A 230,686-nucleotide genomic window follows, 5' to 3' on the forward strand; every position below is an offset into this window, starting at 1 on the left:
CATACAACCTAACACCACACAGCGTCAAATCGCACCAAGCTCATGCACCACCACGACCAACCCTGGCCGCAACGACCCACATAAAACTACACACCCCACACCAAACACACAAATCCCCAGCACACAACGGGTAAATGCTAGTCACCTACGCGTTGTATTTCAGCTCCCAGCCTTTGGAGGTTCTCTACAAACTGAGGGTAACCACGATCAATATGGTGCACGTCGCGAACCTCCGTCGTTCCCTCGGCACACAACGCAGCTAGGACAAGGCCAGCGCCAGCACGGATATCCGAAGACCACACAGTCGTTGAACTTAGTTGCTTTACTCCGCGCAGAACCACATGGTGGCCATCTACTGTGGCATCTGCACCCAGGCGCAGTAATTCGTCGACAAAACGGAAACGCGATTCGAAGATATTCTCGGTAATGACGCTCGTTCCATCAGCGACGGTAGATAAACCAATTGCCATGGGCTGAAGGTCGGTGGGGAACCCAGGAAAAGGGAGAGTCTGATAATCAACTGCGCTGGGTCGGCGGTTCATGGTCACTCTAAAGCCGTGTTCATAGGATTCGACCACAGCTCCCGCACCTTTCAACTTTTCCAAGGCAAGGTGAAGATTTTTGGGATCAATGCCTTCTACAGTGATATCGCCTTGAGTCATGGCTGCTGCGTACGCCCAGGTTCCTGCCACTATGCGGTCGCCAATAACGATATGGTCAGCAGGCTGCAGCCGCTCGACCCCAGTAATGGTGATGGTTGAGGTACCTTCTCCGGTAATATCCGCACCCATTTCACTTAACATGCGGCATAAGTCGACAATTTCGGGCTCGCGGGCAGCGTTATGCAATATCGTCGTGCCTTTGGCTAAGACGGCCGCAGTCAGGATATTTTCAGTCGCACCCACGGAGGGGAAATCCAGGCGGATATCAGCTCCGTGCAGACCACCAGCTTCGGCGACTACAGCACCGTGTTTGATAAAGGTTCGTGCGCCCATCTTTTCCAGCCCAGACTGATGCATATCCAGAGGTCGCGATCCAATGGCATCCCCTCCAGGTAGTGCCACTACGGCGCGACCACACCTGGCGGTGAGAGGACCCAGGACGCATACTGACGCGCGAAAATGTCGCACCGCGTCGAAGTCGGCCTCGGACGACAGTGTAGCGGGAGTAGTGATACTCACCGTGGAGCCGTCAATACTGAGGGTGCAGCCCAGCCCCTCGAGAACCTCGCCCATGAGGGGAACATCGAGGATTTCAGGGCAATTTCTAAGCACGGTGGTCCCCTCAGCGAGCAATGCTGCCGCCATAAGTTTGAGTACGCTGTTCTTCGCACCGCTGACGCTCACTGATCCACGGAGAGTTGCGCCACCTTTTACCAAAAATCGATCGCTCACAAGGCCTAAGCATACTTAATTTGCGGGTACTGTGGAGATATGGCTGTTCACTTGACAAAAATATATACCCGCACCGGCGATGACGGTACGACTGGTCTGTCAGACTTCTCGCGGGTACCAAAAAATGATCCGCGATTGGTGGCCTATGCCGAGTGCGACGAACTCAACGCACACCTAGGTCATGTGGTGGCGCTCGCCTCCCTCGACGAGAAGATTCTGGACATAGTCAGACGTATTCAGAATGAGCTTTTCGACGCTGGCGCTGATCTGGCTACACCTATAAAGGAGGATTTAGGCTACGAGCCTTTGCGAATAACGCCCGACTATATCAGCCGTTTAGAGGCTGATTGCGATCACTTCAACGAATTGCTTGCACCCTTAGATTCTTTTATTCTGCCGGGAGGAACTCAGCAGGCAGCACTTATGCATATCGCACGAACTGTATGCCGACGAGCTGAGCGCTCTGCATGGGAGGCGGTGGAGGCCTATCCTGACACCACATCCGTCATGCCCGCGAAATACCTCAATAGGCTCTCAGATTTGCTGTTCATCTTGTGCCGATTGGCCAATCCCGACGGCGACGTGAAGTGGGTCCCTGGCGGCAAGCGCGAGGGCGCATAACAAAAAATGCCACCCCAAATCCTTTTCGGGGTGGCTTCATTGTGTCTTGCTTTAAGGTAGAGCACCGATGCGCCGAGCCGCGTTGACGGCCTCATAGCGGGTGTGTGCACCGAGTTTGCGCATAACAGAACGCAGATAGCTCTTGACCGTTTCGGCACCAATACCCATTTCCTCAGCGGCCTCAACATTTGTATGCCCTAAGGCCACGCACGAGAGTACGTCTATTTCACGCGCAGACAGTTTCGTCGTTTGCTTCACTCGCACGGGAGCAACCATTTGATCGCATAATTCCTCTAATTCGGCCCGTAGAGTCTCATCGTCTAGACGGTTAGCGAGCATTCGTAATTTCGAATGGGTCGCACGGATTTGCTCCCACTCCGCACCATTCATCATGCGTCCCTTGGTAGCGCCTCCACGCAATCCCTCAGCGCGCCTTGAGGATGTATTAATAGCAAATTCTTGCTCGAGGCAGCGAGCTGTCATTGTCACCTCTTCGATGACCTTATCGCCCAGTCGCACCGGTGAATGCACACCGACATAGAGCACGCCGCGTACCTCACGGTTAACAATGACTGGTACTGCCACCACAGAATGCAGGCCTTCGTCGTAGATAAGGGCATCAAGCTCGTGGGAAATGACCGTCGCACGCGTGTAGTCCGAAACTCCAACCGGACGCTTTGTGGTCAAGACCCGACCGCCCACTCCAACACCAGGCTCAATGACGAGATTCTGAAGCGCAGGCGTTCGCAGACCAACCCACTGAGTGATTTGAAGTCGATTGTCCGGCGTAAGCGCCGCAAACATTGTAACGGGAATGCCAGTTGCAGTCTTCAGCGAGGCAAGTGCCGAACGAACGGCATCTTCATCGTCTTTCAGTCGCTGGGTATCCACTGCTAACCTCCGGTCTTTCTTGAGAGATAAGGAATTTTTCCTTAGCTGATCTATTAACCGTTCTCGAACGCCCAAGCGGTCGGGGGTAAAAACGAACCGCTCACTGTACCGCCGGGATCGGCCATAGATATGGACATCCAACCACCCCCGCAGCGCGCGGGTTAGAGCCGCTTTTCTTCGAAGACTGGAAAGAAGTCCAGCGAAATTATACCAATGTGGTGGGGGTGAGGTAAAGGCACCCGCATGTCCGAAATTTTCCGATGCGCGGAGAAAATTCACAAAATGGGGGTAGAGATTGCCGCCTAACTGTGTCCATTCGCCCCTTAATGGGTGCCTTTTTCTAAGTTTTCTTTAAGCCTAAATATCATTAGTTTTTGTCATATATTCGGCTGTATTACTTGACACTCACGAGCAAAATGGCTGAGAACTGAGAATTTAATCCAGATTTACCCACCCCCGCCCAGAACTCACTATGCCCTCTTTGCCGCGTCAATTCCCTTGATAACAGTCGGAAGGGAACGGGGGTAGATTTTGTTTAAGTTTCTCCTAAAAAACGGACATTTTTACTTTTATTTAACGATAGCAGTTCTGATTATTGAGATAATTTGCACATTCTCCCAATGAAAATAAATGCCTTAGCAGATTTCATAACTGTCTAAACTAAGCGTATTTATCGAATGCAATAACTACCGCCACAACCTTCTCCTGGCATGAATCAGCAATATCAGCGTTGACAATCGCGTTCAATGAATTAATCTCTACACTGGTAGCTGTCTAATTTACTAGATGATCGAAAGTATACGGTAGACACAGCGGTCTATTGATTTGCTATAGTGGAGCCCTATGAAGACGTCGTTCTTTTAAAAATTTAGATAACAGTACAACCGAAATTTAAGGACTAGCACGCAATGGCTAAAATTCTGAACTCAATTCTCGACACCATCGGTGACACACCACTTGTACGACTAAACCGATTGGATAAAGATCTGCCAGGTAACGTCCTCGTCAAGCTCGAATTTTTCGGGCCTGCACATTCTGTTAAGGATCGAATCGGCAAGGCTATTATCGACGCTGCGGAAAAAGACGGTGCCCTGAAGCCAGGGGGCACAATCGTTGAGGCAACGTCGGGTAATACTGGTATAGCACTCGCCATGGTTGGCGCGGCTCGCGGCTATAATGTCGTGCTCACAATGCCAGAAACAATGTCTAACGAACGCCGCGTTCTCCTTCGCGCCTACGGCGCCGAGATCATCCTCACTCCTGGTGCTGCTGGCATGCAAGGGGCGGTAGATAAGGCCAACGAAATCGTTAAGGAACGTGAGGGGACGATACTAGCCCGCCAGTTCGCCAACGCCGCCAACCCTGAGGTTCACCGCCGCACTACTGGCGAGGAGATTTGGCGCGACACCGATGGCAACGTCGATATTTTTGTGGCCGGCGTCGGTACTGGCGGTACCGTTACAGGCGCGGGCGAAACTCTGCGCAAGCATAAGCCGGACATTCAAATATACGCGGTCGAACCTGCTGCTTCGCCCCTGCTGTCTACTGGTAAAGCCGGCCCCCACAAAATTCAGGGATTGGGCGCCAACTTCATCCCGGAGATTCTCAATCAGAAAATCTACGATGACGTCCTAACAGTCAGCAATGAAGACGCTATCGCCGCCTCCCGCGAGCTCAGTGCTAAGGAAGGAATACTCGGCGGAATCTCCGCAGGCGCAAACGTGAAAGCCGCCCTCGAACTAGCCGCGCGCGAGGAAAATCGCGACAAGACCATTGTGACTATTATATGCGACTTCGGTGAGCGTTATGTCTCCACCGTCCTCTACGACGATATCCGCGACTAATAACGATCCGTCGCCCCCGCCCCACGGTCTACACGTGGGGCTTTTTATATCATCTTATCGCGGGCACTGCTAGGCTCTTATTTACTATGCTAATTACGCTCATATCCCGGGTTCGAGAGGATCTTCGCAATGCGCGCGAACATGATCCTGCAACCCGAGGCGATATCGAAAACGCCCTAGTTTATTCGGGACTCCACGCCATCTGGTCGCATCGGATTGCGCACTGGCTGTGGGTGCGAGACATCAAGGGTCCTGCTCGCGTCTTGGCGCAGCTAACCCGGTTCGCAACCGGGGTCGAGATTCATCCAGGAGCGACTATCGGCCGTCGATTTTTCATCGATCACGGCATGGGTGTCGTAATCGGTGAAACCACAGAAATCGGAGAGGGCGTCATGCTCTATCACGGCGTAACTCTCGGAGGGCAGGTACTCACTCAGACCAAACGCCATCCCACAATCGAAGATAATGTCACGATCGGCGCTGGGGCGAAGGTTCTCGGACCTATCACGATCGGAGAAGGTTCGGCGATTGGCGCCAACGCGGTGGTAACTAAGGACGTGCCAGCTAAGCATATTGCCGTGGGAATCCCAGCGGTAGCACGGGCTCGTCGCGATGAGGAGTGCATAAAACTCGTCGACCCAGACACTTATGTTAAAGGCGGCAATTTTGTGATTTAAAGGTGGTCGTTCAGCTCGTAGCCGAACGACCATTGTCACTAATTCACGTGATCAGCGTAGGTTTCCCGATTCTTGGAAACAAAATGGGCAACCGCAGAGCAGCTCGGCCTAACGGTGAAACCTTGGGCGATCGAATCATCCAGTGCACCCTTGATCAGCACCTGAGACAGACCGCGCCCTTGGAAGTCAGGGAAAATCTCCGTATGGTGGAAATTTCTCCGCTCGGCGATCTGCCGGTAATCAGCCAGACCGATGAGCGTCGTGCCCTCCATGAGGTGATACGAAGAATTCTGAGAGTCGTGAACAACGGTGAGGTTTGTATTATTAGCCATACGCCTATACTAACCAAAATGATCCCCGAGCGCTTTTGCACTCGGGGATCTCATGGTGGCACGGACCAGGATCGAACTGGTGACCTTCCACTTTTCAGGCGGACGCTCTACCGACTGAGCTACCGCGCCACTCCTCATATTTCTATGAGAGCGACCCTGACGGGACTCGAACCCGCGACCTCCGCCGTGACAGGGCGGCGCGCTAACCAACTGCGCCACAGGGCCAAATATATGACGTTGCCCAAACAGCGTGGAGACTGTCTGTGCAACGACTAAGTACTTTACAGGGGTCTTTGATAAGCAACAAATCAGCACTACACAACCCTTTTTCAGCAGTATAGTCTTAATCATCCTGCGATACCTAGACTTGCGTAACTGCTACACCATGGTTTCGGAATTCCAGTGCTCCAGCTAATAAGGTTCTACGTTCCTTAATGCCAATAGCGGCTCGTCCATCGCTGGCATTGAACTTCAAGGGCTTATGAGACCTTCAATCTGAGGGCAACCGAGCACAAAAAAGAGAACACTCAATGAGTGTTCTCTTTTTTGTGCTGCGACCCTGACGGGACTCGAACCCGCGACCTCCGCCGTGACAGGGCGGCGCGCTAACCAACTGCGCCACAGGGCCGTAGAGCAATCCTAGGTTGATAAAATATGCTCTGGTACTCCCAACGGGATTCGAACCCGTGTCGCCGCCGTGAAAGGGCGGTGTCCTAGGCCCCTAGACGATGGGAGCATAGCTAGAAACTGATTCGACATAAAGCCGATTCGCTGTTGCCAGCTCCAACAGCTTAAACGATATTGTTACGGCAGTGCAAACTCGCACGCCAAATAGCGTTTTATCGCGTTGCTTGCCTGGCGTTGATCTCACTCAAACTACCCCTGCCGACAAGAGCAACACAATGATCGCAGCCCAAACTGGGAAGCCCTACTACCACTCACCCACCTCTTCTCATAGCACTTAAATCGGAAGACTACGATTTTCACGCGCCACAAACCCTTCCTCTACAACCTGGATTGCTCCCTCCACATCGGCGGGTTCGGATAGCTCGTCGAGATACTTGTCTTGAGGTCTTGGATTCCATATCGTTACGTATGCGGCCACACGTGGATCTCGTTGGATCTCAGAGTAGCCCTTACAACTCCACATTAGTCGTGTCATACAATTCCCCCAGGATATAGGCGGAACCGCCCGATCCCCATCTCTCACTAGCGCAACTTTCCGTCACCATCCCGATTCCGCGTTGCGCGCAGTCAAACTTTTACCCCCCAAAATGCCTAATTAAGGCGACAAAGATTCTTCAAACTCTGCGCATCGACCTCTTAACGGTTAAGGTAACTGTCATGAGTAAACGAACTAAACTAGTGTCGCTGCTGGTCGGCACTAGCCTCGTGATGGCGAACATTCCTGTAGCCGCAGCTACGGGCCAAACATTTGAGGTAACCGCCCAAAGCACGGTAGCTGACATACAAGCCGCTATTGGCAACCCCGATTACGATCTTGTTAAGTTCGTTGAGGATGCCAACTTCACCCAGGGCATCGTAATTAACCGCGCGGTCGATCTTGAGGTCGAGGATGGAGTCACTCTGAACTTCAATCTCGCATCGGGTACAGGACTCACCTTCCAAAAAAGCTCTACTTTCACCAACAACGGCGTGGTCAACTTATCTTCAGGATCCGGCTACGGAATTCAAATCAAAAACTCGCCAGGAGACATCGTCACGTTTGTCGGGGACGGCAGGGACGACTCCAGTATTAATATCGGCCCTACATCCGGATATGGAGTCGATGGGCAATTTATGCAAGGCAGCCTGGTCATGCAAGGAACCACGTTAGACATTGCTCCAGGTTCCGCTGCAAGAGAGGGCGCCATGATATTCACCTCATTCAGCGGAAATTCTGTTCACTTCGAAGATTCCAATGTCACGCTGGCCCACACCAACCCAGATTCCGCTGAGCGAGCAGCCCTTCAGAGCACAGTTCCTGTCACTTTCAGGGATTCTGTGCTCGTTTCTGACACAGCGAAAGACTACAACCTTTCGGTGTATAATGGGTGCAGTTCGCCGACCGACTGCAACGTATCCCTAAATTTCGAGCGGTCCGATGTGGAGCTAACCACCCTTGAGAATGCTAAGTCCGCAGGATTTTGGATATTTTCGAAACCTTTCGTATCTATAAACACAGCTAATAGTACTGTCAACATCACAGATAGCTCAGTGAAGAGCACTTTGCTACCTAAGGGCAGACTCAAGCGCTCTTATCAAGACTTCCAATTTCAAGATGCACTCTATAACATCTCGAACAGCACTGTTATTGGTGGCTCTTTCGGCGAGGATGATAAAAAGTCAGGTAACTCATCCCTCAACATTTCAGGTGACTCATTGGTGAGTGTTCCAGGATTTTCCAGTGATGCTTCTGACAACGCCGGCAACATCAACAACGCTATAGACACCATCATCGACGGTGGAAATAATCGTTTACCTGCAGGCCTGAGAGCTAGAAATTCTAAAGGCCAGGAGCTCACAGAGTTCGTCTCAACAGGAAGCACGACCGACGGTTTAGGCATGAACTGCTCGGCTGACTCCTACTGGTATGAGGTCAGTACCGAGAATACTGATGGCAAGAAGCACGTCTGGGCCCCCAAAGTGACTGTAGAGTACTACGAGTCTGAAACGAGCCCCACCGTCCTAGCAACGAAAAATATGATTGCAGGGTCCATCGTTGAAGAAACTCTCAATTCTTCCGAAACTGACGAAAAAGCCGATGGCACACCGGTTCCCATCCCTGACACTGCTCCTACGGGCTTCGAGAACGAGTTCTACATCTTCGATCCGGTGACTCCAGAGCCAAGTACCTTCATCCAATCAGGCGACGATGCCACCGCAGTGTGCCAAAATACAAAAGTTGCTTTGCGAGTCAAGGCCCTCGACATCATACCTATCATGGATGTTGACACCGAAGACTTAACTGTAAATGTCGGCCACGTATTCGATCCAGCTGAGGGCCTCCTAAACGTCCCCGATGGAGCGACTGTCGAAGTTATCAGCGAAGCTGATACCAGCAAGCCCGACCAGGTAACCCGCACTGTAAAGGTGACGTTCAAAGACGGATCCTCCGTAGTGAAAGTAATCAACGTCACCGTCATTGGCGACGACCCAGTAGATCCTCCCACGGATCCGACCGGAAGCTCAACCGGAGAAATCGTGGGCCTCGTGATCGGAATTATCAGTGCGATCATTCTGCTTATCAATATTCCAGCGATCATCAATTTCTTCCAAAGTCTCTTCCAGGTGCCAGAACCCGCCCCGGCTCCTGAAAAGCCCATGAAGCCTGGTACGCCCAAGGGTAAAGGCATCCTAAAACCTGGTCTCGCAAAGTAGACACTATCCACTACTGAGTTCCTGGCTCGAACGAAACATAACTAAGTGCTCCTCTCCTTCTACGGAGTGGAGCACTTAGTTTTAGTTTTGATCTAGTGTTATTGGCGATCATGGATACCGTGACGCACCACTCGGGCTCCGCATATACTGCTGATCTATGGCCCGTCGAAGGGATTCGCGCAACGTAACTGGAACTGTCCAAAAAATGCCGCAAGCGTGAAAATAAAATATCCAGCTACCATATGGTAGCTGGATATTTTGTGGGCCCTCCGGGGCTCGAACCCGGGACCTGCGGATTAAAAGTCCGTAGCTCTACCAGCTGAGCTAAAGGCCCAAAGCACTAGGCAACCCTAGCGACTCGAATATTATAACGCATCACTTCAATTAAAAGAAACCGCTGCTTAAGCTATAAGAAAGCCCCTTCCCCACGCAATTGGGAAGGGGCGTTTTTATAGGAATTATTTGCGCATAGTGCCGGTTTCAATGAAACGCTCGTGGAAGGATAGAGCAGTCTTGAGATCATGCGGGGTTTGCATGGTCTTGCGCTCCTTAGCCACGCGTAGAGCACGCTCGTAGTATTCCTCGAGCAGCGGACGATAATCCGGGTGCGCAATGGCAATAACCTTGCGCGCCCGCTCGGTTGGGGCTAGACCTCTCAGATCAGCGTAGCCATATTCGGTGATGAGAACCTTCACATCTTGCTCGGTGTGGTCCACGTGCGAAACAAATGGCACGATTGCCGAAATAGCCCCACCCTTGGCATCCGATGGGGTGATAAAGGAGGAAATAAAGGCATTGCGGGTGAAGTCTGCGGATCCGCCAACACCGTTCATGATGCGAGATCCGGCCACGTTGGTGGAGTTAACATTGCCGTAGATATCGGCTTCGATTAAACCATTGGTGGCGATGAGGCCAAGACGGCGCACAACTTCAGGGTGGTTGGAAATCTGCTGCGGGCGCAGGATGAGGTTCTTCGCGTAGTTCGACGCTTGCTCATTCATCTTGTGCGCATATTCTGGCGACAGCGAGAAGGAAGTAGCGGAGGCGATCGTCATCTTGCCGGCGTCGATAAGATCGACCATGCCGTCCTGGATCACCTCGGTGTAGGCCTGAATATTTTCAAACTTGGAATCGAGCAGGCCTGCCATCACGGCATTCGGCACATTACCCACACCCGACTGCATGATATAGCCGTCATAGCTGAGTCGACCAGCCGCTACCTCGCCCTCGAGGAAGTCCAAAAAGTGGCCGGCAATCTGACGCGATTGATCATCGATGGGCTTGAACGGAGCATTGCGATCTGCGTGGTTAGTCTCTACAACCGCGACCACCTTATCGAGGTCGATATCGATATAGGTGGTACCAACGCGCTGACCAGCCTCGGTAATAGGGATAGGCTGGCGGTTCGGCAATTTGTTGATGCGGTAGATATCGGCCATACCCTCGAGTTCGAGGGACTGCCAGGAGTTCACCTCAATGATAATGCGGGCAGCATTATCGAGGTATTCAACATTATTACCCACCGACGAGGATGGGACGATATGTCCTTCCTCGGTGATGCGTACGGCTTCGACGATGGCCACATCCATGGGCCCAAAGAAGCCCTGCTCAACATACATTCCAGACTCGGAGAGATGATAGTCTGCATAAAGGGTGGTGCCGTCGTTAATCTTGCTGCGCAAGATGGGATCGGATTGGTAAGGGGTGCGGAATCGCAGGGCATTGGCCTCGGCCAGAACACCGTCGCAATCGTCGGCGGTGGATGCGCCTGTGAAGAGATCAATCATGAATTCATCGCCGCGCTCGTGGGCTTCTTTCGCGCGACGGGCAATGGCACCAGGGAGAGCCTTAGGGTAGCCGGCACCAGTGAATCCGGAGATGCCCACGTGGTCGCCGTGGTTCACGAATTGTGCAGCCTCATCAGCTGTCATGACCTTGCTAGCCAACTTGGCATTAGCAATACGTTCGTTCATTACAATCCTCCTGTGTACCCCCATACCCATCATGAGCACGGGGGATAAAATAGGTGGCACCCCTTCACGCTAAATGCAACATTTTTCAATAAAGGTGACGCCAGTTACCCGTCCTACTTTACCCCTAAATGGAGAGCAATTCGCGAAACCCGCCCCCCAACCCCCAACGGTGGTTAAGCCTGAAGCGTTTATGACAAGATAGCTGCTGTGACTCTCTCAATCGGATCCATTACGCTCAATTCTCCCGTTATCCTCGCACCCATGGCGGGGGTAACCAATATAGCCTTTCGCACCCTGTGCCGCGAACAGGAGCTAGCTCGCACTGGAACCGTAGCTGGGCTGTATATATGCGAGATGATCACCGCACGCGCACTCGTTGAGCGTAACGAAAAAACGCTCCATATGACCACCTTCGGACCCGATGAGAGCCCCCGCTCCATGCAGCTGTACACCACCGATCCACACGACACCTACCGTGCGGCACGAATGATCGCCGATGAAAACCTCGCCGACCATATTGATATGAATTTCGGCTGTCCGGTCCCCAAAGTGACCAGGCGCGGTGGTGGATCTGCCCTCCCCTATAAGCGGCGACTCTTTGGTAATATCGTCGCGGCTGCGGTTAAAGGAGTCGAAGGAACCGATATTCCCGTGACGGTGAAATTCCGGATCGGCATCGATGATGAGCACCACACCCATATCGACGCAGGACGCATTGCCTACTCTGAGGGCGCTCAAGCCGTGGCTTTACATGCCCGCACAGCAGCGGAACGCTATTCGGGCCATGCTCACTGGGATGAGATCGCCAGACTAAAAGAATCGCTTCCCGAAATTCCTGTCTTAGGTAACGGTGATATCTTTAAGGCTCATGACGCGCAGGCCATGATGGAGCAAACGGGCTGTGACGGCGTGGTGGTGGGCCGTGGCTGCCTCGGACGCCCCTGGCTCTTCGCCGAATTATCGGCCGCTTTAAATAATAAGCCCATCCCACTCAGCCCTACTCTCGGCGAGGTAACCGAGATCATTACCCGCCATGCAGAATTACTCATAGCCCACGACGGAGAAACAAAGGGGTGCCGTGACCTGCGCAAACATATGGGCTGGTATTTCCGAGGCTTTCCGGTGGGCGGCGAGGCTCGCGCAGAACTGTCGCGCATTAGTACGCTGGCGGAGTTGCATAGCGCTCTCAAACCCTTCGCGGATTCTCCTGCACGAGCCCTCGACTCGGAGGGGCCACGGGGGCGCCAGGGATCACCGGCGAAGGTGGTGCTCCCTGAAGGCTGGCTCGATGATCCCGAGGACGAATCAGTACCCGAGGGCGCAGATATTATGCACTCTGGCGGTTAAGTTAAGGCTTTAGTCCTCCCCTCGGTCTGGCGATAGACTACGTGACGTTCGATAATCTCAAAGCCCATTTCCCGGTAGCGCCGGACCGCGGGCTCATTATCACTTTCAACATAAAGGATCACTCGTTGGGCTCCCTGGGACACGAGGTGCTGCAGACCCGCTGCGACTAGTGGCCCACCGAGGCCACGCCCGCGCCCAGCGGTGGCGAGGCCTACCACATAAATTTCTCCCGGAGCACCCTCATCGAGGTTGCCGTGGCGCTTGAGCCAGTGGAAGCCGATGAGCTCGCTCCCCTTTTTGAGCAGCAATACGTCTTCGTACCGAAACCACGCCGCCGATCGCGCGGAATCGAGGCGGGTCTGATCCCATCCACCCTGTTCGGGGTGCCAGTCAAAGGCCTCATTATTAACGCGTAGGAATTCTAAGTCACCGTGGGGATCATTGGGCTGCATATGCTCAAAGCGAAGTCCGTGCTCAAGCTTAAAGGAAACCGCGCCAGCCAAATTTTCGCCATCGATTTCCATCACCAGCAGCTCTCTGGTTTTGTTCAAATTAAGTCGCGCTGCGATCTTCTGGGCGGGGGCTAGATCTCCATGAGCCCACATTTCGTGTATATCTCTAGCGATCTGTTGCCCCACACCTCGGTTGCGAAAGACAGGTGCGACGAAAAACTCGGCGACCCCCTCCTCATCGGTGATCACTAGCCCGGCGCGCTGATCGTCCACCCGAATTTCTTCCAAGTCACCGGGCGCTTTACCCTCAAGAATGCGCATATACCCCTCCGAGATGGGGGCAATATGATCGTGGGCATAGACTTCTTCAATGAGGTCTTTCAGCGCCGAGTGATCGGCTTCTGTATGGACACGGTGTACGAGGTTTTCGTTGTGGGTCATAGACCCTACCTTAATTGGTGTGGCGCGCTCTGTGTCATTCTGTCATGATGATGAGGTGCGTGCTCGTTATCTTTTCCTCATCAGCGTGGTAGCAGCTGTGCTTTTAGCATGGGCCGGTGACACAGCGTTGGCGGCACGGACTGAGCGGCGGCTAGCGGAACACCTTCCCGCCGGCACGGAGGTTTATGTTGGCGGCTTTCCCTTCGTGGGCAACTATGTCAGGGAAGATATCCCCGATATGTATATCGCTTTTAATGATATTAATTATCCGCCGTGGGGGTTGCTGCGCATTAGTCAGAATTTTCTTGGGGTTAACACCACCGTTGAGCGCCTAAATCAGGGTGAGCTTGCGGGAAGTATGGCCAAGCAAGTGCGTACTCGGATCAACGTGGATGCGGTGAGTATTGGAGCTGCGCTGGGTATTCCCGATGTGGAGCTCATGCATCCTTACGATATTTCGCCGAGAGGCGGAGACAGTGCCGAAGTGGTGTTACGTGGCACGCCTGAGCAGATCGGCCAGCGCTACGCGGTGCTGGCGCACATTCGTTTGGATAATGGAGTTTTTCAACTGATTCCGCATCACCTTATCGACGCCCCTCCTGGGGTGGATACGGAGCTTCTCGCACCCTTTAGATGGTCTTTTGATACCCGGGAGTTACCTTTACCGCAGCAAGCGGATGCTGTCGCCTACTCTGGGGGCTCCCTCGTTTTTGAATGCACACAGCGAAGTGTACCCGTTGAGGTTGGGCCTTTATACCCGAATATCGAAAAAGCGCAGTACTAACCGCACCGCCGACTCGGGGCTAGCGGGAATTTTCTTCGGTGGAGAGTAGATATCGAGGGCGCTGGGGACGACGCCGAGGTGTACGTGATCGTATTCGCCCGCAAATTCGCCATCAACTTGAAAACTTTGCGGGGCATCGCAGTGAATATCTACGGAATCAACGTTGTCAGTGACAAAAATACGGCTGTTAATCCAGCGCTTTATTGCCCCTGGGAGCGCGATCCCGAGCATCCTCATCACAGCAAAGACACCGACTACTCCATCGAGGCTACGAGCTCCGAAAAGACCAATTCCTAGCGCGAAAGAGGTACGCGGATTGGTTACCACGGGGAGGGGGCCTAGATAAGTCCATGGGTGTGTATTGGACGCCATCACAAAGGGCAACCGTTCACTGTATATAGCCCCGTCCAAGGTGCTGGCTTTTAGTTTGATACTCGGAGGATAGCGGCGAGTGGTATTCCACACGTGGAAGGCGGCGCGTAGATAGCGCAGCGGGGTGGCGGCGAATCCGCTCCTGCGCACTCGCTCCATTTTCTCGATCACATCAGCGTCTAATCCGAAACCAGCGTTGACTACAAACCATTGATCGTTCCAGGTCCCTAGATTGAGTTTTTCACAGGCTACCGCGCGATCATGGGCGAGTAATTCGGCTAAGACCTCAGCAGCCTGGATCGATTCTGGTGGGAATCCCAGGGCGCGGACGAAGACGTTGGCAGAACCAGTGGGGATCATTGCGACAGCTGGTAGCTGCTCTGGAGGGCGTTGACTACCAACTGGGCCTAAGAGGCCGTTGACTAATTCGTTGACAGTCCCGTCGCCGCCGACGCCAATGACGACGTCGGCATCCTCCCGCGTGAGGCCGGAGCAAATATCTCGGGCATGTCCTGGGTGGTGAGTGAAACGCGCCTTAAGCTGGAGTCCTGGAACCGCGAGTAACTTAGGAATAATATGGCGAAATATTTCCGAGTTTTGAGTCGTGGAATTAGGGTTGACAATGATCAGCGCCTTCATGACCACCACAATAGTCTTCAGCACCCGATTTGGTAGGCTAATGCCTTATGAATAACCCAGATCAATCTGCATCTATGTCTCTGTCTGGATCCGAGGCGGTCGATCGCGCCGCCGAGCAGTGGAAAGATTGCGCCCACCGCAATATTCCAGGACTTGGGGATCTTCCTATCCCAGACGATACCGCCAACCTCCGCGAAGGCCCCAGCCTTAACGATGGATTGCTCGCACTGCTGCCACTGGTCGGGGTATGGCGTGGCACTGGGAAGGGCATCGACGAGACTGGAACTCATTTTGAATTCGGCCAGCAGCTCGTCTTCTCCCATGATGGCGAGAATTATCTCGGGGTTGAATCTAAGATGTGGAAAACCGATGACATGGGCGAATCTTTGGGGATTTTCGCTCGTGAATCTGGATTTTGGCGCATTAATCTTCAAGACGAAATTGAAGTAATTCTCACTCATAGTCTCGGCGCCGTGGAGATATTCTATGGTGAGCCCCTCAATGAGCGAGCCTGGCAGATCGAATCCGCTTCCACGATGGTAACCGCCACGGGGCCGGGAAAAATGGGGCCTGGAAAACGCCTCTATGGACTTATGCCCAATAACAATCTGGGTTGGGTAGATGAGCGCCATGTCAATGGTGAGCTCACCCCTCGTATGTCCGCGGAACTAGCCCGCGTCATCGGCTAACGCCGCGTGGCTTTCTCGATGAGTTTGCGCACCTCGGCCTCGTTGTCGGGGGCTGCAAGCTCATCACCGTTGAGCGAGCGAATGCGCGCTCCGCGGCGGACTGAACTGATGAGCCACACGCTATCAGCCTTATAGAGATCGTCGAGGGTGATCTCGCGCTCCCCGCAGCGCCACCCTTTTTCTGTCGCGTATTCAAAAAGCGCCTGTTGGGTAGTGCCAGGCAGAACATTGGGGTTAGAGCTTGGGGTGCGAATCTTATTTCCGCGCACTGTTATTAGATTGCTCGTGGCACCCTCCAGCACGATATCCCCATCTGTATACAGCACATCGTCGTAGCCATAAGCCCTAGCCCACCGTAGCGCCGCCATAGTTGCGGCATAACTGAGTGTTTTTGCTCCACCGGCTAGCCACGGGGCATTCTCAGGATTGGTGATCACAAAACCTCGCGGAGTGGTCAGCACTGCCACACCCTGCTCGCGCTGCATAATGACCTGCTCAGAAACTGGGTTGACGGTCAGCCATGCACTCGGGATCCCCGTGCTCGCGCGCCCCCGGCTGAGGGTCCAAGTAATAGTGCCTTCGACCTCCGTGCCCCATAATTCGGCGGCCTCTTCGGTTGCTCGACGCCAATCTTTTTCAATCGGATGGGGCAAGTCAAGGAGTTCTGCCGAGCGGGTGAAGCGACTAAAATGCCGATCGAAATTGCGCGGTTTTCCTTTACGCAGCAGCACTGTTTCAAAGATGCCATCGCCGCGGGTGACGGCGGCATCATCGGCGTAAATAAAGGGGAGATTGATATTATGGTTGCGGATCGAACCTCCGAAGGGTTCGATCGCGAGCATCAATGGAGCGGGAATTGTTGCCATGAATGTCACTTTAATCGCTACCATGGGTTTATATGAGTCTTTCTTCCCCTCTACTTTCCCTCCCTGGCGCCCAAGAGTTGCCCGATGCCCATCCAAGCTGGGCGCACGTTGCCTGGCATTACGGAGATCCGCTGTCTGAGCAGCGCTATTTGGAATCTCAAGCCTTCGTCGATCGCTGGCAGCGCGGGGTCGTAGAAGTTGCGGGGCCTGATGCGAATGAATTTCTCAATAATTTATTATCCCAAGAATTTCTCAACCCCACCCCCGATACCTACCTTAGTGCGCTCGATCTTTCCGCCCAGGGCCGCATTATCAACCAGATGGATGTGCTCTATCACGGGGGTGTTTTCTACCTCGATTCCGCGCTCGCCGAACAGCTCTACGACTATTTACACTCCATGATCTTTTGGTCTCAGGTAGAGGTCACCATGAGTGACAAGAAAGTACTTTCCGTCTTCGGCGGTTATGCTGGCGCGCATCCGCACCGCCAAGGACCATTCGGGCGCACCGATGTGCTTATCGACTCCGCCCTTTACCGCGACGTGGTCGACGAGGAGCTGCGTGGCCGGGGCTACCAGCCTGTTGGACTCATGGCCTATGAGGCGTGGCGGGTGCGCCACGTCATGCCCGACGTCGCCCAGGACCTCGATGCAACATCCATTCCCCATGAGTCTCCTCACCTCATTGAATATGCCGTTCACCTCAACAAAGGCTGCTATCGAGGGCAGGAAACTGTCGCTCGGGTGGAGAATCTAGGCCGAAGCCCTCGAGTCATTGTCATGGTTCACCTCGATGGTTCGGCACCCGAGCTACCCGCCCCAGGTATGGATATTGCAGGCAGCAGGCGCACGGTGGGCCGAATCGGTACTGTTGTGCACGATTGCGACTATGGTCCCATTGCTTTAGCTGCGATCAAGCGTTCGGCTTTAGATGGTCCCCTCAGGGCTGGCGAGTGCGCATTGTCAGTTGATCCAGATAGCATTCCGCCAGAAAATAACGACCAGGCGGGCAGGCGCGCAATCGAGCGCTTACGCAACCCTTTTTAAGCAGGTCGGGGGCTTAGCGGGACAAAGCGCGATAAAAAGGCTATTCTATGTGAATAGGACACACGTTTTTTTAAAGCCAATGGAGCTCTCCCCACCCCGGGGATTCTTGCTCCGCTTATACCAAGGGGGTCATGCCATGGGTCGCGGTCGCGCGAAGGCAAAGCAGACCAAGGTTGCACGTCAGTTAAAATACAGCACTCCAGAAATGGATCTGGATTCTCTCCAGCGGGAGCTGGCGCGAAAGCGGGAAGAGCGCAGAAATAACGGGGACTACTCCGATTATCCTGATGATCCCGAGTGGACCGAGAGATAGACTAAAAAACCCTCAGCGCTCCCTTTCTAGCATAAAGGGAGCGCTGAGGGTTTTTTAGCGCTCGCCACTTAAGATAACGTGGCGATCATCATCGGCAGGGCGGATCTGTCCGAGCACCCATGCATCAATGTGACGGGCTGCGAGAATTGCGAGAGCGCGGTCAAGATCTTCTGGCGCCACCACGGCCACCATTCCTACGCCCATATTGAAGGTTTTCTCCATCTCAGCGACCGACACCTTACCCACTCGTTGGATGAGGCGGAAGATGGGGCCAGGAGTCCAGGTGGCGCGACTTAATTCAGCGACGAGGCCGTGCGGGATGACCCTCTCGAGGTTAGCTGCTAGGCCCCCTCCAGTGACATGGCAGAAGGTGCGGATCTCACATTCGTCAATAAGCGCGAGGCAGTCTTTGGCATAAATACGGGTGGGCTCTAATAGCTCCTCGCCTAAGGTGCGATCGAGTTCCTCAACGAAACCGTCAAGCGGTAGCCCGGCTTTATCGAGCAAGACGTGACGCGCGAGCGAGTAGCCATTGGAATGCAGCCCCGAGGCTGCCATTGCTATCACCTGATCGCCGGCGCGCACGCGATCTGGCCCCAACAGATCGCGGGCTTCAACGACCCCAACTGCGGTCGCCGAGACATCATATTCCCCAGGTTCCATCAACCCGGGATGCTCGGCGGTTTCACCACCTAGAAGAGCACAACCAGCCTGCACGCAGCCCTCCGCGATCCCCTCAACAATTTGGGCCACATGCTCCGGCACTACTTGGCCAACGGCAATATAGTCTTGTAAAAAGAGCGGCTCTGCTCCACAGACGACGAGGTCATCGACGCACATAGCCACAAGATCAATACCGATCGTATTGTGGATATCGAGAGCTTGAGCAATAGCTACCTTGGTTCCTACTCCATCTGAGCCGGCCGCTAAGATAGGCTCCTCATATTTTCCTAAAGCAAAAAGCCCCGCAAAACCGCCAAGGCCGCCGCGCACTTCGGGGCGCGTGGCCCGCTTGGCCAGCGGGGCGAAAAGCTCAACGGCTTGATCTCCTGCCTCGATGCTGACTCCCGCTGCTGCGTAGGACATATTATCGTCGCTCATTATTCTCCTCTATCTTCGGTGCCACCACACGAACCCCGTTTAATGGCAGATACTAATTCAGCATTAATATTTCCCTTGGGCAAACCCAAAGAATAGTTCCCATCGAAGCAGGCTATACATAGATCCTGCGACGGCTGATGCGTCGCCGCCACCATCCCCTCCTGGGAAACAAAACCCAGAGAATCTGCCCCTATAGCCTGACAGACGCTAGTGACCATTTCGTCAACACCGGATACCACATTGGCGATTAATTCCCCGGGGCTCGCGAAGTCAATGCCATAGAAACAGGGCCATTTCACCGGCGGTGACGCGATACGCACATGCACCTCGCTCGCGCCTGCCTCGCGGAGCATGCGAATGAGGGCACGCTGGGTATTCCCGCGCACGATTGAATCATCCACCACGATTAGTCGCTTGCCTTCGAGAACCTCACGGAGAGGGTTCAATTTGAGTCGAATTCCTAGCTGGCGCAGAGTTTGGGAGGGCTGAATGAACGTTCGGCCCACATAGGCGTTTTTAACGAGGCCCTGACCAAAGGGGATGCCAGAGGCTTGGGCATAACCCACGGCAGCTGGTACCCCCGATTCTGGAACAGGAATCACTAGATCCCCATCAGCGGGCCATTCTTTAGCCAGTCTTCGCCCGATCTCAAGGCGTGCGGCATTCACGGAGCGGCCATTGATCACTGAGTCAGGGCGAGCTAGGTACACGTACTCAAAGACACAGGACTTTCTCTCCCCCTGGGCAAAGCGCTCGGAGTGAATTCCACTGGCGTCAATGGCTAGCAGTTCTCCGGGCTCGATATCGCGAACAAACGACGCACCCACGATATCGAGCGCACACGTTTCAGAGGCCACGACCCAACCGGCATCCAACCGCCCTAAACACAGCGGCCTAACCCCCTGCGGATCGCGGGCGGCATAGAGCGTTGTGCCATCGGTGAAGGTTAAACAAAAAGCACCCTTGAGCCTAGGCAAAAGGGTGCGTGCAGATTCCAGAAGGCTGGTGCGCTGGGAAATACTATGCGCTAATAAACCCGTGATGACATCGGAGTCGGAGGGTTGCGTCGCCTTATCAACCAACCTCATCGCGTGGGCTTGATCGAGCAGGTCTAGGTAGTTGACGATATTGCCGTTGTGCGCCAGTGCGATATCGGTGCCATCGGGGGCAACCCGAAACATGGGCTGAGAATTTGCCCACGTCACCCCGCCTGCGGTGGAATAACGGGTATGCCCGATGGCCACATCACCGTGGAGGGACTCTAAGGTTTGTTCATCGAAAATCTGCGAGACGAGTCCGAGATCTTTGAATACTACTACTTGTTGGCCATCGCCGACCGCAATGCCCGCGGCTTCTTGGCCGCGATGTTGTAGGGCAAAAAGCCCGAAATACGTGAGTTTTGATACTTCTTCGCCTGGGGCCCAGACTCCGAATACCCCACACTCTTCGCGAGGTGCGGATTCTGATAAATCATCATAAGCGCTCATAGGCGTCTTTTTATCTGCCACTTAGACAATGGTAGCCGATGCAGACGCCTTGCACGGTCACCTAGCAGAAACTTTCACAATGGGTAGGTACCCACTGATTTCTTGTGCCCGTGTGCCTGAGGCGGAAATCCTCGGATTATCTGCGAATTCTTCTAAACCGCACGCCAATCTTAACCACGTCTTGGGGTCCATTTCTACAATATTTGGTGGTGTGCCACGGGTATGGGCAGGGCCTGGGATGCACTGGATAGCAGCAAAGGGCGGCACCCTCACTTCCACCGATGCCCCGGGGGCGATGGTCTCAAGCGTATACAGTGTGGCACGGCAGGCTGCTGCTAGCGCGGCTCGTGGCGGCTGTTGGTCAGTGGCTTCGATAATCCACGAGTAAATAGCCATGACGGCCTCACGAGGAGGTGGGAGTTTTCTTGCCATCTCTAGGCCACCAAGATCCACACGGCAATCAGGTGCAAGGTAGCGGCGATTACGGTTGCAAGATGAAAATGCTCGTGATAGCCGAAAAGTTTTGCCTTCCTACCGGGCCACTTAAGCGCATAGAAGAGCGCACCTAAGGTATATACCACTCCCCCTGCGGCGAGGAGCCATATGACCGTGGGGCCGGCAAAATCTAAAATCGCCGGAATGATTGGGACAGCCGCCCAGCCTAGTCCGAGATACACTACCACGTCGAATACCTTGTAGTGCGGAATAAAAGTCAGCAGCACACTGATGAGCGCCGCTGCCCAAATTCCATAAAGCATCCAGTGCCCGGGCAGCGTAATGACGACAACGGGGGTATAGGTCGCGGCGATAAATAAGGCGATCGTTGCATGATCGGCGGTCTGCCAGTAACTCACCGCCCGAGCGCTGCGCCACGGACCTCGATGGTATGCGGCCGAAATTCCGAATAAAGCGACGACCCCAACCGAATAAATTGTGACGGCTAGGCCAATCGGCCATGGGTGGTTGATCCATGTATAAGTGGTGAGAACGGTAACAGCAATACTGAAGGCATACGCGGCATAAAAATGATAGAGGCCACGCGCGGCGGGACGATCCCCGCGGTCTAATCGCCATGTAGTGATGGGCACCAGATTATCGGCCGACATGAGTCCTGCTTTCTTCTTTTAAACTACCTCCTTCGATTAAAGCCGCCACCACGGCATAAAAACAAGGCACCGGCAGAAAAAACCGGTGCCTTATCTTTAATTAGGCTACAACCGAGTTAGCCCCAACTGCGTGGCCGAAAAGCCGTGGCAGTGTGTCAGACCACGCCTCTTTAAGCTCAGCAACAGGGATGGAGAATTCCACATCATGCTGGCGAATATTAAGAGAACCGCACCCGCAAGTATGACCAATCTTCACGCAAGGAATGCCTAATTCACTCGCCCGCTGTTCCACGTCCTCACCCCGCGAGGTAGCGACCACTACGCGCGACGCCGATTCCGAGAATAGCGCCGTGAATAGATCCAACTCCACAGCACTTAAATCAATATTAAGACACTTTGGGGAGTGAATGGCTAGTTCGGCGAGGCTGGTGCCCAATCCGCCTTCCGAAAGATCATGCGCGGCAGTAACAAGGGAAGTATCGGCGAAGAACTCTACCAATTTTTCCTCATTTCGCAGATCAATATGAGGGGGAAGTCCATTAAGGCCCGCACCTGAAAGCTGCTGCCATATCGAGCCACCGAATTCATCGAAAGTTTCCCCCAACAGATAGATCTCTTCCACCTGATCAGTAGGGCCTAAACGGTTGGGGATAGAGTGCTCGACATTGTCAATCACTCCTAAAACACCCACGACGGGGGTAGGCAGGATGGCTTCCGAGCCGGTTTGGTTATAGAAGGAGACGTTGCCGCCGGAAACGGGAACTCCCAGCTCCTGAGCACCATCGGCTAGGCCATGCACTGCCTCTCGGAATTGCCACATAACTTCGGGATCCTCGGGCGAACCGAAATTTAGGCAGTTTGTGACTGCTACCGGTCGAGCACCAGTAACTGCGACGTTGCGATACGCTTCAGCGAGAGCAAGGCGAGCACCTGTATTCGGGTCAAGCTTGGTATAACGCCCAGAGGCGTCAGTAGAGATAGCCACACCGCGCTTTGTTGCTTCGTCAATGCGCAGCACTCCAGCATTGGAGTGCTGGGCCTGCACGGTATTGCCGCGCACATAGCGATCATACTGTTCAGTGATAAAAGCTCTCGAACACAAAGCCGGCGAGGCGATCATATCCAGCAAAACCTGGCGAATCTCGGCAGCCTCGCTCGGCTTTTTCACCCCGGTGAAGCGCTGGATATCGTCCTGGTCGGCGGGGCGGGAGAAGGGCCGCTCATAGACCGGGCCTTCGTGGGCGATCGTATGAGCTGGTGCGTCCACCACCACCTCGCCGCGATGACGGATGATGAGGTGTTCGCCATCTGTCACCTCACCGATCTCGGCACAGGTGACATCCCAGTGAGCACAGATCTCGCGGAAGCGCTCCACATCCTCGGGACGCACCACGGCACACATACGCTCCTGAGACTCCGAGCACAGAATCTCGGCGGCAAGCATATTGGCCGCCCGTAGCGGCACTGCATCGAGGTTGATCTCCATTCCACCATCTCCGGCGGCCGCTAGCTCTGAGGTCGCGCAGGACAACCCCGCACCGCCAAGATCCTGGATGCCCACAACCACACCTGCCCGGTATAGGTCGAGGCAGCATTCGATCAGCACCTTCTCTGCGAAGGGGTCCCCCACCTGAACGGCCGGCAATTTCCGCTCAGCCCCCTCCTCAAAGGTATCGGAGGCTAAAACTGAGACACCTCCAATGCCGTCGAGCCCGGTGCGCGAGCCAAAGAGCATCACTTTATTGCCTAAGCCCGAGGCGAAGGCAAGTTTTAATTCATCTACCTTGAGAGTACCCACGCACAGGGCATTGACTAAAGGATTGCCAGCATAGGATTCATCGAAGACGGTTTCTCCACCAATATTGGGTAAACCCAAACAGTTGCCATAATGGGAAATACCGTCCACTACACCTGGTAGCACCCGCGAGGTATCAGGGGCATCGGCGGGGCCGAAGCGAAGCTGATCCATCACTGCAATGGGGCGCGCTCCCATGGCCATAATATCGCGGACGATACCTCCAACCCCCGTCGCTGCACCCTGATGCGGCTCCACATAGGAGGGGTGATTATGAGATTCGACGCGGAAAGTCACGGCGTTACCATCACCGATATCAACCACACCGGCGTTCTCCCCGATGCCGGCGAGAATCTTCTCGCTCATTTGTTTCGTGGTGGTTTCCCCGAAGTAGCGCAGGTGCACCTTTGATGATTTATACGAGCAGTGCTCCGACCACATCACCGAATACATTGCTAATTCGGCATCGGTGGGGCGCCGCCCCAGAATCTCTTTGATTCGGGCGTACTCATCATCTTTGAGACCCAGCGAGGCGTAGGGCTGCTCGAGATCTGGGGTGGAAAGGGCATGGTCCACGGTGTCATTAAAAGTAGTCATGAAATTCTCCTCAATATTCTTAAGCACCAATGGATCCAACAGCGGAGAGGAATAATTCCAATCCGTCGACCGAGGGGCCTGTTAACGTTTCGATGGCGTGCTCTGGGTGAGGCATCAACCCCACCACGCGCCCATTGGCACTCGTGATACCGGCAATGGCATTGATGGAGCCGTTGAAGTTATCGGTATAGCGGAAGACAACTCGGCCCTCTCCTTCGAGCATGTCTACGGTGTCCTGTGACGCTTGGAAGCGACCTTCGCCGTGCTTAGCAGGGACGAGGATGCGGGAGCCTTCGGAGAGTGTATTCGTCCACGCAGTATCTGCACGCACGACCTCGAGGTAGGTATCAACGCAATGGAAATGCAATCCTTGGTTTCTCGTCAGTGCGCCAGGGAGGAGGTGAGCCTCGGTGAGGATTTGGAATCCATTGCAAATTCCCAGCACAGGCATGCCCTTAGCAGCCTGTTCGATGACTGATTGCATCACAGGCGCCAATGCCGAGATCGCTCCACTACGCAGGTAGTCTCCATAAGAAAAGCCTCCAGGCACAACCACCGCATCGACTCCCTTGAGATCGTGGTCTGCGTGCCAGAGGCTTATGGCTTCTGCGCCGGCATATCTCACCGCGCGTGCTGCATCGACATCGTCGAGTGTGCCAGGAAAAGTAATAACTCCGATCTTCGCGCTCATTACTGGGCTGCTCCCGTGGCTGCTTCGAAAACGATATCGAATTCTTCGATCACAGTATTGGCCAGCAAGGTTTCGGCCATATGCTCAAGCTCTTCAGTACTAATATTCTCGTCTACCTCAATTTCGAAGCGCTTGCCTTGTCGCACATCTGTGATTCCCTTTATGTTCAGGCGTCCTAGCGCTCGAACAACGGCTTGGCCCTGGGGATCGAGAATCTCCGCTTTGGGCATAACATTTACTACTACACGGGCCACCTTGCACGCTCCTTGGCTATCGGCGTTCAGTACTATTTTCCAAGGTGTGCCAGAGCGCACACCACGGGTGAAACTTTACCCTGTGCGCTGGAAGTATGAGCCATTTTTTCCCAAAGATCCTCACGCCCCCTATTCACCATGTCACAAGCGAACGAAGAAAACTCTTCCAGTGGCGATCTTGGGAGATGAGTTGGCTACCGCAGCGAGGGTAAAACGGATACCTGTTCACCCCACCGCGAATGAGCTATTAACAAACTTTTAGCCAACCACAACCCAACCACAATCAAACCCAGTTTCTGTCATTTTTATGACCAGCTTGAAAAATATGCGGATTCTGGAAGATCTGGGCATTATAGGCAGCGTGGGATAACGCACTTTCTATATCCAGATAAGACCTACAAACTGGGCCTCTACCCACAATTACGCTCACCTCGTGGTGGGCCACCTCGTTGCCAGCATCAGTATGGAGAATATCAGCCTCGTCATTAACTCCCCATATGGTGCCAAAGCCCTTTTTCGCGCCCTTGATCAGAACCTTCTGAAGGAACGGTCAGTACCGACGATTGAGCAAAAAAGTACCCGCACTCTTAATGAGTACGGGTACGTTCAACTATTTTTCGAGGCCGGTGGCCTGATTAATAAGCCAAGCGTATTCGAAGGCGGATTGCCGCCATGATTCATAGCGGCCGGAGACGCCTCCGTGGCCGGCCACCATCTCAGTTTTCAACAAGAAGGTGCCACCGGTCGCGGTCTCGCGCAGCCGGGCGATCCATTTCGCAGGCTCCACGTAAAACACTCGGGTGTCGTTAAGTGAGGTGGTAGCTAGAATATTGGGGTATTTTTGGGGCGCGATATTCTCATATGGCGCATAGGAAGCCATATATTCATAGACTTCTTGGCTCTCCAAGGGATTACCCCACTCTTCCCACTCTCCCACCGTTAAAGGTAGCTCCGGCTTCAACATGGAGGTCAGGGGATCAACAAATGGCACATCGGCCTCTATGGCGCAAAAGCGATCGGGAGCCATATTTGCCACAGCGCCCATGAGAAGGCCGCCAGCGGAACCACCATTAGCTACCAGCATCTCTGGCTGAGTAATACCCTGTTCAATGAGGGCATCGGCTACCGCAATGAAGTCCGTAAAAGTATTCATCTTGTGCAGGATTTTGCCGGTGTTATACCACTCGCGACCCATTTCACCACCGCCACGGATATGGGCGACCGCGAAAATCATGCCTCGATCGAGCAGTGATAGGCGGAGCACGCTAAAGCCGGGCTCCATGCTCGCCTCATACGAGCCGTATCCGTAAAGCAAGGTGGGGTTTGGGCGGCTGATATCCATATCGGCACGGTGGACAATGGAAACGGGAATGGCAACTCCATCTGCAGCTTCGACCCACATCCGCTTGGAAATATAGTTGCTGCGATCATAGCCGCCCTCGATCTCCTGTTCTTTCAAGAGAGTGAAGTTTCTACTTGCTACGTGGTAGTCGAAAAGCCTAGAAGGGGTGGTAAAGGAGGTATAGCTCACCCGCACGACGGGAGCCTCCCATTGAGGATTACCTCCGATGCCGACGGAGTAGAGTTCTTCATCAAAGGTGAGCTCTCGAAGTTCACCAAAACTAGTGTCACTGATCTCCATAACCCCGGCGCGTCCTATACCACCTGAGCGGTAGCCCACAAAGAGGAAATCGCGGTAGCAATCCACCCCATCGATGCGAGCGCTATCATTATGAGCGATCAATTCCCTGGCTGTGCCGAAGTCTAGGGGTTGGCCGACTGGACTATACGCTAGGGAGAAATTGGGGCCGAAAGCATTGTGCGTGACCACCCACATATCGTCACCAGCTACGACGGCGTGGTCAACTTCGTATTCGATATCGGCTTCGCGGGGTCGAATGCATACAAATCCCCCCTCGGGTTCGTGGGTATCGAGGTACCAGGTCTCAGAGCTAGTACGCGAGCTCACTCCGATAATGAGATATTTTTCGCTGCGCACTGAGCCAATACCGACACTAAAACGTTCGTCATCCTCGTAAAATACGCGAACGTCTTCGTCTACAGGGCTTCCGATCTTGTGGCGCCAGATGGAATCTGCACGCCACGCCTCATCCACGCGGGTATAGAAGATATACTCCTCGCCAATCCAGGTAGCGCCATAGTGAATGTCACTCAGAGTATCCTCGAGCAGCGTCCCAGTTTTTAAATCTTTAATGCGCAGCGTAAAGCGCTCGTCTCCCTGGGTGTCGGTGGAGTATGCAAGGTAGCGGCCACTCTTGGTGATGCTGGTGGCACCGAGAGCAAAAAACTCCTGTCCGTCTGCGAGCTCATTCAGGTCCAGCAAGACTTCCTCGCCTGGCACCTCTCCGGTATCTGGAATCACGGGTGGCGTCCAGGTGTCGGCACCGGGGGTTACGCGGACTCGGCAGGAAATGCCGTAACTTTTTCCTTCTTCGGTGCGCGAATAATACCAATGTTCACCCATGCGCTGGGGCACCGACATATCGGTTTCTTTCACTCGCGCCTTGAGCTCGGAAAAGATAGCTTCGCTCAAGGGAGTCAGATGCTCGGTGTGCTGTGCAGTATAAGCGTTTTCAGCCTCGAGATAGCTAATGGTCTCAGGATCTTCTTTTGCCCGCAGCCATTCATAGTTATCAACAAAATCGATTCCATGAACAGTGCGGACTATGGGTTTTTTCTTAGCAACAGGGGCATTCATAGCCCACATAGTACTGCCCTGAGAGCTGGAGATGAATTTATCAGGCGCTCTCGCCCAACCACTCGCTAAACTTCCGGCCCGTAATCCGCTCAAAGGCCTCGACGTAGCGTTCCCGCGTTGCCTCTATAACCGAGCCGGGCAAGGATGGCGGAGCCTGGTTGGAGTCGGTGGACCACCCCGATTTAGGCCCGGTGAGCCAATTGCGCACAAATTGCTTATCAAAACTAGGCTGCGCTTGACCCTCTTGGTAGGTGCTGGCTGGCCAATAGCGAGAAGAATCAGGGGTGAGTACTTCGTCGGCCAGCACTACGTTGCCATCGGCATCGAGACCGAATTCAAATTTAGTATCGGCGAGAATAAGTCCCTTTTCCAAGGCTAATTCCGCGGCACGTTGATAGATCGATATTGAGGCGTCGCGCAGTTCTGTGGCGCGCTCAATGCCCAAACGAGCTACCACGCGATCGAAGGACACATTTTCGTCGTGGTCGCCCTTTTCCGCCTTCGTCGCTGGGGTGAAGATGGGTTCCGGCAGGTGGGAGGCCTCGACAAGCCCTGCAGGCAATTCAACGTCACATATTGAACCGGCATTCTTATATTCGCTTAAGCCCGAGCCGGTGAGATACCCGCGCACAATACATTCAAAGGGAAGCATCTCAAGTTTGCGACATATCATAGCCCGACCCAGAACATCTTCAGGGATTCTCTCATCATCGATAGCTCCCACCACGTGATTGGGGAAGTCAATATTGTCGAAGAAGTACATGCTCATCGCTGTGAGCACCCGGCCCTTATCAGGGATCTCCGAGTCCAAGACGTGGTCATAAGCGGAGATACGATCAGAGGCGACAAGCAATAAGGTCGCCTCATCGATCTCGTAGATTTCACGTACTTTACCTGCGGAAAGGTGCTTATACTGAGAAAGTTCAGGGCGCATGTAGATTGAGTTTAGACCCTTTCGAGCGCCGCTGCTAGTTAACCTGGAAAGATTCAGATTATCTTATACTCAAGCTATCCCTTGGTATCCTAAGCGATCCCGCCAATGGCCTCGTATCCATTAAAACCGGGGATGTGTCATTCTTAAAATCTCACCATAGGCCTAGTGCAACACCGCAATAGTAGCGCGAGGCCTGGCATCGTAAAGATCCCAAATGCTTGATTCAGCCAGCTACATAATTCTGTAACCGCACCGGTGAAACTAGATGGTCAATAGATATAAAAAGCATAGGAGGTACACCCTATTTTATTTCTAGGGGCACCTCCCTGCAGCTAGTGTGCGGCCTATAGGATTTCTGCTGGTTGGTATTGCCGCGAATCCGGGTATCGCGCAACGAGCTCATTCACCCGCGCTATCACCCGAGCTGTTTGCGATTGCGACGCTCCTATGAAGGCATGACGGTCAGCTAGAGCCTCCTCTAAGGCTTTGACATCGAGAGGGAAACGCGGATCCTTCGCTAAGCGTTGCACGAGGTCCTGTTCGCCTCCGTGTTCTCTCATATTGAGAGCTACAGCCACGGCGTGCTCCTTGATGAGCTCGTGTGCTTCCTCTCTACCAAAGCCAGTTTTCACCGCTGCCATGAGGATCCGAGTGGTGGCTAGGAAAGGAAGGTAGCGTTCAAGTTCTCGATCGAGCATCGCTGGAAAGGCTCCGAACTCTTCGAGGATTGTTAAGAAGGTTTCGAACATCCCGTCGAGAGCGAAGAATGCGTCAGGGAGTGCAACCCTTCGCACTACAGAGCAGAACACATCTCCCTCGTTCCACTGCTGGCCCGATAAGTCCGCGACCATGGTGAGATATCCGCGAAGGATCACCTGAAGTCCGCATACTCTCTCACATGAGCGGGCGTTCATCTTGTGGGGCATCGCAGAGGAGCCTACTTGTCCCTCCTTGAAACCCTCGGTTACGGTCTCGTTGCCAGCCATTAACCTAATGGTATGGGCAAAGGACGAAGGTCCAGCCCCTAGATGCACCAGCGTAGAGACGGCGTCGAAGTCGAGGGAGCGAGGGTAGACCTGACCGACCGAGTCGCACGTGCGCGAGAAGCCCAAATAATCGGCGATGGTGATCTCAAGAGAGGTAAGTTTGGCCTCGTCGCCTCCCACCAGGTCGAGCATATCTTGCGCCGTTCCCATGGGGCCTTTTATGCCCCGTAAAGGATAGGTATCTAGGAAATTCTCGGCTCGCTCAATGGCAATCAGCATTTCCTCCGCTGCGGTTGCAAACCGTTTTCCGAGAGTGGTGGCTTGAGCAGCGACGTTGTGGGAGCGTCCAGCCATAACAAGACCAGCATATTGTTCTGCCCGCTGGGCCAAACGGTGGGCAACAGCCACCGCCTTAGACAGCACAATTTCGAAGGAGCGATAGACCTGTAGCTGTTCGACATTCTCGGTGAGATCTCGGGAAGTCATCCCTTTATGAATATGCTCATATCCCGCTAGAGCATTAAATTCCTCGATCCGCGCTTTGACATCATGGCGTGTTTTCCGCTCACGGGCTGCGATCGACTCAAGATCAACGTTGTCAAGGACACCCTCGTAGGCGGCAATTGCCACTGCTGGGATATCTACGCCCAGGTCGCGTTGGGCTTGCATCACGGTGATCCACAGCTGTCGCTCCATGATGATTTTTGCCTCAGGGCTCCACAGATCAACCAGCTCTGCGGAAGCATATCGGTTGGATAGGACGTTTACAATATTTGTTTTTTCAGCCACCCCATCATGATATTAGATCGTCGATAGGGATGTACGACGAAACCTAAAAGTCACCAAATAAGCACAATTAGTATGTGGTAATGGCACAATACAGAAACCCAGAAGGCCTCCGCTTAATGAAGCGGAGGCCTTCTATCTATCGGAACAGGAGAACAAAATTTTAGCTACTGATTCTCTCCTAGTTTCGACGACGGCGTGCTACCAGTAGGGCACTTGCCCCTAAGAGAAGGAGCACGAGTGCAATACCGAGGAGCCAGAACACAGAGGCGCCAGTCTGAGCCAAGGCGGACATCCCTCCCTTGCTTTCACCATTTTTATCACCTGGGTGGGTTTTCTCAATGCCCTTCTTAGTATCCTTGTCGATACCCTTACCTGGCGTTCCCGGCTCCGCTGGGGGATTGGGTTTGCCAGGTATCCCTGGAATAAACGGCAAGAACGGAATCAGCGGTGTTGTTCCCGGCTCGCTTGGCACTCTGTCATTGGCGATATCGCCGAGATCAACATTCTTAGCTTCAGTGCCGATCGTTATCGGAACGGAATTGTTTGCTAGGACGAAGCCACTCGGCGCCTTTACCTCAACGAGCTCGTAGTCACCTGGCTTGACGGCGGTAAACGAAATCAACCCTTGTGAATCGGAGGTCGCTTCAGCGATCACCGAGGCCCCTTGGCGTAATTCGAATTCCGCCCCCTCAAGTGGCTTCTTGGTATCAGCGGCGATCTTCCTCGCTGTCACCATTGTTGGATCGTTCTGTACCGGATCTAGCTCGATAGGGTCACCCTTTTCAGAAATCGTCACCGTGATGGCCTCTGCAGATGCGCGCCATCCAGCAGGTGGGGCGATTTCCTTGATCGTGTACTCACCGTATGGAATGGCCTCGAAGATTACTTCTCCAGCGTCATTGGAGACGGCGGTTCGGATGAGCTCGCCCTTTGCATCATGGATTCCGAATTCGGCACCAGCTAGTGGTGCGCCATTCGTCGAGTCAACCTTCATGAACTTAATTGACCGAGTGATTTGTTCGTTCGCAATATTGCCCAGATCCACAACCTGGCCATGCTCAACTATAGAGAAGGTGTACTTCTCTTGAGACGTTAACCAGCCTTCAGGGGCCTTGGTCTCACGCAACTCATAGTCACCATAAGGAAGCTCAGCGAATTCGATATTGCCATCGTTATCACTTGTGGACTTATCGATAACATCATCGATAACCACACCATCCTCGATCTTGCGTAGCTCGAACTCAGCTCCGCTCAAAACGCGGTTCTGATCAACTGCATCGACCTTTTTGGCTCTGAAGCCTCCGCGAATGAGGTCATTGACAATTTTCCCGTTGACGCCCAGTTTCACTATTTCGCCCTGTTCGGTGATGCTCACTGGCCAAGCATTCCTTTCCTCTTCTGGAAGAAGGTAGCCAATGGCGGGTGTGATTTCCTTGACTAGGTAGTCACCGTAGAGCAAATTATTGAAGGAAACTTCACCTCGTTCGTTGCTCCGTTGAGTATCCACAGGTTGATCTTCGCGAATACCGTCTTGGTCCTTCTTGTAAATACCGAAGGTCGCACCAGAAATTACCTTCTCAGTTTCGGCCTCTACCTTGGTGAAGGAAGCAGATCCGCGAATCTGGTTGTTGGTGAGTTCGCCGTAATCTATTGGATCTCCAACCTCAGTCACATTGACCACCAACGGTTCTTTCAGAGGTTCGTACCCTTCCAATGGCTCCTTTTCAACCAGAAGGTAAGTTCCGAATAGTACGTCCGGGAAGGTAATTTTTCCGTCAGCTTGCGAGGTGGCGGTATAGGACGGTTGCTTTTCATAATTCTCACGCGATGTGTTGCTTTCAGCGCCGTCCAGATTTTTGTACAGTTCGAAGACGACTCCCTCTAGCGGTACCCCTGAATCAGACACCTTAGTGGCGGTGATAGTACGGGTGATTGGGTTGTTTACAATATCGCCGACTTCGTATTCGAGTCTTTCCGAGTTGATTTCTACTGCCTCGTGAACAATATTCGGATCTGGAATCCTGTAGCCAAGAGGAGCGCGAGTTTCGAGGAGCTGATATTCTCCCCACTCCACGTTGTCGAATGTGGCGACTCCCTCGGCATTGGTCACCGCAGTCTGTGCGGGGTCAGCATAGGATCCATCCTCAAGCTTCTTGGCGAGCTTAAATACAGCTCCCTTCAGCGGATTCGCAGGCGATGCGTTGTCGACCTTGCGCACGGTCACGGTACCAGGAAGCCGGTCATTGCTGACCTCTTTAATGATCGGATCAATCGTATTATCGAGTCCAACGATCACTTCAGTATTGTCGAGTTTCTTATATCCACGTGGAGCTTCAACTTCTTCCAACGCGTAGGTGCCAACGAGGACATCCTTGAAGATGAGCTTACCATTAGCGTCGGTGCGGCCATTCACTTGAGGGTAGCTCTTGTGAACTAGATTAAACTCCACGCCTTCAAGTAGAGCTCTTGAGGTCGCGTCAGTTTTGATTATCTTCACGTCACGTCTCGCGGCCAAACCAGCATTGCGAACCGCCGTACGTGATTGAGGATTCAGACTAAATTCTGCCGTCGCTCCCTCGAGATTGACGTCACTGCAGGTCTTTTCTTTTGCAGTAAGGCAAACATCTTGAGCATCTTGAGTCCAATACTGTGCAGGGTCGCCCTTCTCGAAGACGATATACCGACCGTCACCTCGGTTAAAGATGTCGTGCGAGTACTCACCCTGTTCGTTCGTCGAGCCCTCGATGCGCTGACCGTTAGGATCAAGTGCGTCTTCTCCGTTCGCTTCTTTCAAAACCCAACGAAGGTTGGCAACGCCCGGTTCGCCGTCATCTTGGACTCCGTTAGCGTTCACATCGTTGAATACCTTGCCGGACACTATATATTTCAGTGCTTCCACATAGACTTGGTTTGCTTCAACATAGTTATTCCCAGCGCCCGAGAGTGCCACCGACATGACAGCGCGATCGCCGTAGTTGAGAGCCTTAGTTGCTTCACTGAAGGGGATCGTCACTGGAAGGTTGAAGTACACCCTCTCGTTACTCGCGATCACTTGGCCAGCCTTCAGGACGGCCTTGACGGCGGTAACCTTTGCCCATTCATCGGGTCCAATATCTTCGGCCATCTTCCAGACAGCAACGTCCTGGCCACCTGGATACCCACCGATGGGCTGCCGTGGGTTTTGAGGCTGTTCTGTCATTGTGTAGTAGATATCGAACATATCGATGGCTGGATTCTTAGTACCGTCGGGGGCGATCTTCTCTACCGTGGTTACAGGCCCAGTTAGAGGAGTACGGAAAGCGGAGTGATCTCCGGTAGTTTTGTTGCCGTTCTCATCCCTAGACTCCCAGGTCCGGTCGAGGTACTCCCCCTTTTCGTTAGCAACAATCGTGTAGTCTTCTTCACCGGGCAGAAGCGCCAGGATGGACACCGTTTGGGCAGGGATTAGGGTGTTATTAGTCAGACTCATCTGGTAGGTAAATGTACTGCCGATTTCGTGAGCAGTTTCTAACACCAAATTCTCTGAAGGACTAGCGACTTCAACTTTACTACTAATCTCCAGAGGTGCAGCGAGAGCGATAACACGTTGTGCTGTAGCAAAGCTTTCATCCGTATTGCCGTCCTTGTCGAGATCGAGGGTATCGACGTAGGGCGTTCCTCCGTCCCTAGGGGTTGCGGCTTTAATTTCATCGGCATTGTCCCATACAGAATAAGTCTGTACCGTGTTGGGTCCAAAATTGGCATTTTTGGTCGTATCCACCGTGAGATAGATATCGATATTAGCGTTCGAGCTTCCTAGTGCGGGCGCTTCGTAATCGATGTCACCGAATGCGTAGACCAGAGCCGTTAAGCCTGTATTCTTGTAATTGGGGATAACCTGTGGTTCTGCAGGAGATTTATCTACCTTGCCCGATCCCGCAGCGTGGATTCCTAGGGTATTCACGTAATCCACCCCAGGAGGTAGAAGCACAATCTGACGAAGATTCCTTACCGTATTTTTAGTTACACCCCAGTTTCCAACCGCTTGGACTCTCACGTTTAGAGCCGCGACGCGGTCGCAGTTAGCAGGGGTCAATTTATCAAGACCAGCACACTCGGATAGGGCGGTACGGGTATCTGTGGGATTAAAGGCCCCGTAGGCCTCTCTAAGTTCCCACCCGTCTTTGGAGAAGAATTCTCTATCAAGAGTGGTGCTAATCGAAGTCTTCAGACGTGGTCGATGACCCTTCACAAGGATAGGATTATTACCAGTTCCATCAAACTTAGTTTCATCAAATTTCACACCATCGACGCGTTCGTGCCGCACGTCAGCTGTTGCGCGATTGGAATACGACTTTGATAGTTCTGCGATTTGTTCAGCTGGAGTTTGAGCAAGCTCCTGCTTCCACCACGCCAGCTCCGCATCTGTTGGGTAAGCCCAAACGTTGAATGGAAGCCCGATATTATCTAGCTCCAAGGGCGGATCGAATACAAGCTTAAGCTCTTTATACTCTCGGTCGGTGTCATTGATGGCAACAAAATCCCCTGGCATGAGATCCGCTGCCAGCTCGATGCGAGAATCGTCATCGCGAACTCCATATAGTTTGACTTTTGAATCTCGAATTCGCTGATAGATTTCGCTCTTGCTAAAGGTCGAGCTATTGCTTAAGAATTTGCTGTTGAACTGGAACTTTTGGTAATAAAGACCCGGATCAAGGTCCCTGTCCGTCACCTCATAAAGGAAATCGTGAATACCACCGGTTCTATCGTCGTAGCCTGAACCGTTATTCGATTGATTGACGTTAATACGCCACTTCATACCGCCAAGAGATGCTAGGAGCTTCGGGTCTCGTGTCTTGCCCTTCTGAGAATCGTCCAGGCTGATTGGTCGGTAGTATCGCGGCGGGCGGCTGCCATACTTATAAGAAAGTGCCTCACCGTCCGTGACCCAATCGGTGTACTGCGGTAAACCGACCTGGTACTCGTCTGAGAGTGCGTACATACGCACTTTGTCGACCTTTACCACGCTCCCCCTCTGGAAGGGTACGACTTCTTCTTTGAAGGCCGTTCCGACCGAGGTTTCCTCTGCATAGACTTCCTCTTTAGTTCCCTTGTCGACCCAACTCTTTAGGAAAATGGGGAAGATCTTCTTCGAGCCGTCAGGGTTTACAATGTCGGCATCGTAGCGGAGAGTTAGTGGAATGCCGTCAGACCAGTAGGCTGAAATACTTTTGTTTCTCGCGTAAGGAAGGGAATAGGTGAGCGTACGAGCTACTGGATCCCAAACCCAGTAGTTCTCGGTTTTATCAACTTTCGCACCCTCGGGAACAGTAACTTGGTAGGTTACAGTCTTGCCGTCATAAAGGCCTTTACCACTTGGCGCACCAGAGGGGCGAACTTGATTAATTCTCACCTTATATCTAAAGGTTTTATCCTTTGGCGCACGATCGGTTTTGGTTTCGCTTTTGAATTTATAAATTCCAACCTGTGGATCATTGATAGGTTTTTTTTCGGTGAAACCTCCATCGAGCAAAATGCGACTTTTGTACTGAGAAATCGACTGTGCGGTGAACGTGATGTTTTCCGTACGGCTTGGTAATTCATCGGAACTAAACGTCGCCTGCGGAGTGACCTCTACGCCACTGGGGGTGAGTCTATTCTTAAAGGCAAAAGCGAGTGGGAACTGGAAAATCTGTCCACTCTTCAGCTTTTTGAACGTATATTCAACATAGAAAGCATCGTCATTTTCGCCGATTTCCGAGGAGTCTGCTGACTCGAGACGAGCAAAGTCTGGTTTCTCATTGTACACTACCGAACCGTCAGAACTGCGGGTCTTTGGTACGGTGATCGTTACTTTCGCATTATTTAACTCAACATCTGCACCTGAGACCGCGAGCGTAACTATGGGATCAATGCGCTCACCAGACCAGTAGTCGAGTCTATCGTCGGTACTATTAACGAGCCCTTCCTTGGTCCTGATATCAAAGCGCACCAGACTCTTATCATCTGGAGCGGCCACTGATATCGGAGCATCGTTATTTTCTATTATCGGCGCAGTCGCGTCGGATGCTTCCGCCGGAGCGGGTTGATCGTCAGGGACTGCGCTGGGGGTCGTAACTATGTCATCGGGAGCCACCGATGTTGTGGCTCTATCATCTTGGGCCCACGCAGGAATCGCCATCTGGGCAGAGGTTAGCCCGAGGATTACTGCGAGGACCATGAGCGCTCGTGTGATGAGCGATCTGGTCTCTGCAAACTTAAACATGTGATGATATTAACAGTTATCACAAATAAGGGTTGGGCCATTTAATTTTTTCTGGAAAAGGGTGCCCCCGAAGCCACAGATCACCGATTCTGGGGCGTTCAAGCCGCTGGCAGACGGTGACGTATGCCAGCAGATCTCGCGGAGAAGAAGCAAGTTGAGCTTTGATACACATATGTGCCAGGTTATAGAAACCTGCGATTTGCCTTAACTTAAGCCAAATTTTAGCTCACTGCTCCGAAGGCACTGGGCTTATCATTTCAACCATCAACTGACCAGGTGACCTCACGATTATGTCCAGCATGATTCGCTTATGCGAAGAGAATCACGCCTTCCCCCCCAGCGGCGCTAAGTAATGTCGAGATCTACGGAATCTTAATTTTTCCCTCTATCGCGGCCGTAGCTATATCGCGACGGTAGTGCGAACCATCAAGGGAGACAGTTCTCAAGATTTCATAGGCCTCCCGCTGCGCTTCAGCTAGAGTGTCTCCGGTTGCCACAACATTAATCACCCGTCCCCCCGCAGCTACCGTCTCTCCCGCTGCATTTAGAGCGGTACCAGCGTGCAAGATATGCGGATGATCGACACCGCTCACCACTCCACCAAGCTGTGGGGCAGTCGGATAACCTGGGGCCGCGAGCACGACCGTCAGAGCCGCGCCGTCATCCCACTCCAAGGCGGGGTGCTGGGCCAATTTCTCCGTGGCTACTGCATGCAGCAGCGTTCCGAGAGGGGTCTTTAATAAAGCCAGCACCGCCTGGGTCTCGGGATCGCCGAAACGACAGTTAAATTCCACTACGGCTGGACCCTCCGCACCCCAGGCGATCCCAGCGTAGAGCAGACCTGAATAGCTGCAACCACGGGCCACCATTTCCTTAGCTACCGGTATGCACACCTCATCGACAATGCGCTGCACCCCGTCATCGGGTAGCCACGGTAGGGGACAATACGCGCCCATGCCGCCGGTATTGGGGCCTGTATCCCCCTCCCCCACACGCTTATGATCTTGGGCAGGTAGGAGGGGAATAACAGTCTCGCCATCAACGAGACAAAAGAGGGTAACCTCCGGCCCATCCAGGAAGGATTCCAATAGTACTGGGTTTCCAGCACCTAAAACGGTGTGCACATGATCAAGGGCCGCCGTGCGATCATCGGTGACAACCACACCCTTGCCGCCAGCTAGTCCATCATCTTTAACAACGAAATGTGGGCCGAATCTATTCAACGCCGCATCTATGTCGGCATCCGTCGAGCCTGGGGAGAGCTGCTCCGCGCGTGCGGTTCGCACACCGGCTTTGGCCATTACATCCTTGGCAAAGGCTTTTGATCCCTCAATGTGAGCGGCTTGCTGATTAGGGCCAAAGACCGCAAATCCTTGAGCACGAAGCGCATCCGCAACACCAGCGACAAGGGGTATCTCGGGCCCAATCACAACCAAATCCGCAGCAACTTCCTGTGCCGCTTGAAGCATCTGTGACGGAGAATCAACCTGCGAGAATTCGGGGTGGATCTCAGCTACTGGAGCCATTCCCACATTCCCGGGAGCCACATGGATCGTCGTGACAGCTGGATCGTGGGATAAAGCTAGAACAAGGGCGTGCTCGCGGGCGCCCGACCCGATAACTAGAATGCGCATGGGCATTAGTTTAGCCCCAAAAAATAGCTCATCTACTAGTGTTGATGATATGACGAGCGTATTTAGCAAGATTATTAATGGTGAGTTGCCCGGCCGCTTTGTTTACCGCGATGAGGACGTGGTGGCTTTCCTCACCATCGAGCCTCTCTCTTATGGCCACACCCTGGTGGTTCCGGTCCAAGAAGTAGATAAGTGGACAGATCTTGAGCCTGAGGTGTGGGCCAAATTAACCGCTGTAGCCCAACGGGTGGGTCAGGCTATCGTGAGTACTTTTGATGCTCCACGGGCCGGATTTGTCATCGCTGGCTTCGATGTACCCCATACCCATATTCACGTATTTCCTGCCACGGATATGGGCGATTATGATTTCCGCACTGCCCTGAAGATGAATGAGACAGACCCTAAACTCATGGATGAGGCGGCGCTGAAGATAAGCCTAGCGCTCTCCGCCCAGAACTAGACCTCTTTGAAGGGGTGATATCGGGGCAAAATCACCCTAAATATTGTGCCCTCACCAGGTGCGGTCTTCACAGAGACTGCACCTTTATGTGCCTCTACTATGGACTTCACTATAGCCAGACCGAGACCGGAGCCTCCGGTTGAGCGGGTACGTGAGGTATCTGCACGGTAAAATCGCTCGAAAATATGATCGGCATCTTCCTTTTCGATGCCCACGCCATCATCGGCCACATCGATGAAGAAGGCAGACTCATTCTCTCCAATCACAACGCGCACCGTGGCCTCGTCGCCAGCATGTTTCAACGCATTGACCATAAGGTTCATAATCACTCGGCGTAACCGGGCCTTATCACCTAAGACGACGGGGAGGGTTTGTGCGGAATTTTCCACCTTGATATCGCGCTGCGGATAGGCTCCCCGCAAGGAATCGAGTACCGATAGTGCTATCTCTAAAAGATCCACCGGCTGTTCTTCAAAGTGCTTTTCCTCCGCGCGAGTCAAGCTAAGGAGATCTTCCACCAGCAGCGACATCCGTGAAGATTCCTCCTCGATTTTGTCTAAGACCATACAGGCATCCTGAGTAGCGCCCGAGCGATATAACTCCGCATAACCGCGCACGCTGGTCAACGGAGTGCGTAACTCATGGGAAGCATCGCCGACGAAGCGGCGCATCTGCACTTCCTTGGCCTTTAGTTCCACAATCAGCGTCTGTAGCTGCTCCATCATCACGTTAATGGAACGGCTGAGGGCTCCCACCTCGGTATTCTCTGGTAAGACCGGAGCTCGGCGATCGAGGTCCCCGGTGGTGATTGCCTTGGCCGTATCCTCGACCAAACGCAGCGGTTGCAGGGTGCGTTGAATGATGACGTGTGCGAAGATCCCCACCATGGCCAGCACAATAAACCCAATGGATATTTGCCCTGCGGCGAGTCGGCTGAGAAATTCTTTATCACTACTAATTTCCTTAGCCACGATAACAATGAAGTCCGCGCGCTGAGTGGCAATAACGCGCCATTCCCCCTTATCTTCGCGATTCCACGAACGCACAGTCCGGGGAACTCCGTCGAATCGTATATCGCGGGTATCGGGAATCTCATCCGCCTGCTGGCTCACAAAGGCCAAGGTTCCATCTCGGTAATACCGAGCCACAAAATAATCGGAAGGGAGGGAGAATAAATTGCGCTGTGGGTGGTTATAAAGCGCATCACGCTGAGCCCAGGTCTCTAAACCCTGGCTCAATTCGTTATCCACTCGCGTTAAAGCCTCCGCCTCCATGGATCGCTGGATTGCAATACCCGAAGCCAACAGCCCGAAGCCGGTCATAAAGATAGTGACAAAGACGAGTATAAAACGCAAGGGGATGCCCACCCGTGGATCGCGTGCAGCCCGCGTAATCCGTGAGGTTCGAGAGGATTTTTCCATCACCGCATCATGCACAGCTACACCCCGTTACTGCCGCGGCCGACGCAGAACATATCCGACGCCGCGCACTGTATGAATAAGCGGCACATCGCCGGTATCGACTTTGCGGCGCAAATAGGAGATATAACTCTCCACCACATTGCCGTCGCCGCCAAAATCGTAGTGCCACACATTGTCCAGGATTTTAGCCTTCGACAGCACCACTTCCGCGTTAAGAAGCAGGTACCGGAGAAGATTGAACTCTGTGGGCGAGAGATCAATAACGTTCCCGGCGCGCTTGACCTCGTGTGTGAGATCATTCAGCTCCAGATCAGCGTATTTTAAAACACTGGAACTATCCTCGGCCTCCATGGCGGGCGTCCCGCGCCTTAAGATAACGCGGAGTCTCGTGATCACCTCTTCTAAGCTAAAAGGCTTGGTGACATAGTCGTCGGCGCCGATGGTTAAACCGTGAATACGGTGCTCAACTGCATCCTTAGCCGTGAGAAATAGAACGGGCCCATCAAAACCTTCGTCGCGCAGCCGCGGGAGTAGTTCGAAACCATCCATATGCGGCATCATCACATCTAGTATGAACGCATCGGGGTGGAAATCTCGAGCCACCACGAGGGCCTCCTTGCCGGACTGAGCAGTGGCCACATTAAAACCTTGGAAACGCAAGCTAACACTTAACAGTTCAACGATATTAGGTTCATCATCGACAACGAGAATTCTCGTCTCTTCTTCCTTCATCGTTCCACCCTTTCCTAGCTGCTCCGGTTATCAGGAAAGCCGCCTTCTATCAATATATGTGTCTTCAGCTTAGCGAGCTAGTTGAGCTAGAGGAACGGATGTACAATCAGGAGCCATGCCGCAGTCGATACATTCCGATTCTATTTCTACTACGCCAGCCAAGCGGTGGGGTTTTCTCGCCGTCATTTCTCTCGGGCTTTTTATGGTGGGAGCAGATAATTCAATTCTCTATACTGCGCTTCCCACACTGCGTCACGAATTAGGTCCGAGTGAGGTGCAGGCTTTGTGGATTATCAATGCCTACCCACTGGTGCTCGCGAGCCTTCTGTTGGGTACGGGCACATTGGGAGACAAAATTGGTCACCGCCGAATGTTTGAAATAGGTCTAATCTTTTTCGGACTCTCCTCTCTCGCAGCAGCCTTCGCCCCAACGCCGGCTTATCTTATTGCCGCTCGGGCCTTTCTTGGCGCTGGGGCAGCAACTATGATGCCCGCAACATTGGCTCTACTGCGCTTAACCTTTAGTGATATCAAAGAACGCAATACTGCCATCGGTGTGTGGGGCTCTGTGGCCACCTTGGGGGCTGCGTCGGGGCCGATTATGGGCGGCTTTCTCCTGGAGCACTTTTGGTGGGGCTCAGCCTTCTTAGTCAATATTCCGGTCGTCGTCATTGCCTTCCTCGCTACTTTTGCGCTGGCACCTAAAAATATCGCTGATCCCTCTCGGCACTGGGATGCGCCCTCCTCACTGTGGGCGGGGCTAACCATGGCGAGTGCGGTCGTGATTATTAAGGATCTCGCCCACAACGCCGATCTAACTGTTTTACTCCCCGCATCGATAGTGCTCATTGGCAGCGGCTACCTTTTCCACCAGCGCCAGGGCTCTTTAAGCGAGCCCGTTATTGCCTGGGGCATTTTTGCTAATCCGGTGCTTTCCGCTGGAGTACTGGGAGCTGGCATAGCAATGTTCATCATCTCTGGCACAGAACTCACCACCACGCAGCGCGCACAATTGGTCTTGGGGTTCAGCCCTCTCGAGGCAGGGCTTTTAACGGCAGCCGCGGCGGCCGCGGCCGTCCCCACGTCAGTTATCGGTGGAGCCTTTTTACACCGCATCGGTTTTCGACCTCTCATCGCCGGAGGTTTTGGCGTCATGAGTCTAGGTTTGCTCACGATGGTCTTGAGCCTCACGAAGCTCCTCGGTGATCGCGACTTCGCTATCTTAGTCCTGGGTCTGGTATTCGTTGGATTGGGCGGTGGCTTAGTGATGAGCGTGACGTCCACCGCTATTATTGGTTCAGCGCCCAAACGCCGGTTGGGAATGGCGAGTGCGGTGGAAGAGGTGTCCTATGAATTTGGAACCTTATTAGCGGTTGCCGTACTCGGGTCGCTGTTTCCGCTTTTCTTCTCTCTGGCATTCGGAGAGGGCGGCCGTGAAGCGTATGCCCATATCATCTCCGGCGACACTTCACCCCTAGCTTCCTTAATTGCGCTCGATCAGGCCTATCAAGGTGTCTTGAGTGTAGCTTTGATCGTTGCGATGGGAACGGGAATAATTACTTATATACTATTGCGCGGCAATCCTAAGGAAACCCTCTACGCCCACGAGTAGCAGGCAAAATACCCCCTAGGATTGTCCGGGGCGACCGCCTTGGATAGGGCAGTTATCGATTGCTGAGGGAAAAATCTGCTATCTAAAATGAGGTCGAGGGTTTAAAGTTGTTTCTATGACCCCGACAACGCCGGTCGCTGCCAAACCACTTCAGGCAGCCCCTGATTTTGCCGCCGCGACCCGAACCGATAAGAAAACTATCACCACGTGGGCGCTGTGGGACTTAGGATCCGCAGCCTTTAACGCCGTTCTCATCACCTTCGTATTCTCGGTTTATCTCACCGAGTCCGTGGGCAAAAATATCGACTCCCGCTTTTCCGCCACTTCATGGTTCGGCTGGGCAATCGCTGCCGGAGGCGTCCTCATTGCCTTGATAGCCCCCGTTATAGGCCAGCGTTCCGATGCCCGGGGCACGAGACGCCGCAGCGTCCGCTTCTGGAGCATTATCACTGTAGCTTTGATGTTTTCGCTGTTCTTCATCCGCAATGATGCCCCGATTTATTTCTGGCTAGGTATAGGCATCCTTGCCATCGCCTCGGTCACCTTTGAACTCGGTGAAGTCAGTTATTTCGCCATGTTGAACCAGATCTCCACGCCAGATAATGTCGGACGGGTTTCTGGCTTCGGCTGGGCAGCCGGCTACTTCGGCGGCATTATCCTCCTTGCTAGCTGCTATTTTGGTTTTATTGCCGGCGACGGCGGGCTGCTGGGAATATCCACCGAGGCCGGTTTTAATATCCGACTTGTCGCAGCCCTTTCCGCCCTCTGGTTCCTCATCTTCGCAGTTCCTGTCATGCTGAGAGTCCCCGAGATCCCCCCGAATCCACAAATCGCCACAGGGGGAATCCGCACGAGTTATGCACAACTGTTCAATACTTTAAAAACTTTATGGCGCACTGACCGTTCTGCGGTGTACTTCCTCATTTCCTCTGCCCTTTTCCGTGACGGCGTTGCAGCCGTCTTTACTTTTGGCGCGATCCTCGCTGTGTCCGTGTACGAACTCTCCCCTGGCGATGTCCTCCTCTTCGGCATTGCTGCCAATGTGGTTGCTGGACTCGGCGCCATCGGCTGCGGCTTTCTCGACGATCGCTTTGGACCCAAACCTGTCATTTTAGGATCGCTCTTCCTCATGGTTGCCGATTCCGTCGTCCTGTATTTCGTCTCGGGGCCGAAGAATTTCTGGATCTTTGGGCTCATCCTGTGCCTCTTCGTTGGCCCCATCCAATCATCCTCTCGAACCTTCCTCTCTCGCATGGCTCCTCAAGGTCATGAAGGGGAAATGTTCGGCCTCTACGCCACCACCGGCCGAGCAGTCAGCTGGCTTGCCCCCATGGCATTCTCGGCTGCCGTTGTGCACTTTGGCTCTGATCGCGCCGGAATCTTTGGTATTGGAATTGTGCTGCTCATGGGCGCTTTAGTGCTGCTCTTTGTCAAAGAGCCACGGCAATCTATGCTGGAATAATGGCACTTTTGGCTGCAGTACGCTCACTCTTCCAAACCCCTTACCGGGTAGCAACTATCGACGTTGCCAGAGCGACCCCACTGGCGCCGCTGGCACCTGTTGATTTTAGCGACCAAGTGCAGGTCAGCGCGGTACTCGATGTAGCCGCGCGCATTGGTGATATTCTCATTGCGGCCGGGACTACGCATACCGACGCCACCTATCAAGTCAAGGCTATCCTAGAGACCTTCGGATTATGGGACGCCCACGTTGATTTTACCAATAGTCGCATTCGTATCTTCGCCCGTATAAGCGGCGACTATAACGAACCCATCAATATCATTCGCGTCATCAGCAGCCCTCCCAATGATTACCACCGTCTTCGGCGGGTCGATGCCCTCATTCGAGATATCCACGCTCGCCGAGTCGATGTGGACACTGCCGATCGAATCTTGACCGAGATTATAACTGCTCCACCCACGGTAGGTATTTGGGGCATCATGGCCTCGTGGGCTGTTCTCGGCGGGGCTGTAACCGTGCTCATTGGCGGCGATATTTGGGTAGCTTTAACGTCTATGATTGCGGCCTTTGCGGTGGTGTGGGTGGCCACTGAGTTATCAAAGAAGGGAATGCCGCTTTTTCTTTTCAATGCCATTGGTGGCTTGATTGTGTCTATACTGGCGGCCCTGGCCTACCACGCAGGTGCTGAGCTGGGATTGATATTGCGCCCATCTATGGTGATTGCTACCGGAATTATTGCCTTGGCTGCTGGTCTCACCCTCTTTCAGGCCATTCAAAATGGTATATCCAACTCCCCAGTCACTGGAAGTGCTCGATTTTTTGACACAATGATCGCCACCGGCGGCATCGTGGCAGGCGTAGCGATGGGTATTGCACTGTCCAATTACCTCGGTATTCCCTTGCCACCCATGCAAACCCAACCAAATCCCAATTTTGCCTCGATGACCTTGAGGATTGTAGCGGGCGCTTTTGCCGCGGCGGGATTCGCACGTGGCTGTTTCGCAGATTGGTCCTCGGTTTGGGTGGCCAGCATCGTTAGTCTTTTTTCCACCAGTATCTTTTATCTCACCGTGATGCCCTTAGGTTTAGGCGGTATTACGAGCTCGGCTATAGCTGCAACTTTTATTGGGCTCATTGGCGGTTTATTAGCGCGCGGCTACGGGGTCCCACCACTGATCGTCTCGGCCTCAGCCGCGACCCCTCTGCTACCTGGTTTGGCAATTTATCGGGGTCTGTATGCCTTGACCCACGAGCAAATTCTCACCGGTTTTTCTAATCTCACGATCGCTCTTGCTATTGCTGCAGCTCTAAGCGCAGGGGTTTACTTAGGTGAATGGATAGCCAGGCGCATCAAGCGCCCTCGAGGTTTGCGTCGCTATATGCGCTTTAAGCGCATGCGGGCACGCGAAACATCGTATTTCACCGAAGATTAAACCAGCATTTATACCCCCTCAGTTCCCCCACTCTTCGAGCACCGCTTAGCGCCAGGGACAGAGCGAAATCTGTTGTCCCTCTACTTTTTATTGCCCTGAGAAAGGGGCGCGTACAGCGCCACTTAAAAGCACGCTCGTGAAGGCTATTAGGTGTGCTGTCAGAAAAATTAGTGGGCGGGGAGGTATATAAATCCCAAGGAAAGGCCGGCTCGTCACCTCCGAAGGACTTCGCTCCGCACGTGTCCGCTCAGCCCCCATGCCTTAACTTTCAGTACTTTAGTTCTGGCCTTTTAAGCCTACGCCTCACGTGTAAAACTCCAGCTCCACCACTTAAAGCGAACCTCCTGGGATGCTACCTGTCCGCGAAAATTAACGGTAAAGGCCCCATCCGCAATCACGGGTGGGGCCTTAAGTGAGCTGGAGACGAGACTTGAACTCGCAACCACCGGTTTACAAGACCGGTGCGCTACCAATTGCGCCACTCCAGCACTGCTGTGAAATACTACCTAATCTTCCCCAAGAATTTCAATGCGCGGGTTTACCGATACCGTTGCAGCGGGCTATCTTGGGGTAGAACTGATGTACTGTACTCAACGAATTCTAAGGCTCAAGTGTGTTTAATCCACTCGTGTGGTTGAAAACTGTCGCAATGCAAGGCGGCAGATATTCCACGATCGATACCGCGAAGGCAGCGCCGCCGCCTTCGCCGCTCGCCCCTATTGATCTCACCAACCCCGTAGAGGTGGCCGGGGTCATGGATCTGGCAGCGCGCATCGGTGATATTTTTCTCTCTGCGGGGACATCGAATCGCGATACCGTCGCCTATATTCAAGCAGTGACCACCTCCTACGGGCTGCACTACACCCACGTAGACATCACTCTTAATACGATCACTATCTTCTCCACTATTGGGGTAGAGAAAAAGGTGCCACTGAGTGTTTTCAGAGTGGTCAGCCGCATGAATGTAGATTTCTCGAAACTCAGCGAGATCGACCGCCTCATCCGATCGATCCGCGGTGGCGCTACTCCGCCACAGGTTGCCGAGAAGATCCTCAACGAACTTTTTCAGACTCCCTCGCGGCGCACCTTCCGGCGTAGCCTCTTAGGGTGGGGTGGCATGGGAGCGGCCGTTGCAGTAGGCGCAGGGGGTGGATTCGCGGCAGCAGTGATCAGTTTTATTATCGCCGTGCTCATTCAATGGAGCTCCGCTGTGCTGGCCCGGCATAATCTGCCTACCTTTTTCCAGATGCTACTCGGGGGGTTCATCACCACCGTTCCAGCTGCCTTGACCTATCAAATCACCTTAAATAACGCCTCGCCGATCTTTCCTTCGCATATTATCGCAGCGGGCATTGTGGTGATGCTCGCCTCGCTCTCACTCGTGCAATCCATGCAAGACGGAATGATGGGGGCTCCTGTGACCGCGAGTGCCCGTTTCTTTGAAACGATGCTCTCTACCGGTGCCATCGTGGCAGGCGTGGGTGCCGGACTCCAGGTGAGTGAATTTTTAGGGATTACTCTCCCTCCGCTGGAAAATCTGAGCCTCTTAAGTTTTACTTCAGCCACGGTCAAGCTGCTGGCCGGAGGGTTTGCTGCCTTCTCGTTCGCGGTTGCATGCCGAGCGGAGTTCTCGAGTACTGTGGCGGCGGCTTTTAACTCTATGCTTGGGCTTTTTGTTTATTATTTCCTGGTTCTACCCTTTGGCCTCAGCGAGATTATCGGAGCTGCCATCGCTGCCTCTGTTATTGGTTTGGCTGGAGGTTTAATTGCCAGGCGTTTTCTCATCCCCCCGCTCATTACCGCGGTCTCGGGTATCACTCCGTTACTTCCTGGCCTGGCTATTTATCGGGGAATGTACGCAGCCTTGAATGAACAGGTACTGCTGAGTTTCACCAATATTTCCGTAGCTCTCTCGGTAGCGGCAGCACTTGCCAGTGGCGTTGTATTTGGTGAATGGATGGCACGAAGGATACGCCGGAAACCACGATTGAATTTCTACGGATCTTTCAAAACCTATGGTAAGCCGGTGGCACGCAGTAAAAAACCGCCGCTAAAAAATATAGACAAGAAGTGACCGTGTCACCCTTGACGCTTTCACAAGCTTAAAAGCTCTGCTAGAATGTGTCTTTTGCATGATTGTGAACAAAATATATTCTCACAAAGGAGAAGGCTTTGCCACCGAAGGTCACTGATACCAGAACCCCTGCGGAGTCCCTGCACGCGGTGGAAGCGGAAACTGCAGCAGCTGCTCGGAAAGTAGTGGCTTCTTATGCTCACGATTTCTTCGACGGCGTCACCTTAATGTGCATGCTGGGGATCGAAACTGAGGGCCTCAACTACCAAAAGGTTGCCGCCGACCACGAGGCAGCTCTCGCCCCGAAGAAGGTTACTAAGAAGGCTAAAGCAACTAAGAAGGCCTCAAAAAAGACCACCACTAAGAAGACAACGAAGAAAACCACCGCTAAAAAGACAGCGGCTAAAAAAACCACTGCTAAAAAGGCAACAAAGAAAGCGACGAAGAAGACTACCAAGGCTACTCAGGCCTAAGGCCCGCACGAAGGTATCGCGGTAGCATTATTACACCACCTTCTCCTCCAAACTTTTTGGGGGAGATTTTTTAAGAGGACTAAGATGCATGAATTCCCCTCACGCGCCCACAGGCACCCATGATTTCGTGGTGGTGGCTAACCGACTACCGGTAGATTTGACTATTGATAACCTTGGGGCCTCCACGTGGAGCCCGAGCCCAGGTGGACTGGTTAGTGCCTTGTCCCCCATCTTAAGCAAACACTCCGGGTGTTGGGTGGGATGGCCCGGAGCCATCGCAGAAAAACTAGAACCCTTTCATACCGATAACGGCATTCTCCTCCATCCTGTGGAGTTGACTCGCGTCGATTACGAGAATTTCTATGAGGGCTTTTCTAATGCCACGCTATGGCCGCTGTACCACGACCTTATTGTAAGCCCAGAATATCGCTACGATTGGTGGCAGTCGTATCACGCGGTGAATGTGAAATTTGCCGAAGAGGCTGCCAGTGTTGCAGCCCCCGGGGCTACGGTATGGGTCCAAGATTATCAGCTCCAGCTCGTACCTGGCCTCTTGCGGGAGCTGCGCCCTGATCTGACTATTGGGCTGTTTTTACATATTCCGTTCCCAGCCCCGGATCTTTTTCGCCAGCTGCCGTGGCGCACCGATATCCTGGCGGGCATGTTGGGCGCTGACCTCATCGGTTTCCACCTGATATCCAATGCCCAAAATTTCCTCGATATTGTCGATCGCTACCATCCAGAGCGAGTCAGTGGATCCGTAAAGGTCCGCCAGCCAAACGCTACAATTCACACCGATGATGATCGCGTAGTTAAAGTGGCCGCCTTTCCAATCTCTATTGATCCTGAGCCCTTTGTATCAGCCCACGTAGACAGAACTCGTGTACGTAGGGAGATGGGTAATCCCGAGACACTCATTTTGGGAGTTGACCGCCTAGACTATACGAAGGGGATTTTGCAGCGACTGGAGGCCTTGGAAAGTTTACTCGAGGAGGGGTTGATTGATCACCGCACCAGCTTTGTTCAGATCGCCACTCCTTCCAGAGAGCGCATCGACCACTATCAGGCCACGCGCAGCAAAGTTGAAGAGGCCGTTGGTCGCATCAATGGGCGCTTTGGGGCGCTAGGTAAGCCTGTGGTGAGCTACCATCATGCATCGCTGTCGAAGGAGCGTCTGATCGAGCTCTATAGCGCCGCCGATATTATGCTGGTCACCCCATTCAAGGACGGCATGAATTTGGTGGCTAAAGAGTATGTTGCTTGCCACGGAGACGGGTCTGGGGCGTTGGTGCTCAGCGAATTTGCGGGCGCAGCCACCGAGCTCGTCGACGCATATTTGTGCAATCCCTTCGATAGTGAATCTATTAAGGCTGAGATTCATAATGCGATGATGGCACTAGCAACGCAACCGGAAATCCCCCAGAAACGGATGCTCACCATGTACCAGCAGGTTATAACGCATGATGTTGATCTGTGGGCTCGCTCCTATCTCGACGCTTTGAAGGAATCTTCCCGATGAAACAACGTCTCTTACTCGTGGGTATTCTTGCGCTATCCGCGTGCGCACCCACCCCCACCCTAGTAGGCACCACATGGCAAGTCACCGATGTGTTTAGTAGCGCAGATCTGCCCTCGACCCTTCCAGATGATAATGCAACGAAGGTGACTATCAGTTTTGGTAATTCCACCATTGTGGGCTTCAGCGGATGTTCGCAGTTTACAGCAACAGCTAACTATAAAAAGGATTCCGCTCCGGCGCTCATCGATGAGGCTACAACTGTGAGCTTCTCGGACTTTTCCATCTCCCCCCCAGATGAGCTCGTATGCACAGCTAAGACACGCTATATCCACGATGCACTACAGGATATTCTCACGACGGGCCCGCTCGAGATTACCCGCCCGCAGCCCGATAGCATGGTGCTGCGTGAACCGCTGACAGCATCGGTGGAACCGAGAGCTATTGGATTGGCACTCCCATGATCGCCGAAGCCCCTTCCCTTCTGGTCATCTCTGATTTCGACGGAACTTTGGCAGAATTCTCTCCTGACCCCACCCATGTTCCCGTGAACCAGCGCGCCATGGCAGCCTTGAAGAATTTAAGTGTTCTGCGTGATACCACGGTTGCCATTCTCTCCGGGCGCGATCGCCGCGGCCTGGCGAGCGTATCTGGGCTAGATCCACGCGGTGATATCATTCTGGCCGGCTCCCATGGGGCCGAGTCCGAGCTCCTCGCCACCACGATGAGCCCCGAACGAGCCACGGCACTCGATAAGGTCACGGAGCGATTTGAAGAACTTATTGCAGATCTACCTGGCGCCTTTGTTGAATACAAGCCCTTTCATCGCGTTCTCCACCTCATGGCCGCCGATCAGCACAAGTCTGCCGATATTGCGGCCTTAGCCCAAGCCGTCGATATTCCAGGGGTTACTATTGCGCCTGGCAAAAATATAGTCGAAGCTGGGGTCTTAGATATCAACAAAGGTTCATGGATCCGCATAGCCACCTCGGTGTACCAACCCGATGCTGTCATTTTCTTAGGCGATGATACGACCGACGAAGATGGCTTTGACGTCTTGCGCCCGTGCGATCTATCAGTCAAGGTAGGTGAAGGATTCACCCACGCCAGGAAACGCGTGGCCGATTGTGCAGCAGTAGCAGACCTCCTCGAGGACCTATACCTCCAGCGTCAGGAGTTTTTATCCTCATCTGGGGAAGCGACTGTTTGACCAGGATTATATCCCACCTCAAGAAGAGTTCGCTGACTGATCTCTTTTCCCTGCAGTTGCTGAAAAAGAATGCGCCCAGCCCACTCCCCCTTGAGCTTATTGGGTTGGATGACGGTGCTGAGATCCTTTATCAGTGCTGTGCTCGTGCCGTCAAAACCGGTCAGAGAGAGCTGTGCTGGAATGGACATACCGTGATCTCGGGCGTAGGCCATTACTCCCAAAGCCATAGTGTCAGTGGTGCATAAAATGGCGGTCAGATGGGGATGGCTTCCTAGCAACTCAGCAGCTGCCTGGTAGTTATTCTCCATATCGTTGAGATGGCGCTCGATGATGGGCACGTGCTGCGGATCAATTCCGGCTGCCGCGAAGACCTCAAGGGCACCGAGCACGCGATCACGTTGCACATGATGCTTGGCCTGGCGGAGCCGATCGGGAAGAACTGGCCCATTATTTGGCTGTGGTGAAAGGCGGATACACAATATTCCGATTGATCGGTGGCCAGCATGGATAAGCGCCTGGGCTGCGGGAGCAATAGCTTTTTTATCGTCTATTCCCACAAAGGGAAAGCGCAGATCACCCTTGGGTTGATCGCAGATGACCCCAGGTAATCCGCGGCGCTCCACAGCGCGAAGAAAGGGTTCATCCGCTGCCACCGAGTAGATGACAAAACCATCGACCACAGCCTGGTTGAGTAAATCCACGGAATCATTCTCTGCGTGGGGACCTACAGGTATGAGAGTTAAGGAGGTTTGGCTTCCCGTCGAAGCAGTGGCCATACCCGCGAGGAAATCAACCGAAGCCATATCCTCAAATGCGTAGGTCATATGCTCGGTGAGTAGCACCCCCACGCTCCCAACCTCTTTGGTGCGCAATCCGCGTGCCATGGGGTCCGGGCCTGGGTAGCCGCGCTTGGCTGCGGTGGCTAGGATTTTCCTCCGCAATTGTGGGGATAACTCTTCGGGGCGGTTATAGGCATTGGAGACTGTGGTGCGCGAGACTCCAAGTTCGGCTGCAAGGGAGGCGAGGGAACTTCTGCGGACACGCTTTTTCTCCATACTCTTTAGGCTACTGCCTAAAATAGGACAGTATGAGTATAGAGCGGGCCGTATTTCACACCTCAACCGGCCAAGAGCGCCAGTACCTTTTCAACCCAGCGGCGCAACCTAGTGGAGATATCTTCATCTTTCTTCACGGATCCACGCAATCAGCGCAGGTAATCCGCCACTTCAGTGGCAACCAGTGGGACCGGCTCAACGATTACGGCCTCCACGTTATTTACCCCGAGGGAATCGGACGGCACTGGAATGACGGAAGAAAATACTTCGCTGAGCGCACCCGACTCCTCGAAACTGACGATGCTGCCTTTATCAACGAACTAGCCCGATCCATAGCCCCCAACGGGCGAGTATTCTGCGGCGGATTTTCCAATGGCGGCCATATGGTCTTTCGGTTGCTCCACGAATACCCAGGGCTAATATCTGGCGCTCTCATAATCGGTGCCACGCAACCGGTGGCGGAAGAATTCTTGTGTAGCGCACACGGCTATATCCCTACGCCGACACTTTTGATGCACGGCACCGATGATCCCATCATTCCCTTCGCTGGTGGCGATATTCAGTTGGTATCCCGCAATAATCGCGGGCGCGTCCTGGGCTTAGAGGACACCGCCCACTATTATGCAGTCTTGAATCGAGAAAACCGCCTAGCCACACGGGTGACGGGCTTAAGCGGCTATCAGTATCTCGATTATGGCAGTGTAGTGGCCTATATTCTCGAGGGCGTCGGCCACCATATTCCTACGGCACAACCAGTTGAATCAACGGTGCTAGGCCCTGGAACTGATCGCTTTGAGGCCGTTGACGCAGCGATAGATTTCTTCGGTTTTCAGCGCGCTTAACGACGACGCTGACGAGCGAATTCGCTGAGTACGACACCTGCGGCCACGGAGGCATTGAGGCTTTCTACCCAGCTGGCCATGGGAATACTCATCAGTTCATCACAGTTTTCCCGCACGAGGCGCGAAATCCCTTTTCCTTCGGACCCCACCACGATGACCACATTATCGGTGCCATCATAGTTATCTAGCGTGGCATTGCCGCCGGTATCGAGCCCGACCACTTGGTAGCCACTACGTTGGAATTCTTTAATCGTACGGGTGATATTCGTGGCTTTAGCAACGGGCATTCTCGCAGCGGTACCGGCGGAGGTACGCCAAGCCACTGCGGTCACGGACGCGGACCGGCGCTCAGGGATGACCACTCCGTGGCCTCCAAAGGCTGCAACGGATCGGATCACCGCACCCAAGTTACGCGGATCGGTGATATTGTCGAGCACCACAATCATGCCTTTTTCCCCAGATTCGCGCACCTTAGTGATGAGATCGTTCACGTCAGCGTATTTATATGGGGGGATTTCTAAACCGATGCCTTGATGCATCCCATTCCCGGTCATCCGGTCCAACTCGTGGCGAGCCACTTCAATCAGCGGAATCGAACGCGCGTGGGCTATCTGGACCGCCTCACTGAGACGGTTATCATTCCGCGTCCCTTCACTGATATACAAGGCCGTGGCTGGTACCCGTGCGTGTAGGCATTCAACCACAGGATTGCGTCCTACGACGAGTTCATGCTGATCATCTTTTTGGTGCCGGCCACTATTGCGACGCTCGCGCTCTAGTTTGCGCTTATGGGCCTGATGGTAGACCCGGTCTTCGGCCTTAGGGGTAGGACCTTTTCCGGCTAAGCCACGGCGTCTGACTCCGCCCGATCCTTTTTGAGCGCCCTTCTTATTTGTTTTCCGCAAACCGGGACGATTAGGTTGATTACCTGCCATTATTTTGGTCCTTTTGTGTAGTTAAAAAGCGCGCTTAGAGCGACCACTCGGGTCCGTCGGGTGTATCAGTGACGGTGATACCCGCTTGGGCGAGGCGGTCGCGGACTTCGTCGGCAAGCGCAAAATTCTTATCCTGCCGCGCCTGAGTGCGGCGCTGCAATTCGGCCTCGATGAGAACCTCGAGAGCATGGTGGGCGGCAGCAGAGTGCTGGTTTTCGCCACGCCACTGCTCACTGAGTGGATCGATGCCCAATACGGAGGTCATAGCGCGAACGGTGGCGGCGATTGCGCGTGCGCGTTCGGGGTTTTTCTCTGCCAGCGCCTTATTGCCAGCCCGGACCTGGTTGTGAATATCGGCAAGTGCACGCGGAACCGCGAGATCCTCATTCATAGCGGCTTCAAATTCTTCGGTCCACTCTCCAATCTCCACATCGGGGAAGCGGTGGATGAATGTCTCGATTCGTCGGTAGCCGCTGGCCGCCTCGACAAGTGCCGCTTCTGAGTATTCCAATACGGAGCGGTAGTGTGCGGATCCTAAATAGTAGCGCAGTTCCACGGGTCGCACTGTGCTGAGGATCTCAGGAACGCTCAGGATATTGCCTAGGGATTTACTCATTTTCTCGCCCGCTAAGGTCACCCAATGATTATGCATCCAATACTGGGCAAAGCCATCGCCTGCGGCGTGAGATTGAGCAATCTCATTCTCGTGGTGCGGGAATTGTAAATCGAGGCCACCTGCGTGGATATCAAATTTTTCTCCGAGATACCAGGTGGCCATCGCGGAGCACTCTAGGTGCCACCCGGGACGCCCGTCGCCCCACGGGGTCGGCCAGCTCGGCTCACCAGGTTTGCTCGCTTTCCACAGAGCGAAGTCGAGTGGCGATTTCTTGCCTGGATGCTCGGATTCGCACATGTCCATATCTGCTACTTTATTGCCAGATAGGGAACCATAATCCGAGCCTGCGGCGCTAACCCATGCAGTGACATCGAAATAGACCGAACCTGCGACCGCATAAGCAAAGCCGCGGTCGATCAGGCGCTGCATATAATCAATCATCTGGGTGATATGTCCGGTTGCGCGCGGCTCTACAGATGGAGGAAGCACACCCAGTTGCTGGTACGCGGAGGTGAATTCGCGCTCGTAGGTGCTCACCCATTCCCACCACGGCCGATTATTCTCTGCCGCTTTGGTGAGAATTTTATCGTCGATATCAGTGACGTTGCGTACAAAAGCTACATCGAGCCCTTGGGCTATGAGCCAGCGGCGCAGAATATCGAAGGCAACCCCAGAGCGCACGTGGCCGATATGGGGTTGGCTTTGGGGAGTGGCACCACACAGGTAGATCGTGGCGTGCCCTGGTTGAAGGGGCTCGAAGTCTCTTAACGTTCGGGTACCTGTGTCAAAGATGCGTAAATTCACACCATCAGTCTAGATTATCCACCCCATAACCGCATGTATCAGATCGTTCGATAAAAATTCCCCTAGCGCTTATACGCTAGGGGAAGGGCCTTTATTAATGTTAGGCAAGGGAAACAGTTGCGATCTCGTCCTGGGCCGAGGCTCTGTTGGCATTTACTACCACAGATTTGACCTGCTTCTTATTGGTCATTACCACAGGCGTCACAAGGTCTTTCCCAGCGGCGCGCACTGCTGCGGCATCCACTCGAATAATAGGTTGACCAGCAGTAACTTTGTCGCCCTTTGCGGCTAATTGGCTAAAGCCTTCGCCCTTGAGCTCCACCGTATCGAGGCCAATATGGACCAGCACCTCGAGGCCTTCATCAGTTTTGAGTGCGAAGGCATGCAGGGTTTTGAACAAGGTTGCAATGGTACCGGTGACGGGGCTGAGAACTTCAAAGGTTTCGATATTCTCATCGGGGACCACGGCGAAGCCTTCGCCCAACATGCCGCCTGCAAAAACCGCATCCGGCACTTGGTCGATGGGTATGACTGCACCAGAAAATGGAGCGCTGAGCTTAACTTTCTTCTTGCCGAATCCAAACACTAGATTTCCTTTTCTCCTTCGAGAGCCACCTGATGGCCCTTGAGTTGGCGGGCTACCTCGTCGTAGACGAATTGCACCTTCGGCCCAATGATCACCTGAACATTTTTCTGCGATGGGCGGATAACTCCCGCGACCCCGGCGCGCTTAATAACTTGTTCGGACACCTGGGTATTATCTTTAACAACTACACGTAGACGGGTTGCACAGTAGTCGATATTCTCCACATTGGAGCCACCACCGAGGCCATCGATGATGATGCGGGAGGCCGTTGCAACTTCTTCGTCGGTGTCCATGGTAGCTTCCGAAACCTCGGTATCTTCATCTTCGCGGCCAGGAGTGCGCATATTGAGCCATCCGATGAGGGCGTAGAAGACGAAATAGTACACCGCGAAATAGACCACACCCATAACGAGTAGCATCCACCACTCGTTGGCCAGCGGGTTCTGCGAGGAGAGCGCCATATCCACAGCGCCTGCGGAGAAGCCGAAACCGGCGGTCCAGTTCATCGAGGCGGCGATAGCCACCGAGATGCCGGTGAGTAATGCGTGGACTAAGAAGAGCAACGGGGCCACGAACATAAAGGAGAATTCAAGAGGCTCGGTCACCCCGGTAAAGAAGGAAGCAAGAGCGCCTGCCATCATCAGGGAACCGACGACTTTACGACGCTCAGGGCGAGCGCGCAGCGTGATAGCAAGAGCAGCACCTGGCAAGCCGAACATCATGACTGGGAAGAAACCAGCCTGGTAACGACCAACGTATCCGACCGCTTCGCAGACGGTACCGGTCCAATTGCCCGGGCAGGAGGCAGCGTCGGTGGCGCTAGCGGCAGCGGCGATTGTTTCTCCACCCTTAAGGAAGTTGCCGATATCGTTGATACCAATGACGTCGAACCAGAAGATCGAGTTCAAAGCGTGATGCAAACCGGTGGGGATCAGAAGCCGGTTAGCAAAACCGTAGATGCCGGCGCCAAGTGCGCCGAGACTTTGAATGGACTCACCGAAGTCGAAGAGGATGTGATAGACGAAAGGCCAGACGATATAGAGAATGCCGGCGAGCACGATAGAGAAGATCGAAGTGAGGATCGGCACTAAGCGACGGCCGGAGAAAAAGGCCAGGTAATCGGGAAGTTTGGTGTTGTGGAAACGGTTATAGACCCACGAGGCGAGGATGCCGACGATAATGCCAAAGAGGACATTTTTATTTCCTACCGCACCCCACCCGTAGGAGAGCCATTCGAGTTTGCCTGCCCCGTCAAGAGAATCAACATCGATGCCCTTATAGCCAGCGACGGCGCTGGCATTGAGCAAACTTGTTACTGTCATAAACCCGATAAAGCCGGAGAGGGCGGCGGCGCCATTGGAATCCTTGGCGAGGCCGTAGGAAATAGCCACGGCGAAGATGAGGCCGAGGTTATCAAGCACGGCTGCCCCGGATTTGATGAGGATGGCGGCTGCAAGGCTGTTTTCTCCCCACCCATTCGGGTCAATCCAATAACCGATACCCATAAGCAGAGCGGCGACCGGCAGGACGGCGACAGCTCCCATCAAAGCTTTACCGAGTTTCTGCAGACCGGTAAAGACTGCGTCTTTCATGATCTGTCCTTTCTATAGTTGAGGTGCCGACATATGATGATCCTGCATCAGCCCGTGGAGGAAAACCGCGAGATAAGCAGCTTCTCCACCGGCTGTGGGAGGAAAATCAGGGCTACCGAGAATACGGCAGATAAGCTGCCGTGCGAGGGAATATTCTGTATGCAATTGTTGGGCAATCACGGGTTGAGCTGCATTGCTGCGTACTATTCCCCCGCGAAGTCGACGAATCAGGCGAGCGATGGTGGGCTCGAGCCCGGAATCGAAATGGTCAAGATCATAAGCCGATAGATTCAAACCTTCGCGAATAAATCGAAGATATGAGGCGAGTTCATTAGCGGCGGCTAGGGAATTACGCACACTGGTTCCGCTGAGGGCGGCATTGAGGTGCAGCGCAATAAAGCCAGCTTCGCTCTTGGGCAGGGGTGTCCCGTCCAGCTGAGAATTGATATATTGCAACATCACCTCAGCGGCGGAGTACTCCAAGGGGAAAACCGCTCGAATTTCCCCGGTAATACCATTGCTGAGTAATTCATCTCGTTGCGCTCGTTCTAGGGCGAAGACGAGGTGCTCAACTAACAGAACATAGACGCTGGGATGAAGGGGCCCTAAAATATCGGTGGCGAGATCCAAGGCTTGGGAAAAATGTTCGATGAACTCGGTATCTATGGCATTTAATGATTCGAAGAATTGCGCTTGCTCTGGGCTGAGGTGGACGAAGCGTTGGTGCTGCGCTGAGAATGTGATGATATCGCCTGATTTGGCTTGGAAACCCACACCCTTAGCCACGAGGACCTGAGGGATCGTGCCCACGGTGACGAGGACAGCGTTATTACTCAGTACGCGCTTGATTTGGGCGGACTCAGTGGGGTTTAGGGTATCACTCACGGTAGAAACGCCTTCAATAGAGACTTAGCTAAAGGTATGCCAAGTGCTGGGAAACGTTCGCTTACCTCGGTTATGCCTGATCCAGCTATGCTGCTATCTGGTCAGTGACACCCAAAGTTGTTTGTATTATGTATCGATAAATGAATAAAACTCAAGGGAGGGGTGTTAGATTTTGCGGACTTTTACCCCCAACTGTGACCTATACGCAGAAATGCCTTTATCTGAGCGTCCATTTAACTGCCTTTAGTTATTAAAGTACTTAAATCTTTAGGTAACCATGCTTGATAGCCACTGGATGAAGGCTAGCGCCCCATCGCTGGCTCTTATCGCCGACTGCTCTTAGCGCACATGTCCCACCAGCGAGCGCACTCGATTCGCCGCTTCCTTTCCGGCGCAGATATCAACCCACCTAGAATCGTTCGGCTTCTCGATCAGTCTGCTACCCATACCACCGCGGTTGCGATGGCTGCCCGACCCTCGCCGCGTCCGGTAAAGCCCATATGGTCGGTGGTGGTGGCCGATAACGACACTGGGGCGCCTACGATCGTCGACATTTTCGCTTCGGCTTCTTCGCGCCTGGGCCCCATCTTCGGGGTCTGTCCCACTAATTGCACAGCGGCGTTACCGATCACGAAACCCTTAGACTCAAGCAGCTCACGGCATTCTTTCAACAATCTAGCACCGGAGACATTGTCATATTCTTTGCGGCCTACTCCAACGAAGGATCCAAGATCGCCAAGATTCGCCGCTGAGAGGAGGGCGTCGACAAGAGCGTGCGCCACGACATCACCATCGGAATGTCCCTCGCAGCCGGATTCGTGGGGGAATAACAGACAGGCTATCCAGCATGGTTGAGCGGAATCGATCTGGTGGGCGTCGGTTGCGATTCCAACACGGGGGATTATGGGCTTAGTCATCGGGGACCTCAAATATTGTCGGTTCCGCCTCATCAGTGACGGCTTTGGCCAGCATATAGTCGATGGGAGTGGTGATTTTAAAGGCCATGGGGTCACCCGCCACACAACTAATAGGCACCCCAAACCACTCCATGAGGGAGGCATCATCGGTGGCCTGGAAGTGCGGTGGCCCAGAAAAGTAGGCTGCATTCGCCGCGCGAGCTGTTTGAAGGTCGAGACCTTGCGGGGTTTGCACTGCTCGTAAGCTCTCGCGATCGAGGGTGCGCTCCACGGTATCGCCTTCAACCACCTTGATGGTGTCTGTTACAGGCAGCACCGGGATTACTGCTTTATACCCTTGCAAAACGGCCCGCGCCACCCTGGCAATCATGCCGGGCGGTGTGAGAGCGCGCGCTGCGTCGTGGACGAGCACAACCGCTTCTGGGTACGCGATCGCTTGGATCCCCTCCCACACTGAATCAGCCCGTTCACCACCGCCAAAAACTAAGCGCACGGGTATTTCAGCGTGAAGCAGACCAGCTCGCTCCAGAATCGCATGAGCATGTGCTTCCATCGCTGGGCTAATGATAACGATGACTTCATCGACAACACCAGAGTAAATCATGGCACGTACTGAGCGCTCGATGAGGGTTTTCCCCCGTAGTGCCACATAGGCTTTGGGAAGATCAGCGCCAAGACGTGAGCCCTTGCCCGCCGCTGCGATAAGAGCCACCACAGGACGGGCAGGAAGCTGAGTTACCTGATCTACACGACCACCCATCGTTATATTTTGGGGTCCTAGTCTTTATCGTCGAAGCTCAGATCGTCGAGTTCCACGGGTGTGTCATCGAGATCTTTGGACTCTTGATCGGCCTGGGTGGATACCATCTGGTGGCGGATGATCGTGGCATCCACGTCAGCGAGGATATCTTCCGCCTGTTTCTCATCTTTAATCTGCGCAAGCGCTAATTCACCTACCAGAACCTGGCGCGCCTTTGCCAACATCCGCTTCTCGCCAGCGGATAGGCCCTTCCCCTGATCGCGGCGCCATAAATCGCGCACAACTTCGGCTACCTTATTAACATCACCCGAGGCCAGGCGTTCCTGATTGGCTTTAAAGCGCCTGGACCAGTTACCTGCTTCCTCGACGTCGGTTTCACGCAGGAAACCAAAGACTTTTTGCAGTCCAGCATCGTCGACTACATCTCTGACCCCGACACGCTCGGTATTCTTGGATGGTACGCGCACGACTAAATCAGACTGATGAATCTGCAGGACGAGATATTCAACGGTTTCACCGTTCATCTCGCGCTCTTCGATCGCCTCAATGACGGCTGCACCGTGGTGCGGATAAACTACGGTATCGCCGACTTTGAAATCCATAACCAAGTCTCCTTTATGAGCAAATTTACTTCGGGCTACAATCTTTTCCACATCATCTCAGCTGTCAACCCAGCATTATTGCTAAGCGGTGGCGATTGAAAAAGCGCGCAGTGACCAAATCTTTTCATATACTAACACGTCACAACAACGGGAAATGGATACGAGGAGGTGGCCTTTGCTCGCGGGCTACTGGATATCTCTTCTCAGAGAAGATCAGAATATTATTTAGCTCACAGTTTTTCTGTCTATTCCGTCTTTCCATTGACCCCACATCACACCTTTTAACCACAAAAGTGAAGGCGTCGTCCTAGCTACCGGCTAAAGTGGTAGAGAATCACTATAATTTTCTACCAGCTCAAGAATTTTGTAGCTCCACAGCCATGAACATACCCTTAATTGGAGGACGCGTACCGTGAAGCCTTTTAAATCCACTCGCCGGCTTAGTGCCGCTCTTGTACTTGCCAGCGCTTCGGCCATGGTTCTATCCGCTTGCTCGGCAGGTCAGATCTCTCAGACCTCCAGTCAGGTAGCGGCGGTTGATGGTGCTTCAGCTGAATCCTCCAACGGCGCTATCGCGGTGCGCGACGTGACCGTTCAGGTTGCCCCCGATGGCACCGCTGGGGTGAAATTTACTGCTATTAACCAAGACGACACCAATGCTGATCACACCCTGAAATCCGTCAGCATCGATGGTGTGGAGGCAAGCCTTAAAGGCGATAGCTCTTTAAAGCACGGGTGTAGCTTGGTAGCTAATATCCCCTCTGAAATGAAGAAATTGGTCGAACCTAAGGGCGCTTGCGTCAACCATATCAGCACCACCATTGCTAACCCGGGCTTTTCCTACGGCGGCACCAAAGAGGTGACTTTCGTCTTCGACGATTCCTCGATCGTGGTTGATGCCACCACTGCGGCCCCCGTACTCGAATCTGGCCAGCACGACCGCGAACACAGCCATACCGAGCACTAATATTCTTTCCTTTGCTGCGCTGATCGCTTCGATGAGCGCAGTATTTTTTTGACCTTTGTAAGGTAGAGGCTATGGCGAAGAAAGTACGGAGCACTCATATCTGCGCGGAATGTGGCTATTCCTGCCCCAAGTGGCTAGGACGGTGCCCCGAATGCGGTACCTGGGGATCCATGGAAGAGAGAATGGTCCAACCCGTAGCCCACCAGGTCCCTTCCGCAGGCACAGCTCTCACGCCAACATCCCCCGCTACCTCGATCACTCGCATCAATCCTGAAGATGCGCCCTCGGTGAGTACCGGAATCGGAGAACTCGACCGAGTTCTAGGAGCCGGAATTGTCGCCGGATCTGTTATTCTGCTGGCTGGCGAACCTGGGGTTGGTAAATCCACGCTCCTTTTAGAAGTGGCCTCGAAGTGGGCTAAGGAAAAAAATCCCGATGGATCTCCTCGTATCGCCCTATACGCTACCGCCGAGGAATCTGCTGGCCAGGTGCGTATGCGCGCGGAGCGCACCCACGCTTTAGAGGAAAGCCTCTACCTCGCAGCCGAATCCAATGTGGATATTCTCTTTGGCCATATTGAAAAGTTGCAACCAAGTCTGCTCATAGTCGATTCTGTGCAGACTATGTCTCTTAGTGGTGTTGAGGGCGTATCTGGTGGGGTGGCGCAATCACGCGCAGTCACCGCAGCGTTAACAACTGTGGCTAAACGCTCTGGAGTACCTATTATTTTGGTAGGTCACGTCACCAAGGACGGCACTGTGGCCGGCCCGCGCGTTCTCGAGCATCTCGTCGATGTGGTTTTGAATTTTGAAGGTGACCGGCACTCTAGTTTGCGTTTTCTGCGTAGTATTAAAAATCGCTTCGGGGCCACCGATGAGGTGGGATGTTTTGAGCAGCAATCCGACGGTATCAAGGAGGTCGCAGATCCCTCGGGGCTCTTCCTCTCCCATCGAGATTCCACCCCCGATGGCACTGCTGTCACGGTAGCCATGGATGGTGTGCGTCCAATTTTGGCAGAAGTGCAGTCACTAGTGGTACCTACTGAATCCAAAAACCCCCGGCGCGCCGTTACTGGGTTGGATGCCACCAGGGTTCCCATGGTGCTCGCTGTATTATCAGCGCGCGCGGGCAAACGGACCCACGACAAGGAAGTCTATGTGGCGACCGTTGGAGGGATGAAGGTGGGTGAACCCGCAACCGATCTGGCAATCGCTTTAGCGACTGCCTCAGCAATGGCGAGGAAATCGCTTCCGCCTCAAACTGTGGTTTTAGGAGAGGTGGGTTTAGCTGGCGAGATTCGACGGGTCCCCCATCTTGCACGTCGCTTAGCAGAGGCTAAACGGCTGGGTTATCAGCAGGCGATTATTCCGCGCACAGAGGAAAAAATAGAGGGCATCACCGTCTTTACGGTTGATACCCTCCTCGATGCGCTGAGACTTTTTCTATAGCCTCCTATCCCAGTTTGAAATCGAAAGGCTGGGAAGCATTGGAGCCCATGACGGTGTGCAAATAGTAGGCTCCGGCTGGTACTGGTTGTCTATTGGCACAGCTTTCAGGGGTTGAGGTAGTCCGAGACCAGCGCGCTTCAAATTTGCGCTCTTTGCCTGCCGGGAATATTTGAGTACCGAGCCCCACGGGGGCGTTGCAATCAATATCTGCCCACATGCGGCTATTATTCGCCAGCTGGTAAACCTCGAAGCGTAAAACATCAGAAGTAAGATCAATGGAACAGTCCGCTTCGGTGGGATTCTTCACCGTCATGAAGAAGCTCGGGAGCTCCTTATCGTTATAGAAAATCTTGTCAGCTGAGGCGGTGATCATCAGGTCAGCTAATTCGCAGGTCTTTTTCACTTCAGGTGCTTGCTCGTTTGCCGGGTTTTCCGGTGGAAGAGTGGGATCGACTTCTTTTGCTGGTTGGTCCGCGCTTTCATCCGAGGGCTCGAGGGTGATTGTGACACTCGGTACGCTCGTCTTTTCAGGCTCGTCCAAGGCGATGACCGCCTTTGTTGAGGTACTGGTGACAGTCGATGCGACGGGGGCAGAATTATCGCTACCCCGAGTTGTTAGTAGGAAGATGAGCGGCAGCGCGATGGCCGCAACGATAATGATGGCGGCCCAACGACGGCGTCGATAATAAATCTCGGGGAGCCTTTTCGGCCCAGCATGATCAGCATGGTCGGTACCCCGCCGTCGGGGAGCTCCTGGTGCAGGTGACTGCGGGCGGGAATAACTGGAATGATTATCTCGGCGATCCACACCCTAAGCCTAAAGCGAAACTACCTAACAAGCGCGCTTAACCGGCGGTGTGTTGCCAGTATTTTCTCTCAGTCCCGTCAAAAACCTGCGGTTTTCACGGTATCTACATGGCCATCGACGATACTGTAGTGGGCAGCTACCATTGCGGTCTCACCCTTTTCAACGGCAGCGTTAATCACCGACGATAATTGAGTTATTTTGCGCATAATCGCCGAAGCATGTTCCCGCTCGAAGTCTGCCGAGCTGTGAAAACCATGACTCTTTGCCTCCAAGATGGACGGGGCAATTTGCTCCACGATGGCTCGCTGATGGCCAGTGGGCACTTGTGCTCCCTCAAGAACCACCTGGGCAGCAGCTTCAACGGCACCACAGGAAGCGTGTCCAAGGACCACAACCAATTCCACTCCGAGATTGGCCACCGCAAATTCGAGGGAGGCTAGTACCGCGGTATCGACGACTTCGCCAGCGGTACGAACCACAAAGGTATCACCCAAGCCGACGTCAAAAAGCAATTCAACCGGAACTCTCGAGTCGCCACACGTGAGTACAGCGGCGCGAGGCTCTTGCTTCAAAGATAATTCAGCGCGTCGGCTCACTGATTGATTGGGGTGCTCCGGGGCGCCTTCGGCGAAGCGGCGATTGCCCTCAAGCAATCCCTTCCACACGGCTTGCGGGTCCCGCGATAAACCTGTCATAGTGAGTATTTTTACACGGCGGTAGCGCTGGTGGAAATAGGCACGATAGAATAGAGCGTTCTCATGCACACATCACCATCACCTCAGCTCCTCCCTCCAGAAGATTTAGCGCATATTCAGAATACTGTTATTCAGTGGTATTCCCATAACGCCCGGGAGATTATTTGGCGCACGCCAGCGACGAGCGCGTGGGGCATCTTGGTCAGTGAAGTGATGAGCCAGCAAACCCCGGTGGCTCGTGTGGAACCTCTCTGGCAGGCGTGGATGCATCGGTGGCCGGAGCCGCGCGATCTGGCCCATGCTCCCACCGCCGATATCTTAAAAGCATGGGACCGTCTCGGCTATCCGCGGCGAGCATTACGGCTAAAAGAATGCGCTACCGTCATTGCCCATGAGTATGGCAATGAAGTGCCCAGTGATCTGGGCTCATTATTGTCGTTGCCAGGAATTGGCACCTATACAGCCGCTGCGGTTGCGGCTTTTGCCTTCGGCCAACGAGTACCGGTACTAGATACCAATGTGCGTAGGGTACTCTCGCGTCTCATTTACGCCCGCTATCTTAATCCTAAAAGCTCTACCAGCAAGCGTGAATTACGTGAGCTCGAGGATTTGCTTCCCGCTAGCGACGCTCCTCAATTCTCCGTTGGACTTATGGAGTTGGGGGCACTCGTTTGCAAGACCATTCCCGCCTGTGATCGATGCCCCTTAACTGGCCTATGTGCGTGGCAACGAGCTGGATGCCCCGAGCCGAGCACTCAAGAACGGGAGATAGCACGTCACAGAGTACAAAAATTCAGTGGAACCGACCGCGAGGTCCGCGGCAAAATTATGGCTGTGTTGCGCCACGCCGAGCACCCAGTCAGTGCGATGGATTTGGCCACGATATGGCCTGACAGTGAGCAGTACACGCGCGCCCTGGAGGGGCTTATACGAGACAAACTGGCCCAAGAAAGCAATGGGTTCTTCCATCTTCCCCACTAGAATCTATTATTTTTTCATCAGACTCGGTTAGATTGGTGGTATGAAAAGTAGACAACGCCTTATCGGGGCCATTTCAGCTATTGCTCTCAGCGTGGGAAGTTGTGTTCTTGCAGTACCCGCAGTAGCCCAATCCTCAGTCAATGATGTAATTGCGGGTGTTGATTGGGCCGGGACACACCGAACTGATGCGTGGGTTGAATCGCCTATCGACGATGCTTTTTACGCTACTCCTGAGGTTATGGATCCGCGCCCGGGTGCAGTCTTAAGAACTCAGCCGGCTCCCCATCTCCTCAATACTTTCGGCCCGCGATTTCCCGCATATGCACAGAAGATCCTCTATACGTCCACCACTCAGGATGGCCGCCCAGTTCCAGTCAGTGGCTATATTATGGAGCCTCGGAACCCATGGCGCGGACCGGGCCCTGTGCCCACAGTGATCTTTGCCCCCGGCACCCGTGGTCAAGCAGATATTTGCGCTCCCTCGCGCGGTGCATACCTTCTGGGATCCTATTCACGCCCTGATAAGGCGCTGGGAATCAACTACGAGATTATCGTGCAATATCATCTCCTGGAGCTCGGGATGAGGGTAGTGAACACGGACTATATAGGTTTGGGAACTGAGGGGGTGCACACCTATGTCAATAATATTGAAGAGGCTCACGCGGTTCTGGATGCTGCCCGCGCAGCACTATCTGTAGCCAACGTAGACCCGCGCTCCCCCATTGCCTTCTACGGTTATAGCCAAGGTGGTGGCGCTGCTGCAGCAGCCGCGGAATTTGCCTCGAGCTATGCCCCCGAACTCAATGTTAAGGGGACATACGCCGGTGCGGTACCAGCTGATCTCCCCCAGGTCATCAAGGCGATCGACGGCTCGAGCATTTCCGGTGTCCTGGGAATGTCTATCAATAGCTATGCGGCACGCGATCCGGAATTTAGATCGATCGTAAAGGAATATCTCAATGAAGCTGGTGAGGAATTCTTAAGGCGCTCAGCACGTAGCTGCCTAGCAGATGCCGCCGTCGACGATGGACTCAAAACTACAAGGTTCTTTACCAAAGATGGGCGCACACTAAGCGAAAGTCTCGGCAGCGATCCGCGGATTATTAAGATTCTCGACCGCCAAAAACTGGGAAGAAAGAAGCCAAGCGCTCCCATTATGGTGGGCTCGGCAATTCACGACGATCTCGTTCCTAATGCGCAAGTGCGCCAACTAAGTCGCGACTACTGTCAGCTAGGCGCTGAGGTCTACTACTTCGAATCATCACTTCCGGTCATAACCCCGAGCATTCCTTCCGGGCTTAATCACGCGGCGCAGGCCTTTGGTGATCTGCCTGAGGCTGCACGCTACCTATACGATCGCTTCCTGGATCGCCCGGCTTTGAATAATTGCCCAGCAACATAGTCACCCGAAAATAAATGACCTCCCCGCAGACTGGGGAGGTCATTTACTTAGAAGGGGAATGTTTTCCACCAAGGGGTTTGGGTTCGAGGGCGTGGCTTCGGGCGCCGCCGGCGCGGTCGCTTCGGTTGCTTCGGCTGCTCAGGTCGTTCTGGGCGCCGCGGCCGGGAGGGGACTACCTGAAGCGAGCTTGAGAATGGTTGACCAACAACAAACTCCTGGGAAAAAACCTCATAATAATCGTTGTGATCGGTACTAAGCTGTGCGGTTGCTAGAAGTCGTAGCCCTGTTGCAGGCTCACCGGTCCACTGCAGTTCGAAGATCGATGTCACCTGTGGCGAGATGGCTTCTGGCAGGCGGAAATTCCACACGCCATCTTCAGATTTGAAGCCGTGGTCACCTTCGAGAGCTGGAATGGCCTGGGAAGCCATACCAATAAGTCCAGCTGAATCCAGCTGGCGTGCATTCATGCGGATATTCACTGCATCCAGCACCATATCTGTCGGATTGGATATCACGAGGTAACGCGGTAGACCAGCGGGATTTAGTTCAGCGAAATCAAGAGTAATAAGCTCCGTTTGCGCTTGCCCATGAGGGCGCGCTGCTGCAGGTAGCGCACTGGATGCGACCATAACGGCTCCAGTTACGGCTATCGATGTCATAAAATCACGGCGAGAGAGCATCTCTACTGCCCCTTTCGAGAGATTCGGAAAATGCCACCAATGGTGCCCTGCCACCAGGTTCCATAGGAGTCGATGGTGCCCACCATCTGAAGGGTGTCAGTACCCAAAAGAGTGACTAGCCCTGGTAGGCGTTGAGAATATACGGTTTGGCCGGTCTCAATATCGATGGCAACGGCGTTGACGGTAATCCCATTAGCAAGACCGGCAGGTCCTCGAGGGCGTTCGCAGGTATAAATCAACCCATCTGCGGCTGAGTATCGCGGGACGGCGGAGGAATAGATATCTTCTCGCCTCCACACCTGCTTGAGACCGCGAGCGCCTAGATCCCAGCGCTCAAATCCAGGGGAGAAGAGATCGTGAGCTGGCATGGAGGGGCCGGCCCCCTCTGGATAGCGAGGATAGGGATAACCATAGGTGCAGGCGGCAATAATCGTATGACCGATGCCGATCATGGAATTCTCGCTGCCAGACTTAAATGGCATGAAAAGCCCCGCTCGCCCCAGCTCCTTGGCAGTTGCTGTCTCGTAGACTACGACGGACTCCTGGATATCCCCGTTATCGGTGAGCATGAGGTAGTCGCTGCCATTTGGCCCAAAGAACGTGGGCGAAGCCCCGGAGCCGTACGCCAATTTTCCGGGTTTACGGTGTGAGCCGTAATCGTAGCCCACAGACCAAACGACCTCCGGCCGACCGCTGCGCCAATCAAGCAGATACATCCCGCGGTTGGTGATGACCGAGACACCCTCGGGGGCCGAGGAAATGGAGTTATCTACTCGCTCCCCGGTGGGATCGAAGTGGTTGAGGGTGATGCCGCGCACCTCGCGGAGATTTTCATCCATAACGGCCACCCGGCCGTTACGCGAGGCCAGCCAGACACGACCTGACCAATCGGGGGTCAATCCCACGATCTGGTCTCCAGGCTGCTGAGAGAGAAAACTTGATAGATCAGCACGCTGATCAACATAAAGAGCAGACCCAGATGCATCGTGTGCGACGCGAATTAGTGTTCCGGTACCGTCGGTGACCACCATGCGATTGCGGTGGTCGATATAGGCGTATACAGCCCCAAGCAAGGCGCCCTTAGGAATTTCCAGCGAGCTGAGAAGAGATCCATTGGGGTGGAGGAGGGAGATCTTTGGTTGCAGAAACGTGAGGTCGCTGCCAAAGCGCTGGGTGGTGAGGACCTGAATGAAATCATCGTGGCCTACCAAGACTGTGGGGCAGGCTCCACCCAAGTTGAGGGCTTGTATATCCCAAGGTCCTGCGCCCGGCCCGGGCAATGGGGTGCAGTCCGAGGCCTGGGCGTCGCCATGCATAGTGGCGGTTCCCAATGGCCCCAGAAATGGGTTGGGTTGCGCGTTGTAATGTAATTGCGTCTTCATTGTCTAAGGGAGATATCTTTCAGTAATCTTCGAAACTATTCGAAGCTGCCTAAGTTGAACCTCAGCAATTATAGGTGTCATATCAACGTCTACCGATTCGTGCCCGGCGCACCCCAGGCCGGCCTCAAATCGGCTCCAAAATATTCAAAAAATACTTAAGATCGCTTAGCATTTTCACATAAAAAGCTCTCCGCACCCCCTCGGGGGTATGGAGAGCTATCTCTTAGTTCTGCGGAGCAATAACCCGCCGCCTTGCTACGCCAGCCCTCCCCCCATATTGGGCCACCACAGCCCGTTCGTCCGCTGACTCATGGGCGGTATGGTGATTAATTTCACAATTAACCCGCCAAAATCTCTTTATAGCCACAGCCAAAAACCGCCCCCACACCTTTACGCGGGGGGCGGTTTTTCAACACTAAAACAGTGGACTTATCTTAAGACTCGCGATCCTCATCCTCGGGGGAATCTTCTGCTGTCAAAAAATGTCGGCCTCGCTCTCCATCAGCGGTAGCGCTTTCAGATTCCTCCTCCGGGGTAGGAGCTTCACTAGCCTCAATAACTTCTTCTTGGGCTTGTTCCGCGGGGCTGAGCCCAGGCAAGTCAGGCAGTGGCTTTGGGCGGGGGCTAAAGGTGAAAGTTGCATCCGCAATATTCTTAGATTCACCATCCCAGCCGTCAACATCCACGGTCACAATCTCACCGGCACCTATTTCACCGAAGAGGATCTTCTCGCTCAAGGCATCTTCGATCTCCCGCTGAATGGTGCGGCGCAAAGGACGAGCACCTAGCACTGGATCGAAGCCGCGTTTGGCCAGAAGATTCTTAGCCTTTGTAGATAGCTCAATACCCATATCCTTGGCAGCAAGTGCCTTCTCCACGCGAGCGATGAGCAGATCCACCATCTCCACAATCTCGCTTTGGGTGAGCTGGTGGAAGACTACAATATCGTCGATGCGGTTGAGGAATTCGGGCCTGAAGTGCTTCTTAAGCTCGTCGTGGACCTTATTCTTCATCCGCTCGTACTGGCCCTCGACGCCGTTATCGTCAGAAGAGCTAAAGCCGATACCGACTGCCTTAGAAATATCTCTCGTGCCTAGGTTCGACGTGAAAATCAAAACAGTATTCTTGAAATCCACCACTCGCCCTTGACCATCGGTCAGCCGGCCATCTTCGAGCACCTGCAGCAGGGTATTGTAAATTTCCTTGTGCGCCTTTTCGATCTCGTCAAAAAGTACCACGGAGAATGGTTTGCGGCGAACCTTCTCGGTTAATTGGCCGCCTTCTTCATAGCCCACATATCCTGGAGGGGCACCGAAGAGACGGGAGGCTGTAAAGCGATCGTGGAATTCACCCATATCGATCTGGATCAGCGCGTCATCTTCCCCAAAGAGGAAATTCGCGAGTGCTTTTGACAGCTCCGTTTTACCCACACCTGATGGGCCGGCAAAGATGAAGGAACCGGAGGGGCGACGCGGATCCTTAAGGCCGGCCCGTGTGCGCCTAATGGCACGCGCTACCGCCTTGACGGCATCATCTTGGCCAATAATGCGCTTGTGCAGCTCGTCTTCCATATGAAGCAGGCGCGAGGATTCTTCCTCGGTGAGCTTGAATACGGGGATGCCCGTCCAATTGGCAAGCACCTCAGCAATCTGCTCTTCGCCTACCTCGGCGATATCCTCGAGATCACCGTTACGCCATTGCTTTTCCTTCTCATCGCGTTCTTCACCGAGTGTGCGCTCTTGATCACGCAGACCCGCAGCTTTCTCGAAATCTTGGGCATCAATGGCGGCTTCTTTTTGTTTGCGCACTTCAGCAATGCGCTCATCAACTTCGCGCAGGGATTCCGGCGCAGTCATTCTCTTGATGCGCATCCGGGCACCCGCTTCGTCGATAAGATCGACAGCTTTATCGGGTAAGAAGCGATCATTGATATACCGTGAGCTCAAATTCGCTGCGGCGGCCAAAGCTGTATCCGTGATAGAGACTCGGTGGTGAGCCTCGTAGCGGTCGCGCAGCCCCTTCAAGATCTCGATGGTATCTTCCACCGATGGCTCAGGAACATTGACAGGCTGGAAACGGCGCTCGAGCGCAGCATCTTTTTCAATATGCTTGCGATACTCATCAAGTGTAGTTGCACCAATAGTTTGTAATTCACCACGTGCCAGCTTCGGCTTGAGCAGGGATGCAGCATCGATGGCGCCTTCAGCAGCGCCAGCACCAACAAGAGTGTGAATCTCATCAATGAAGAGGATAATATCGCCGCGCTGGTTGATTTCCTTGAGCACCTTCTTCAGGCGCTCTTCGAAATCACCACGATAACGAGAACCTGCGACTAGCGAGCCTAAGTCGAGGGAGTAGACCTGCTTATCCTTGAGGGTCTCAGGAACCTTGCCATTGACAATATCTAAAGCTAATCCCTCGACAACAGCAGTTTTGCCGACGCCTGGTTCACCGATGAGCACTGGATTATTCTTCGTACGACGCGAGAGCACCTGCATAATGCGTTCAATCTCTTGCTCACGGCCCACAACGGGATCCAGCTTACCTTCACGCGCTGCCTGGGTAAGGTTTCGGCCGAACTGATCTAAAACTAGGGAATTGGAGCGGTCCTGGCCGCCGCGGCCCCCGCGCGGGCTGGAATTGCCTACGGTACTGCCGGCACCCACTGCCTCTGGCCCCTCGGGATTATCCTTATTCTCCCCCTCGTAGCCGGAAAGTAACTGAATAACCTGTTGACGCACCCGAGGTAGATCAGCGCCGAGTTTCACTAATACTTGAGCTGCTACCCCATCGCCTTCGCGAATGAGCCCAAGGAGTAGAAATTCGGTGCCGATATATTTGTGCCCCATCTGCAGTCCCTCACGAAGGGAGAGTTCGAGAACTTTTTTAGCTCGAGGCGTAAAGGGAATATGACCAACGGGAGCCTCGGAACCTTTGCCGATAATATCTTCCACCTCTTGGCGCACGGCCTTGAGTGAGATGCCCATAGACTCAAGGGCTTTGGCGGCAACACCTTCACCTTCGTGGATAAGACCTAAGAGAATGTGTTCGGTACCAATATAGTTGTGGTTAAGAGTGCGTGCCTCTTCTTGAGCCAGCACGATAACGCGCCTAGCTCGGTCGGTAAAACGCTCGAACATGGTATAAGTGATCTCCTTTTGTCTCTACAGCTAATAGCCCTTATGTTATCGCAGGAAAAAACACTCTCGGCGATCAACGTTCGATCCAACAGTCATCAAGGCGGTGTTTTTCCAGTCCACGGGTAGTTTTTAGAGCTGTACGCCTGTAGCGAACACCTAGACAATCGCCCTTTTCAGACCCATTTCCCCAGTGGCTTCTATTGGCGGCGGAGCAGTGCTAGCGTAAAAAAGTGATATCACTTTTTATCCCCTCAACGCCTAGGAGAGCTCTATGGACGCCCCGCTCCAAGTCCCAACCGCAAGCAATACCAATATATCCATCAATGAAGTACCAGCTCAGTCCTTCCGGGGTGCCACAGCAGTAGCAATTATGCTCACCTCCTTCATCCTCGTAATCCTCGCGGCCCTAACCGCCTTTGTTATCCCCGACGTCTGGGCGGACGGCCTCGTAGGGTTTTTCGTAGTAGTGCTAGGTTTCATTCTTCTTCATATTCGCATCATTTCTCCTGGACAAACGCTCATTGTGCAGTTTTTTGGTTCCTACAAGGGCACTCTTCGCGCTGATGGCTTACACCTGATTTACCCCTTGCATATGTCCAGGAAAATCAGCGTCAGGGTTCGTAATTTCGAGACTGCGACGACCAAGGTCAACGATCTCAACAGCAACCCGATTACGATCGGTGCTATTGTCGTCTGGCAGATCACCGATACCGCGAAAGCACACTTCGCCGTAGAGGAGGTGGAAGACTTTATCCAATCCCAGGCTGAATCAGCATTGCGCCACGTCGCCACCACACACCCCTATGATTCCCAAGATGTTGACCATATTCCATCACTAAGCGGCAGTACCGATCTCGTCAGTGAGGAATTAGCTCGAGAAGTTGCGGCACGTGCCGTCGTTGCCGGTATTGATATTATCGAGGCGCGAATTTCTTCACTCTCCTATTCCCCAGAGATCGCTCAAGCAATGCTGAGGCGGCAGCAAGCCTCTGCCATTGTCGATGCCCGCGAAACTATCGTGGAGGGTGCGGTCTCGATGGTTGACTCAGCGCTGGAACAAATCGAACGCCGCAATATTGTCGACCTAGATCCTGAGCGTCGCGCCGCGATGGTATCCAACCTCTTAGTGGTGCTGTGCTCGGATACCTCGACTCAACCTGTGGTTAACGCCGGTAGTCTATATAGCTAGTGGCACCGCGTAAAGCCCTCCCCCTCAGACTCGATCCCGCTATTCACCGCGCTGTTAAGCAATTAGCTGACGATAGTTTTATCAGCGTCAACGCTCAAATCGAGATTCTTTTGCGGGAGGCACTTAAGAACCGAGGGCGCCTGCCTCGCGATATTGGTGATATCCCGAGACCGGGTCGACCTAAAAAGACCGAAGGATAAATAAAGGGAGCCGCCTTTTCCACGTAATGGAATAGGCGGCTCCGAGTGGCGTTGAGCTAAAAGCCAAGAATTTCTTTGAGCTCTATCTTGAGAGCGTCGAGGCGCTCATCTGCATTCTTATGAGAATCCGATACTACTTCGAGGTAGCATTTCAGCTTCGGTTCGGTACCGCTCGGGCGCACCACAATGCGGTCCTTGGCGCTGGTGGCAATCCAGAAACCCGGGGTACCTGGTAGCCCACGGAAGCCATCCGAAAGGTTACTAAATTCTGTCACCTCGGCGCCACCTAGAGTTTTCGGCGCCGTGGTCTCCAAATTGTGCAGACCTTGTTGGATCAAGCTGGTATCTGCCACGCGGAACGTTAGAGGACTGGTCTTATACAGGCCGTATGCCTGTGCAATCTCGTCGAGAAGATCTTGGATATTCTTACCTTCCGCGACCAAGCGCTTATTAAGATCGGCTACCCGCAGGCAGGCAGTGATACCGTCTTTGTCACGCACCGCTTGCGGATCCGAGCAATACCCTAATGCTTCTTCGTATCCAAAGATGAGGTTGGGGGTGCGCCCAATCCACTTGAATCCCGTGAGAGTATTGGCAAATTTCAGTCCATGACCACGAGCGATCTCACCCAAAAGTTGAGAAGAAACGATACTGCAGGCCAGAGTGGCATCATCATCGCCGTGGTGGGCACGGGCAATATCCTCACCTAGAAGAGCACCGACCTCGTCGCCTGAGAGCTGACGCCAGGTGCCCTTGTGTTTGATAGCCACTGAGCACCGATCCGCGTCGGGATCGAGAGCCAAGATCAGCTCGGCTCCACGACGATCTGCTTCTTGGTAGGACAGATCAAGTGCGCCCGCTTCCTCTGGGTTAGGGAAGGCGACGGTTGGGAAATCAGGATCTGGTTCCTGCTGCTCGGGGCAAGGGAAAGCATGGCTAAACCCGGCGCGCTTGAGAGCTTCACCTAACGTTGCTCCACCCACGCCATGCATGGCGGTAAAGACCATAGGAATATCACACGTCGTCGCTGGTGCCTGAGGGAGCTCCAGGGCTCTAGCAAAATACGGTTCCAAGACTTCTTCGGCAGCAATATCGCGGATACGTTCGCGGTTGCGGGCTATCTCATCGGCGAAGGGAGCCGCATCGATCTGAGCGGAAATTTCTGCATCTGCTGGGGAGATGAGCTGTACGCCCTGTTCCGCTTCACCGTGGACCACGCGACCGCCGAGGTAGACCTTGTAGCCATTATCTTGAGGTGGATTATGCGAAGCAGTGACCATAATGCCTGCATCGCAATCGAAATAACGCACGCTGAAGGCGGTAATCGGGGTAGGGAGTTGCTGTGGGAGAGCCAGCACCTCAATACCAAGAGCACTCAAGATCTCGCAGGTTGCTTGATAAAAGTCAGCGGAACCGTGGCGAGCGTCGCAGCCCACAACCACTTTAGGGCTATCGATGAGGTCCACGAGATATTTACCAACACCGTAGGTAGCGCGAGATACAGTTGCGACATTCATGCGGGATTCACCCGCCGCTACCGCGCCACGAAGACCCGCGGTACCAAAACTCAAAGGTCCTTGAAAGCGCTCCGCTAAGGCTTCATGGTCACCAGCGTCGAGGAGGGCTTGTAATTCCTTCTGGGTTGCGGGGTCGGGATCATGAGCGATCCACTGCGTGACCTTCTCGTTGAGGGTGCTCATGATTATTCAAGACCCTCGACAATAGCCTTAGAGGCGGAGCAGCCTAGTCGGGTGGCACCAGCGTCAATCATGGCTAATGCAGTTTCGGTGTCGCGGATGCCGCCGGAGGCCTTCACGCCGAGGCGATCACCCACGGTTTTCGCCATCAAGGAAACCGCATGAGTGGAGGCTCCGCCTGATGGGTGGAAGCCCGTGGAGGTTTTGACATAATCAGCACCAGCCTTTTCGGCTGCCTCACAGCAGGCCACGATTTGCTCGTCGCTGAGCGCGGCCGATTCGATGATGACCTTAAGGAGGGCATCGGGAATAGCTTCGCGCACGGTACGAATATCGTGTTCGACTTTTTCAAAGTGGTTTTCTACGGCATCGGAAATATTGATGACCATATCTACCTCATCTGCACCGTGAGAGACGGCGAGTTTGGCCTCAAAAGCCTTGACCTCTGGGTGGTGATTACCGGACGGGAAGCCCACCACAGTGGCTACCTTGACGTGCTCAGGGGTCTCCAGCGGAAGCTGGGAAGGAGAGACGCACACTGAGAAGGTGCCGAGTTCACTAGCTTCGTGCACGAGTTCCTCAACCTGGGCGCGGGTGGCTTCGGGCTTGAGGATGGTGTGGTCGATATAGTGCGCGAGTTCTTGGCGGGAAAGAGTCATGATTCTCCTTGTCAATATTGGGTGTTCTAGTTACGAGGTTATGGCGCCGAATTGGTGGATAGTAAGGTGCTGGCCCCACTATCCACCAGTGCGCTCGACGCGGGCGCTATCGATTATTGGCCGATCGTTTAGAAAACCTTATCCAGGATGATGCGGCGTTCAGCTGGCTTAGTGGCACCGATTTCGATACCTGGCAGGATCGAGTCAAGAGCACGCTCGAAACGATCCGGGGTTTCGGTATGCAGGGTCAAAAGTTTTTGCCCCTTCTTGATTTCTTGACCGTAGTCGGCGTGAATCTCGATGCCAGCGGTCAGTTGTACGGGTTCGTCCTTTCGGGCTCGGCCAGCACCCAGGCGCCAGCTACCAACGCCGAGTGCCAAGGCATCAAGCTTGGTGAGGTAGCCGTCTTGTTCGGCGAAAACTTCATGGGTATGAGGAGCGCGGGCGAGCTGTGCATCAGGGTCGCCGCCCTGGGCGCGGATCATCTTGCGCCACGAATCCATGGCGCGGCCATCCTTGAGGGCCTCCTCGACGTCGGCATCAGGGATACCCGCCATATCGAGCATATGGCGTGCGAGCTCGCAGGTGATCTCGATGAGATCTTGAGGGCCACCGCCGGCTAGAACCTCGATGCTCTCTTCCACTTCGAGACCATTACCGATTTTCCTTCCCAGCGGAATATTCATATCGGTTAGGAGGGCGCGGGTATTGACTCCCGCATCCTTGCCTAACTGCACCATGGTTTCTGCCAGCTGGCGGGCTTTATCAAGATCTTTCATAAAGGCGCCGGAGCCTACCTTCACATCGAGAACGAGGGAGGCGGTTCCTTCGGCGATCTTTTTACTCATAATGGACGAGGCGATTAGCGGAATGCAGTCCACGGTGGCAGTGATATCGCGCAGTGCGTAGATCTTCTTATCCGCTGGGGCAAGTCCGGCACCAGCTGCGGCAACGACGGCTCCGGAATCTTCCAAGATAGCCATCATGCGGTCGTTCGGCACATCTGCCTGCCAACCGGGGATTGCTTCGAGCTTATCGAGGGTTCCACCGGTGTGGCCAAGTCCGCGTCCGGACAGCTGTGGGACAGCAACCCCGTAGGAGGATACGAGCGGTCCGAGAGGGAGGGTGACCTTGTCGCCGACTCCGCCAGTGGAGTGCTTGTCAGTGGTGGGCTTGCTGAGAGAATCGAAATTCATGCGCTCACCGGAGTTGATCATTGCTTGGGTCCAGTCCACGATTTCTCGGCGGCCCATATCGCGAATAAAGATCGCCATATTCAATGCTGCCATTTGCTCATCGCCAACTGCGCCGCGGGTATAGGCGTCGATGACCCAGTTGATTTGATCGGTGCTGAGCTCTCCACCGTCTCGTTTGGTGCGGATGATATCGACGACATCGAATTGTTCAGCCATGCCTTGCTTCCTTTCCCTTGCTGCACTGAGCTATCCCACCCTAATTGTGAAGCGGAACACAAAATGCGTGGAGCGTTATTTTAATCTCTTGCTTTCAGTTATAACTCTGATTATTATCATGCCCAGAACAATTGTCAAGGGTTGATTTTTCATTTGTTCCACCGCTCACAGTGTCTCCCCCTTGCCTTAATTACAGAAAGAAGGCCCACATTATGACCATGAGCCCTCAAGAGCTCATTGCCGCAGCTAAAGAGGCTGCCCATCACGCCTACGCCCCGTATAGCAATTTCGAAGTGGGCGCCGCCATACTCACCACCGACGGCACAGTATTTACCGGATGCAATGTTGAAAATGCTAGCTACGGTCTCACCCTCTGCGCCGAGCGCAATGCCGCAACAACAATGATTGCTACCACCAAACCCGACAGCCCCCGACAGATCCACAGCGTCGCCATCGTGGGTCTGAAGGCCAGTCCTTGCTGGCCGTGTGGATCCTGCCGCCAAGTACTGCGTGAATTTGGCTGCCAAGAAGTCTTCGTCGAAGGCCCTACAGGCGAGGTGCACAGCTTGAGCTTCACAGAACTCCTCCCCCACTCTTTCGGCCCTGAACACCTCGATACTTAAATATCTCCCCATACCCTTCATAGGAGGTCCAACTGATGGAACGTCTGCAAGGACTCATCGGTGTGATCGCAATCTTTGCGGTCATCTTCAGCTTGTCTAATGCCAAGCGGCAGATCAACTGGCGTACCCTCGGCGTGGGTTTCGCCCTACAAATCGGCTTCGCACTCCTGGTGCTCAAATGGGAACCAGGCTTCCACGCTCTCAAGGCAGTATCTGGAGCGGTAGAAAAACTCATCGACTTCACCAACCACGGGACCTCCTTTGTCTTTGGCGGGCTCTTCGGTGAAGATAACGGATTCATCTTCGCCCTAAATGTTCTTCCCGTTATTATCTTCCTTGGTGCCCTCATCGGCGCCTTGTATTACCTGCGCATCTTGCAGTGGTTCGTCGAAATCGTCGGTACTGCTCTCAATAAGATCATGGGCACCTCCAAGGTAGAGTCCGTATGGGCCTCTACCGTCATCTTCTTGGGCCAATCGGAGGCTCCCCTGGTCATTCGCCCGTGGATACCGCAATTGACACGCAGTGAATTATTCGCTTGTATGAGCGGCGGCTTCGCGTCCGTCGCGGGCTCCACCCTCGTGGGCTACTCCCTCCTAGGCGCGCCACTGCCCTATCTACTCGCAGCTTCAGTCATGAATGCCCCAGCTTCCCTGATGGTAGCCAAAGCGCTGGTACCAGAAACCGAAGTGCCCAAAGCTAATGCAAATGTCCGCAATATGCGCGACGAGCACTCCAAAAACGTCATCGATGCCATTGGTGCGGGCGCGCTCTCTGGCGGTCGTATCGCGGTAACCGTTGCTTGCCTTCTCATTGCCTTTATTGCCACCATTGCTATGCTCTCCGCAGTCTTGGGAGGTATCGGTTCCATTTTTGGCCAGGACAATTGGTCGCTTGAAGGACTCTTCGGCGTCATATTCTCACCTTTAGCGTGGGCTATTGGCGTTCCGTGGGAAGAAGCTTCCCTCGTGGGTAATTTCATTGGCCAAAAGACTATTCTCAATGAATTCGTGGGCTATACCGCGTTCTCCGAGCACGTCGATACCCTCAGTGAGAAGTCCATCCTCATCTCATCATTCGCTCTCGCAGGCTTTGCTAATCTCTCATCCATCGCGATCCAGATTGGTGCCTTTGGCGCACTCGCCCCAGAGCGTCGCTCAGAAGTGGCATCCATGGGGCTCAAGGCGCTCCTTGCCGGTTTCTGCACAAATATGCTCAACGCTGCAGTCGTGGGCATTATTGTTTTCTAAGTTAACTTTTAAGTAAGCACTATAAGAATTACCCCCGAATCAGTGGCATTCAGGGGGTAATTTTTATGCGTCCTCCCACAGCGCAATAAGGGCGAGAGCGGTCGCCCCATCAATGACTAGATGTGAAGCCAGACCCATGACAAGCGCCGTATTGATAGCTCTGAGCTTCGACGCTCCTCCTGCTACCAAAATGCGAACCGGGCGTGAAGCGAGATCCTCAAGTGAGATCCCTACGGTGCGTTCATCCACACTTGGTACCGCTACCTGCCCATATTCGTCGAAAAAACGGGAACAAGCATCACCGACCGCGCGCGTTGAAATCAGCTGCTTTTCGGTATCACTCAAATAGCCTAAGGTCAGTGGAAGAGAATCCCCGCTGGTGGAGCCAACGGTAAATATAACCACATCGGTGTGGCGGCCCATATCCAGAATATGGGAGATATGCCGATCGCTCTCCACCGTGCGTTTAACCTCAACGTTGTCAAAAATCACTGGCAAGGGGAGCGTGCGCGCATAAGCATCGAAGGCACGGCAGAATCTGTTAATAGTCTCAATATCGTTGGTAGAACGCTTGGTATAGCTCAGTCCACCTTTGAGTTGCACAATCTCTACACCAGTATGGGGATTATGCCGTAGCGCTTTGGCAACGGCATACATGGTATTTCCCCAACTCACGCCCACCATATGACCGTCCTGCACCTGTTCTTCGAGAACCAAGGCGCCCACTCGTCCAAGCTCTTTTAAGATCTCCTCCGGGGTCTGCCGGGCCGCTTGCACAATGCGCGCTTCTTCCAGACCGTAGGGACTAAAAATTTCTACCAGCTTTTCCGCTAGGAAACTTCCCTTGTCACGGGGATCTCTAATTTCTATAACCACGAAGCCACGCTGTCTGGCATAGGCCAAGAGCTTAGCGACGGTCGGCCGTGACACCCCGATTTCGGCCGCGACTTCGGCCTGACTCAGGCCCTTTTGATAGTACAGTTTGGCGGCCTGCAATGATTGTTCATCTCGCAGCAGCATATAGAACAGGGTAGCAAAGATGGGCGCTTTTTCTGAGCTGGGGAGGGAAGCGAGTAATCAAGAAAATAATAAGAAAATCTCATCTGCGCAGCTCGAATTTATACCATTCGAGCTGGGAAAACGTCTATCTTAGAACTTTTGCTTTTAGCTGCGAAAGCGATTAGCGTTCATTGCACCTCTGCACCCATAAACCTCTGCACCCACATACCTCTGCACACCTATACCTCTACACTCATCTACCCGGGTACCCGCGCAGACTTCCCGCATCGTATTAGGAGAATATTGACCATGGATCGTCTGCAAGGCCTCATAGGAATTATCGCCATCATGGTGATACTGCTCTGCCTTTCTAATGCCAAACGCAGTATAAACTGGCGCACCCTCGGAGTAGGTTTCGCCTTGCAGATTAGCTTCGCGCTGCTCGTGCTCAAATGGGAACCAGGATTTTTAGTGCTCAAGAAAGTATCTGAGGGTCTAGAAAAACTTATTGGCTTTAGCAATGCTGGGACCTCTTTTGTATTCGGAGGTCTGTTTGGAGAAAAGAATGGCTTTGTCTTTGCCCTCAACGTTCTCCCCGTTGTTATCTTCCTCGGTGCTATTATCGGCGCCCTTTATTATTTACGAGTCCTGCAGTGGTTTGTGGAGATAGTCGGCTCGGCGCTCAACAAAATTCTAGGCACGTCCAAGGTAGAATCTGTGTGGGCTTCCACTGTCATTTTCCTCGGTATGGCCGAGGCCCCTTTGGTGATACGCCCGTGGATTCCCCAATTAACCCGCAGTGAACTATTCGCCTGCATGAGCGGTGGCTTCGCCTCCGTCGCAGGCTCCACCCTCGTAGGTTACTCCCTTCTGGGCGCCCCACTTCCCTACCTCCTTGCCGCGTCGGTGATGAACGCCCCTGGGTCGTTGATCGTGGCAAAAGCCCTAATGCCGGAAACCGAAGAATCTCGCGCAAACGCCAATATTCGCACCATGCGTGATGAGCACTCCGAGAATCTCATTGACGCTATCGGTGCCGGGGCGCTTTCCGGTGGACGGATCGCTGTAACCATTGGATGTTTACTTATCGCTTTTATCGCCACCATTACTATGCTTTCGGCAGTATTGGGCGGAGTTGGCTCCGTATTTGGTCAGGAGAACTGGTCGCTGGAAGGCCTTTTTGGCCTCATCTTTGCTCCTTTGGCGTGGGCTATTGGGGTACCGTGGGACGAAGCCTCATTGGTAGGTAATTTCATCGGCCAGAAGACGATCCTCAATGAATTTGTGGGGTATACAGCTTTTTCCGAATACGTGGATACCTTGAGTGAAAAGTCCATACTTATCTCATCTTTTGCACTCGCGGGTTTTGCCAACCTCGGATCTATTGCCATTCAAATTGGTGCCTTTGGGGCGCTCGCCCCCGAGCGGCGCGCGGAGGTGGCGTCGCTAGGACTCAAAGCCCTCTTTGCTGGTTTTTGTACCAATATGCTCAACGCTGCCATCGTGGGCGTTATCGTTTTTTAGATTCGGTGAAAGCGCATTTCCCCCTACCTGCCGCCGAGTAGGGAATGGGTTCGTCACATGGGTGATTACTGCGAAAAAAGTGGGTGAAAGAGGTCTTCTCTCTCACCCACCCGGCCGATATTGCACCTAATCTTAGCGCTCGGGCTTGACCATCGGGAATAGCACAGTTTCCCTAATACCTAAACCGGTCAAAGCCATGAGCAAGCGATCAATACCCATGCCACACCCGGCGGTTGGGGGCATGCCCTGCTCCATGGCGGCAAGGAAATCTTCATCGAGAACCATAGCCTCCTCATCGCCGCCAGCGGCGAGACGTGCTTGATCCTCGAAGCGTTCCCGTTGAATCACGGGATCAATGAGCTCAGAATAGCCGGTGGCTAATTCGAAGCCGCGGACATAGAGATCCCATTTTTCAGTGACACCCTCTTGTTCGCGATGCTGTCTGGTCAAGGGTGAGGTTTCCACCGGGAAATTGCGCACGAAGATCGGCCCGTCGAGCTGATCTTCGCACAGAACTTCCCATATCTCCTCAACCAATTTGCCATGCCCCCAACCAGCATTCGAAGGGACGTCCAGGCCGATCACTGCTGCTACCTCTTTCAGTTCCTCCACGCTGGATTTGGTAGTGACTTCCTGGGTGCCTGGGAATTTACGGCGCAGCGCCTCATTAAGGGAAGGATACATTTCAATCTCCTTCCACTCGCCTCCGAAATCATAGGTGGATCCGTCGGCTAGCGTCACGGTCGTGGATCCGAATACATCCTGGGCGACATATTGGATGAGTTCCCGGATCATTGTGGCGCCATCGTCATAGGTACCCCACGCCTGATATGTTTCGAGCATGGCAAATTCTGGGGAGTGCGAAGAATCCACGCCCTCGTTGCGGAAATTGCGGTTAACCTCAAAGACGCGCTCAATTCCGCCCACCACACAGCGCTTGAGATAAAGCTCAGGCGCGATGCGCAGATAGAGATCAATATCGAGGGCATTGGAGTGGGTCTCGAATGGGCGCGCTGCCGCACCGCCGTGCAGGGTTTGCAGCATGGGAGTTTCTACTTCTACAAACTCTTGCGATTCGAGATAATTCCGCAGTGCTCGCATCACCTTGATGCGCGTCATCGCATTTTCACGCGCTTTTTCCCGCATAATCAAATCGGTATAGCGATGACGCACTCGAGAATCTTCACTCATATCCGCAAAAGCCACGGGCAGAGGACGCAAAGACTTTGATGCCATGGAGAAACGTTGCACCATAATGGATAGTTCACCGCGTTTGGACGAGACTATTCGACCGCGAATGGAGACAATATCACCGAGGTCAACCTCTGTTTTCCACGCTGCGAGCGCCTCTTCGCCTACTTCAGCCAGTGAGAGCATCGCTTGGATATGCGCGCCATTGCCCTCTTGGAGCGCAGCGAAACACAGCTTGCCGGTATTGCGAATAAACATGACGCGCCCGGCGATAGCTACCTCGTCGGACGTTTCTTCGCCAGCTTCCAGGTAGATGCGCCCTGGAATCTTCTCCGTATCGGGATCAATACTTTGGTACTTCTTTTTGATCTCTGTAATCGAGTGGGTGCGATCAACTTCTACAGGATAGGGATCGCGACCAGATTCGATGAGCCTAGCGCGCTTCTCACGGCGGATGCGTAGTTGCTCAGGGACGTCTTGTACGGGGGCTTTCTTTGCGTTCGTCACAGCACAAACAATAGCCCAGACCCCACGAAAAATCTAAGCCCCATTACCCTTAGCCACTGCCCAATAGGGAGCTCACAACGCCCCTGTGTCAAAATTACCTAGTCGAGATTTTTAATGCCGATGCCCAAGGGAATCTCCGCTCCATCTATTAAGTGCGTGTGGGCAAAACGCGCGGCGATAAAAAGCCTGGCCGGTTTTTTCTCTACCGCAGGTGATAGGTCAAGCGCAGTGAGTTTTTTATATATCACATCCACTCCAGCCGCCTGAAGCACGTCCGAGACGACTGCCAGTACTTGAGCACTCCCCATCTCTGCTGCATGAAGTCCCGCAGTAACCGCAGCCGACAGGGCTAGAGCTTGGTCTCGCTCACGAGCCAGGAGCGCATCATTTCGACCGCTTATAGCAAGCCCCTGCGCATTGCGTACCGTGGGTATTCGGTGAATTTTTACGGGAGAATGGAACACTCGGATCGCTTCGGCGAGGTGAGCTAAGAGTTCATAGTTCTTTTCCCCCACGATGAGATCTGTCGGCGCCACGGCACCAAGCAGGGCCAGGATTTCCAGCAGATCGGTTGCAAGTAGCTGAGGAGACTGCATCTTATGGTCGGGGATGTTAAGGCCGAGCGTGGGCGGGCGTGACCATAGTTGCTCTTTGCTATACGGAATATAGAGATCAATATGCTCGGCTTCCACAACCGCACGGTCGATCGGGTGAAGGCTCACTACCACGACTACAGCACCAGGGATGCGGCGTGCTGCCCGCATGAGTGCGATATGCCCGGCGTGCAGTGGGCTCCGCAGGAAAACTGCCACCACAGGTTTACCTTGCGTTTTAAATACTTTGGAGAAGGCGGCTGCTTGGCTAAGCACAATCTCATGAGCGGTGCGGGGTTGAAATCTCTGTGGTGTCACGCCCGGTTATCCTTCCGTTGATAGTGCTTCCACTGCCTGCCGATACAACTGTTGGTTGTGGGGGAAATGTCGAGCCAGAAAGTGCAGAAGACTATTCTCTTCGCCCGGTCCTTCTTGCAGGGTTACGCAGCGTTTAACTAAAGGCCATTGCTGAAAAGCAAGGGCCTCAGGCGCTGGATCGAGGGCTGATATGAGTGCTCGGTGAGCAATGAGCGCTCGAGTTTTCTCCCATTCTGCAGGTTTGATGAAGGTGTAATTTTGGTTGAGTTCAGTAAAGATGAGCTCCGCAATCGTAATCCCCACCTGACTCGTCGATGACAGAGCGAAGCCTCGAGCAAGAGGGAGTACTCCTAGTGAAATACCGGGGAATTGCCGGTAATCACTGGTATAGCTGTGGCTGAAAACAATAGTCCGATCAGAAAAGATACCTGGATAGCGCTTGGAAATATGTGCTACCTCATGATCAGGGCAGCCCACAAGATGTAGTTCTGCGAGCCGTGGATCGCTCGTTCTGGTGTGCTGGTGGTTCTCCAGAATGTCGCGCAAGGGCGATGTTCCCCACAGGTAGAAGCTAAGTCGAGGGCTCCTATTCACGTTCGCGTGCCTTTTTGAGTAATTCCTCGACACTGATACCACCGTCGATGGCTTCTCTACGGCGCCGGCCACCTGAATGGTGTGGCGCGATTTCGGGAGAGCGTTCCGTATTCGGGGTGGACTCTGGTTTCCGGCGGCGTCCGCCTGTTCGACCGGACGTGCTCGCCTGGTGATCCGCCTGGGCTCGCATATGCCGTGCGTAGTCAATCGGTGCCTCGGTGTCCTCCCGGATCAGCCACGGATAATCGGTGGGCCGAGATTCAGGCGCACTCGCTCCATGCTTATTGGTTGGCTGCGTTAAAGTCTCGTGGCTGAAAGTAATGGCAACCTCATCAGCTTCGCTGGAACTCTCTTTGATCGGTGGTGTGGATCGAAATGACCTCGTGATCGGTTCCGCTGGGGCGCTCGCTGCTGATTCTTCGTGGTTCTCTTGATCGCGAACGGGCTCAGGGCTCTGGACTGTCTCAGGTTCTTTATGAGGTTGCTCATCGAAGGGCTGGACTGCCTCGAATTCCTCAGTATGATCCCACGGAGTTCGAGAAAATGAGGTGGGATCGAAGCTGGGGCGGTATGAGGGTTCATAGTGGGGATCCTCATGCTTAGATTCCAGTTTTTCAGCTACTTCTTCTATTTCTTTAACTCGAACTGCCTCAGCTTGTAGCACATTGGTATTTGTGGAATAGATAGCGCCACTTAATTGCTCCAGTTGGCTCATGACGGCCTGCAGCTGAGAATTAATTTCACCCAAGGCGCTTTCCGCTTGGATATCCACTCGCTCGTTGATACGGCGTTCAAATTCCGCTTCGGAGCGCCGCTTCTCCGCTAGATAGCGTTTTTCATTGGCGAGCAGTTGCGCTCGATATAACCTCGTCTGACTGCCCATATCGCGTTGGTAGCGAAAGACGAGGAAGGCTCCGATGAGGGCGGCCCATAAAGCCAAGACCATGGCGACTTTGAGTGAGCTAATACTGGAGGTAACCAGCATGATGACGCTCGCAATCACCGCAAGTGATACCAAGATGACTAGCAAAACGGGGCTCAGATCCCGATTTTTATCCACTGGCCTGAGGGTATCTTTGTCTTCGGCTTTCATATATACGAACTTACCTCATATTTATCGATCTCGAATGTGCCCCTCAGGTTTTAGCGAAGCTGGAATACTCCTAGGCAGGCTCCCCTTCGGCAGGCGGCGGAGCCTGCAATCCGCGTTCCAACCACAGCGCGGCGAGCATGACACCACAACTGGTCACGACGCACGCGATGACGCGTGGACCATCATAGCTAGCAGCAACAAGAAGGTCCCACCGGGGAAGAATATAGGCAGCAAATCCTGCGTAAACCCCAAAGAAGAGTGCTCCCGCCCACGCGCAAGATTGTGCGAGCACGAGGAAACTCGCCGCGCGAGTGGGGTCTAATTGGCTGCGGTCGAATCCAATTTGATTCTGCCCGATACGCCGGCGTGAGATGAGTCCAAGTCCGAGCAGTAGACACGCTAACGCGCCCAGGGTAATAGCAACCGAACTAGGGATGGGAGGGAAATAGGTATAAAAGCGCGAAACCACAATATAGCTCGCACTAGCACTAAAACCTGCGAGCGCGATGAGATTGATCAGCGCAGTAGGTTTCATATATTAACTCTTCCGTTTTCTAGGAATGTATAGGCGATGAGGAGAGGCTCGTGCTGTGACCATCGATAGCCTCCACTGCTTCGATATCGCGGGCATCGAGACGTGATAGGAGCACCGCCAATGGAATCCCCTTTAGCTTGGCTTGCGGATCGGCCTCTAACCAAGGGACGAGGACAAAAGCGCGATCGTGGGCCCAAGGGTGGGGCAAAATGAGTTCGGGATCATCTTGCACAAGCTCAACACCGTTACTGAAAACCTGCACTATATCCACATCGAGAGTGCGCGGCCCCCAGCGTTTGGTGCGGACTCGCGCGGCATTATTTTCAAGCTGTTGAGCCCTGCGGAGGAGTTCCCGGGGGCTCGACTCCATTTCTACAATAATGACGGCGTTGAGGAATTCTTCCTGATCGATCACTCCCCATGGTGGGGTGGAATAAATCTGTGAAGATGCTATTGTTTCCGCCGCAAAATCCTCGATCACTGAGTGGATAAGATGATAGCGGTCGTCCATATTGGATCCGATAGAGAGTACGGCGCGAATCATCAGCGGCGACTCCGGCGAATGACAACAGCAATATCATCGAAGATATAGGCTACCGGGGCGCTGGGCTTGTGCACCGTGATCTCCACCGCGAACAACTGGGGATATGTGGCCATAAAATCATCGGCAAGAAACCCACCCACCTTTTCAATCAGGTTAAATCTCTTCGAGGTGATGACCTCATGGGCGCGCTGTGCTAACTCAGCGTAATTGATGGTATCGGCCACATCATCGCTTTTCGACGCCGCTTTAAGGTCCAACCAACACACGATATCGATGCTGAATTCCTGCCCAATGTCACGCTCGTGGGCTAAGACTCCATGATAACCATGGGCCTTCATACCCTTAATCTCAATACGATCAGCCATATACTATTGTGCTCCTGTCCATTGGGCAGCCACTTTTATGGCCGCTACCGTAGGGGCGATTGCATGAACTCGGAAACCCCAGGCACCTTGCGCTGCGGCAAGTGCTGATACCGCTGCCGTTGCTTGATCCAGATCGGTACCCAAAGCGGCGAGGAAACGCTTGCGGGAGGCGCCGATGAGAACCGGATAGCCCAGAGCTTGAAGCTCTCCGATATGGTGCAGCAAACTCCAATTATTCTCCGGTGTTTTGGCAAAGCCTAGGCCTGGATCAATGCAAATATTGTCCGCTCGAATACCTGCGGCCTGTGCTGCACGTACGCGCTCTCTCAGGGCGGAACTAACCTCAAGGGCGATATCCGAGCTATCACTATGGGCGGTGCCAGCGGCATCCCCAAAGCGCTCCGTTTTCCAGTGCATCAAACAGATGGGAACCCCTGCCTCGGCCACGATCTCAAACATATGAGAATCGGCGAGGCCTGCAGAGACGTCGTTGATCATATGTGCACCTGAAGCGATAGCTGCCTGGGCTATATCTGCGCGCATAGTATCAACCGAGATGGTAAAGTCACGGCGCGCTAATTCTTCGACGACAGGAATGACACGGTGATATTCTTCATCGGCAGACACTCTCGTAGCACCTGGTCTGGTGGACTCGCCTCCGATATCGACGATATCAGCACCGTGAGCACGCATATTTTCCGCGTGGGCAAGCGCGGACTCTATATCGAGGTAGTGACCGCCGTCGGAGAAACTATCCCGGGTGATATTGAGAATGCCCATCACTGCTGTAGGGAATTGCTGGAAAATATTAGCCATGGATAAGACTCAGCACCTCAGCTCGTGAAGCCGCGTTCTTCTTAAATCCACCCCGCACAGCCGATGTGGTAGTAGATGCACCCGGTTTTCTAATTCCTCGCATGGACATACAGAGATGCTCACATTCTAAGACCACAATGACCGATTGGGCTCCGAGTTTGTCCACCAGGGCATCGGCTACCTGGCTGGTGAGACGTTCTTGAACTTGCGGGCGCTTGGCGTAAAGATCCACTAATCGGGCCAGCTTCGATAGGCCAGTCACTTTGCCTGACTCCCCTGGAATATACCCTATATGGGCCCGTCCAAAGAAGGGAACGAGGTGATGTTCACAGGTGGAGTAGATAGGGATATCTTTGACTAAGACAATTTCCCGATGGTCCTCGCTGAAGGATTTTTCTAAAACTACTGTGGGATCCTCATACAGCCCCTGAAAAATCTCCTCATAGGCGCGCGCCACTCGTGCAGGTGTTTCTTTAAGTCCTTCGCGATCAGGGTCTTCCCCGACCGCAATAAGTAATTCTCTCACCGCCTTCTCCGCGCGTATACGGTCGAATGAACTCATGGGAGTGGTTCACCTTCATCACGGGTGGTATCCGGCTCTTTATAATGTCGTCCCGAGGTGCTTGGTTGCGCAATTTCAGTGGCCCGAGAAACCGGGTATTCCTCGTCTGGAGTTTCATCGTGGGCCTCATTATCGTCCCATGAATTCTCGGGGCGTTCTCGTTCCGGCAACCTAAAACCAATCTCTACTTCGGTCTTCTTTGCCTCTTCTAGGCCGTAATGATCCAAACCAGGGTGGCGTCCAATCTCGTTGTCGTCCGCTGTCAGTTGACCGCTTACCGATTCACCATTTTGGGCAGGCTGGTTCTCTCGATCCGGTGCAGCGGCTGCAGCATAAGGATTATGGGCAATATCGCCTGGGATGACCCAATCAGCTGGTGGAGGCGTCCCCCCATAACGTCGTGGCAGATGATTCTCATCCTGAGCTAGGTTGTTATCGCTATGGGGTGCTTTATCCCAGGGACGCACGGGGACGGAATTTCTCTCCGGGTTAAAACCTTCGGCTTTTCTCTTTGCGGCGCGCTCGGCCCGAGCCTTTTTTGAGGCATCCACGATACGGAAGGGTTTCGGAGGTTCTTCCCCGCGCTCGAGAGCTATCTCGGTGGGTGTTTTAACGGGTTCACGGCCTAGCTGACGGGGGAAGCGATCGTCTTCACCGGGGAAGACCTCCCCCACATCGCGCGGAGTGATGCCGCTGAAAAGAGCCTCAAGATCGGGGCGCCTGAGTGTTTCCTTTTCGAGCAATTTCTCCGCGAGCTTGTCCAAGTAGTCTCGGTACTCACGCAGAATTCCATAGGCTTCAGCGTGAGCCTTATCCATAAGATATTTCATCTCTTCATCGATCAGCGCTGCTGTTGCCGGTGAATATTCAAGGGATCCTTGGCCAGGGCGGCCGGAGAAGGGGTCGCCTTGTTCGTCTCCGTATTTCACTAGTCCCAGTTTCGGACTCATACCGTATTCCACCAACATCGATTTAGCGATTTTGGTAGCCATCTCTATATCAGCGGAGGCACCCGTCGTGGGTTCCCCAAAAACTAATTCTTCGGCTGCGCGACCGCCCATAGCAAAGACCAGACGGGCATAAAGTTCATCACGGTTGTACATGCCCTTGTCATCTTCTTGGGCGGTCATTGCATGTCCCCCGGTCTTGCCGCGGGCCAAAATTGTCACCTTATAGACGCGCTCGATATTCTTGAGCGCCCACGCGGCGAGCGTATGTCCACCCTCGTGGTAGGCAGTCACCTTCTTTTCCTTCTCGGAAATAATCTTCGAGGAGCGGCGAGGCCCCCCTATGACGCGGTCGGTCGCTTCTTCCAGCGCATCTGCAGTGATCACATTGCCGCCCACACGAGCGGTCAAAAGGGCTGCCTCGTTTAAGACATTGGCGAGATCAGCGCCTGACATTCCAGCGGTGCGACGAGCCAAGGCTTTGACATCGGCGTCATCTGCAAAAGGTTTTCCTTTGGCGTGAACGGCAAGGATCTGTTCGCGACCCTTGAGATCCGGATTAGTCACCGGAATCTGCCTATCAAAGCGGCCGGGGCGTAAAAGAGCGGGATCTAAGATATCGGGTCGGTTGGTTGCCGCCATAATAATGACACCTTCGCGGTCCCCGAAACCATCCATTTCTACGAGCAGTTGGTTGAGTGTTTGTTCTCGTTCATCGTGGCCCCCTCCCATGCCAGAACCACGCTGGCGGCCTACGGCGTCAATCTCATCGACAAAGATAATACAGGGGGAATTTTCCCGTGCTTGTTTGAACAGGTCCCGTACCCTTGAGGCACCAACACCCACGAACATCTCAACAAAATCGGAGCCTGAGATGGAGTAGAAGGGTACGCCAGCTTCGCCAGCGACAGCGCGCGCTAAGAGGGTTTTACCAGTGCCCGGTGGGCCGTAGAGCAAGACTCCGCGCGGAATCTTTGCGCCCACTTGCTCGTAGATCGAGGGGTCTTGCAGAAAATCCTTGATTTCTTGCAGTTCATCCACGGCTTCTTCGGCGCCTGCCACATCATCGAAGGTATTGGTTGGCATATCCTTAGTGAGCTCTTTGGCCTTAGAGTTGCCGATCCCAAATAAGCCCCCGCCGCCTTGCATCCGGCCCATCATCCAGATGATGAGGCCGAAGACGATCACCATCGGTAGGATATAGCCCAACATTTGCAGGAGAATGCTGTCTTGAGTGACATTGGTGGTGAATTTCTCAGCACCACTTTGATCCACCGCCTTAAAGATCTCGGGGCTGGTACGCGCAGGGTACTGCGTCAGGATCTTGGTAACGTCTTTTTTGCCCTCATATTCAATGGGCTCAACTAACTCGAGGCGTAGGCGCTGTTCGCGATCATCGATAGTGACCTCTTCGACATTCTTCTCAGTAAGCTGTGCCAATGCCACTGAGGTCTCCACTTTTTGGAAACCTTGGGTACTGGAGCCAAATAGGGTCAGAAGATACAGCATGATCAATGCCACTGCGGCGAGAGATCCAAAGCGGAGGAATTTCTTGGTGTTCATAGATGCATCGGTTGATCACTCAGCCATGAGCCAGGTGCTGTGAGCTGATGGGAAGTGGTGAAAAACCGATCCCTTTCTTGTGGTGTGCGGTCCTTAGAAAAAATTCTTGCTCGCTATCGTCTGGGAGATAGCAGATGCCCGTCTATCAATAGGTATAACGTTAAAAAGTAGCCTAATAGTTCCAGACACTTCACAGGCACCCGCGAGTACTCACAAGCACTTGAGTTAGCTGGAAGTGAGATCGCTCCCCTGAGCGAAATTCCCTTTGGTAACGTTTAACAGGCGTGGGTACCCAGTATGCCCTTTTGACAGGGAAGTTTTAGGACTGATCGCCACCGTTATCGGGGAATAGTCGAGGCTGCAAGGTGCCCACATAGGGTAGATCTCGATAGCGCTCAGCAAAATCGAGGCCGTATCCGATAACAAACTCATTGGGTATATCGAAGCCAACGTCGAAAAGCGAAATATCGACCTTCACAGCTTCGGGCTTGCGCAGCAGGGTGACTACTTCGAGGGATTTAGGCTTGCGATTATTCAGATTGCGCAGCAGCCATTTAAGGGTCAGCCCGGAGTCAATAATGTCCTCGACGATCACTACATCGCGACCTTCTATATTGCGGTCTAGATCTTTTAAGATGCGCACCACTCCGGAGGATGTGGTGGAATTTCCATAAGAGGACACCGCCATAAATTCACACTGAGCGGGAATTGAGAGCGCCCGAGCGAAGTCGGTAAGGAAAAAAACGGCACCTTTGAGCACGCAAATCAGGACGATATCTTGGTCACTATCTCGGTAGTGCTCTGAGACTTTATCGGCCATCTCTTGGATTCGAGTTTTCAGCTGTTCTTCGCTGATTAACACCGCTTCGACATCGGCACCATAGCGGTGAGCTGGGACGTTAAAGTCCTTGATCAGTTGCATAGACACTTTCCTACATTCTGCAAATAAAAGGCGATACTACCTTTACAAAGTGTGCCACGTTTAGCGTGAGTATTCCATTCTTTTATACGTGCTCGATAATCAGATCAGCGCCGCGCCGGCGAATCTGGATTGCACCGCACGCAACCGCCCCTTGACCATGCCAGCGCATGATGAGGGCGTTTATAGCCTCCACAGTTGTGGCATTGACGGTGCCTCCATATTCATAAACCAAGCCCCGAATGCTAGCGAGGCGCACTGGGGTAGCCAAATTTTGCAGCGTGGAAATATCTGTGGTCACAACCGCCTGCTGACGAATAAACTCGTGGTTCACAGCCACGTGGTGTGCAGCGTGAGCGAGATTGTCAATCACTCGATCGCCTGCAAGATCTTTAAATAGCGGCAGCAGCTGATAGCGCAACCGGGTACGTAATAATGTTGAGTCGTGGTTCATCGGGTCTTCCCAATACTCCAACCCCAGTTCGCGACAGGCCCCTTCGGTTTCTTCTCGACGCAGGCTTAGGAAGGGCCGGCGTACCTCTCCGTCAGGGAGCATTCCGGAGGCATGTCCACGAATCAGTGCCATCAGCAGAGTTTCGGCTTGGTCGTTGGCGGTGTGGGCCACCCAAATTTCGGTGCCGTATTCTCTTAGAGCCTGATAACGCGCGGCTCGGGCTTGGGCTTCAATATTTCCGGGTGCAACAACGACACGGCGCACCTCCGCGGGGATGCCCAGGGCTTCAGCTTGGGTGGCGGCGCGGGCAGCTTGAGTATCGGAATTGAGCTGCAGACCGTGATCGATGCAGATGGCTCTTGCTGCTACTCCCTCCGCTGCCGCCGCAGCTACTAGTGCCAGACTATCTGCACCACCCGATAATCCGATGACGGGCTTGAGATCTTTAAAGGGTCGCACCGCTTTGCGGCAGAGCAGAAAATGGGGACTCTTATCAGGCCAAAAGGGCGTAGACACAATCTGGGCTATCCTTGCGCCCGCAGATCGCTCAACAGCTCATCCATGGCGAGGCGTCCTTCTAATACGTCGATATCATTGCCAATAATGGCGAAAGAGTACACGGTATTTGATGCACCCTGAACGATCCCCGCCAGGGAGGCAACGTGATCGAGCGTACCTGTTTTAGCACGTACCCATCCCCGCCCAGCTAAATTCTCATAGCGCGTCGCGAGGGTGCCGGTTCCACCGGCGACGGGGAGGGTAGATAGTAGGGGCCGTAATTGTTCCAAATCCGTGGCGGCACGGAAGACGATATCCTCAAGCAGCGCACTCGGAATGCGGTTATCCACCGATAGCCCCGAATTGTCTACGAGCCTTATACCGTCCAGATTGAAATAAGGCGCGAGGACCTCTTGGGCCTTTTCCACTGGCCTTACAGGATCGATTTCTCGGGCAATGGCTTCAGCCATGACATTATCCGAATCCTCCATCATTCTCTCGAGACGTTGCTCTAGGGGCGCGGAATCGTGGCGGAAAATCTCCGGCAGAGTGTCGACGTTTGTTAGCGTGGTTAGGCCAAAGGTGTCCACCCCTACCCGGGCGGCCACTTCTTGGGCTACGTCGAGCGCAGGAGTGTGACTCCTCGGTACGTAGCCACTTTCTGCCCCTAATCGCCCTTCATTGATCATGACCGATTGGATGGGGGCTACAAATCCGCCATCAATATCCCTTGGATCCCAGCCTGGCATGAATTCTGGTGCTCTAAAGGCGGAATTATCCACCAAGATGGCCCGCACCTCAGGCAACTGTGAGGTAATCGCTTGGGCCATCTCATCCAAGTCTGCAGCCCTTAAACTAACATCACCCGCTCCTTTGATGACCGCGGTATGTTGGTCTTGGGCTACTACGGAGGTGCTGATTGTTTTCTCCGGTCCGAGTGCGATAAGAGCTGCCGCCGCGGTGAGCATCTTCGCGGTGGACGCAGGTTTGAGAGCCAAAGCAGCGTTTTTATCCACAACTACATCACCTGTTGCTGTATTACGCACCTTGAAACTGGCTGTACCCAAGCGAGGATCGTTGAGGAATCTATCGACAAGGCGCAGCTTCGCTGGGTCGTATGTGGAGTCACTTAGGGCTGAGATGGGGATAACTTTAGGGTTTTCTAAAGGATTGGCGTGCGTGGGGGCGTCATAGTAAAGCTTATTGCGCTCGTTGACGATGACTGCCGTACCAGCGGTTGCTCCCACTACCACGGTTGCTGTTATTGTTGCGATCCACCATTGTGCTTTTTTCATTTGTTCTCAAATATAGTCCACTGGCTGTGACATCGGGTAGATTTGTTGTGCTCACTGAACCGTCGCCTGCCACCCTGATGCTCAGGCGTGGGGTAGAATATCGGTCGTTGTCATATTCGTTGAGACTAAGGTCTTTACATAAGGAGTGGAGAACTCTATGAGCGTGGAAGTAACCATCGAGATTCCTAAGGGATCGCGTAATAAATACGAAGTCGACCACGAGACCGGCAAGGTCTACCTCGACCGCTACCTATTTACCCCTATGGCCTACCCACTAGATTATGGCTTTATTGACCACACGCTGGGCGAGGACGGCGATCCTCTTGACGCCCTAGTAATCCTCCCTGAGCCGGTATTCCCTGGCGTTATCGTTACTGCCCGCCCCGTAGGCGTATTTAAGATGACCGACGAAGCTGGTGGCGACGACAAGTTGCTGTGCGTAATCGATGATCCCCGCTGGGCCCACATTCAAGATATTGACGATGTGAGCACCTCGCTGAAGGATGAGATCGAGCACTTCTTTGTGCACTATAAGGATCTGGAGCCTAATAAAGACGTCACTGGTTCTGGTTGGGGCAATAAAGCTGAGGCCGAGAAAATCCATCACGAAGCTATCGAGCGCTTCAAATAATCTCACCTCATAAGGCTTGCACTAAGGGGCCTTATCTCTTCGACTCCGAAGGGATAGGGCCCCTCGTGCTTGGTAAAGGAGGTAGCATCAAATTATGCGTGAAATTACCGTGAGGGAAGTCCCTCAGAACTGCCAGCTTATCGACGTCCGCGAGGCCGATGAATTTGCGGAAGTCCGCGCCCGAGGCGCGGTGAATATTCCTATGTCTGCGATTAAGGAGCGATGTGAGGAGATCGATAAAACAAGTGAGGTTTATGTGATCTGCAAGGCCGGCGGACGGTCCGCTCGGGTGGGTGCATTCTTAGAAGCACAAGGATTCGATGTTATCAATATCGCTGGTGGCACAGACGCATGGCTTGCCGCCGGACTGGATATCGCATCTTAATCTTCGCTACAGTTACCTACTAGGACCTGAGCCCCGCGTGGCTCAGGTTTTTTGTTGGAAAAACAGACATTCGGACATATATCGGGCATATCAACGCCCAAGTCTCAACGCTGTTATGAAAATCACACTGGCCTATCCTTTGACTATTATCACACTAATCAAGTAGTCAGTAACCCATATTTCTTCATACTATTAGATACCAACAGGTGTTTTAGCTGAAAAATTATGCAAGGGTGGAATTTATTCCGTTCTTGTGCCCTAGCCGCACACGCTCAATGGCACCCCTTCCGATTAGTTTTGTTTTGCCCTTGCTTTCCCTCCACAGAAGGTGCACTATAGGTCTTAACGGCAGCAGAAAGGCTGCGGCCGGGAAAACAAAAACTACTCTTAATACTCGAAGGAATGAGTTAAAAAATCATGAGCAACGGCAACGGATTCCTCGCAAACTTGATATCCGGCCTTCCATTTGTATCCTCGCACTCTGATGACGAGGGTTCGGCTCCAAGCATTCACAATACGATGGCCACCTCTGCTGCCACCATGCAGCATATGTTCTAATTTAAAAAGTTAAGCCCCAGATAAAACATAGTTTTATCTGGGGCTTTTTTCGTCCACTGACCGGTCAATAGTATCCACATATAGTATTAGGCTAAAAAATAGCAACACTCCCAGCATGCTCACAGTATGATAGGTGTCATGCCCACATTCGAAATCCCCACCGCGCTGCTCGAGTCACCCTCGTTCCAGCTGGAACGACTGCGTCGACGCACTCGCGATATCATCGAAGCCGGCCTCGTGGACAAAGAAGTAAGCCTACGCGAGTTTTGGGTCCTTTCGTGTTTGATGAACACCAATGCCACCAGTCAGACCGCGCTGTGTGAGTTACTAGCAGTAGATGCTTCCGATATGGTTCGTCTCATCGATGCCCTGGAAAAGAAGAAGTGGGTCAAAAGAGAACGAGACGCAAAGGATCGCCGCCGCCAAATTGTTAGGGCGACGAAAAAAGGTCGTAAAGCCCAAGAAGAATTGGCCACCATTGTTAGTCAGGCCGAACACACCGCTTTGTATGAGTCCACACATAAGCAGTTAAAGCACTTGCGGCGCCTGGCCCACGCCATCATTGATGCTGAGCTCAGCGACGCACAGAGCACTCTGGATGAGAACAGTCTTCATTAGTCGCCAATGCGATCTCGCCCCCGCATAACGATCAGGGGGTCTGGTTCACCAACCACGTCATAATCCTTGTTGGTATATTCAAATTTGCTCAAGATATAACGCATGGCGTTTAAGCGAGCCCGCTTCTTGTCATTCGAGCGAATAGTAATCCATGGGGACTCATCGGTGTCGGTATACCTAAACTGCTCTTCCTTCGCTTGGGTATAGTCGTCCCAGCGATCTAAGGAAGCGAGATCCATAGGCGAGAGCTTCCATTGACGCACGGGGTCAACTTGGCGAATAGCGAAGCGCGTGCGCTGCTCTTTTTGTGATACGGAGAACCAAAACTTCGTTAGTGATATGCCAGAGCCGAGAATCATATTTTCCAGCATTGGAACTTCGCGCAGAAATTCTGCGTGCTGCGACTCGGTACAAAACCCCATGACGCGTTCTACTCCCGAGCGGTTGTACCACGAACGGTCAAAAAAGACGATCTCGCCGGCACTAGGAAAGTGCTCAATATACCGTTGGAAATACCAGGAGGTCGATTCCCTCGGGGATGGCTTCTCTAGGGCCACCGTGCGTGCACCACGGGGATTGAGATGCTCGTTAAAGCGCTTAATGGTTCCACCCTTGCCGGCGGCATCCCGCCCCTCAAAAAGAATGATATGGCGCTGACCCGTATCCTTGGTCCAGTTCTGCCATTTGAGGAGCTCAATCTGTAATTGGCGCTTTTCATGTTCGTATTCTTCGCGGGTAAGACGCTCGGAATAGGGATAACCTTGACGCCACGTATCAACGGGTGTTCCATCCGGTGCTAGGAGGACCGGATCATCCTCATCGGTATCGTCAACGATATAACCCTCGGTGGCAGCGAGGTCGATGACGGGCAGGTCATTATCGTTATCAGCCATATATAAAGCATACCCCGCACGCTCAAATATTGCCCATGATTACTAGCCTGATAATCGATAATATACGCATAAAAGAAGTCCGCATTCTCACGAATGCGGACTTCTTTTATTTAAAGATATTAGCTGCTCTATAAGTCAGCCCATTCAGCTTACTTGAGGAAGCTGAGCAGATCGCTAACGCGACCGAGGTGCTTAGCGAGAGCCAAGAAGATGTCGATGAGGCCACCGATGAGGCCTTCGTTGGAAAGGCCGGTCCACTGCGTGATGGCCTCGGTGAAACCTTCGTATGCCTTTACTGATGCTTCGCTCTTGTTCATTTAATTCTCCTGAAATTTTGAGAGGTGAAAGATTTATTTATGAGGCAGGATGCCTAGCTACTATTCAGCAGCAGCCTTGGTAGGAACCTCGAAGTAGCCCTTGGTCTCACCAGCGAGGCTCTCGATGTTGTAGAAGAAAGAACCGAGGCTCTTGAGGAAGCCTGGGAAATCCTTGAAGAGGTTACCGAGGGCTTCGACGAACTTCTTGAAGTTGTTGAACTGATCGACGATCATAGAAACATCCATGAAAATCTCCTTGTGTTGAAACTGACCGTGAGTCAGTTTGTGAAGCGGATATGTCGTACACCCCTGATGAAGCGGTGTCTCTGAAACTATTGTGCCACAGGATGAGCAATCTACAAATCAAGTTGGTCATAAAGTTTATCCAGCCTGCAAAGATCTCGGTAGGTTCACCTACGTCTCACCGATTGGGCTAAAACTTTATCGACCCGAACATATTGGGTCTCAACTGGGTTTATAAGGTTTACTCACGCAATGATTATAAAGATTTACTCCCCCAACCGTAACGCAGAAGATGCTGGCCACGATAACGCTCCACACTGTGGCTCACCGCGAAAAATTAGTATGAATATTATTCTCCAATACCCCTTAGCGGGGGTGCAATATCCCAGCTAGACGTTCCACACTAGCTCCATCACGTCGCCGAGAATATGAGCAGATTGCTGGGACAATAGGGGGAAATTGCCGGCGTCTAGCACCTGCCTTACCCTTAACTGCAAGAGATGCGAAATCTAAGAGCACTACACGAGTGCATTCCTTGGGGTTTGACAGCACAAAAAGACGCCGTAGAGTCAACCCCTACGGCGTCAAAAGAGCTTTCTAGAACTTAGAAGCCCATGCCACCCATCTCATCGGCACCTGGCATTGCAGGCGCACCAGCAGGCTCAGGCTTATCCGCCACCACAGCCTCAGTGGTGAGGAAGAGTGCTGCGATAGAAGCAGCATTCTGCAGTGCGGAACGGGTTACCTTTACCGGATCGTTAATACCGGCTTCCATGAGGTCAACGTATTCACCGGTAGCAGCGTTCAGACCCTGACCGGAAGGTAGACCAGCAACCTTATCAGCCACCACACCTGGCTCTAAGCCGGCATTGTGGGCGATTTGCTTGAGCGGAGAAGAAAGCGCCTCACGCACAATCTTCACACCTGTAGCTTCATCGCCCTCGAGGCCCATATCAGCATCGAGAACATGCGCTGCCTGCAGCAAGGCTACGCCGCCACCGGCAACGATACCTTCTTCGACGGCTGCCTTCGCATTGCGAACGGCATCCTCAATGCGGTGCTTGCGCTCCTTCAGCTCAACCTCGGTAGCAGCGCCAACCTTAATAACAGCCACGCCACCAGCGAGCTTAGCCAAACGCTCCTGCAGCTTCTCACGATCATATTCGGAGTCGGAGTTCTCAATCTCAGCGCGGATTTGGTTGACCCGGCCTTCGATCTGCTCCGCAGAACCAGCGCCCTCAATAATGGTGGTCTCGTCCTTGGTAACTACCACCTTGCGTGCGCGACCCAACAGCGGCAGATCAGCGGTTTCGAGGGACAGACCTACCTCTTCAGCGATAACCTGACCACCGGTGAGAATAGCCATATCTTGCAGGTTGGCCTTCCTGCGATCGCCGAAGCCGGGGGCCTTGACGGCTACCGACTTGAAGGTACCGCGAATCTTATTGACCACGAGGGTCTGGAGAGCCTCACCCTCGACGTCCTCTGCAATGATCAGCAGTGGCTTGCTGGCGCCCATAACCTTTTCCAGCAAGGGGAGAAGATCTTTAATATTGGAGATCTTGCCAGATACCAACAAGATATATGGGTCCTCCAATACTGCTTCCAAGCGCTCCATATCAGTAGCAAAATATCCGGAGATATAGCCCTTATCAAAGCGCATACCCTCGGTTACTTCTAGGTCCACACCGAAGGTATTGGACTCTTCAACAGTGATAACCGATTCTTTGTTGAGCTTGCCGCCGCCCACTGCGTACATTGCCTTAGCGATCTGGGCACCAATTGCAGGATCAGCAGCGGAGATACCAGCGGTAGCAGCGATCTGCTCTTCGGTCTCTACTTCCTTGGCGTTCTCCAACAGTTTCTTGGTCACCGCATCGACGGCCTTCTCGATGCCGCGCTTAATACCCATGGGGTTGGATCCAGCTGCAACATTGCGCAGACCTTCGCGCACCAGGGCCTGGGCCAGCACGGTGGCAGTGGTGGTGCCGTCGCCAGCGACGTCGTCAGTCTTCTTAGCTACTTCTTTAACGAGCTCAGCGCCGATTTTCTCATAGGGATCTTCGAGCTCGATCTCACGAGCAATGGAGACACCATCGTTGGTGATGGTAGGGGCACCCCAGCTCTTCTCGAGCACGACATTGCGGCCCTTGGGCCCCAAGGTAACCTTGACAGCATCAGCGAGGGTATTGAGACCCTTTTCAAGGCCGCGACGGGCTTCTTCATTGAAGGCAATAATCTTTGCCATAGTGCTTGTTCTCCTTAGAAACGCTTACGTTTTTCGAACCTTTATCTAGCACTCGTGGTAGCTAAGTGCTAATTACGTTCTAGCAGTCAAACTACCACGAGTGCAAGAAAATTCGCTCGCAGCGAAGTCTAAGTTAAGTCCAATCGACTCATATCTATACTCCTACACGGATAAGCGCCGGATGGAAGGTACGTACCTTTCATCCGGCGAGTGACTAGAATGACCCCCATGATAGAAAAATCCACCATTGCACGCGTTCGCACCTATATTGAAGGTCAACGCGAACTCATCTGGGCTGACCTCAAAGCCCTCACCTCTTTCAATTCCGTCCACGGCATCACCGATCTAGCTGCCGATCACGCCCACGCCGGCCAATGGGTGCGCGAACAATTGGAATCCCTCGGCTTGGAAGTCACCGCCTATAAAGAGGAAACGCACTCCCCCATATTTATTGGCACCAAGGAGGCGCACGATGGTGCGCCTACCGTGCTGCTCTACAGCCACTACGATATTGTCCCAGCCGGTAATCGGGAACACTGGGACTCGGATCCTTTCTCCCTCACCGACCGGGATGGCCGCTGGTATGCTCGCGGCGCCGCGGACTGCAAAGGCAATATAGCCATGCATTTGGCCGCGCTACGCGCCGTCCGGGAATTCGGTGGGACCAACGCGGGTCTGATCGTTTTGCTTGAAGGGTCAGAGGAGCAAGGTGGTGCTGAGCTTTCAGCTCTCTTAAGCGAACGCCCCGACCTCGTCACTTCCGACGTGATCCTCATTGCCGATTCAGGTAATGCCAGCGTTGGTGAACCGACATTGACTACCTCACTTCGCGGCGGTGGCCAGATCGATCTACGGGTGGATACTCTGAAAACTCCCGTCCACTCCGGCTCTTTCGGCGGTGCCGCCCCAGATGCCACCGCTGCATTGATCAGAATTATTGATTCCTTCCGCGATGAGTTTGGGCGCACCACGATTGATGGTGTGGACTGTACCGCCACATGGTCAGGCGCTAGCTATGATAAAGATACTTTCCGCTCCGATGCGGGCCTCCTTGAGGGCCTTGAGGTCATGGGCACCGAGGACGACAACCCAGCCGATATGGTGTGGGCGCGCCCTGCAATTTCAGTGACCGGATTCAGCTCCACGGAGGTAGCTGAGGCCGTTAATGCTGTACCTGCTACTGCCGCCGCGCGCCTGAATCTTCGTGTGCCCCCGGGACTCGACGCTCACGACGTGGCCGAAGCCGTAGCTGCTCATGCCCGCGCGCACGCTCCGTGGGGAGTCCACCTTGACGTGGAAATCAGTGATATCAACCAGCCGTTCTCCGCGTCGGTCGACGGGCCCGCAGTTAAGGAATTCAGCCAAGCTCTCTCTGGCGCCTACGGAGATCGGAAAGTCAGCTATATCGGCTCGGGTGGCTCCATTCCGCTATGTACGGAACTCATGGAGATTAACCCCCATGCCGAGCTCACACTCTTCGGTGTAGAAGAGCCGCTGTGCACCATCCACTCCCCCAATGAATCAGTCGATCCCAATGAAATTCGCGATATTGCGATCGCCGAAGCAAGTTTCCTCCTAAGCTACGGGAAGAATTAGGATAAAGGCCTTGAAGAGCCACTCTCTTCAAGGCCTTTTTCGTTTGCTCTTAGGAGTTCGAACTTAGCAGCGCGAGCAACTCAGCGTCATCGTTGACCTGGTGGAAAGCAATTTGGGTAGGAATCACAGCCTTGTCGCGGAATATAAACCTCGGCAGTTTTAAGAGCTGAGACGGGTAATGATAGATATATAACTCCCGGAAGCGCTCCGGGGAGCGCTCCTTCAAAAGCTGAGCTAAAAATCCGCTCAAGCCGCGGGCTACTATATGGATCTCTCCGCGCACTTCGTGTTTATCCAAGAAACGCTCGACCGCGCGGGCTTGTTCGCGTAGGGGGCCAGGGCTAATGGGAGCGATTTTGATAGGGTGCAGCTTTTGTACCAGATCAGTAAAAATATCTGGTCGCTCACGTGGATCGTGCAGGAGGAGAAACATTTAGACCGGTTTTGGTGATTGGTGCGGTTGGTGTAATTCGGCTACGACCATATCCATCGCCGCATCCCAGGAACCGGTGCGTTGGTAGAGCTTTCGTTGGCGTTGATAAGAAGCTCCCGTCGCTATGATCGTGCGGATCCCTAGCAGCTCTTGGTCACACTGTAACTCACGAGCCAGTGGTAACAGCTCCGTCACTAGGGCTTCTAATTCCTCGGTCACTGGGCGTACTGAGGCGTCTTCATCAACGATCAACTCGGCCTCTAAGCCGAAACGCGCAGCACGCCATTTATTGTCTGCCACCTGCCACGACTTCAGAGAAGGTAAGGTCTCGCCGCGCTCAATCATGCGGTCGAAGTGCACGACGAGGCAGTGCGCTAAAGCCACGGTTGCAGCCAACTCAGGGAAATTAGTAGGGGCATCGCACGCCCGAATCTCAATGGTCCCCCATTTACCCGAGGGACGGATATCAAGATGCATGGTACCGGTTAATTCAGTTACCCCAGCCCGCTCTTGGTCGTTCATAAACAGTTCCCATTCCGACCAGTTAGCAAACTGATAGGGCAGACCTGCAGTTGGTAGTTGCTGATATAACATGGTGCGATTGGACGCATAACCAGTATCGCAGCCTTCCCACCCTGGACTCGATGCAGTAAGCGCCAAAAGATGAGAGTACTTAGTCATGAGCGCGTTAATAATGGGCCACACGCGCTCCTTATCGGATATTCCCACATGTACGTGGAGACCCCAGATAAGCATCTGTTTGCCCCAGAATTGGGTGTATTCCACCATCTCGCCGTAACGGCCCTTGGTACTTACTTCCTGATCTAAATAGTGAGCGATGGGGTGTGAGCCAGCAGCCCACAATTCGAGCCCCCGCTCGGTAGCGGCTTCACGCACCGCACGCAGACCTACATCCAGATAGTTCACGGCCTCACCAACGGTTTGGCAAACGGGCGTGACAATCTCGACCGTATTTTGGAGGTATTCCAGCTCGAAACGAACGTCGGTACAGCGCTCACGAGCCTGCTCGGCGATTTCTTCAGCTATAGGCACCAGCTGGTAGGTCTGTGGATCCATGAGAGCAAGCTCCCATTCGACCCCGAGAGTGGGGTGCGCCGAGGCATTGAAACGTTGCTGCATATACCTAGCGTATTTCCTGAGTCAGGACCACAGTGAGCGAACCAGGATCCTTGTATTCTTGAGGTAGATCAGCGGGAGCAGGTGCCGCGTTAGCACCCAGCTTTTGAGCAAGCTCGCGGGCTCCGGCCTCATTGTCGGTGTAGTAAACCGTATTCTGCGGGGCTACGAGCTGGCTCTCGGGAAGATTTCCCACTTCACCAACTTTGAATCCAACGTCATTGACTCGTATTTCCACACGGCCCGCCAACCCTGGTATGAGAGAGTTATTCAACACATTTACTGGCGCGGCTGGAGCGGGCGCCGGTGCAGGAGCTGCGGGCGCTGGTGCTGCTGGAGGAGCAGCTGGGGTTCCGGGGTCCACGGCTCCAGCAGTCCCACCCCGTGGGGTGGCCGGGGCTGGGGTTGCCTCAGACTTCTCCTTGTAAGACGTGTCAGTCTTTTTTACTGGAGCAGGGGTGGTTGTTTCCTTTCGGGCTACGGGTTTCCCGGCAGTCTTATCGGTGTCCGCGACGGGGTATGGAGCTGCCCAGTTATCTAAAGAATCCGAGCGATTGAGCTGGAATACTCCCCACGATGCGAGGAGAAGTGCCACTGCAATCAAAATCATGGCCATTCCGCGCAGGGGAAGCGTCTGACTGGTCTCTTTGTCCATCACATTCATATCCTAACTCGTTGTACCTGAACGCTTGAATCTCTCTTCATCCCTAGTATCCCTTAACCTGCGCAGGCGCGCAGTCAGGAGTGGATATTCTTGCATCATGGCTGGCTGATCAATAATTTTATTCAAAAGTTGATAATACCTAATCGGGCTCATTCCCAATTGCTTTCTAATCGCTTCTTCTTTGGCCCCAAGACTCCGCGGTGCTTGTTGCTCGAAAGCAAGTAGATTACGTGCCTCATCCATGTAATACACTGTATTGCATGACTGTTCGACCTATCGTTATATATGGTACCCCCGTCCTGCACGCTCCCACGGAAACAGTTACCGAACCCGTCTCTGAACTGCAGGAATTAATCGCCGATATGTATGAAACCATGGCGGTTGCACGAGGGGTAGGCCTAGCAGCGAACCAGATCGGTGTGAATAAACGCATCTTCGTATTCGACTGCCCCGATGACCAAGGTGTCTACCACCGTGGGTGCTTTATCAATCCTGTGCTGGAAACCTCCGATATTCCTCTCGGCATGCCAGAAACTGATGGGTCGGATGATGAGGGATGCCTGTCGCTGCCGGGTCTGGGCTTTCCTACTGGCCGCGCCTCATGGGCAAAAGTCACTGGTCTTAACGAACAGGGCGAGGAGGTCAGTATGGAGGCCACTGGTTTCCTAGCGCGGTGTTTCCAACACGAAGTGGGCCACCTCGATGGCTTCGTCTACGCCGATGTACTCGTCGGGCGTTGGAAGCGTGCCGCTAAAAAAGCTATCAAGGCTGAGGGTTGGGGTGCTCCCGGCTCCACATGGATGCCTGGCGAAGATGTCGATCCCTTTGGACACGATGATCTCGACGAGGAATGTGACGAGAACTAATGTCTTTTATCTTTAGGTCCGACTCCCCTGCGGTAGGCGAACGCATCGTCTTGCGTCGTGCTGTGGCCGGGTCTTCGGAGTTAGAGGCTCAAAAAGCGCATACCGATATCATTGGCCATGTCGTCGAGATCAACCAGGGGCACTCAATCACGGTGCGCCCCCAAAAGGTTGGCGGTTATATTTCCTCCAAACCGGTCATCACAGTGCCGTGGGAGGAAGTGCATATTATCAAGAAGTTATCCCCACGTACCGTAAGAAATGCAGATATCCGCGCTCTGGAGTCAGCTTATGCACACAGCGTTGCTTGCGAATATCACACCTGGTCTACCAACAGACAATGGCTCATGCGCGCGGGGAGCCACCACGGCTTAGCCTTCGAATCGGCCATCCCCCTTGGCCTGTCAGCAGCTTTTGGCGAGGTCCCCGTGGCGGACATCCAGGCCTTCTCCCAACACCACGGGGTGCCGCCTCGCGTGTGGCTACCAGAACGGATAGGCAGGCCCGCCGAGCGCATGGTAAAAGATGTTGGACCAGAGATTATCGCCTTAGTACAATCGCTGCACCCGCTCAACGCGGATCGCGCAGCACCCGAGGAGTCTGCGCCTATTCGGCACACCGTGAGGATCGAAACGGCGGACAGTGAACTAGATCTTTGTGCCACTGGGGTGGTCGTCCATGGTTATTTGGGTATTTTCCTCCCCGAAGTAGCGCCACACGACCTAGCTAAAAGCCAGGTGGACGCGGCGATAGCAGCTATCATATCGTGGGGCTCGAGCGTGCAGGCGCATACGGCCTATTATTATCTGCATCCAGGTTACGAAGCCCTGCTATCGGTCTTCGAATCCCTGGGTTTTTATGAGCATCACCGGTCGCGGGTGGGAGTTTTGGGCTAGCAGCGCATATCCCTCGTAGAAGGGTTAAACTCTTGGTTATGCGAGTTGCTAATTGGAATATAAATTCGGTGCGTACTCGGACCGAGCGGGCACGCCAGTTCCTAGACCGTCACGATATTGATATCTGCCTGCTGCAGGAAACGAAGTGCACGGACGAGCAATTCCCCTATGATGCTTTCCCCGATTATGAAATCGCCCACTGTGGTTTTGGCCAATGGAATGGGGTAGCCATTCTCTCACGGGTCGGTTTGGATGATATCCAATATCATTTCCCTCATCAGCCCGGCTTTGCCAAAGACCCCCTTGCAGCTCAAGAGGTTGAAGCACGCGCTATTGGCGCCACCTGCCAAGGAGTTGAGGTGTGGAGTCTCTATACACCTCACGGTCGAAGCATCGCCGATGCCCACTATGACTACAAACTGCGATGGCTTTTTGGGTTACGCAACTATGTCGACACTACCTCGGGACCGCTTATTTTGGGTGGCGATTTTAATGTGATCCCCCGCGATGAGAATGTTTGGTCCGTTGCTGCTTTTGCTGGTAAGACCCATATTACGGAACCCGAACGACAAGCCTTCTTTGCGCTAATCGACGCCGGTCTCGAGATAGCCTCGCCCCAAACGGGTTATTCGAATTTTGATTACAAAGACTTCCGATTTGAACGCAACGAGGGTTTGCTCATTGATTTCCAGCTCAGCCGAGATTTAATTATTGGCGATAGCTTTATTGACTTGGACGAACGGCGTGGCAAGGGGGCTTCTGATCATACCCCGGTGGTAGTTGATTATCGGTGAATCTAGACCTCGGATCGTGGCAGACCATCCTGCTCATTATTGATTATTCGATCAAAATTATCGCCATTGGTTTCGTACCCGAGGGTCGGCGCCCCTCATCCTCGACTGCATGGTTGCTTGCAATTCTTGTGCTGCCCTATATCGGGTTGCCGCTCTTTCTCTTAATGGGCTCACCCTATATCAATAGGCGACGCCACGCCGTACTCGAAGAGGCAAATAAACGCTTCTCACAGCGAAAACACGTCAGTACTGTTCCCACCTTGATCCCCGAATTGGCATCTATAGTTAGCCTGAATAAGCATCTCACCTCCATGCCCTTGGCGACAGGGATCAATTATGGGGTGCACTCTTCTTTCCACGACAGTTTGAAACGCATGACCAAAGCGGTCGATAATGCGCGCGAAAGTGTGCACGTAGAAATCTATATTGTCGCCTGGGACGAGGAAACTGATGCGTTTTTCCAGGCACTCAGGCGCGCAGTCGAGCGCGGGGTTACCGTCCGACTCCTCTTTGACCACGTGGGGTCGTGGAAATATCCAGGTTATTTCTCTTTAGGCAAACGCCTCGACGCTATAGGCGTGAGATGGCATGTCATGTTGCCGCTGCGCCCGTGGCGGTGGCGATTCCGGCGCCCCGATCTACGCAATCACCGCAAAATTCTCATCGTTGATGGTCACCGCGCCTTCTTAGGGTCGCAAAACCTTATTGCACCGCACTATTTATTGCGCAAGAATCGCCGTGACGGGCGCGAATGGGTAGATATCATGGTGGAAATGGGTGGGCCCATCGTTACTGATATCAACCATATCTTCGCGGTGGATTGGTATCTTGAAACTGAAGAATTATTAGAACTGCCCGAGAACCCCGCTCCAACCCCCGGCGCGGATCACGTCAATATTATGCAGTTAGTGCCCTCCGGCCCAGGTTATGAAACCGAACCTAATCTGCGGATGTTCAACTCGATTATCCACCAAGCAGTGGACCACATTGTTATGTGCTCCCCCTATTTCATTCCCGACGAATCCCTCCTCGAAGCGGTCACATCAGCATGCTACCGCGGGGTCACCGTCGATCTCTTGGTTAGTGAAAAAGGGGATCAATTTATGGTGGCGCACGCTCAATCCTCCTATTACCAGGCTTTATTGGAGGCGGGAGTCAATATTTACCAATATCCAGCGCCCTTTGTGCTGCACAGTAAATTTCTCCTAGCTGACCCATTATCCGAGAATTCCTTGGGGGTATTCGGCTCCTCAAATATGGATATGCGCAGTTTTGGCCTTAACTACGAGATCTCAGTAATGCTCACTCACGGCGATATGATCGAGGATCTCCACGAGATCGCCGTACAGTACCGAGATGCATCTATACCCCTGACCCTGGACGAATGGAATACTCGGTCTCTAGGCAGGCGCTATATTGATAATATTATGCGCTTGAGTTCAGCTCTTCAGTAGCAAATAAGAATAAGCATGATTAATGTGCACGTAGGTATTACGCGCTGATTGAGCGACGTCCCAAACTAGATAGGCACAACGCTCCCGTTGCACACACCGCCATAGACGCCACCATCATAGCGGGTGGATAGCTCCCAAGAGGCGCAATGGCGGAGACAAGCCCTGCCATAAGAAATTGCCCGCACCCTAAAAGCGCACTGGCTGAACCAGCTCGAGCACGCACCGCACCGAGGGCGATGGTCGTGGCATTACCCATCACCACCGAAAGTGGAGCGATAGCGAAAAACAGCGCTGCAAAAAGCACAAAGTGATGAGCCCTAACCAATCCTGCAGTGCTGAGAACCCCCACAGCGAGGAGCACAACCACGAGGGCGCCTCGCAGAATTGAGCTCGGAGGATAGCGATCAAGCAATTTAGTGTTGATGAAGCCACCTGACATAAGGCCAAGGGAATTTATGGCAAAAACCAAGGCGAAGATCTTAGGGGAATATCCCATGATCTGCTGGATAATGATGGAGGCGCTGGAGATATAGCTAAAAAGAGTACCAAAGCCGAGAGCAAAGCTCCCGCAGAAGAAGAGGAAAGTTCGGTTACGCGCCACTTCGCTGAAGGCGCTGATATTAAAGGGTGTGCGGGCACTAGGGGGTCGGGTTTCGGGTATGAAGAAAATAACCACCATCATTTGTAGAAAGGCTATAGCCACGAGCACGAGGAAGATCCCGCGCCACGACATGAAATCGATAAGAAAGGCACCTACTACGGGAGCCAGGGCGGGTGCGATCCCACCAACGATCATCATCCAGCTAAAGGCCTTCGCGGCGGCAACCCCTTCCATCAGATCAGGAATGACAGAGCGGGCGAGGACTACGCACATTCCGGCACCGATACCCTGGAAAAATCTGGCGGAGATAAGCATTCCAATGGAAGGGGCGAATGCACAACCTATAGCGGCAACGAGGGCTATACCAGCGCCGGCGATCAGAAAGCGCTTGCGGCCGTAGGTGTCACTTAGGGCTCCTACACCCAGTTGACCACAAGCCATCCCAAGCATGAAGGAGGAGAGAGTCCATTGCACTTTTGAGGTGGCCAGCTCCGCGGCCACCTGGGGCAGCCCGGGCAAATAGAGGTCAATAGAAAAGGGGCCTGACGCTGTTAATAGTGCCAGGGCAAACAGCAAACCGAGAGAAATCGTAGACGTTTTTTGCATCAAAGCCTCAAATTTTCAAATTGAAGGGATACCGCTGGAAGTGAGAATCTTTATATAACCCTGTGTAAATCTCAGCTGATACTAGGGAAGGGTACCCTACCAAAATTATAAAGCCAGCCCCTGGTGAAAAAGGGGCTGGCTGAGTTTGGGGCTACGAATCGTACTAGGCGTCTCGCAGCTTCACCATAACGGTGCCAAGGATGAGGATGGCGAGCGACCATACCGCAAAATAAAGACCCGAACCTTGGTAGCCCCACACGATATCCTGAATATCCGTGCGCTGTACAAAGGCCTGCATATTCGACATGGGACCGTATTTAACGACCCACGGACCGATTTTCGGCAGCAGCCCCACAATATTCTCCAAGGCAAGGATCCACATCGACATGAGCGCAACCGCGCCCGCAGTTTGGCGCACGATAAGGGCAACGCCCTGAGAGAAGGTCACCATGAGAACGATAACTAACGGCAATACCCACATGAGACGAAGGGCATTATCATCCGACCACACAATGAGCGTTTTGCTCGCCTCTTCACTCGCAGCCCACTTGGCGATATAGAAACAGCTGATAGTGGTGATAAAGGTCATCACAGCCGCAAAGAGGCTGTAGACGAGCCACTTAGCTACAACCACTTGGATGCGCTGCGGGGTGGCGGCAAAGGTGACCGAGGCATAATTGTGGCGGTACTCAGCGGTAAACACCATAATTGCTTGGATACTCACGATGAATAAACCAAAGGTATTAACAGCTAATACTGCGGCGCTGGCGTAGAGAATGGGAATATTAAATAGTTGTGGCTGTGGGACGGTATTCCACCCCATCAACGCAGCTGTTCCTGCACAGAGTGCAAAAAAGAGCGCAGTAGTCCAGTAGATGGCTTTGGTGCTTATTAGTTTGGTCCACTCTGAAAAAATCGTTTTGAGCATAATCTTTTCCTATGATCCTTCCGTTTGCTGAACGGTCACGGTGGACTGATACTGCACAGCGTCGCCCGTCATGCCCATAAATGCTTCTTCCAGGGATGCCCGCTGCTGGGTGAGTTCCTGGATGAGGTGCCCGTAGGAAAAAGCCACAGCACCGATATAGTCGGTAGTCTGATCTGGAACCAGGAAGATATCGCGACCTTCTTCGTCCTTGCTTTGCATATATTTGATTCCCTCCTCATCGAGATTGGAAGCAAATTCCTCGCTGCGTTCGGTGCGAATTTTCACTGAGGCTGCGGAGTGGCTCTTAATAAAGTCATAGGTAGATTGATCCGCGACCAATTTACCCTTGCCAATGACAATGAGGTGATCGGCGGTTTGTGCCATCTCGCTGAGTAAGTGCGAAGACACCAGAACGGAACGTCCCTGCGCAGCAAGCGAACGCAATAATTCGCGTACCCAGTGGATGCCCTCGGGGTCGAGACCGTTAACAGGCTCATCAAGAATTAGAATCTCGGGGTCACCCAGGAGTGCCCCGGCAAGGCCCAGGCGCTGCCCCATACCTAGGGAAAAACCGCCGGCTTTTTTCTTCGCCACGCCACCCAGGCCCACAATATCGAGGACCTCTTGAACGCGTGCAGTAGGAATACCATTCGCTTGGGCGATCCACTTGAGGTGATTATAGGCCGAACGATTGGGGTGCACAGCCTTAGCGTCGAGAAGCGCACCGACAGTCCCCAAGGGGTTCCTCATAGACCGGTAGGGCTTACCATTTATCAGCGCGGAGCCCGAGGTGGGATTATCAAGCCCGAGGATCATCCGCATTGTGGTGGATTTACCGGCACCGTTGGGTCCGAGAAAGCCGGTTATGATCCCCGGCTGGACGTCGAAGGATAAATCGTCGACAGCAAGGACATCACCATATTTTTTGGTTAATCCGCGAACTTCAATCATTCTTGCCATTCTTTCATACTCTCGCGCACCGCGTCCCAACTCCCCTCAAAAGGCGGGGGATAGGTGCGGTGTGCGACCTTTATCAAGGGAATAATTCTAGCGCCTGGGCGCCAATGTGGGGAATAAGACCTCGGCATTCAGGGAAATGACGATCCACTCAGTTGTACTGCCTCCTCGCACAAGCCAAGAGATTCTGTCCTTACCTGCCTGTGGAGGGAGGAGTCAGCAATCGTGTTAAGAAGGGTCGAAACTTAGCTACGAGGGTGGATGCGCGACGACGGATGTCGTGCCGCGAAAGAAATGCGAAGACGCCCAGGGAGTTGTTAATCCGGAAAATGGTGATAGAAAACCGCTGAGATCGCTGTGGGAATTTAAGACAATTAAATCGGGGAGTAGCGCTCTACGAGAAACAGATTCCGATTTGGAGTTAACGACTAGAGGGGGCTAGAGCCGGATATGATCAGCACAGTCACCGGTTCAAAGCTAGCTAAAGTTGTTGCGTGGTAACGTCACCAATTTTGTGACTTTTACACTATAAACTTCTCTCACCATCCCTGAAGTCGAATTTCTCAGACAACAAGCATATTCTCGACAAATCTATCCACATGGTCGCAAAGTATGAACACAGAGGCCATCAAGCGCATTCTGGGGTTATTGAATACCTGCTGCTGAAGGTGGCTCTACACTGGCCATCGTTAGGTACCGAAATTGCAAACGATAGGTTCATCGGAGTCCCCAGTATCCACTGTGGCGACCGAAAAGGATTTTCTGAAATCGCCGAGTCAACGACGATTTGTGTGACGTATCTATATCGCAGCGAATTACGAGGATATCATGGTAGCCGCAGATCAGTTCAAGGCCAGGGAAATGGGAGAGGTACTCGTCACTGGGAAAAGTTCAGCAGGTGCTAGGAAGAGTTCCGTGCCATCTTTTGATTCTGCCTATGGCCGGAAAGGTAGTGGGTGCCACAATATCCGTCTAGTCTAGAAACAGCATGACATACAAAATCTCCCCGCAACCTCAGGACACTCCCCAAACAGTTACTGCAGCGATTAAAACTCTACCGACAGCGACCTTCAACATCGATCACCGTTGGGCATCCTGACGAGCAAAGAAGTCAAAGCTACAGCTTTAACTACATAGCTTGTCGAAGGAACTGAGATCAGTAACGAGATCAACGCCACCACTCAGCTTTCGATCACCTAAGCACAGCGATTTATTCTTCATCGATCCATCAGCCTCGGATACAGAGTTTCTGGCATCCTCGTTGGACTACCTTAGAAAACCCAGAGTCCTTGCACACCCCAACATATCCCAATGATGAATCCGCTGTGCACCTCGTAGGTAAAAGCCCGATTGACCAAAAAGTTAGTAGTGCGGCGACAGCCGTCGCCACGTTTCAGGGATCTCCATACAGAAGCAAACTAATATGCTCTCCCGAGAATACGATTGGGTTCAGCACCTACACCCCGAGTCCGATGTCTGCCCTAACTGCAAACCCTTTTGATCTCTCATTAACGAAAGCTGGTAGGCCCTAATTCACCGTTATGCAGCGAGGAGACTTCACCAATCCAATTCGGATTAACCACGTGGAAGCCTCTCTACTCATACTTGATAAATATATCCAGGGCTAACAACCTGGATATTTAGGTGCCCGATGTTTAGCATTGCATGACTTGCTCTTTGTGTCCTGTCCTTTTCGACTTAGTCATAGGGTAGCTAATTACCCTTGTCCACCTAAGGTTTTGTGGGCCCAACTGCGCTACCCTTCCGACGGAAAAGCGGTGATCTAACGTTACGCTGTCCACCAAGGATAATGAGCATTAGCTCCCACCCACTCGTTGAACGCATCCTGTGCCAGTGGAGTCTGACTAACACTGTTGGCGTTGGGAGTGAAAGTTGAGTAATCAACCGAAAGTGGCTCATTTATATCATTGAGAACCTGGCCGAAGAAATCGGAGCGGATTTGATCCAAGCAGATCTCTAGCTGTTTTTTATCGGCCTCAACAGGAAAGTTAGGTGTTCTCCTCTCCGGGTAGGGAATTCCATAAGTTGTTCTCACTTCTCGTTCGACTTTCTCGCGGGCAGCACGAAGGCTCTTCACAGCCGCATATTTTTCGGTTTGGGCCTCTACAGTGAGTTCTTTTGCCTCGCCTAGTTGCGCGTCTACCATATCGAGTTTAGCAACCACATTCTTTAATTCAGCGCGAGATTCCTCTCGCAGCTGCTGGAGTGCCCTATCCGCCGCATTTTTAACCACTACAGCCGTTATGAGGGAAGCGGCTACTAAGACCAAAAGTGCGACCCCAAGGATGACAACCAACGCTGTCAACGTCAGAGACCACGGACCGATCAGTACAACGAAAATACCGAGAATCACTGTTGCTATCGCGGCTGGGACGCCTAGCCTGTTACCAAAAAATGCACTCCTCAAGTCCATCTCTTTGTTCTCTGCTTGTGCGAGAATATCCTCGAGCTCAGCTTTTTCGCTTCTCAAGTCTTGGTATGCGCTGGTCACTTCGATCTCGTTCTGCTCTGCACGTGCGGCGAGACTTTCGCCAGCCTCCTCTGCCTTAATCAACGCGGGAAGATTATACGCTTCCTCAATCTTAGCGAGCTTTTGCTGCCAAATATGCTGCCACGACAGTTTAAGCTCATCATAATCGTCAATAAAGCCTTCCAGCTGCCCAATCTGCTGACGCTGGTCCAGACGAGAATCGAGACGCTGCTCAATCAATTGGCGAAGATCTTCGCGATAAGCCCGTCGTTGCGATTTCCATTCATCGACAAACTTAGCAATTTCTTTATCTAAGGTCCTGGCACTTAATGGAACCTTCGCCGCCTCCCGCTTGGCTACTGTGCACTCCTTTTTAGCCTCGCGAAGATCCTCCTTAAGATCCGTCCGCTGAGCCCTCATCCGTTCTATCGCATTTTTCAGATCGACCAGACTATATTCAATTGAATTGATAGCCTCCTCAATTTCCTGAGCTTTACTGGAGTGCCAGATTGTTAATCCAGTATTAACAAAGGTACTCATCTTTCCTGCAGTTTTTAGCTCAGCTTCGTAGCGACTGCCCCGCATAGCGCGTTTAGCTAAATTAAACTCAGTTCTCAGCCGCGATTTTTTGATCTTCAGATGTGCAATCTTCTCCCGTGCTAACTCGATATCTTCGTTGACCTTATCAATCTCACCCTGCAGCGAGTGGATATAACCCTTCACTTGTTTCAACTCTGCCTCGGCTTCGCGCTGAGGATCCAACTCTTCGTAAAGCTGATTATTTAACTCGTCAAGTTTCTTCTGATTTGCACCCTCCCAATCGCCGTATTGGTCAGTGTAAAGGATGTCTAACAAAGCGGTAAAGGTATTGGAATCAATATCAGGGAAAGGCATCTTGTCTCCATTCAAACAGCGGGTCTAGCGATAGCATCTTTCTAGATCGGCTTTGGGCAATATGTGTACGAGATTATCACTAGCCTGAAGGGCGGAGTAAAATAGGAATTTTTCTAAAAATATGCCTTTTCATAATTCTTTAATAACCGAACTTAGTTTCCGCTGCTCAATTTTTTCCCGTGAGTTGCGGCAACTAAGGGCCTGTAGACACGATATCCTACTCGAATCGACACCTGATTGAATGTCTCAACCTATATTCCCCTCGGATCCTGCTATCGATCGCCACTAAAGAGATAAATGGTGCATACTGGTCGAATCTAATAAACAGAATTACAAATACCCTAGGTGCCCATCTAGTAATTATCCGTGACAAAAACGGTGTACGCCCCTCACCTTTTCAAAGGAATACTGGGGATATTAGTTACCAGACTCGGCTTCTACCCGTCTCTGAAGACCTTCTGTTTTACGTCCGAGATCGGTGACCCTAATCAGCTCCAGCGGAAGATAAACCCCGTGCGCAGTCCTGACTTCCACCGACAATAAAGGCCCTCGCCTGCATTGGCGAACCGTTTATCACCCGAATAAACAGATTTTTCACCAATAACTTTGCTATGGGCTGGGTCTCAACCTCGGCAGTGGTATCCCGCTTTGTGAGCTACGTGCCGGCCTTCGCCCTGCTCTCACGGGCAGAGCCCAGAGCAGTTACGTGATACCAAAAATTTTACAGATTCCAGTTAATCCCAGGATCACGAAATAGGGATCTATGCCCGTAGTTAGCCCCCTGGTAGATGCCAGATAACTCGTTTTTCACAATTAAAGGGGCCCGCTCGACGGCGGTGATAAACGTAACTCCTACTTCACACCAGCACTTCGTAGCTCGGTATCAGCTTGACACCTATATACTTAATTCCCAGAGAGCTCGATGAGGGATGCGATAATGCCGTGACGCACACAGAACAGAATTCGCCGCAGATAGTGCCTGAGAATATTCAGGATGAGTGGTTGGAAGAGACATCTCACCACCGCAGTGTCTACCAAGAGTTTTGGCATGACTATATCAACTATCCCAAGGCGCTCATCCAACACGGATGGAGCTTTCTGAAAACGACCCCGGGACGCATGACCGCCCTCATGCTTGTGCTGAGCATTGTGGTGGTCGGTACAGGGATGTTCATGAGTCAATCCGCTGCGCAGCGTCGCAGCGACCTCGATCACTTAATTACCACCACCGAACCTGTGAGCTATCTAGCACAGTCTCTGTACTCCAATTTGGCGGCGGCGAATACGGCGGCGAGCTCCGGCTTCGTCTTGGCTGGGGTCGATTCCAACTCCAATCGCGATGACTATCAGTTGGCGTATCAGCAAGCAGCCCGAGATATAGCGGTTACCGCCAATGGAATTACCGACCCAACTGGCGAAGAGATGAGATTGATTACTCGTCTATCCGAGCATTTACCCATCTATACCGGGTTGGTGGAAACTGCGTGGGCTAATAATCGCCAAGGCAATCCAGTTGGCGTGGCGTATATGTCCGAGGCGTCTACGCTAATGCGCGAACATATGCTTCCCAATGCTGCTCGTCTTTATGCACTTACCAGTGAGAACGTCCACCAGCAACAGACAACGCTGACCCAACCCCTGTGGATTCCCCTCATAGGCTTATTGGTTGCTCTCATCGCACTCATTCTCACCCAATTGTGGCTGTCAAGTGTGAGTAACAGGCGTTTGAACCGGGGTATGGTAGCGGCCACCTTCTTGCTATTAATTGCTAATGCGTGGGTGATTTCCTCAGCCGCTCTTACTTTTCAGGCGGGAAATCAGTCCTATACTCAGGCTTCTCAGCCCCTATCGGAGGTCATCGAGGCTAGAATTGCGGCCCAACAAACGCGTGGTTCGGAGATGCTCGCTTTAGTTTGGCGTCAATCGTTGGTGAACTCGACGAAGAATTTTGACACCACGATCAGCGATATCAATGCCACTTTAGACCTTTTTCCGCAGAGTAAAAGCAGTGATGCTCATGAACTCCTTGATCGATGGTCTCGTTCTCACCAACAATTAGTCACCCTCCTCAATGCTGGGGATTATGATCAGGCACAAAAACTTACCGCCGCTGCTTCCTCGAGTCATCCTTATCAGGAATTGGATACAGCTCTAGCGACTCTCATCGATGATTCACGAAGCCAGATGCGCGACTATATCAATCGAGGCATCGCGGCCTCGGCCTCCGTTTCGGCAGTCACACTCGTCCTCTCCCTCCTAGCGGTTGTGAGTATCTGGATGGGAATACGCCCTCGTTTACAGGAATATCTCTGATGAAGAATCCTTTTGCCCTTAACCCACTACGCTGCGGTCTCGGTGCGTGCATGGCTGTGATGGGCGCGACGAGCGGCTGCCAGGCATCACCAGCCGACCCTCCGCTGATCGCCAGCCCTAGGACCGAGGCGATTATGCCGCTACCCCACAAAGCGGTCAAAGAAGATGCGGGAGCCCAGAAGGCCCACGAATTTCGCAGTGTAGAGAATCGCGGATCCCTCCGCCCTGATGCTTTAAGTCCCAAGGAGCGGGTGCCATTGATTGTCCGCCGCGGTCGGTTAATCGTCGGCGTCGACCAAGCTCACAATCTTTTGAGTTTTCGAGACCCTACGACTGGCACGCTGGAAGGCTTCGAAGTAGATATCGCCCGTGAGATAGCTCGAGATATTTTCGGTGACCCTAATCGCATTGAGTTCCGCTATATTAACGCCACAAACTGGGAAGATGCTTTGCATACGGAAGCAGTTGATATTGCGATGCGTACGATTTCTATCACTCAAGAGCGAGAAAACGAGGTAGAGTTCTCTATTCCCTATTTCGCCGGATACACCCGAATGCTGGTCGATAAATCCTCGGGCATCAGTTCTCTTGAAGATTTAGCAGGGGGCACTGCCTGTGTCACAGAGAATTCTACGGGAGCGGCCTTTGTACGGTTGGAAGCTCCTCAAACCCATCTACTCATCACTCAAACAAGTGCTGATTGCCTAGTGGCCCTGCAGCAAGATCAGGTAGCGGCGATTATCACTGACGATACTATTTTGTCAGGAATGGCTGCCCAAGACCCCTTTACAACCATTGTCGGAGACAACCTCAACAGGCAGGATTACGCGGTGGCGATTGGACAGTCAGATTATCGTCGCAACACGTCGGGATTGGTACGTCAGGTTAATGTCACCCTCGAGCGCATTCGAGCCGATGGCACGTGGCAGCGTTCATATAATAAGTGGTTGGGTGCCTATTTACCACAGATAGCGCTACCTGCACCACGGTATCGAGAGGAGGAATAATGGATACTCATAGTGAACGTATGCATCCCGAGGTTGCTACCTCGGCGGTCCCCTTCGATCCCTTTGCTGATGATACTGAGGGCACTAGCTTCTCCTTGACCACCGCTACTCCTGCTATAGATGATCCTTCGGTACGCTCACACCAGGAAGCGCTTTCAACCTTTCGCAAACGCCGTGCAGCTACCAGGGGGGCGCGCGCGGTTGCCAACGGCATGGTGTATTTGCCCTTTGTACCCATTAAGGAAACGGAATTTCTCACTTCTGATGCGTGGAAAGACCACCAGAGCCCCGTGCTGGGGCCCGGCGATGTGGTGGGCGACCAGTATGAGGTACTCGGCGTATTAGAGCGTGGCGGTATGGGGTGGATCTATCTGGCCAAGGACCGCAATATCACCGGGCGTGTGGTGGTGCTCAAGAGTATTGTCAGCCGCGATAATCCCCGAGATTATGCGGCGGCTGTAGCGGAGCGGGAATTCCTTGCAGATATTACCCACCCGGTGATTGTTAAGGCCTACAACTTTATCGACGACCCGCGTATCGACGGTGGCTTTATCGTCATGGAATTCGTGCCTGGACCCAGCCTCAAGGCCCTACGCAGCTCCCAATATAACGGGCTCTTCCCGCTCGATATAGCTATCGGCTATATTCTGGAGATTCTACCGGCGCTGTCCTATTTGCATGCCCGCGGGGTTGTCTATAACGATTTGAAGCCCGATAATATCGTCGTCACCGAGGATCAAGTCAAGTTGATCGACCTTGGGGCGGTTTCTGGTATCGGCGCCTTTGGCTATATTTTTGGCACCAAGGGTTTTCAAGCCCCCGAGGTAGCCACCCAAGGTCCGAGTGTGGCTAGCGATATTTATACCATCGGACGTACCCTCGCTGCGTTGACCGTTCACTTACCTGTTGATAACGGCCACTACACTCTAGGACTTCCTACTCCTGATGAGGAGCCTCTCTTTGCCCATTATTTGAGCTATTACCGGCTCCTGCAGCGCGCTCTAGCTCCCGATCCGGCAGCTCGCTTTAGTTCAGTCCACGAAATGGAAACTCAGCTGTATGGAGTATTGCGGGAATATTTAGCGATCCACAAATCGCTGCAATACCCGGCGCAGCACTCACTCTTCTCCCCGCAGCGTTCCACGTTTGGTACCAAGCACACGGTTTTTAAAACTGATCAGCTCCTCGATGGAACAGTGCGGAATGCGTCAATAACGCCCGCTGAAGTCGTGGCAGCTCTGCATATTCCACTCCTCGATCGCGATGATCCCGGCGCGACCATGATCGCTGGATCAAATTATGCAGAACCCTCGGAGGCGCTCGAAACCATGCGCGGAGCCTTGCAATTAGAGGAATTTGGCGGGTCAAAGGAAATCCCTCTCGGCATCGTGCGCAGCCTCCTTGATCTCGGTTTTACACAGCAAGCCAAAGAATGGCTGGGAGAATTAGAGGAAGAATTGGGAACCGAATGGCGTTTCCAGTGGTATTCGGGTATCACTCGGCTCTTACTTGAAGATTTTACTCATGCCCAAGACGCTTTTAACAGGGTTTTTAGTGTCCTGCCCGGTGAGGTTGCACCTAAGCTGGCGCGCGCTGTAGTTAGCGAATTAATCCTCCAGCAAAAAGGGCTGTCCGAGTCACCCTTGTTGAGCCCAGATCTCGCGCTGGAAGCCGCAAGCCTTCAAGGGACAGCGGTGAGTGAATTTGCTGGTTTGTGGAATAAGCTTACGGCAAAACCTGAAGTATTGCGCTTTAAAGCGATCTATCTCTATGCGCTGGTATGGGCTACGAACCCCACCACGGTGAGCTCGGCCTTCGGATTGGCGCGCCAATTGCTCGCCGAAAAACAGATAGATATGGCTGTGAAGGCACTCGATGAGGTACCGCCTGCGTCAATACACCATCGTATGGCCCTATTGACAAGTATTGTGTACCTCGTCTCCTTGAAACCGAACGAGCAGCGCATTAGAAGAGCTGCTCGACGTTTGGAGGGGATTCCTACGAATGAGCCGCGTTTTTTGCAGCTGAAGATTGTGATTCTCCATGCAGCACTGAACTGGTTACGCAGCAGCAATTTAGAGGAATCCGCTGTTACCACCGATTTATTTGAGTACCCCTTTAGTCAAAAGGGGTTGCGGGTGGGCTTGGCAAAATCTCTACGTGTGCAGGCTCGAGTGGCACCGAGCGCGAAATATCGCTATCAGCTGGTCGATATGGCTAACAAAGTTCGGCCACGTACGTGGTTTTAAAAAAGCCTTAGTGGCTATTCCACTAAGGCTTGTATTGGCTTTTATTTTTTTAATCGAGACCAGCGAGCTCACTTGAGTAGCGAGCAATCGCAAGCTCCTCGTTGGTGGGAACAACGAAAACTTTGACCGCTGAATCATCGGTGGAGATCACGGTCGGCTCCTCAGCGCGCACAGCGTTTCGATCAGGATCAATCTTTATGCCATAGACCTCAAGATCTTTCAGCGCATCAGCACGCACAATAGCGTCGTTCTCTCCTACGCCGGCGGTGAAAGTGATGGCATCGACGCGGCCCAGTTGAATCATATAGCTACCGATATAACGTCGCAGTTGGTGAATATAGATCTCATAGGCCAACCGAGCTTTTTCATCACCGCGAGCGATGAGCTGGTGCAGCTCACGGAAATCATTAACCCCCGAAATACCCTTCACACCGGATTTCTTGTTCAGCAGGACATCGATCTCGTCAATGCTCATACCAGCAGTACGGTGCAGGTGGAATACGATGCCTGGATCAATGTCACCTGAGCGGGTACCCATGACCAATCCTGCGAGCGGGGTCAGCCCCATCGAGGTATCGATGGGTTGGCCGCCCTTAATAGCTGCGCAGGAGGCGCCATTACCGAGGTGCAAAGTGATCTGATTAATCTCGGCAGCGGGTTTGTCTAGCAAACCTGTAACTTGCCTGGAGATGAATTCGTGGCTGGTGCCGTGGAAACCATAGCGGCGGACGCCATATTTCTCTGCGGTCTCAAGCTCGATGGCATAGAGCGCTGCACTGGCAGGCATAGCGGCGAAGAAGCCAGTATCAAATACTGCAATATGAGGAACAGTGTCAAGCAGTTTGCGCGCCACCACGATACCGTCGATATTGGCAGGGTTATGCAGTGGCGCCAAGGGGATCAAATCGTAAACCTTCTCGAGGATCTCATCGGTGATCACTACCGGGTGGCTAAACAGCGTGCCGCCGTGGACGAGCCGGTGCCCAACCGCCTTGAGTTCCACATCCTTAGGCCCACAACCGTGCTTGGTCATCAGCGCGAAGGCCATATCGAGGCCGGTAGAATGATCGGGAACGGGGGCTTCCACAATGTGTTTTTCTCCCTGGAATTTTAGGGTAATGCGCCCTAATTCCTCACCGATTTGCTCCACTAGTCCGCTGGCAAATGGGGCCGCGGATACATCTTGGGCAGGATCGACTAGCTGGAATTTGATCGAGGACGATCCCGAATTGAGAACGAGTACGAGGGCCATGATGTAAAACTCCTTATAAAGCGGCGGCTTGGATAGCGGTGATCGCTACAGTATTGACAATATCTGCCACGGTAGCACCACGAGAAAGATCATTCACAGGTTTATTTAATCCCTGCAGGATAGGGCCAACCGCGAGGGCATGGCCGGTGCGTTGGGCGGTTTTGTAGCCAATATTTCCGGCCTCTAGATCGGGGAAGATAAAGACATTGGCTTGACCTGCAACCTTGGAATTGGGCATTTTCTTCTCAGCCACTCCGCGGTCGACGGCTGCATCAAATTGAAGGGGGCCGTCGATAAGAATATCGGGGTGGTTCTGGTGCGCGATGCGAGTTGCCTCGGTGGCACGATCAACGTCAGGGCCGGAACCTGAAGTACCGGTGGAATACGAAAGGATGGCGACCCTCGGGTCGATACCGAATTGCGCAGCGGTTCGCGCTGAGACGGCGGCAATTTCGGCGAGCTGTGCAGCGGTGGGGTTGGGGTTGACGGCGCAGTCACCAAAAGCCCACAGTCGGTTGCGCATCACCATGAGGAAGATCGATGAAACCACGGAGGTGCCTGGTTGGGTTTTGATGATCTGGAAAGAAGGTTTGATGGTGTGGGCGGTGGTATGCGCGGCACCCGATACCATGCCATCGGCAAGACCCTTGTGGATCATCATGGTGGCGTAATAGGAAATATCCTGCATGGTTTCCCGGGCCTTTTCAATCGTCATGCCCTTGGCCTTACGCAACTCATAGAACTCTTGGGCGAATTCTTCTGCGTGGGGATCGTTCGAAGGATCCGACAGGTGCGCGGCGCTGATATTCAAACCCAGCTCTGTAGCCCGAGCAGTAATAGCCGCAGGATTACCGAGAATGGTCAACTCACAGATATCCTGGGCCAGTAACTGATCGGCAGCGAGCAAAATCCGGTCATCGTCACCTTCGGGCAGGATGATATGGGCCCTAGCTTGGCGGGCGCGATCGAGCAGCCAGAACTCGAAAACCTCAGCCGACATAACCGGCTCGACCTGAGCTTCGTGCAGGGCGGGGAGGGCGGATTCTAGAGAGCTACCAGGGCCTAGGATATCGACGATATGTGCCCCCAGAACTTTGGCTTCGGCGCGTGCTAGTTCTGCACTGACGCCCAATTCAGCAGCCTGGATGATAAGTGGCACTCCGAGCGCTGCTGCCGCTCGGGCGTCGAAATCAATACTTCCCGTGCCCTGATAGACCACGGGTGATTCAGGTCGGGTGGACAAAACCCCTGTGATGGTGGGGTCGGCCACGACGAGCGGCTGGATATCGAGGCCCAATATCTGGGCGAAGTGCTCAAGATCAGCTGTGTCGATCTGGCGTCCTAGGGCGCTAATGACAACGGAGCGGGTTGTATGTGTCACCTTCAGGTGTCCCTTCTATATGGGTTTAAATACGAGAACTCGTCACACCATTTACTGCTGTGAGCCATCCCTCACAGCTTAGCGCATATACCAGCGACAACACAGAAATATTCACCGCTTCAAAAGTCCCAATTGCCCTACATATTGGCACATAAAGTGGACAAAGAGCAGAAATCCTTTCCCTTTACGCTATGGGAATTATTTTCCTACTAACCTTATTCGGGGTTAGTTCCTTCGGCACCGCTGAAATCCTTCCATTGGAGATAGCTGACACCTTAAGCGAGAAATCGCGAGGAAGCGCGAGAATGGACGAGAACGGGCAAGAGTGGGAGAGTCTGGGCAAGGCTGAGCAAAGCTGGGCAACACGTGGCTAGGCTCGCCACGATGCATTTAGGCCGTGCGGGATCCTACTGGGCTCGGCGGGATGAAGTTGGCTCGGAGGAGTGTTAGTGGCATATCTAGCTTGAAGGAATGGTTCTCTTTGGCTATTTCGATCTGTGGCCAAGACTGCTAGTATTCTTGTGCGATCGCAAAGCTAGAAATAATACAAGGATATATCGACTCTATGACTAATTCTCGCCCCCTCCGTGTTGCCGTAATTGGCGCCGGCCCCGCAGGCATCTACGCCTCTGATCTATTAATGAAATCTGGCCTTGAGGTAGCCGTCGACCTTTTCGAGCGGATGCCCACTCCCTTTGGCTTGATCCGCTATGGTGTGGCTCCTGATCACCCTCGTATTAAAGGCATCGTGAAATCTTTGCACGCGGTTATGGAGAAGCCACAGCTGCGCTTTATCGGCAATATTGACATTGGAAAAACCGTCAGCGTTGCGGAATTAAAGGAATTCTATGATGCTCTGATCTTCTCCACTGGCGCCGTAGCAGACCGCGACCTTGATATTCCAGGGCAGGATCTCGAGGGTTCCCATGGGGCGGCGGAATTCGTGGGCTTCTACGATGGCAATCCCGAATTTGCCCGCGATTGGGATCTTAGTGCTCAGCAAGTAGGCGTGATTGGGGTAGGTAACGTCGGCCTAGATGTGGCTCGTATCTTGGCTAAAACGGGCGAAGAACTTCACGTCACCGAGATTCCCGATAATGTTTACGAAGCACTGAAATCTAATAAAGCCACCGAGGTACACGTATTCGGACGTCGGGGACCCGCACAGGCGAAATTTACTCCATTGGAGCTCAAGGAGCTCGACCACTCCCCGACTATTGAAGTAGTCGTAGATCCTGAGGATATTGACTACGATGCTGCGAGCGAGAAAGCGCGTCGTGAATCGAAATCGCAAGATCTGGTGTGCCAGACCCTCGAGCAATATGCCATGCGGGAGCCCAAGAACGCCCCTCATAAGCTCTTTATTCACTTCTTTGAGTCCCCAGTCGAGATCATCGGCGACGATGGGAAGGTTGTGGGCCTAAAAACGGAGCGTACTCAGTTAGACGGCTCTGGAAATGTGGTAGGGACGGGCACTTTCAAGGTGTGGCCTATGCAGGCTGTCTACCGGGCGGTGGGTTATCGTTCTGATGCTGTTGCTGATATTCCTTTCGATCACGATAAAGCGGTGATCCCCAATGATGGTGGCCATATTCTCGACGCCCACAACCAGCCGATTCCTGGACTTTATGCCACCGGCTGGATTAAGCGTGGGCCTGTGGGCCTCATTGGCAATACCAAATCAGACGCCAAAGAAACCACCCAGATGTTGTTGAGTGATTGGAAGGCGGGGCAGCTGGCACCGACCCAGAAACCCGAATTGCATCATATTATCGAATTCTTAGAGGCTAAGGGGCTTACCTACACCACGTGGGATGGCTGGCACCGGGTCGACGCCGCTGAGCGCGAATTGGGTGAAAAGGAAGGCCGCGAGCGTAAGAAAATCGTGGAATGGGATGATATGGTCTCCCATGCGCGTTTCGACGCTCAATCCTAATAGTTCATCCCCCGACCTCTTCAAATCAAGAAAGGTCGGGGGATTTTAGTTAGCCATCTCATGTTCTACACTCTATGGCTATGACATTCTTTTTTGCCGTTGATCCGCTGCAGCGTTTAAGCGCTCTGGAATTACACGAGATCTACCAACTCCGTGCGGATCAGCCAGCTTCCTTGGCCTTAGCCCCCATCATCGATGATCGCGACACGCTAGGCAGTACTGCCCATCTTAGGTGCTACGAACGCATTAATGACAAGACCGTACTCGCTGGCGCCGTTCGCATTAGCTCCGCCGACAACCACTTCCGCCTCGATCACGTCATAGTGGGCACGGCCTATCGTGGTGGCCACATACTTTCCGATCTTTTGGCGCATAGTTTGCGTTTTTGTTACGAGCAGGACCCCCAGCGCGAAATAGTGACCCAGACGCTCGCCGATGACGTAGACATATATGCCGAGCTAGGTTTTAAAGATTTAGATTCCAATTCTGCAGCTCTGGTGACACTCTCCTCAACCCCGCAGAGCGCTTTTGAGCATACTCGGCATTTATCCCACTGATTGATTAAGGTAAGAATATGGCATACCACGCAGACTCCCTCGATCTGGACACTAAGGAAATCTTAACTTGGGAAGGTTTTGGTACCGCTAGCCGCGAGCTAGCGCAGACCATTGCCGATTCCGATTTCGATCCCGAGATTATTATCGCAGTGGCACGTGGCGGCTTAGTACCCGCTGGTGCACTCAGCTATTCCCTGGGCGTGAAGCTTTCTGACGCTATCAATGTGGAATTTTATACCGACGTTAACACCACGTTGCCCGATCCTATTCTCTTAGAGCCCATGCTCGATACCTCCTCGATCAGCGGCAGGCGGCTTCTCGTGGTTGATGACGTGGCTGATTCAGGTCGTACTCTCAATTTGGTTATCAAACTTCTCAAGGAGCAGGGTGCTGAGGTTAAGACCGCATGTATTTATGCCAAGGACCGCACCGAGGTGATGCCAGATTATGTGTGGAAGCACACGAATGAGTGGATCGTCTTCCCGTGGTCTGATAAGCCCCCAGTTCAGAAGCGGGTATCTTAAATTTATTGAGTCGCTGAGCTGGTCATATATGCGCCATGAATAAAAATTGGTGATTCTTCACCAAAATATTGTGGACACGTCACCTTTTATGTATAGTGGTCATCAGTGGCCGCTTAGGTCATTGAAAAACTTTTAATTTCACTATATTTAAGGAGTTCACTTTCATGAGCGCATATACCTTCGACCCAGCACATACCACCATTGGTTTCGAGGTTCGCCACGCAATGGTTACTAAGGTGCCCGGCAAATTCACCGAATTCGAGGCTACCTTTGATCCTGAGGCCAAGACTGCACAAGCGACCATCAAAGCCGCTTCCTTTAATACCGGTAACGATGATCGCGATGCTCACGTTAAGGGCGAGGACTTCTTCAATGTAGAGCAGTTCCCTGAGATTACGTTCACAGCGACCTCCTTCGACCTCAACGCTGAAGGTGGCACCGTGACCGGTGACCTCACCATTAAGGGCACCACTAAGCCTGTCACTTTCGATGTCGAGCTCTCTGGCCCAGTTGAAGATCCATGGGGCGCCACCCGCCTCGGCGTCGAGGCCAAGGCCACCATCAACCGCAAGGACTTCGGTATCGATTTCCAGGCGCCGTTGAACTCTGGCGGCGTGCTTATCTCTGAGAAGGTTAAGATCAGCGTAGACGGTTCCGCTCTCCAGGACGCCTAAATAACTTTAAAGAGACCAGGTTGTAGCCTCTACAACCTGGTCTCTTTCTATCTAGGGGTGCTTGCCGCGAAGGTGTGACAGTTCCCCGATGAGCGAACTCAAGTAAGCAAACCGGCAGTGACTTTCGTATTTCACCTTCCACTTTTTAAGGTTCTTCTCTCTTAGACTCCTATTTCAGGTACGATCTGTATCTTCCCAGCAATAGCCACTATATCCCGGTGACCATGTGCCGCATCTATGAACAAAAACAAAAGCCCAAAAACCAAAGGCACAGAGGGGCCGTTACTTTATACCTTAGGGCCAATATTTCGTGCTGGTTGTAGGGGATGTCGCCGGGCAACGGGACCGGGTAACTACGCTGGGCAATAATGCTGATAGCGGAGCTTTATTCTTATCCGAGCACTGCAAGAGCATAGAGTTCTGGCCGCATAATCGCCCGTAGTGGGACTAAAGATATAACCCTTGTAGTGATCGAACACATATATTCGGGAATGAGTACCTAAGAGGAGGGCACTCGTATCAATCGTGCGGTGAGTACCATGACCACATGAAAAACCCAGTTCACAGATAACTCAGTGAACTGGGTTGGATTGTGGATCTTTACAGACCCTTAAAACCACTTGGTCGCGGAATATTGCGCAGATTCGACTTCGCTAGATCGAACATTTTGCCCACGCCGCCCTCCAAGACGGTGCGAGTAGCTGCGCGAGTAAAGCCTGCCACCTGCTCGAGGGAAATCTCGGGCGGGATCGAGAGAGCGTTGGGGTCGGTGACCACATCAACAAGAACGGGTCCGTTATACGCCAGTGCCTTACGAAGGACAGGCTCAATATCTTCTGGCTTTTCCACGCGGAAAGACTTGATGCCAATAGCCTGGGCGATATCAGCATAATTGATATGCTCATGGTCGGTGGCGAAGTCTGGCAAACCTTGGACGAGCATTTCGAGTTTTACCATGCCCAAGCTGGAGTTATTGTACACAATCGTCTTAATGGGCAGATCATAATTATGTACCGTGATCAACTCGCCAAGAAGCATTGATAAGCCGCCGTCGCCACACATGGCCACAACCTGGCGGTGCATATCTGCTTTTTGGGCCCCGATTGCTTGGGAGAGTGCGTTGGCCATGGTGCCGTGCCGTAGGGAGGCAATCAGCTGACGTTTACCCGTGGGGTTGATATAGCGGGCGTGCCATACATTGCACATACCAGTATCGGCCGTGAAGATCGCATCCACATCTGCGACGGAATCCAAGATATCAGTGAGATATTCAGGGTGAATTGGCGTGGTTTGCCGAGTGCCCTGAGTATAGGCCTCGATGACGTGGCGCAGATTCTTTTCTTGGCGCACCAGCATATCGTCTAAGAAGGAACGATCGGTCTTGACGGTGATAAGTGGGAGAAGAGCCTCGATGGTTGCTGCAACGTCACCGACCACCCCGATAGATACCTCCGTACGTCGGCCAATATGGGAGCCATCAATGTCGATCTGCGCGGTCTCGGTATCGCGCGGGAGGAAGTCGGAATACGGAAAGTCCGTACCAAGAAGAATGAGTAAATCCGCGCCGTCAAATGCATCATTGCAGGCGCCGTAGCCTAGAAGGCCTGACATGCCCACGTCGAAGGGGTTATCGTAATGCAGGTATTCCTTGCCACCGTAGGCGTGACCTAATGGTGCTTTGATTTTTTCGGCAAGTGCAAGGACCTGCTCCCGAGCGTTCTTACAGCCGGCGCCACCGAATAATGTAACCTTTTCCGCCTTGTTAATGGCCTCGGCTAGGCGTGTCAGGTCCGCCGGATTGGGCATCACTACTGGGGGATTGACGGTGAGATTAGAACGCAGTTCTGGGACGTCAACAGCGTCCTCAGAGGCGATATCGCCAGGTAGAACGAGGACGGAGACTCCATTGCCAGCGAGCGTAGATTGCAGGGCGTGGTGCAAGATCTTCGCGGCTTGTTCAGCGGAATTGGCCATCTCGCAGTAGCCTGAGCATTCAGCAAAGATCTGCTCAGGGTGGGTCTCCTGGAAGAAATCGGACCCTATGAGCTGGCTGGGGATATGGCTAGCAATCGCAAGTACCTTAGCCCCGTTCCGGTGAGAATCATAAAGACCTTGGATAAGGTGGGTATTACCAGGCCCGCAAGAAGCTGCGCATACAGCTAGTTTGCCTGTTGCTAATGATTCTGCTCCGGCAGCGAAAGCAGCGGCTTCCTCATTGCGTACGTGTACCCACTCTATGGAGCTCGTCTTGATGGCATCGACGACCGGGTTCAGGCTGTCGCCAACAATCCCGTATATCCGTTCGACGCCGTTTTCTTCTAGTGTTTGGACAAGTTGCTCAGCATAGTTCATAGACATGTCAACTATCCTACTCTAAGAATTCCTAAGGAAACACGGGGCACTGGGCGAGTGTGAAGGTACTCTTATCACTGAGGTTATCACTAAGGTTTTATTCACATCACCGGCGGCCTAGACGCCACCCTCCTCTGGTAGCTTTAGAGTGCAATTTGCATACCCTTTAGATAAGGACCTCCATGACACCCACAGTCCTCTTCGCCTGCCGCCACAACGCCGGCCGCTCCCAAATGGCCGCGGCTCTCGCCGGATATCACGCAGGCACAAAAATCCGCGTCCTGAGTGCTGGCACTACACCAGCCGATGATATTCACCCACTCGTAAGCGAGGTATTGAAGGCGCGCGGTCTGGGTGCGCACACCACCGCTCCCCGACTGCTCACCGCTGATACCATCGCTGAATCTGATTGGGTGATCACGATGGGCTGCGGTGAAAGCTGCCCAGTATATCCAGGCAAGACTTACGAAGATTGGCCAGTCGACGATCCAGCTCACCAATCCGAAGATAAAGTCAGAGAGATTATGGCCGACATAGAACGTCGCGTGATCAACCTCATCGAGCGGATTACTGCATAAATGACGACGATGACTTCTCCCCCGCGCCTATCATTTTTAGATCGCTTCTTGGCCATATGGATACTCATTGCTATGGCGCTGGGGTTGGCTATTGGACAGCTTATCCCTGGTGTGCAGACATACCTGACGGCTCTGGAAATATCCCATGTTTCGCTCCCCATAGCAGTGGGGCTGATCGTCATGATGTACCCACCCCTGGCGAAGGTGCGGTACGACAAAGCCCAAGCACTGATCAAAGACAAACGGCTGATGATTATTTCGCTGGTTCTCAACTGGATCATTGGGCCGGCGGTGATGTTTGCCTTTGCGTGGCTTTTCCTCAGCGATTTGCCCCAGTTGCGAACTGGTGTCATCATCGTGGGCTTAGCTCGGTGTATCGCCATGGTCCTGGTGTGGTCTGACTTGGCTTGTGCAGACCGCGAGGCGACGGCAATTTTAGTAGCGATTAATTCTGTTTTTCAGCTCCTTATGTTCTCAATTTTGGGATGGTTCTATCTCGAGGTGCTTCCTACCTGGCTCAACCTCGATACCAAAAGCGTAAACTTCTCTTTTATAGATATTGCGCGTTCGGTTCTGATCTTCCTAGGAATTCCTTTGATTCTGGGACTGCTCAGTCGGATTGTGGGCGAGAAGTTAAAAAGCCGAACTTGGTACGAAGAACGCTTCCTGCCACGTATTTCACCGCTAGCACTTATAGGCTTGCTTTATACCATTGTGGTGCTCTTCTCACTCCAGGGCGATGCAATCTTGGCCAACCCAAGTACCGTCGCACGTGTGGCCTTGCCCTTGCTGAGTTATTTTTTGTGCATGTTTTTCATTGGCCTGATCGTGTCATGGTCGGTGGGGATGAATTATCAGCAATCGGCCTCGGTGGCGTTTACTGCCACGGGCAATAATTTCGAACTGGCCATCGCGGTAGCGATCGGAACTTTTGGGGCCAGCTCCCCTGAAGCGCTAGCAGGAACGATTGGTCCACTTATTGAGATCCCAGTTCTCGTAGGTCTTGTCTATGTGGCGCGGTGGATCGCACCGAAACTCTTTGGGAACAAATAATAAGCATCACAGCACGTGTCGACGCATCAGACGCCCCCACCTCGGGGGCGTCTGATGCGTCAAAGGGATTCTGCTCCCTTGATTTCCTTTAGCGGCATGAGATGTGGTGATGGCCTATTCAGAGTCGGTCAGCATGCACGCGAGCTAAGTCACTCATATGAGACAGACAAATTAGGGTATCCTAAGTATATGTCTGAAAAATTCAAAGCTGCGGTGGTTGAAGAATTCGGCCCCACTCTCACCCTTAGTCATATTGACCTCCCGGAGCCTGGCCCTTTCCAGGCACTCGTCCGAAATATTGCATCTGGCATTTGCCACACTGACCTCCACGCTGCTGAGGGCGATTGGCCCGTGAAACCCACCCCACCATTTATTCCGGGCCATGAGGGTGTCGGTGAGATTATTAAGCTCGGCCCCGGCGTCCACGACCTTAACGTTGGCGATATGGTGGGCAACGCATGGTTGTGGTCTGCCTGCGGCTCCTGCGAGCATTGCATCCAAGGCAACGAAACCCGATGCGAAAATGCCGAGTACGGAGGCTACACCATTAACGGCTCCTTCGGTGAATATATGCTGGTTGACACTCGTTATTGCCCACGCATACCCGACGGCGTCGACCCCTGCGAAGTGGCGCCGATATTATGCGCCGGCGTAACCGTATACAAGGGCCTAAAAGTAACCGAGACCAAGCCGGGGCAATTCGTAGTCATTTCTGGCATCGGCGGACTCGGTCATATCGCCGTGCAGTATGCCGTCGCCATGGGTATGCGCGTCATCGCCGTCGATATTGCCGATGACAAACTTGATCTCGCCCAAAATCATGGCGCCGAATATACCGTCAATGCAAAAGACTGCGATCCCGTCCAAGCCATCCGCGACTATACCAGCGGGGGCGCGCATGGCGTACTCGTCACCGCGGTTCATCCCCAAGCATTCGGCCAAGCGATCGGCATGACGCGCCGTGGCGGGACGATTGTCTTCAACGGGCTACCTCCAGGGGAATTTCCCGCACCGATCTTTGACATCGTTCTCAAAGAACTCACCATCCGCGGTTCCCTTGTAGGAACTCGCCACGATATGGCCGAAGCTCTGGACTTCTACGCTCGTGGGCTTATTAAACCCACATGGAAAGAAGTTGGACTCGACGAGGTCAACGACGTCTTCGCAGACCTTATCGATGGCACGGTCGATGGTCGCCGCGTGATTAGATACTAAAATTTCCGATAGGTCATTCCTCCTCATCATTATGAGGAGGAATTTTTTGTCCTGTACACTCTGTGACGTTCACGTATATTTGGAAGGACATAAATGAACCGTACTAAACTGCTGGCCGCAGCCCTGGCAGCAACCCTTATCCCCGTAAGTCCGGTACATGCAGCAGAGAATACTGTTGTGGCTGGCTATACCGTTAGCGTTGATGCTTCAGCCCAAACCTGCACAATCACCCCAACCGACGTCGCTCGAGCTCAAACGAAAAACCTTGGCGATACCATGTGGGTAGGTGCTGAAAAAGCTATTCTTTCTACGGGGCAACCGTGGGCTGCGGCTCAGGCACAGAAGATCAATGAGCAGCGCCAGCTCGGCACCGCTAAAGGTAACGTTGCTATTACCACTCCCATGGCAGCTCTCGAAGCTCTCTCGGTGCTGAAAGCTGGAAAAGACACGAAGGGGGCGGTTGACACCCTTAAGAAGCTACCGATCATAGGCTCCCTCATCGGGCTCATCCCTCTAGAGGGAACCGTCTCTTCGATTTTCGACACCATCGGCTCTTTAATCGGTGTCGCCATCGATGTGGATAAACTCATGCTGCCCGGGGAACTGGCAGCGCGCTTTGTCAACCCCAGCATCGACGCCTCAACTCCATTTGTAGCCTCGGGTGGTCAAACCTTCGCGCTCAACAAGATTGCGGCTGAAAAAAATTACTACCAAAAAGAGATAGACAATCCGAGCTATGCACGGGCACCGCTTACTGGTGCCGCCTTAAAGCAGGCTCGCGCCCTCGACCCCGAGTTCAAGAAGGCGTGGGCTGCGTATAATACAGACGCGGTCAAGGCTCTTGATGCCTGCATAAAACCCGTAGCCGATACGGCGCCGACCAATCCTCAGGACGTTCGGCCCCAGGACGTTCCCAATAGCCCAGATCTCCTCAAACCTCTCGATCCTCAGCAATCAGGCAGCGATGCTTCCTCGAGGATCGACGCCGCCGATAAACTTAGTTCGCTAGCCGGCAATGAGAATGGGTCTTCTAAAGCTATCGGCATTACCTCTGCTGTCATTGGTATTCCAGTCCTCTTGGGTATCATCGCCGCACTGATCCCTGTGATCAAGCCTCTGCTCCCGCCAGAGATCAGCCGCTTGCTTCCTTAAATAAATAAACTCCCCGGTATAACCCGGGGAGTTTATTAAAATCTTAGCGACGCTGTCTGGAGAGGAAAGACCAGATCTCGTCAGCAGTGCTGGGGGTATACCACCATAAGTGCCCACCAGGGACCCGAATATGCTCGGTGGGGGCCGCGCAGCCTTGAGCTACGACCTTGGTGGCACCACCGGGCAGTGGGTGTTCGGTGCGTCCCGCCCAGCAGCGATTACGCTGCGCATAGCGTTCCATCATCTCTCTACCACCGTAGTAGTGCAGTCCATAGCGGAAACCGCCATTATAGTTATGCTGTTGATCGCTCATCCCGTGAACGTTGATAAAAGCGATGGGATTGCCCTTGCAGTTGCTATCCACCGCATCAAAATAAGCGCCGGATACTGGAGCGACTCCTGCGAAAAGATCGGACGCGTGGCAGCCAAGTACCGCGGCCATTCCAGACCCCGTCGACATACCTGTGGCATAGATGCGGCCACGATCGATATTATAGGAGGCCTGAACACGGTCGATGACGCGCCGAATGAAGTCAATATCTTGGCCTGGTGCGGACGTGGCGGTGGGGTTACCCTCCCACGATTGATTCCAAGAATCTGGGTACACAATGATTGCGTCGCGACCTATCGACGAGTACTTGAGCCGCGAGTAGTTACGAAAATTCTCAGAGGTATCCTGATATGCGGGGATGCCCACCATCACAGGGAACGGGCGCGCCGCGTCATAACCGGCTGGCACGTCGATGAGGAACCGGCGGTTGCCATATGGGGTATTCACCCACAAGGCTCCGAAACCTCCGTTAGCTACGGGTTGTGGCTGCGATGGACGCCAACCGGCCGGAGCCGGCGGTAGTGGCAGTGGAGCGGAACTCGAGGAACCTTGAGCGAGCTGACGCTGAATATCGTTGACAGTGCGCTCAACCTGGGTGCGCGCATTGTCAATCGCTCCCTGAACCTCGGGCGGCAACGGCAACTGAGCCTGAGCGGTGGCGGGGAGTACAGAGGTCATGAAGGTTGCCGCAAAAGCCGCAACTGCCATGCGCGAAAAAGTCTTGTTCACAATAATCTTTCCACTAATTTTTCTAAAGAATAGGGGGAGCTAGTAACCAGCGACGCCTTGGGCGCCACCCGGCAGCTCAACAGGAGCTTCAACAGGGGCTGCAGGTTGTTGAGGGGGCGCTGGAGGTTGGTACTGCGGAACGGGCGCGGGAGCTGGGGCAGGGACAGGCGCAGGCGCCGGAGCGGGTACGGGGGCTGGTATCTGTTCCTGCGGTGCCGGAACCTGATCGGGCACCACTGGGGCTGGATCACCTGCGGTTGTCGCTTCCCCTGGAACCGGCTCTGCGGAAGTAGACTCGACCGTAGTCGTTGGGGTGGTTGTGATAGTTGACACAATCACCGTGGTCGTCGACGTCGTCGTGGGTGCTTCTTCATCATTGCCACAGGCAGTGAGCGCGAGCGAACAAACTCCAGCGCCAATAATGACACGGGCGACTTTTTGAGATAAGTAGGCCATATTGATTCCTCCCCTTAGGTATTTGTCCATTTTAGTACGTTAAAATTATCAGCTGCGAAAACTCTCACCTAATAGTGAGCCCCCTCGGGGGGAATTTCTGCGGGACTTATTATTACCGATCATTAACATATCAAGGATCGTTGATAGTTTCAGAGCTAACCCTTATGGGGTCACGTATAGTACCTTCTGATGACGAAACCGCCGAGCGAATAAAGAGAGAAAACGTTGACCGCCTTTCCCATCACTGGCAAGCGCCCCACCCTTCCTTCTTTGACGGGCGCACGCTGGTGGGCCGCCGTGGCGGTCTTCCTCCTGCATGCTTTAGTATTCCTTGCCGTTTACCCTTTCCAAAAGGGTGAGCTTTTTGCCGCCCTCCACCGCCTTGTTCCCATGCAGTTGGGGTCCGCGGGTGTGACTTTCTTTTTCGTATTGTCTGGTTTTCTCATTTACTGGTCGAATAGCGATGTCAGAGGGGCTCGCGATATCGTTTACTATCTTCGACGGCGCTTCACCAAAATTTATCCGATGCACTGGGTTGCGTTGGTGCTCTTTGTTTTAGCCTCGGCATCCATTAGCCGCGACGGTATCACCTTTGCACTCGATTTCTCTCGACTCGAACTTTGGGTACCCAATGCCCTGCTTATTCATACATGGAATCCCCATTGGGCACTTCTAGGTGGTCTCAATGTCCCCTCCTGGTCCCTAGGTGCAGAGATGCTTTTCTATATCTCTTTTCCTTTTATTATTCCCTTTGTTAACAAGCTCACTGGCTCGCGTACATGGTTTGCTTTCTGGTCGCTCTTTGCATGCGCGAGCGCGGTGGCTCTCAGCGTGCACTTTATTTTCGAAGGCGGCTGGGCCACTGCAAATGCTTTCGTACCACGTTTGTGGGATATGGATATCTCGCCAGTTGCAGAACCCCATGCCGATCCAGTGTGGTTCCAGCAACAATCCATTCCGGTGCATATGGCTTATTTCTTCTCCTATTATTTCCCTCTCTCGCGTCTCGTAGAGTTTTATATGGGAGCCTTAATAGCCAAACTAGTTGCGGAAGGGCGTTTTGATAATCGCAAATTGCTGTGGCCGCTGGTGGCTTTAGTGCTAAGCTTTGGCGCTACATGGTTTGTCCCGGTGGCCTTAAAGATGGCGGTGATGATGCTCGTCCCCATGTGCTTTGTGGTGGGAACTCTAGCCACCCGGGATTTAGCCGGCATTTCTGGGCGCATCGCTCAACCTCGCGCAGTCCTTTTGGGAAATATCTCTTTCGCCTTCTATCTCGTGCAGTTCCCAGTGATGGTATTTCTCCAGCGTTATCTCATTGCTGGTCATAGCTGGGGTTTTCTGGGATGGCTAGGATCAGCAATCTTAAGCTTCCTCATCTCACTCATTGTGGCGTGGCTGATGTTTACCCTCATCGACGATCCCCTCATGAAAGCCACTGCCAGAGGCCCGAAGCGGTCTCGGAGGCGGGAGAATATTCTTATTCGCGATGCACGGATCCTGCTCAATATAAAACACTGATACGAAAATGATATGAGCGGTACTCATGACCGCCTGATGACGGGAGTCAACTCTAATGAATGTGCAATGCGTCAATAGCGCGTTCCGCCTGTGGTGAGGCGATTTGGAAAAACCATACCCCACGGGGGAACTTTGGGTAGCCAACGAGGATGGAATCTGCTCATCAACGAAGGACAGTCAAGCAGACTTTTTAAGGTGGTTATATAACCAGCGCTCTCGACTCTGACGGTGCTAGCGCGATGGGCCCGTCAAATAGCGGATATTGTAGTGGAGCTGGCGACGGGAATCGAACCCGCGCCGTCTGCTTGGGAAGCAGAAGTTCTGCCATTGAACTACGCCAGCAATGGTCTCATGATATCACCCATTGATCTCCAAACAAGAATTCCCAGCTAAGACCAGAGCTCTCCCCCACCTCAGCCCATTAAAAAGGGGTAGGAGCGGAGTCCGTTTCGTTGCAGAGAGGATTGTTGGCTCGCGTTTGCGCAGCACTTTTGCACGGCGCATCTATGCAGTAGCTCTAAGCAGCTCTAAACAGCGGCTCTCCCAGTCGCCGACGCAAGACCCACGAGCCCTCCAGCACACTCTCTTCCCCATACGCCAGAGGATGCGGAAATTCGACAGTGTACCCAGCTTAGTTTTCCTAGTAAGACACTGAGGCCCGTGGCCCCATACCATCCGATAATTAATGGCGGTAGTAAATTGGGGCCTCCCCATAGAAGCAGTCTGGATGCCGTTGCCCTGCAACGGAGGTGCCTGAGGGGCGAATATTTATTGTCTATCGAATCACTTAGGCCACAACGGTTTTCTACCAGTAGCACTCCACCACAAATCAAACCGCGATACAGTGGAATAAAAATAACCCACATATGCGGAGCAATTGAAGCTCGCAGATGTGGGTTTGTTAGAAGTAGTCTAATTCTCCATAACGTCATGCAACACAATAGTCTGATCGCGCCCAGGACCTACACCGATATAAGAAATACGGCAGCCAGATAGTTCCTCTAAGCGGCGAACATACTGCTGCGCCTTATCGGGCAGTTCTTCAAATGTCGTGCAGCTAGTAATATCCTCATCCCATGCAGGCATCGTCTCGTAGATCGGGGTGGCGTGGTGGAATTCTGATTGCGTCAATGGCATCTCATCGTAGCGCTTTCCGTCCACGTCGTAGGCCACACAGATCGGGATTTCCCCGATACCAGTGAGCACGTCGAGCTTGGTGAGGAAAAGATCGGTAAAGCCGTTGACTCGAGAGGCATAGCGGGCGATCACGGAATCGTACCAGCCACAGCGCCTCTTGCGGCCGGTATTCACACCTACTTCCCCACCGGTGGTCTGCAGGAATTCGCCCCACTTATCAAATAGCTCAGTGGGGAATGGGCCCGCGCCCACACGCGTGGTATAGGCCTTAATAATGCCAAGCGAGCTAGTAATGCGCGTAGGTCCAATGCCCGCGCCCACACAGGCGCCACCAGCGGTAGGATTCGATGAGGTGACAAAGGGATAGGTGCCGTGATCAACATCGAGCATGGTCGCTTGACCACCCTCCATAAGGATATGTTTGCCGGCATCGAGGGCTTTGTTTATTTCGAGTTCCGCATCAATCACCATTGGTCGCAGGCGGTCGGCATAGGAGAGGAAATACTGGACCGTTTCCTCCACATCAATGGCTTGGCGGTTGTACATTTTAACCAGTACCTGGTTTTTGAATGCCAAGGCAGATTCGATCTTTTGCCTCAGGATCGATTCGTCGAAGATATCTTGCACGCGAATACCCACACGCGAGACTTTATCGGCATAGGTTGGGCCGATACCACGCCCGGTGGTACCGATCGCGCGTTTTCCTAAGAAACGCTCCTGAACTCGATCGAGTTTTTGATGATAGGGAGCAACGAGATGTGCATTCGCAGAAATTCGCAGGCGGGATGCCTGAGCTCCACGGGCTTCGAGGCCGTCGATTTCGGCGAAAAGCGCTTCTAAGTTGATCACAACACCATTGCCCAAAATTGGGGTGGCGTTCTCCGAAAGTACGCCCGCGGGAAGCAATTTAAGCTCGTATTTTTCGCCGCCGACAACGACGGTATGCCCAGCATTATTTCCGCCGTTTGGTTTGACGACGTAGTCGACGAGCCCGCCGAGGATATCAGTCGCTTTACCTTTGCCTTCATCGCCCCACTGGGCGCCGACGATTACGATTGCTGCCATGATCAAAATCCTTATCGGGAATGGTGTATGCTGCGCTGCGAACGCGTAGACGATTCCTCATTGTACATGCCTGGCCACCTTCTACGGCTGAGTAAAGAGATCCGCTCAGTCGCAGTCTCCTAGTACACTAGGAGACGTCAATCCGTGCGACTGTTTCGCACTTTTTCTACCTCGCAAATGAAGGGCCTTTTTATGACTACTCCTACTCCATTTACCATCGACCGCGTAGCTAAAATCTTCGACGAGAAGGGCTATAACTACAATACTGACGATGACGGCGATATCTACGCCGGCTTCGACGAGAATAAATTCATGCTGCTCGCCACTGGTCAAAAGCGCGAGGTATTTGCGGTGCGCTCCGCGTGGAAGGCCACCGGGCCCATCGAATCTCGCGCTACCTTGATGGAATTCTGCAATGAGTGGAATCGCACCAAGATGTGGCCTAAAACGTATGTCACCGTTAATGATGAGGGGATTGTCGGCGTGCAGGCTGAGGTTAATACCGACCTCGAACATGGTGTTACCGATGCCCAGCTCGAGCAGTTGCTCAACTGCGGTATCGCTACGGCCTTGCAGTTCTTCCAAGAACTAACAGAGCAATTCGCTGTGGCCCAGGCGGATGAACCCAAAGAGTAAATGAGGCAGACGCTCCTGATTAAAGCGGGGGAATGTTCCATGCAACCCCCCGCTATCGAATATCTGCGTACCTCTGATAAGCCCACTAGAGCCGAATTGCGAGCACTCGATAGTCTCGCGGCTCAGATACTTCCCAACGATCCCACGCCCAGCTTGGATGAGATAGTCAAGCGCCCCGATATTCCTCATATGGGTCAACCAACGGTGGCCCCCCAAAAGGATTATCTCCTACACCCTCTACGCATCATTGTGGCGGGAAGCGATGCGGCGCTGTCGCTCGTGGTCACCCGCTTGATGCGTAGCGATCGGCTGTGGGCAGAGGTCGCCTTTATTCCCACTCATGAAGAATCTGCTGTGGCAAGCTGTTGGGGGCTGCCGCGGGACACTCAGCAATGCCTCGATATCGCTCTGAATGCTCCCGTTGCGCCCATGCCACTCATCCGCGATGACACCGCCACAGCACTGATGGGTCGTGGAGAGGTGAGCGCGTGGGACGCAAAGGAAATGACTGCCGAGATCGTTGTCGATGATGAGGTATTGCTGCGCCATCAAGCGCGACGTTTAACCCCGCGACGGGGGATATTCGGAGCGCGACTAGCACCCATGCTTGATGCCCCCGGATTAGCAGCAGTGGTCCTTGATACCCCTGTTGTTTCGCGCTCTCGACTCCTAGGGCCATGGGGAACCGCGGACCCTGAGTCCGTGATGATCGGGCGGGCCTTGCAGGCCGGTGGAGAGCAGCTGCGAGTGACCATTGATGGTATCTCTCGGCCTCGCGCTACTGACCGTGTGACTTTCTATCGCCACCTGCGCGACCTGCAGGCCGTGCGACCAGCCTAGTTTTCATCGAGAGGCAATTCGCTGCCCCAAATCTCTGGAGGTTGAGCTGGGGTGCTGGAGGTCGGCTTGAGGGTCGCTATCGCGCTGCGACGACTCAAACCGCAGATCTGCAGGAGATCGACAATGATCGAACGGGATTGGCCCAAGATAATTTGTGCACTCAGAACGTGTTCGTTGGCGGTATCGAGCCCCGCCATACTTCCCAAGACTCGCAACCGCTTCACTTGCTCAGGAATTACTTTGTATTCCTTGTCATCACCGTGGAAGAGTCGGTGTAACTCATCGGCCACGCTCGCGAGTTCCTCAATGATATAGAGCTGGTCGTCGGAGACTTCATCGTGATCTTCCGCTAGCACGAGGGCGCGCCTAGCGAGCACGCGGGTATTGCGCATAGCGTTGTCCACGGGGTTGAGCAGACGCATGAGTGATTCAATTTTCTTGCGTTGCCGCCACAAGAGGGGCGAGACCACAATATTTTCTTTACCTGCCCGTGCGGTCGCAATCATAGAGTTGATGGCTCCCTGGGTACCCCGGGCGCTGTTTAATGCCTCTTCAATTCCAGCTACGTCACCTGTGCGCAAAGCTGCTGCTACTTGGGCCAGCACCTGCGAGGTCATTTGGAGTAACTGAGATACTTCATTACGTCCAGGTTTGAGTGGCGATTGGGGTAAAAGGGCGATCACAACCAGCCCAACAAGGCCGCCCACGAAGGCGTCCACCATGCGGTCTGGTCCTCCACTCGTAGAGGGGGGCAAAATAGTAGCCACCAATACCGCGGCGAACGCGGCTTGGTTGGCCACGAGAACACCTCTATCGATAAAAGTGCCGAGGGCGATGGCGAGAGTGACGCCCACAGCAATCTGCCATACTCCGGAGCCAAATGTCTCAATCAGCAGGTCACCGAGGCCCACGCCCAAGGACACTCCTACTACTAACTCCACAGCGCGTCGAAGCCTCTCACCACCGGCGGTGGAGAGGACGATCACGGTGGCCATAGGGGCGAAGAAAGGATGGGGGTGGTTGAAAATATGAACGCCCGCCCAATAAGATGCGCCGGCCGCAATACCTGCCTGGAGGATATAGAACCACTGATTGCGGAGACGAGTAAGCCCATCGCGAACTCTTTTTTCCACGGTGCCCGGGACTAATGGATACATGAACTAAAACCTCTTTAGAATCTAAGCGTATGCATTACCATACCCACCCCCTGAGACATGGCAAAAGCCCAGCGTAAACGCTGGGCTTTTGCTGCAGACCTTCAATTAGGCCTTATTGGCGTAAGTCACGGTACCACCCGTAGCCTCGGAGATAACCTGCAGGTAAGCAGGGTCATTCTTGAAGGTCACGGCGTCCACGCGCACATTTGGGTGCTCGTCAGTCATCTTGAGGGTTAGCTGGGCGATATCGCCGCCACAGGTATCCACACCATCAGAGAATACAACGATGCGGGCTGGGCCGTCAGCTGGCAGCAGCTTGGCGGCTTCCTCGATGGCCTTGGTTACTGGGGTATAACCGCGAGCTGGCAAAGCCTCGATGGCCGCGGTGGCAACCTCAGCATCCTCGAGGGAAGAAAGGGGACGAAGAACCTCAACGTCTTCGCAACCCTGAACTTGGCTCTCTGGAGCGTTGTCGGTGTTGTGTCCGAAGACAACCACGCCGAGCTCGCTGCTGGTGGGGAAGTTATTCACCAATTCAACAGCAGCTTCCTTAGCCTGGGTATAGCGGGTCTCATCATTGCCCTCGTCGAGCATGGTAGCCGATGCATCCATGACAATAACGGTAGGTAGGGCCTCACCGGCGTCTACAGGAGTTGTTTCCTGCTCCATAGCCTCCATAGTCATCGTCTCCTCTGCGGTTACCACAGCAACGGTGCTGGGGGCAGTGGTGGTTTCAGGCTCGGTGGAGGAGCAACCAGCTACTAGCAGGGCGCTGGTGGCAAGAACAGTGGTGAGAATCTTGGGGGTGGAAATAGCAATCACAGCTTTCTTAAAATCTAAGCAAATCATTATCAACTGAGCTTCTAAGCCTTATCAAGGGCTTTAGCTGCTCGCCGGATCCACCATACCAGAGCTTTGACACCAATGTCGGATGAGGGATATGGGTGGGAATAGGAAAATCCCCTCGACCTTAGCCATATGGCCGAGGTCGAGGGGAATATTTGATATTTACTTACCCAAGGTGGTTCCTACAGAGTGGAGATCCTGACATGCCTCAACAATACGATCGGCCATGCCTTGCTCTGCCTTCTTCATATATGAGCGTGGGTCGTAGGCCTTCTTATTGCCCACTTCGCCGTCAACCTTGAGAACGCCGTCATAGTTTTGGAACATATGAGATACGACGGGGCGAGTGAAGGCGTATTGGGTGTCAGTATCAACGTTCATCTTGATAACGCCATAACGTAGCGACTCTTCAATCTTCTCCTTCTCGGAGCCTGAGCCACCATGGAAGACGAAGTCGAATGGAAGAGCGTCATCGCCAAGGCCCAGCTTCTCTCGGGCAACCTTCTGGCCTTCAAGGAGAACTTCTGGACGCAACTTGACGTTGCCTGGCTTGTAGACGCCGTGCACGTTACCGAAGGTAGCAGCCAGGAGGTAGCGACCCTGCTCACCGGTGCCGATGGCATCGATGGTCTTAGCGAAGTCTTCTGGGGAGGTGTAAAGGTTAGCGCCTGCCTTAGCCTCAACGCCATCTTCTTCACCGCCGACAACACCAATCTCTACCTCGAGAACGATATGCGCCTTATTAGCTTTTTCGAGCAGTTCTTGGGCGATGACCAGGTTCTCATCAATATGGATAGCAGAACCGTCCCACATATGAGATTGGAACAGAGGCTGCTCACCGCGGTCTACACGCTCCTGAGAGATAGCGATGAGGGGGCGCACATACTCATCGAGCACTTCCTTCTGGCAGTGATCGGTGTGCAGCGCGATATTCACGCCGTAGTGCTTGGCAGCCTCGTAGGCGAATGCTGCCAATGCGCAAGCACCTGCAACCTTGTTCTTCACGGACAAGCCAGAGCCGAATTCAGCGCCACCGGTAGAGAACTGAATGATGCCGTCAGATTCTGCCTCAGCGAAGCCGCGAAGTGCAGCGTTAATGGTCTCGGACGAGGTGCAGTTGATCGCAGGATATGCAAATCCGCGCTCCTTTGCACGATCAAGCATCTCTTTGTAGACCTCAGGAGTTGCGATTGGCATGTGTCATCCTCCAACTAAATAGAAGTTTTTATGTCAGAACCACAGGGAGCAGTCCATGAGCACCATTATGCCAGCAAATCCCCCATATTGCACCGTTCATATACAGTGAAAAACCACACAGTCGGGCATAAGCTCACCAATATGGGCGTGAATCAGCGGCTCCGTCTCTCTGCATTAGCCAATTGAGCCATGTCATGACGAGCAATACGCGCTGCTGCTTCCATGAGCATCCATCCAGAGAGCTGGACGGAGAGATCGCGTTCATCAACGCGGACAATATGGACAAGGTCACTCAAGGCTCCACTAGAGCCCCCGTAATTATGCGGTAGCTTTGCATCGGCAAGCCAATCGGTGCCGAAGATGGGGAGGCCATCTACCTCCAGGCGGTGTTGCCACAGGGATTCAGCGGAAGCTAATACTATGCGCTTCGCCCGCTTTTTTGCGGCAATATTGGCTTCACTATCGCCTGGCAATCGCACCGCAACGTCCGCGAGGTAGCGGGCAAGTATTCCCTTAAATAGGCCGCCGTCCCCATCGCCAGTATTCCAGTCAATGACCCCGTAGGCATTAGTCATATGCCTATCAATAGCCTTGATCAGGGCCCTGATATGAACGAGATAGTTGATCGCTTCTTCTTCGGTGCCGGGGTGTTTCATCAGTGACAGGGCAATGTCAAGGCACGCCCCCACAACCACTCCCTGGCAGTACGGGTGAATAGCTTTAACGAGTTCGGGGCCGTTCATAGTCATACGCAGCCCGTCCATAACCAGGCCGTCTTCGTTGATTAATTTATCGAATATCCAGTCGACGATAAATCGCGCTTGGCCGAGGTTTTGTTGGCGCGCCAGCATAATTGCTGCGGGCCCATTGGTGGGGGTATTGAAGAAGGTTTCGCCGACGCGCCACGGAAGAACACTGGCTACGGGGTCGAGACCTTCTAAAATATTATGTTCTAAGGCCTTGATATATTTTGGGCGCTTTTTATTATTCAGGCTCGCCGCACGATCGAGAGCTAGGGCTAACCAGAGTTTGTCGTCGTAGTAGTTATTCCGCTTAAACGATCCGAAATTCCTTAGTTTGATGCCGCGGATGGTGGTTTGGATGCGACGTTTTCGGTCTTTGGTGGGGCGTCTTTTGGCGGCGTCGACAAGGCAATCGAGGTAGTGAGCTTGCCACCAGTAGTGCCAGCGATAGAAAGTTTTTTCTTTAACGTGGGGAGGCCATGCAGCGACTGCTAGGTTGGTGTGCATCAGCCCCCAGAGGCGCTGTGAATGGCGTTCATTGATGGCCGACTCGGCGAGATCCGCACGGTGTAACCATTTCTCCTCGACCACCTGAACGTCACTCCTTATTGTTAGCGTGCTTGACTGAGCGTGATTATTGTAAACGAGGTAGTGTGCCGGCTCGGCTACCATGCTTGCGAAAGATCGGCGTGCTGCCTGATCCATTGATGCATGGCAATCCCGGCGGCCACTCCCGCATTAATGCTACGAGTGGATCCAAATTGGGCGATTGAGCAGGTCATCAAAGAATTCCTGGCAGCTTCTGGAGAAATCCCTGGTCCTTCTTGACCAAAAAGGAGCAGACATTTTTGCGGCAAGGTGGCCGTTTCGATCGGCACGCTACCTGGGGTATTATCAATCGCCACCACACCCAAACCGCGGTCTTGTGCCCATGTGATGACGTCTTCGGTCCTCGGGTGGTGCATAAGATGTTGGTAGCGGTCGGTCACCATAGCCCCCCGACGGTTCCACCGTCGTCGACCAACGATATGAACCGTATCGACGGCGAAGGCATTAGCGGTGCGCACAACGGTGCCGATATTGGCGTCGTTTTCAAAATTTTCGATGGCAATATGCAAACTGTGCCGGCGCCTATCGATATCGGCCACGATTGCTTCTCGACGCCAATATCGGTAAGCGTCAACGACATTTCGATGATCCCCTCCCTCGAGCAGCTCTGGATCATAGTGGGAATCCTGCGGCAAGGGCTTGTCGGGGTATTCCTCGATCCAAGGGCCAAGACCATGGCGGCCTTGGCCCCACTCAGTCGGCCCGGGAGGGAAGGGCGAGTGTGGAATATGTGGGATACTCACGAGGAGAGTCCAAGGTCTTCCAGGCCCAGCAGGTAGCGGTATTCCAATCCCGCCTCGGCGATGACTGTGTCTGCACCTGTCTGCCGGTCAACCACGGTAGCCACGCCTACGACCTCAGCCCCGGCGGCTCGCACAGCGGCGACGGCATTGAGGGGGGAATTTCCCGTCGTGGTGGTGTCTTCTACAACCAGCACTTTCTTCCCCACAATATCTGGGCCTTCAATCTGGCGTTGCATTCCGTGTTTCTTGGCTTCTTTGCGGACCACGAACGCATCGATATCGCGGCCTTGAGCGTGCATGATGGATGTGGCCACCGGATCGGCGCCCAGCGTGAGGCCACCGACAGCCACATAATCCCAGTCGGCGGTGAGTTCGCGTAGCAATTCCCCAATAAGCCGCGACGCGCGGTGCTCTAGCGTTGCTCGGCGCAGGTCGACATAGTAGTCAGCCTCTTTGCCCGAGGAGAGAATAACTGAGCCATGAACCACTGCTAGTTTCTTCACTAGCTCTGCGAGTTCGGCTTTCTTTGCGGAATCGATCATTTTCCATCTCCAGTGTCAGCTGTGGTGGCAGCAAAATTTTTCTTCGGTTGATGGAATTGTAGCCTAAGAGTTTTCTAGCGGTCCCAATCAGAGAAGATCGTAGATTTCTCGGTGTGGGGCCGCAAAGCCCGCGTGCCCAAAAAGTCCGAGGGCTGAGGTGGTGAGCTGGGGTTATCGGCAATTGAATCCACATTATCCTCACCCGGGGTATGGATATCAAGAGTGCCCCATTGTCGCTCATAGACACGTGTGGGTAGATCTAGTTCGATATCCTCGCGCCCTAATTCTTCTGCAATTTGAGCAGGAAGAACGAGCCGTGGTGGGGTTTTTGGGGCATAGGTAGTGTGGTCAGCACGAGAGACCAAAGGACGAGTCGGAGGGTGAGATGCAAAATCAAGAGTATTGTCGTGGTGCGGTGGCAATGTGGCTGTAGCATCAGCAAGCAGCGCAAGAGGCACCACTATTTTTTCCCACAGATCAGGCTGAGATTCGAGATCACACCACGCACACACCCACTCAGACTCGATCCACAGACCAGCCACGGCATCGGGCATATTAATAAGCGCACTATATACCCGTTCGTCAAGCATTCGTTGCACAGGCCCAGGATGAGTGGTTGTCACGAAGAAGTTAGCGCACTGGCTGACAGCAATAAGTTCGTCACCGTGGGTGTGAAAGTCATCGCGGTGCATTTCCACGACGACGGGAGAGGAGGCGTTTAGGTGCATGGCCATAACCATGGATTCGCCGATGAGGCCGATATGCATCTCGTAGCCGGCCGCCATGCCACTAATACTGTGGCGGACGGTAGAACTTATGGTAGCGGGGCCTCTGGTCCACTCGTCGGCGAGGTAATCATCTGTGCTGCTGAAACTGAAACCATAGTGTTGGGCCCATGCACGTTTGAGCCGAGTGCGATAACCGGGTAGGGCTGGAAAAAGACGTTCATTGTCGGCCTCAAAGGGGGCGTGCCCGGCGCCAAACGGGGTGATGATGATGGCTGCGTGAGATTGCCATAATTCTTCTAGGTCGGCATTGTCTTCCACAACTTCGTCATCGACTTCTGCGTTTTGTGCAGCTTGGTAGGTGGTGGTGTTGATGGCAGGAATAGACTCGGGTTCGAGAAGCACAGTCGGCTTCTGGTCATGGCTTCGCTTTTGCTGGGCATCGAGCACAAGCAGCACAGCCGCAGCACAAGCGAAAAGACCTGCCAAAAGAAAAACCATAGTGTTTAGTCTATAGCGTTAAATGCCCACAAGGAGGTATTAGTCTCCTCGATCGGTGGGATTCTTCGGGTCCGCACACCACTGGCTCCAGCCACCGATGAAATGGCGAGGGGCTTTCAAGCCTGCAATGGCCATGGCCACGATGACCTGAGCTGAGTGGTTACCGGAACCGGAGTACACGATCACATCGTCGATGGTCTCTGCGGTAATACCGGCTTCGCGGAAGACCTCGCGGAGCGTATCGGCATCTTTAAAGGTGTAATCCTCGTTGAGTACGGCGCGGGTGGGAAGGTTGATAGCTCCAGGAATATGACCAGCTTTGAGATCGAGAGACTCTTTGCGTCCCGCATAGCGGTTAGGTTCACGGCAGTCTACCAAGATTCCCTTATGGGCCTTGACATCTTCGATGGTGGCAACGGGCATATTGCCTACCTCTGCCCCCTCGCCATCGTGTAAGCGGGGATTACCTGGGCCGCCAAGAACCTCATATCCAGCGGCTTCCCAGGCGCGTTGCCCGCCGTCGAGAATACGCACATTTTTTACGCCGGCATATTTCAGCATCCACCACGCGCGTGCAGCAAAAAGACCCCGTTCGCGGGAATAAACAACGACTTCGCGGTCAAGGGTGAGACCCCATTTAGCGAACCACTTATCCAAGGTTTGCTTATCAGGGAGAGGATTGCGCCCACTGGTGGAGGAGGGCATGGAGGCCAGGGAGTGGGCGGTATCGCAATAGCGGGCCGAGGAAATGTGCTCGGAGCGGAATTGGCTATATCCGCCACCTTCGGTGGGTGCCCAGTGGGAGGCGAGAATCATGGGGGCATTGCCGCCTTCAACGCGCGCATTGAGTTCTTGTGGAGTGATGAGAATATCCATATCCTCGATCTTAAAAGAGCGGGGAATAATTTGCTTATTGAAAATACATGGAAATGCCCGTCTCCTGATCACAGCCCACATGAATAGACCTCACTGCAGGCGGCGGGCTTTGGATTCTACGACGAGCGATATAAGAAATTCTGGGCGACTCCGTAGGTTGCCAGTACGCTGGCATCGAGGTACGGGCGTGGATACGCACGATTAATCGCGATAAGAGCGTCAGATAGCATGAATATTGCACCGCTACTAGGGCTCTTGAGCGATGAATATGTAGCAAGGAGTGCGGCATAGGCAATAAGTCGGGGATCTTTTACCAGTGGGGCCGCAACGCCTAAGGCCGCGAGATGCCACAACGGCTTCTTGGGCTTCTTTCCCTCTTTGATCGCGCGCGCGATATGCGCGAGGTGTCCCAGCCCAAATAGAGCCGCCCCCTTATGGAGGGAAGCGTGATCGCGCATCAATTCCAGATCGCCTAGGAAATGCCCTATGCCACCGATTGCAAAAAGCGGATCCCGTAACCGGGTAGGCTCACTAAGCATCAAAGCGGGGACAATAATCGGCTTCGAAATTTTCTCTAGAGGGCGGTTAGAGGTGAGTTTTGCGAGGGCACAGGCGCCAGTGGCGGCCAGTGAGAGAGCAGCAAGCTTATTCATACCTTAAGAGCCTAATAGATAGATAAGGCTGGTAGGAGTTCCCTACCAGCCTTCGTAGGCTTAAGCCTCAATACTTAGGCCCTCTCCGACAGCCTTGATGTGCACGGTATCTCCATCATGGATCTCCCCGGCCAAAAGCTTCTTAGCTAAGGTATCGCCGATTTCCTTCTGGATCAGTCTGCGTAACGGGCGGGCACCATAGGCAGGGTCATAGCCGAGCCGGGCGAGAAATTCCCGCGCTTCCGCATCGACGGTGAGGCTCAAACGGCGCGCCTTCAGCCGCTGAGCGAGGTCCCCAATCTGGATGTCCACAATACTGGTGAGCTGTTCTTGGCTAAGCGCATCGAAAGTGACAACGTCATCGAGTCGATTGATAAACTCCGGTTTGAAAGCACGCTTGACAGCCTCCATAATCTCCGCCTTGTCTCCTCCGGCCCCAAGGTTCGAGGTGAGAATGAGCACCGTGTTGCGGAAATCTACCGTGCGTCCCTGACCATCGGTGAGACGCCCCTCATCGAGTACCTGAAGGAGGATATCGAAAACATCAGGGTGAGCCTTTTCGACTTCGTCGAATAGGACGACGGTATAGGGGCGGCGTCGTACTGCTTCAGTCAACTGGCCGCCCTGGTCATATCCCACATATCCCGGAGGGGCTCCCACGAGGCGCGCAACGGAGTGCTTTTCACCGAATTCGGACATATCTATGCGTACCATCGCACGCTCGTCGTCGAACATGAACTCAGCAAGAGCCTTGGCCAGTTCCGTTTTACCGACACCTGTCGGGCCGAGGAAGAGGAAGGAACCGGTGGGTCGATGAGGGTCGGCCACCCCGGCGCGAGCGCGGCGAACAGCATCGGAGACCGCTTGCACAGCTTGCTGCTGCCCTACCACGCGCTTGGCGAGTTCACTTTCCATATTCAACAGCTTTTCGGTCTCACCTTGAAGCATCTTGCCAGCAGGAATCCCAGTCCACGCAGAGACTACTTCGGCGATGGTATCGGGAGTAACTTCCTCCGATAACATGGTGGGCTCTTGGGCATGGGTCTCGTGCTCTTCTAGCTGCTTTTCCAGCTTCGGTATATGCCCGTAGCGCAATTCCGCAACGCGGTCGTACCTGCCGTCGCGTTCTGCGATTTCCGATTCTTGACGTAGTTCTTCTAGTTCTTCCTTCAGCTTTCTGACCGTGTCAATGGCTGCCTTCTCGTTATTCCAGCGTGCTGTGAGTTCGCCGAGGTGCTCGCGTTCATTGGCGAGTTCACTACGCAGAGCAGCAAGGCGTTCTTGAGAGGCGGCGTCAGTCTCCTTCGTCAGTGCCATCTCTTCAATTTCTAGTCGCCGCACAATGCGTTCAATGGCGTCGATCTCCTGCGGCGACGAGTCGATCTCCATACGCAACCGTGAGGCAGCCTCGTCAACCAAATCAATGGCCTTATCAGGGAGGAATCTGGAGGTGATATAGCGATCCGATAGAGTGGCCGCCGCAACCAGAGCGGAGTCTTGGATCCGGACACCGTGGTGCACCTCGTAGCGCTCTTTTAAGCCACGCAAAATACCGACAGCATCTTCGACCGAAGGTTCAGCGGCAAATACCTGCTGGAAGCGGCGCTCTAGAGCGGCATCTTTTTCGATATATTTACGGTACTCATCTAGGGTGGTGGCACCGACGAGACGCAGCTCCCCGCGGGCGAGAAGTGGTTTGATCATATTGCCTGCGTCCATAGCGGAATCACCGGTTGCCCCCGCTCCCACAATGGTGTGTAGCTCATCAATAAAGGTGATGATCTGCCCGTTGGCTCCCTTAATCTCGTCGAGGACTGCCTTGAGGCGTTCCTCGAATTCTCCGCGATATTTTGCGCCGGCGACCATGGACCCGAGGTCCAAGGAGACTAAAGTCTTACCTTTTAAGGATTCAGGAACATCTCCAGCAACGATTCGGCGAGCTAAACCTTCGACGATTGCTGTCTTACCAACGCCCGGCTCACCGATGAGGACAGGATTATTCTTGGTTCGCCGCGATAGCACCTGGACGACACGGCGTATTTCCGCGTCGCGCCCAATGACCGGATCGATCTTGCCTTCCCGAGCACGCTGGGTGAGATCAGTGGAGTATTTCTCCAAAGCCTGAAATTGCCCTTCCGGATCCTCACTGGTGACTGTGTGGGAGCCGCGCACCGACGGAAACGCTTCCTTGATAACTTCGTAGGTAGCTCCCCGCTTTGTCATCAAATGCGCGGCATCGGTATCTCCCCGCGCAATAGCTGCAAGCAGCACTTCGGTCGAGATATATTCATCACCTAATTCGCTCATTAACTCTCGAGCATTGGTCAGAATATTAAGACTATCGCGGCTCAGATTGGGATTTGCTAGGCCTTGGCCTTGAGCCGAAGGATAGGAAGCTACTAACTGCTCAGATTCCTTTCGCACCACCTCGGGGTCCACTCCGGTGGCTCGTAGCACAGGGCTCGCGATGCCATCTTCTTGACCTAGAATGGCCGATAATATATGTGCCGGCCTAATATCAGGGTTTCCTAATGAAGCCGCTTGGTGTTGGGCCTGCTGGAGGGCCTCTTGGGTTTTTGTGGTGTACTTGAAGTCACTCATGATGCTCCTTGAGTTATCGTTTTATATTTAATGAAGTTGAGCTTGTATAACTCAACCTTTGAGATCATAATACAGCAACTCTTCGCAAAAGTTAAGCCTATTCCACTCAAGTTTCAGTATCTCTTCCTGAAACTGTTGAAACGTCACCAAATGGTGTTGGATGGGGGTCATGAAATCTTTCGGCTTTCTAAGCTTCGGCCATCACAATCGTTCCTTTCCCCCGGGACGTGCCCTTAAAGAAGGACTTGAACTAGCAATCGCGGCCGAATCCTTAGGAGTCAACGGAGCCTATTTTCGCGTCCACCACTTTTCGCCGCAATATAGCGCCCCCATCCCTCTTCTCTCGGCCATTGCCGCACGAACCTCCACCATTGAAATAGGCACCGGGGTCATTGATATGCGCTACGAGAATCCTCTCTATCTCGCTGAGGAATTGGCCGCACTTAATCATCTCGCTGATGGGCGTTTAGCTATTGGAATTAGCCGTGGCTCACCCGAACAGGTATACAAGGGGTGGGAAGCCTTTGGCTATCACAGCTCGGAACCAAAAGCTCAGGATCTTGCGCGCGAAAAATTCTTAACATTTCTTTCCGCCGCCCGTGGTGAGCCTCAAGCCGTCGCCGCCCCGAGCGACCAACAATATCCTCGGATTTATGCTCCAGGTAAGCCATTAAGTATTACTCCCGACGTGGGAAATCTTAGTTCCTTGATTTGGTGGGGTGCCGGATCTCAGGCCTCGGCGATTCAATCCGCTCGTGACGGGGTCAACCTCATGAGTTCCACCTTGGTATTTGATTCCCGGACCACCACCCTCAGCGAGGCCCAATACCAGCACATTATGGCCTACAAAGAGGCGTGGACGGAAGCGGGCTGGAGCCGTGAACCGCGAGTATCGGTAACTCGGACTATTATTCCTATCGTCAATGAGCGCGACCGCAGGGATTTTGGCACCCCTGGCTCAGGCTCTTCTGAAAGGCACAGTATGCTCGACGGTCAGCAAGCCATCCTCGGTCAGCGGCTCATCGATACCCCAGAGAATATCCTTAAAACTCTATTGGCGGATCGAGCGGTCTGTGCAGCAGATACCCTCATGCTTGCCATTCCGAATCTCGCCGGATTGGATGCAAATATTCGACTATTGAACAATTTTGCCATCCACATCGCTCCCGAACTCGTCAAAAACCACGGCCTTTAAATGGTCTAAGAAGTCTATGCGGACAATAGCGTTTAGGCTCTATATTCAGTAGACTAAGGCTCGTGAATTCCATCGAGCCTACCCCACCTCAGCGGCTCGAACTGGGATGGGCTCAAGAGATCTACCGGTATTTATCCACCCACCCGCTGGCTCTTCGGGCGGCGGCTGATTACCTTGGGCGCCATCAGTATATGCGGGCAGCCCTAGGCTCAGATTTTCCCCTCGATCGCGCCATTACGGAGCTTTTTCGTCTCGCCGATATAAACGGAGCGCTCAGCTCTCGAGGGCGTACAGTTCTTATCCGCGCAATCCATACCGCGCTTCACCAGGGTGCTAGTGATCTACCAGGTCTTATTCAAACCATAGTGCCGGAATTTCTCCACCACTGTGAGCCTTTAGGGTTTTCTGCAGGTTTTCGTTCCCAGCAGTTCATCGGCGAAATCATTCACCTTGTAGAGACTGAGACTGCTCGATCCTCTGCCCGCCCGATTGGTGGCGAAGTGGTTGAGGTAGCTAAACGCTCGCGCTTTATCCACTGCATCCGCATTATTACTGATGAGCCGCTGAGCTATCAGCCTGGACAATTTATTCCAGTCACCTCAAACTACACCCAAGGCCGCTGGCGCGACCTTCTTCCTTCAATACCCGCTAATGACGCATGTCAGATCGAATTTCACGTGCGCACTAGCAATGCAAGCTCCACAGCGTTGGCGCACGCGCAACCCGGTGACCGCTGGCTCTTCGGACTAGCAGGCGGCGGATTTTATATCGACGAGACCGAAGACCTTCTCCTCATCGCCCACGGAACCGGACTAGCTGGCGCTCGCGCGATCATTCTCGACCTCTTCAAAAGGACCAACCCGCCGCGCACCTACCTCTTCGTATGTGCCAATTATCCTGGCGAGTTATATGAATTGCGCTCCTTGTGGCATATAGCATCGACCGCGCCCTGGCTTTTTATTGTTCCAGTCATTAGCCACGCGGAAGATGCGTGGTGGGTAGGAGCAACTGAGCATTCGATTGCGCCACGAGGATTGCACCTGCCCCATATTGGCTGCGCGGGCGAACATATCTCCAGTTTTGGTACATGGTCGGGCCATCACATCATCATCTTTGGTGACACTGAGGACGTACGCGGCACCCGTGACAATCTCATCGCTCACGGGACTCCAGCGGAAAATATTCAAACCCTCGACTATCGGCACCGCTACTTCTGGGACTAGAGGATAGGTAATCGGCGTCGAGCTTCGGCGACCATAGCGGGATCAATATCGACGAGCCCCAGTTGGCTATCGGGGCCTAAGGTCACAAGAACCCTTCCTTCTGGGCTAATCGCCTGCGAGAACCCCACACCCAGCGGCTGAGAATCTTTAGCATCCTTTGGGGGAGCCTGATCAACCGCCACAATAAAGCTCGTGGAATCAAGAGCGCGGGCACCAATTAAGGTATCTCTCTGTGCCCGTTTCCCCTCCCCACCAGCCCATGACATGGGGATTAAGATAACCTCGGCACCGGATCGCGCAAGATCCTGATAGAGGGTGGGGAAACGCACGTCATAACAGATACTCAGGCCGAAGCGTATACCATCAAAATCCACGACTTTCATATCCCCTCCGGGCTTGACCGTTTCGGATTCCTGGAAACCATAGGCGTCATAGACGTGGATCTTGTGATAGATATCTACCTGTTGGTGCGGGTGGACAAATACCAATGTATTGAAGACCCGCTGAATATCCCCCACCGTATCAGCAGGAGTGAAAATACCAGCCACGATTGCCACATCATACTGGTGAGCCCACAGCTTTAAGCTCTCGACGAATGGGCCAGAGATTTCCTCCGCTTGGAGATCAAGCCTGCCTGAGGCAAAAGCTTGCATCGTAGCTTCTGGGAAGATAACCATTCGTGCACCTTGTGCATGCGCCCTACGCACATAGGTGTGAATCTGCTGTAAATTTTCCTGCTTGTCAGTAGCGGACGTCATCTGAGCCATCGCGATTTTCATGCCTACTACCCTATATCGAGAACGCGGAGAAAGTTATCCACAGATTCCCCCAATGCGACAAGTCTCGACATGCGACGAGAACCGACGTGCGGTGTGCTTTATATTATGGATATCTCATTTAACTCCCACGCACGGCAGCTCCTGCAACCCCTGCTGATCCCCTCTCTCATCAACCCTGTGATCTCACCCAGTCGAACTGCTGATAGCCTGCGCTCCACAACCGCGTACCTTAATTTGCAGATCGGAGACTCCATTCGTGCCCATAATGACCACGTGGATGCACTCAACGCTTTTCTTCGTCGGTGCGAAAACCTAGATACAGATCTCGCTCTGGAGTTGGACCATGACTGAACTAGACCTTCCACTGCGCTCGGTAGAATTGGAGCGCAGCGCCCACGAACTGCTCCAGCAAACCACAAAGCTCTCAGATGAGGTTGCGGCTGCTGAGCAACGATTCCAGGCTTTTGCGGACCACACTGCTGGTCTCGCCTTAGAACAAGGGCTGGTAAGAGCTAAGAAAATTACCAACGCGTACCGCCAGCACGCTGACCTGATCACCCTCATCGCCCATATTCTGCTCGCCACCGCCGAGGCTCAAGCGGAATTAGAAGACTATGCGCGCCGGATAAGGAGCCTAGCGCGCGCTCTTGGCATTATCATTGGCCCACAGCGCCATCTCATTGCCGTTGCCGACTACGCGCTCGCCCATATTCCGCTCGTGCGCACGGCACTTAACTATATCGACGCTGCCTCGAACTATTTAGATACGCAATGCAGTATAGAAATTGAATCCCTACACCCCTCCTGTAGTCACCCATTAGATCCGCGCGGCCTTTACTTCGCTGAGTCTCAGGACCTAAGCATCGATGACATCCATGTCCAAGCACGTGCGAAATTAGAGAGCTACGATTTTCCAGGCATCGCAGAGTTCCTCGATTCGAACCCCCATGCGCGGCTCATTGAAATAGACCACGACGGCATTGTGGTGGCTTTTGGAGATATCGAAAAAGCGCAGCACATTGAAACTAAAATCGCCGGCACCGGCTCCTCCGACCCACATTCTTGGGTAGGGCGCCTCGAGACTGCGGCCCAACTGCAGCGAGACTCTAAGGGTTCTGCAGCGATCATCAGCTACCTCAATTATCAGGCCCCTCCCACTCTTAGCGCTGCCATCAGTAAACGATGGGCGCGCCGGGATGCACCTGCCATCAACGAGTTCCTAAAATCTCTACGTAGCCGCGCCCCACACGCCTTTTTATACGGAGAGGGTCACTCCTACGGGGCGCTGCCCCTTGCGATGAGTGCCCAGCCCGGTGACGATAATCCCCTTGACGCACTCGTAGTATTGGGAGCTCCGGGGCTAGGCACCGCTTCCCGAGAGGATATACATCTCGATGGACCAATTATTAACGTCGAAGGGGAAACCGATATTATCCGTTTAGTCAATAGCCCCACCGGTGGCATCCACGGTCCTGATCCTCAAGAAATTGCCGATAAAACCCTCACCTGCGCGGTCTCCCACAGTGGCTACGATACTGACGAGAAGTGCCGCGCGGATATCAACGCGGCACTTGGACTTAATTGATATTATCTGCGCTTGCCTCGGCGGGGTTCCCACATCACGACCGCCGTGGAACGCGGGACATGAACGATCTCCCCCCGGGGGCGGTTGATATGGCGCTGGAGTTCAGTTAATTCACTCTGGGTTTGACGCAACTGCGCCCGAAGCCGATCGTTATCCCGTTTAAGTTCGATAATGGCCTTGATACCTGCGAGATTGACGCCATCTTCTTGGCTTAAACGTTGCACCGTGCGGAGCAGTTCTACGTCCTCATAGGAGTACCGTCGCCCCCCACCGCTGGTGCGCTGGGGGGTGACTATTCCCAGGCGATCATATGTACGCAGCGTTTGGGCGTGCATTCCGCAGAGTTCCGCAGCTACGGAGATAACAAAAACTTGCTCAGTGTCTTCAAAGTTTGGGTTGTCATTCTTTCGACCCATGACAATCAACTCTTTCAGTCTGTTTGCTGTTCATTAGTGCGTATGTCCGGCCCAGTTGGCGCGAGGATCGAAACCTGATTTCTGCTCGGCCAACGCATATTGCTGCAGAGCTGCCAGCGCTTCTGAGTCGAGTGAGGTAGGTACAACGAGATCCAGTTTCACTCGAAGATCTCCTGTGTCGCCATTACGTCGCGAAATGCCCCGCCCCCGAACACGCAAGACACGACCATTCGGGGTACCTGCAGGAATTTTAAGTGTAACGGGAGAATCAAGGGTAGGAACCGAGATGGTATCGCCAAGAGATAACTCAGCAAAGCTAACCGGAACTTTTACCTCAAGATCTAAGCCTTTGCGCTTAAAGAGTGGGTCCTGCTTGACATGGACATGAACAAACAGGTCACCCGCTGGTAAGCCATGGGGGCCCGCTTCTCCTTGCCCCGCGAGTCGGACCTTTTGGCCGTCCTCAACTCCAGCTGGAATCCTCACCGTTATCGAGCGGGAGCGTCGCACTGTGCCAGTGGAGCGGCAGGCAGAACACGGGTCATTGATTTTTTTCCCATCGCCTCCACAATCCGTGCACGGTGCAGAGAAACCGAAGGCACCTCGATTTTCGGACTTGAAGCCGGAACCGTGGCATGTTGGGCAGGTGCTAACCTCGCCTGTTTGGGAGCCGGAACCGTGGCAAGCTGCGCACGGCGCATTACCGGTTAATTGAATGGGAAACGTCGTCCCCTTCGCGGCCTCACGGAATTCAATGGTGACTTCGGTTTCGACATCGGATCCCCGCGTTTGCCGAGTTGGGTTGCGATGACCAGCGCCGCCACCGAAAGCGCTACCGAAGATATCCCCAAAGCCGCCTGTCGCGCCAGCCGCTCCACCTCGTCCAAAGAGATCGGAGAGGTCGAAGTCGTGCGCCCGAAACCCCCCACCAGTGGGGAAACCACCCCCAAAACCGCCGCCATTTTTCAACATGGTGCGGAAATCGTCGTACTCTTTACGTTTTTCCTCGTCGCCTAAGACGTCATAAGCTTGAGCCACTTTTTTAAAGCGCTCCTCGCGAACGGTATCCCCGGGGTGAGAATCCGGGTGGTTATCGCGAGCTAATTTGCGGTACGCCCGCTTAATGTCCCCCTCGGAAGCCTGTGAGGAGACTCCGAGATCGGCGTAATAATCTCTCTCCGCCCATTCGTTTTTAACGGCCATGGCATATTCTCCTTTAATAACTAAGTTGAGTCTATGACACTAAAGTTTAGCGTATTGGGCGCAGAAAATCACAAGGTGATGCCAGTGAGCTTCCCCTAGTCGCTACTACCAAACAAAGGCGTCCACCAGTCGACTGCGCCAAAGAAGGCCGCCAAAGCCAAGAAGACGGTATCAAAGAAATGCTTGACAGAATCAGTAAAGATCCGCCACTGAGGTGTTGGTTGTGAACTCTCACCCGGCTTCTCCGTGGTCGTATCCTGAGCTTCATCGGCTGAGCTATCAGCGGTTACCTGCTGCTCCTTCTGGGATACTGGGCGCGTGTCGGATAGGTGCGCAGTGGTAGACAGGGGTGCAGAGTATAAAGTCGCAGAGGCGAGCTGCTGATTCGCTGGAGTCGGCGCTGGTTGCGCGCTCAGTGGTTGGGCAACAGCAACAGAAGTTAAGGTGAGGACCACCGCGGTGGTGATCGAGAGTAGTTTCTTCACTGGAATCTCTTTCTAGCATGAGGAAATATCGAATAAAATCCCCCTCAGCTTAGAGCAGCAATCACCTAAAGGACACGAGTTTAAGGAAATCCACAAAAACTCCCCACCGCTGCGCATGGGTCACATCACGCAGCGGCGGGGAGTTTTTTATCTAGCTATTCCTAGCGCCAACCGAAGAGTTGCCGTAGTGGGCTATGGGGATCGAGGGTGACTGATACCAAGGCTGCAAGAATGCCGCCAAGGAGTGCCACAATTGGAACCCAGATCTTCCAGCCAGTTGGCCCAGCGGAGGAACCATCCTCTGCCGGTGGAGTAGGCTGTTTTGGCTCCTCGATCTTGACCGTTGCAGTCACAGGCACCGTGGTAGAGCCGTACTGCGCGAGGACCACGATATCGTGGGTACCCACTGGCGCATCTGGAGTGACGGTGAGCTCGCCGCGATCATTAATGGAATACCACGCGGGGGTAGAATCTGGCTTAGACCAGCTCACGGCTTCATCTGCATGAGCTACCCACTTGGTCTTATCCTTGATATCGGCCTTGAACTTTGGTGCCACGAGAACCTCGAGGGGAACCTCGGACGTAGAGCCGTCCTCAAAAGTCACCCGAACAAGTGGCTTGAGGATCTGACCAGCCAGATTTTCGTCATCGGCTACCGTGATCTTCATATCGCCGTTGTCCAGCAACTCCACGCTCACCGTGGAATCATTCGGCACGGTCACTTCCTGAATACGCAGCGCACTATCGCCTACCTTCGGAACTACAACGGATGTACCCGGTCGAGGAGCTGCGTTGATAGTCCATTTCGGATCGCTTGCGTGTGCCAAGGATTCCTTGAGGCTCACGCGTGCGTTGATATCCTCCTGAGATTGATCCGAGTATGTCACAGTAACGGTGACGGGAATGGAGTCGTCTCCCAGTTCGGCACCAGGACGTAGCTGCAATTCGCCGGTCTCAGTATTGATAGTGACCCACGAAGGGGCATTCTTGAGAGCAAACTGAGCGCCTTCGGGACTATCCAGAACTGCCACAGTCGTAGATTGACCTGCAATAATCTCGATATTTTCATAACGCGGCTGGAATTTCTCTGCGTGAGCAATCGGCTGCACAGTGATCCTCATATCCACAACCTTTGTCGAGCCATCAACAAAACGCACGGTGACGTTGACCTGCTCGGTACCCTCACTCGTGCCGGTAACGCGGAGGCTGTGATCCGGTTGCACGGTGATATCGCTGTGTACAGCATCTGAGACAGTTACCTGCTCAATATTCTCAGTGCTACTTGGTGCAATATCGATGCTCTGGCCGTTGACAAGGGTGCTATCAGGATAATTCAGGTCACCAGCCGCGTCTGCGTGGTTGCCGGTTACTGTCACCGTGAGGGAAACCTCATCGACGCTGGCATCCTGATAGGTAACCCTGACCTTGATAGCCACTGGGGCAATGTCCACCTGCGCACCCGGCGCGGCCTGAACTGTGCCACTGTCAGTGATACTCACCCACTCGGGAGCATCCACGAGCTCATAGCTGGTGATTTCTTCGGCGCGGTCGGCTGGATCGATGTGGACCTCAGCACTCGCTGAACCAATACCACGGCTTACCGTCACGTCTTCCCACGTGGGAGTGATCTGCTGATTGAGATAAGAACCTACATTTACTATCACTGGGACAGTCTTAGTGGATCCATCTGCAAACCGAGCGGTCACGGTAGTCTCATAACGCTCAGCTGCGGTATCGGCAGGCGGGTTGACAACGAGTACTCCCTTGTCAGCAATACTGATCCACTCAGGGTGATCAGCCGGCAGGCTGAGATCAGTATCATTCTCGTAATTCTCTGGAGATACCCGAACCTCACCGCTACCAGCCTTGATGCTGTGCTCTGGATAGGTCAGATCGGAAGCATCGGCTTGATTCTGGTTCACCTTCACCGTCACCTCAGCCTCATCAGTGCTGTTGTCGGTATAGGTGATCACCACCGTTGCGTTGACCTCACCTACTGGGATATCAGCGCCTGGTTGCGCTTCGAGCTGGCCGTGATCATTGACGCTCAACCACTGAGGAGCCCCATCTTTGAGGGCAAATCCTCGGATTGTGGCGGCCTGGTCGGAGATCACCGGATCGAAGGTGACCTCTTGTTGTACCGCTTGGGTGCCACGAGCGACACTGAGCTCTGCATAGGACGGTTGGTATAGATCCGCAACTAAAGGTTGCGGGCTGACAGTAACCGTGAACTGTATCTGGGTGGTCGTATAGTCTGCGAACTGAACGTCCACGGTAACCGGGTATTGCTCAGGGCTTACCGAGGCTGCAGGATTGACAGTGACAATTCCAGTCTTCCCGTCAATGCTGACCCACTCAGGATGACCTGCAGCAAGCGTATAGGTGGTGCCAGGTATTGTCTTGCTGATTGCAGTCGTTCCTTCGGGACCGCCAGCTGTCACACTCACATCGTTATAACTGAGATCCTGGTTTTGATCGCTATCATTCGGCAAGACATTCACCGTTATATCGACTTCATCTGTGGTGTCATCGATGTAGGTGACAGTGACCTTTGCTGTGACTTCGCCCACCTCGATATTCGCACCTGGTGCAGCGGATAGCTGCCCCTCATCATTGATGGTCAACCAGTCAGGTGCACCGGCTTGAAGCTCGTAGCCGCGCACGCTTGCGTCTGGATCAATGAAGTAGGGCTCAAATCTAACCCCTTGGATCGCTGTGGCTGTACCGCGGACAACCTCGATCTTTTCCCATAGTGGGGTGTGGCGGTCGGCCAGGCCCTGAGCCTTATGATTCATCACCACGACCGTGCGGGCAGGGATTGTGAGGTCCCCTTCAGTGGGATTCCACTGTACGTCCTTTATGCGCGGGTTGGCCTTGAGGATATCGGAGACAACAATTTCCTCACCTTTAAGATTGCCAATACGCACAGTACCGGCGTTCGGGGCAGCGTTGATGGCGACGACGACGCCAGCAAGGTTCTCGTCGATATCTTCGCCCTGACGGTCATCGATATGCATGGTGATCATGCCATGTGGTCCCTTGGGGAAACTGATCTTTTGCTTGATCAGCTCTGTATCCCCTAGGTGCATCAGCTTGGTAGCCGACCGTAGCTGTAGCAATTCCTGAGCCAATTTATTGGACAGCTCAAGATCCGCAGGTGATGCTTTCAGCGCGGGGTTATTCAGCAGTGGGCGGTACTCATTCCACTTATCACCGTTCTTCTCCTCCGATGGCAGGCCGACGCCGAAATTGTGAGTCTGACCTGAGAGATCGAGTTTGTTGAAATGATCTCCGGCGTTATAGGAATCTCGATCAAGCGACTTCGAACGCATGAATTCCGTACCAGCGTGCCAGAATGCCGGAGACTGGCCTAATGTGACCGTTGCCAACTGCACGGTATTCATCAATACTCGATCCTCCATGGTGGTATCGAGCGGCAGCTGGAGCACGCTGAGATCATAAAGGGTTTGGTTATCGTGAGCATCAACATAGTTGACAGTATCGCCTGGGGTCAGACCATAACCGACCTGTTGGCCGTCTAGGACGAGATCCCGGCCGAATTTACGGCCATCTTTAGAGTCGAATTCAAAATCAGCGAGGTTACCGGCCATGCCGACCTTGATAATATCCTGCAAGTGCTCGAGGTGGCCTTCCCCCTTTTGCGGATGGCCATTCGGGGCGGTTACTAGACCAGTGCCGAAACCTTGTTCCGTCCCTTCGTGTCCGTGGACACCATTGCGCAATTTATCGTTGAAGGTACCGATATTGGTGCCGGAAAGGTTGCCTTGGATCGCTTGCGGGAAGCGTTGACCATCTTGTACTTCACCAAAATTCCAGCCCTCACCGTAGAGATAGATCCGGCTACCGTCGATTCCATCCTTTTCCTTGGTCAGGCCCTGAAGAGCCCGCTGCACAGCCTTGAGATTCTCGGCTGAGTGGTGGCCCATGAGGTCAAAGCGGAAACCGTCAATGCGATAATTCTTCGCCCAACTCAATACTGAGTCGATCATGAGCTTTTCCATGAATTTATGCTCGGTAGCGAGGTTATCGCAGCAGGTTGAGTTAGCTATAGATCCGTTCGGGTTGAGTCGGTGGTAATAGCCTGGAACAACTTTATCTAAGACGCTGTATTCCCCAGTGCCTGCACCATAGGTGTGGTTATATACCTGATCACTAACGACGCGCAGATTCATACCAGCAAGTGCTTGCACCATGCTGCGGTATTCCTTAATGCGGCTGGGTGCTTGCGGATCGGAGGCGTAGGAGCCCTCAGGGGTCATATAGTGATACGGATCATAGCCCCAGTTGAAGCCATCGGTTTTCGCGGTAGCGGCCACAGCAGCTTGAGGTTGCTCGCTATCGGGTGCAGGATTGGCCTCAATAGCTGGCTGGTCCTGATTAACCTCAGGGATCGAGGCAATATCGTTGGTAGGAAGTAGGTGCACGGTATTTAGGCCAGCGTCGGCAAGCTGCTTGAGGTGCTTGACCGAGGCGGAATTCTTCTCGGTAAATGCTAGATATTTACCACGATGTTCCGGCGACACTGTGTTATCAGCGATAGAGAAATCGCGAACATGGAGTTCGTAAATCATCTGGTCAGCGGGATTTGCCAAGCTGGGCACTTCTAGAGCGTCCCAGCCATCAGGCTTGAGTGCCGGATCATTCAGATCGACAATTACCGACTGCTGTGAATTCGGGGTCAAACCAATGGAATAGGGATCTGTAACCAACGTATCGGTAATCTCGTTATCCGTAGGATTCCATACCCGGACCTTATATTTATAGGCCCGGTTCTTCCATGAGGGATCACCCGTAATGCTCCAGATACCCGTCGCATCGTCGTAGTCTAAATCGCGCGATTCGGTTGCCCCTACCCCTGTGCTATCGGGGTAGAGTTCCACGGACACCTGATGAGCAGTGGGAGCCCACAGCTTCAAGGTGGGGGTATCACCATTGAAGATAACGCCGAGCTGTTCCTGTAGCGCAGGTGCGAAAACAGCATCGATGACGCCAGGAATTTGGACACCCGTGACATTGAGCGCCTCGGCTTGCTGCCCCTTTGCATAGACAGCGACTCCTAATCCACCGCCGAGCATAGTTTTGATCTTATCGGTTGTGACACTAGCGGGTACTCGGTAGCTTAAGTAGTCACGGATATAGGGATTTTGTTGCGCCAATTCTAATGAGAGGGCACCGAGCGATTCCAGATTGATGCTCTCGGCTTGAGCGCCGTCCTTTGTTGAGGCACCTGTTCCGCCCTTCACAACGGCTTGGCCGTCACTAACGCTAATAAGATCAACGCTGACCTCGAGAGCATTGCGGCCCTCGAGAAGAGCTGGTGGTAGCGCTATGGTGCGCTCATCCAACCAGATCGCGCTGCGATCTTTCTGCTCCAAGGAGCCACGATCGAGCAGTTCAGTGCTGAGAGTATTCGATTCGTCATTCCAGATGAACCGTGGATATTTATCGGCTTTACCCTCAAAGTTCAGTTTATAGTTACCGCTGCCGTCGCCGAAGCTGGTGTCCCACGTGCGGTTATAGGCCACTTTGAACTCGTAGTTACCGGCAGGGATAGCCTTCGATTCAAACTCGTAGGTATGCTCACCGGTTCGAGTCATCAGTGAGTTGAGGCAAGCTGGCCCCCAGTTGCCGTATTCGTTACCGCTGAGATCTCCCTGCGAACCACGAGGGCACTCTAAGGCGCCGCCGAAAGTGCCCGGCAAAGTGATGGCTGGGTGCTCGACAGTATTAAAGAACTCATGAGTGACGTTGTTATAGAAGAAGGTTACGTCCTCTTCGCTGGTGAGAGAGAATTTAACGTCTGATCCATTCGGGGTGCTCTCGTCGGTGGTGGCGGAATTCTTGCCGTAGTTCTCCTTCCAATCTCCACCCACAGCGATCTTGTATTTGTGATCACCTTGGGCGACAGGGACGGTCAGAGTAGACCAGTCAGAGCCCGCAACGCGAATAAGCTTCATCTTTTCACAAGACGGCATCCAGTCAGATCCGCAGAGAGCGGCAGTGAAGGAGCCAGCCACCGCTGGTCCGAAAGGTTCAATCTCGGTGCCAGGAACGGCAAGATCTTGCCCCACGACACCCCACCCGGAGGAGGCCGTCTTATTACCGTCCGCATCGACAGTCACCGTGCGGTATTCCACCACAGTACCTGGCTCGAGTGCGGAAACATTGTGGTATACCATAGCGCGAGCACCAGTGGCGGTACCAAGCTTGTTCCAGTCAGTATCACCCTGGATACGCCACGCGAAGGAGGTTTCAGACCAGCTATCTCCCGAAATATCGGTTCCGATAGGTGCTAGACCCTCAAGGGCGTGGCCTTTAACCGTAAGGCCACCAGTCACGGAACCAGATACCTGCTTTTGTGCCTTATAGACACTAGCGGATAGTCCAGGAACTTCGATCTCCACTGCCCCATCGGCGCCGGTATTGAGAGTATCGGGACCGTTGCCGTAGATCTTCGTCAGCGTGGCATCTTTGCTGAGAGCCTTTGGAGACACCGTCTGGGCGCTCGCACTATTGTTCAGCGCGACGAGGTACTCAACTTTTTCATCAGTATCAATGCGGCTAAAGGCATAGACACCTGGGCCACTGCTCTTCCAACGCTCAATTTGGGCGCCTTCGCGCAGAGCTTTGTGCTCCCGACGCAGTTCAGCTAGTGCCTTGATGTGCTGGTAGAGTCCCGCGTTTTCGTCAAAATGATCGCCATCGCCAAAGGTACTGCCATCTAAGAGCTTTTCACTCTTCACGTCTACAACTTGGGTAGCGAACATATCTTGGCGGGCTTCTTTGTCACCACCGTTACCGATGAATCCTTGCTCATCGCCATAGTAGACAACAGGTTGTCCGCGGGTTAGGAACATCGTCGAGTGCGCTAACTCAGAGCGCTTGAGCGGATTATCGGTTGAGCTGAGGAAGGAACCAATACGCCCCATATCGTGATTGCCGAGGAAAGTAGGCAGCACGCTGGCATCTGAGTGCTCAGTAATATAGTGGGCATCATCTCTAAAAAGCCCCGCCAAGGATTCGGTGGAGGCACCAGATGCAAAGTCCTTAACACGGTTCTGGAAACCGAAGTCTAGGACAGCATCCATATCGCTTTCGCGCATATAGCGAGCGAGCTTGTCGGCTTCCCGATCATAGGCTTCGCCGAACATGAAGAAATCGCTGCGTCCAGTCTGAGCAGCATGCTCTTTAATACGTTTGGTCCATTCCTTCCAGAATTCGAAATTCACGTGCTTGGCGGTATCGATACGGAAACCGTCAAGGCCAGCGTCAACCCAGGCGCTGTAAATCTCGGTCATACCGTCAACCACTTTTGGATGTTCAGTGAAGAGATCATCCAGGTTAGCGAAATCACCGTAGATATCGTCTTCACCCGAGGAATTGAAATCTACGTTACCTCGGTTGTGGTAATAGGTCGGATCATTGAGCCAGTCGGGAACCAGAGTGATGGAATCATCACGGCTGAGGGTAAAAGGGAAAGAATCCTGATTAAGTTCGGGGAACGCTTTGCCCGTGCCCACGTAATCACTAAGTGTAAAGGGCTGGCCCTGAGCATCTTTATAGGGGTGATCGGCGAGGTTCATATAGGTCTTGCCCGCGGACCCATTACCCCCGGCAAGCTGGATGATATCGGCAGTGTGGTTGACCACGATATCGAAGTAGACCTTCATACCCCTATTATGAGCGGCAGCGATCAGCTGCTTCATCTCGTCGTTGGTACCTAGATGAGGGTCGATCTGGGTGAAATCGGTGATCCAATAGCCATGATATCCAGCGGTAGCCTGATCACCTTCGCCCTGCACTGCCCGGTTCTTAAAGCTGGGGCTGAGCCACAAAGCTGTTGTTCCTAGCCCTGCTATATAGTCGATCTTGTCAATGAGGCCCTTCAGGTCGCCGCCGTGGTAGAAGCCTTTGGAGGTGGGGTCAAAGCCGTGGTTGAGGCGATTATCTTCGCCGTCAATGAGGCCACGATCATTCGAGGGGTCACCATTATTGAAGCGATCCGCGAGAACAAAGTAGAAATTCTTTCCAGCATTCTCATTGCGGTACGGCTTTCCGACGATCTCACGGTCGGTGTCTCGATAATTCTGAACAGTCTCGCTATTCTCCGCGAACCCTTGAGGGGCTCGAATTCCCACATGTTTAGTTGTGGGATCAAAACTAACTTCCAGAGTGGTAGGCGCTGCCAGCTTAAGCTCTACGTTCTTATCGGTGCCACCGGAAGGAATACCGTAGCTGTTGCTCCAATTACCATCTAGTACAATCTTGAATTCACTTTTACCTGCCGGAAAGTCGATCCGTTTGGTGTAGTGATCTCCTTTGCGCTCCATTTGAGTATTGGGGCATGTTTCGGCCCAGTTCTTGGCGCAACCAGCTTGTTCTTGAAAATCTCCAGCTACTACCGCTGATGCGAGGTCCGTCGCATGAGCTGCTGGAATGAGCGATTCTTCTCCTACTACTTTGGCACCTTGGGCTATTAAGCTCACAGCAGCCACGGTAGTGAGGATGATGCGTGTTTTACTCATCAACCATCTCTCTCTAGCCATGAATACGAATGTTATATAGAACCTAAAATGAACCCTAGTGTTATGGCTCGCACCCAGCCAAATAAAGTTAACTAGATCTCATCGGAAAGAGTTTTGTCAGCATTGGATAGTCAAATTTTATGATGCGACGAAGCGTTTCAATACCGAGCTAGACGCCTGGAGCCAATGAATATATCGTACCTAGCATGTACTTTTAAGGAAGAAAGCAATACGCACAGGAAGTCTTCTGTTATGGAAAATACGCACTGGTTAAGTGTTTTCGATTGACGAGGAGATTATCAGTGCAATAGGTCTTCTTGAGGCATTCTGAGGTTGATTAAAGGCTCTTAAAAGGCAAAGGGGATAATCAAAGACCACCATCTTCCGGCGGGATATGACGGTGTCGACGGCAGGTTCAAAAGTCTAGAGACACGTATCCGTTGCGGCGCCTTTTACCGTACTAGCGCTAGGGCTGGAAAAGCAGGGATCTTATTAACTGGCCTTTACTCCAGCTCCATGATTTCACATCGACTGTGTAGGTATCAATCTGGAAGTGGGACGGCCCATTGGGGTCGATATATTTTCCTCCACCATCTGAAACACCATACATATAGTTTAAGATCGAGCTTCCATATTTGGTGTGGAAAGCATGGGGATTATCCTCCTTTTCCAAAGATATATGAGCCAAAAAGTAGCGGTTTCTTGTGAAAGGACGCGGAAATTGCGTATCACAGAATCTGCGACACAGGACAAAGTGGTCAACGGTCTGAATCGTCGCACAATCGGCGGATGTGCTTAAGGGGTCATGCGGCCTTCGCCTATCTGCCAAATTTTCACCTCCATGATGACACGGCAGTCTTTGGATATAGACAGTGACCAGGAGCACCAGGGAGTGCTAGCGCTCTACTACCAGGAGTTGGACCGCTCTATCATTATGACGCTAGCCACAGATTAGGGGCTTCAATCGAGAATCAGCAATGAGAGGCCTCTGGAGTTTTTCCATCACTGTAAACCCTAAGCCTCCCTGTGTACAGTGGGTTTTGGTAATCTCTGCGTTGGAGCAGGCAAAGCTCCTTTCGAGGATCTTACGACCAGATCTCGCTTGTTTGTTTACTCAAGAGTCGAGAAAGGGTTCCGGGAGAGCTGATCTGTTAGTCCAGCTTGCTATTTAACCCTCGGAAGGTGAACTCTTGAGTCTCGGCCAACACAATCCCATTGGCCTCACCTATCAAGCACCTCAGAGCAATGAAGTCGTGGAACGCTATTGAGCAGGTTCTTCTGCTAGCGCCCACAACCACTCAGCTATCAGAACCAGCTGACAAATGAGGCGAAGGCCGCAGCGATCGCGGCAAGAGCCGCAACTATACCTCCTAGAATCGGTGCCCATAGCCCCTTTGCGCTTGGCTGCTCAGCCTCGGATACACGCATGGTCGCGACTAGGTATTGATACGAATTGTCACGGTAAGTCACAGTGACGTTCACCGGATAGGAACCAGGATTAACGTCTCTGCCAGGATTGACAATAAGCGTGCCGTCTTCTTTCATGGTTACCCAGTCAGGTGCAGAGACCATTTCGATTTTGTGCACAAACTTAGCAGGATCAAGAGGTAGTCCGCTATAGGTGATAGGTAGAGTGCGTTCTCCTCCGCCTGCTTGCATATCGAAGGACTGACTTTCCCGATAAGTCTCTGTCCAGTGCGGAGTAACAATAGTATTCAGCGGCGCATCACTTGTGTCTTCGATAGTAAAGGGTTGATCGAGTGTTGTGCCGTCACTAAAGCGAATCATCACAATAAAGCTCTGATCGCCTCGACCACGCAAAAGTTCCTTATCGACTATAAGCGCACCCGTTTCGGGATTTATATCCACCCCTTCAGGTGCCCCAACCAGTGAATAAGACACAATATCGGGAATCACGAGTGCTGGATCGAGAAAAGGTGGATTATTGACATCCTCGGCAAAACTGGGACCAGGATCACCAGGCGGATCCATTGGAGCGGTTATAGCGCTATTAGCTTCGGGCTCACTGGAAGCTGGAGCTGCTAAAACCACGGGAGTAGCGGCAAGACTAAGACTAGTGATGATAGATGGAAGGATGAGGCGCATGGGTGTTATTCTTTCTAGTTTTGTTCAGCGTGAATAAAAATTCTTACACGTTAGGCTACCATGTCTCCTCAACCCGTGGCTGCGTTTAATCTTTTCTAAGAATTTATTCAGGCACGGAACCCTAATAAGAAATTCCGCGCGCATCCAGTAGTGTTTTTAGTCGCGAGGGGTAATCGGTAATCAGCCCGTCGACGCCAAGATCCAACTGCGCTTGCAGATCTGCCTCATCGTTGACCGTCCACGGCACGACCGTCAACCCAGCGTCGTGCGCTTTTTCTATGAGTGCAGAGTCAACGAGAGAATACTGTGGGCTCAAGACGGATATCCCGTTCTTTAGAGCGGCTGCAATAATATCCTCCTCGAAGGGGCCCCACGGAGTACCTTCAAACCATGTGGTCTCATCCCAGAGAGCCACTAGAGGTATCTTCGGATCATAGGCACGAACGAGCGGGAAGGTACGCCAATCAAAGGACTGGATCATCACTTTCTCCACGAGTCCAAAGGCTTGTACCGTATCTAAGATAGCGCTCACAAATTCTTCAGGTTCAGCACTGAGATGTGGTTTGTCGGCCTCGATCTTGGTCTCGATATTGAAGTGGACATCATAACTAGCAGCGAGATCGAAAACCTCAGCGAGTGAAAGTATGCGGTTATCTCGCGCCACCTCGGCTTGAGGAAAATCTGGCAACAATTTTCCACACGGCACGCGTTTGAGCTCTTCGAAGCTAAGATCATAGACGTTCTCCCCGACCCTGGTATCGCATTTCTCTGCCAGTAGTACAGGGTCGTGCCAGCATGCAGGAACACGGTCCCGAGTGAGTACGATATCTAATTCAAGCGTGGAAACTCCGAGCTCAAGCGCGCGACTAAAAGCTAAGTACGATTCCTCGGTCCATTCGCCGCGGCCACCACGGTGGGCCTGGAAATCAAATGATGGTAGTGGATAAGTATTCACCCTTAACACTCTAGGTAACCATGCAAAAGAATCAAGCCCCATCCGGGCAAGAAAATGCGGCGCCCGCAGTATCTCTACTACTGGGCGCCGCATGAGGTTCGTGCCGAGTTCTCACTACTCGGCGACAGGTTCCCCTTCATTCGTACCAGCCTCGGGCTGGGGATCGGTGATAATAACCATCGCGGTACGCAGTAAGCGCTCATTCATCTTGTACCCCTTGCGCAGAATCGTTCCCAGGCGTTTGTCCTCGCCCTCGGAAAGATCTTGCACGGCCTCGTGACATTCGGCGTCGAAGGGATCCCCCTCGAATCCGAACGCTTCAACCTTAAGGGTCCTGGTGATGGACACAAACTTATCGCGAAAAGCCTTGAGCGGGCCTTCTTTCAGATCACCATGCTGCTCTGCAAGATCGAAGTCATCGAGAAGTGGCAAAAGTTCCGTGAGAACTTGTGCTTTCGCCTGTTCGATGATTCCAGCACGTTCCTGAGCGGTGCGGCGCCTAAAGTTGGCATACTCCGCATTGATCCGTTGTAGGTCCTCGGTGCGCTCGCGCAACTGCTCCTCGAGACTAGGCTCCTTCGGCTCGTGCGACTCCGCATCCTCAGAAGGTTTTGGATCTTCCTGCTCTCCGTCGGGATCCACCGACGTGATGTCCACATCGGCGAGGGCTTCAGCTAAGTCATCCTCCAAGGTGGGGTCGAGGTCATCCTCTGGCTGCTCACCGTGGGGGTGGTTCATTACTTATTCTCCTCTTCATCAACAACTTCAGCGTCAACGACGTTGTCATCGCCGGACTCTTCGGCCTGAGCCTTTGCGGCTTCTGCTTCGTATAGAGCCTTGCCCATCTCCTGCGCCTCAGTGTTGAGCTTCTCTACGGCTTCCTTAATGGCGTCAAGATCCTCTCCCTTGAGGGCCTCATCAACCTTGTCGGCTGCGTCGTTGACCTTGGTCTTAAGCTCTTCGTCAAGCTTATCGCCGTTTTCTTCCACGAATTTACGGGTCTGGTACGCAGTCGACTCGGCAGCGTTGCGGGTTTCCTGCTCTTCACGGCGCTTCTTATCTTCCTCGGCGTGCGCCTCGGCGTCCTTGACCATGCGATCGATCTCTTCTTGGGAGAGGCCGGAACCATCTTGGATCTTGATGGTATTTTCCTTGCCGGTGCCCTTATCCTTTGCGGTGACGTGCACAATGCCGTTGGCATCGATATCGAAGGTCACCTCAATTTGCGGCACACCGCGAGGAGCAGGGGCAATGCCACCAAGCTCGAAGGATCCAAGAAGCTTATTGTGAGCCGCGATTTCACGCTCGCCCTGGAAGACCTGGATTTGCACCGAAGGCTGGTTATCGTCAGCGGTGGTGAAAGTCTCCGAACGCTTGGTAGGAATAGTGGTGTTACGCTCGATCAGTTTGGTCATTACACCGCCCTTGGTTTCGATACCGAGCGAAAGTGGCGTGACATCGAGAAGCAAGACATCCTTGACTTCACCGCGGAGTACACCAGCCTGCAGAGCAGCACCGACGGCCACAACCTCGTCAGGGTTAACACCCTTATTGGGCTCACGGCCTCCGGTCATTTCCTTCACCAGTTCAGACACAGCGGGCATGCGGGTTGAGCCACCTACAAGCACAACGTGATCGATTTCGGATACCGACACACCAGCATCAGCAACCACTTGGTTAAATGGCTTCTTGGTGCGATCGAGGAGATCTTGGGTAATACGCTGGAATTCGGTGCGCGATAAGGTCTCATCGAGGAAGAGCGGATTCTTATCTGCATCGACAGTAATATAAGGCAAGTTGATATTGGCGCTCTGCGAAGAAGAAAGCTCAATCTTGGCCTTCTCAGCGGCCTCACGCAGGCGCTGGAGAGCCATCTTATCCTTGGAGAGATCCACACCTTGGGCGCTCTTAAACTTTTCAACCAACCAGTCAACGACGCGCTGATCCCAGTCATCGCCACCAAGTTCGTTGTCACCAGCAGTGGCACGAACTTCTACGACACCGTCGCCGATTTCCAACAGGGATACGTCGAAGGTGCCACCACCAAGGTCGAAGACCAAGATGGTTTGTTCTTTTTCGCCCTTCTCTAGGCCGTAGGCCAAAGCTGCAGCGGTCGGCTCGTTGACAATACGCAGCACGTTCATGCCTGCGATTTGACCAGCCTCTTTGGTGGCCTGACGCTGCGCATCGGAGAAATATGCAGGAACTGTAATAACGGCATCGGTAATATCCTCACCCAAGTACGATTCTGCATCTCGCTTTAACTTCATCAGGGTGCGTGCGGAAATTTCCTGCGGGGTGTACTTCTTATCATCAATATCAACAGTCCAGTCCGTACCCACGTGGCGCTTCACGGAACGGATAGTGCGGTCAACGTTAGTGACGGCCTGGTTCTTTGCTGACTGACCAACAAGTACTTCACCGTTCTTGGCAAAAGCGACCACTGACGGAGTGGTGCGCGAACCTTCGGAGTTGGCAATGACATTAGCTTCGCCACCTTCAAGAACTGCCACTACGGAGTTCGTGGTTCCAAGGTCGATACCTACTGCGCGTCCCATAATTTTAAGCCTCCTGCAAATAAGTTTTTTGAAGATTTTGTCATTTAAAGTTGATTGGCAATCGCTCAACTTCTGGATACGAATCTAACATACTTCATGCAAGTTGCCAACTAAATTGAGCGGAATAGACTCAAGTTACTCTATTACCGCAGTTCACGGACGGAATTACAGCTACCTCCGACTCTCGTTTTTGCGGCGAACACATTCTCTACAGGTCTTCTTCCTTTCCGCCACCCCCTGCCCAATAGACTTTTTAAAAAAAAGTGTGGCAAAGTATTTCCCATGTCCAAGAATTCCCATGGTAATGACCACCAAAAAGGCGACAAATCGCAGGCTAAAGAACATCTAGCCAACAAGGATCACGAGGCACTCGAGGAGGCCGTATTAGGCATCGTGGAATACGATGAAACGCACCCTTCTGAAAACACCACAGTGGCCCCGAGTGCTGTGGAGGATCGCGACACCCATATTGTCGAATCTGATGATCCAGCTGAGCCTATTATCGCCCATACCGACCGCGCCGAGATCTTAGGGAATGACGGACGGTGGGTTGCAGGCTGGGCCTTACGCTTTATCATCATGGTCATCGCGGGTTACCTAGCATGGCGTGGCCTAGGCGCCATATGGAAGGCTCTGCTTCCCGTTCTCCTAGCCATCTTGGTCAGTTCTGTGCTGTGGCCACCAGTGCGTTGGATGCGTAATAAAGGCATTCCCGCCGGTCTCGCCTCCGCTGGTGTTATTTTAGGCTTCTTCGTGCTGATGGGCGTGCTCGTGAGAGCTATGGCTCCGTCGGTCGCATCTCAGTCCCGGGAACTGTCCCAGCGAGCAGCCATCGGCGCTCGTCAAATCCAAGAATGGATTCAAAGCCGTCCCTTTGATCTCGATTTTTCTCGCTTCGATTCGGTTATTGATGATTTGACGGCCTTCCTCCAGACCCGTTCCGCCGATATAGCCAATGGTGTCTTCTCTGGCCTATCCACCGCGACCTCCATTTTGATCACCATCGTCTTGATGTTGGTCCTGACCTTCTTCTTCCTGAAGGACGGAGTGGGTCTACTTCCGATGCTCCGCAAGGCCGCCGGCCCTAATGCTGGGTGGCATATTACTGAGGCGCTGACCCGTGTATGGAATACCATCTCTGGATTTATCCGTACCCAAGCCATCGTCTCCCTCGTCGACGCTGTCTTTATTGGTGGGGGCCTTTTAATTCTTGGCGTCCCCCTCGCGCTAGTGCTCGCCGTGATCACCTTCTTCGCGGGCTTCATCCCTATTGTGGGCGCTTTCTCAGCTGGTGCCCTCGCGGTCATTATTGCCCTCGTCTCTAATGGTCTGACCAATGCCCTTTTGGTCTTGCTCCTCATCCTGGTTGTGCAGCAGCTCGAAGGCAATGTATTGCAGCCCCTGCTGCAATCCAAAGCTATGAATCTGCACGCTGCCGTTGTCCTACTCGCCGTTACTCTTGGCTCCTCCCTCTTCGGAGTAATCGGAGCCTTCCTTTCAGTACCAGTTGCAGCTACCATCGCGGTACTCGTTCGCTACCATCAAGAACTTGTAGCGCTTCGAGCAGGCGAAATTACTATCGACGATATCGAGCTTTCGACCAAGGTTGAAGCCACTTCTCCTAGTGGAACCCGCAAGGGTTTCCGTCTCTTTATCTCGGACCTCGCTTATCGAGGCCGACGCGATGTTTAACCCTCTCTGATGAAAAGGATCCCGCTGCATATGCAGCGGGATCCTTTTCATCAGGACAAGCAGCTATTAGCCCCAGATTGCATTGAGAACAAGAACTGCAATGGACGATACCGCCGCTGCGGATGGCAGGGTAATAATCCAGGCCAAAGCAATCGGTTTCATCAGCGACCAGTTGGCGGCGCGATTAACAATTCCCACGCCTAAGACTGCACCGATGAGAATATGAGTTGAGGAGACGGGAAGACCGAGCATTGAGGCAATCATCACCACGCTGGCTGCTGCCAGCTCCGCAGCAAAGCCCGAGGCTGGGTGCATCTTAGTCAGCCCAGAGCCCACGGTTTGAATAACGTAGCGGCCAATAAACCACAGGCCGGCGATGAGGGCAACACCACAGGTGATCATGGCAGCCGTCGGCACAGCGGCTTTGCTATTAATCTCCCCGGTCTTTAAGACATCGAGCACAGCAGAGAAGGGGCCAATAGCATTAGCGATATCATTGGAGCCGTGGGAAAAGGCAAAGGCCGACGCTGTAAATACCTGCATCCATGAGAAGAGGATAAAGGTAGCGCGTCCTAAGTTTTGGCGTTTAAGGGTACGAGAGAAAATGAAGACAGCCATCCACACAACGGCGGCAATCATGGCGAGCACCAAACCGTTACCCAAACTGGTGAGATGAATATTAGTGTGCTTGAGCCCTTTGAAGAGAATCATCGCGCCAATGAGTGCCGCTCCTAAAGCCGCGAGTAGCGGTACCCAATTCTCCAGAGCCTGGTGGGTATTGAGCTCATCGCGGCGTCGATTGAGACGGTGAAGATCGCGATAATAGTCTGATTCCAGCTCATCGGGGTCAAAATCTGGCTCCGCAATAAGCGCTGCATCGCGAGTCATGGCATTGGTATAGGCCAGCTGTTGGACCTCGTTCAGACGCTCGAAGGAGGATTTAAATTCGCGGTGCAAGCGTACGCGCTCTTCCTTGATAGCGCGCAGAGTGGTATCGGCGTCCTCGTTGAATTTCAAAATATGACGTTTAATCAAACCGAAGAGGATAAAGGCCGCTATGCCACCTAATACTGGAGAGAGCACCCAGGAGGCCGCAATGGATCCGATTTTATTCCACTGCACCATATCGGTGCCGCCAATACCTTCAGTAATGCCAAGACACAGAGACGCACCGACGATACCGCCGATTATGGAGTGAGTCGTAGACACTGGCCAGCCCATTCGGGTGGCCAATAGCAGCCAGACGGCAGCTCCAAGCAGGGAGGCCATCATAATGAAACCAAATTGATCGGCGCTCAAATTCACCGCTTCGAGATCCACGATCCCCGATTTCACGGTATCGGTTACTTCTCCACCTGCAAGAACTGCGCCCGATACCTCAAAGACCGCGGCAACAGCGAGTGCCTGTTTCATTGAGAGAGTGCCGGCACCTACAGAGGTGCCGAAAGAGTTAGCGACGTCGTTACCGCCGATATTAAAAGCCATGAATGTGCCGAAGACGATGGCTGTGATCAGCATGGCTTTATTTGCCTCAGGACCGACGTAGCCGAAGGACCAGAAACCGAAGAAGATGACGACGCCAGCCAGCAGGCCGCCGAATCCTAGATGCCACCACTTATCGGTAGCATCATTATTGGCTATGGGCGCCACTGCAATGGAGCTATTTGTCATAGGGAAAATCCAACTTTCTCAACGCCGTTTGTTTGGTGAGGGTTTCATCCGTGGATGATCGTACCGAGAAGCAGCTTTCTCGCCCTTGGTAAACAAAAGGTTAATAACCCCCTATTAAGGGGTATTAGGTCTCTACCTTGTCCCTAAAGTGATCAGCAGTGGATTGGACAGCTTGCGTGACCGCGGCCACTAGCTGACCACTAGCTATAGTACTGAACGCTAGGCGAATAAGACGTTGCGGGCGCAACCCTACTAGAGTTAGCAGCACATGGAATTGTGCCCATCTTTCAAAAATGTAATAGCTACCCTCCCCGAAGGTTTTCCTCATCTCTATGCCTGACACTTCTTTATTCATTATTGGCGTAATTGGCATTCTTGCCTCAGTGCCCGCCTGGGTTTATTTTGGGCTCGCGGTTAGACGTTTATTCAAACTCATCTCCTCAGGTCAGCCCACCCCTCATCGCTTTAATCAACCGCTCAAGCGCGTCGCACTGACATTAAAGGAAGTATTTTTTCACACCGAGATGATGCGCAAACCAGTTGTCGCCCTCGCCCACTGGTTTGTCATGATGGGCTTTCTTATCGGCTCGGTGGTGTGGTTTGAAGCCTATATCCAGACCTTTGTACCTGCGGGCGGCTGGCCAATATTATCCTCACTCAAGCTCTACCATTTTGCCGAGGAATTCTTGGCCATTGGGACAGTTCTTGGCATTAGCGCTCTTTTTATACTGCGGCTGCGGAAAGGAACGCGAGATCGTCTGTCGCGCTTCTACGGGTCGTCGTCACGCGCAGCCTTTTTCGTTGAAGCTGTCGTCTTCGGCGAGGGACTGGGAATGCTCTTAGTCAAAGCCGGCAAGATCGCAACCTACGGTCAAGCCTCAGTATGGGCAGATTTTCTCAGCCGCTATATCGCGCTTCTCTTGCCCGCTTCCCCTGTGATGGTGAGCCTCTTTGCGCTCTTTAAATTACTCACTGGCATGGTGTGGCTGATCGTTGTTGCCCACAACTTAAACTGGGGGGTGGCGTGGCACCGCTTCCTCGCCTTCTTCTCCATCTTCTTCCAGCGCCTTGACAGCACCCCGAAATCTCTGGGGGCGATGGTACCTATGTATTCAGGTGGCGAAAAACTCGATATCGCAACCCTTGACGATACCGACTACGAGCTTGGGGTGGGCACCCTCGATCAGGCACCATGGAAACTCCTCCTTGACTCCACAGCTTGCACTGAATGTGGGCGGTGCCAGGAGCAGTGCCCAGCCTGGCACACAGACAAGCCGCTCTCACCGAAGCTTTTTATCACCGATATTCGCGATGCTGCCGTTGCCAACTCCAGTTACCTCACCGACCCTGCCACCTTCCAGGCCGACTCCTCACACGCCAACCTCGATGTGCTCCGGCTCGCTGGTGAAGGGGCGATCATCGAACCTGATGTGCTTTGGAGTTGCACCAACTGCGGAGCCTGCGTGGAGCAGTGCCCCGTTGATATCGAACATATCGACCATATTTCCAACCTACGCCGCTACCAGGTATTGTCTGCCTCCGAATTCCCCAGCGAATTAGCTGGACTCTTCAAGGCCCTCGAAACTAAGGGAAACCCTTGGGGGCGCAACCGCAAAGAGCGCGCCAGCTGGATCGACGAGGCCCGTCGCGACGGAATCACTGTCCCCATCTTTGGCGAAGACATCACCGACTTCTCCGATACCGAGTATCTCTTCTGGGTGGGGTGCGCTGGTGCCTTTGACGAAGCCGGACGCCGAACCACTCGAGCGGTTGTGGAATTATTGCACACTGCTGGGGTGAAATTTGCGGTGCTTTCCACCGGTGAAACCTGCACTGGAGATCCCGCCCGACGAGCTGGCAATGAATTCCTCTTCCAAGAGCTTGCCCACGACAATATCGGTACCCTCAATGGTGTTTTCAATGGAGTGGTGCAGGGCCAGCGCAAGATCATCACCACCTGTCCGCACTGCTTCAATACGCTGCGCAATGAATACCCCGATTTCGACGGGCACTTCGACGTCTTCCACCATACCCAGCTGTTGAACCGTCTGGTGCGCGATCAATTACTCACGCCAGTCCCTCGCTCCGCAGCGGACCGAGCTCCCATTACCTACCACGATCCTTGTTTTCTGGGTCGACATAACAAAATTTTTGATCCACCACGTGAACTCATCGAGGCCACGGGCGCCGAATTGACAGAGATGGATCGCAACCGCAATGAGGGCTTCTGCTGTGGCGCTGGCGGCGCTCGCATGTTCATGGAGGAAAAGCTCGGCAGCCGTATCAGCGATAACCGCGCCCAAGAAGCCATTGCCTCAGGTGCGGGGTCTATTGCTGTGGGCTGCCCCTTCTGCAACACCATGCTGACTGGCGGGGTAAAAGCTCAGAGCACCGAGAATGCACCTGAGGTTAAAGACGTTGCTCAGATGTTGCGCGACTCTATTCTTATTGACGGACACCTGCCTCCGCCTCACGAGAAGCGCTTCCTCGAGCAATCGATTCGTCTCAAGAAAAAGGCGGAGAGCGCTCCAGAGCCAGCCACTCCGAGGCGCCAACAGCAGAAACCAACAGATACTGCACCAAGGAGCACGCCGGTCGTGTCTGCTGCTGTGCCTCCCGTACCTGTTGTACCCACCGTGCTCACCGTGCCCACAGTACCCACGCCACCGCAGACGGCGAATCAACCCACTGCAGTTCCACCGGTGACCACACCAGCAGTGCCGGTACCTCCTGCGGCTGCACCACCGCTAGCGGTACTCCCTACAGCAGTTCCACCGGCAGCCACCCCTCCAACAGCTACTCCCCCTACGGCCGTGCCCCCGGCACCGGTTCCACCTACAAGCGTCCCTCCAGCAGCTACCCCTCCCACCGTCGGCGCATCTTCACCAGTTCCGCCAGCAGCTACTCCCCCCATAGCTGTGCCACCAGCACCAGTACCACCGGCTGCGGTTCCACCAGCGCCTACTCCCCCCAGCGCTGGCGCTCCTTCACCGGTTCCACCAGCAGCTACTCCCCCCGTGGCCGTGCCCTCCGCGCCGGCTCCACCTACGAGCGTCCCACCAGCAGCTACCCCTCCCATAGCCGTGCCACCAGCACCCGTACCACCGGCTGCGGTACCGCCTACCGCTATACCCCCTCTTGTGGAGCCACCAGAGGCAACCGACACGGATGACGGCGAGGATTCCTAAGCTGAGTACATGGAAAGGAAAATCGGGGTCTTCCCCGATTTCTTTTCTCTCTACTTCTACTAAACTGGAGCTTATGAGTATGAATGGGCTTCCGGACTATCGTTTGGGTGACGCTGAGCGCAGCAAGGCTATTGACGAGTTGGGCATTCATGTAGCCCAAGGACGCCTAAACTTGGACGAGTACGAAGAGCGTGTCGATAGAATTACACACGCAACCAAACGTGCTGAGGTGATGGAGGTTTTCGCGGATCTTCCCCGACCTCAAGAACCCGTCCTTTCTCCTATGGAACCTATGTATAGTCGCAGCGAGATTATGGAGGCCCACCGCTCAGGGCGACGCATTCGCTTAGGGGTCCTCTTGCTGGGAACCCTCGTTTCCTTTATGTCCCTCGGGGCTACGGGTTTAGAATCTTTCCTATTTTTGCCCTTTATTTTGTACATCCTTTTATACCTTTTTAAGGTCGGACCAAGCTCGTGGCACGCACCAAGTGCAGCGGCGTTGGATAGGCGTCGACAATTGCAGGCAAAAAGCGCTCAGCGCGAAGAGCTCATGTGGGCTCAGTACAACCTTGAGCAACAGCGATTAGCGCAGCGCGCAATCAGGCAACAAAAACAGGAAGAACTGAAAACGAATGTTCTTGATGCCACCTCACGTCTCATCGCCGAAGCGCGGAGACGTCATTCCTAAGCGGGACAGCTCTCTAAGTAACACACAGGTTTATTCACACCTGGGTGCCATCGGTGGCACAATAAGAAGCTATGAAGGCAAAGGATTTGCAACCAGCTCCCGAAAAATCACGCACGAGGCGACCACGCCGCATCTTCGATCAGGCCGACAAGATGAAGAATGTGCTCTACGAAATTCGTGGGCCAGTCGCTAAAGAAGCCGAACGCTTAGAAGCCGACGGACACCGCATTCTGAAACTGAATACAGGTAATCCAGCAGTTTTCGGATTCGAAGCACCGGATGTGATCATTCGCGATATGATCGCTTCCTTGCCCACTGCTCAGGGGTATTCCACCTCGAAGGGCATCATCTCAGCCCGCCGCGCAATTGTCACTCGCTATGAGCTAATTCCCGACTTCCCATATTTTGATGTCGATGATGTCTATCTTGGCAATGGTGTCTCCGAGCTCATCACCATGACGGCTCAAGCGCTCCTTAGCAATGGTGACGAGGTGCTTATTCCTGCGCCAGATTACCCCCTGTGGACCGCGGCGACCTCCCTCGCAGGCGGTAAGCCGGTGCACTATCTCTGCGATGAGGAGGATAACTGGAATCCCTCGATTGCTGATATTCGGGAAAAGATCACCCCGCAAACCAAAGCCATTGTGATCATTAACCCCAATAATCCCACAGGCGCGGTGTATTCTCGCGAGGTTCTGCAACAGATCGTTGATATTGCCCGCGAATACGATCTCCTTATTTTAGCGGATGAGATCTATGACAGAATTCTCTACGATGATGCCGAGCATATTTCTATTGCCACTCTCTGCCCTGATCTTTTGTGCATTACGTTTAATGGCCTGTCGAAGGCATACCGCGTTGCCGGCTACCGGGCTGGATGGATGGTCATCACAGGTCCACGACATAATGCTTCTGGTTTTATTGAAGGCATTGACCTTCTCGCTGGCACCAGATTGTGCCCCAACGTGCCAGCGCAGCACGCCATTCAAGTAGCTTTGGGTGGTCGTCAGTCCATCTATCAGCTCACTGGTAGTGGCGGGCGGCTACTCGAACAGCGCAATATCACCTTTGACAAGCTTAACCAGATCCCTGGTGTGTCCTGCGTCAAACCCATGGGGGCGCTCTATGCCTTCCCGAAGCTTGATTTAGATTATTATGATATTCACGATGATGCGCAGCTTATGTTGGATTTGCTGCGCTCCGAAAAAATTCTGCTCGTCCACGGCACCGGCTTCAACTGGCCTCGACCCGATCACTTTAGGGTCGTGACACTCCCGTGGGCGAGCGAATTATCGGTTGCCATCGAGCGCTTGGGTAATTTCCTCGCCAGCTACAAGCAGTAAAATCCGCAGAATTTTTCCAGGAGGTTAGGCTGGTGGGTCGGCACGCCACGCACACTACTGCTCCTCGGGGTCGATCCCCGCTCGCCCCATGGCGAGCAGCAGTATTAATATCGCTACTCATTTGGGCAGCACTAGCGATAGCAGGAGTGGGATATTTATGGCCCGGGGGCAAAACCCCTCAGGTCTCCCCCAGCTTTTACCAGACCTTTTCGGTAGGCACTGCCCAAGTGGATGGCACCGTCTCCCACGAGCAACGAGGTTCCTGCTCCAGCCCCGAAGCGGGACGCATCTTTACTACATCTCCCCGAGTGGTACCCGGCAGCACGAGTGATTGCCAATGGTATCTCGTCGATATCACCAGTGGCGAAAATTCTGGTCAACGCACCCTGATCATCAACTCTGGGGAGGCCAGCGATCCCACCCTCAGCGTGGGCCAAAAAATCCGACTCACCGAGACCAAGGATACGAATGGGGATTTGGCCTACGCCTTTGGTGATATCAATCGCAGTTTCGAACTGATTCTGTGGGCTCTCGCCATCGCAGGCGCCATCGTGGCCCTAGCCTTAATGCGGGGCATTCGTGCTCTCATCGGTCTTGGACTGACCCTTATTTTTATTGCAAAATTCACCATTCCAGCACTGCTGCTAGGTGAAAACCCACTAGCGATTGCTGTATTAAGCGGCTCGGTTATTCTGCCTATCGTGGTGATCTTGGTTCATGGCTTGAACTGGAAATCCGCAGCGGCCTTGGGGGGCACCATGGTCGCACTAGCGGTAGCAGCGTGGCTCGCCACTGTGGCAATAGAACACAATCAGATCCGTGGGCTCGGTGAAGAGGGCAACCTTTATATCCTGTTGTATCTACCGGATGTCAACGTCGTGGGGCTGATGCTGTGCGGCTTTATTATTGGTTCCTTGGGCGTACTCAACGACGTTGCCGTGGCTCAAGCATCCACCATCAACGAGCTTGCTGAGCTCGATCCTGAGGCTAAACCCTGGCGCCTCTTTGTTTCGGCGATGCGGGTCGGCCGCGACCATATTTCCTCCATGGTGTACACACTTGTTCTCACATATACCGGCGCGACCTTACCCATGATGCTCTTGCTGAGCGTCTCGGATAGGCCCTTAGGTCAAATTCTTAGCTCTGATCTTGTCGCTACCGAATTACTACGTTCTGGAATAGGTGCTTTTGCGCTGACCCTTTCAGTTCCTCTCACCACGCTTTTAGCAGCGTATACGGTGCCTGATTCTACGCGCGGAAGCCATGCAGTTCGACAGGTTGGGCACAGCCACTAAATGCCGAAGCCCCCTTTATACGGGGGCTTTTTCATTGGGCTTTTAACGGAAGTTGAGATAGGCCTTGGACGGGGTAGGCCCTCGCTGGCCCTGGTATTTTGATCCCAGAGCCCCAGACCCATAGGGAATTTCTGCTGGTGTAGTGAGCTTGAACAACGCTAGCTGCCCAACCTTCATTCCAGGCCACAAGATAATCGGCAGATTAGCCACATTAGACAACTCCAAGGTGATATAGCCGGAAAAACCTGGATCAATGAAGCCCGCCGTAGAGTGGGTCAGCAAACCGAGGCGTCCGAGCGAGGATTTGCCTTCGAGACGCCCGGCAATATGGGAGGGAAGTGTGAACCTCTCTAATGTCGAGCCAAGGACAAATTCTCCTGGGTGCAGGACGAAGGGTTCACCCTCTTCGACTTCCACCAAGCTGGTGAGGTCATCTTGCTGTAATTTTGGGTCGATATGGGTGTACTTCGAGTTATTAAACACTCGGAAATACCGATCCATACGCACGTCGATACTCGAGGGCTGAATAAGTTCGGGATCGAAGGGCTCAATAATGAGCTCGTGAGCGTCGAGGGCAGCTCGAATATCTTTGTCGGAATAAAGCACGTCTCTTAGTCTAATAGCTTCATTCTCGATTGCAATGACAAGCCCGCTCCATCTCGCAGGTGTTCCCCTAGACAAGCCCCGCAAAACACTTTTTCCTAATATTTTCTCCTTTGTTAATTTTCTTATAAATAAACGTCAGCGTGCATATTTATGGCCGTTAGTGGAATTCACCCACGGGATAAGATCAATAATTGGGTTGCACCAACGATTTTTCTGGGTAGAGTAGTACAGATCATCACTAGTGGAGCAATCCTTGTGAAGTGACCATTTAAAAAGAAGAAAAGAAAAGGAGCCTCAGCGATATGTCTTTTATGAATCTCACATCAACGAAGCTCTCAAACCGCTGGGGAGAAATTTTTTCCAATTTCCTCGGCGGGGAAGAACAACCTCCTCGTCCCGTGAGCCCCGAGAGCGAGCCTCAGGAAGATCTCAGTGTCTATTTGAGTCGAAGCCACTCTGCTACGCAACCTACTGGCACGACACACAGTATTCTGTTTGTCTCCGCAGATAATGCAGCTCGGACTCAAATCGCTTCCGCCTATACCCGCTATCTCGGCGGGGAAAATGTTTTCGTCCGCTCTGTAGGAACGGACCCACAGTTTATGGTGGAGCCAATGGTTATCGAGGTGCTTCAAGAGCGCGGAATTCCCACAGTAGATTTGAAGCCCAAGACCTTCAACCCCCATACCGTCGATCACATAGAAACAATTGTATCCTTCGACGAAGAAGCGGTTACAGGCTCCCATCACTGGGTAGTGAACAAGGATGTGAGCAGCCCGAAGGCTTGTCACCAAATGTGCGATCAAATCGAAGCCAATGTGCGGAATCTCCTTGAGGAATGCGGCATCGAGCCACGCCCTCACGGTAAACTCATTCCCGAATTTATGGCAGCATAAAAAATCCTCTTACTCCCGATTGAGAGTAAGAGGATTTTTTTATTCGCTTTAGGCGTGAACCTTAGGCATACCCTTCTTCATGATGCCCTTGCCGTGGTGCATATCAGGCGCTGGAGCAGGAGCAGGAGCTGGCATCAGCTTAGCCATGACAGCCTTCACAACGGAGCCAAGATAAGCCACGAGAGCAGCGGTACCGAAAACAGCACCGAGAACAGTACCCGTGATGGCACCGATCTGAGCTGGCTCGAGCTCTTTTTGAGCAGGATCTGCAGGAGCCGCTGGAGCCGCTGGGGCCGCAGGAGCTGCAGGAGCATCTGAACCGGACTGCGCGTAGGCAGGGGTAGCAACGACGAGAGAGGAGGCTACTGCCAAGGAAGCGAGAAGAGAAACAGTCTTCTTCATTATTTCCACCTTATAAGTGTGAGACAACAAACGGAAAAATTAAGCTGATACAAGCATAATGCGAGCGGTGAGATAAAGGCGAACTAACGCTACTCACCTTCCACCTCAGGCTCCACCGAGAAATAATAGCATTTTCACATTTTAACCGCTTTATATTCAACAAATGTATCCGCCCCCAAATGAGGGCAGTTCTAGCGACATCGAACGATCGGCGATGGATCGTATATTGTGACTTGTTTTTCGCGACTAAGCTCGTTACCCGCCAAATCCCTAATGATTCGGGTATCACTCGTAGTAAAACCAGGAGCACCGCCAGAAGGTGAGCAATTACTTCCTGATACATTCATCACCTGGGGCTGGGTATAGGCCCACCGTCCGCCATTAACAGATTCCACCTCAACAGTTTTTACGCCCATAAAGCTCACCGTAATAGCTCCGTCTCCGAAGGCAGTGACAATGCGAACGGGATGGGAAGAGGTATTTTTAAACTGCAGATCAATGAGACCCTCATAGACCGTTGCTTCGCGACCTGCGGGGTAGCGCGAAATATAATAGCTATGCGGAGTGTGGGTGATGTCTTGCATTCCAGCAAAATAGGAAGCGTTGTACAACGTAGTAGCGAACTGAGAAATTCCGCCGCCAACCGCAGTATCTGCTCGGCCATTCAAAATAACGCCAGATTCTACATAGCCTTGAGCTCTTCCGCGGGGCCCGGTATAACCGTTTAGGCTAAATATTTCACCTGGGGCCACGATGGCACCGGAAACCATCTCTGCCACCCGCTTGATATTGACCCCCGATGGGCCCGAATAACCGGACGTTGTAAAGCTAGAGACCTGTTGGTCAAAGGTGGCAACCTGAGCCATCTCGGTCGTGAAGGTCGCGGGGTTATCACGATAGATAGCATCAAATTCTTTCGGGCTTGTTCCCGTAATGCGCTGGGGGAGTTCCTTGAGTGTCTCTTCCCAATCGATCATGACTCCATCAGCATGGGGGGTAACAACCTTAGAGCCATTGGAGAAATCTATGCGAGCATTTCTTTTAGGAACTTCCGTTTGTGCTAGGCCTTCAGATAGGATTTCGCGAGCTAACTCTGGGTTGACCTCTGGAATGAAGGTAGAATTTTTAGCTACGAAGGTGACGACTTCACCCATGCGAGCTGGCTCGATACGCCCGTCGATACCGTCGCGGCCGTGGACAATAATTGGTGCGGAGACTGACTCGGCGGCAATACCATCGACAACGCGCTGGACCTTATCCACACCGTATTCGGGATTGACAATGCTCGCATCCACGCTGACCCCCTGGGGACTCAACCATTCAGCTGGGATACTGGTGGCGAGCCATTCTCGCTGCACAACTTGACCATTTTCGGGGCGCGGATCGACGATAACCGTTCCCCCCTCGAGGCGAATAGCTCCGTTAATAGGCTCCCGGTTTAACTCTGCGACGAGGCGGTCGAGCTCAGGATTGAGCAGACTCTCATCTACGCTCGAGACTACGGGAACCTCATAGGTACGCCAGTGTCCCATGAAGCGACGAATCGGATTAAAAGGTTGATTCTCAACCGCTAAGAGGGTTTGATCCCAATCGATACCCAACCCGGCGCGCAAAGGCTCAATGGTCGCTGTGATTTCCCCCGCCTTAATGGTGACGGGTGCGGAAAACTTCTCCCCCAATTCCAGCTCTAATTTAGCTTGCGCCTCAGCCCTGTTGAGGCCACCGACATCTACGCCACCAATTGCGGTTCCAGGTGCGATAGTGCCGCGGTTGAGTGCAAAATCAGCCCCAATGACGGCAGCAACAATGGCCAGCAGCCCGATGAGGATGCCAGCGATAATGGTTGCTCTTCGAGACTTCTTCTTTGTCTTTGTGCCCACCGCTATTAATCTACCGGTGCTGTTGATCTAGACCAACAGGATCAGTACCCCCGTTAACGTTGTAAAGCAGCCACTCGCTCGGCGCGCGTACGCAGTTCAGCTATATTTTCCGTACCATAATCAGCGGTGACCTGATCGATAACCGCGGGCAATTCAGCGGTACTAATCCACAGTGCCTGGTCCGCCCCCGCACTGAGCGCCAGGCCCACCGCCTCGGGTATCGAGAGCTGATCACTGATTGCCCGCATCCCCGAGAGGTCATCGGTGAAAATAATCCCGCTAAATGGGCTGCCCCCTGGATAATGACCTCGACGCAGTAACTCGTATGCTTGAGGGCTCAGGCTTGCAGGCAGCTCCCCCAGACCTGGCACCACCATATGTCCGACCATCACTGCGGCATCAGGAATGTCGGCGATGGCGCCATAAGGCAGCAGATCCCTGGTCATCAGCTCATCGAGCGGCGGGGTGCGCACTGTCTCATGGTGGGAATCTCCAGTAGCTCGTCCATGACCTGGGAAATGCTTAAATACGGGGATCACCCCAGCATCGCGCATTCCCAGAGCAAAGGCCGTGGCATAGAGAGACGATCGGAGCGGATCATGGCTAAAGGCCCGATCGCCCACGACCGCCAGTCCGTCACCATCTACATCAATGACGGGGGCGAAGTTGACCGTAATACCGTGCTGATTAAGAATAGTGCCCATCTCGAAAGCGAGGCCGCGTACTTGATCGGGGCTCAACGTATCTGCCATATCCCGCGGGGACGGGAAGTCACCCAATATTTCCCGATGTCTGAGAACCCTACCGCCTTCGAAATCAATTCCAACAGCGAAGGGGCGCCCGATCAACCGTCGCAGAGTAGCTAGGTCACGGCCTGGGGTGATGAGTAATTCGGGGTTGCTATCAGATCGAATGAAAATCCCACCCACACCCTGACGCAAGGCGAAAAGGGCGTCATCGAAATCATTGACGCCAACCATCATAAGTTGCCCGACGAGGGCGCGCACTAATGCCGGGTCCTCCGGCGGAAGTTCTTGTTGAGGTAGTAGAAGAGTAGGCATGGGGGACGACGTGGTCACCGGCGCTTCGACTTCGTGGCGATTATCTGTATTGATCGTGCAGCTGTGTGCGAATACGGTGAGCGTGCCAAGGAGCGTTGCGAGCTTCTTTGACACCGTTGATCACGACCTTTGATTATTTCCCTGTTGAGTCCTGTTGCTAGTTTAGCCGTCTTCATCGAGTGATGTGGTGGGCAAGATGACGGAGTCAAGCGGTGGCTGGTATCTTGGTCATTATGGCTTTTTCTTCCGATTCTCTGCGATGGCGTACCCTAGGGCCGGCTATTGCCAGCGCTGCTGTGGGCATTGCTCTCGGTGTCGCAGCTATCGTCGGAAGTAATACTGCTATCGATGATAGCCCTGCTCAGCTCGATAACGGGTTATCGGCCTCAGATGCTATTCTCGGCGATCCGGAATACGGATCGCGCAACTAGCTGCGCATATCATGCAGGCGCGAAACTTAATGAAGGTGGCCAGCGCCAACGGTAGTACTCAGCGTGCGGCGCTCATTGGCTTCGTCACGTGTTTGCTCATTGTTTCACTGCAACCGCCAGGTCTTATCAGCGCCGACACTAAGATGGACCTCCTGATCAACCCAGGACAGTTTCTCAGCCATGCATTCAATCTCTATACTGACCGCTTCACTTTCGGGCAATTACAAAATCAGGCCTACGGATATTTTTTTCCACACGGAGCATTTTTTCTTCTTGGTTCCGTTTTGAATATCCCTCTCGTCATCGTAGAGCGTAGCTGGTGGCTCATTGTTCTCTTTACGGGCTATTTAGGATCTGTCCTATTACTAAAAAAGCTGGACATCGGTACCTTTTATATCCAGATCGTAGCCAGCTTCACATTTGTTTTAGCACCCCGAACTCTGAGCAATCTGACCACCATTTCCTCTGAAGTGTGGCCCATTATGCTCACCCCCTGGATCCTTCTGCCCATAATGGGCACCCAGCGATCAATAGCATTATCGGTTATTGCTGCAGGTTTCTTAGGGGGTATTAATGCCACAGCCTCTTGGGCAGCCGTTCTACCTGCGGCGCTGTACTTCATCTATGAACTGAGCTGCTGTTCTTACCGCAGTAGAACTCTCAAGCACTTTCTCTGGTGGGGAGTGGGGGTCCTGGGTATAAATAGCTGGTGGATTATTCCGCTGGGTTTTTTCTCTCGCTTCAGCGCCCCCTTCGTGGATTTCATCGAAAATACGGCTATCACTACGCGCTGGCTCAATCTTGCTGAGATTCTTAGAGGGACTACGAGCTGGGTGCCCTTCGTTGATAGTGAACGCAGTGCCGGTTTCCTCCTAGTCTCCTCCCCGACTGCGGTCGTCCTTACCCTAGCGGTGGCTACCATGGGTTTATGGGGACTAGCGTCCTATTCCCATCGTTCCTTCTGGCTGCTCGTGCTCGGCGTCGGCCTCATTATTTTTGGCGGAGCGGGGCATATTCCAACCCTCCTCGATTCTGGGCCTTTTGTGGCCCTTCGCAATATTTCGAAATTCGATGCTCTCTTAAGGCTTCCGCTTATGGTGGGCATCGCCCACTTAGGAACACGGTTCTCCTCCCACCCGAAGGAAATTCCGGCCCAGGTCTTAATATCCACGCTGGCCGTAGCTTCCTTTCTTCCCGCGCTGTCGGGGGGTTTGATGCCCAAGGGCGCTTTCGAGAAGATCCCCTCTTATTGGTATCAGGCCGCCGAGTATCTAGAAACCCATGCTGCCCATACCCGCACTTTGGTTCTTCCCGCCCGTGCTTTCGCTCGGCAGGAATGGGGGTGGACAAGGGATGAACCCATCCAATTTCTCACCGATATTCCCTTTGCGGTACGCGATGCTATTCCCCTGATCAACTCCGAGGCTATTCGTGGCTTAGACGGTATGACGGTAGTTCCGACACTGGATAATTTGCGCCGTCACGGAATCGGTGCGGTGCTCGTGCGCCACGATGTGAACAGCTCCCATGGAGCTGATTCGGTTCTCGATTTCTATGGACCTACCCAGCGCTTCGGCGAGGTAGAGATAGCCCTAATCGAACCAGATTTACAGCTCCTTACGGCTCGACTCGATCAGCTACCTATAGTTTCCGCTGGCGGTGAAGGCCTCGCCCTCATGGGTGCTGGAGCCTACCAACTAGCCACTGAATCTACCTTCAATCAATCCACTATTATCAGTGATACCCCAATAAAGGTAGCCCGCAACTACGGCTCCCTCGGACACAGTTCCGCGGCGCTACGCGCAGATGCACCGCGATCTGATCACGCTGATATCACCCACCGTGTCATCGACTATCCCTCATCAGCTCCCGCAAGTACTCTGGTCTTCTCAGGCGGGGTTGTAACCAGTTCTTCTGCGGCATCCGATGCCACTAATTTTCCCGCTCCTCGTCTTGATCAAGCGGCAACGGCTGCCATCGACTCGAGAACGGTGAGTGCTTGGTACCCACGAGCCGGAGCATCTGCAGGCGAATGGATTGAATTGCGCCCTGATGCGGAAGTACCTGATCCAGTTATCTCAGTGCGGCTCAGCGCCCGCACCCATCAGGCTGTTACAACCACGGTAACTGTGCACAATGGGGACGCACATATCACTAAGGAGCTTCAAACTGGTAAAGATTACCAGCTGCGTCTACCCGGAGGATCCTCCCACGGGGTGCGGCTTGAACTAGGCCGTTCTCTAGTGCCAGTAGGGGTAGCCGATTTTGGATATATCAACCATCCCATAACATCCAGTATTCGAGTGCCCGCAGCACCTCGAGGGGTTCAAGCATGGATTTTCCAGCGCTATTTCTATCCCACAGCCGTACTGGAACGCTCTTTTGAGGTACCGGAGGTTGTGGAGGTCGAGGTTGTGGCCCAACCATGTGAAAACTCGGTGCTCATTGATCAGCAGCGCTACCGGTGTGGGGATCGGCTTACCCTTAGTCCAGGCGTCCACTTCATGGAAAGTTATGCACATATGGTGCGGCTAGAAAAGGTGGGGGCCCAGCTACAGGGCGCCCCTTTGATGCCGCTAGAAGATTCTCACCCTACAGATGCCATAGCTGGGGCTACGATCAAACCGACTGAATATGATCGTGTTCTCCTCGTCTCGCGAGCCTATCAATCAGGCCTTGAAGCCACCCTTGGAAACCAGCAACTAAGTCCGATGGTCATTAACGCCGGAATGCAAGGCTTTGTTCTCCCTGCTAACAATGGTGGGGAATTTCGTCTCCGCTTCGCCGGGGAGTCGGGTTATCGCAGCGGCCTCCTCCTCGGCGCGCTGATGTCTCTCTTTACTGCGCTTATTGCTCTGCTGAGTGCACGTGCTCGCCCCCGTTTGTATCCCTTAGGCCCGGACTCTCTCCTAGCGCATGGTGTGATCACTGCTATCACCCTAATTGGGCTCATGCTGGCCGCTGGGTGGTGGGTTGCACCCCTGGCAGTAGTGGTTAGTTTTATCAGTCGCTACAGCTACTTTAGCCGTGGCGCCCTCATGATGGGCACCGGAGTTGTCCTGGCTCTTTGGTACGCTCGTGCTCCCTGGCCAGCACCGAACTATGCCGGCGATAACCTTGCAGTCACCGTACTAAGCGCTACCTTATTGCTGCTGTTGGTCTTCGGGCCGAAGCCGGAACCAGATACTGTTGTGCGCTCAGGATAAGTCGCGACAGTAGATAGAAACATCCCGCCGTAACCGCCACAGTGCCACCGGTTGAATAATTCAAATAGACCGCCACACCTAGACCAGTTAACCCAATAGCGATACCCGCCACGGTGCCGGCAATAATCAGACCGAAGAAAGTTCGGGTGAAATCTTTCAGTGCGGCAGCAGGGGCTACAAGAAGTGCTATGGAGAGGATCGAACCCACCGCCGGGATAGCAACCACCATTGAGGCACATAAAAGCGACAGAGTCAGCAGCTCCGCGATAAAAGGGACCAGCGAACGTCCGGCACGCGCATGGGAAATCTTAAAAGCGACGGGGTCGAAATAATAGAGCGATAGGTTCCGCCCGAAAGTGACGAGAACTATCGTGGCTACCACCGCTACTCCGATGGCAGAATACACATCCATATGGTTGACCGACACCAAAGAACCAGTTAAGAAACTCTCAACTTTCAGCGGCAATGGTTGGAACCATCTCAGCAGAAAAATGCCAAGGGAATAGCCGAGTGTCAGAACAATACCCGCAGCCGCCGTCGCGGAAATGCCCTCCAAACCTGCCAGATAGCGCATCAGTAAAGCCAGAGGGATACAGCATAGCGCCGCCCCTGCGAAGAGCCAGAGACTGAGATCGCCACCGATAAACTGGCCCACCACCACGCCAAGAACGGCTCCGGGGAACGTGCCATGAGATAGGGACTCAGAGAAGAATACGCGCTTTCCTAATACTGCAAGCGCACCAACGGCGCCCATCAGTCCGCCCACGACGATGACCTCGATGATAGGAAGGAAAAGGATATCAAGCATCAGCTAAACTCCCGCGACTGTGGAAGGTACGTTTCGTCCCTGGGCTAAGCCTGCTTCGAAGAGCGGCTACCACTAAAGCCAGCACAAAAACCACGATCAATGAAAGGGATACAGCGGCCTGGGGTGATACCTGACGAGAAAGGTTCAGATTCATCACAATGACACCGATAAAGGCAGCGATAATGCCGGAGGCCATTGCTACTACCACCATTGACCTCGGGGTGCGGCATAAGAGTCGAGCGGCAGAACCCGGGATGACGAGATATCCGATTACCAACAGCACTCCCACCGCCGAGGAAGCCGCCACCACGCAGGCGGCTATGGCTGCATTTAAGCAGGCATCAATCAGGGACGTTTTGTGCTTATTTGCCTCCGCAAAGGTGCGATCAAAAGCCACAAGTACCTGCTGGCGCCAGGTGATGAGAACTAAAGTAAGAGCGATAATGGCACAAACCAAAGCTTGGTTCATCCGAGTAGGGGTGATATCGAGCAGGCGACCGAACATAAGGCTATCGAGCTGACCGGAGTAATCGCCTATCGCCAAACTCATCACTACGCCGATCCCATAGAAGCTGGTCAACACCACTGCGGTACCTGCCTCCGGAGCTTGTCTTTTCGTGGTGAGAGTGAGCATAAAAGCCGCTAAAGCCGCTACCAGCGCAGCGCCTGGAATAATGCCTTCAATGCCGCCAATAGCAAGGCCTGCTACCATTCCGGGAAAAATGGAGTGCACCAGAGCCTCCACCGAGAATTCAACCGCCCGCAGGTTGACTAAAACACCGACGATACCACCAATAATTCCCAGTATGACGAGCACAATTAGAGCGCGATAAAGGTAAGGGACGGTGAAAATATCGATGAGTTGCTCTGTGGTAATCATAGAGCCCGACCACCAAGGACATCGTGAGTATCTCTGATATTGACTTGGCCGCCACCGACCTCAGCACAGCGTTCGCACACCTGATCTGCAAGATCATAGTCATGTGTGGAGATGATAATGGCAGTACCGCTGGCCTTTAAGCGCCTAATGGTTTCCACTAAGACACGTCTCGATTCCACATCGAGACCATTAAAGGGTTCGTCGAGAAGGACAAGACTTGGTTCGGTCACCAGTGCACGTGCGATGAGTACGCGTTGCCGCTGACCACCGGAGAGATCGCCGAAGCGGGTATTCGCTTTATCAGATAACCCAACGACATCGAGTGCATATTCGACTTTCTGTGCCGATACTCTTCTCCACCATGGGGTGGATGCATAGAGTCCCATCTGCACAACCTGCTTAGCGGTGACGGGGAAGGATAAATCGACATCTTGGTACTGGGGGACATAACCCACAGTGCCATCGTATTCGATCTCGCCTTGCACCCGGCAGAGACCGATAATGCCTTTAAGGAGGGTGGATTTGCCGGAACCATTAGGCCCGATCAGACCCAAGGCATCACCATGGGCTAGACGGAAATTCACATTGGCTAAGACGGTTTCTGGCCCATAACCGCAGGACACTTTATCCATTGTGATTACGGGGGTGCGTGGAGTAGTCACAGTATTCCTTTGATGGGGGCGAGGGTGTCGATGAAATTTTTTCTGTTGAAAGTTCAAGACCCCACAGCCACCTTTTCTAGTTCTCTTAGAGGGGCTGTGGGGTACAGATATAATGCGCCTAGAAAGCGTTTAGTTCTTGGCGAACTCTTGCAACGATGCTGGCAATGGGGCTACGGTGCCATCCCATGCTTCAACCAGGGTGGTCACATTGTGGATAATGGAACCGATATAGGTTTCACCAGCGGAACCTACGGGGCCCAACGAGTCGCCGTAGAGGGCGTCTTCGTCGGTAATAGCCTTAACGCCGGCGACCCGCGCGATTGCCTCGATCGACTTCGAGTTATTGGAATTTTCGGCAAAGAGAGCGCGAGCGCCAGAGGCCTTCACTTCTTCAGCAGCCTGCTGGATATGATCAGCGGTAGCATCCTGCTGGTGGTTGAAGTCGCTGAGAGCGGCGCCGACAAATTTCACGCCATAGGACTCAGAAAAATAACCAAAGGCGTCATGGGAGGTAAACAGCGTGCGGTTCTCTTGAGGCACCGAGTTGATTGAATCCTGAACCCACTGATCGAGTTCATCCAGCTTAGCCTTGTAGGTATCCACTGCGTCTTTGAATACGTCAGCGGCGGCAGGGTCAGCTTTAGTGAGCACTGAACCGATATTGGTCACCTGAATGGCAGCCCGTTTCGGATCGGTCCAGATATGAGGATCGTGGGTGAACTCTGGGGTTTCGCCTGGTTCTATGAATGGCCACTCGCGAACCTCTACTTTTTCTACGCCGAGGTCAACATCGAAACCCTCACCTTTTTCATCGCTCACACCTGAGGTCACAGCCATGGTGCCTTTGAAGCCCGAGGAGCTAATAGCAGAATCGAGGAAGTGCTCAAGATCTACGCCGTTGACAAAGAAGAGGTCAGCATTGCCCAGTGCCTTCATCTGCTTCGGGGTCATCTCGTGCTCGTGAGCGGAGGCATTAGGAGCTAGTAAGCAGGTGAGGTCAAGAGTAACATCGCCGGAACCAGAGGTGGTCTCCTGACCTTGAGCATCTGTCTTCTCCAAGGTCATACCAGTGGCGGCGATATGGGTCAGGTAATCACAAATCTGAGTTGTGGTTGCTACCGCGTGGACCACCTGAGCGCTGTCCATCTTGGCGTTATCGGTAGTAGTCTCCATGCCTGCATCGGTGGAGCTGCAGCCGGCAAGAACGAGGGCGGCAGATCCTGCGAGTGCGCAGCAAGATAATACGGAACGAGAAATTCTCATCTCTAAAGCTCGACAATCTTCTAGCTTGTACTCCCCAGTAACATCGATAATACGAGTGTGTTCCAGGGGAGGTTGTGGTCAGTTGTGCTGGCAACCTCACTTAGGTTGCTATATTCTTCTCGGAAACGATCGTCCACCTGGACTTACGTGATTTTGGGTCCATCTATATACCTGCTGGAGATGCCAGGTGCAGAAGGCTAGAGGATAACCGTTTCCATGAATATAAAGTTAAGCACACCTAAGTTACAACTTCAAGCAGATCTAGCACAACTCACCACGCAGAAAAACCAGAGCTTAATCACGATATAGGTTGATCTTTCAGACGAGAAAACAATCCTAAAATCCACCGCTGCGCAGGTTTTTCCACCAGCTCATACCCCGCATAGGCAAGTGCGAGCGACCCGAAAAAGGTCCACCCCCAAATAGTAAGAAAATGTCCAGAAAAAAGAGGTGTCTGGGTCATTGTAATGACCACGGAAAGGACGGGGAGATGGACAAGAAAAAAAGAATAGCTAATCCGGCCAAGGTACGTGACGGGTGCGGTGGTATAAATCGACCTCCCCTCCGCCCATATATAGGGGCCTATAATAAAGATACTGAATACTCCCCCAAGGAGAATTCGAACCGTAAATTCTCCAGGACTGGGATGAGTAAGCCCTAGAGGCCCTACCCACTCCTGGCCCGCGATATAGGCAATAATGAGTGCGCCAACAACACACGGGACGCGCGCCCTAAACCATGCTCGAGCCAAAGGCGATCCTGCACATCGCGGTTCTAGTTCGGCGGCTATGATTCCGAGTGCAAACCATAAAAAGAAAGCGGGTGGGTAGATCTGCCGGTTGGCGATTCCAGGCGCCGGGCTAGCTATAACCCACGGCAGCCAGGCCCATCCCAAACTGATAGCTGCCAAGGCCACGATAACTAAGATGCGCCCCCAGGGAGGGAAACGTTTCAGCACACAATATAACGGCGGAACGAGTAGATAAAAGGCTATCTCGACGACCAAACTCCACAGATGAGTCAATCCGCCGATAAGACCCTGCGGAATGTAGAGCTGTGTAAAACTTAGATGTGCAATAATAAGTGATTTACTCATTGCAAAGCTGTCAGATAAAAGTGCCCACGCTAGCAATACCATAATCCAATATGCTGGTACGATACGGGCGAACCGGCGCATATAATAACCCTGGTAACGATGCTGTCGCCACAATACAAAAGCCGAAAGCGTGAAGAAAACGGCCACGAAGAAATCGAAACGGGCAATGATAGCTCCCCCTACACTGCGCGGATCAAGACCGGTTTGGAAAGCGATATGAGTAGTCATGACTCCTAGCGCCGCAACCCCCCGCACTCCTTCGAGGGCAGGTTTAAAACGCGGAATATGAGGGTTTTCAGACATAGTTTTAGTGTCTATGAGCGCCACGGGGAAGTAAAGTATGTACGAAAATCTCTGCAGGAATCGAAGGAGGTAAGCGATGATCGCAGCTCATCTCACTCCGGATGTGTTAGCTCTCACTCTGCGCCCATTGCAGCCCGGATGGGATATGCAGATGATCTCCCAGAGCACCAAGGCGGAGATCATCAAACCCACGAAAACCTGCGTAGATATTCACCCCTGTCGTCTCGATTTCCAGGACGTGACTCTCCAGCGTCGAGTGCGTAGTGCAGCTGCTCAGAATCCGCAGCACCGCGGCGATCATACCATCAGCGTGCACTCCGAGCAGCGGCTAAGCACCAACGAGGGCGTAGAGCTTTTTCATATAAGTGATGATGTCGAATTAGATGCACAGACAGCCTTTCCCGTCCTTGGTCCCCGTTCTTCCGTTGAGTTGACGGCGCCCTATTTCAATCTCCACATCGATTCTTCCCAATTCGCCCGCGGCGGACTGCAATATTTCTTTCCCTATAAGCCAGCACGAGTGAGCTATAGATTTTTCGATATATTGGCAGGTAAAGAGGCCCCCTTGGATTATGTGGAGACGATATCCCGCGGCGATTCACCACGTGCGAGCGCAGGCGACGTACTGGTGTATCAACAAGAAATACCGGCAACGGCCCTAACCAGCAGCTCTCTTATCTTAGAAAATCTGTCTCCAGAGGGAAGAGCTCATAAAAAAGATTCATCAGGCAGCGCCACGCTGGCAGATCTCTCGAATCGTGACTTATATGTTGAAGCCTCAGCCTTTTACTCTCCCGGTTCTGCGGCAGCGGCGGCGGGTACGGTGCCGCTGCGTCCTTACTACGCCGCCTACCGACGCGTTTTTGTCGAATCGCATACCGGTGTCATCCTCAATGAGGTCAATAATATTTACGTTTTCTTCGCCCAGAATCTTCGTGAAGCGACTGACACTGCGCGCGCTGCACAATTGTCGGACCCTCAGGAGATCCCAGGCGATAAGTATCGAACAATTTTCAAGGCGCGATTTGAATGGGATGAGGCAACCCAACAGGCACTGGTGCAGCTCGCTCGCCCCACGGTTCGGACGCTTTTCTTTGGCCAACTTATTCCTTATATGATCGAGGTACTTGCCCTTGTTTTGATCGTATATTCCGTGAGCCACCGTCTGAGAATCGCTAGGTGCCGAACCGCTGAAAAGAGTTGATATGACTGCTCGCATACCCAAGCGGTGGGGTTTGGATCCAGCAATTATGTGGGCGGGATTTTTGATCATGGCGATCGTGGGAGTTTTCATTCACCCTGGATCCTTATTGTGGCGGGATATGGTGGTACTCGACCATCCGATCCTGCACCTCGATGCAGTTGGCTTCGGTTTCCAGCCGGCGAGAGCTGTCCCGCAAGATGGTTTTTTAGCTCTGATCGGGATCCTTCTGCCTGCTTCATGGGTTGTGCGTGTCCTGCTCGTTGGTGCCGCCAGCATAGGGGCATGGGCAGGCTATCACATGAGTATGCGTACGCTGCCGCGAATGGCTGCGATCACGATTATCGTATGGAATCCTTTTGTTATCGAGCGCTTCCTCCAAGGGCACTGGTCATTGGCCTTCGTGGCCTGGCTGTTGCCGGCAATCGTAGTACTGCGCCGACGACCCGCTAGCCAGTTATTTTTGGTGTGGCTATGTAGTTTGACGCCATCTGGTCTCATTTTTGCAGCCATCACGGCGTGGACTGTCTCTGCTAAGCGTCTGATCGTCGCATCGTTTTCGGTCATCTGTGCGTTGCCCTGGCTCGTCCCCAGCATACTGCACCCTCCCATAGCCTCTGATACCTCGCTCTTTTTGGGTCGCGCTGAGAAAGGTCTGGGCACATTAGGAAGTTTTTTGAGCTTGGGGGGGATCTGGAATTCCGAGGCGATACCAGTTTCGCGGACCATGGGGTTCGGAATCGCTGGCCTTATTCTTTTCGTATTACTGGCCGCTTTTATGCCCAGGCGTCTAAAACTCTTGAGTGCAGGAGCGATCCTGGTCTTTGTTATGGTGTGGGTTTATCCGACTATTCTTGGGATAATTCCTGGTGCAGCGCTAGTGCGAGATTCACAGAAGCTCGCCATCCTTCTCATCCCAGGACTAGCATGGGCGGCGGCGCGAATGCGCCCGTCGATAGCACTTGTGGTGGTGCTGCTCGCCCTTGCAAATGTCCCGGATGCTTCGTTGAGTATGCAGGCCTTAAAAGCTACCCCCCTCTCGAAGGAGTGGGAGGAGTTGGGCCAAGAATTTTCACAAGAAGAATACCGCGGCGCAGTGCTCAATCTCGATTCCTCAGGCTTGCTCACTCTCGGGGATAGAGTGGTAGTCGATCCCGCACATAAGGTGCTGCCTCTGCTGAGTTCTGGGGCGCTCAAAGTCGAGGGACAAGTGGCGGATCCTCCGCGCGAAGAATTCTTGCACGCGGTGGATGCGTATCGCACTGGACGGGTGGATGAACTTAATCGCATGGGCATTAGCCATATCAAAAAGGGTGGCATTCTCAGCCCATTACCCATCACTCATATTGAGGTTTTCGAATCTCAGCGCCGCGACTTCACACTGGGCTTGAGCATTCTTCTTATCTGGCTCATGAGTGGCGTGGGGGCTCTGTCTATGGCCACCTGGCGGTTAATCAGATCAAGAAAAGCACGGCCCGTCTCATCCCAGGAATAACCTTGCACTTTGTGCCTGGCATAGTCTCCGAGGCGGGCAATCTGGGTAGGATCTCGCAATAAGTCGCCGACCATCGTTGCCATCTGTTCCGAAGTATCGACAAGCATTCCGCTTTTCCCGTGGTCAATGGAATCGCGTAACCCCCCAGAGCTCGAGTAGCCAATCGTAGGGACGCCATGCTGGGCGGCTTCAACGACCGCGATCCCCCAGCCCTCCTTTCGCGAAGGCATCAGGTGGAGATCGGCACGCTCTAAGAGGGCGTGTTTGCGTTCTTCGCTGACGTGGCCATGAAAAACCACCCGATCGTAGACGTTGAGGGACTGAGCATAGGCTCGTAAATTATCCTCCCACCACCCAGAACCCACGATATCTAAGATGGCCGTCGGCTGCTTGCACATCACTGCGATGGCATCTTCGATGTGCTTATGCGGCACGAGCCTGGAAAGAGTAATAAGGTGAGGACGCTGGTCCTGGGGTAACGCGGGTACCGATGGCGGAAGAGGATCGATCCCATTATGGATGATTGTGATATTCTCCGGCGCATAGCCCACCTCTTCCAATTCTTCCTTGCTGGGTACTGAGACTGTAACGACGGGGTGGTCGGCGTATACCCAAGGAGCTATGCGGGATTCAATCAACCACCCAATTTTCGCAATCAACTTTCCTGCTACGGGCCATTGCAACCGGTGGCAGTGGTGCACCAGGAGGATTACAGGGGCTCTAGAGAATAGCGTGGCAAAAAACGGAATGCCGTTTTGGGTATCAATAATCGCGTCTGCGTGGCGTAACTTTCCCCATAGAAGCTGACAGGCGGTGGATATATAGGTGGTAAATTTCCCACCACTGCGAAGATACTGAACGCCGTGACGCTGCGAGCTGGATGGGGAACCCGGGTAGCGGGCGCTATGGAAGATGACCTCGTGGCCTTGGGCAGCGAGATATTCGCCCACTCGCTCAAGGTATCGCTCACTACCACCACCTTGGGGGTGTGTGGTGTCGCGCCAACACAGCAGAATTATTTTCATAGCAATCGTGCTCAACACTAGCAATTTTTTCAAGATCCATGAGATCCTGAAAGGATGCGCTTGCCCACCTTTTTGCCTACGCTTGCCAGACTCGCTACCTTGAGCCGCTCCGTGGAGTTATTGAAAGCAGTCACAAAAGAGCGTAGTGATCGGGATTTTTTCTACCAGTTCTTGGCAAAAGATAGTGCTCAACAACTCGCCGCTTTAGCCAAGGATATTAACCACTGGGATCTTCACGGCCGGGGCATTCTTGATATCGGAGGCGGCCCTGGGTACTTCGAGGAAGAATTCTTTCGTGCGGGGGCTCATTATGTGGGTCTGGAGCCGGATCTGCGGGAATTATCAGCAGCGGGACTTTCCCATCATATGATGGTTCGCGGAGACGGTATGTCCTTGCCTTTTGCCACCGATAGCTTTGATATCACCTATTCCTCGAATGTGGTTGAGCATATTCCTGATCCACAGGCGATGATGGCTGAGATGGCGCGTGTGACCACACCTGGGGGGCTCATATTTATCAGCTATACCATTTGGCTAGGACCCTTTGGCGGTCATGAGACGGGTCTGTGGCAGCACTACGTGGGTGGTCGTTTTGCCCGCTGGCATTATGAGAGAAAGCATGGTCATAGGCCCAAGAATTTTTTTGGACAGTCTCTTTTCGCAGTCTCGTGTAGCCAGGGGTTAAAGTGGGCACACGCTTTAGTGGATCTTCATCAGGTAGAAATTTGTGCCTTCTTCCCTCGCTATCATCCTTGGTGGGCGTGGTGGATCTGGCGGGTGCCTCTTGTGCGGGAATTTTTAGTGAGTAATTTGGTTATTATACTGCGCAAAAAGCACCCCAGCTTGTAGCCGGAGTGCTTTGAGGAGAGTGGTTTGTCGCTGCTACGAGCGCTGCTGCGCAGTCTTGATTCGCTCACCAAGCTTAGCTAATTCCTGATGCACCTCATCGGGAACACTCTTACCGAGGAAGTCGATATATTTTGAATTCTCGGCGAAGTCCGCAGCCCACTTATCGGGGTCAGCAGTGAGGGCCTGGGCGACGTCCTCAGGGGAGTACCCTTCTAGGCCGGTGAGGTCGATATCTTCGGCGCGTGCGGTATAGCCCACGACGGTTTCCTCGGCTCCTACGCGGCCTTCAATGCGGTCGACGATCCACTTGAGGACGCGAGAATTGTCGCCAAATCCAGGCCACAGGAAGCGTCCATCATCACCCTTGCGGAACCAGTTGACGAGGAAGATCTTTGGCATCTTATCGCCACCTTTGACTCCCATATCAACCCAATGCTGGAGGTACTTTCCGGCGTTGTATCCAATAAATGGAAGCATGGCCATAGGGTCGTGGCGCAGGGTGCCTACCTGCCCCTCAGCGGCAGCCGTTTGACCTGAGGAGAGTAGGGCACCGATTAAGGTTCCGTGGTTCCACGAATAGGTTTGGGTGACGAGAGGGACGGTATCTGGGCGGCGGCCGCCAAAGAGGATGGCATCGATGCGTACGCCTCGGGGATCATCCACCTCTGGGGCAGCAATAGGGCACTGCGAAATCGGGACCGCATACCGTGAGTTAGGGTGGGCGGCCTTGGTATCGGAGTCCGGGGTCCAGTCATTGCCATGCCAATCGATCAGATGAGCTGGAAGTTCCTCGGTGAGGCCTTCCCACCAAACGTCACCGTCATCGGTCAAAGCGACATTGGTAAATAGGGAATTTCCCGGCTCCATGGTCTTCATAGCCATGGGGTTAGAATCGTAATTGGTACCAGGGGCCACACCAAAGAATCCGTTCTCAGGATTAAAGGCGTGGAGGTAGCCATCGTCTGCGATATAGAGCCAGGCAATATCGTCACCCACAACCTCAGCCTTCCAGCCGGGAATAGTGGGGGTGATCATAGCAAGGTTGGTTTTACCGCAGGCGGATGGGAACGCGGCGGCCACATTGTAGTGCTTGCCTTCGGGGTTGGTGAGCTTAAGGATGAGCATATGCTCAGCCATCCATCCTTCTTCCTCCGCCATAACTGAAGCGATACGCAAGGCGAAGCATTTCTTGGCGAGGATAGCGTTTCCACCATAACCCGATCCGTAGGACCAGATTTCCTTAGTTTCGGGGAAGTGGGTGATGTATTTATCGTCGTTGCACGGCCACGCGACGTCTTCTTCTCCCGCAGCTAGTGGATGGCCCACGGAATGCAGGCAGCGCACGAAATCTTTATTGCCTAAGCGGTCGAGGGCGGCCTGTCCCATGCGGGTCATAATACGCATGGACATCACCACATACGGGGAATCGGTAAGCTGTACGCCAATTTTAGGTTCGTCCGCCGAGAGCGGACCCATAGCGAAGGGAACCACGTACATGGTGCGGCCCTTCATCGAGCCCGTGAATTTCTCGGTAAGGAGCTCTTTCATAGCCGCTGGCTCGTACCAGTTATTAGTAGGGCCAGCGCCATCCTCGGTTGGGGAGCAGATGAAGGTCCGGGATTCGACGCGGGCGACGTCACTAGGGTTGGAGCGGGCGAGGAAGGAATTGGGGCGCTTATCCTCGTTGAGACGGATGAGGGTTCCCGCCTCAACCAGTTCTTCGCTCATGCGGTCCCACTCCTCTTGGGAACCGTCGGCGAAGACAACGCGATCGGGCTGGAATATTTTCTCATGAGCCGCAATCCACTCGAGCAATTTCTCGTTTGTGGTGGGCGCCTCGCCGCTGAGCCCGCTAATGGTTACGTGTGACATTTTCTCTCCTAACGTTGTGGGTCGATGTCTCATCGGTAGCTTTTTCAGGCTTATCGCTATCGATTTTCACTATATCCCCATTATCGAAAATCACTAACCGAAATTCTAGAGACTAAGATCACAAAGGCTTGCACACTAGAGCTAAGTCTCTCCACTAAAACACCCACACACTGGGGAAACCAAACAGAGAGATACTCTTAACGCAATGACTCACACTTGCTGTGATAAAAATCTTAAACCCCAATTTACCTGATTAAGAGGGTGGTATTCTAACATTTTCGGCAAATAAAACCTTTGTTACCCCTGATGAAACTCCCCCCTCATAATCCCCCGCACTTCTCACCATTTGGAAGAAACTGCAGCAGGTTGACGTTATCTAAGGAGACTAATTGAGGAAACGGGGGTGATAATAATCATAAAAATTATTCCTCTCGCAGCTCTTCCATGCCTAGAATTCGAGGAAGAATATGCAGCACTCCACCAGAAAATAAGACATCACCTTACCCAAAAGACACAAGCTCCGGAGAGCCCTGATCGCACCCCCGCCCCTATATCCGCCGTCATTGCCTGCATCGCCTTTAAGCCTGAGATCTCGCATTCAACTAAGCGATTATTCCTATACCTCTAAAGAGCAGCCTGCGGGGGTGACACCTGAGGACCAACTCTTAGCCAAAGAAGGGATCGGTTATACTGACTGTCAATTTGAGTCACACCAGTAACAGGTGCGAGGGCTAAATTCCGCGCACCCAATATTGAGTTCAGCACTATACAAGGGCAAGATAGAGGCGATGAATACTCCTGATCACTCTGAAAATAGGGTGGGCGAGCTTCCCTCAGGCCGTCCACTTCAAACTGATTTCAATACCGAATTTAATAATAATCTTGATTATCCCCGCCTCGGCACCGTCAGCTTCCGTCGCGGCACCCTGACTGAGAATCAAGAAAAAATGTGGGAAGAAAAGTGGCCACACCTTGGTCGCATTCTCAGCGATGAGATTATCGATATTGACGCATGGTTTGGCCGCTCTCACCACCCCACCATCCTTGAGATTGGTTCGGGCACTGGCACATCAACTGCAGCCATGGCTCCTTTAGAGGCCGATACCAATATTATTGCCTGCGAGCTATATAAACCGGGACTCGCCAAACTCATGGGCGCTATTGTGCGTCACGATATTAATAATATCCGTATGATTCGCGGCGACGGCGTTGAGGTTTTAGCCCGTATGTTTAACCCCGAGAGTCTCGACGGTGTCCGAATCTTCTTCCCTGATCCCTGGCCCAAAGCGCGACACCACAAAAGACGCATCGTGCAATCCGGGGTCCTCAATCTCATCGCCTCACGCTTAAAGCCTGGCGGAGTGCTTCATATCGCCACCGATCACGCAGATTATACTGAGTGGATCAGCGAGCTTATCTCAGTTGAACCACACTTAATCTACCAGCCTTGGCCATGGGCTGAATGCCCTCAGCTCACCGACCGACAGGTGATTACCAAATTCGAAGGCAAAGGCCTCGACAAAGATCACACCATCACCGAATTCTTGTGGCGTAAAGGTTAATCATGGATAATTCCTTCGTTCTCGGCGGCGCCTCCCCTGCATCGGGCGACACCCTTCTTCTAGTCTGGGACGCACCCAATATGGATATGGGGCTTGGCGCCATCCTAGGTGGGCGTCCCAGCCCCAACCACCGCCCCCGCTTTGACGCCATCGGGCACTGGTTATTGGCCAAGGCAGGCGAACTCGCCCACCATACTGGCGTGAAAATCGAAGCCGAGGCCACCGTATTTACCAATGTCTCCACTGGTAGCTCCGATGCCGTTCGGCCCTGGGTGGAAGCACTGCGCAATATCGGCTTCGCTGTTTTTGCTAAACCCAAACTCACCGACGATACCGATGTGGACCCCGATATGCTCGAGCATATTGAAAAGCGCCACAAAGAGGGCGTTCTTAAAGGGGTCATCGTCGCGTCCGCCGACGGACAAAATTTTCTCCCGCAGCTTGAAGAACTCGCCAACGATGGAGTTGTCATAACCGTCATCGGCTTTCACGAACATGCCTCGTGGGCGGTAGCAAGCGAGCATATTAACTTCGTTGACCTTGAGGAAATCCCGGGCGTCTTTCGTGAACCTTTGCCTCGAATTTCTTTGGATTCGCTGCCTGATCACGGTGCGTGGCTGCCTCCATTTAGACCACTGAGCAGCCTTTTAACAGGGCGAGGCTAGGAGAAGAATATGTTTAGCACCTGGGGTGATTTCGCTTACCGACACCGCAAAATCGTACCGCTCATCATCATTTCGGCTATCCTGCTGCTGCATTTCTTCTTCGGTGTGCGCTTAGCGGAACGCATGAGTCAAGAGGGCTGGGATGACCCGAATTCTTCATCCACCAAAGCGGCCCAGATCGAATTAGAAACCTTTGGTCGAGATAACTCTGGGGATATTATCCTTCTTTTTACCGATCCCAAGGGTATTGAGAAATCATCGCAGTTCCCAGCTATCAAGAGCTATTTAGAGCAGCTACCACAACAGCACTCCGGGGAAATCGAATCTATCATCAGCTTCTTCGACAAGCGCAATCCTAACTTAAAATCCGATGACGGAACCACCGCTTTCGCTGCCATTTCCCTAAAGGGCGATGGCGAGCAAACGCTCAAGGATTTCCGTGCGATCGCTCAAGATCTCTCCCCTGAATTTGATGGCGTAGAAGTCCAGGTAGCAGGAGCCACTGCTGTAGCCGATGCTTTGGATGCGGGCATGGCGGGCGATATTAAACGCGCTGAGGTCTATGCGCTACCCGCGGTTGGGCTACTCCTCCTCGTTGTCTTTGGCTCTCTGGCGGCTGCCTTCATGCCTCTGATCGTGGGCGGACTGTCCATTCTAGGATCCTTGGGCGTCCTCTCTGTCCTCGCTGGACTCACTGAAGTCAATGTCTTTGCCCAGTCTGTCGTCACTTTGCTCGGTTTGGGGCTTGCTATCGACTACGGCCTCTTTATGGTCTCCCGCTTCCGCGAAGAACTCTATCAAGGCCGCGACGTTCGCGAAGCGGTGCGCATCACCACCGCCACCGCGGGGCAAACAGTAGTTTTCTCCGCCGCTATGGTTGCTGTGGCGCTGTCAGGGCTCCTTCTCTTCCCCCAAGCCTTCCTCAAATCTGTTGCCTACGGGGCAATGAGCGCCGTCGGACTTGCCGCTCTACTCTCGGTAACCGTGCTGCCTGCCCTTTTCGGCATCCTAGGCACACGTATCGACGCCCTGGCGATACGGCGCAAAAAAGCGAAATCTCGGCCCATTGAAGACACGTGGTGGTACCGCATTCCCGCACTCGCGATGAAACGCGCAGGGCTTGTAACCATCGCACTCGTCGCTGGCCTCATGGCGCTCACCTTGCCGCTGACGGGAATAAGTTTCGGCGGCATCAATGAAACTTACCTCCCACCATCCCATGACGTGCGCAAGGCCCAATCGCTCTTTAACGAGGAATTTCCGGAATTTCGCACAGAACCTATCAAACTCGTCGTGGAGAATGCCACGAATGAGCAGCTCGTCCAGGTCTACCAGCAAGCCGCTGAGCTGCGTGGACTTACGTCACGGTTGAGCCCTTCCTCCCCAACCATGGATGGCACCACTATCCTATCGGCTGGCATTATTGACCGCGAGGACAATGCCCGCGTAGTCGAAGAGCTGCGCGGCCTTACGGCACCTGAAGGCGTGAATCTCTATATCGGTGGAACTCCCGCTTTAGAAGTCGAGTCCATCGAGGCTCTTTTTGACACCTTGCCCTATATGGCCTTGTATATTGTGATTGCCACGTTCCTCCTCATGGCGCTCGTCTTCGGCTCACTCATTCTGCCGGCTAAGGCCGTCATCATGACCCTGCTCGGCATGGGTGCCACCTTAGGCATTCTCACATGGATGTTTGTCGATGGGTTGTTCGCCTCTCTGTTCCACTTTAGCCCTGGGCCGCTGATGAGCCCGGTGCTCGTTCTCATTATGGCAATTGTTTACGGGCTCAGTACCGACTACGAAGTATTCCTAGTCTCACGCATGGTTGAAGCGCGCAATAAAGGCATGAGCACCGATGAGGCGATCAAATACGGCACCGCCCATACCGGCGGCATCATCACCGCTGCAGCGCTCATTATGATCGTGGTCTGTGGAGCCTTCGGCTTCTCCGATATCATCATGATGAAATATATTGCTTTCGGCATGATCTTCGCCCTGCTTTTCGACGCCACTGTAATCCGTATGCTCCTAGTACCAGCAGTGATGCACCTGCTCAAAGAAGATAACTGGTGGGCACCGCGTTTTATCAAGCGCGCTTCTCAAGCACTCGGGCATAATGAGTCCACTACTCACTCTCATCCAACCGCCTCTCAGCACACGGCCGCGATGGCCCTTGCGCCAGCAGGTCACGGTCGACGATCTGTCGAGGCTGGCGACGATCGGATACCTTTTAGTGAATTGATGAAGCGACTCAAAGAGGAAGACTAAAACCCTGTCAAAAAATCCGTGGGTCCGCTTTTTCGTCCCTCTCATCATCCTGGGGAGCGCGGCTTTTTTGTTGCGCTCCAAAATGCCATTCTTAGCTAGTGGCTACCAAGAGATGATTCATGCCAATTCTGGCGGACTCCTTATAGCTTTCCTCTTTATCATTCTGAGTCTTGTGGCCATGTCGGAAGTGATGCGCCACCTCCTTAATGCCGGTGGAAATAAGATACGCCCGCACGCAACAATGGCGCTCACCTTTATTTCCAATTCATGGTCGAGCACTTTTCCAGGTGGGGCAGCAATATCAACGGTCTACCAATTTCGAAATATGCGGGCGTGGGGAGTGTCCGTGGTCATCAGTTCATGGTTCATCATGCTCTCTGGGGCACTATCGACGGTATGGCTGATTGCTTTGGGGCTCGTATCCATTGTGTTTCTGGGTGCCAGCTTCTCCTTAGCTCCCCTCCTGGGCTCAGCGGCGGTATTTATTTCCCTAGCTGCTCTCGTGTGGTGGGCAACGAATAACCCCGAACCAACATCGCGGATCTTAAGCGCGGTTATGGCTGTTATTTCCCGAGTGCTCCGCATTGACTTAAGTGCGTACACGCGCACCATGAACGAGCATTTCTCACAGCTCGATAGCGTTCATTTGAGTGCACCTCGCTTTAGCTTTATCGCCCTGCTATCGCTAGGAAATTGGTTATTTGAAATAATCGCCGTGTGGATATGCATTTGGGCCGTCACTGGTGTACTGCCCAGCTTTGAACAGGTTCCCAATAACACCACAATCATGGGGGTAGTCCTCGCTTTTGTCACCGCAAAAATTGTGGGCACCGCGCAGTTGACCCCGGCTGGTCTGGGCCCTGTGGAAGCTGCCATGACTGCGAGCCTCGTAGCCGTCGGTATGACTGCGTCAAGTGCTTTCGGAGTGGTTTTTGTCTACCGAATTTTATCCTTTGCTGTCATAACCGCCATCGGGTGGATTATCTACTTCATCTCCGTAGCCCGAGGTGGTATCCGAGCACGAGAAAGATAAGATAACCCCATGAAGAAATTTTTGGCCTATGACCTCCTTGCCGTCGGTGCTTTTGCCTTTTTAGCTCGCCTAGCGCACGGAGGTATCGCCCCTCTAGCTGTTCTGGGTACCTGGTGGCCCTTTGCTCTCGGCGCACTCACGGGCGGCGGTATCATCGCAGCAACGCGTGAAAATGGATTCACCCCGAAAAACGGCGTCATTGTCTGGCTGAGCACGGTTGTGGTGGGCCTAGGAATCTGGACGGCTCGGCACCACGCTCTTCCCCACTGGTCATTTATTACCGTGGCCTCCACTATGTCGGGACTTCTATTGCTGGGGTGGCGCCTCGTGGCTGCTCGGGTTTCTCGCCGCTCCTAGGATTCCTCGGGAGGGCTTTTACTAATCCAACTGGGAAAAATGTCCAGGCTGTTCGTTTAAATAATGATGTTTAACGGTTACGACATTCGGTAAAAAACTGGAATTTTTGCTGTTGGTGTACCTAAAGGTGCAACTAATGACCGAATAACTACAAAGAAGATTGCGGAGTTTTTTGCGCTATCCCTTTTGGTAGTACCCGAACACCAGACCTATTGACGTCGGCCTCGAAGCATCACTGAGTTCTCAAGATGCTTGAAAGTTGGCTAGGATTTAATAGCCTTGCTCTACACGCAGCAACGGGTGAAATAAGTAGAGATAGATTGACACTCCTACAGACCGTAACACCAATCTCAGCACTATCATCAGCCTAGAGCCCTCGTCGGCCCACTCACTTCAGGCAGGACAGGGTGCAAGTCGCGGGCACCACCTAGCCTCGGAATATTTAACTGACTCTCGTTCTTAAGACAGGGGGTTGTATATTCGAACACTTCCTGCCACTTGTCCCCCAGGCCAGGTATATGCTGTAGAGGTTGAGACCACTCACCATCCATTTGGTGGGCGAGTTGCCGAAATCGCCGAGGGTAACCCCGTCTTGGACGGATAACACAATTAATCACTACAGCACCCAGATGCACAAGGCGTCTTCCACAGCCGAATCCGTGTCGGCGGTCCTAAAGTCAGCTACTCGTGCACCGATAATCTTTTCTAAGGATGCGAAATATGATTGGACTCATGGAGATCCTCCTTATTGGTGCTACTCTCCTCGTGCCTGTTCTGATTGTTTTTCTCTTCTTTAAAGGGGCCCAAATCCTGCTGAAGATTCAAAAAGACGTTGAGAATATCTCACAGGAACTCCGAAATAGAAATATCTCATCATCCCCACCAAACACCATCGATTGATGTCTATCAGTTCGTCCTAATTCCACTAGTGCCAACGGCCTTATCTCCGCTTTCTGCGACGATAACCCTGGTTAGCGAGCGCCTAAAGAGGGATAATATCGATGTGCTTGCACATTGGCGATGGGCGCTTTTAAGAGGTGCAGGAACGAGTCTCAGAATTCTCCCCCTAAGGTGTCGCGCCGCGATTAGAATTTGGGGATCGCAGCCCCAGATACCCAGCTTTACCGCAGGCTGAGCCTCAACAATTTAAGCTGCAGTTGTGTGCCGAGCACACTGCCCTAGGACGTCAGATAACGCGACAATTATTAGTCCGCCTTTGTACTGAAGAGCATATTCCGCAAGGATGGAACAAAGCCAGGTTACTCGCGCCCAACAGTAACGCGGATATTTTCCACCTCCATTTGAGGTCCCCGACCATCTCTCTGATAAGTACCAACTACGATAACCCCGCTCGCCAAAATGGCTCGCGTAGGGCAAAGAGCATCCCATAGCTCATCGACCATAGTCAACGCCCCCCGCGAAATAGGATGACCAAGGCCGAACTTCCAGCACCTAACAAACTGGACCCAGATGATCGACCGTACACACGCAGTGCGGTTTGATTTCAGAAGTTTCAGTCATGAATACGTAGTCCAGACCCAAAACTAACAATGTAGCTAAATGATCTTCTACAGTCCCCGGATACGCATCTAACTGCTTTTCTTCGGAATACTGCAAAGGATTAACAAAGATTGTGTCCATCACCACGACGCCAGGAATTTACATCGCTCAGCGAGGAAGCTCAAATGTTCCTCAAGAATACCCTTATGGTGGGCACCAATAAGAAAGCACCTTCATGCCCTACGCGATGCGCACGCACCTCGGTGGTAGTGCGCTAAACAACGAACTTCAAACTTGTGACGATAGCGCCTAATGCAGCGACCGTTCTAACCTCCTTTCGCCGGAGATAAGCTTAAGCTCCCGACCATGGGGCGTTATCTAAACAGATCTCGACCGAGAATGCTTCTAACGAGCTAGGCACATACGGGCTATGAGGTGTTAGCGACAAATCTTAATCCTGTTACAATATCACTTGCTTGGCTGTCTCGAGATCAAAAATTTTTTATCCTAAGGGAGTAAGCAACCTCGCCAACTGGGTTTGCCAGCGCCTTAGGAGCAGCGGATTCAGGCAGAGTCTCCGGCTGCACTTTGCGTTACTCACTCACACATTACTGCGCCTGTGAGGCTTTGTTCAAGAAGAGGTTTCACAGGTGATGACCTCTGTGCGGCAAAGAGCGATCATATTTTGATCATGATCAACGAGAGCGGCGGGATGCTGATGGAAACTCCCGAGCGCACCAAACTCATCGACGAGTAGTCGACGATCCTCACTACGCTATTAACCTGCTCGAAGGCAGGTTCCGGTTCTGCAGGTGGAGTAGTATGCCCACTGGAGCTATCAACGCTCCACTCAAAGGCGAAGGTCAAGACTGGCCCTGTACAGGGTGGTTATAACCGTATTGGTGCGTACAACAGTACAGTTAGCTGCGACTATGGTAGGTTTAAAGATGCCATACGCTGGTGTGGGACGGGCAACATATTACAAGCTCCTGATGGCTAAGGGGTACGATGGTTTTGGAGTTCCACACCGTTATTGTATTTGATGCGCTAAAGTTGACAACCTGTAACGGCCACCAGCTGATAAACGAAGTCAGCTTTGTGGTTGGTGGCATCGACGTAGACTCCGTCAAGTGAAACCCGAGATTGCAGGCTGCTGCTAACGGAGGTAGCGCATCTTGAACATCCAAATGAGCGGATGTGTGCAAATCTGTATCGTGCATCAGACTCGAGGTCCAGCAGGTGGAAATCCTGCCAGACCGCACAACTTTCTCCAGCGTACTGCGGCTGGGCTGCACCAAGCTATATGATAACCGCCCGGGTCGCACTCGGTGCTCCTGAAGCCAATGATTTGGGGCAGAAGTATTTACAGGCAGTTTTGATGATACGTGATGGGTGACGGCGGTTCGCGCTATGTATATCACATCGACTGACAGCCAGCTGAGCGCTCTGTGCCACGAATTTGATCGAGTCGCTCAATCCCGAGCTTCGCAAAGCTACCCATGACCCAGCTCACCGTCCAACCAATAGGGGGGGCGTTAGAAACGTCGTGGCTGATTATCGACACTAAAAAGTACAACCTGCGTCTCAGGCAGCGCGGATAACAAGATGACAATACATTTCCAATGACTGGGCCGTACCAGCGGAAACCTCCAGTTGGGAGCAAGCTATCCATCATTTGACCGTTACTCATTCTGACCGATTATCTAATCTCATGTGAACTAAGCCATCCGCACAGCGATCGGCCCCTCGGAGAGTTGGGACGAAAACTCGTACGCATCCAATCTTGCTGTCCAACCTGAGCAGAATAGGCTTGCAGAAAGTTCGCGCACCCGAAAGCCTATTGGGGATTTGTGAAGGTGATCTCCTCCTTTTTTCTCGGGAGCATGGGAAACGTTAACGGCTGCAGTTGTATAGGTACGGTAAACAGCGCCCGTATTTGGTAACTAGGATATAAACCCAATGGGTTTGCTCTACAGCGGGTTATGGACAAAACAACTACGTCCGCTCAAGATGAAATAGACTGATTCTTAGCTCATTCTGTTCATACTAGGTATAGTCCCTAAAACGACTGCTCAAATCTTTAAGTCTGTCGACAGTACGATAGATATTACGACAGTAGGATGCCGAGCTCTGCATGCTGAACCACCGTCAAATTCGAATTTATCCGAGATTACAATTATGTCTAATTCTCGAATCGAACTGAAACCATACCCTGGACTGAGCGCTCTGGCTAACAACTCAGCATCGTCAAAACCCCACGTGAGTTCTCGGCAATACTCCTAGCGGGGGTCCCAAACCAGACAACAGTCAGGCGGCGGCCGCTGTCGCTTTGTGCGCAAAAACTCACGCCTATTTTGCAGCGATGCCCGGCAACTACTGCGATCAGAAGTGGAAATAGGTTCGGCAGCCTTAAATACAGTCCTCGAGCTAACAATGAACAGACTGCGGAGCTTCCAACAAGCGACTAACCATTCCAGTAAACGAGTAGAGCCGACGAAATCAACACTACAAACTATGTCCCGAAGTCTTGAGGTTTGAATGAAAACAGGTCCTGTTCTGCATCTAAGGTGCGGTGAAAGAACAAGAACGAATGAGGCTTCCTGGGCTGCGTCTACCAAATTTAACTTCGGTCCGCAGACAATCTTACTGGATCAGGCGGCCTGAGACGGCATAAGGTGAAATGCTGCTAGACCTGTAAAAATTCATCTTTCATCAACTCACCCGATTCTGAAACTCGTATCTGCTTTCGATGCGGCCACACAAGGGCTGTAAGAAGACCGCCAAACCCGCACCCGGTATCGATGCAGATAGACGACTCCGAGTAGTCTTCGCCGAGGGAAAAAGAGTGCCCGTAGATAAAAAACTTATCTACTGGACCCTCGGAATTTTTGTGAGAAGCGATGAATTCATCTTCCTCTTGCTTTTCTTTTAGATTAAGGAAGAATTCAACATGGGTGCTCGGTATTCTTTTTCTAAAATCGTTACCTGGTGCAGAGGATACCTTTGCGGGGTGATAAGAACGAACTGTTGCCGCACCGCCGATGCTGAGAAACTGTCCTAACGCGTCCGTCTCGAGGAACTCAACCAAACTTTCTTCATGGTTACCTCTCAAGAAGACGAGTCGCTCGGGACCCATCCTATTCTGCAATTCGAGCAAGTAGTCAACAACACCCTTACTGTCGGGTCCACGATTGATGTAGTCGCCTAAAAAAACATACTCGTCTATTTTACGCTTTTCCAATACTTCAATCAGGGTTCTCAGCGCAGCGGAGTGTCCATGTACATCACCGATGAAAGCAACATTTTTATTCATCTAACCCTCACAATATTATTTTTCTTACTCCTGCATAATCTTTTCGGTCAATCGAGTTCGTTATAGCGAATAGCGCGACATCATATTCTTCAGCCAATGAACCGAAATTATTTATAATGAATGCGTTTAAAGACCCATCCTCATTTGCGGGGAATTCTGTAATGTACTCTTGCAACATCCTAACATATTCAAGAAGTATTTCTTTGGAAGCATTTTTTCCTGTTTCCGAAGAGAGGAGATTCTTCAATTCTGGTTTATCATAAAAATCGGCTAGCTCTCGTACCGAATAGCATTCATTGCCATCGATGATCGCTTGAGCGTACAGGGCGCTACGCAGAAAATATCGGGCCGTCCGATTGAGGGACTGAAGATGTTCGGGGAGATCGTTTTCTAGACAACTGAAAACGAACGAAAATCTTCTAATTCGGGAGAGCAGCAGGTCAGCATCGCACCGTTGCAATAAGTTAAGAACACTCCCAAGAGCACCATCCGGGTCACGGATAACTATCCCATCATGTTTAAGGTGGGAGCAAAATAGTGAGCTAACTTCAGAAAGCAACACCTCCGCGGTGTAAAAACTTATATTGACATTATTTTCAGATATTGCGCTACGATCTTTTTGAGAAAGTACTAGAACATCAAGATCCGAATCCAATAGATAGTCGCCACGAGCACGACTTCCGTAAATTAAGAACGGTTGTTTTGAGCTGCCGAGATATTTTCTCAAAACATTATGCATCTCGTTAGGGAGCTTCATCCGTTGAAGCTCTTTCCATCCTGAGGTTGAGGTTCCCTCTTTCATCGCTTGAGTGGCCCTACTCAGAACTAGGCAAGCGTTCTTCGCATTGCCGATCGAGATCTAGGAGGTGGGCAGGTAAACCCTGCCCCATATGAGCATTGTTATTTTCGCATTCTTCCAGACTGGCTCTTGCATTCTCCCACTCTCCGAGCTCAGAATGAATTTGGGCCAATTGCCCCCAAGCAATTGCCGAGCCGTAAGTATGTTCGCTTTCGATATTTTTTTCGCAGCAAAGCTCTGCTTGCTTTCTGGCTCGAATCAAAAGAACCCGTTTTTGGAATTCATCCTCCTCGATTTTCGCCCTCTCAAATAGGACTTTTGCGAGATGCGAATATATTCGTGGTAAGTATTTAAGGTGATTGAAACGTTCTGCTTCATCCTTGCTTTCGATTAGACTTTTCTCGGCAAGAGCTGACCGTTCTTTAGCCTGCTGGTAATCGGATTGTGACTTATAAAATCTGAAGTAAGAGGTTTGCAGTCGCGCGATATTAACTTTCGATAAGAGTTGACCTTCACTATCGCCCCTCTCATCCCTTATTTTATGCGCCTCTTCGAAAACTTCTCCCGCTGTCTTCAAGTAGCCCTCCCACATATCTGGATCGGCTGGAGCAGCATCCATTAGACATAAACCTAGTTTGTCGCAAACCTTAGCCATCTGTAGAGAGTTATCTATACCGATTTCCTTGTAGATTGCTTTAATGTGTCTAAACTCAGCAATGGCCGTACTGAATCTCCCTAGCCTCCGCTGCAGCGTTGCAACTGTTTCTTGCGCATCAATTCGCTGTTGAAAGCTGTAGCCATTGGGTGAGCCGTCTTTTATCTCAGCATATATTTCTTCTGCTAATTTACTAGCCTTCTCTACTTTATTCAGTTCGATAAGATAATTGGCTAATTCTATTCCCGCCTCGAGTAGTCCGCCATCGAAGGACTTCTCATAACTTTCAATGGCCTCTTCGTATTTGCCTGTTTTTCTACAACTTTGTGCGTAATAGTAGCTTCTGTACAACCCTAAAATGTCAATCCCAGTACTCGTAGTTAAACCACTCCCTAGAATATCTTCTCGCGTGAAAGACTCTTGGTTATCTCCTAGTTTCTGCTTCCAACTTTCGAGCAATAGCTGCACTCTGCGCCTAAAATGATCTCTGCTGTCTACCGTTTCATAAAAGCATGTACGGGTATCTCGAAATTTGCGACGGAGCTGTTCAATTTCCGGCTCGACATTCTCACCGGGGGTCGATGGGTTTTTAGCATTGGAATCTTCGTGATGTTCTATGAAGCATACCCACACATCTTCACGTTCACCGTGTGGCTTGAGAGAGATAAAGGATTCGAATAATTCCTCCTCTGTTCCAGAGGTATAGAATCCGCTAACTGGATTCGAACCCCATCTATTTCCGAATAAAACGATAGAAAAGTTGGTTTTTCCGAGAAGACCATTCATGTGTCCTTGTGGCCTGCCTACAGCCCCACTGATCTGTTCCTGAAACGCAATTTCAAAACCCAAATCACAGCCGTTACGCCCCAAAGAAGCATCGTAGGTTTTGACCGTATCCTCTACAATTTTTCGATACTCATGGACGTCCCCTGGTGAAGCTATAAAAATCTTGTGTATCTTGCGTTCCTGTTTACTTGTCATCTTGACTCCCAAATATAGCGTGGGGCTCAATTGCCGAATCGCATATTCACAAATTCGCAATTACATTAAATCCCACATTTATTTAAATTTATTTTCCTAGCACTAACTTAACACAGTTTCATGGCGGAGCGGATACGGATTGATCAATTTTTTCGGTTGAAGCTGTCACCACATAGTCGTGTTTCGTACTCAGCTTCGCAAAAGAGCTTAACGGTGTGGCATCCCGAGACCGAATTTGGTTAGTCAACATTGTCTGGGATGCCACCTTGCGAATCAATCCTTAGCATCTCTACTATCGGTGAAGTTCTCTTCACACACTCCATCCTGCATCCAGTTAAGCTCCTACCATCTTGCAGAAGTGAACGAGATGGGCGCCGAAAATACGCTAGTTCAGTTGACACGTTCCTATCCATCTTGGATGGTAATAGCTCATTTCATCACATCCGAGCGTAAAATCCAGGAGGTTCACCCAAGGGCCCGGCCCCGCACTGAGTCTAAACACTCGAATCATTCGCCACCGCAAAATATCCAGTCTTGGCTGCGTAATAACAGTTATTTCTCAAATTACAGTCATCTTACAGCTGGCGCGCCCGACGCGTATTAAGCCAAAAGGGGTTTACCTCTGTCTCAGATAGGAGGGTGGTTGCCGGTGTCAGAGGTTCTGGCTAAGTAGACCTATAAGCTATCGTCAGGTTTCAACTGTGCGATTATTCACTTTAGGTCTCATGGTAAAAAGCTCCACACTCAACTACCCTCGGCAAATACTCGCCCATAAGCTTCGAACCGTCTGGATATACTAGGATAACCGAGCAAAAATTAAGCCCCAACGTCAGTGATGGACCGTATGAAACCTCTTGCGCTGTATCCGTCTGAGAGGCTCAGGAGATCCACGCAGCTTTTGGCTACGGTTTGATTAGGCCCGGCTTGGCTCCGAATTTCTCACGGTAACAGATATAAAATGAGCGCCATTCAGCCATTGAATCAAAGTAGCAAGTTATCCCTCTTGACGTTGCTTACAGTGCAACTAGCGACTAAGACTACACAAACATCCTTAGGGCTGCCGCCAAATGTAGCCCAAACAAACATGCGCTCTATAAAAAGCGCAAATCTGGAACTACCGCAGCCATGGCTGCTAAATAATCACCTGGCATAGGATTAGCGAACAGTTAAGGTCTCGACGTATCTGAGCTGCATTCCTAAATTCCAGCTACTACACGTTTACAATCTAAAAGAGTGAGGTGAAGGTTGTTGTTTGAGTAGTTTCTGCGTCACTAGCGACCTTGATTGCGCACTGCAACAAGAATCTCATCCTTCCTCCAGAGGCTACCTGTGCGAACTGACGAATCGTGGAGCACTTATCGCAAGGTAGATATCTATCCTGCGATTCCGGCAATCTTTTCGTTGACGATCCATCAAAGTTCGATGAAACTGTATTAAATTGCCTAGAAAATTTATAAAGTAGATTAGCCAAACCACTCCGAAGAGTCGAAGGGCGCTAAGCCTGTGAGCCATCTACTAGAGCAATAACGACGTCATTGGGTTATAGAACAGATGAAGCCCTAGTTTGGGTTCTCTGTCCCGAATCGCTTTCCTCTTGCCATCTAGGCAACTTCGACAAGGTGTCTACATTTTAACATCAAGTGAGGCTGTAAAAAGTATTCTAGAAAAGCCAGAGCCATGGGCAGTACCAACGGGTTGAGGCTACGTATGACAGTTCGCGGAGCTGAGAAAAATCCATCCTAAATCACAAAGATGACCAGCCCATCCTGTGAAAAATGTGTTTTTAAAATATTAAAGTTACCTCCCGCCAAACATTGAACTACCAGCGTTACCATACTAATTTTTGGCGCAACTTCAAGGAGCAGGAATCGCTCACGGAAACATGGTGACGTGGCGTCTCCCTAGGCCAGTTCTATAGAAATTTCAATCCTACTGGTTGGCTGACCCCTTGAGCCCAACCCCCACGCCAAACTAATACCATGGAATTCATGACTAATTACGAGGTGTCTCTCCTGAGATCTGTGACATTCGGAAAACCAAATCAAAGTCAAGCAGAATGTACTCTGAGGATCTTACACCCTGATATACCAAAGCAAACAGAGCTCAAGATATATGGAGCTAGCATTACATTTCAAAAGGTCATTCGGCGAGCTTTGAGTAAAATCGAGACTGTAGTCTAGGCCAAAGATATCCGTAGTCGGAGAACATACGGTGTATACTTGGGAGAAAGCTTTACCGGTTCTTGAAATTGTGCGCCAGCGTCTAGGATATTAACCTATACCTCAGATTCCACTAAAGGATGGATAGTAAGCTGCGCAAAGTCACCCGCTACCTGAGAGCGACTCCCAACCAGATACTGCCGCTATCTAGACTTAATGGCTGATGGTTCGGGGCATCAAAGACCATCGGCTGCCCAGCGAGTAAAGAAACGAAAGAAAGCAACTGCCTCAAGCTCCACGTCTCGTCGAAGGCGCCAAAACCACCATCCGTGACCAAGCTATGGATCAGTCCACTGCCACGGATCCGCAATGACTCTCCCTCCACACAAGTATATTTGAGCTCTCGGACGACAGCTTATCGAATATGCCCCAACTCTCATACTCCAAACAGGGATAAAAACAATCTGCTTTCCCCATCCAACACAGTCTCAGTGGAGAAGTAGAGCTAATTTGTCCTAACAAACCAATCTGAAAGTAGTCCGGTTTTGTTGTAGAGCTCAATCGGAAGTTGATTTCTCAGTCCAAGTAGTGGGAATCAGTTTAATTTTAGTTGCTAGGCGAGGCCGACCGATTCGATAACAACAACGGCAACGGGAACTGATGCAGTGAACCAATGAATTGAGTGTCAAACGTGCTAGAGGATGAACTTGAATAATGGGATAGTTCTGTCAGGTGCTGTGACAATAGCTCAAAAAACACTTTTGACCAGAGTGGCTGCGCGCCATCGTGGCGATATGGTGGTGGGCGCTGAGGTAGCTCCCAGGTTCGAGACCGTCCAGTAGACTCACCCCACCAGACCACGGAGTCATAATTAACTACAGTTTATAGGAACATCGAGTTGAAGTACGAAGAAGCGCCGTGCCAATGCAACATCCGCTGGGTGACCGGCATGAGGGACAAAGAGTAATCAGCGGTATTTATTTTATTTTGTCGTGCTACCTGGTTTGATGGTAGCGATGGCTCGAGTTCCTGATAGCGCACCACCCTGTAACTCTGTGTGGAGAAATAGAAGTCTGGTTTAGCCTTAGCTGGTTAGGACTCTCCAGAGTTTGGTCCCGATAGTTCATCGAAGCTAAGCCCTTTGAGTCGTTGTTGGAGACTTTGCCAGTTGTGCTAACTGACTAATTGGTTTCCCTCAAATTGGATCAAAGTCCTCGACGTCGTACTCACTAAGAATTGCGAGAATCATTTCCAGGCCCATTCCCCCATGCTACTAACCCAGTTTCAATTGCAGAATGCTGAACATCAAGGTTCTATCTCTCTCCAAAAGAGACCGGACTTTAACCTTTACTGCGCCCCATGATCATCCGCTGCCTCTCAGTGAACTCACTCATGCGAGCTCCGGGCTCAAAACGCCACGGGTTAACTTGTACTCAATCGTAGTGATGTGCTGAACTGACCACTATGAGCACCGCAAATTTGAGTTTTACAGACGCTGAATCCCGCAGCAATGATCTCCATATTGATAGCTACCGACTTCACCTCAACGTCGAAGGCGCCCAGAGCGAAGCCACCTTTCCAGTACAGGTCGATATTGCCATGCGCTCGCAGAGCGGTGCCATTTTCCTGGATTATGTAGGACACTCTGTGGAACGCGTTTTAGTCGACGGCGACTCCGTGCCTTTTCATTTCGACGGCGCGCGGATCACGCTCACGGTTCCAGCAGATCAGGATATTGTTTTAAGCATTGCAGCTAATTCGTCATATTCTCGTACCGGCCAAGGGTTGCACCGTTTTACTGATCCCGCAGATAATCGCAGCTATTTGTACTCGCATTTGGAGCCTTCTGATGCTCGCCGGATCTTTCCGTGCTTTGATCAACCTGATCTCAAAGCCCATTTTCACACTTCGCTGACGGTACCGCAGGGGTGGGTGGCGCTTAGTAACCAGCCTGAGATCAGCAGGAACGGCCAGCGCCACGATTTCGATGAAACTCCTCTGTTGTCTACGTATCTCACTGCTTTTGCGGCGGGCGAGTATATCTCCCGCCATAGAACGTGGACTTCACCTACGGGCCAACAGGTGGAACTAGGTGTGTGGGCGCGTACCTCCATGGCTGAATTCGTCGATGATGAAATCCTCACCATTACCTCTCAAGGTCTTGATTTCTTTGATGCACACTTTGGCTACCCGTACCCCTGGGGGAAATACGATTCCATCTTCGTACCGGAATATAATTTGGGTGCGATGGAAAATCCGGGGTTGGTCACGTTCACCGAGGCCTATATTTTCCGCGATCCAGCGACTTATGCGGAGCATGCTGCGCGCACGAATACCATCCTGCACGAAATGAGCCATATGTGGTTCGGTGATCTGGTAACCCCACGCTGGTGGGATGATCTCTGGCTGAAGGAATCTTTCGCGGAATTTATGGGGGCTGATGCTTCAGTCTCAGCCACCGCATATACCAGCGCGTGGGCTAATTTTGCGGGGCAGCGGAAGAATTGGGCCTATGCCCAAGATCAACTTCCCACCACACACCCGATCAAGGCGACGATCCCCGACGTAGATGCCGCCCGCCAGAATTTTGATGGTATCACCTACGCTAAGGGCGCTGCGGTACTCAAGCAGCTTGTCCACTACGTGGGCCGCGACAATTTCTATGCAGCAGCGAGGGATTATTTCCACACGTATGCCTTCGGTACCGCCACCTTCGATGACCTTATCGTTATACTCGGCCGGCACTCCGACCGCGATCTGTCCGACTGGGCCCAACGGTGGCTCCATAGTGCTGGCCCCGATACCCTCTCCCCTGTTCTCGAGACTAATCAGGGCCTCATCACTTCCTTGGCTATTGAGCAGCAGGGAACCGACGTCACTCGCCCACACCGCCTGACGGTGTCGCTATTTAAGCTGCGCGAACAGGCGATTGAACGGACGAAATCATTCGACGTCATTGTCGATCAACGCTCTGGTGGCCTCACTCCCATAGACGTGGCTGTGGGCCTGGAGACTCCAGATCTCATTCTGATTAACGACGGCGATCATAGCTATGCGAAGGTCACCTTTGACCAGCGTTCTGTAAACACGATCGCACAAGCTCTCTCCACTATCTCCGATGAAATCACGCGCGCCGTAATCTGGACATCGCTGTGGAATATGACCCGTGATGCGCTCTTGGATCCGAGGATCTTTATCAAGATTGCTCTCGCTCACGCTGCCGCGGAGGAGAATCCTGCTCTGATGCGCCAGATCTTCGCCCATGCCCTCTTTGCGGCTCGCCATTATCTAGATGATGATGAGGATCTACGCATAGCCTTAGCTACAGGACTTAAAGCGCAGGCAGATCGCGCCCGCGACGGCAGCGATGCCCAGCGGGTGCTCCTACAGGCCTTCGTACAGGCTGCTCCACTGGCAGGACACGAGCGCGCCGCGGAGCTGAGCGCAATCTTGACTGGCCCACTGACGCTTGGCAATAAATTGGAGTGGGATATCATTACCGCTCTGACTGCTCTGGGGGAAGACACCGCGGAATTGAGGGCAGCGCAGCTAGAGCGTGATAATACGCTTACTGGGCGCGCTCATTTCTTGCGTGCGGAAAAATCGGTGCCTTCGTTAAAGACCAAGGATGAACTATTTGCAATGCTGGTGAATCCTCGAGAATTCTCCAATGACGAGGTTCGGGCGCTCGTGGATGCGTATAACCAGCCGCTTTCAGGGGTTGACCATACGGAGAGATTTTTTGCCGCTCTCACCACTATATGGGAGTTAAATCCCATCGAGATTGCCACTGTGATCATCCGAGGCCTTTACCCCGAGCAGCCTCATGCTCATGCGCAGGTAGATGCTTATATACGCGCTGGGATCCCTCGAGCCTTGGAACGTATTTTATTAGAGTGCCAGGACAATAATTTACGGGCGCAACGGGCTCGCGACAGTTTCACCGTTACCCCCTCATAGGGGATCAATTATCACATCATTGCCTCCTAGGGTGTGTTTTTACCGCTAGGATCAACCCCACACCCCTAAGGAGGCACAGATGTACACTCTCGACTCAGCGCCGCTGGATCCCAGTAAGCGCGCATATGCCGACAACCGTATAGCAAGCAGTATTATCGAAGGCCACCAACCAGATGCGGAGCAGGTTGATCTGCTCCTGCGCCTACTCAATGGTGAGATCACTCTCGAGATGGCGCTGCAAGAGATCGCTTCGAGGTTTGAGCATGTCTAAGCTTGAACAGGATAAATGGGATGGCTATTTTTATCCAGGCACTGAGACCCTCGTTAATCTTCCAGGTATTACAGATCTGGATACTCTCACGGCGTGGACGAGAGCCTGCACCGCCGCGCGTGCTGTGCAACTCTATCACCAACCTCCTCATGAGCTAAGTCCGAGCAAACTGCTTATGGCTGTGCATTATGAGCTTTTTCGGGATAGCTTTTCTTGGGCAGGTACGCTGCGCGATGTCAATATTATGAAGAATAATAGCTGGAATCCCAATAATCCCACCCTATTTCTCAGTTATGAGAGTATCCCGCGCTATCTGGATTATATTGATACCTTCGCCTCCTCCTACAGCTGGGAGGGCCTGAGCTTTGATGATAAAGTTCACCAGCTTGCCACGATTCATGCTCACCTCGACTATGCCCATCCGTTCCGCGAAGGCAACGGGCGTGCTTTAAGGCTCGCCATGGAATTTCTGGCTCAGCGTTATGGGGTGGAGATTAGATGGGGCAAGATTTCTAAGGAACTGCATCTACTGGCTACGTCGGCGGTCTTTTTTACTGGCGATGTCAACCCTGAGCCGGCTATCGCGCTGTACCGAGAAATCACTACCGCGCTCTAGTACCACCGCGCTCGAGCACCGCTCGCGCCGTGGCTTCGTCGACAATAAGATCGGTGATGACTCCTGCGCGTAAGGCACCTAAAAGCGCAGGGGCTTTCTTAGGCTCAGCAACAATACACAAGCGCCTCTTTACTCTTTTGAGGTCATCCGGTGTAGGCCCCGAGGCGCGCCGATTGACTGCAATATCGCGGTAGCTACCATCCTCGCGGATAAAAACGGTACAAATATCTCCCACGATTCCATCAGCGGTTAGGGAAGTGATATCCGACTCTTCGAGGTAATCCCCGGAATATACGAGCGAGGGCAGGGTGGCATTAAAAGCGCCGATACCAAAGACAGCGAGGTCGGCGTTTTTAATCAGATCGATCACCGATAATACGGCTCGCTCCCGCCACATCGCTTCCTTGGTGGCTTCATAATCAAAAAAGGCTGGCACGGGCAGTGGCACTACTTCGGCATTAAAGACGTCCCCGGCGCGTGAAAGTACGGTATCGGCGTTGAGGTAGCTTTGGCGTCTTAGTGAAGTGGCACCATTGAGTTGGACCACAGTGATATCATCGCGCGGAGTGGGTGCCATATTTCTTAAGACCTCATAGGTGGTATTTCCCCAGGCGATTCCGATGATATCACCGTGCTCGACCACGTGAGCGAGTTTATTGGCGGCCACCTGGGCTACCGCGGTCAATCTAGCAACTGGACTGAGTGAGCGACGCAGGGGCACGCACGTGGCCTTGATATCAAAGGTTTTTTCCAGGGCTTCGACCATGTCGGTTTTAATAGGAGAATCAATGCTGATCGTGACGATTCCTGATTCGCGGGCGTAGGTGATGAGCCTGGATACAGTCGAACGAGAGACGCCAAGGTTTTGGGCGATGGCGGCCATGGTGTGGTTGTTGAGATAGTACATTTCGGCGGCTTTGTGCGCGAGGTCAAGCCTTTCGTTCATGGCTCCCATTATGCCATGCACATATGTGCAACTTCAGTGCAACATCTCCCATTTTGGGTTTTTCTCAGCCATAATTAAGGTCACAACCCAAACTAAGGAGACCTCATGAGCACCACTCTCAATCGCGACGCCTCGCTGCGCGCCATGTCTAACAACGAACTCGATATCCTCGTCATCGGCGGCGGTATCACCGGCGCCGGCATTGCCCTCGACGCCGCTACCCGCGGGCTGAAAGTCGGCATTGTCGAGGCCCAAGATTTTGCCCAGGGCACGTCATCGCGCTCGTCGAAACTAGTCCACGGCGGACTACGCTATCTCTATAACTTCGACTTTCTCCTCGTCGCCGAGGCTCTACGCGAACGCGGACTCCTGCTCAGCAGCCTGGCGCCACACCTTGTCAAAGCGCAACCGTTTTTGTGGCCACTCAAAATGCCAGTCATTGAGCGTTCCTATTCCGCCATCGGCGTCGGCCTTTATGATGCCATGGCTCAAATCGCCCACAAAGGCTCCGTACCTATCCAAAAGCATTATTCCAAGTCTGGTGCGCTCTCACTCTTCCCCGATATCAAAGAAGATCAGATTACCGGAGCCATTCGCTTCTATGATGCGCGTGTCGATGACGCCCGCCTCGTGATCACCCTCATTCGTACCGCAGCTCGCTACGGGGCCTATACCGCTAACCGCACCCAGGTTGTCAATCTGGAAAAAGAAGGTTCTCGGGTCACGGGCGCTGTCGTACGCGACCTCGAGACTGGGAAAGAATACACCATTAAGGCCAAGAATATTATCAATGCCACTGGTGTGTGGACAGAGCAAACCCAAGCCCTTGCCGATACCAGCGGCGGTCTGAAAGTCCTCGCCTCTAAGGGGATCCATATCGTGATTCCAAAAGACCGTATCAAAGGAAAGACAGGTCTTTTCTTGCGCACGGAAAAATCAGTACTGTTTATTATTCCGTGGAAGCGCTACTGGGTTATTGGAACCACCGATACCAAATACCACGAAGATTTTGTCAACCCCGTGGCCAATAAAGAGGATATTGACTATATCCTCGATCACGCCAATGCGGTGCTCACATCCGATCTCACCCACGACGATATTATTGGAACGTGGGCAGGTCTGAGGCCCCTTTTGCAACCAGGTACCGCCGATGGGGATAAGACCAAGTCCACAAAGATCTCGAGGGAGCATACCGTCACCGAGGCTGCCCCTGGCCTCACCGTTATCGCTGGCGGCAAACTGACAACTTACCGCGTCATGGCAGAAGATGCCGTCGATTTTGCCCTCGGCACCAATAAGGCTAAGCAGATGCCCTCCCGCACTCAGCTCACTCCCCTGATTGGCGCAGATGGCTATCATGCGCTGTGGAACCGCCGCGAAGAATTAGCGGCGGAATACCAGCTCAGCGTGGACCATATCGAGGATCTTCTCGACCGCTACGGCTCCGATATCTTTACCCTGCTCGAATCCATCAAAGAAGAAGAAACCTTAGGCCACGAGCTCGGCGCAGCACCGGAATATTTACGCGCGGAGATCGCCTTCGCGTGCACACATGAAGGTGCGCTGCACCTAGAAGATATTATGGTTTTGCGCACCCGCCTCAACCATGAGAAGAAGGATCGCGGTCTTGCCGCAGTCCCTGAAATCGCCGATTTAGCTGCGGTCTACCTCGGCTGGGATGAGGAACGTAAACAACACGAAATTGACTCCTATCAGCAGCGCTGCGAGGCCGAAGCGCGCGCCGAAGATATTTCTGGTGAGCACGAAGCCCAAGAGATTCGCGCTCAAGTAGAATCCGTGGCACCGATGCTGAGCTAGGCCACTCCTCCTACATAGGCGCGATAGTGTGCTTCTTTGGCAAATCGAATTCGCGCTTGGTTTCTAATTGTCGCAGGGCTTTTCTGATGGCGAGGCGAGAATGGCGCGGCTCTATCAGAGCATCGATATAGCCGCGCTCTGCAGCCACATAAGGACTGGTCATATTCTCATTATAAAAGTCCATGAAAACTTGCTTCATATACTGTCGTTGAGACTGATCACTAATGGCATCAAGCTGTTTACCTTGGATCATCACAACTGCAGCAGCAGCCCCCATCACCGCAATTTGGGCAGTTGGCCAGGCGAGATTAATATCGCCGGTGAGATTCTTAGAACCCATAACCGCATAAGCTCCGCCGTAGGCTTTGCGCACAATAAGCGTAACTTTAGGAACAGTTGCCTCCACGAGCGCAAAAGCGAGCTTTGCGCCACGGTGAATCAGACCCACCTCCTCCTGCTCTACGCCAGGTAGATAGCCTGGAGTATCCACCACAAAGACCAACGGAATATTATAGGCATCGCAGATGCGGATAAATCGTGCACCCTTATCGGCAGCATCAGCATCAATACAGCCGGCAAATTCGAGCGGCTGATTGGCAATCACACCTACAGAACGTCCATCCACGCGGGCAAAAGCAGTAATGAGATTTGGGGCGAAATTAGGCTGAATTTCCTGAATGTTATCGTCGTCGAAAAGCTGGGTCAGCAAATCGTGCATATCATAGCCAGCATTGACATCGTCGGGAATAAAGGAGTCAAGCCGAATATCCTCGCTAATATCTGCATCCTGGGGGGCCTGGAATATCGGCGCCGGGTCATGGGTGGTCAGCGGCAAGCGTTCAAGAAGATCGTGCACATAACCAAAGGCATCTTCCTCATCGATGGCCACATAGGAGACATTACCGTTTAACTCCTGCTGCCTGGCACTTCCCAATTCAGCAGAGGTAATCACTTCTCCCGTGACCTCCTTGATCACTGCGGGGCCGGTGACATACATTTCGGCTTCCCCATCGACGGCGATCACAAAATCCGTGGTCACCGGTGCATAGACCGCTCCACCGGCGGATTTACCCATCATGATCGAGATCTGCGGGCTGCGCCCTGACAGCGGCAATTGCCGGCGCGCAATCTCGGAGTACATAGCCAAAGAGGTCACCGCATCTTGAATACGAGCGCCACCAGAATCCTGAATACCGATAACTGGGCAGCCAATTTTGATGGCCATATCCATAACCTCGCAGACTTTGCGGCCAAATGTTACGCCTACCGAGCCTCCGTATACGGTTTTATCGTGGGCGTACACTGCCACGGGGCGCCCATCAATGCGGCCATATCCAGTGACGACGCCATCAGAGTAGATGGCATCGTTATCATCTGGGGTGCGACCGAGCGCACCGATTTCTACGAATGAGCCCTCGTCGAGCAACCGATTAATGCGCTGCCTGGGCGTTGTTCGGTGCGCCTCATCACGCTTTAATCGTGCCCGCTCACTGCCAGGATCTTGGGCTTGGGCTAGGCGCTCTTTCAGGTCTGCGAGTTTTCCCGCGGTGGTGTCCAGACTCATCCGTTCCTCGTTTACATTGTGGCTAGCTCTGGGAGATATGCGCAATCCGTTGCGATAGCGCTAATCCAACTTTAGCAATCTCGGGTTCATCAACAACCGCTAGGTGATCTCCCTGCAATTGCACGATTTCTAGATCGTTTACAATTGCTGACCAGCCGCCATCATAGGCAATATCTTTATACGCTGGCTCTAATTCAATAGCTCCCTCGTGCATCCGCTCTGCGCGGAAGAGAATCACCGGCACCTCAACATCAGCCCATCTGGTCATATCAAGCTTGTCCAGAATGCGATTATCAACAAAGGAAGCCCGCTGGTGCTCCAAGACTCCCGCAGATAGTCCATGCTCAGAGGCATCAGTAGTGCTCAAGAATTCCGCCATCATAGCAAGGAGGGCATCTTCACCAGCGCTCTCTAAAAGGTCAAAAGGCACGGGGAAGTCCAAGCCATAGGTCTTCTTGGCAAATGCTTGGTAGCGCTGCCAACGCTTCTTGGTCTCTTCTTTGTTGTCCGGAACTGGATGTGCTGGCTGCACTGTATCTAAAAGGGCGATCGTTGCGATCTCTATATCGCTTCCCTCCAGCTGGTGTGCAACCTCATAAGCTATCGCGCCACCGAAGCTCCAACCACCGAGGATAATGGGCAGACCATCGGAGTACCGCTTAATCTCATCAAGGTAGGCAGCGGCGCGCTCCTCCAAGGACCCTTCAAGTCGCTCTACTCCGTACACGGGAATATCCTCAGGCAGGCGGCGCATTAGAGGTTGATAAACCACTGATGAGCCACCCGCTGGGTGGAACATAAAGACAGCGGGCTTGAGCGAACCTTCAGGTCGCGCCCGCAATACTCGGATATTGCCCTCGACGTCCGTTTCAAAGCTATCGCGCACCATATTGGCAATGGTTTCAAGATTATCCGCCGCCAGTATATCGGCAGCGCTCATCTTTGCCCCAGATCGTTCTCTCAACCGCTCTGCGATCTGATTAGCTTGCTCAGAAGTAATTGTTGGCAACGCATTGGTCACACCCGTTGCAGCTTGACCGACAACACTCGCCCACGTGGCGAAGACGAGACGCTCGGACGCATCACGCGGGGCTACGCCTACGCCGCGGTCGCCACCTTGTGGTTCAGGGTTGACCTGTACGGGGGCAGATTCTCTTTCGCGTCCACTGACTAATTCTTCGACCAAGGCCACCGCATCAGCAACGGAGGCATCGCGGAGCGCCTGGACCTGCAGCTCGGGTATATTAAAATCATATTCAATGCGATTTTTAATCCGCATGCCCATCAGTGAATCGAGGCCCAAGTCTATCAGCGGTAATTCTTTGGGCAAATCTTCCACATCGTAGCCCATTGCTTCACTGACAATAACGCGCATGCGATCTTCAACGGTCTCGCCACTTGTAGGGTCCCAGCGGAGATCAGCATGGGCCATTTCAGGCAGACTCTCCCCCGAGGACGCAGCCAAGGCGGGGCCATCAAGGTGTGCTGTTTCTCCCTGCTCCGCAGCAAAGGCTTCCGCTAAGACCGTCAGAGAGTCACCAGCGACTTCATATAGAGTGATCGCCAGTCCACCCAAGGTACGGGCGGCAACCACGGTGAGTTCACCGGAGGGCGGCAGTGTTTTCTTTTCACTCGCCGCAGTCATCACTGACTGGGGTGCCAGTTCTGAGATCACTGCGTCGATGACCATAGTCGGCGACGCTACTGCATCCGCTTGTACTCGATAAGCGTACTGGTTTCCAGGGAGGCAAACCATCTCGCCTAATAAACTTCCCCCAGCAGAGGAGGCAGGGCGAGCAGTGGTCCAATACCGTTGTTTCTTCCACGGCATGCCCGGAGCTGGTATCAGCGGGCCATCCCCGTACAGCGCACGGAAATCGATTGGCGCACCGGCTGCGTACAGTTTAGCCAGAAGATCGCTGAGCGTGAGCGCTGGATCTTCCTTGCGCTTCAAGCAGAACAAAAGCTGTGCATCTGGCTTATTCACATTAAAGGCAGTATTCATCAGTGGGATAGCCGAAACTGGGTGCGGGGAAATCTCAACCAGCATGCGATGTCCGTGGGCAAAAGCCTGCTCGCACGCTGCTTGGAAATACACCGGTTGCCGAGTGCAGCGCACGAAATAATCAGCGTCGTGGACGATCTGACCTGCTTCAAAGACCTCTCCGCGTTCCACAGAACTGAAAAGGGGAATTGTGAGTGGACGAGGATTAATCGCTGATATTTCCGCAGCCAGTTCCCCCAGGATAGGATCGACGGCGCTGGTGTGACCTGCAGCATTAACGTTGAGTAATCGGGCGAATTTCCCTTCCTCTTGGCGCAAATCTACCAGCTTGATAACGGCATCTCGCGGCCCGCCAATAGTATTCATGCCGGGAGCGGCGTAGACGGCCGGCTCAATTGCCGCGAACTCAGGATGCTCAGCGCCAAGCTGCGCAATCTCCTCAGCACTATAATCAACAACTGCCATTGCGCCATAGTCTTCTTCGCTGAGGGATTTTTCCCCTTCACCCATGAGCCGCGAACGATGGCAGGCAATGAGCATGGCATCGTTAGCGCTCAAGCCGCCACAGGCATAGGCGGCAGCGATTTCACCCATCGACATCCCCACCACAGCGCGCGGGCGGGCACCGAGTGCGCTCAGATAGTCGGTGAGAGCGATCTGGATGGCCGTAATCGCAACCTGGGCGGTTTCGGTATCGTAGGTTTGGGAATCGTCGGCGACAATATCGAGGATCGACCAGCCTGATTCAAAACGCACCACCTCGTCTAATTCCGCTAAGCGCGCTTTAAATGAAGGTGCGATTGCCATTAGGTCTTTGGCCATCTTGCGGTGCTGGGACCCAAAGCCCGAGTAGATGAAAACGGGACCCTGGGTATCGGGGGCATCTTGAGCACACACATGCTGGGTGATCTTGCCGTCAGCAACCACACCCAGCCGCTTGATCGCCTCATCATATGTACGAGCGCTCACCACGGCGCGGGAGCGACCATGATTGCGACCTGCTAGGGAGCGTGCGAACTTTATGAGATCGGTTTTGGGATGCTGTTGCAGATAGTCCCTAACCGAGGCTGCCGCTTGCCGACGCCGCGACGGTAATAAACCCGACACCGGCAGTAGCGCTGGGGCGCCAAGGAGTTCTGGTTCCCGCGGACTCTCACTGAGTTGATAATCGCTCGCCTCAAAGGACGAGACCACGATATGAGCATTGGTTCCGCCAAAGCCGAAGCCGGAAATACCAGCGAGTTTACGGCCTGAATACTCAGGCCATTCGCGAGGGTCTTCTACCACTTCGAGATGTTCCCGCTCGAAGTCAACGTAGCGGTTCGGGGCAGAAAAATTCAGCGACGGCGGCAGGATATCATGCTCCATTGCCAGCGCCACCTTGATCACACCGGCAGCGCCCGCAGCGGCTTCGGTATGTCCAAAATTGGTTTTGGCAGACCCCAAAAGGGTCGGGTTATGCGGATCGCGCCCAGAACCTAAAACGGTGCCAATAGCGGTGGCTTCAATGGGATCACCTAAGATCGTGCCCGTCCCGTGGGCTTCAATATAGTCCACCTCCCGGGGATCAATCCCAGCATCAGCATAGGCGCGTTCTAAGACATCTATCTGAGCATCGGGATTGGGGGCGGTCAAACCATTGGAGTGTCCATCCGAATTCACGGCGGAGCCCTTAATCACGGCAACGATTTTGTCACGATCTTTGATTGCATCGGCTACTCGCTTGAGCACCACAACGCCAGCGCCATCGGCACGCACTAGGCCATCGGCATCATCAGAGAAGGCGTGAATCTTGCCTGTTGGGCTAAATACCCCGAGCTGCCCAAAGGCGGTAGAGGCAAAAGGCGCCGCCAGAATATTAACACCACCGGCAATCGCCATATCACAGGCTCCCTCACGGAGATCGCGCACAGCCTGATGGATAGCTACTAAGGACGAGGAGCAAGCAGTATCAGTACTAATAGAAGGTCCGCGGAAATCGAAGGCAAAAGATACGCGGTTCGGAATGATCGAACTCGAGGTTCCTGTAAGCGCATAGGGGTGTGCCTCTGCAGGATCGGCAGCAATGAGCATGCCGTAATCGTTGTTTGTTGAGCCCATATACACGCCCACTGGGCTGCCTTTGAGCGATGACGGCGGGATATGAGCGTTTTCCAGAGCCTCCCATGTCAGCTCTAGGATGATGCGCTGCTGCGGATCAACATTAGCGGCTTCCAGGGGGGATAGGCCGAAGAACTCAGCGTCAAACGAGGCAATATCGTCGAGGTAGCCACCAGTCATATCGATATTCTCGATGAGCTCGGTAGTATGCTTATCAGCCGCGTACTCTGACCAGCGGCCTACCGGCAGTGGACCGATTCCGTCGCGGCCTTCGAGGAAGAGATCCCACATCCGCTGCGCATTCTCAGCCCCAGGGTAACGCCCTGCTAATCCCACAATGGCAATATCGTGAGTGGCAGGCTCTTGGATAATGGCGGTGGTTCGGGACTTAGAGGAGGGGCGCTCGTCAGTGCGGGGGCCATTGATCAGACGCTGTGCTAGGGCCGAGATCGTGGGATATTCATAAGCGATGGTTGCATCAAGTGGTACATCGAGGAGATTTTCTAGCTCGCCGGAGAGAATGACCACATCGCGCGAGGACAATCCGAAGGATTGCATCGATTGGGTATCAGAGATCTCCTCTTCAGGTAACCCCGTCGTGCGCATAATCCAATCACGCAACCAAACGCTGAGTTTGTCCACGCTCATCGGTTCAC

General features: G+C 53.1%; 183 protein-coding genes, 7 tRNA genes and 1 pseudogene. 76 read left to right on the plus strand and 115 right to left on the minus strand.

The features are described 5' to 3' along the window. Positions 1–137 precede the first annotated feature (137 nt). The gene (gene murA / locus NXT00_RS05580; RefSeq protein WP_259078989.1) at positions 138–1,394 is read right to left on the minus strand and encodes a UDP-N-acetylglucosamine 1-carboxyvinyltransferase; all 1,257 of its coding nucleotides are present in this window, start codon (positions 1,392–1,394) and stop codon (positions 138–140) included. 39 nt (positions 1,395–1,433) lie between these two features. On the opposite strand from murA, the gene NXT00_RS05585 reads away from it, so the two are divergent. Continuing rightward, complete coding sequence (locus NXT00_RS05585; protein ID WP_259158377.1) at positions 1,434–2,015, plus strand: cob(I)yrinic acid a,c-diamide adenosyltransferase; 582 nt, start codon at positions 1,434–1,436, stop codon at positions 2,013–2,015. A gap of 51 nt (positions 2,016–2,066) precedes the next feature. On the opposite strand, the gene ramA is transcribed toward NXT00_RS05585, so the two are convergent. Continuing rightward, positions 2,067–2,906, minus strand: a complete 840-nt coding sequence (ramA, locus tag NXT00_RS05590; protein ID WP_259078983.1) for an acetate metabolism transcriptional regulator RamA — start codon at positions 2,904–2,906, stop codon at positions 2,067–2,069. Positions 2,907–3,814: 908 nt separating this feature from the next. On the opposite strand from ramA, the gene cysK reads away from it, so the two are divergent. Together cysK and epsC are read left to right on the plus strand one after the other, a co-directional pair. Continuing rightward, a complete protein-coding gene (cysK, locus tag NXT00_RS05595) occupies positions 3,815–4,750 on the plus strand; it encodes a cysteine synthase A (protein ID WP_259158378.1) in 936 nt (311 codons plus the stop codon). A gap of 86 nt (positions 4,751–4,836) precedes the next feature. Further along, positions 4,837–5,427 (plus strand): serine O-acetyltransferase EpsC, encoded by a 591-nt coding sequence (epsC, locus tag NXT00_RS05600; RefSeq protein WP_259078972.1) that lies wholly within the window; start codon positions 4,837–4,839, stop codon positions 5,425–5,427. Positions 5,428–5,465: 38 nt separating this feature from the next. Here the strand turns inward: epsC and NXT00_RS05605 are convergent, their stop codons facing one another. From NXT00_RS05605 to NXT00_RS05625, 5 genes are all read right to left on the minus strand, one after another. After that, positions 5,466–5,759 carry a GNAT family N-acetyltransferase gene (locus NXT00_RS05605; protein ID WP_259158379.1) on the minus strand — a complete coding sequence of 98 codons (294 nt, stop codon included), beginning with the start codon at positions 5,757–5,759 and terminating at the stop codon, positions 5,466–5,468. 53 nt (positions 5,760–5,812) lie between these two features. Then, positions 5,813–5,888: transfer RNA gene (locus tag NXT00_RS05610), tRNA-Phe, on the minus strand. A 22-nt stretch (positions 5,889–5,910) separates the two neighbouring features. Then, positions 5,911–5,984 (minus strand) — tRNA-Asp (locus NXT00_RS05615). 329 nt (positions 5,985–6,313) lie between these two features. Then, positions 6,314–6,387, minus strand: a tRNA-Asp gene (locus NXT00_RS05620). 32 nt (positions 6,388–6,419) lie between these two features. After that, positions 6,420–6,495 (minus strand) — tRNA-Glu (locus NXT00_RS05625). A 608-nt stretch (positions 6,496–7,103) separates the two neighbouring features. Between NXT00_RS05625 and NXT00_RS05630 the strand changes: the two genes are divergently transcribed. After that, on the plus strand, positions 7,104–9,140 hold the full coding sequence (locus NXT00_RS05630; protein WP_259158381.1) for a Rib/alpha-like domain-containing protein: 2,037 nt from the start codon (positions 7,104–7,106) through the stop codon (positions 9,138–9,140). A 261-nt stretch (positions 9,141–9,401) separates the two neighbouring features. On the opposite strand, the gene NXT00_RS05635 is transcribed toward NXT00_RS05630, so the two are convergent. Both NXT00_RS05635 and NXT00_RS05640 read right to left on the minus strand, forming a co-directional pair. Then, a tRNA-Lys gene (locus NXT00_RS05635) sits at positions 9,402–9,474 on the minus strand. Positions 9,475–9,598: 124 nt separating this feature from the next. Continuing rightward, on the minus strand, positions 9,599–11,113 hold the full coding sequence (locus NXT00_RS05640) for an acetyl-CoA hydrolase/transferase family protein (RefSeq protein WP_259158382.1): 1,515 nt from the start codon (positions 11,111–11,113) through the stop codon (positions 9,599–9,601). A gap of 207 nt (positions 11,114–11,320) precedes the next feature. On the opposite strand from NXT00_RS05640, the gene dusB reads away from it, so the two are divergent. Next, a complete protein-coding gene (dusB, locus tag NXT00_RS05645) occupies positions 11,321–12,460 on the plus strand; it encodes a tRNA dihydrouridine synthase DusB (RefSeq protein ID WP_259158384.1) in 1,140 nt (379 codons plus the stop codon). Here dusB and mshD read toward each other — a convergent pair. Further along, the gene (gene mshD / locus NXT00_RS05650) at positions 12,457–13,353 is read right to left on the minus strand and encodes a mycothiol synthase (protein WP_259158385.1); all 897 of its coding nucleotides are present in this window, start codon (positions 13,351–13,353) and stop codon (positions 12,457–12,459) included. The two genes, dusB and mshD, sit on opposite strands and share 4 nt — an antisense overlap. Positions 13,354–13,372: 19 nt before the next feature. On the opposite strand from mshD, the gene NXT00_RS05655 reads away from it, so the two are divergent. Then, positions 13,373–14,137: a DUF2993 domain-containing protein gene (locus tag NXT00_RS05655; protein WP_259158387.1), complete on the plus strand. Its 765-nt coding sequence runs from the start codon at positions 13,373–13,375 to the stop codon at positions 14,135–14,137. Here NXT00_RS05655 and NXT00_RS05660 read toward each other — a convergent pair. Beyond that, positions 14,105–15,148 carry a diacylglycerol kinase family protein gene (locus tag NXT00_RS05660; protein ID WP_259158507.1) on the minus strand — a complete coding sequence of 348 codons (1,044 nt, stop codon included), beginning with the start codon at positions 15,146–15,148 and terminating at the stop codon, positions 14,105–14,107. The two genes, NXT00_RS05655 and NXT00_RS05660, sit on opposite strands and share 33 nt — an antisense overlap. A 47-nt stretch (positions 15,149–15,195) precedes the next feature. On the opposite strand from NXT00_RS05660, the gene NXT00_RS05665 reads away from it, so the two are divergent. Continuing rightward, entirely contained in the window at positions 15,196–15,837 is a 642-nt protein-coding gene (locus tag NXT00_RS05665; protein ID WP_259158389.1) for an FABP family protein, read from the plus strand. Here NXT00_RS05665 and NXT00_RS05670 read toward each other — a convergent pair. After that, complete coding sequence (locus NXT00_RS05670) at positions 15,834–16,703, minus strand: aminodeoxychorismate lyase (protein ID WP_259158390.1); 870 nt, start codon at positions 16,701–16,703, stop codon at positions 15,834–15,836. The two genes, NXT00_RS05665 and NXT00_RS05670, sit on opposite strands and share 4 nt — an antisense overlap. 32 nt (positions 16,704–16,735) lie before the next feature. Between NXT00_RS05670 and NXT00_RS05675 the strand changes: the two genes are divergently transcribed. Together NXT00_RS05675 and NXT00_RS05680 are read left to right on the plus strand one after the other, a co-directional pair. Further along, positions 16,736–17,749 (plus strand): folate-binding protein YgfZ, encoded by a 1,014-nt coding sequence (locus NXT00_RS05675; RefSeq protein ID WP_259158391.1) that lies wholly within the window; start codon positions 16,736–16,738, stop codon positions 17,747–17,749. A gap of 136 nt (positions 17,750–17,885) precedes the next feature. After that, a complete protein-coding gene (locus tag NXT00_RS05680; protein ID WP_259078958.1) occupies positions 17,886–18,062 on the plus strand; it encodes a DUF3073 domain-containing protein in 177 nt (58 codons plus the stop codon). Positions 18,063–18,116: 54 nt separating this feature from the next. Here the strand turns inward: NXT00_RS05680 and purM are convergent, their stop codons facing one another. The 12 genes from purM to purD all read right to left on the minus strand — a co-directional run bounded on the left by purM (position 18,117) and on the right by purD (position 38,399). Next, positions 18,117–19,163, minus strand: a complete 1,047-nt coding sequence (gene purM, locus NXT00_RS05685; RefSeq protein ID WP_259158392.1) for a phosphoribosylformylglycinamidine cyclo-ligase — start codon at positions 19,161–19,163, stop codon at positions 18,117–18,119. Beyond that, on the minus strand, positions 19,163–20,650 hold the full coding sequence (purF, locus tag NXT00_RS05690) for an amidophosphoribosyltransferase (RefSeq protein ID WP_259078954.1): 1,488 nt from the start codon (positions 20,648–20,650) through the stop codon (positions 19,163–19,165). Before purF ends, purM begins: the two co-directional genes overlap by 1 nt. Before the next feature lie 57 nt (positions 20,651–20,707). Beyond that, positions 20,708–21,082: a sterol carrier family protein gene (locus NXT00_RS05695; protein WP_259078952.1), complete on the minus strand. Its 375-nt coding sequence runs from the start codon at positions 21,080–21,082 to the stop codon at positions 20,708–20,710. A gap of 2 nt (positions 21,083–21,084) precedes the next feature. Continuing rightward, the gene (locus NXT00_RS05700; RefSeq protein ID WP_259078946.1) at positions 21,085–21,756 is read right to left on the minus strand and encodes a hemolysin III family protein; all 672 of its coding nucleotides are present in this window, start codon (positions 21,754–21,756) and stop codon (positions 21,085–21,087) included. 100 nt (positions 21,757–21,856) lie between these two features. Beyond that, positions 21,857–24,148 (minus strand): phosphoribosylformylglycinamidine synthase subunit PurL, encoded by a 2,292-nt coding sequence (purL, locus tag NXT00_RS05705; protein ID WP_259158394.1) that lies wholly within the window; start codon positions 24,146–24,148, stop codon positions 21,857–21,859. A 19-nt stretch (positions 24,149–24,167) separates the two neighbouring features. After that, positions 24,168–24,839, minus strand: coding sequence for a phosphoribosylformylglycinamidine synthase subunit PurQ (gene purQ / locus NXT00_RS05710; protein WP_259078939.1), 672 nt, complete (start codon positions 24,837–24,839; stop codon positions 24,168–24,170). Then, complete coding sequence (gene purS, locus NXT00_RS05715) at positions 24,839–25,093, minus strand: phosphoribosylformylglycinamidine synthase subunit PurS (RefSeq protein WP_259158396.1); 255 nt, start codon at positions 25,091–25,093, stop codon at positions 24,839–24,841. The genes purQ and purS overlap by 1 nt, the downstream gene beginning before the upstream one ends. Before the next feature lie 610 nt (positions 25,094–25,703). Then, complete coding sequence (locus NXT00_RS05720; RefSeq protein ID WP_259158398.1) at positions 25,704–27,812, minus strand: S9 family peptidase; 2,109 nt, start codon at positions 27,810–27,812, stop codon at positions 25,704–25,706. A 40-nt stretch (positions 27,813–27,852) separates the two neighbouring features. Next, positions 27,853–28,746: a phosphoribosylaminoimidazolesuccinocarboxamide synthase gene (locus tag NXT00_RS05725; protein WP_259078931.1), complete on the minus strand. Its 894-nt coding sequence runs from the start codon at positions 28,744–28,746 to the stop codon at positions 27,853–27,855. A gap of 344 nt (positions 28,747–29,090) precedes the next feature. Next, positions 29,091–30,521, minus strand: a complete 1,431-nt coding sequence (purB, locus tag NXT00_RS05730) for an adenylosuccinate lyase (protein ID WP_259078929.1) — start codon at positions 30,519–30,521, stop codon at positions 29,091–29,093. Between the two features lie 178 nt (positions 30,522–30,699). Further along, positions 30,700–36,765, minus strand: a complete 6,066-nt coding sequence (locus NXT00_RS05735; RefSeq protein ID WP_259158400.1) for a collagen binding domain-containing protein — start codon at positions 36,763–36,765, stop codon at positions 30,700–30,702. Between the two features lie 362 nt (positions 36,766–37,127). Further along, positions 37,128–38,399, minus strand: a complete 1,272-nt coding sequence (gene purD, locus NXT00_RS05740) for a phosphoribosylamine--glycine ligase (RefSeq protein WP_259078913.1) — start codon at positions 38,397–38,399, stop codon at positions 37,128–37,130. A 49-nt stretch (positions 38,400–38,448) separates the two neighbouring features. Between purD and NXT00_RS05745 the strand changes: the two genes are divergently transcribed. Beyond that, a complete protein-coding gene (locus tag NXT00_RS05745) occupies positions 38,449–38,859 on the plus strand; it encodes an HIT family protein (RefSeq protein ID WP_259078910.1) in 411 nt (136 codons plus the stop codon). Here NXT00_RS05745 and NXT00_RS05750 read toward each other — a convergent pair. Both NXT00_RS05750 and NXT00_RS05755 read right to left on the minus strand, forming a co-directional pair. Then, the gene (locus NXT00_RS05750) at positions 38,856–40,295 is read right to left on the minus strand and encodes a cell wall metabolism sensor histidine kinase WalK (RefSeq protein ID WP_259078908.1); all 1,440 of its coding nucleotides are present in this window, start codon (positions 40,293–40,295) and stop codon (positions 38,856–38,858) included. The two genes, NXT00_RS05745 and NXT00_RS05750, sit on opposite strands and share 4 nt — an antisense overlap. 12 nt (positions 40,296–40,307) lie before the next feature. Next, a complete protein-coding gene (locus NXT00_RS05755) occupies positions 40,308–41,012 on the minus strand; it encodes a response regulator transcription factor (RefSeq protein WP_259078907.1) in 705 nt (234 codons plus the stop codon). Positions 41,013–41,127: 115 nt separating this feature from the next. On the opposite strand from NXT00_RS05755, the gene NXT00_RS05760 reads away from it, so the two are divergent. From NXT00_RS05760 to NXT00_RS05770, 3 genes are all read left to right on the plus strand, one after another. Beyond that, positions 41,128–42,624, plus strand: coding sequence for an MFS transporter (locus NXT00_RS05760; RefSeq protein ID WP_259078906.1), 1,497 nt, complete (start codon positions 41,128–41,130; stop codon positions 42,622–42,624). Positions 42,625–42,739: 115 nt separating this feature from the next. Continuing rightward, the gene (locus NXT00_RS05765; RefSeq protein ID WP_259158402.1) at positions 42,740–44,086 is read left to right on the plus strand and encodes an MFS transporter; all 1,347 of its coding nucleotides are present in this window, start codon (positions 42,740–42,742) and stop codon (positions 44,084–44,086) included. Continuing rightward, positions 44,086–45,519 carry a threonine/serine exporter ThrE family protein gene (locus tag NXT00_RS05770; protein WP_259078903.1) on the plus strand — a complete coding sequence of 478 codons (1,434 nt, stop codon included), beginning with the start codon at positions 44,086–44,088 and terminating at the stop codon, positions 45,517–45,519. Before NXT00_RS05765 ends, NXT00_RS05770 begins: the two co-directional genes overlap by 1 nt. A 415-nt stretch (positions 45,520–45,934) precedes the next feature. Here the strand turns inward: NXT00_RS05770 and NXT00_RS05775 are convergent. After that, a tRNA-Thr gene (locus NXT00_RS05775) sits at positions 45,935–46,007 on the minus strand. 161 nt (positions 46,008–46,168) lie between these two features. Between NXT00_RS05775 and NXT00_RS05780 the strand changes: the two genes are divergently transcribed. From NXT00_RS05780 to otsB, 5 genes are all read left to right on the plus strand, one after another. Further along, the gene (locus tag NXT00_RS05780; protein ID WP_259158509.1) at positions 46,169–47,593 is read left to right on the plus strand and encodes a threonine/serine exporter ThrE; all 1,425 of its coding nucleotides are present in this window, start codon (positions 46,169–46,171) and stop codon (positions 47,591–47,593) included. A 98-nt stretch (positions 47,594–47,691) separates the two neighbouring features. Then, positions 47,692–48,066, plus strand: coding sequence for a hypothetical protein (locus NXT00_RS05785; protein ID WP_259078901.1), 375 nt, complete (start codon positions 47,692–47,694; stop codon positions 48,064–48,066). An 88-nt stretch (positions 48,067–48,154) separates the two neighbouring features. Beyond that, on the plus strand, positions 48,155–49,585 hold the full coding sequence (locus NXT00_RS05790; protein WP_259158403.1) for a trehalose-6-phosphate synthase: 1,431 nt from the start codon (positions 48,155–48,157) through the stop codon (positions 49,583–49,585). Further along, complete coding sequence (locus NXT00_RS05795) at positions 49,582–50,046, plus strand: META domain-containing protein (RefSeq protein WP_259078895.1); 465 nt, start codon at positions 49,582–49,584, stop codon at positions 50,044–50,046. Before NXT00_RS05790 ends, NXT00_RS05795 begins: the two co-directional genes overlap by 4 nt. Beyond that, positions 50,043–50,792, plus strand: a complete 750-nt coding sequence (gene otsB / locus NXT00_RS05800; RefSeq protein ID WP_259078894.1) for a trehalose-phosphatase — start codon at positions 50,043–50,045, stop codon at positions 50,790–50,792. Before NXT00_RS05795 ends, otsB begins: the two co-directional genes overlap by 4 nt. On the opposite strand, the gene NXT00_RS05805 is transcribed toward otsB, so the two are convergent. Next, positions 50,753–51,847, minus strand: a complete 1,095-nt coding sequence (locus tag NXT00_RS05805; RefSeq protein ID WP_259078892.1) for a substrate-binding domain-containing protein — start codon at positions 51,845–51,847, stop codon at positions 50,753–50,755. The genes otsB and NXT00_RS05805 overlap by 40 nt on opposite strands. Positions 51,848–51,879: 32 nt before the next feature. On the opposite strand from NXT00_RS05805, the gene NXT00_RS05810 reads away from it, so the two are divergent. Then, positions 51,880–52,689: a PHB depolymerase family esterase gene (locus tag NXT00_RS05810; protein ID WP_259078887.1), complete on the plus strand. Its 810-nt coding sequence runs from the start codon at positions 51,880–51,882 to the stop codon at positions 52,687–52,689. Here the strand turns inward: NXT00_RS05810 and rlmB are convergent. The 7 genes and pseudogenes from rlmB to NXT00_RS05850 all read right to left on the minus strand — a co-directional run bounded on the left by rlmB (position 52,686) and on the right by NXT00_RS05850 (position 60,386). Further along, a complete protein-coding gene (gene rlmB, locus NXT00_RS05815) occupies positions 52,686–53,624 on the minus strand; it encodes a 23S rRNA (guanosine(2251)-2'-O)-methyltransferase RlmB (RefSeq protein WP_259078886.1) in 939 nt (312 codons plus the stop codon). The genes NXT00_RS05810 and rlmB overlap by 4 nt on opposite strands. 34 nt (positions 53,625–53,658) lie before the next feature. Continuing rightward, on the minus strand, positions 53,659–55,044 hold the full coding sequence (gene cysS / locus NXT00_RS05820; protein WP_259078885.1) for a cysteine--tRNA ligase: 1,386 nt from the start codon (positions 55,042–55,044) through the stop codon (positions 53,659–53,661). A gap of 100 nt (positions 55,045–55,144) precedes the next feature. Beyond that, positions 55,145–57,222, minus strand: a pseudogene (nagE, locus tag NXT00_RS05830) (N-acetylglucosamine-specific PTS transporter subunit IIBC). 12 nt (positions 57,223–57,234) lie between these two features. Next, a complete protein-coding gene (locus tag NXT00_RS05835) occupies positions 57,235–58,107 on the minus strand; it encodes a PRD domain-containing protein (protein ID WP_259078879.1) in 873 nt (290 codons plus the stop codon). A gap of 431 nt (positions 58,108–58,538) precedes the next feature. Continuing rightward, positions 58,539–59,024 carry a 2-C-methyl-D-erythritol 2,4-cyclodiphosphate synthase gene (gene ispF / locus NXT00_RS05840; RefSeq protein WP_259078878.1) on the minus strand — a complete coding sequence of 162 codons (486 nt, stop codon included), beginning with the start codon at positions 59,022–59,024 and terminating at the stop codon, positions 58,539–58,541. Next, positions 59,017–59,784, minus strand: a complete 768-nt coding sequence (ispD, locus tag NXT00_RS05845) for a 2-C-methyl-D-erythritol 4-phosphate cytidylyltransferase (protein WP_259158405.1) — start codon at positions 59,782–59,784, stop codon at positions 59,017–59,019. Before ispD ends, ispF begins: the two co-directional genes overlap by 8 nt. A 17-nt stretch (positions 59,785–59,801) precedes the next feature. After that, positions 59,802–60,386 carry a CarD family transcriptional regulator gene (locus NXT00_RS05850; protein WP_259158407.1) on the minus strand — a complete coding sequence of 195 codons (585 nt, stop codon included), beginning with the start codon at positions 60,384–60,386 and terminating at the stop codon, positions 59,802–59,804. Between the two features lie 412 nt (positions 60,387–60,798). On the opposite strand from NXT00_RS05850, the gene NXT00_RS05855 reads away from it, so the two are divergent. Both NXT00_RS05855 and radA read left to right on the plus strand, forming a co-directional pair. Beyond that, entirely contained in the window at positions 60,799–61,353 is a 555-nt protein-coding gene (locus NXT00_RS05855) for a hypothetical protein (RefSeq protein ID WP_396124760.1), read from the plus strand. A gap of 71 nt (positions 61,354–61,424) precedes the next feature. Next, positions 61,425–62,801: a DNA repair protein RadA gene (radA, locus tag NXT00_RS05860; RefSeq protein WP_259158408.1), complete on the plus strand. Its 1,377-nt coding sequence runs from the start codon at positions 61,425–61,427 to the stop codon at positions 62,799–62,801. Between the two features lie 4 nt (positions 62,802–62,805). Here the strand turns inward: radA and NXT00_RS05865 are convergent, their stop codons facing one another. Next, positions 62,806–63,609 carry a hypothetical protein gene (locus NXT00_RS05865; protein ID WP_259078874.1) on the minus strand — a complete coding sequence of 268 codons (804 nt, stop codon included), beginning with the start codon at positions 63,607–63,609 and terminating at the stop codon, positions 62,806–62,808. Positions 63,610–63,686: 77 nt separating this feature from the next. Then, positions 63,687–64,304: a carbonic anhydrase gene (locus NXT00_RS05870; RefSeq protein WP_310470433.1), complete on the minus strand. Its 618-nt coding sequence runs from the start codon at positions 64,302–64,304 to the stop codon at positions 63,687–63,689. Between the two features lie 63 nt (positions 64,305–64,367). Between NXT00_RS05870 and NXT00_RS05875 the strand changes: the two genes are divergently transcribed. Next, positions 64,368–65,285, plus strand: a complete 918-nt coding sequence (locus tag NXT00_RS05875; RefSeq protein WP_259078872.1) for an A/G-specific adenine glycosylase — start codon at positions 64,368–64,370, stop codon at positions 65,283–65,285. 40 nt (positions 65,286–65,325) lie between these two features. Next, positions 65,326–66,687: a lipase family protein gene (locus tag NXT00_RS05880; protein WP_259158409.1), complete on the plus strand. Its 1,362-nt coding sequence runs from the start codon at positions 65,326–65,328 to the stop codon at positions 66,685–66,687. Between the two features lie 47 nt (positions 66,688–66,734). Here NXT00_RS05880 and NXT00_RS05885 read toward each other — a convergent pair whose 3' ends face one another. The 3 genes from NXT00_RS05885 to NXT00_RS05895 form a co-directional block, all read right to left on the minus strand. Then, positions 66,735–67,367, minus strand: a complete 633-nt coding sequence (locus NXT00_RS05885; protein WP_259078869.1) for a twin-arginine translocation signal domain-containing protein — start codon at positions 67,365–67,367, stop codon at positions 66,735–66,737. Positions 67,368–67,369: 2 nt separating this feature from the next. Then, entirely contained in the window at positions 67,370–68,749 is a 1,380-nt protein-coding gene (locus NXT00_RS05890) for a 6-pyruvoyl tetrahydrobiopterin synthase (protein WP_259078867.1), read from the minus strand. A 434-nt stretch (positions 68,750–69,183) separates the two neighbouring features. After that, positions 69,184–71,889: an ATP-dependent Clp protease ATP-binding subunit gene (locus NXT00_RS05895; RefSeq protein WP_259078865.1), complete on the minus strand. Its 2,706-nt coding sequence runs from the start codon at positions 71,887–71,889 to the stop codon at positions 69,184–69,186. Positions 71,890–72,160: 271 nt separating this feature from the next. On the opposite strand from NXT00_RS05895, the gene NXT00_RS05900 reads away from it, so the two are divergent. Continuing rightward, positions 72,161–73,078: an SPFH domain-containing protein gene (locus NXT00_RS05900; protein WP_396124937.1), complete on the plus strand. Its 918-nt coding sequence runs from the start codon at positions 72,161–72,163 to the stop codon at positions 73,076–73,078. After that, a complete protein-coding gene (locus tag NXT00_RS05905) occupies positions 73,078–73,278 on the plus strand; it encodes a hypothetical protein (protein ID WP_259078864.1) in 201 nt (66 codons plus the stop codon). Before NXT00_RS05900 ends, NXT00_RS05905 begins: the two co-directional genes overlap by 1 nt. 56 nt (positions 73,279–73,334) lie before the next feature. Here the strand turns inward: NXT00_RS05905 and NXT00_RS05910 are convergent, their stop codons facing one another. From NXT00_RS05910 to NXT00_RS05920, 3 genes are all read right to left on the minus strand, one after another. Next, a complete protein-coding gene (locus NXT00_RS05910) occupies positions 73,335–74,978 on the minus strand; it encodes a phospho-sugar mutase (protein ID WP_259158410.1) in 1,644 nt (547 codons plus the stop codon). A 2-nt stretch (positions 74,979–74,980) separates the two neighbouring features. Then, entirely contained in the window at positions 74,981–75,634 is a 654-nt protein-coding gene (gene deoC, locus NXT00_RS05915; RefSeq protein ID WP_259078861.1) for a deoxyribose-phosphate aldolase, read from the minus strand. 128 nt (positions 75,635–75,762) lie between these two features. Beyond that, positions 75,763–77,046, minus strand: coding sequence for a thymidine phosphorylase (locus NXT00_RS05920; protein WP_259078859.1), 1,284 nt, complete (start codon positions 77,044–77,046; stop codon positions 75,763–75,765). A gap of 170 nt (positions 77,047–77,216) precedes the next feature. Here NXT00_RS05920 and NXT00_RS05925 point away from each other — a divergent pair, with 170 nt between their 5' ends. Both NXT00_RS05925 and NXT00_RS05930 read left to right on the plus strand, forming a co-directional pair. Next, on the plus strand, positions 77,217–77,669 hold the full coding sequence (locus NXT00_RS05925) for a cytidine deaminase (protein WP_396124758.1): 453 nt from the start codon (positions 77,217–77,219) through the stop codon (positions 77,667–77,669). 35 nt (positions 77,670–77,704) lie between these two features. Then, complete coding sequence (locus NXT00_RS05930; protein ID WP_259078841.1) at positions 77,705–78,919, plus strand: NupC/NupG family nucleoside CNT transporter; 1,215 nt, start codon at positions 77,705–77,707, stop codon at positions 78,917–78,919. 63 nt (positions 78,920–78,982) lie between these two features. Here NXT00_RS05930 and NXT00_RS05935 read toward each other — a convergent pair whose 3' ends face one another. Next, positions 78,983–79,939, minus strand: coding sequence for a sugar-binding transcriptional regulator (locus NXT00_RS05935; protein WP_259078839.1), 957 nt, complete (start codon positions 79,937–79,939; stop codon positions 78,983–78,985). A gap of 288 nt (positions 79,940–80,227) precedes the next feature. On the opposite strand from NXT00_RS05935, the gene NXT00_RS05940 reads away from it, so the two are divergent. Continuing rightward, positions 80,228–81,442 carry a NupC/NupG family nucleoside CNT transporter gene (locus tag NXT00_RS05940; protein ID WP_259158411.1) on the plus strand — a complete coding sequence of 405 codons (1,215 nt, stop codon included), beginning with the start codon at positions 80,228–80,230 and terminating at the stop codon, positions 81,440–81,442. 132 nt (positions 81,443–81,574) lie between these two features. Here NXT00_RS05940 and lysS read toward each other — a convergent pair whose 3' ends face one another. The 13 genes from lysS to dacB form a co-directional block, all read right to left on the minus strand. Further along, positions 81,575–83,140: a lysine--tRNA ligase gene (gene lysS, locus NXT00_RS05945; protein WP_259158412.1), complete on the minus strand. Its 1,566-nt coding sequence runs from the start codon at positions 83,138–83,140 to the stop codon at positions 81,575–81,577. Between the two features lie 98 nt (positions 83,141–83,238). Then, positions 83,239–84,051 (minus strand): pantoate--beta-alanine ligase, encoded by an 813-nt coding sequence (locus NXT00_RS05950; protein ID WP_259078826.1) that lies wholly within the window; start codon positions 84,049–84,051, stop codon positions 83,239–83,241. A gap of 6 nt (positions 84,052–84,057) precedes the next feature. Then, positions 84,058–84,645, minus strand: coding sequence for a hypothetical protein (locus tag NXT00_RS05955; protein WP_259078820.1), 588 nt, complete (start codon positions 84,643–84,645; stop codon positions 84,058–84,060). Beyond that, positions 84,638–85,738 (minus strand): DUF6779 domain-containing protein, encoded by a 1,101-nt coding sequence (locus tag NXT00_RS05960; protein WP_259078818.1) that lies wholly within the window; start codon positions 85,736–85,738, stop codon positions 84,638–84,640. Before NXT00_RS05960 ends, NXT00_RS05955 begins: the two co-directional genes overlap by 8 nt. A gap of 70 nt (positions 85,739–85,808) precedes the next feature. Continuing rightward, on the minus strand, positions 85,809–86,273 hold the full coding sequence (locus tag NXT00_RS05965) for a DUF3180 domain-containing protein (protein ID WP_259078816.1): 465 nt from the start codon (positions 86,271–86,273) through the stop codon (positions 85,809–85,811). 19 nt (positions 86,274–86,292) lie between these two features. Then, a complete protein-coding gene (gene folK / locus NXT00_RS05970) occupies positions 86,293–86,814 on the minus strand; it encodes a 2-amino-4-hydroxy-6-hydroxymethyldihydropteridine diphosphokinase (RefSeq protein WP_259158511.1) in 522 nt (173 codons plus the stop codon). A gap of 2 nt (positions 86,815–86,816) precedes the next feature. Continuing rightward, a complete protein-coding gene (gene folB / locus NXT00_RS05975) occupies positions 86,817–87,182 on the minus strand; it encodes a dihydroneopterin aldolase (protein WP_259078815.1) in 366 nt (121 codons plus the stop codon). Between the two features lie 3 nt (positions 87,183–87,185). After that, positions 87,186–87,998, minus strand: coding sequence for a dihydropteroate synthase (folP, locus tag NXT00_RS05980; protein ID WP_259078812.1), 813 nt, complete (start codon positions 87,996–87,998; stop codon positions 87,186–87,188). Next, positions 87,991–88,560 carry a GTP cyclohydrolase I FolE gene (gene folE / locus NXT00_RS05985; RefSeq protein ID WP_259078809.1) on the minus strand — a complete coding sequence of 190 codons (570 nt, stop codon included), beginning with the start codon at positions 88,558–88,560 and terminating at the stop codon, positions 87,991–87,993. The genes folP and folE overlap by 8 nt, the downstream gene beginning before the upstream one ends. Beyond that, positions 88,557–91,070 (minus strand): ATP-dependent zinc metalloprotease FtsH, encoded by a 2,514-nt coding sequence (ftsH, locus tag NXT00_RS05990; protein ID WP_259158413.1) that lies wholly within the window; start codon positions 91,068–91,070, stop codon positions 88,557–88,559. Before ftsH ends, folE begins: the two co-directional genes overlap by 4 nt. 319 nt (positions 91,071–91,389) lie before the next feature. Further along, complete coding sequence (gene hpt / locus NXT00_RS05995) at positions 91,390–91,992, minus strand: hypoxanthine phosphoribosyltransferase (protein WP_259078801.1); 603 nt, start codon at positions 91,990–91,992, stop codon at positions 91,390–91,392. A gap of 82 nt (positions 91,993–92,074) precedes the next feature. Next, positions 92,075–92,959 (minus strand): tRNA lysidine(34) synthetase TilS, encoded by an 885-nt coding sequence (gene tilS, locus NXT00_RS06000; protein ID WP_259078796.1) that lies wholly within the window; start codon positions 92,957–92,959, stop codon positions 92,075–92,077. Between the two features lie 8 nt (positions 92,960–92,967). After that, positions 92,968–94,236 carry a D-alanyl-D-alanine carboxypeptidase/D-alanyl-D-alanine-endopeptidase gene (dacB, locus tag NXT00_RS06005; RefSeq protein WP_259158414.1) on the minus strand — a complete coding sequence of 423 codons (1,269 nt, stop codon included), beginning with the start codon at positions 94,234–94,236 and terminating at the stop codon, positions 92,968–92,970. A gap of 157 nt (positions 94,237–94,393) precedes the next feature. Between dacB and NXT00_RS06010 the strand changes: the two genes are divergently transcribed. The 4 genes from NXT00_RS06010 to NXT00_RS06025 all read left to right on the plus strand — a co-directional run bounded on the left by NXT00_RS06010 (position 94,394) and on the right by NXT00_RS06025 (position 96,428). Then, positions 94,394–94,867 carry an inorganic diphosphatase gene (locus NXT00_RS06010; RefSeq protein WP_259078791.1) on the plus strand — a complete coding sequence of 158 codons (474 nt, stop codon included), beginning with the start codon at positions 94,394–94,396 and terminating at the stop codon, positions 94,865–94,867. 94 nt (positions 94,868–94,961) lie between these two features. Next, positions 94,962–95,252 carry a rhodanese-like domain-containing protein gene (locus NXT00_RS06015; protein WP_259158415.1) on the plus strand — a complete coding sequence of 97 codons (291 nt, stop codon included), beginning with the start codon at positions 94,962–94,964 and terminating at the stop codon, positions 95,250–95,252. A gap of 417 nt (positions 95,253–95,669) precedes the next feature. Then, a complete protein-coding gene (locus NXT00_RS06020) occupies positions 95,670–95,810 on the plus strand; it encodes a hypothetical protein (protein WP_259078789.1) in 141 nt (46 codons plus the stop codon). 138 nt (positions 95,811–95,948) lie between these two features. Then, positions 95,949–96,428, plus strand: coding sequence for a MarR family winged helix-turn-helix transcriptional regulator (locus tag NXT00_RS06025; RefSeq protein WP_259078788.1), 480 nt, complete (start codon positions 95,949–95,951; stop codon positions 96,426–96,428). Here NXT00_RS06025 and ppk2 read toward each other — a convergent pair. The 4 genes from ppk2 to groL all read right to left on the minus strand — a co-directional run bounded on the left by ppk2 (position 96,425) and on the right by groL (position 100,129). Then, the gene (gene ppk2 / locus NXT00_RS06030; RefSeq protein ID WP_259078784.1) at positions 96,425–97,321 is read right to left on the minus strand and encodes a polyphosphate kinase 2; all 897 of its coding nucleotides are present in this window, start codon (positions 97,319–97,321) and stop codon (positions 96,425–96,427) included. The two genes, NXT00_RS06025 and ppk2, sit on opposite strands and share 4 nt — an antisense overlap. Before the next feature lie 149 nt (positions 97,322–97,470). Then, positions 97,471–97,638 carry a hypothetical protein gene (locus tag NXT00_RS06035; RefSeq protein WP_259078780.1) on the minus strand — a complete coding sequence of 56 codons (168 nt, stop codon included), beginning with the start codon at positions 97,636–97,638 and terminating at the stop codon, positions 97,471–97,473. A gap of 60 nt (positions 97,639–97,698) precedes the next feature. Continuing rightward, positions 97,699–97,884: a PorH family porin gene (locus NXT00_RS06040; protein WP_259078778.1), complete on the minus strand. Its 186-nt coding sequence runs from the start codon at positions 97,882–97,884 to the stop codon at positions 97,699–97,701. 601 nt (positions 97,885–98,485) lie between these two features. Further along, the gene (gene groL, locus NXT00_RS06045) at positions 98,486–100,129 is read right to left on the minus strand and encodes a chaperonin GroEL (protein WP_259078775.1); all 1,644 of its coding nucleotides are present in this window, start codon (positions 100,127–100,129) and stop codon (positions 98,486–98,488) included. Positions 100,130–100,348: 219 nt separating this feature from the next. Here groL and NXT00_RS06050 point away from each other — a divergent pair, with 219 nt between their 5' ends. Beyond that, positions 100,349–101,725 (plus strand): dipeptidase, encoded by a 1,377-nt coding sequence (locus NXT00_RS06050; RefSeq protein WP_259078773.1) that lies wholly within the window; start codon positions 100,349–100,351, stop codon positions 101,723–101,725. A 49-nt stretch (positions 101,726–101,774) separates the two neighbouring features. Here the strand turns inward: NXT00_RS06050 and NXT00_RS06055 are convergent, their stop codons facing one another. Genes NXT00_RS06055 through NXT00_RS06070 form a run of 4 tightly spaced genes read right to left on the minus strand, consistent with a single transcriptional unit; the run spans position 101,775 to position 104,202 of the window. Beyond that, a complete protein-coding gene (locus NXT00_RS06055; RefSeq protein ID WP_259078772.1) occupies positions 101,775–102,158 on the minus strand; it encodes a hypothetical protein in 384 nt (127 codons plus the stop codon). Beyond that, on the minus strand, positions 102,159–103,298 hold the full coding sequence (locus NXT00_RS06060; protein WP_259078771.1) for a glutamate--cysteine ligase: 1,140 nt from the start codon (positions 103,296–103,298) through the stop codon (positions 102,159–102,161). A gap of 4 nt (positions 103,299–103,302) precedes the next feature. After that, positions 103,303–103,959 (minus strand): LytR C-terminal domain-containing protein, encoded by a 657-nt coding sequence (locus tag NXT00_RS06065; RefSeq protein ID WP_259158416.1) that lies wholly within the window; start codon positions 103,957–103,959, stop codon positions 103,303–103,305. Positions 103,960–103,962: 3 nt separating this feature from the next. Further along, on the minus strand, positions 103,963–104,202 hold the full coding sequence (locus tag NXT00_RS06070) for a DUF3263 domain-containing protein (RefSeq protein ID WP_259078769.1): 240 nt from the start codon (positions 104,200–104,202) through the stop codon (positions 103,963–103,965). 17 nt (positions 104,203–104,219) lie between these two features. On the opposite strand from NXT00_RS06070, the gene NXT00_RS06075 reads away from it, so the two are divergent. Genes NXT00_RS06075 through NXT00_RS06090 form a run of 4 tightly spaced genes read left to right on the plus strand, consistent with a single transcriptional unit; the run spans position 104,220 to position 107,966 of the window. Further along, positions 104,220–104,825, plus strand: a complete 606-nt coding sequence (locus NXT00_RS06075; RefSeq protein WP_259078768.1) for a peptide deformylase — start codon at positions 104,220–104,222, stop codon at positions 104,823–104,825. Then, positions 104,825–105,718, plus strand: coding sequence for a hypothetical protein (locus NXT00_RS06080; RefSeq protein WP_259158417.1), 894 nt, complete (start codon positions 104,825–104,827; stop codon positions 105,716–105,718). Before NXT00_RS06075 ends, NXT00_RS06080 begins: the two co-directional genes overlap by 1 nt. Before the next feature lie 38 nt (positions 105,719–105,756). Continuing rightward, positions 105,757–106,512, plus strand: coding sequence for an exodeoxyribonuclease III (locus tag NXT00_RS06085; protein WP_259158418.1), 756 nt, complete (start codon positions 105,757–105,759; stop codon positions 106,510–106,512). Beyond that, on the plus strand, positions 106,509–107,966 hold the full coding sequence (locus tag NXT00_RS06090) for a phospholipase D-like domain-containing protein (RefSeq protein ID WP_259158419.1): 1,458 nt from the start codon (positions 106,509–106,511) through the stop codon (positions 107,964–107,966). The genes NXT00_RS06085 and NXT00_RS06090 overlap by 4 nt, the downstream gene beginning before the upstream one ends. A 37-nt stretch (positions 107,967–108,003) precedes the next feature. Here the strand turns inward: NXT00_RS06090 and NXT00_RS06095 are convergent, their stop codons facing one another. The 4 genes from NXT00_RS06095 to NXT00_RS06110 form a co-directional block, all read right to left on the minus strand. Beyond that, positions 108,004–109,173: a multidrug effflux MFS transporter gene (locus NXT00_RS06095; RefSeq protein WP_259078764.1), complete on the minus strand. Its 1,170-nt coding sequence runs from the start codon at positions 109,171–109,173 to the stop codon at positions 108,004–108,006. A gap of 163 nt (positions 109,174–109,336) precedes the next feature. Continuing rightward, positions 109,337–110,104 (minus strand): multidrug ABC transporter permease, encoded by a 768-nt coding sequence (locus NXT00_RS06100; protein ID WP_396124764.1) that lies wholly within the window; start codon positions 110,102–110,104, stop codon positions 109,337–109,339. A 6-nt stretch (positions 110,105–110,110) separates the two neighbouring features. Continuing rightward, positions 110,111–111,052, minus strand: a complete 942-nt coding sequence (locus NXT00_RS06105; RefSeq protein ID WP_259079000.1) for an ABC transporter ATP-binding protein — start codon at positions 111,050–111,052, stop codon at positions 110,111–110,113. Positions 111,053–112,847: 1,795 nt separating this feature from the next. Beyond that, positions 112,848–114,443: a hypothetical protein gene (locus NXT00_RS06110; protein ID WP_259158420.1), complete on the minus strand. Its 1,596-nt coding sequence runs from the start codon at positions 114,441–114,443 to the stop codon at positions 112,848–112,850. 942 nt (positions 114,444–115,385) lie between these two features. On the opposite strand from NXT00_RS06110, the gene NXT00_RS06115 reads away from it, so the two are divergent. From NXT00_RS06115 to NXT00_RS06125, 3 genes are read left to right on the plus strand one after another with little or no spacing between them, the layout of a single operon-like run. Further along, positions 115,386–116,756 carry a phenol hydroxylase gene (locus NXT00_RS06115; RefSeq protein ID WP_259078761.1) on the plus strand — a complete coding sequence of 457 codons (1,371 nt, stop codon included), beginning with the start codon at positions 115,386–115,388 and terminating at the stop codon, positions 116,754–116,756. Then, positions 116,756–117,763: a glutamate ABC transporter substrate-binding protein gene (locus NXT00_RS06120; RefSeq protein WP_259158421.1), complete on the plus strand. Its 1,008-nt coding sequence runs from the start codon at positions 116,756–116,758 to the stop codon at positions 117,761–117,763. Before NXT00_RS06115 ends, NXT00_RS06120 begins: the two co-directional genes overlap by 1 nt. Beyond that, on the plus strand, positions 117,763–120,012 hold the full coding sequence (locus NXT00_RS06125; protein WP_396124939.1) for a tetratricopeptide repeat protein: 2,250 nt from the start codon (positions 117,763–117,765) through the stop codon (positions 120,010–120,012). Before NXT00_RS06120 ends, NXT00_RS06125 begins: the two co-directional genes overlap by 1 nt. A gap of 49 nt (positions 120,013–120,061) precedes the next feature. Here the strand turns inward: NXT00_RS06125 and NXT00_RS06130 are convergent, their stop codons facing one another. Next, a complete protein-coding gene (locus tag NXT00_RS06130) occupies positions 120,062–121,264 on the minus strand; it encodes an acetate kinase (RefSeq protein WP_259158422.1) in 1,203 nt (400 codons plus the stop codon). Between the two features lie 13 nt (positions 121,265–121,277). After that, positions 121,278–122,645, minus strand: a complete 1,368-nt coding sequence (gene pta / locus NXT00_RS06135; protein ID WP_259078758.1) for a phosphate acetyltransferase — start codon at positions 122,643–122,645, stop codon at positions 121,278–121,280. A gap of 565 nt (positions 122,646–123,210) precedes the next feature. On the opposite strand from pta, the gene NXT00_RS06140 reads away from it, so the two are divergent. The 4 genes from NXT00_RS06140 (at position 123,211) to NXT00_RS06155 (ending at position 126,336) form a co-directional block, all read left to right on the plus strand. Continuing rightward, positions 123,211–124,581, plus strand: a complete 1,371-nt coding sequence (locus tag NXT00_RS06140; protein WP_259078757.1) for an FAD-dependent oxidoreductase — start codon at positions 123,211–123,213, stop codon at positions 124,579–124,581. Positions 124,582–124,661: 80 nt separating this feature from the next. Next, on the plus strand, positions 124,662–125,138 hold the full coding sequence (locus NXT00_RS06145) for a GNAT family N-acetyltransferase (protein WP_259078756.1): 477 nt from the start codon (positions 124,662–124,664) through the stop codon (positions 125,136–125,138). Positions 125,139–125,155: 17 nt separating this feature from the next. Then, entirely contained in the window at positions 125,156–125,662 is a 507-nt protein-coding gene (locus NXT00_RS06150; RefSeq protein WP_259078755.1) for a phosphoribosyltransferase, read from the plus strand. Positions 125,663–125,826: 164 nt separating this feature from the next. Then, positions 125,827–126,336, plus strand: a complete 510-nt coding sequence (locus tag NXT00_RS06155; RefSeq protein ID WP_259158424.1) for a YceI family protein — start codon at positions 125,827–125,829, stop codon at positions 126,334–126,336. A 600-nt stretch (positions 126,337–126,936) separates the two neighbouring features. Here the strand turns inward: NXT00_RS06155 and NXT00_RS06160 are convergent. Then, positions 126,937–128,694 carry a pyruvate dehydrogenase gene (locus NXT00_RS06160; RefSeq protein ID WP_259078753.1) on the minus strand — a complete coding sequence of 586 codons (1,758 nt, stop codon included), beginning with the start codon at positions 128,692–128,694 and terminating at the stop codon, positions 126,937–126,939. Positions 128,695–128,870: 176 nt separating this feature from the next. On the opposite strand from NXT00_RS06160, the gene NXT00_RS06165 reads away from it, so the two are divergent. The 4 genes from NXT00_RS06165 to NXT00_RS06180 all read left to right on the plus strand — a co-directional run bounded on the left by NXT00_RS06165 (position 128,871) and on the right by NXT00_RS06180 (position 132,686). Continuing rightward, a complete protein-coding gene (locus NXT00_RS06165) occupies positions 128,871–129,266 on the plus strand; it encodes a low molecular weight phosphatase family protein (RefSeq protein WP_259078752.1) in 396 nt (131 codons plus the stop codon). 9 nt (positions 129,267–129,275) lie between these two features. After that, positions 129,276–130,319 carry an ACR3 family arsenite efflux transporter gene (gene arsB / locus NXT00_RS06170; RefSeq protein ID WP_259158425.1) on the plus strand — a complete coding sequence of 348 codons (1,044 nt, stop codon included), beginning with the start codon at positions 129,276–129,278 and terminating at the stop codon, positions 130,317–130,319. A gap of 189 nt (positions 130,320–130,508) precedes the next feature. Beyond that, positions 130,509–131,534 carry a zinc-dependent alcohol dehydrogenase gene (locus NXT00_RS06175; RefSeq protein WP_259158426.1) on the plus strand — a complete coding sequence of 342 codons (1,026 nt, stop codon included), beginning with the start codon at positions 130,509–130,511 and terminating at the stop codon, positions 131,532–131,534. 93 nt (positions 131,535–131,627) lie between these two features. Further along, on the plus strand, positions 131,628–132,686 hold the full coding sequence (locus tag NXT00_RS06180; protein ID WP_259158427.1) for a hypothetical protein: 1,059 nt from the start codon (positions 131,628–131,630) through the stop codon (positions 132,684–132,686). 43 nt (positions 132,687–132,729) lie between these two features. Here NXT00_RS06180 and NXT00_RS06185 read toward each other — a convergent pair whose 3' ends face one another. Both NXT00_RS06185 and NXT00_RS06190 read right to left on the minus strand, forming a co-directional pair. After that, on the minus strand, positions 132,730–133,746 hold the full coding sequence (locus NXT00_RS06185; RefSeq protein ID WP_259158428.1) for a PHB depolymerase family esterase: 1,017 nt from the start codon (positions 133,744–133,746) through the stop codon (positions 132,730–132,732). A gap of 39 nt (positions 133,747–133,785) precedes the next feature. Beyond that, complete coding sequence (locus NXT00_RS06190; RefSeq protein ID WP_259158429.1) at positions 133,786–134,202, minus strand: hypothetical protein; 417 nt, start codon at positions 134,200–134,202, stop codon at positions 133,786–133,788. Positions 134,203–134,427: 225 nt separating this feature from the next. Between NXT00_RS06190 and NXT00_RS06195 the strand changes: the two genes are divergently transcribed. After that, the gene (locus NXT00_RS06195; protein WP_259078746.1) at positions 134,428–135,723 is read left to right on the plus strand and encodes an acyltransferase; all 1,296 of its coding nucleotides are present in this window, start codon (positions 134,428–134,430) and stop codon (positions 135,721–135,723) included. 268 nt (positions 135,724–135,991) lie between these two features. On the opposite strand, the gene NXT00_RS06200 is transcribed toward NXT00_RS06195, so the two are convergent. Then, a tRNA-Gly gene (locus NXT00_RS06200) sits at positions 135,992–136,065 on the minus strand. Between the two features lie 570 nt (positions 136,066–136,635). Further along, entirely contained in the window at positions 136,636–137,925 is a 1,290-nt protein-coding gene (locus NXT00_RS06205) for an adenylosuccinate synthase (RefSeq protein ID WP_259078744.1), read from the minus strand. A 192-nt stretch (positions 137,926–138,117) separates the two neighbouring features. On the opposite strand from NXT00_RS06205, the gene NXT00_RS06210 reads away from it, so the two are divergent. Together NXT00_RS06210 and NXT00_RS06215 are read left to right on the plus strand one after the other, a co-directional pair. Beyond that, on the plus strand, positions 138,118–138,561 hold the full coding sequence (locus tag NXT00_RS06210; protein WP_259158432.1) for a YbjN domain-containing protein: 444 nt from the start codon (positions 138,118–138,120) through the stop codon (positions 138,559–138,561). A 39-nt stretch (positions 138,562–138,600) separates the two neighbouring features. Further along, positions 138,601–139,401 carry a hypothetical protein gene (locus NXT00_RS06215; RefSeq protein WP_259158433.1) on the plus strand — a complete coding sequence of 267 codons (801 nt, stop codon included), beginning with the start codon at positions 138,601–138,603 and terminating at the stop codon, positions 139,399–139,401. On the opposite strand, the gene NXT00_RS06220 is transcribed toward NXT00_RS06215, so the two are convergent. From NXT00_RS06220 to clpB, 10 genes are all read right to left on the minus strand, one after another. Next, positions 139,398–140,558 carry an aromatic acid exporter family protein gene (locus tag NXT00_RS06220; RefSeq protein ID WP_259078733.1) on the minus strand — a complete coding sequence of 387 codons (1,161 nt, stop codon included), beginning with the start codon at positions 140,556–140,558 and terminating at the stop codon, positions 139,398–139,400. The two genes, NXT00_RS06215 and NXT00_RS06220, sit on opposite strands and share 4 nt — an antisense overlap. Positions 140,559–140,663: 105 nt before the next feature. After that, positions 140,664–141,407, minus strand: a complete 744-nt coding sequence (locus NXT00_RS06225; protein WP_259158435.1) for a VWA domain-containing protein — start codon at positions 141,405–141,407, stop codon at positions 140,664–140,666. 159 nt (positions 141,408–141,566) lie between these two features. Beyond that, positions 141,567–142,601 (minus strand): class II fructose-bisphosphate aldolase, encoded by a 1,035-nt coding sequence (gene fbaA, locus NXT00_RS06230; protein WP_259078730.1) that lies wholly within the window; start codon positions 142,599–142,601, stop codon positions 141,567–141,569. A 152-nt stretch (positions 142,602–142,753) separates the two neighbouring features. Further along, complete coding sequence (locus tag NXT00_RS06235) at positions 142,754–143,935, minus strand: glycoside hydrolase family 76 protein (protein WP_259158436.1); 1,182 nt, start codon at positions 143,933–143,935, stop codon at positions 142,754–142,756. Positions 143,936–144,009: 74 nt separating this feature from the next. Next, positions 144,010–144,681 carry a TrmH family RNA methyltransferase gene (locus NXT00_RS06240; RefSeq protein WP_259158513.1) on the minus strand — a complete coding sequence of 224 codons (672 nt, stop codon included), beginning with the start codon at positions 144,679–144,681 and terminating at the stop codon, positions 144,010–144,012. 11 nt (positions 144,682–144,692) lie between these two features. Next, complete coding sequence (pyrE, locus tag NXT00_RS06245) at positions 144,693–145,238, minus strand: orotate phosphoribosyltransferase (RefSeq protein ID WP_259158437.1); 546 nt, start codon at positions 145,236–145,238, stop codon at positions 144,693–144,695. A gap of 74 nt (positions 145,239–145,312) precedes the next feature. Continuing rightward, on the minus strand, positions 145,313–146,464 hold the full coding sequence (locus NXT00_RS06250) for a hypothetical protein (RefSeq protein ID WP_259158438.1): 1,152 nt from the start codon (positions 146,462–146,464) through the stop codon (positions 145,313–145,315). Between the two features lie 39 nt (positions 146,465–146,503). Continuing rightward, a complete protein-coding gene (locus NXT00_RS06255) occupies positions 146,504–147,340 on the minus strand; it encodes a sulfurtransferase (protein WP_259078709.1) in 837 nt (278 codons plus the stop codon). A 116-nt stretch (positions 147,341–147,456) separates the two neighbouring features. Further along, complete coding sequence (locus tag NXT00_RS06260) at positions 147,457–147,993, minus strand: lysoplasmalogenase (RefSeq protein WP_259158439.1); 537 nt, start codon at positions 147,991–147,993, stop codon at positions 147,457–147,459. Between the two features lie 60 nt (positions 147,994–148,053). Then, entirely contained in the window at positions 148,054–150,594 is a 2,541-nt protein-coding gene (gene clpB / locus NXT00_RS06265; RefSeq protein WP_259078704.1) for an ATP-dependent chaperone ClpB, read from the minus strand. A gap of 169 nt (positions 150,595–150,763) precedes the next feature. Between clpB and NXT00_RS06270 the strand changes: the two genes are divergently transcribed. Beyond that, the gene (locus NXT00_RS06270; RefSeq protein ID WP_259158440.1) at positions 150,764–151,789 is read left to right on the plus strand and encodes an LLM class flavin-dependent oxidoreductase; all 1,026 of its coding nucleotides are present in this window, start codon (positions 150,764–150,766) and stop codon (positions 151,787–151,789) included. 62 nt (positions 151,790–151,851) lie between these two features. Beyond that, the gene (locus NXT00_RS06275; protein WP_259158441.1) at positions 151,852–153,012 is read left to right on the plus strand and encodes an oxidoreductase; all 1,161 of its coding nucleotides are present in this window, start codon (positions 151,852–151,854) and stop codon (positions 153,010–153,012) included. Here the strand turns inward: NXT00_RS06275 and NXT00_RS06280 are convergent. Then, positions 153,009–153,791 (minus strand): carbon-nitrogen hydrolase family protein, encoded by a 783-nt coding sequence (locus NXT00_RS06280; RefSeq protein WP_259158442.1) that lies wholly within the window; start codon positions 153,789–153,791, stop codon positions 153,009–153,011. The two genes, NXT00_RS06275 and NXT00_RS06280, sit on opposite strands and share 4 nt — an antisense overlap. 105 nt (positions 153,792–153,896) lie before the next feature. Between NXT00_RS06280 and NXT00_RS06285 the strand changes: the two genes are divergently transcribed. Together NXT00_RS06285 and NXT00_RS06290 are read left to right on the plus strand one after the other, a co-directional pair. Next, entirely contained in the window at positions 153,897–154,142 is a 246-nt protein-coding gene (locus NXT00_RS06285; protein WP_259158443.1) for a hypothetical protein, read from the plus strand. Beyond that, the gene (locus tag NXT00_RS06290) at positions 154,135–155,376 is read left to right on the plus strand and encodes an alpha/beta hydrolase family protein (protein ID WP_259158446.1); all 1,242 of its coding nucleotides are present in this window, start codon (positions 154,135–154,137) and stop codon (positions 155,374–155,376) included. Before NXT00_RS06285 ends, NXT00_RS06290 begins: the two co-directional genes overlap by 8 nt. A 2-nt stretch (positions 155,377–155,378) precedes the next feature. Here the strand turns inward: NXT00_RS06290 and NXT00_RS06295 are convergent, their stop codons facing one another. From NXT00_RS06295 to pulA, 4 genes are all read right to left on the minus strand, one after another. After that, positions 155,379–155,792, minus strand: a complete 414-nt coding sequence (locus tag NXT00_RS06295; protein WP_259078687.1) for a heat shock protein transcriptional repressor HspR — start codon at positions 155,790–155,792, stop codon at positions 155,379–155,381. A 33-nt stretch (positions 155,793–155,825) separates the two neighbouring features. Then, on the minus strand, positions 155,826–156,995 hold the full coding sequence (gene dnaJ, locus NXT00_RS06300; RefSeq protein ID WP_259078686.1) for a molecular chaperone DnaJ: 1,170 nt from the start codon (positions 156,993–156,995) through the stop codon (positions 155,826–155,828). A gap of 95 nt (positions 156,996–157,090) precedes the next feature. Continuing rightward, a complete protein-coding gene (locus NXT00_RS06305) occupies positions 157,091–157,480 on the minus strand; it encodes a hypothetical protein (RefSeq protein ID WP_259078679.1) in 390 nt (129 codons plus the stop codon). Positions 157,481–157,641: 161 nt separating this feature from the next. Continuing rightward, positions 157,642–166,026 carry a pullulanase-type alpha-1,6-glucosidase gene (gene pulA / locus NXT00_RS06310; protein WP_259158449.1) on the minus strand — a complete coding sequence of 2,795 codons (8,385 nt, stop codon included), beginning with the start codon at positions 166,024–166,026 and terminating at the stop codon, positions 157,642–157,644. 805 nt (positions 166,027–166,831) lie between these two features. On the opposite strand from pulA, the gene NXT00_RS06315 reads away from it, so the two are divergent. Next, on the plus strand, positions 166,832–166,981 hold the full coding sequence (locus NXT00_RS06315; protein WP_259078667.1) for a hypothetical protein: 150 nt from the start codon (positions 166,832–166,834) through the stop codon (positions 166,979–166,981). A gap of 350 nt (positions 166,982–167,331) precedes the next feature. Here the strand turns inward: NXT00_RS06315 and NXT00_RS06320 are convergent, their stop codons facing one another. The 4 genes from NXT00_RS06320 to dnaK form a co-directional block, all read right to left on the minus strand. Beyond that, a complete protein-coding gene (locus NXT00_RS06320) occupies positions 167,332–168,132 on the minus strand; it encodes a Rib/alpha-like domain-containing protein (RefSeq protein WP_259158450.1) in 801 nt (266 codons plus the stop codon). Positions 168,133–168,253: 121 nt separating this feature from the next. Further along, on the minus strand, positions 168,254–169,087 hold the full coding sequence (locus NXT00_RS06325; protein ID WP_259078664.1) for a glycerophosphodiester phosphodiesterase family protein: 834 nt from the start codon (positions 169,085–169,087) through the stop codon (positions 168,254–168,256). Between the two features lie 114 nt (positions 169,088–169,201). Further along, positions 169,202–169,825 (minus strand): nucleotide exchange factor GrpE, encoded by a 624-nt coding sequence (gene grpE, locus NXT00_RS06330; RefSeq protein ID WP_259158451.1) that lies wholly within the window; start codon positions 169,823–169,825, stop codon positions 169,202–169,204. Further along, entirely contained in the window at positions 169,825–171,645 is a 1,821-nt protein-coding gene (gene dnaK / locus NXT00_RS06335) for a molecular chaperone DnaK (RefSeq protein WP_259078654.1), read from the minus strand. The genes grpE and dnaK overlap by 1 nt, the downstream gene beginning before the upstream one ends. Positions 171,646–171,927: 282 nt before the next feature. Between dnaK and NXT00_RS06340 the strand changes: the two genes are divergently transcribed. Continuing rightward, on the plus strand, positions 171,928–173,337 hold the full coding sequence (locus NXT00_RS06340; protein WP_259078648.1) for an AI-2E family transporter: 1,410 nt from the start codon (positions 171,928–171,930) through the stop codon (positions 173,335–173,337). Positions 173,338–173,403: 66 nt separating this feature from the next. On the opposite strand, the gene NXT00_RS06345 is transcribed toward NXT00_RS06340, so the two are convergent. Beyond that, on the minus strand, positions 173,404–175,008 hold the full coding sequence (locus NXT00_RS06345) for an inorganic phosphate transporter (protein WP_259078641.1): 1,605 nt from the start codon (positions 175,006–175,008) through the stop codon (positions 173,404–173,406). Positions 175,009–175,340: 332 nt separating this feature from the next. On the opposite strand from NXT00_RS06345, the gene NXT00_RS06350 reads away from it, so the two are divergent. The 4 genes from NXT00_RS06350 to NXT00_RS06365 all read left to right on the plus strand — a co-directional run bounded on the left by NXT00_RS06350 (position 175,341) and on the right by NXT00_RS06365 (position 181,522). Further along, positions 175,341–178,196: a (Fe-S)-binding protein gene (locus NXT00_RS06350; RefSeq protein ID WP_259158452.1), complete on the plus strand. Its 2,856-nt coding sequence runs from the start codon at positions 175,341–175,343 to the stop codon at positions 178,194–178,196. 73 nt (positions 178,197–178,269) lie between these two features. Continuing rightward, positions 178,270–178,884 carry a DUF1707 domain-containing protein gene (locus NXT00_RS06355; RefSeq protein WP_259078637.1) on the plus strand — a complete coding sequence of 205 codons (615 nt, stop codon included), beginning with the start codon at positions 178,270–178,272 and terminating at the stop codon, positions 178,882–178,884. Between the two features lie 71 nt (positions 178,885–178,955). Next, complete coding sequence (locus NXT00_RS06360) at positions 178,956–180,227, plus strand: pyridoxal phosphate-dependent aminotransferase (protein WP_310470415.1); 1,272 nt, start codon at positions 178,956–178,958, stop codon at positions 180,225–180,227. Positions 180,228–180,259: 32 nt separating this feature from the next. Further along, on the plus strand, positions 180,260–181,522 hold the full coding sequence (locus NXT00_RS06365) for a YibE/F family protein (protein ID WP_259158453.1): 1,263 nt from the start codon (positions 180,260–180,262) through the stop codon (positions 181,520–181,522). Between the two features lie 42 nt (positions 181,523–181,564). Here NXT00_RS06365 and dcd read toward each other — a convergent pair whose 3' ends face one another. Further along, complete coding sequence (dcd, locus tag NXT00_RS06370; RefSeq protein WP_259158454.1) at positions 181,565–182,128, minus strand: dCTP deaminase; 564 nt, start codon at positions 182,126–182,128, stop codon at positions 181,565–181,567. Between the two features lie 302 nt (positions 182,129–182,430). Here dcd and NXT00_RS06375 point away from each other — a divergent pair, with 302 nt between their 5' ends. Beyond that, a complete protein-coding gene (locus NXT00_RS06375) occupies positions 182,431–183,024 on the plus strand; it encodes a low molecular weight phosphatase family protein (protein ID WP_259078631.1) in 594 nt (197 codons plus the stop codon). A 48-nt stretch (positions 183,025–183,072) separates the two neighbouring features. On the opposite strand, the gene NXT00_RS06380 is transcribed toward NXT00_RS06375, so the two are convergent. The 3 genes from NXT00_RS06380 to NXT00_RS06390 all read right to left on the minus strand — a co-directional run bounded on the left by NXT00_RS06380 (position 183,073) and on the right by NXT00_RS06390 (position 186,481). Beyond that, positions 183,073–183,426 (minus strand): hypothetical protein, encoded by a 354-nt coding sequence (locus tag NXT00_RS06380; RefSeq protein ID WP_259158455.1) that lies wholly within the window; start codon positions 183,424–183,426, stop codon positions 183,073–183,075. Positions 183,427–183,617: 191 nt separating this feature from the next. Beyond that, on the minus strand, positions 183,618–185,306 hold the full coding sequence (locus tag NXT00_RS06385; protein WP_259078620.1) for a VanW family protein: 1,689 nt from the start codon (positions 185,304–185,306) through the stop codon (positions 183,618–183,620). A 53-nt stretch (positions 185,307–185,359) separates the two neighbouring features. After that, positions 185,360–186,481: a glycoside hydrolase family 3 N-terminal domain-containing protein gene (locus tag NXT00_RS06390; RefSeq protein WP_259078619.1), complete on the minus strand. Its 1,122-nt coding sequence runs from the start codon at positions 186,479–186,481 to the stop codon at positions 185,360–185,362. A gap of 119 nt (positions 186,482–186,600) precedes the next feature. On the opposite strand from NXT00_RS06390, the gene NXT00_RS06395 reads away from it, so the two are divergent. Both NXT00_RS06395 and NXT00_RS06400 read left to right on the plus strand, forming a co-directional pair. Continuing rightward, the gene (locus NXT00_RS06395) at positions 186,601–186,798 is read left to right on the plus strand and encodes a DUF2613 domain-containing protein (RefSeq protein ID WP_259078618.1); all 198 of its coding nucleotides are present in this window, start codon (positions 186,601–186,603) and stop codon (positions 186,796–186,798) included. A 35-nt stretch (positions 186,799–186,833) separates the two neighbouring features. After that, positions 186,834–190,004 (plus strand): DUF3367 domain-containing protein, encoded by a 3,171-nt coding sequence (locus tag NXT00_RS06400; RefSeq protein ID WP_259158457.1) that lies wholly within the window; start codon positions 186,834–186,836, stop codon positions 190,002–190,004. Here NXT00_RS06400 and NXT00_RS06405 read toward each other — a convergent pair. From NXT00_RS06405 to NXT00_RS06425, 5 genes are all read right to left on the minus strand, one after another. After that, positions 189,937–190,812 carry a metal ABC transporter permease gene (locus NXT00_RS06405; RefSeq protein WP_259078615.1) on the minus strand — a complete coding sequence of 292 codons (876 nt, stop codon included), beginning with the start codon at positions 190,810–190,812 and terminating at the stop codon, positions 189,937–189,939. The genes NXT00_RS06400 and NXT00_RS06405 overlap by 68 nt on opposite strands. Further along, entirely contained in the window at positions 190,805–191,692 is an 888-nt protein-coding gene (locus NXT00_RS06410; protein ID WP_259078614.1) for a metal ABC transporter permease, read from the minus strand. Before NXT00_RS06410 ends, NXT00_RS06405 begins: the two co-directional genes overlap by 8 nt. Next, positions 191,689–192,354 carry a metal ABC transporter ATP-binding protein gene (locus tag NXT00_RS06415; RefSeq protein ID WP_259158458.1) on the minus strand — a complete coding sequence of 222 codons (666 nt, stop codon included), beginning with the start codon at positions 192,352–192,354 and terminating at the stop codon, positions 191,689–191,691. The genes NXT00_RS06410 and NXT00_RS06415 overlap by 4 nt, the downstream gene beginning before the upstream one ends. Before the next feature lie 129 nt (positions 192,355–192,483). After that, positions 192,484–193,617, minus strand: a complete 1,134-nt coding sequence (locus NXT00_RS06420) for a metal ABC transporter substrate-binding protein (protein WP_259078610.1) — start codon at positions 193,615–193,617, stop codon at positions 192,484–192,486. Positions 193,618–193,915: 298 nt separating this feature from the next. Then, on the minus strand, positions 193,916–195,016 hold the full coding sequence (locus NXT00_RS06425; protein ID WP_259078608.1) for an acyltransferase: 1,101 nt from the start codon (positions 195,014–195,016) through the stop codon (positions 193,916–193,918). 76 nt (positions 195,017–195,092) lie between these two features. On the opposite strand from NXT00_RS06425, the gene NXT00_RS06430 reads away from it, so the two are divergent. Beyond that, on the plus strand, positions 195,093–196,220 hold the full coding sequence (locus NXT00_RS06430) for a DUF3068 domain-containing protein (RefSeq protein WP_259158459.1): 1,128 nt from the start codon (positions 195,093–195,095) through the stop codon (positions 196,218–196,220). A gap of 1,359 nt (positions 196,221–197,579) precedes the next feature. On the opposite strand, the gene NXT00_RS06435 is transcribed toward NXT00_RS06430, so the two are convergent. Then, a complete protein-coding gene (locus tag NXT00_RS06435) occupies positions 197,580–198,737 on the minus strand; it encodes a glycosyltransferase family 4 protein (RefSeq protein ID WP_259078606.1) in 1,158 nt (385 codons plus the stop codon). Between the two features lie 60 nt (positions 198,738–198,797). On the opposite strand from NXT00_RS06435, the gene NXT00_RS06440 reads away from it, so the two are divergent. Beyond that, positions 198,798–199,586: a bifunctional 2-polyprenyl-6-hydroxyphenol methylase/3-demethylubiquinol 3-O-methyltransferase UbiG gene (locus tag NXT00_RS06440; RefSeq protein WP_259158460.1), complete on the plus strand. Its 789-nt coding sequence runs from the start codon at positions 198,798–198,800 to the stop codon at positions 199,584–199,586. Positions 199,587–199,619: 33 nt separating this feature from the next. Here the strand turns inward: NXT00_RS06440 and NXT00_RS06445 are convergent, their stop codons facing one another. Next, on the minus strand, positions 199,620–201,458 hold the full coding sequence (locus tag NXT00_RS06445) for a phosphoenolpyruvate carboxykinase (GTP) (protein WP_259078602.1): 1,839 nt from the start codon (positions 201,456–201,458) through the stop codon (positions 199,620–199,622). Positions 201,459–202,246: 788 nt separating this feature from the next. On the opposite strand from NXT00_RS06445, the gene trmB reads away from it, so the two are divergent. The 6 genes from trmB (at position 202,247) to NXT00_RS06475 (ending at position 208,243) form a co-directional block, all read left to right on the plus strand. Beyond that, the gene (gene trmB / locus NXT00_RS06450) at positions 202,247–203,020 is read left to right on the plus strand and encodes a tRNA (guanosine(46)-N7)-methyltransferase TrmB (RefSeq protein WP_259078601.1); all 774 of its coding nucleotides are present in this window, start codon (positions 202,247–202,249) and stop codon (positions 203,018–203,020) included. Between the two features lie 2 nt (positions 203,021–203,022). Then, positions 203,023–203,685, plus strand: coding sequence for an NYN domain-containing protein (locus NXT00_RS06455; RefSeq protein WP_259078599.1), 663 nt, complete (start codon positions 203,023–203,025; stop codon positions 203,683–203,685). Positions 203,686–203,694: 9 nt separating this feature from the next. Next, positions 203,695–205,953: an MMPL family transporter gene (locus NXT00_RS06460; RefSeq protein WP_259158461.1), complete on the plus strand. Its 2,259-nt coding sequence runs from the start codon at positions 203,695–203,697 to the stop codon at positions 205,951–205,953. A gap of 43 nt (positions 205,954–205,996) precedes the next feature. Beyond that, positions 205,997–206,986: a YbhN family protein gene (locus NXT00_RS06465; protein ID WP_259158515.1), complete on the plus strand. Its 990-nt coding sequence runs from the start codon at positions 205,997–205,999 to the stop codon at positions 206,984–206,986. 9 nt (positions 206,987–206,995) lie between these two features. Continuing rightward, on the plus strand, positions 206,996–207,343 hold the full coding sequence (locus NXT00_RS06470; RefSeq protein WP_259078596.1) for a DUF3054 domain-containing protein: 348 nt from the start codon (positions 206,996–206,998) through the stop codon (positions 207,341–207,343). 720 nt (positions 207,344–208,063) lie between these two features. Beyond that, a complete protein-coding gene (locus tag NXT00_RS06475; RefSeq protein ID WP_259158462.1) occupies positions 208,064–208,243 on the plus strand; it encodes a hypothetical protein in 180 nt (59 codons plus the stop codon). Positions 208,244–208,795: 552 nt separating this feature from the next. Here NXT00_RS06475 and NXT00_RS09455 read toward each other — a convergent pair. From NXT00_RS09455 to NXT00_RS06495, 5 genes are all read right to left on the minus strand, one after another. Next, positions 208,796–208,984 (minus strand): pantoate--beta-alanine ligase, encoded by a 189-nt coding sequence (locus NXT00_RS09455; RefSeq protein ID WP_396124948.1) that lies wholly within the window; start codon positions 208,982–208,984, stop codon positions 208,796–208,798. 537 nt (positions 208,985–209,521) lie between these two features. Next, the gene (locus NXT00_RS06480; RefSeq protein WP_259158463.1) at positions 209,522–209,710 is read right to left on the minus strand and encodes a hypothetical protein; all 189 of its coding nucleotides are present in this window, start codon (positions 209,708–209,710) and stop codon (positions 209,522–209,524) included. Positions 209,711–211,529: 1,819 nt separating this feature from the next. Further along, positions 211,530–212,156: a metallophosphoesterase family protein gene (locus NXT00_RS06485; RefSeq protein WP_259158465.1), complete on the minus strand. Its 627-nt coding sequence runs from the start codon at positions 212,154–212,156 to the stop codon at positions 211,530–211,532. A gap of 7 nt (positions 212,157–212,163) precedes the next feature. Further along, on the minus strand, positions 212,164–212,958 hold the full coding sequence (locus NXT00_RS06490) for a nucleotidyltransferase domain-containing protein (protein ID WP_259158467.1): 795 nt from the start codon (positions 212,956–212,958) through the stop codon (positions 212,164–212,166). A gap of 13 nt (positions 212,959–212,971) precedes the next feature. Continuing rightward, positions 212,972–214,591 carry a lipopolysaccharide assembly protein LapB gene (locus tag NXT00_RS06495; RefSeq protein WP_259158468.1) on the minus strand — a complete coding sequence of 540 codons (1,620 nt, stop codon included), beginning with the start codon at positions 214,589–214,591 and terminating at the stop codon, positions 212,972–212,974. A gap of 3,623 nt (positions 214,592–218,214) precedes the next feature. Here NXT00_RS06495 and pepN point away from each other — a divergent pair. The 3 genes from pepN to NXT00_RS06510 all read left to right on the plus strand — a co-directional run bounded on the left by pepN (position 218,215) and on the right by NXT00_RS06510 (position 221,597). Continuing rightward, on the plus strand, positions 218,215–220,710 hold the full coding sequence (pepN, locus tag NXT00_RS06500) for an aminopeptidase N (protein ID WP_259158470.1): 2,496 nt from the start codon (positions 218,215–218,217) through the stop codon (positions 220,708–220,710). Positions 220,711–220,789: 79 nt separating this feature from the next. Beyond that, complete coding sequence (locus NXT00_RS06505; RefSeq protein ID WP_259078590.1) at positions 220,790–220,981, plus strand: antitoxin VbhA family protein; 192 nt, start codon at positions 220,790–220,792, stop codon at positions 220,979–220,981. Next, positions 220,974–221,597, plus strand: coding sequence for a Fic family protein (locus NXT00_RS06510; RefSeq protein WP_259078588.1), 624 nt, complete (start codon positions 220,974–220,976; stop codon positions 221,595–221,597). The genes NXT00_RS06505 and NXT00_RS06510 overlap by 8 nt, the downstream gene beginning before the upstream one ends. Here the strand turns inward: NXT00_RS06510 and NXT00_RS06515 are convergent. Continuing rightward, complete coding sequence (locus NXT00_RS06515; protein ID WP_259078587.1) at positions 221,584–222,543, minus strand: sugar-binding transcriptional regulator; 960 nt, start codon at positions 222,541–222,543, stop codon at positions 221,584–221,586. The genes NXT00_RS06510 and NXT00_RS06515 overlap by 14 nt on opposite strands. A gap of 105 nt (positions 222,544–222,648) precedes the next feature. On the opposite strand from NXT00_RS06515, the gene NXT00_RS06520 reads away from it, so the two are divergent. Further along, complete coding sequence (locus NXT00_RS06520) at positions 222,649–224,361, plus strand: glycerol-3-phosphate dehydrogenase/oxidase (protein WP_259078585.1); 1,713 nt, start codon at positions 222,649–222,651, stop codon at positions 224,359–224,361. A gap of 10 nt (positions 224,362–224,371) precedes the next feature. Here NXT00_RS06520 and NXT00_RS06525 read toward each other — a convergent pair whose 3' ends face one another. Then, on the minus strand, positions 224,372–225,925 hold the full coding sequence (locus NXT00_RS06525; RefSeq protein WP_259078582.1) for an acyl-CoA carboxylase subunit beta: 1,554 nt from the start codon (positions 225,923–225,925) through the stop codon (positions 224,372–224,374). Positions 225,926–225,947: 22 nt separating this feature from the next. Further along, a complete protein-coding gene (gene pks13, locus NXT00_RS06530) occupies positions 225,948–230,678 on the minus strand; it encodes a polyketide synthase Pks13 (protein ID WP_259158516.1) in 4,731 nt (1,576 codons plus the stop codon). Positions 230,679–230,686: the final 8 nt, after the last annotated feature.

It is taken from the genome of Corynebacterium sp. ES2715-CONJ3 (assembly GCF_024814365.1).
GTDB lineage: Bacteria > Actinomycetota > Actinomycetes > Mycobacteriales > Mycobacteriaceae > Corynebacterium.

What these genes read in the sequence shown, in the direction of transcription:
- NXT00_RS06360 (WP_310470415.1), top strand. Translation starts at nt 178,956, where the DNA reads ATGAAGGCAAAGGATTTGCAACCAGCTCCCGAAAAATCACGCACGAGG.
- NXT00_RS05880 (WP_259158409.1), top strand. Translation starts at nt 65,326, where the DNA reads ATGAAAAGTAGACAACGCCTTATCGGGGCCATTTCAGCTATTGCTCTC.
- NXT00_RS05700 (WP_259078946.1), bottom strand. Translation starts at nt 21,756, where the DNA reads ATGTCGGCCGATAATCTGGTGCCCATCACTACATGGCGATTAGACCGC.
- purQ (WP_259078939.1), bottom strand. Translation starts at nt 24,839, where the DNA reads ATGAGCGCGAAGATCGGAGTTATTACTTTTCCTGGCACACTCGACGAT.
- NXT00_RS06035 (WP_259078780.1), bottom strand. Translation starts at nt 97,638, where the DNA reads ATGAACAAGAGCGAAGCATCAGTAAAGGCATACGAAGGTTTCACCGAG.
- folB (WP_259078815.1), bottom strand. Translation starts at nt 87,182, where the DNA reads ATGGCTGATCGTATTGAGATTAAGGGTATGAAGGCCCATGGTTATCAT.
- NXT00_RS05680 (WP_259078958.1), top strand. Translation starts at nt 17,886, where the DNA reads ATGGGTCGCGGTCGCGCGAAGGCAAAGCAGACCAAGGTTGCACGTCAG.
- ispF (WP_259078878.1), bottom strand. Translation starts at nt 59,024, where the DNA reads ATGACTAAGCCCATAATCCCCCGTGTTGGAATCGCAACCGACGCCCAC.
- cysK (WP_259158378.1), top strand. Translation starts at nt 3,815, where the DNA reads ATGGCTAAAATTCTGAACTCAATTCTCGACACCATCGGTGACACACCA.
- NXT00_RS05890 (WP_259078867.1), bottom strand. Translation starts at nt 68,749, where the DNA reads ATGAAGACGCAATTACATTACAACGCGCAACCCAACCCATTTCTGGGG.
- purF (WP_259078954.1), bottom strand. Translation starts at nt 20,650, where the DNA reads ATGAGCGCTTATGATGATTTATCAGAATCCGCACCTCGCGAAGAGTGT.
- NXT00_RS06095 (WP_259078764.1), bottom strand. Translation starts at nt 109,173, where the DNA reads ATGCAAAAAACGTCTACGATTTCTCTCGGTTTGCTGTTTGCCCTGGCA.
- NXT00_RS05630 (WP_259158381.1), top strand. Translation starts at nt 7,104, where the DNA reads ATGAGTAAACGAACTAAACTAGTGTCGCTGCTGGTCGGCACTAGCCTC.
- NXT00_RS06290 (WP_259158446.1), top strand. Translation starts at nt 154,135, where the DNA reads ATGACTGAACTAGACCTTCCACTGCGCTCGGTAGAATTGGAGCGCAGC.
- NXT00_RS06145 (WP_259078756.1), top strand. Translation starts at nt 124,662, where the DNA reads ATGACATTCTTTTTTGCCGTTGATCCGCTGCAGCGTTTAAGCGCTCTG.
- NXT00_RS06355 (WP_259078637.1), top strand. Translation starts at nt 178,270, where the DNA reads ATGAGTATGAATGGGCTTCCGGACTATCGTTTGGGTGACGCTGAGCGC.
- NXT00_RS06470 (WP_259078596.1), top strand. Translation starts at nt 206,996, where the DNA reads ATGAAGAAATTTTTGGCCTATGACCTCCTTGCCGTCGGTGCTTTTGCC.
- folP (WP_259078812.1), bottom strand. Translation starts at nt 87,998, where the DNA reads ATGGCTAATATTTTCCAGCAATTCCCTACAGCAGTGATGGGCATTCTC.
- dnaJ (WP_259078686.1), bottom strand. Translation starts at nt 156,995, where the DNA reads ATGGCCGTTAAAAACGAATGGGCGGAGAGAGATTATTACGCCGATCTC.
- ppk2 (WP_259078784.1), bottom strand. Translation starts at nt 97,321, where the DNA reads ATGGCTGATAACGATAATGACCTGCCCGTCATCGACCTCGCTGCCACC.
- trmB (WP_259078601.1), top strand. Translation starts at nt 202,247, where the DNA reads ATGAATACTCCTGATCACTCTGAAAATAGGGTGGGCGAGCTTCCCTCA.
- NXT00_RS06155 (WP_259158424.1), top strand. Translation starts at nt 125,827, where the DNA reads ATGAGCGCATATACCTTCGACCCAGCACATACCACCATTGGTTTCGAG.
- otsB (WP_259078894.1), top strand. Translation starts at nt 50,043, where the DNA reads ATGATCGCCGAAGCCCCTTCCCTTCTGGTCATCTCTGATTTCGACGGA.
- NXT00_RS06250 (WP_259158438.1), bottom strand. Translation starts at nt 146,464, where the DNA reads ATGGTTTTTCTTTTGGCAGGTCTTTTCGCTTGTGCTGCGGCTGTGCTG.
- NXT00_RS06050 (WP_259078773.1), top strand. Translation starts at nt 100,349, where the DNA reads ATGACCCCCATGATAGAAAAATCCACCATTGCACGCGTTCGCACCTAT.
- NXT00_RS06060 (WP_259078771.1), bottom strand. Translation starts at nt 103,298, where the DNA reads ATGCAGCAACGTTTCAATGCCTCGGCGCACCCCACTCTCGGGGTCGAA.
- NXT00_RS06040 (WP_259078778.1), bottom strand. Translation starts at nt 97,884, where the DNA reads ATGGATGTTTCTATGATCGTCGATCAGTTCAACAACTTCAAGAAGTTC.
- NXT00_RS06125 (WP_396124939.1), top strand. Translation starts at nt 117,763, where the DNA reads ATGGATACTCATAGTGAACGTATGCATCCCGAGGTTGCTACCTCGGCG.
- NXT00_RS06105 (WP_259079000.1), bottom strand. Translation starts at nt 111,052, where the DNA reads ATGATTGAAGTTCGCGGATTAACCAAAAAATATGGTGATGTCCTTGCT.
- NXT00_RS06220 (WP_259078733.1), bottom strand. Translation starts at nt 140,558, where the DNA reads ATGTATCCATTAGTCCCGGGCACCGTGGAAAAAAGAGTTCGCGATGGG.
- NXT00_RS05760 (WP_259078906.1), top strand. Translation starts at nt 41,128, where the DNA reads ATGCCGCAGTCGATACATTCCGATTCTATTTCTACTACGCCAGCCAAG.
- NXT00_RS05850 (WP_259158407.1), bottom strand. Translation starts at nt 60,386, where the DNA reads ATGGATTTCAAAGTCGGCGATACCGTAGTTTATCCGCACCACGGTGCA.
- NXT00_RS06110 (WP_259158420.1), bottom strand. Translation starts at nt 114,443, where the DNA reads ATGCCTTTCCCTGATATTGATTCCAATACCTTTACCGCTTTGTTAGAC.
- NXT00_RS06190 (WP_259158429.1), bottom strand. Translation starts at nt 134,202, where the DNA reads ATGGCCTACTTATCTCAAAAAGTCGCCCGTGTCATTATTGGCGCTGGA.
- NXT00_RS06260 (WP_259158439.1), bottom strand. Translation starts at nt 147,993, where the DNA reads ATGAATAAGCTTGCTGCTCTCTCACTGGCCGCCACTGGCGCCTGTGCC.
- NXT00_RS06515 (WP_259078587.1), bottom strand. Translation starts at nt 222,543, where the DNA reads ATGAACGAAAGGCTTGACCTCGCGCACAAAGCCGCCGAAATGTACTAT.
- NXT00_RS06345 (WP_259078641.1), bottom strand. Translation starts at nt 175,008, where the DNA reads ATGACAAATAGCTCCATTGCAGTGGCGCCCATAGCCAATAATGATGCT.
- mshD (WP_259158385.1), bottom strand. Translation starts at nt 13,353, where the DNA reads ATGACCCACAACGAAAACCTCGTACACCGTGTCCATACAGAAGCCGAT.
- NXT00_RS06140 (WP_259078757.1), top strand. Translation starts at nt 123,211, where the DNA reads ATGACTAATTCTCGCCCCCTCCGTGTTGCCGTAATTGGCGCCGGCCCC.
- NXT00_RS06160 (WP_259078753.1), bottom strand. Translation starts at nt 128,694, where the DNA reads ATGTCTATGAACTATGCTGAGCAACTTGTCCAAACACTAGAAGAAAAC.
- NXT00_RS06425 (WP_259078608.1), bottom strand. Translation starts at nt 195,016, where the DNA reads ATGTCTGAAAACCCTCATATTCCGCGTTTTAAACCTGCCCTCGAAGGA.
- NXT00_RS06455 (WP_259078599.1), top strand. Translation starts at nt 203,023, where the DNA reads ATGGATAATTCCTTCGTTCTCGGCGGCGCCTCCCCTGCATCGGGCGAC.
- NXT00_RS06075 (WP_259078768.1), top strand. Translation starts at nt 104,220, where the DNA reads ATGACTGTTCGACCTATCGTTATATATGGTACCCCCGTCCTGCACGCT.
- NXT00_RS06475 (WP_259158462.1), top strand. Translation starts at nt 208,064, where the DNA reads ATGATTGGACTCATGGAGATCCTCCTTATTGGTGCTACTCTCCTCGTG.
- NXT00_RS05790 (WP_259158403.1), top strand. Translation starts at nt 48,155, where the DNA reads ATGAATTCCCCTCACGCGCCCACAGGCACCCATGATTTCGTGGTGGTG.
- NXT00_RS06085 (WP_259158418.1), top strand. Translation starts at nt 105,757, where the DNA reads ATGCGAGTTGCTAATTGGAATATAAATTCGGTGCGTACTCGGACCGAG.
- NXT00_RS06225 (WP_259158435.1), bottom strand. Translation starts at nt 141,407, where the DNA reads ATGATTTGCTTAGATTTTAAGAAAGCTGTGATTGCTATTTCCACCCCC.
- NXT00_RS05675 (WP_259158391.1), top strand. Translation starts at nt 16,736, where the DNA reads ATGAGTCTTTCTTCCCCTCTACTTTCCCTCCCTGGCGCCCAAGAGTTG.
- NXT00_RS05920 (WP_259078859.1), bottom strand. Translation starts at nt 77,046, where the DNA reads ATGGCTGAACAATTCGATGTCGTCGATATCATCCGCACCAAACGAGAC.
- NXT00_RS06205 (WP_259078744.1), bottom strand. Translation starts at nt 137,925, where the DNA reads ATGGCAGCAATCGTAATCGTCGGCGCCCAGTGGGGCGATGAAGGCAAA.
- NXT00_RS06120 (WP_259158421.1), top strand. Translation starts at nt 116,756, where the DNA reads ATGAAGAATCCTTTTGCCCTTAACCCACTACGCTGCGGTCTCGGTGCG.
- NXT00_RS05670 (WP_259158390.1), bottom strand. Translation starts at nt 16,703, where the DNA reads ATGGCAACAATTCCCGCTCCATTGATGCTCGCGATCGAACCCTTCGGA.
- NXT00_RS05665 (WP_259158389.1), top strand. Translation starts at nt 15,196, where the DNA reads ATGAATAACCCAGATCAATCTGCATCTATGTCTCTGTCTGGATCCGAG.
- NXT00_RS05875 (WP_259078872.1), top strand. Translation starts at nt 64,368, where the DNA reads ATGCACACATCACCATCACCTCAGCTCCTCCCTCCAGAAGATTTAGCG.
- clpB (WP_259078704.1), bottom strand. Translation starts at nt 150,594, where the DNA reads ATGAGTGACTTCAAGTACACCACAAAAACCCAAGAGGCCCTCCAGCAG.
- NXT00_RS06485 (WP_259158465.1), bottom strand. Translation starts at nt 212,156, where the DNA reads ATGAATAAAAATGTTGCTTTCATCGGTGATGTACATGGACACTCCGCT.
- NXT00_RS05755 (WP_259078907.1), bottom strand. Translation starts at nt 41,012, where the DNA reads ATGAAGGAAGAAGAGACGAGAATTCTCGTTGTCGATGATGAACCTAAT.
- NXT00_RS06180 (WP_259158427.1), top strand. Translation starts at nt 131,628, where the DNA reads ATGAACCGTACTAAACTGCTGGCCGCAGCCCTGGCAGCAACCCTTATC.
- NXT00_RS05735 (WP_259158400.1), bottom strand. Translation starts at nt 36,765, where the DNA reads ATGTTTAAGTTTGCAGAGACCAGATCGCTCATCACACGAGCGCTCATG.
- NXT00_RS06460 (WP_259158461.1), top strand. Translation starts at nt 203,695, where the DNA reads ATGTTTAGCACCTGGGGTGATTTCGCTTACCGACACCGCAAAATCGTA.
- radA (WP_259158408.1), top strand. Translation starts at nt 61,425, where the DNA reads ATGGCGAAGAAAGTACGGAGCACTCATATCTGCGCGGAATGTGGCTAT.
- NXT00_RS06295 (WP_259078687.1), bottom strand. Translation starts at nt 155,792, where the DNA reads ATGGGTCGAAAGAATGACAACCCAAACTTTGAAGACACTGAGCAAGTT.
- NXT00_RS06070 (WP_259078769.1), bottom strand. Translation starts at nt 104,202, where the DNA reads ATGGATGAGGCACGTAATCTACTTGCTTTCGAGCAACAAGCACCGCGG.
- NXT00_RS06510 (WP_259078588.1), top strand. Translation starts at nt 220,974, where the DNA reads ATGTCTAAGCTTGAACAGGATAAATGGGATGGCTATTTTTATCCAGGC.
- NXT00_RS06490 (WP_259158467.1), bottom strand. Translation starts at nt 212,958, where the DNA reads ATGAAAGAGGGAACCTCAACCTCAGGATGGAAAGAGCTTCAACGGATG.
- NXT00_RS06430 (WP_259158459.1), top strand. Translation starts at nt 195,093, where the DNA reads ATGATCGCAGCTCATCTCACTCCGGATGTGTTAGCTCTCACTCTGCGC.
- NXT00_RS06270 (WP_259158440.1), top strand. Translation starts at nt 150,764, where the DNA reads ATGAAATCTTTCGGCTTTCTAAGCTTCGGCCATCACAATCGTTCCTTT.
- NXT00_RS06435 (WP_259078606.1), bottom strand. Translation starts at nt 198,737, where the DNA reads ATGAAAATAATTCTGCTGTGTTGGCGCGACACCACACACCCCCAAGGT.
- NXT00_RS06445 (WP_259078602.1), bottom strand. Translation starts at nt 201,458, where the DNA reads ATGTCACACGTAACCATTAGCGGGCTCAGCGGCGAGGCGCCCACCACA.
- NXT00_RS06210 (WP_259158432.1), top strand. Translation starts at nt 138,118, where the DNA reads ATGACTACTCCTACTCCATTTACCATCGACCGCGTAGCTAAAATCTTC.
- epsC (WP_259078972.1), top strand. Translation starts at nt 4,837, where the DNA reads ATGCTAATTACGCTCATATCCCGGGTTCGAGAGGATCTTCGCAATGCG.
- NXT00_RS05960 (WP_259078818.1), bottom strand. Translation starts at nt 85,738, where the DNA reads ATGAAAGCCGAAGACAAAGATACCCTCAGGCCAGTGGATAAAAATCGG.
- NXT00_RS06285 (WP_259158443.1), top strand. Translation starts at nt 153,897, where the DNA reads ATGGATATCTCATTTAACTCCCACGCACGGCAGCTCCTGCAACCCCTG.
- NXT00_RS05780 (WP_259158509.1), top strand. Translation starts at nt 46,169, where the DNA reads ATGCAAGGCGGCAGATATTCCACGATCGATACCGCGAAGGCAGCGCCG.
- pyrE (WP_259158437.1), bottom strand. Translation starts at nt 145,238, where the DNA reads ATGATCGATTCCGCAAAGAAAGCCGAACTCGCAGAGCTAGTGAAGAAA.
- NXT00_RS05765 (WP_259158402.1), top strand. Translation starts at nt 42,740, where the DNA reads ATGACCCCGACAACGCCGGTCGCTGCCAAACCACTTCAGGCAGCCCCT.
- NXT00_RS05725 (WP_259078931.1), bottom strand. Translation starts at nt 28,746, where the DNA reads ATGCGCCCTGAACTTTCTCAGTATAAGCACCTTTCCGCAGGTAAAGTA.
- NXT00_RS09455 (WP_396124948.1), bottom strand. Translation starts at nt 208,984, where the DNA reads ATGGACACAATCTTTGTTAATCCTTTGCAGTATTCCGAAGAAAAGCAG.
- ftsH (WP_259158413.1), bottom strand. Translation starts at nt 91,070, where the DNA reads ATGAACACCAAGAAATTCCTCCGCTTTGGATCTCTCGCCGCAGTGGCA.
- purM (WP_259158392.1), bottom strand. Translation starts at nt 19,163, where the DNA reads ATGAGCGACGATAATATGTCCTACGCAGCAGCGGGAGTCAGCATCGAG.
- hpt (WP_259078801.1), bottom strand. Translation starts at nt 91,992, where the DNA reads ATGCAACTGATCAAGGACTTTAACGTCCCAGCTCACCGCTATGGTGCC.
- NXT00_RS06495 (WP_259158468.1), bottom strand. Translation starts at nt 214,591, where the DNA reads ATGACAAGTAAACAGGAACGCAAGATACACAAGATTTTTATAGCTTCA.
- NXT00_RS06130 (WP_259158422.1), bottom strand. Translation starts at nt 121,264, where the DNA reads ATGGCCCTCGTACTCGTTCTCAATTCGGGATCGTCCTCGATCAAATTC.
- NXT00_RS06010 (WP_259078791.1), top strand. Translation starts at nt 94,394, where the DNA reads ATGAGCGTGGAAGTAACCATCGAGATTCCTAAGGGATCGCGTAATAAA.
- NXT00_RS06015 (WP_259158415.1), top strand. Translation starts at nt 94,962, where the DNA reads ATGCGTGAAATTACCGTGAGGGAAGTCCCTCAGAACTGCCAGCTTATC.
- NXT00_RS06255 (WP_259078709.1), bottom strand. Translation starts at nt 147,340, where the DNA reads ATGGATATTCTCATCACTCCACAAGAACTCAATGCGCGCGTTGAAGGC.
- NXT00_RS05770 (WP_259078903.1), top strand. Translation starts at nt 44,086, where the DNA reads ATGGCACTTTTGGCTGCAGTACGCTCACTCTTCCAAACCCCTTACCGG.
- folE (WP_259078809.1), bottom strand. Translation starts at nt 88,560, where the DNA reads ATGAGTTCATTCGACCGTATACGCGCGGAGAAGGCGGTGAGAGAATTA.
- dacB (WP_259158414.1), bottom strand. Translation starts at nt 94,236, where the DNA reads ATGAAAAAAGCACAATGGTGGATCGCAACAATAACAGCAACCGTGGTA.
- NXT00_RS05930 (WP_259078841.1), top strand. Translation starts at nt 77,705, where the DNA reads ATGGAACGTCTGCAAGGACTCATCGGTGTGATCGCAATCTTTGCGGTC.
- purD (WP_259078913.1), bottom strand. Translation starts at nt 38,399, where the DNA reads ATGCGCATTCTAGTTATCGGGTCGGGCGCCCGCGAGCACGCCCTTGTT.
- NXT00_RS06525 (WP_259078582.1), bottom strand. Translation starts at nt 225,925, where the DNA reads ATGAGTCTGGACACCACCGCGGGAAAACTCGCAGACCTGAAAGAGCGC.
- NXT00_RS05910 (WP_259158410.1), bottom strand. Translation starts at nt 74,978, where the DNA reads ATGAGCACCCTCAACGAGAAGGTCACGCAGTGGATCGCTCATGATCCC.
- NXT00_RS05900 (WP_396124937.1), top strand. Translation starts at nt 72,161, where the DNA reads ATGGACGCCCCGCTCCAAGTCCCAACCGCAAGCAATACCAATATATCC.
- arsB (WP_259158425.1), top strand. Translation starts at nt 129,276, where the DNA reads ATGACTTCTCCCCCGCGCCTATCATTTTTAGATCGCTTCTTGGCCATA.
- ispD (WP_259158405.1), bottom strand. Translation starts at nt 59,784, where the DNA reads ATGGGTGGTCGTGTAGATCAGGTAACTCAGCTTCCTGCCCGTCCTGTG.
- NXT00_RS06315 (WP_259078667.1), top strand. Translation starts at nt 166,832, where the DNA reads ATGCGGCCTTCGCCTATCTGCCAAATTTTCACCTCCATGATGACACGG.
- NXT00_RS06280 (WP_259158442.1), bottom strand. Translation starts at nt 153,791, where the DNA reads ATGAAAATCGCGATGGCTCAGATGACGTCCGCTACTGACAAGCAGGAA.
- NXT00_RS06020 (WP_259078789.1), top strand. Translation starts at nt 95,670, where the DNA reads ATGAGCAACGGCAACGGATTCCTCGCAAACTTGATATCCGGCCTTCCA.
- NXT00_RS06520 (WP_259078585.1), top strand. Translation starts at nt 222,649, where the DNA reads ATGAGCACCACTCTCAATCGCGACGCCTCGCTGCGCGCCATGTCTAAC.
- fbaA (WP_259078730.1), bottom strand. Translation starts at nt 142,601, where the DNA reads ATGCCAATCGCAACTCCTGAGGTCTACAAAGAGATGCTTGATCGTGCA.
- pulA (WP_259158449.1), bottom strand. Translation starts at nt 166,026, where the DNA reads ATGAGTAAAACACGCATCATCCTCACTACCGTGGCTGCTGTGAGCTTA.
- NXT00_RS05940 (WP_259158411.1), top strand. Translation starts at nt 80,228, where the DNA reads ATGGATCGTCTGCAAGGCCTCATAGGAATTATCGCCATCATGGTGATA.
- NXT00_RS06025 (WP_259078788.1), top strand. Translation starts at nt 95,949, where the DNA reads ATGCCCACATTCGAAATCCCCACCGCGCTGCTCGAGTCACCCTCGTTC.
- dnaK (WP_259078654.1), bottom strand. Translation starts at nt 171,645, where the DNA reads ATGGGACGCGCAGTAGGTATCGACCTTGGAACCACGAACTCCGTAGTG.
- NXT00_RS05885 (WP_259078869.1), bottom strand. Translation starts at nt 67,367, where the DNA reads ATGCTCTCTCGCCGTGATTTTATGACATCGATAGCCGTAACTGGAGCC.
- pepN (WP_259158470.1), top strand. Translation starts at nt 218,215, where the DNA reads ATGAGCACCGCAAATTTGAGTTTTACAGACGCTGAATCCCGCAGCAAT.
- NXT00_RS05585 (WP_259158377.1), top strand. Translation starts at nt 1,434, where the DNA reads ATGGCTGTTCACTTGACAAAAATATATACCCGCACCGGCGATGACGGT.
- NXT00_RS05660 (WP_259158507.1), bottom strand. Translation starts at nt 15,148, where the DNA reads ATGAAGGCGCTGATCATTGTCAACCCTAATTCCACGACTCAAAACTCG.
- NXT00_RS06080 (WP_259158417.1), top strand. Translation starts at nt 104,825, where the DNA reads ATGTCTTTTATCTTTAGGTCCGACTCCCCTGCGGTAGGCGAACGCATC.
- NXT00_RS06410 (WP_259078614.1), bottom strand. Translation starts at nt 191,692, where the DNA reads ATGATTACCACAGAGCAACTCATCGATATTTTCACCGTCCCTTACCTT.
- NXT00_RS06505 (WP_259078590.1), top strand. Translation starts at nt 220,790, where the DNA reads ATGTACACTCTCGACTCAGCGCCGCTGGATCCCAGTAAGCGCGCATAT.
- NXT00_RS06375 (WP_259078631.1), top strand. Translation starts at nt 182,431, where the DNA reads ATGTCTTTTATGAATCTCACATCAACGAAGCTCTCAAACCGCTGGGGA.
- NXT00_RS06055 (WP_259078772.1), bottom strand. Translation starts at nt 102,158, where the DNA reads ATGTTTCTCCTCCTGCACGATCCACGTGAGCGACCAGATATTTTTACT.
- NXT00_RS05640 (WP_259158382.1), bottom strand. Translation starts at nt 11,113, where the DNA reads ATGAACGAACGTATTGCTAATGCCAAGTTGGCTAGCAAGGTCATGACA.
- NXT00_RS05935 (WP_259078839.1), bottom strand. Translation starts at nt 79,939, where the DNA reads ATGCTGCTGCGAGATGAACAATCATTGCAGGCCGCCAAACTGTACTAT.
- rlmB (WP_259078886.1), bottom strand. Translation starts at nt 53,624, where the DNA reads ATGGCAGGTAATCAACCTAATCGTCCCGGTTTGCGGAAAACAAATAAG.
- NXT00_RS06380 (WP_259158455.1), bottom strand. Translation starts at nt 183,426, where the DNA reads ATGAAGAAGACTGTTTCTCTTCTCGCTTCCTTGGCAGTAGCCTCCTCT.
- NXT00_RS06395 (WP_259078618.1), top strand. Translation starts at nt 186,601, where the DNA reads ATGGCTTTTTCTTCCGATTCTCTGCGATGGCGTACCCTAGGGCCGGCT.
- NXT00_RS06405 (WP_259078615.1), bottom strand. Translation starts at nt 190,812, where the DNA reads ATGCTTGATATCCTTTTCCTTCCTATCATCGAGGTCATCGTCGTGGGC.
- pks13 (WP_259158516.1), bottom strand. Translation starts at nt 230,678, where the DNA reads ATGAGCGTGGACAAACTCAGCGTTTGGTTGCGTGATTGGATTATGCGC.
- deoC (WP_259078861.1), bottom strand. Translation starts at nt 75,634, where the DNA reads ATGACTCTTTCCCGCCAAGAACTCGCGCACTATATCGACCACACCATC.
- NXT00_RS06420 (WP_259078610.1), bottom strand. Translation starts at nt 193,617, where the DNA reads ATGAGAATTTCTCGTTCCGTATTATCTTGCTGCGCACTCGCAGGATCT.
- NXT00_RS06165 (WP_259078752.1), top strand. Translation starts at nt 128,871, where the DNA reads ATGACACCCACAGTCCTCTTCGCCTGCCGCCACAACGCCGGCCGCTCC.
- NXT00_RS06350 (WP_259158452.1), top strand. Translation starts at nt 175,341, where the DNA reads ATGCCTGACACTTCTTTATTCATTATTGGCGTAATTGGCATTCTTGCC.
- NXT00_RS05805 (WP_259078892.1), bottom strand. Translation starts at nt 51,847, where the DNA reads ATGGAGAAAAAGCGTGTCCGCAGAAGTTCCCTCGCCTCCCTTGCAGCC.
- groL (WP_259078775.1), bottom strand. Translation starts at nt 100,129, where the DNA reads ATGGCAAAGATTATTGCCTTCAATGAAGAAGCCCGTCGCGGCCTTGAA.
- purL (WP_259158394.1), bottom strand. Translation starts at nt 24,148, where the DNA reads ATGACTACTTTTAATGACACCGTGGACCATGCCCTTTCCACCCCAGAT.
- NXT00_RS05870 (WP_310470433.1), bottom strand. Translation starts at nt 64,304, where the DNA reads ATGACAGGTTTATCGCGGGACCCGCAAGCCGTGTGGAAGGGATTGCTT.
- grpE (WP_259158451.1), bottom strand. Translation starts at nt 169,825, where the DNA reads ATGAACCACCCCCACGGTGAGCAGCCAGAGGATGACCTCGACCCCACC.
- NXT00_RS05720 (WP_259158398.1), bottom strand. Translation starts at nt 27,812, where the DNA reads ATGAATGCCCCTGTTGCTAAGAAAAAACCCATAGTCCGCACTGTTCAT.
- NXT00_RS05895 (WP_259078865.1), bottom strand. Translation starts at nt 71,889, where the DNA reads ATGTTCGAGCGTTTTACCGACCGAGCTAGGCGCGTTATCGTGCTGGCT.
- NXT00_RS06150 (WP_259078755.1), top strand. Translation starts at nt 125,156, where the DNA reads ATGGCATACCACGCAGACTCCCTCGATCTGGACACTAAGGAAATCTTA.
- NXT00_RS05695 (WP_259078952.1), bottom strand. Translation starts at nt 21,082, where the DNA reads ATGGCAAGAAAACTCCCACCTCCTCGTGAGGCCGTCATGGCTATTTAC.
- NXT00_RS06340 (WP_259078648.1), top strand. Translation starts at nt 171,928, where the DNA reads ATGTCCAAGAATTCCCATGGTAATGACCACCAAAAAGGCGACAAATCG.
- NXT00_RS06065 (WP_259158416.1), bottom strand. Translation starts at nt 103,959, where the DNA reads ATGAATGTGATGGACAAAGAGACCAGTCAGACGCTTCCCCTGCGCGGA.
- NXT00_RS05605 (WP_259158379.1), bottom strand. Translation starts at nt 5,759, where the DNA reads ATGGCTAATAATACAAACCTCACCGTTGTTCACGACTCTCAGAATTCT.
- NXT00_RS05965 (WP_259078816.1), bottom strand. Translation starts at nt 86,273, where the DNA reads ATGAAACCTACTGCGCTGATCAATCTCATCGCGCTCGCAGGTTTTAGT.
- NXT00_RS06320 (WP_259158450.1), bottom strand. Translation starts at nt 168,132, where the DNA reads ATGCGCCTCATCCTTCCATCTATCATCACTAGTCTTAGTCTTGCCGCT.
- NXT00_RS05745 (WP_259078910.1), top strand. Translation starts at nt 38,449, where the DNA reads ATGACGAGCGTATTTAGCAAGATTATTAATGGTGAGTTGCCCGGCCGC.
- NXT00_RS06215 (WP_259158433.1), top strand. Translation starts at nt 138,601, where the DNA reads ATGCAACCCCCCGCTATCGAATATCTGCGTACCTCTGATAAGCCCACT.
- NXT00_RS05810 (WP_259078887.1), top strand. Translation starts at nt 51,880, where the DNA reads ATGAGTATAGAGCGGGCCGTATTTCACACCTCAACCGGCCAAGAGCGC.
- NXT00_RS06175 (WP_259158426.1), top strand. Translation starts at nt 130,509, where the DNA reads ATGTCTGAAAAATTCAAAGCTGCGGTGGTTGAAGAATTCGGCCCCACT.
- NXT00_RS05795 (WP_259078895.1), top strand. Translation starts at nt 49,582, where the DNA reads ATGAAACAACGTCTCTTACTCGTGGGTATTCTTGCGCTATCCGCGTGC.